Origin of the sequence: Reichenbachiella sp. MSK19-1, assembly GCF_003590315.1 — a bacterium.
GTDB lineage: Bacteria > Bacteroidota > Bacteroidia > Cytophagales > Cyclobacteriaceae > Reichenbachiella > Reichenbachiella agariperforans.
In genome coordinates, this window is the sequence record NZ_MIER01000002.1 from 865072 (window position 1) to 1095757 (window position 230686).

Annotated in this window: 174 protein-coding genes, 2 tRNA genes and 1 pseudogene (2 of these 177 running past the window's edge); 98 read left to right on the forward strand and 79 right to left on the reverse strand. The window is 43.0% G+C overall.

The annotated features are described in order from the left end of the window. From BGP76_RS03765 to BGP76_RS03890, 28 genes are all read left to right on the forward strand, one after another. On the forward strand, positions 1–937 hold the final stretch of the coding sequence (locus BGP76_RS03765) for a SusC/RagA family TonB-linked outer membrane protein (protein ID WP_119843649.1). It extends 2048 nt beyond the left edge of the window; 937 of the gene's 2985 nt are visible here — the last part of the coding sequence; its start codon lies beyond the left edge, outside the window; the stop codon is at positions 935–937. Between the two features lie 21 nt (positions 938–958). After that, positions 959–2722: a RagB/SusD family nutrient uptake outer membrane protein gene (locus tag BGP76_RS03770; RefSeq protein ID WP_119844320.1), complete on the forward strand. Its 1764-nt coding sequence runs from the start codon at positions 959–961 to the stop codon at positions 2720–2722. Between the two features lie 20 nt (positions 2723–2742). After that, positions 2743–3834 (forward strand): DUF5627 domain-containing protein, encoded by a 1092-nt coding sequence (locus BGP76_RS03775; RefSeq protein WP_073119186.1) that lies wholly within the window; start codon positions 2743–2745, stop codon positions 3832–3834. A 25-nt stretch (positions 3835–3859) separates the two neighbouring features. Further along, complete coding sequence (locus BGP76_RS03780) at positions 3860–5986, forward strand: endo-1,4-beta-xylanase (protein WP_158584032.1); 2127 nt, start codon at positions 3860–3862, stop codon at positions 5984–5986. A gap of 251 nt (positions 5987–6237) precedes the next feature. Then, positions 6238–8622 (forward strand): cellulase family glycosylhydrolase, encoded by a 2385-nt coding sequence (locus BGP76_RS03785; protein WP_158584034.1) that lies wholly within the window; start codon positions 6238–6240, stop codon positions 8620–8622. A gap of 23 nt (positions 8623–8645) precedes the next feature. Continuing rightward, positions 8646–10556, forward strand: coding sequence for an alpha/beta hydrolase-fold protein (locus BGP76_RS03790; protein ID WP_119843652.1), 1911 nt, complete (start codon positions 8646–8648; stop codon positions 10554–10556). A 227-nt stretch (positions 10557–10783) separates the two neighbouring features. After that, complete coding sequence (locus tag BGP76_RS03795; protein ID WP_119843653.1) at positions 10784–12727, forward strand: RICIN domain-containing protein; 1944 nt, start codon at positions 10784–10786, stop codon at positions 12725–12727. Between the two features lie 123 nt (positions 12728–12850). Continuing rightward, the gene (locus tag BGP76_RS03800) at positions 12851–14068 is read left to right on the forward strand and encodes an endo-1,4-beta-xylanase (RefSeq protein WP_084190306.1); all 1218 of its coding nucleotides are present in this window, start codon (positions 12851–12853) and stop codon (positions 14066–14068) included. A gap of 14 nt (positions 14069–14082) precedes the next feature. Continuing rightward, a complete protein-coding gene (locus BGP76_RS03805; RefSeq protein WP_119843654.1) occupies positions 14083–15417 on the forward strand; it encodes a family 43 glycosylhydrolase in 1335 nt (444 codons plus the stop codon). Positions 15418–15432: 15 nt separating this feature from the next. Continuing rightward, positions 15433–17901 (forward strand): glycoside hydrolase N-terminal domain-containing protein, encoded by a 2469-nt coding sequence (locus BGP76_RS03810; protein WP_119843655.1) that lies wholly within the window; start codon positions 15433–15435, stop codon positions 17899–17901. Continuing rightward, entirely contained in the window at positions 17898–19454 is a 1557-nt protein-coding gene (locus tag BGP76_RS03815) for a glycoside hydrolase 43 family protein (RefSeq protein WP_119843656.1), read from the forward strand. Before BGP76_RS03810 ends, BGP76_RS03815 begins: the two co-directional genes overlap by 4 nt. A gap of 8 nt (positions 19455–19462) precedes the next feature. Next, entirely contained in the window at positions 19463–20284 is an 822-nt protein-coding gene (locus tag BGP76_RS03820) for a sialate O-acetylesterase (protein WP_119844321.1), read from the forward strand. Between the two features lie 33 nt (positions 20285–20317). Beyond that, positions 20318–22081, forward strand: coding sequence for a glycoside hydrolase family 43 protein (locus BGP76_RS03825; RefSeq protein WP_119843657.1), 1764 nt, complete (start codon positions 20318–20320; stop codon positions 22079–22081). Between the two features lie 87 nt (positions 22082–22168). Next, positions 22169–24781, forward strand: coding sequence for a xylan 1,4-beta-xylosidase (xyl3A, locus tag BGP76_RS03830; protein WP_221409840.1), 2613 nt, complete (start codon positions 22169–22171; stop codon positions 24779–24781). A gap of 41 nt (positions 24782–24822) precedes the next feature. Then, positions 24823–27399 carry a glycoside hydrolase family 9 protein gene (locus BGP76_RS03835; protein ID WP_255416053.1) on the forward strand — a complete coding sequence of 859 codons (2577 nt, stop codon included), beginning with the start codon at positions 24823–24825 and terminating at the stop codon, positions 27397–27399. Then, entirely contained in the window at positions 27396–29324 is a 1929-nt protein-coding gene (locus tag BGP76_RS03840) for a glycoside hydrolase family 97 protein (protein ID WP_119843659.1), read from the forward strand. Before BGP76_RS03835 ends, BGP76_RS03840 begins: the two co-directional genes overlap by 4 nt. A gap of 52 nt (positions 29325–29376) precedes the next feature. Further along, entirely contained in the window at positions 29377–30297 is a 921-nt protein-coding gene (locus tag BGP76_RS03845) for an alpha/beta hydrolase (protein ID WP_119843660.1), read from the forward strand. Positions 30298–30580: 283 nt separating this feature from the next. Then, positions 30581–32515: a glycoside hydrolase family 97 protein gene (locus BGP76_RS03850; protein WP_119843661.1), complete on the forward strand. Its 1935-nt coding sequence runs from the start codon at positions 30581–30583 to the stop codon at positions 32513–32515. Between the two features lie 20 nt (positions 32516–32535). Beyond that, positions 32536–33891: a glycoside hydrolase family 43 protein gene (locus tag BGP76_RS03855; protein ID WP_119843662.1), complete on the forward strand. Its 1356-nt coding sequence runs from the start codon at positions 32536–32538 to the stop codon at positions 33889–33891. A gap of 91 nt (positions 33892–33982) precedes the next feature. Then, entirely contained in the window at positions 33983–34804 is an 822-nt protein-coding gene (locus BGP76_RS20475) for a hypothetical protein (RefSeq protein ID WP_255416054.1), read from the forward strand. A gap of 44 nt (positions 34805–34848) precedes the next feature. Further along, positions 34849–35325 (forward strand): hypothetical protein, encoded by a 477-nt coding sequence (locus BGP76_RS20480; protein WP_255416055.1) that lies wholly within the window; start codon positions 34849–34851, stop codon positions 35323–35325. Between the two features lie 158 nt (positions 35326–35483). Next, entirely contained in the window at positions 35484–39434 is a 3951-nt protein-coding gene (locus tag BGP76_RS03865; RefSeq protein ID WP_158584036.1) for an FG-GAP-like repeat-containing protein, read from the forward strand. A 104-nt stretch (positions 39435–39538) separates the two neighbouring features. Further along, positions 39539–39937, forward strand: a complete 399-nt coding sequence (locus BGP76_RS20130) for a hypothetical protein (RefSeq protein WP_147407365.1) — start codon at positions 39539–39541, stop codon at positions 39935–39937. Continuing rightward, complete coding sequence (locus tag BGP76_RS03870; protein WP_119843664.1) at positions 39832–40251, forward strand: T9SS type A sorting domain-containing protein; 420 nt, start codon at positions 39832–39834, stop codon at positions 40249–40251. The genes BGP76_RS20130 and BGP76_RS03870 overlap by 106 nt, the downstream gene beginning before the upstream one ends. An 18-nt stretch (positions 40252–40269) precedes the next feature. After that, complete coding sequence (locus BGP76_RS03875) at positions 40270–41814, forward strand: alpha-N-arabinofuranosidase (RefSeq protein WP_221409860.1); 1545 nt, start codon at positions 40270–40272, stop codon at positions 41812–41814. 144 nt (positions 41815–41958) lie between these two features. After that, positions 41959–42543 carry a transposase gene (locus tag BGP76_RS03880; RefSeq protein WP_119843666.1) on the forward strand — a complete coding sequence of 195 codons (585 nt, stop codon included), beginning with the start codon at positions 41959–41961 and terminating at the stop codon, positions 42541–42543. A gap of 360 nt (positions 42544–42903) precedes the next feature. Then, positions 42904–43455: a hypothetical protein gene (locus tag BGP76_RS03885; protein WP_185146835.1), complete on the forward strand. Its 552-nt coding sequence runs from the start codon at positions 42904–42906 to the stop codon at positions 43453–43455. Between the two features lie 33 nt (positions 43456–43488). Continuing rightward, positions 43489–43857, forward strand: coding sequence for a hypothetical protein (locus tag BGP76_RS03890; protein WP_139280867.1), 369 nt, complete (start codon positions 43489–43491; stop codon positions 43855–43857). A gap of 144 nt (positions 43858–44001) precedes the next feature. Here BGP76_RS03890 and BGP76_RS03895 read toward each other — a convergent pair whose 3' ends face one another. From BGP76_RS03895 to BGP76_RS03905, 3 genes are read right to left on the reverse strand one after another with little or no spacing between them, the layout of a single operon-like run. Next, positions 44002–45765: a carboxypeptidase-like regulatory domain-containing protein gene (locus tag BGP76_RS03895; RefSeq protein WP_147407366.1), complete on the reverse strand. Its 1764-nt coding sequence runs from the start codon at positions 45763–45765 to the stop codon at positions 44002–44004. Beyond that, positions 45752–46753, reverse strand: a complete 1002-nt coding sequence (locus BGP76_RS03900; RefSeq protein WP_119843669.1) for a FecR family protein — start codon at positions 46751–46753, stop codon at positions 45752–45754. Before BGP76_RS03900 ends, BGP76_RS03895 begins: the two co-directional genes overlap by 14 nt. Before the next feature lie 33 nt (positions 46754–46786). Beyond that, on the reverse strand, positions 46787–47359 hold the full coding sequence (locus tag BGP76_RS03905) for an RNA polymerase sigma-70 factor (RefSeq protein WP_119843670.1): 573 nt from the start codon (positions 47357–47359) through the stop codon (positions 46787–46789). 268 nt (positions 47360–47627) lie between these two features. Here BGP76_RS03905 and BGP76_RS03910 point away from each other — a divergent pair, with 268 nt between their 5' ends. After that, positions 47628–50180: a DUF5686 and carboxypeptidase-like regulatory domain-containing protein gene (locus BGP76_RS03910; RefSeq protein ID WP_158584038.1), complete on the forward strand. Its 2553-nt coding sequence runs from the start codon at positions 47628–47630 to the stop codon at positions 50178–50180. Positions 50181–50245: 65 nt separating this feature from the next. On the opposite strand, the gene BGP76_RS03915 is transcribed toward BGP76_RS03910, so the two are convergent. Next, positions 50246–50944, reverse strand: a complete 699-nt coding sequence (locus BGP76_RS03915) for an META domain-containing protein (RefSeq protein ID WP_119843672.1) — start codon at positions 50942–50944, stop codon at positions 50246–50248. A gap of 167 nt (positions 50945–51111) precedes the next feature. Between BGP76_RS03915 and BGP76_RS03920 the strand changes: the two genes are divergently transcribed. From BGP76_RS03920 to BGP76_RS03940, 5 genes are read left to right on the forward strand one after another with little or no spacing between them, the layout of a single operon-like run. After that, complete coding sequence (locus BGP76_RS03920; RefSeq protein WP_073119137.1) at positions 51112–51708, forward strand: lipocalin family protein; 597 nt, start codon at positions 51112–51114, stop codon at positions 51706–51708. A gap of 14 nt (positions 51709–51722) precedes the next feature. Next, a complete protein-coding gene (locus BGP76_RS03925) occupies positions 51723–55040 on the forward strand; it encodes a SusC/RagA family TonB-linked outer membrane protein (RefSeq protein ID WP_119843673.1) in 3318 nt (1105 codons plus the stop codon). Then, positions 55040–56521, forward strand: a complete 1482-nt coding sequence (locus tag BGP76_RS03930; protein WP_119843674.1) for a RagB/SusD family nutrient uptake outer membrane protein — start codon at positions 55040–55042, stop codon at positions 56519–56521. Before BGP76_RS03925 ends, BGP76_RS03930 begins: the two co-directional genes overlap by 1 nt. 1 nt (position 56522) lies before the next feature. Then, positions 56523–57404, forward strand: a complete 882-nt coding sequence (locus BGP76_RS03935) for a substrate import-associated zinc metallohydrolase lipoprotein (protein WP_119843675.1) — start codon at positions 56523–56525, stop codon at positions 57402–57404. Continuing rightward, positions 57401–58807 carry a DUF4302 domain-containing protein gene (locus tag BGP76_RS03940; RefSeq protein ID WP_119843676.1) on the forward strand — a complete coding sequence of 469 codons (1407 nt, stop codon included), beginning with the start codon at positions 57401–57403 and terminating at the stop codon, positions 58805–58807. Before BGP76_RS03935 ends, BGP76_RS03940 begins: the two co-directional genes overlap by 4 nt. Before the next feature lie 400 nt (positions 58808–59207). Here BGP76_RS03940 and BGP76_RS03945 read toward each other — a convergent pair whose 3' ends face one another. The 6 genes from BGP76_RS03945 to der all read right to left on the reverse strand — a co-directional run bounded on the left by BGP76_RS03945 (position 59208) and on the right by der (position 65030). Beyond that, positions 59208–60404, reverse strand: coding sequence for a porin (locus BGP76_RS03945; RefSeq protein WP_119843677.1), 1197 nt, complete (start codon positions 60402–60404; stop codon positions 59208–59210). A 103-nt stretch (positions 60405–60507) separates the two neighbouring features. Beyond that, positions 60508–60957 carry a PepSY-like domain-containing protein gene (locus tag BGP76_RS03950; protein WP_119843678.1) on the reverse strand — a complete coding sequence of 150 codons (450 nt, stop codon included), beginning with the start codon at positions 60955–60957 and terminating at the stop codon, positions 60508–60510. 83 nt (positions 60958–61040) lie between these two features. Continuing rightward, positions 61041–62327 carry a cell wall metabolism sensor histidine kinase WalK gene (locus tag BGP76_RS03955; RefSeq protein WP_119843679.1) on the reverse strand — a complete coding sequence of 429 codons (1287 nt, stop codon included), beginning with the start codon at positions 62325–62327 and terminating at the stop codon, positions 61041–61043. An 11-nt stretch (positions 62328–62338) separates the two neighbouring features. Further along, a complete protein-coding gene (locus BGP76_RS03960) occupies positions 62339–63016 on the reverse strand; it encodes a response regulator transcription factor (protein ID WP_119843680.1) in 678 nt (225 codons plus the stop codon). A gap of 76 nt (positions 63017–63092) precedes the next feature. Continuing rightward, complete coding sequence (locus tag BGP76_RS03965; RefSeq protein WP_119843681.1) at positions 63093–63713, reverse strand: SprT-like domain-containing protein; 621 nt, start codon at positions 63711–63713, stop codon at positions 63093–63095. Further along, a complete protein-coding gene (gene der, locus BGP76_RS03970; protein WP_073119128.1) occupies positions 63714–65030 on the reverse strand; it encodes a ribosome biogenesis GTPase Der in 1317 nt (438 codons plus the stop codon). A 169-nt stretch (positions 65031–65199) separates the two neighbouring features. Here der and ligA point away from each other — a divergent pair, with 169 nt between their 5' ends. The 3 genes from ligA to dapA are packed head-to-tail and all read left to right on the forward strand — an operon-like array spanning position 65200 to position 68601. Continuing rightward, positions 65200–67218 carry an NAD-dependent DNA ligase LigA gene (gene ligA / locus BGP76_RS03975; RefSeq protein ID WP_119843682.1) on the forward strand — a complete coding sequence of 673 codons (2019 nt, stop codon included), beginning with the start codon at positions 65200–65202 and terminating at the stop codon, positions 67216–67218. Continuing rightward, positions 67215–67730, forward strand: coding sequence for a hypothetical protein (locus tag BGP76_RS03980; protein WP_119843683.1), 516 nt, complete (start codon positions 67215–67217; stop codon positions 67728–67730). The genes ligA and BGP76_RS03980 overlap by 4 nt, the downstream gene beginning before the upstream one ends. Then, positions 67723–68601 carry a 4-hydroxy-tetrahydrodipicolinate synthase gene (dapA, locus tag BGP76_RS03985; protein ID WP_119843684.1) on the forward strand — a complete coding sequence of 293 codons (879 nt, stop codon included), beginning with the start codon at positions 67723–67725 and terminating at the stop codon, positions 68599–68601. The genes BGP76_RS03980 and dapA overlap by 8 nt, the downstream gene beginning before the upstream one ends. Before the next feature lie 89 nt (positions 68602–68690). Here dapA and BGP76_RS03990 read toward each other — a convergent pair whose 3' ends face one another. The 4 genes from BGP76_RS03990 to BGP76_RS04005 all read right to left on the reverse strand — a co-directional run bounded on the left by BGP76_RS03990 (position 68691) and on the right by BGP76_RS04005 (position 70667). Next, entirely contained in the window at positions 68691–68867 is a 177-nt protein-coding gene (locus BGP76_RS03990; RefSeq protein WP_073119121.1) for a histone H1, read from the reverse strand. A 103-nt stretch (positions 68868–68970) separates the two neighbouring features. After that, positions 68971–70218, reverse strand: coding sequence for a pyridoxal phosphate-dependent aminotransferase family protein (locus tag BGP76_RS03995; protein ID WP_073119119.1), 1248 nt, complete (start codon positions 70216–70218; stop codon positions 68971–68973). A 192-nt stretch (positions 70219–70410) separates the two neighbouring features. Continuing rightward, positions 70411–70484: transfer RNA gene (locus BGP76_RS04000), tRNA-Asp, on the reverse strand. Positions 70485–70593: 109 nt separating this feature from the next. Then, positions 70594–70667, reverse strand: a tRNA-Asp gene (locus BGP76_RS04005). Between the two features lie 566 nt (positions 70668–71233). Here BGP76_RS04005 and BGP76_RS04010 point away from each other — a divergent pair. The 5 genes from BGP76_RS04010 to BGP76_RS04030 all read left to right on the forward strand — a co-directional run bounded on the left by BGP76_RS04010 (position 71234) and on the right by BGP76_RS04030 (position 77910). Beyond that, positions 71234–73372, forward strand: a complete 2139-nt coding sequence (locus BGP76_RS04010; protein WP_119843685.1) for an adenylate/guanylate cyclase domain-containing protein — start codon at positions 71234–71236, stop codon at positions 73370–73372. After that, positions 73365–74801, forward strand: coding sequence for a mechanosensitive ion channel domain-containing protein (locus tag BGP76_RS04015; protein WP_119843686.1), 1437 nt, complete (start codon positions 73365–73367; stop codon positions 74799–74801). Before BGP76_RS04010 ends, BGP76_RS04015 begins: the two co-directional genes overlap by 8 nt. Positions 74802–74911: 110 nt before the next feature. Further along, positions 74912–76030 (forward strand): ABC transporter substrate-binding protein, encoded by a 1119-nt coding sequence (locus tag BGP76_RS04020; protein WP_119843687.1) that lies wholly within the window; start codon positions 74912–74914, stop codon positions 76028–76030. A gap of 84 nt (positions 76031–76114) precedes the next feature. Next, entirely contained in the window at positions 76115–77131 is a 1017-nt protein-coding gene (locus tag BGP76_RS04025) for an iron ABC transporter permease (protein WP_119843688.1), read from the forward strand. After that, on the forward strand, positions 77131–77910 hold the full coding sequence (locus BGP76_RS04030; protein ID WP_119843689.1) for an ABC transporter ATP-binding protein: 780 nt from the start codon (positions 77131–77133) through the stop codon (positions 77908–77910). The genes BGP76_RS04025 and BGP76_RS04030 overlap by 1 nt, the downstream gene beginning before the upstream one ends. Positions 77911–78055: 145 nt before the next feature. On the opposite strand, the gene BGP76_RS04035 is transcribed toward BGP76_RS04030, so the two are convergent. The 3 genes from BGP76_RS04035 to BGP76_RS04045 form a co-directional block, all read right to left on the reverse strand. Further along, entirely contained in the window at positions 78056–79198 is a 1143-nt protein-coding gene (locus BGP76_RS04035) for a N(5)-(carboxyethyl)ornithine synthase (RefSeq protein WP_119843690.1), read from the reverse strand. 408 nt (positions 79199–79606) lie between these two features. Continuing rightward, the gene (locus BGP76_RS04040; RefSeq protein WP_073119107.1) at positions 79607–80338 is read right to left on the reverse strand and encodes a lipopolysaccharide assembly protein LapB; all 732 of its coding nucleotides are present in this window, start codon (positions 80336–80338) and stop codon (positions 79607–79609) included. Positions 80339–80377: 39 nt separating this feature from the next. Next, complete coding sequence (locus BGP76_RS04045) at positions 80378–81790, reverse strand: CCA tRNA nucleotidyltransferase (protein ID WP_073119105.1); 1413 nt, start codon at positions 81788–81790, stop codon at positions 80378–80380. Positions 81791–81889: 99 nt separating this feature from the next. On the opposite strand from BGP76_RS04045, the gene pafA reads away from it, so the two are divergent. Continuing rightward, positions 81890–83521 (forward strand): alkaline phosphatase PafA, encoded by a 1632-nt coding sequence (gene pafA / locus BGP76_RS04050; protein WP_119843691.1) that lies wholly within the window; start codon positions 81890–81892, stop codon positions 83519–83521. Here the strand turns inward: pafA and BGP76_RS04055 are convergent. Genes BGP76_RS04055 through BGP76_RS04080 form a run of 6 tightly spaced genes read right to left on the reverse strand, consistent with a single transcriptional unit; the run spans position 83494 to position 88489 of the window. Next, complete coding sequence (locus BGP76_RS04055; RefSeq protein ID WP_073119102.1) at positions 83494–84201, reverse strand: lycopene cyclase domain-containing protein; 708 nt, start codon at positions 84199–84201, stop codon at positions 83494–83496. The genes pafA and BGP76_RS04055 overlap by 28 nt on opposite strands. After that, positions 84201–84668, reverse strand: a complete 468-nt coding sequence (locus BGP76_RS04060; RefSeq protein WP_073119100.1) for a sterol desaturase family protein — start codon at positions 84666–84668, stop codon at positions 84201–84203. Before BGP76_RS04060 ends, BGP76_RS04055 begins: the two co-directional genes overlap by 1 nt. Beyond that, entirely contained in the window at positions 84665–85186 is a 522-nt protein-coding gene (idi, locus tag BGP76_RS04065; RefSeq protein WP_119843692.1) for an isopentenyl-diphosphate Delta-isomerase, read from the reverse strand. The genes BGP76_RS04060 and idi overlap by 4 nt, the downstream gene beginning before the upstream one ends. Before the next feature lie 54 nt (positions 85187–85240). Then, on the reverse strand, positions 85241–86077 hold the full coding sequence (locus BGP76_RS04070) for a phytoene/squalene synthase family protein (protein WP_073119096.1): 837 nt from the start codon (positions 86075–86077) through the stop codon (positions 85241–85243). Continuing rightward, complete coding sequence (locus tag BGP76_RS04075; RefSeq protein WP_119843693.1) at positions 86061–87563, reverse strand: NAD(P)/FAD-dependent oxidoreductase; 1503 nt, start codon at positions 87561–87563, stop codon at positions 86061–86063. The genes BGP76_RS04070 and BGP76_RS04075 overlap by 17 nt, the downstream gene beginning before the upstream one ends. Positions 87564–87610: 47 nt before the next feature. After that, positions 87611–88489 (reverse strand): MerR family transcriptional regulator, encoded by an 879-nt coding sequence (locus BGP76_RS04080; RefSeq protein WP_119843694.1) that lies wholly within the window; start codon positions 88487–88489, stop codon positions 87611–87613. 168 nt (positions 88490–88657) lie between these two features. Between BGP76_RS04080 and BGP76_RS04085 the strand changes: the two genes are divergently transcribed. From BGP76_RS04085 to BGP76_RS04110, 6 genes are all read left to right on the forward strand, one after another. Next, complete coding sequence (locus BGP76_RS04085) at positions 88658–91081, forward strand: penicillin acylase family protein (protein ID WP_119843695.1); 2424 nt, start codon at positions 88658–88660, stop codon at positions 91079–91081. Between the two features lie 2 nt (positions 91082–91083). Further along, entirely contained in the window at positions 91084–91455 is a 372-nt protein-coding gene (locus tag BGP76_RS04090; RefSeq protein ID WP_139280863.1) for a hypothetical protein, read from the forward strand. A gap of 58 nt (positions 91456–91513) precedes the next feature. Then, positions 91514–91897: a peptide-methionine (R)-S-oxide reductase MsrB gene (gene msrB / locus BGP76_RS04095; RefSeq protein WP_119843696.1), complete on the forward strand. Its 384-nt coding sequence runs from the start codon at positions 91514–91516 to the stop codon at positions 91895–91897. Positions 91898–91905: 8 nt separating this feature from the next. Continuing rightward, the gene (locus BGP76_RS04100; RefSeq protein ID WP_119843697.1) at positions 91906–92790 is read left to right on the forward strand and encodes an AraC family transcriptional regulator; all 885 of its coding nucleotides are present in this window, start codon (positions 91906–91908) and stop codon (positions 92788–92790) included. An 89-nt stretch (positions 92791–92879) separates the two neighbouring features. Beyond that, complete coding sequence (gene ilvC / locus BGP76_RS04105; RefSeq protein WP_073119084.1) at positions 92880–94361, forward strand: ketol-acid reductoisomerase; 1482 nt, start codon at positions 92880–92882, stop codon at positions 94359–94361. A 152-nt stretch (positions 94362–94513) separates the two neighbouring features. Then, positions 94514–95224: a hypothetical protein gene (locus BGP76_RS04110; RefSeq protein WP_119843698.1), complete on the forward strand. Its 711-nt coding sequence runs from the start codon at positions 94514–94516 to the stop codon at positions 95222–95224. 6 nt (positions 95225–95230) lie between these two features. Here the strand turns inward: BGP76_RS04110 and BGP76_RS04115 are convergent, their stop codons facing one another. The 5 genes from BGP76_RS04115 to BGP76_RS04135 form a co-directional block, all read right to left on the reverse strand. Further along, positions 95231–96544: a DEAD/DEAH box helicase gene (locus tag BGP76_RS04115; protein ID WP_119843699.1), complete on the reverse strand. Its 1314-nt coding sequence runs from the start codon at positions 96542–96544 to the stop codon at positions 95231–95233. Between the two features lie 222 nt (positions 96545–96766). Beyond that, entirely contained in the window at positions 96767–98134 is a 1368-nt protein-coding gene (locus tag BGP76_RS04120) for a hypothetical protein (protein ID WP_119843700.1), read from the reverse strand. Then, entirely contained in the window at positions 98115–98669 is a 555-nt protein-coding gene (locus BGP76_RS04125; protein WP_119843701.1) for an RNA polymerase sigma factor, read from the reverse strand. The genes BGP76_RS04120 and BGP76_RS04125 overlap by 20 nt, the downstream gene beginning before the upstream one ends. Positions 98670–98717: 48 nt before the next feature. Then, positions 98718–100358, reverse strand: coding sequence for an Ig-like domain-containing protein (locus BGP76_RS04130; RefSeq protein WP_119843702.1), 1641 nt, complete (start codon positions 100356–100358; stop codon positions 98718–98720). Between the two features lie 493 nt (positions 100359–100851). Further along, a complete protein-coding gene (locus BGP76_RS04135; protein ID WP_119843703.1) occupies positions 100852–102270 on the reverse strand; it encodes an exonuclease domain-containing protein in 1419 nt (472 codons plus the stop codon). Between the two features lie 255 nt (positions 102271–102525). On the opposite strand from BGP76_RS04135, the gene BGP76_RS20485 reads away from it, so the two are divergent. Further along, the gene (locus BGP76_RS20485) at positions 102526–102648 is read left to right on the forward strand and encodes a hypothetical protein (protein WP_255416057.1); all 123 of its coding nucleotides are present in this window, start codon (positions 102526–102528) and stop codon (positions 102646–102648) included. Between the two features lie 15 nt (positions 102649–102663). After that, positions 102664–102957, forward strand: coding sequence for a DUF6261 family protein (locus BGP76_RS04140; protein WP_119843704.1), 294 nt, complete (start codon positions 102664–102666; stop codon positions 102955–102957). 190 nt (positions 102958–103147) lie between these two features. On the opposite strand, the gene BGP76_RS04145 is transcribed toward BGP76_RS04140, so the two are convergent. The 3 genes from BGP76_RS04145 to BGP76_RS04155 form a co-directional block, all read right to left on the reverse strand. Continuing rightward, positions 103148–103957, reverse strand: coding sequence for a hypothetical protein (locus BGP76_RS04145; RefSeq protein ID WP_147407367.1), 810 nt, complete (start codon positions 103955–103957; stop codon positions 103148–103150). A 289-nt stretch (positions 103958–104246) separates the two neighbouring features. Then, on the reverse strand, positions 104247–105017 hold the full coding sequence (surE, locus tag BGP76_RS04150) for a 5'/3'-nucleotidase SurE (protein WP_073119073.1): 771 nt from the start codon (positions 105015–105017) through the stop codon (positions 104247–104249). A 107-nt stretch (positions 105018–105124) separates the two neighbouring features. Further along, positions 105125–105808, reverse strand: a complete 684-nt coding sequence (locus BGP76_RS04155) for a head GIN domain-containing protein (RefSeq protein WP_158584040.1) — start codon at positions 105806–105808, stop codon at positions 105125–105127. 113 nt (positions 105809–105921) lie between these two features. Here BGP76_RS04155 and mtaB point away from each other — a divergent pair, with 113 nt between their 5' ends. Beyond that, complete coding sequence (gene mtaB / locus BGP76_RS04160) at positions 105922–107250, forward strand: tRNA (N(6)-L-threonylcarbamoyladenosine(37)-C(2))-methylthiotransferase MtaB (protein ID WP_119843707.1); 1329 nt, start codon at positions 105922–105924, stop codon at positions 107248–107250. Between the two features lie 899 nt (positions 107251–108149). Here the strand turns inward: mtaB and BGP76_RS04165 are convergent. The 4 genes from BGP76_RS04165 to BGP76_RS04175 form a co-directional block, all read right to left on the reverse strand. Further along, positions 108150–108677, reverse strand: a complete 528-nt coding sequence (locus BGP76_RS04165) for a YARHG domain-containing protein (protein ID WP_221409841.1) — start codon at positions 108675–108677, stop codon at positions 108150–108152. A gap of 388 nt (positions 108678–109065) precedes the next feature. Then, positions 109066–109287, reverse strand: a complete 222-nt coding sequence (locus tag BGP76_RS20135) for a hypothetical protein (RefSeq protein WP_147407368.1) — start codon at positions 109285–109287, stop codon at positions 109066–109068. 17 nt (positions 109288–109304) lie between these two features. Continuing rightward, entirely contained in the window at positions 109305–110852 is a 1548-nt protein-coding gene (locus BGP76_RS20425) for a rhomboid family intramembrane serine protease (protein ID WP_221409842.1), read from the reverse strand. Between the two features lie 823 nt (positions 110853–111675). Next, positions 111676–112755, reverse strand: coding sequence for a LacI family DNA-binding transcriptional regulator (locus tag BGP76_RS04175; RefSeq protein WP_255416059.1), 1080 nt, complete (start codon positions 112753–112755; stop codon positions 111676–111678). Positions 112756–112949: 194 nt separating this feature from the next. Between BGP76_RS04175 and BGP76_RS20140 the strand changes: the two genes are divergently transcribed. The 7 genes from BGP76_RS20140 (at position 112950) to BGP76_RS04205 (ending at position 122111) form a co-directional block, all read left to right on the forward strand. Then, positions 112950–113141, forward strand: a complete 192-nt coding sequence (locus BGP76_RS20140; protein ID WP_147407369.1) for a hypothetical protein — start codon at positions 112950–112952, stop codon at positions 113139–113141. A 146-nt stretch (positions 113142–113287) separates the two neighbouring features. Then, positions 113288–113767, forward strand: a complete 480-nt coding sequence (locus tag BGP76_RS04185; protein ID WP_147407370.1) for a hypothetical protein — start codon at positions 113288–113290, stop codon at positions 113765–113767. A gap of 12 nt (positions 113768–113779) precedes the next feature. Continuing rightward, positions 113780–114943: a glycoside hydrolase family 88 protein gene (locus BGP76_RS04190; RefSeq protein ID WP_119843712.1), complete on the forward strand. Its 1164-nt coding sequence runs from the start codon at positions 113780–113782 to the stop codon at positions 114941–114943. A gap of 131 nt (positions 114944–115074) precedes the next feature. After that, positions 115075–117462: an outer membrane beta-barrel family protein gene (locus tag BGP76_RS04195; RefSeq protein WP_158584042.1), complete on the forward strand. Its 2388-nt coding sequence runs from the start codon at positions 115075–115077 to the stop codon at positions 117460–117462. 238 nt (positions 117463–117700) lie between these two features. Further along, a complete protein-coding gene (locus tag BGP76_RS20430; RefSeq protein ID WP_147407371.1) occupies positions 117701–117823 on the forward strand; it encodes a DUF4331 domain-containing protein in 123 nt (40 codons plus the stop codon). Positions 117824–118460: 637 nt separating this feature from the next. Next, positions 118461–120704: a TonB-dependent receptor gene (locus BGP76_RS04200; RefSeq protein ID WP_119843714.1), complete on the forward strand. Its 2244-nt coding sequence runs from the start codon at positions 118461–118463 to the stop codon at positions 120702–120704. A 63-nt stretch (positions 120705–120767) separates the two neighbouring features. Continuing rightward, complete coding sequence (locus BGP76_RS04205) at positions 120768–122111, forward strand: DEAD/DEAH box helicase (protein ID WP_119843715.1); 1344 nt, start codon at positions 120768–120770, stop codon at positions 122109–122111. Positions 122112–122113: 2 nt separating this feature from the next. Here the strand turns inward: BGP76_RS04205 and BGP76_RS04210 are convergent, their stop codons facing one another. Continuing rightward, entirely contained in the window at positions 122114–122755 is a 642-nt protein-coding gene (locus tag BGP76_RS04210; RefSeq protein ID WP_119843716.1) for a 2OG-Fe(II) oxygenase, read from the reverse strand. 392 nt (positions 122756–123147) lie between these two features. Here BGP76_RS04210 and BGP76_RS04215 point away from each other — a divergent pair, with 392 nt between their 5' ends. The 3 genes from BGP76_RS04215 to BGP76_RS04225 all read left to right on the forward strand — a co-directional run bounded on the left by BGP76_RS04215 (position 123148) and on the right by BGP76_RS04225 (position 127832). Beyond that, positions 123148–125775 carry an ATP-binding protein gene (locus BGP76_RS04215; protein ID WP_158584044.1) on the forward strand — a complete coding sequence of 876 codons (2628 nt, stop codon included), beginning with the start codon at positions 123148–123150 and terminating at the stop codon, positions 125773–125775. 14 nt (positions 125776–125789) lie between these two features. Continuing rightward, positions 125790–126932 carry a response regulator gene (locus BGP76_RS04220; RefSeq protein WP_119843718.1) on the forward strand — a complete coding sequence of 381 codons (1143 nt, stop codon included), beginning with the start codon at positions 125790–125792 and terminating at the stop codon, positions 126930–126932. A gap of 147 nt (positions 126933–127079) precedes the next feature. Beyond that, positions 127080–127832 carry a hypothetical protein gene (locus BGP76_RS04225; protein ID WP_119843719.1) on the forward strand — a complete coding sequence of 251 codons (753 nt, stop codon included), beginning with the start codon at positions 127080–127082 and terminating at the stop codon, positions 127830–127832. Between the two features lie 110 nt (positions 127833–127942). On the opposite strand, the gene BGP76_RS04230 is transcribed toward BGP76_RS04225, so the two are convergent. Beyond that, complete coding sequence (locus BGP76_RS04230; RefSeq protein WP_119843720.1) at positions 127943–128974, reverse strand: LacI family DNA-binding transcriptional regulator; 1032 nt, start codon at positions 128972–128974, stop codon at positions 127943–127945. 254 nt (positions 128975–129228) lie between these two features. On the opposite strand from BGP76_RS04230, the gene BGP76_RS04235 reads away from it, so the two are divergent. From BGP76_RS04235 to BGP76_RS04260, 7 genes are all read left to right on the forward strand, one after another. Further along, positions 129229–132354: a TonB-dependent receptor gene (locus tag BGP76_RS04235; RefSeq protein ID WP_119843721.1), complete on the forward strand. Its 3126-nt coding sequence runs from the start codon at positions 129229–129231 to the stop codon at positions 132352–132354. An 11-nt stretch (positions 132355–132365) separates the two neighbouring features. Next, the gene (locus BGP76_RS04240; protein ID WP_119843722.1) at positions 132366–134297 is read left to right on the forward strand and encodes a RagB/SusD family nutrient uptake outer membrane protein; all 1932 of its coding nucleotides are present in this window, start codon (positions 132366–132368) and stop codon (positions 134295–134297) included. Positions 134298–134482: 185 nt separating this feature from the next. Next, positions 134483–137452 carry a glycosyl hydrolase 115 family protein gene (locus BGP76_RS04245; protein ID WP_221409843.1) on the forward strand — a complete coding sequence of 990 codons (2970 nt, stop codon included), beginning with the start codon at positions 134483–134485 and terminating at the stop codon, positions 137450–137452. Between the two features lie 11 nt (positions 137453–137463). Next, positions 137464–138768 (forward strand): glycosyl hydrolase family 8, encoded by a 1305-nt coding sequence (locus BGP76_RS04250; RefSeq protein ID WP_119843724.1) that lies wholly within the window; start codon positions 137464–137466, stop codon positions 138766–138768. Positions 138769–138772: 4 nt separating this feature from the next. Next, positions 138773–140572 (forward strand): carbamoyltransferase, encoded by a 1800-nt coding sequence (locus BGP76_RS04255; protein WP_119843725.1) that lies wholly within the window; start codon positions 138773–138775, stop codon positions 140570–140572. Further along, on the forward strand, positions 140573–140722 hold the full coding sequence (locus BGP76_RS20435; protein ID WP_221407478.1) for a DUF5989 family protein: 150 nt from the start codon (positions 140573–140575) through the stop codon (positions 140720–140722). Beyond that, a complete protein-coding gene (locus tag BGP76_RS04260; protein WP_073119031.1) occupies positions 140722–141081 on the forward strand; it encodes a hypothetical protein in 360 nt (119 codons plus the stop codon). The genes BGP76_RS20435 and BGP76_RS04260 overlap by 1 nt, the downstream gene beginning before the upstream one ends. Here the strand turns inward: BGP76_RS04260 and BGP76_RS04265 are convergent. Further along, positions 141054–142727, reverse strand: a complete 1674-nt coding sequence (locus tag BGP76_RS04265; RefSeq protein ID WP_119843726.1) for a hypothetical protein — start codon at positions 142725–142727, stop codon at positions 141054–141056. The genes BGP76_RS04260 and BGP76_RS04265 overlap by 28 nt on opposite strands. 278 nt (positions 142728–143005) lie before the next feature. On the opposite strand from BGP76_RS04265, the gene BGP76_RS04270 reads away from it, so the two are divergent. From BGP76_RS04270 to BGP76_RS04285, 4 genes are all read left to right on the forward strand, one after another. Continuing rightward, a complete protein-coding gene (locus tag BGP76_RS04270; protein WP_119843727.1) occupies positions 143006–143818 on the forward strand; it encodes an SDR family oxidoreductase in 813 nt (270 codons plus the stop codon). Positions 143819–143827: 9 nt separating this feature from the next. Then, a complete protein-coding gene (locus BGP76_RS04275) occupies positions 143828–144919 on the forward strand; it encodes an endo-1,4-beta-xylanase (protein WP_119843728.1) in 1092 nt (363 codons plus the stop codon). Positions 144920–145094: 175 nt separating this feature from the next. Beyond that, a complete protein-coding gene (locus BGP76_RS04280) occupies positions 145095–145664 on the forward strand; it encodes an RNA polymerase sigma factor (RefSeq protein WP_119843729.1) in 570 nt (189 codons plus the stop codon). 4 nt (positions 145665–145668) lie between these two features. Beyond that, positions 145669–146040 (forward strand): DUF6768 family protein, encoded by a 372-nt coding sequence (locus tag BGP76_RS04285; protein ID WP_073119024.1) that lies wholly within the window; start codon positions 145669–145671, stop codon positions 146038–146040. A 299-nt stretch (positions 146041–146339) separates the two neighbouring features. On the opposite strand, the gene bioB is transcribed toward BGP76_RS04285, so the two are convergent. After that, entirely contained in the window at positions 146340–147347 is a 1008-nt protein-coding gene (gene bioB, locus BGP76_RS04290) for a biotin synthase BioB (RefSeq protein WP_119843730.1), read from the reverse strand. Between the two features lie 57 nt (positions 147348–147404). Further along, positions 147405–149159: a signal peptide peptidase SppA gene (gene sppA / locus BGP76_RS04295; RefSeq protein ID WP_119843731.1), complete on the reverse strand. Its 1755-nt coding sequence runs from the start codon at positions 149157–149159 to the stop codon at positions 147405–147407. A 79-nt stretch (positions 149160–149238) separates the two neighbouring features. On the opposite strand from sppA, the gene folK reads away from it, so the two are divergent. Together folK and BGP76_RS04305 are read left to right on the forward strand one after the other, a co-directional pair. Next, positions 149239–149718, forward strand: a complete 480-nt coding sequence (folK, locus tag BGP76_RS04300) for a 2-amino-4-hydroxy-6-hydroxymethyldihydropteridine diphosphokinase (RefSeq protein ID WP_099599098.1) — start codon at positions 149239–149241, stop codon at positions 149716–149718. Positions 149719–149720: 2 nt separating this feature from the next. Further along, the gene (locus tag BGP76_RS04305) at positions 149721–150470 is read left to right on the forward strand and encodes a sulfite exporter TauE/SafE family protein (protein WP_119843732.1); all 750 of its coding nucleotides are present in this window, start codon (positions 149721–149723) and stop codon (positions 150468–150470) included. Positions 150471–150606: 136 nt separating this feature from the next. Here BGP76_RS04305 and BGP76_RS04310 read toward each other — a convergent pair whose 3' ends face one another. Together BGP76_RS04310 and BGP76_RS20490 are read right to left on the reverse strand one after the other, a co-directional pair. Then, positions 150607–151836, reverse strand: coding sequence for an outer membrane beta-barrel protein (locus BGP76_RS04310; RefSeq protein ID WP_119843733.1), 1230 nt, complete (start codon positions 151834–151836; stop codon positions 150607–150609). A gap of 176 nt (positions 151837–152012) precedes the next feature. After that, a complete protein-coding gene (locus BGP76_RS20490; protein ID WP_255416060.1) occupies positions 152013–152144 on the reverse strand; it encodes a hypothetical protein in 132 nt (43 codons plus the stop codon). Between the two features lie 119 nt (positions 152145–152263). Here BGP76_RS20490 and BGP76_RS04315 point away from each other — a divergent pair, with 119 nt between their 5' ends. Both BGP76_RS04315 and BGP76_RS04320 read left to right on the forward strand, forming a co-directional pair. Beyond that, positions 152264–152479, forward strand: coding sequence for an RNA-binding S4 domain-containing protein (locus BGP76_RS04315; protein WP_073119013.1), 216 nt, complete (start codon positions 152264–152266; stop codon positions 152477–152479). Between the two features lie 43 nt (positions 152480–152522). Next, positions 152523–152822, forward strand: coding sequence for a DUF3817 domain-containing protein (locus BGP76_RS04320; protein WP_119843734.1), 300 nt, complete (start codon positions 152523–152525; stop codon positions 152820–152822). Positions 152823–152853: 31 nt separating this feature from the next. Here the strand turns inward: BGP76_RS04320 and BGP76_RS04325 are convergent, their stop codons facing one another. Further along, positions 152854–153366, reverse strand: a complete 513-nt coding sequence (locus tag BGP76_RS04325) for a hypothetical protein (RefSeq protein ID WP_073119009.1) — start codon at positions 153364–153366, stop codon at positions 152854–152856. Between the two features lie 289 nt (positions 153367–153655). Between BGP76_RS04325 and BGP76_RS04330 the strand changes: the two genes are divergently transcribed. Then, on the forward strand, positions 153656–154621 hold the full coding sequence (locus BGP76_RS04330) for a calcium/sodium antiporter (protein WP_073119007.1): 966 nt from the start codon (positions 153656–153658) through the stop codon (positions 154619–154621). 53 nt (positions 154622–154674) lie between these two features. Next, complete coding sequence (locus BGP76_RS04335) at positions 154675–155745, forward strand: endonuclease/exonuclease/phosphatase family protein (RefSeq protein ID WP_119843735.1); 1071 nt, start codon at positions 154675–154677, stop codon at positions 155743–155745. A gap of 17 nt (positions 155746–155762) precedes the next feature. Here BGP76_RS04335 and BGP76_RS04340 read toward each other — a convergent pair whose 3' ends face one another. The 8 genes from BGP76_RS04340 to BGP76_RS04375 all read right to left on the reverse strand — a co-directional run bounded on the left by BGP76_RS04340 (position 155763) and on the right by BGP76_RS04375 (position 170596). After that, positions 155763–157256, reverse strand: a complete 1494-nt coding sequence (locus BGP76_RS04340; RefSeq protein ID WP_119843736.1) for a glycosyl hydrolase — start codon at positions 157254–157256, stop codon at positions 155763–155765. Between the two features lie 180 nt (positions 157257–157436). After that, complete coding sequence (locus BGP76_RS04345; RefSeq protein ID WP_119843737.1) at positions 157437–159782, reverse strand: glycoside hydrolase family 3 N-terminal domain-containing protein; 2346 nt, start codon at positions 159780–159782, stop codon at positions 157437–157439. Positions 159783–159797: 15 nt separating this feature from the next. Further along, entirely contained in the window at positions 159798–160658 is an 861-nt protein-coding gene (locus BGP76_RS04350) for a family 16 glycosylhydrolase (RefSeq protein WP_119843738.1), read from the reverse strand. Positions 160659–160725: 67 nt separating this feature from the next. Continuing rightward, complete coding sequence (locus tag BGP76_RS04355; protein ID WP_119843739.1) at positions 160726–161622, reverse strand: hypothetical protein; 897 nt, start codon at positions 161620–161622, stop codon at positions 160726–160728. A gap of 33 nt (positions 161623–161655) precedes the next feature. Then, positions 161656–163176 carry a RagB/SusD family nutrient uptake outer membrane protein gene (locus tag BGP76_RS04360; RefSeq protein WP_073118997.1) on the reverse strand — a complete coding sequence of 507 codons (1521 nt, stop codon included), beginning with the start codon at positions 163174–163176 and terminating at the stop codon, positions 161656–161658. 21 nt (positions 163177–163197) lie between these two features. Beyond that, positions 163198–166338 carry a TonB-dependent receptor gene (locus BGP76_RS04365; RefSeq protein WP_084190295.1) on the reverse strand — a complete coding sequence of 1047 codons (3141 nt, stop codon included), beginning with the start codon at positions 166336–166338 and terminating at the stop codon, positions 163198–163200. Positions 166339–166844: 506 nt separating this feature from the next. Continuing rightward, positions 166845–167756, reverse strand: a complete 912-nt coding sequence (locus tag BGP76_RS04370) for an alpha/beta hydrolase (RefSeq protein ID WP_119843740.1) — start codon at positions 167754–167756, stop codon at positions 166845–166847. A gap of 32 nt (positions 167757–167788) precedes the next feature. Further along, positions 167789–170596 (reverse strand): carbohydrate-binding protein, encoded by a 2808-nt coding sequence (locus tag BGP76_RS04375; RefSeq protein ID WP_119843741.1) that lies wholly within the window; start codon positions 170594–170596, stop codon positions 167789–167791. A 210-nt stretch (positions 170597–170806) separates the two neighbouring features. On the opposite strand from BGP76_RS04375, the gene BGP76_RS04380 reads away from it, so the two are divergent. Beyond that, the gene (locus BGP76_RS04380; protein WP_119843742.1) at positions 170807–173776 is read left to right on the forward strand and encodes a triple tyrosine motif-containing protein; all 2970 of its coding nucleotides are present in this window, start codon (positions 170807–170809) and stop codon (positions 173774–173776) included. 19 nt (positions 173777–173795) lie between these two features. Next, on the forward strand, positions 173796–176447 hold the full coding sequence (locus BGP76_RS04385; RefSeq protein WP_119843743.1) for an ATP-binding protein: 2652 nt from the start codon (positions 173796–173798) through the stop codon (positions 176445–176447). Here BGP76_RS04385 and BGP76_RS04390 read toward each other — a convergent pair. Then, complete coding sequence (locus BGP76_RS04390; RefSeq protein WP_119843744.1) at positions 176431–177108, reverse strand: LytTR family DNA-binding domain-containing protein; 678 nt, start codon at positions 177106–177108, stop codon at positions 176431–176433. The genes BGP76_RS04385 and BGP76_RS04390 overlap by 17 nt on opposite strands. 111 nt (positions 177109–177219) lie before the next feature. Here BGP76_RS04390 and BGP76_RS04395 point away from each other — a divergent pair, with 111 nt between their 5' ends. Continuing rightward, positions 177220–177675, forward strand: a complete 456-nt coding sequence (locus BGP76_RS04395; RefSeq protein WP_119843745.1) for a doxx family protein — start codon at positions 177220–177222, stop codon at positions 177673–177675. Positions 177676–178019: 344 nt separating this feature from the next. Next, a complete protein-coding gene (locus BGP76_RS04400; protein WP_119843746.1) occupies positions 178020–178553 on the forward strand; it encodes a hypothetical protein in 534 nt (177 codons plus the stop codon). Between the two features lie 56 nt (positions 178554–178609). Here the strand turns inward: BGP76_RS04400 and BGP76_RS04405 are convergent, their stop codons facing one another. Beyond that, positions 178610–182437: a two-component regulator propeller domain-containing protein gene (locus BGP76_RS04405; RefSeq protein WP_158584046.1), complete on the reverse strand. Its 3828-nt coding sequence runs from the start codon at positions 182435–182437 to the stop codon at positions 178610–178612. Between the two features lie 108 nt (positions 182438–182545). Between BGP76_RS04405 and BGP76_RS20495 the strand changes: the two genes are divergently transcribed. Next, on the forward strand, positions 182546–182668 hold the full coding sequence (locus BGP76_RS20495) for a hypothetical protein (protein WP_255416062.1): 123 nt from the start codon (positions 182546–182548) through the stop codon (positions 182666–182668). A gap of 53 nt (positions 182669–182721) precedes the next feature. On the opposite strand, the gene ygiD is transcribed toward BGP76_RS20495, so the two are convergent. The 6 genes from ygiD to BGP76_RS04435 form a co-directional block, all read right to left on the reverse strand. Then, on the reverse strand, positions 182722–183534 hold the full coding sequence (gene ygiD, locus BGP76_RS04410; protein ID WP_119843748.1) for a 4,5-DOPA dioxygenase extradiol: 813 nt from the start codon (positions 183532–183534) through the stop codon (positions 182722–182724). A 2-nt stretch (positions 183535–183536) separates the two neighbouring features. Next, positions 183537–184430: a cysteine synthase CysM gene (gene cysM / locus BGP76_RS04415; RefSeq protein ID WP_073118977.1), complete on the reverse strand. Its 894-nt coding sequence runs from the start codon at positions 184428–184430 to the stop codon at positions 183537–183539. A 66-nt stretch (positions 184431–184496) separates the two neighbouring features. Then, the gene (locus tag BGP76_RS04420) at positions 184497–185303 is read right to left on the reverse strand and encodes a serine O-acetyltransferase (protein WP_084190292.1); all 807 of its coding nucleotides are present in this window, start codon (positions 185301–185303) and stop codon (positions 184497–184499) included. 299 nt (positions 185304–185602) lie between these two features. After that, positions 185603–185824 carry a GIY-YIG nuclease family protein gene (locus BGP76_RS04425; RefSeq protein WP_370453773.1) on the reverse strand — a complete coding sequence of 74 codons (222 nt, stop codon included), beginning with the start codon at positions 185822–185824 and terminating at the stop codon, positions 185603–185605. A 90-nt stretch (positions 185825–185914) separates the two neighbouring features. Further along, complete coding sequence (locus BGP76_RS04430; RefSeq protein WP_119843749.1) at positions 185915–187003, reverse strand: ARMT1-like domain-containing protein; 1089 nt, start codon at positions 187001–187003, stop codon at positions 185915–185917. Between the two features lie 112 nt (positions 187004–187115). After that, a complete protein-coding gene (locus BGP76_RS04435; RefSeq protein ID WP_073118973.1) occupies positions 187116–187994 on the reverse strand; it encodes a DUF2911 domain-containing protein in 879 nt (292 codons plus the stop codon). Positions 187995–188066: 72 nt separating this feature from the next. Here BGP76_RS04435 and BGP76_RS04440 point away from each other — a divergent pair, with 72 nt between their 5' ends. Next, positions 188067–188660 (forward strand): DNA-3-methyladenine glycosylase, encoded by a 594-nt coding sequence (locus tag BGP76_RS04440; protein ID WP_119843750.1) that lies wholly within the window; start codon positions 188067–188069, stop codon positions 188658–188660. Between the two features lie 49 nt (positions 188661–188709). On the opposite strand, the gene BGP76_RS04445 is transcribed toward BGP76_RS04440, so the two are convergent. Together BGP76_RS04445 and BGP76_RS04450 are read right to left on the reverse strand one after the other, a co-directional pair. Beyond that, on the reverse strand, positions 188710–189774 hold the full coding sequence (locus tag BGP76_RS04445; protein ID WP_073118970.1) for a S41 family peptidase: 1065 nt from the start codon (positions 189772–189774) through the stop codon (positions 188710–188712). Positions 189775–189780: 6 nt separating this feature from the next. After that, entirely contained in the window at positions 189781–190434 is a 654-nt protein-coding gene (locus tag BGP76_RS04450; RefSeq protein ID WP_147407372.1) for a hypothetical protein, read from the reverse strand. Between the two features lie 1071 nt (positions 190435–191505). Here BGP76_RS04450 and BGP76_RS04455 point away from each other — a divergent pair. From BGP76_RS04455 to BGP76_RS20220, 3 genes are all read left to right on the forward strand, one after another. After that, a complete protein-coding gene (locus BGP76_RS04455) occupies positions 191506–193137 on the forward strand; it encodes a PAS domain-containing protein (RefSeq protein ID WP_119843752.1) in 1632 nt (543 codons plus the stop codon). Then, on the forward strand, positions 193100–193762 hold the full coding sequence (locus tag BGP76_RS04460) for a response regulator transcription factor (protein ID WP_073118964.1): 663 nt from the start codon (positions 193100–193102) through the stop codon (positions 193760–193762). The genes BGP76_RS04455 and BGP76_RS04460 overlap by 38 nt, the downstream gene beginning before the upstream one ends. A gap of 140 nt (positions 193763–193902) precedes the next feature. Beyond that, a complete protein-coding gene (locus tag BGP76_RS20220) occupies positions 193903–194079 on the forward strand; it encodes a hypothetical protein (RefSeq protein WP_158584048.1) in 177 nt (58 codons plus the stop codon). A 52-nt stretch (positions 194080–194131) separates the two neighbouring features. Here the strand turns inward: BGP76_RS20220 and xseB are convergent, their stop codons facing one another. Continuing rightward, the gene (gene xseB / locus BGP76_RS04465) at positions 194132–194329 is read right to left on the reverse strand and encodes an exodeoxyribonuclease VII small subunit (RefSeq protein ID WP_073118962.1); all 198 of its coding nucleotides are present in this window, start codon (positions 194327–194329) and stop codon (positions 194132–194134) included. Between the two features lie 5 nt (positions 194330–194334). Beyond that, positions 194335–195579: an exodeoxyribonuclease VII large subunit gene (xseA, locus tag BGP76_RS04470; protein WP_119843753.1), complete on the reverse strand. Its 1245-nt coding sequence runs from the start codon at positions 195577–195579 to the stop codon at positions 194335–194337. 161 nt (positions 195580–195740) lie between these two features. Between xseA and BGP76_RS04475 the strand changes: the two genes are divergently transcribed. The 5 genes from BGP76_RS04475 (at position 195741) to BGP76_RS04495 (ending at position 201916) form a co-directional block, all read left to right on the forward strand. Further along, on the forward strand, positions 195741–196124 hold the full coding sequence (locus BGP76_RS04475; protein ID WP_317041703.1) for a VOC family protein: 384 nt from the start codon (positions 195741–195743) through the stop codon (positions 196122–196124). A 169-nt stretch (positions 196125–196293) separates the two neighbouring features. Beyond that, entirely contained in the window at positions 196294–197925 is a 1632-nt protein-coding gene (locus BGP76_RS04480; RefSeq protein WP_073118957.1) for a CTP synthase, read from the forward strand. Between the two features lie 28 nt (positions 197926–197953). Further along, on the forward strand, positions 197954–199792 hold the full coding sequence (yidC, locus tag BGP76_RS04485) for a membrane protein insertase YidC (protein WP_073118953.1): 1839 nt from the start codon (positions 197954–197956) through the stop codon (positions 199790–199792). 367 nt (positions 199793–200159) lie between these two features. Then, positions 200160–201263, forward strand: a complete 1104-nt coding sequence (locus BGP76_RS04490) for a DUF1573 domain-containing protein (protein ID WP_158584050.1) — start codon at positions 200160–200162, stop codon at positions 201261–201263. Between the two features lie 62 nt (positions 201264–201325). After that, positions 201326–201916, forward strand: a complete 591-nt coding sequence (locus tag BGP76_RS04495) for a tetratricopeptide repeat protein (protein ID WP_119843754.1) — start codon at positions 201326–201328, stop codon at positions 201914–201916. A 129-nt stretch (positions 201917–202045) separates the two neighbouring features. On the opposite strand, the gene BGP76_RS04500 is transcribed toward BGP76_RS04495, so the two are convergent. The 8 genes and pseudogenes from BGP76_RS04500 to groEL form a co-directional block, all read right to left on the reverse strand. Next, positions 202046–202594 carry a hypothetical protein gene (locus BGP76_RS04500; protein ID WP_119843755.1) on the reverse strand — a complete coding sequence of 183 codons (549 nt, stop codon included), beginning with the start codon at positions 202592–202594 and terminating at the stop codon, positions 202046–202048. Position 202595: 1 nt separating this feature from the next. Further along, a complete protein-coding gene (locus BGP76_RS04505) occupies positions 202596–203195 on the reverse strand; it encodes a hypothetical protein (RefSeq protein WP_119843756.1) in 600 nt (199 codons plus the stop codon). After that, entirely contained in the window at positions 203179–204501 is a 1323-nt protein-coding gene (locus BGP76_RS04510) for a PQQ-binding-like beta-propeller repeat protein (RefSeq protein WP_119843757.1), read from the reverse strand. The genes BGP76_RS04505 and BGP76_RS04510 overlap by 17 nt, the downstream gene beginning before the upstream one ends. 358 nt (positions 204502–204859) lie before the next feature. Continuing rightward, on the reverse strand, positions 204860–205933 hold the full coding sequence (locus BGP76_RS04515; protein WP_119843758.1) for a DNA/RNA non-specific endonuclease: 1074 nt from the start codon (positions 205931–205933) through the stop codon (positions 204860–204862). A gap of 1 nt (position 205934) precedes the next feature. Then, the gene (locus tag BGP76_RS04520) at positions 205935–206825 is read right to left on the reverse strand and encodes a 3-hydroxybutyryl-CoA dehydrogenase (RefSeq protein ID WP_119843759.1); all 891 of its coding nucleotides are present in this window, start codon (positions 206823–206825) and stop codon (positions 205935–205937) included. A gap of 230 nt (positions 206826–207055) precedes the next feature. Then, positions 207056–208588: a methyl-accepting chemotaxis protein gene (locus BGP76_RS04525; protein ID WP_073118933.1), complete on the reverse strand. Its 1533-nt coding sequence runs from the start codon at positions 208586–208588 to the stop codon at positions 207056–207058. A 26-nt stretch (positions 208589–208614) separates the two neighbouring features. After that, complete coding sequence (locus BGP76_RS04530) at positions 208615–209901, reverse strand: alginate export family protein (protein WP_119843760.1); 1287 nt, start codon at positions 209899–209901, stop codon at positions 208615–208617. 464 nt (positions 209902–210365) lie between these two features. Further along, positions 210366–210566, reverse strand: a pseudogene (gene groEL, locus BGP76_RS04535) (chaperonin GroEL); the annotation flags it as partial. A 498-nt stretch (positions 210567–211064) separates the two neighbouring features. On the opposite strand from groEL, the gene BGP76_RS04545 reads away from it, so the two are divergent. Together BGP76_RS04545 and BGP76_RS04550 are read left to right on the forward strand one after the other, a co-directional pair. Next, positions 211065–212393, forward strand: coding sequence for a PQQ-binding-like beta-propeller repeat protein (locus tag BGP76_RS04545; protein WP_158584052.1), 1329 nt, complete (start codon positions 211065–211067; stop codon positions 212391–212393). A 45-nt stretch (positions 212394–212438) separates the two neighbouring features. Further along, a complete protein-coding gene (locus tag BGP76_RS04550; protein ID WP_084190290.1) occupies positions 212439–213032 on the forward strand; it encodes a DUF3575 domain-containing protein in 594 nt (197 codons plus the stop codon). A gap of 369 nt (positions 213033–213401) precedes the next feature. Here BGP76_RS04550 and groL read toward each other — a convergent pair whose 3' ends face one another. The 7 genes from groL to miaB all read right to left on the reverse strand — a co-directional run bounded on the left by groL (position 213402) and on the right by miaB (position 221555). Then, the gene (gene groL / locus BGP76_RS04555) at positions 213402–215033 is read right to left on the reverse strand and encodes a chaperonin GroEL (protein ID WP_119843763.1); all 1632 of its coding nucleotides are present in this window, start codon (positions 215031–215033) and stop codon (positions 213402–213404) included. Positions 215034–215070: 37 nt separating this feature from the next. Continuing rightward, on the reverse strand, positions 215071–215349 hold the full coding sequence (gene groES, locus BGP76_RS04560; protein WP_073118913.1) for a co-chaperone GroES: 279 nt from the start codon (positions 215347–215349) through the stop codon (positions 215071–215073). Between the two features lie 218 nt (positions 215350–215567). Then, the gene (gene secG, locus BGP76_RS04565) at positions 215568–215942 is read right to left on the reverse strand and encodes a preprotein translocase subunit SecG (protein WP_119843764.1); all 375 of its coding nucleotides are present in this window, start codon (positions 215940–215942) and stop codon (positions 215568–215570) included. Then, a complete protein-coding gene (locus BGP76_RS04570) occupies positions 215943–218252 on the reverse strand; it encodes a hypothetical protein (protein ID WP_119843765.1) in 2310 nt (769 codons plus the stop codon). Between the two features lie 41 nt (positions 218253–218293). Further along, complete coding sequence (locus BGP76_RS04575; RefSeq protein WP_073118907.1) at positions 218294–218821, reverse strand: LptE family protein; 528 nt, start codon at positions 218819–218821, stop codon at positions 218294–218296. After that, a complete protein-coding gene (locus tag BGP76_RS04580; protein ID WP_119843767.1) occupies positions 218805–220088 on the reverse strand; it encodes a sigma 54-interacting transcriptional regulator in 1284 nt (427 codons plus the stop codon). Before BGP76_RS04580 ends, BGP76_RS04575 begins: the two co-directional genes overlap by 17 nt. Before the next feature lie 9 nt (positions 220089–220097). Then, on the reverse strand, positions 220098–221555 hold the full coding sequence (gene miaB / locus BGP76_RS04585) for a tRNA (N6-isopentenyl adenosine(37)-C2)-methylthiotransferase MiaB (protein WP_073118904.1): 1458 nt from the start codon (positions 221553–221555) through the stop codon (positions 220098–220100). 186 nt (positions 221556–221741) lie between these two features. On the opposite strand from miaB, the gene BGP76_RS04590 reads away from it, so the two are divergent. From BGP76_RS04590 to BGP76_RS04600, 3 genes are all read left to right on the forward strand, one after another. Further along, complete coding sequence (locus BGP76_RS04590; protein ID WP_119843768.1) at positions 221742–225968, forward strand: S8 family serine peptidase; 4227 nt, start codon at positions 221742–221744, stop codon at positions 225966–225968. Between the two features lie 390 nt (positions 225969–226358). After that, positions 226359–228839 carry a PIG-L family deacetylase gene (locus BGP76_RS04595; RefSeq protein WP_119843769.1) on the forward strand — a complete coding sequence of 827 codons (2481 nt, stop codon included), beginning with the start codon at positions 226359–226361 and terminating at the stop codon, positions 228837–228839. A 127-nt stretch (positions 228840–228966) separates the two neighbouring features. Further along, on the forward strand, positions 228967–230631 hold the full coding sequence (locus BGP76_RS04600; protein WP_119843770.1) for a sodium:solute symporter: 1665 nt from the start codon (positions 228967–228969) through the stop codon (positions 230629–230631). 14 nt (positions 230632–230645) lie between these two features. Here BGP76_RS04600 and bla read toward each other — a convergent pair whose 3' ends face one another. Further along, positions 230646–230686, reverse strand: partial view of a subclass B1 metallo-beta-lactamase gene (bla, locus tag BGP76_RS04605; RefSeq protein WP_158584054.1) — the 3' portion only. The gene runs 715 nt beyond the window's last position; the window shows 41 of its 756 coding nt (coding positions 716–756); its start codon lies beyond the right edge, outside the window; its stop codon occupies positions 230646–230648.

Here is a 230686-nt window from a genome sequence, read left to right on the forward strand (position 1 = left end):
TTTTGAGGGGTCGTTTTTTGCCAGTCAGACATCTGGTATTGCTGTCCAAAACAATGTGCTGTTTCCTAGCTATTTTGTTTCTAATGGCTACCCTAGTGGGTCATTTGTTCCATATACGAACTACAACAATGATGATCGGATGGGGGTTGATTTTAACCTAAGACTGAACCAAAATGTGGGAGAGCTAGCACTATCTTTAGGTGTGTCAGGGATCTATTATACTACCGAAGCAAGCCAGCGCGCGGAGATGTATGAGGACGCTTACCAAAACAGACAGGGACAACCTTTGGACGCAATTTGGGGGTTGGAAAATCTAGGCTTCTTTGCAGATGCTACAGATATTCAAAATTCACCAGATCAAATCGCATTGGGTGAAGTACAACCAGGTGATCTCAAGTACAAGGATCAAAACAATGACGGAATCATCAATGCGCAGGACGAAGTTTACTTGGGTAGAGCGGGTTGGTCGGGTGCTCCTTTGACGATGGGTTTTAACCTCACGGCCAATTACAAAAACTTCACCTTCTTCGCATTGGGAACATACCGCTCTGGTGCTTATGGGATGAAGAACAACAATTATTTCTGGGTCAATGGTCAGGACAAATACTCTGAAGAAGTTCGAGGAAGATGGACAGAGGACACGCAGAACTCGGCGACATTTCCTCGTTTGACGACATTGAATGGTGCCAATAATTTCAGAAACTCTGATTTCTGGATGTATAGTACTGATCGCTTTGACTTGTCTAGAGTGCAGATTTCTTACGACTTTCCTGAAAGCCTCTTGGGAGGGCCTGACAGCTTTATTCGAGAGCTCGGTATCTATGTCAATGGAGCCAACCTATTGACTATCTCTCCTAATCGTGAGATTCTGGAAATGAATATTGGCAGTGCGCCACAAACCAGATTCTACAATTTGGGACTAAGAGCAATGTTTTAAGTAGGACAAAAATTGAAAGAAATGAATAAGAATATATTAATATATCTAGCGATCATCTTTGTCCTAGTAGGATGTGATGACCTGATAGAGCCTGCGATCGAAAACAACCGTGGGCTGGAAGAGGGATTCAATGAGCCTCGGTTTGCTCATGGTTTGCTTCAAAACGGCTATGGACGGATACCCACCATTGGCAATGACCTGAGTGACATGGCTACTGACAATGCCGTTTCCAATGACCAAGATGATAATTTCTATGCTTTGGGGACAGGCCAGTGGGCAGCCAACAACAACCCAATGGAGCAATGGTCTAATTCTAGAGCGGCCATCCAATACCTCAACTTGATGTTGGAAACGGTGGATTCTGTGAAATTCTCTGAGACGCCTGTCGTCAATGAGATGTTTCAGGATCGGATCACGGGCGAAATCTATGGGCTTAGAGCTTTGTTTATGTACTATTTGCTTCAAGCACATGGAGGCATGAGCAATGGAGGTGAACTCTTAGGTGTACCTATTGTTTTGGAATCTAAAAATTTGTCTTCAGAGTTTAATGTGCCTAGAGCTACTTTCGAGCAGTGTATGCAGCAGTTCTACGCTGATTCTGAGGCAGCTTTAGCTTTGTTGCCGGATGACTATACCAATATTGGTGATGAGTCCCTAATTCCAGAGAAGTACGTGGCAGAAGGAGCAGGAGTACCAGACTATGAAAGAGTGTTTGGGGATGATGCCCGACTGTTGATCTCTGGACGAATCGTTCGTGCGGTGCGTGCACAAGCGGCACTCATGGCGACTAGTCCTGCATTCAGTGCCAATAACAGTACGACGTGGGCGGATGCGGCTGCTTATGCAGCAGAAGTCATTGATCTAAATGGTGGAGTGGCTGGTTTAGCAGCTGATGGAGTGACTTGGTTTGATGATGTCAGCATCTCAGACGTAGGAGGGGGAGTCAACCCTGATGAAATACTATGGAGAACCAGTATTGCAGATGTGAACAGCGATTTGGAAGCAGACAACTACCCCCCAACTTTGTTTGGAAATGGACTTGTCAATCCTACCCAAAACCTGGTAGATGCTTTTCCTATGGACAATGGATACCCAATCACGGATCCTTCGAGCGGTTTTGATCCATCGGATCCTTATACCGGCAGAGACCCGAGGTTGCGCCAGTTCATCATTGTGAATGGAGATACTTTTGGTGCTAGTGGAGGTGTCGTTAATACAGCTGTTGACGGTGATACCAATGACGGCTTAAACCAAAGTGAAAATGCTACTCGGACAGGTTATTATTTGCGCAAACTGCTCAGAAGTGATGTGAATTTGGATCCAAATGCGACCAATGGACAAGCGCACCTGGATCCTCATATTCGCTATACAGAAATTTACCTCATCTATGCAGAAGCAGCCAACGAAGCATTTGGGCCTACCGGTACAGGAGGCAACGCTTACTCTGCAGTAGATGTGATCTCGGCGATTCGCCAAAGAGCAGGATTGGGTACAGCAGGAACTGACCCTTACCTGACACTGGCTCAAGGTAGTACCGAAGATATGCGCGAATTGATCAAGAACGAAAGAAGATTAGAGTTATGCTTTGAAGGTTTCCGTTTTTGGGATTTGCGTAGATGGGAAGAGGACTTGACAGAGGCTGCACTAGGTGTACGAATCGAAAATGGAAATCACCAAATTATTTCTGTAGAAAATAGGGTGTTCGATGATTATATGATCTATGGTCCGGTGCCTTTCAATGAAATGCTCAAGTATGGTGCTTTAGAGCAAAATATGGGATGGTAATTCAATAAAAGAAAAGAATTATGAAAAAGATATTTTTAATATTATTTAGTACTGCACTGGTTGGATTGACCTCTTGTCACAACAAGGACTGGGAGTTTAATGACTTTGAGTATCAGTCGGTATATTTTTCCTATCAATATCCTGTCAGGACTATTGTATTAGGGGATGATATATTTGATACGACACTAGACAATGAGTGGAAATGCAAGATCATGGCCACCACAGGTGGTGTATATAGTAACCCGCATGATGTGACTGTAGATATCTCTGTTGATAATAATTATGCACAGGATCTACAATTCGATAATGGTACAGATCTGTTGATCATGCCAACTACCTATTATTCTCTTTCTGATGATCAAATCGTCATCAAGAAAGGGGAGTTGACAGGTGGAGTTGAGGTGCAATTGACAGAGGCTTTCTTTGCTGATCCGGAGGCGATTCGAAACACCTACGTGATCCCTGTGCAAATGTCCAATGTGACCGCAGCTGATTCTATTCTATCAGGTGTTCCTCAGGTAGAAAACCCAAGACCAGCTGTAGCGGGTGATTGGAGTGTACAGCCCAAAGATTTCATCTTGTATGCGATCAAGTACATCAATCCATGGCATGGATACTACCTAAGGAGAGGTGTTGATGAAGTCACCAAAGATGGTGTCAACACTACAGAAGTTCGTCATCAGCAGTATGTTGAGGATGATGCGGTATGGCAATTGACTACTCGCTCGATGACCGAAGTTCATTTTCCTTTGGATTATCAGAATAAGGAAGGACAGAATCTTAATCTGGAAATGAACCTGACTGTGGATGATGATCTTAACATCACTGTGTCTGCGTTGAATGATACATATCAGGTCAATGACTCTGTAAGAGTATATAATTTTGTGGCAACAGGCACTGGACAGTTCGTAGAGGATGGTGAAGTTAAAAGCTGGGGTGATCAGGATCGAGATGGTTTGTATCTAAACTACGAAGTTGGGTATGATGTAGAGATTGATTATCAGGATGCAGGTGTAATAGATACGGAGACTGTGCACTATAGTACTATAGATACTTTGGTCATCAGAAATCGTGGTGTGGACATAGAACTTTTTACGCCAATAGTGAATTAATGTGCAAACTTTGAAAATGAAGGACATGAAAAATATATATAAAATGGTATGGATGCTTGCGCTAATTGTTGGCGCAACATCCTGTGCCGATTATACTGATTTGGCCTATGTTGTCGAAAAGCCTGTTAGTGTGGAGCAACAAGAAGCAATCAATGCTTATAATGAACTGACAGCTTACAAAGTTGAGGGGTTACTATTGGGTACAAAAGTTGACTTGTCCAACTATATGGGGCAAGGTGTCAACTCTCGCTTGGTCAACAGCAACTTTACCGAAATAGAGGCAGTCGGCATTAGTCATGGTACGATTGTGCAGGCAGATGGTAGCTCTGTAACTACAGATCTAGAGAGTTTCGTAGAAACGTCTACCGGAGTAGGTTTGTCAGTTCATGGGGGTGGTTTGGTTGCTAATAACAATCAAAATTCGACCTATCTGAATGCAACTATAGCACCAACTATCATCCCTGCTTCTGGAGGCCCTGAATGGGAAGAACAAGTAAATCTGGATTTTGAAACAGATGATGCTACTGGCTATCAAAGTAACGATGCAACTGCTGCAGCTTTGTCTTTTACTGCGGATGGAGAAGGTGCAGGTGGAAGTGGTCGAGCGCTAGTTGTCACAAATTCGGCTGTTCGTGAGAATGATTGGGAGTCGCAATTATTTGTGACTTTTGAGACGCCAACAGAAGAAGGAGATGTGTATCGTCTAAGGATGGATGTACGGGCGGATGCTGCCGCTACTATGGCGACTCAAGCCCAAACAGCACCAGGGGGGTATAAGCATTGGGATTTCTTTGGGGCTATTAATGCTACTACCGAATGGACTTCAATTGAAGTAGAGATCACGGTTACAGCCGAAACTTCTGAATGTAATACCATTGCTTTAAATCTAGGTAATACGGCTACCAGCTATTACTTTGACAATATAGTTGTAGATAAATTCAATGAAGAGGGTGGTGGAGGCCCTACTTGGGATTTGTTGTCTGGAAACGATTTTGAAACAGACGATGCTTCTAACTATCAAAGCAACGATGAGGCTGCTGCGGCTTTGTCTTTTACAGCTAGTGGAGAAGGAGCGGAAGGAAGTGGTAGAGCTTTGGTTGTGACCAACTCAGCGGTTCGAGAAAACGATTGGGAGTCTCAATTGTTTTTTAACTTCGGTATTCCTACAGAAGAAGGACAGCAGTTGCAATTGACCATGGATGTCCGTGCTGATGCAGCAGCTACTATGGCGACTCAGGCGCAGACGGCACCAGGAGCTTACAAACACTGGGATTTTTTCGGGGCTATCAATGCTACTACAGAGTGGACTTCTGTCAATGTTCAAATTACAATTTCTGCAGAGACCTCGGAGTGTAATACTATAGCTTTCAATTTGGGTAGTACTGCCACAAGCTACTACTTTGACAACATAGAGGTAAGGTGGTACAACGAAGAAGGTGGTGGTGAGCAAGTCATTGAGTTAACTCCAGAGGAAAAGAATGATACTTTGAGTTACGCGATGGAGACATACATCGCAGCAGTGATGGAAGTCTCCAAGGAAAACGTAATGGCCTGGGATGTCCTCAGCAACCCAATGGATAATGCCAACCCGAGTGAGCTGAAAAGCGGAGGAGAAGAAGTGCCAGCTGGAGAGTTCTATTGGCAAGACTATCTGGGCAAGGACTATGCTGTGAAGGCATTTAACTGGGCCAGAGAATATGGCAATGAAGGTGACAAGCTGTTTATCACTGAAAGCAACATGGCTTCTAATCTTGACAAGTGTCAGGGCTTGATCGATTATGTTGCTTACATCGAAGAGCAGGGTGCTACGGTAGATGGTATTAGCGCACAAATGAATATCTCAGTGACCTCTAACAAGGAGAGCATTGTAGAAATGCTACAGATGCTGGCAGAGACAGGAAAGCTGGTCAGAATCTCTGATCTCTCCGTTGGTCTCGGTGATGCAGAAGTAAGTTATGAGCTGATGATGGAACAGGCTGATATGTACAAATACGTTTTGGATATGTACGCCGAGCATGTGCCTGCAGCCCAGCGCTATGGTGTAAGTGTTTCAAGAGCGTTTGATACAGATGCTGTACAGGGGCTGTGGTATTCGGACTTGGATAGAAAACCTGCCTATTCAGCTTTTGCTGATGGGTTGGAAGGGATGTAATAGAATAGTAATTCATATTTAGTTTTTTAATCCATGGCTGCATGCGCTTATCTACTGATTAGTGTATGCAGTTTGTGGGTTGATTTTATTAATCAAAAAAATCACAGTATAAAAACCGTTATTTACGAAATCTGATTTTGTTTGATATGATTTGAGGTATTCAAAAGGATTCAATGACTATTTCATCTGTGTTGCTAATTAGATCATGCGTGTAAATGCTGTGTACAATATGCAGGTTTAAATCTTCCAATATGTATTATCGTTTAGTTGTTATTTTTATATTCATTTTATGTGGATATGGGTTTAGGATCATAGCCATGCCAGATGATGCGACTCCACCACTTCAGGTGAATGGCCGCTACCTACAAGACCCGTGCGGCAATCAGGTTTTGCTACATGGTGTAGCCATGACTCCCAGTCCCTGGTTCAACGGGTGCGCCCAGGGAGACTGTCGTTGGGAAAATTATGATGTCCAAGGATGTCTGGATTACAATACCGCAGTGATGGATAAATTTACCAACGCGGAGGAAGGGTGGCATCTCAACTATGTGCGTCTGCATATTGATCCCTATTGGAGCAATACACCTGGCCAAGCTACAGAGGGTGAAAATGATATTTCTGCCTTTGATTTTGATCGCTTTGTTTCGTCAGTGGACAATGTCATCGTACCCCTGATCCAACATGCCCAATCCCGAGGTATGTACGTCATCTTACGTCCACCCGGCGTATGCCCACATGAAATAGCTGTAGGGGATGCATATCATGATTACCTCAAAACGGTATGGAGACATTTGGCAGACCATCCTGATCTACGTAATGCAGACAATGTCATGTTCGAATTGGCCAACGAGCCAGTTCACATCAAAGGTACCAATGGAGAATATGGTAGCAACACCCAGTCACATTTCGATGCACTCAAGTTGTTCTTTCAGCCAATAGTGGATATGGTCAGAGAGAAAGGTGCCAATAATGTCCTTTGGATTCCTGGTTCAGGCTACCAGTCGCACTACAAGGGCTTTGCCAACAACCCGATAGAAGGTGACAACATCGCCTATGCCGTACACATCTACCCGGGCTATTGGGGACAGGACAACAATGACCCAACTATTTTTAGAGACAACTGGAATGAAAACATTAAGCCTGTGGCAGATTTTGCCCCCATTGCCATTACCGAGATTGATTGGGCTCCGGAAGAATATCCCGTCTGGGGCAAAGGCGGTGTGACGGGAACCGCTGGAGAATGGGGCTTTGGTGCCAACTTCAAAGCACTGGCAGATGAATCGGGCAATGTAAGCTGGAATCTACTGTCCCCAGAAAACTTGATTGATAGTGGCTATGTAGACAGAGGGATCGCGTATAATGAGGATCCGGAGGCTTGTGCTCTACCTGTCTACAATTGGTTTCAAGAGTATGCCGCAGAAGAGCCTGATCGCTGTGATCGCTACCATGATGCCGTATATGAAATCGAGCTAGGGGCTGATGCTTCTCAAGTAGTCGAGTTGGCGAATGGTCAGGATGCGAATGGTGCCGCTCTTGTTCCTGCCCAAAGAAACAATAGTAACAGTCAACGCTGGCGAGCTCAGATAGACGAAGAGGGGTATTGGAGTTTTGTCTCTATGTCCAGTGAATCAGATAGAGTGATCGTATTGCAAGGTGCTGAGACGAGCGTGGGTACAGCTTTGGTCCTCGGTGAGGGGGGAGGTGATCATGCGCTATGGGAGCTAACTGATCTGGGAGATGGACTGGTACAGTTCAGAACCAAAGCAGCAGCTCTGTCTGATGGTACGGAGAGCTGGGGAGTAGAAGATTGTAATTTGGATGGTTCTAGGGCTTTGCAGGTTCAAGAGTTCGTAGATGGGGCTTGCCAAACATTCCGATTGAATTTAAAGGAAACTTTCTATCCCTACATACCTACTGATTATAGTGATGAAATCTATGAAATTGAATTTAGGTCCAATGCGCTAAAAGTGCTGAGTGTAAAACAGGAAAACGGTACATACAAGGTATATCCCGAGAGCAGAAAAGCCGCAGATAACCAACGTTGGCGTGTGATTAGTACAGATGAGTACTGGCAGTTTATCCCTCTGTCTAGCTATTCTGGCAGACCTTTGGCCTTGGAGGGTGGCAGCATTGAGGCCGGTAGTCATATGACTCTAGGGGAGGATGCCGATGCTCCTACTTCTTATTGGAAAGTGGTGGATCTGGGTAATGGGTATCATCAGATTATTTCCAAAGCCGCAATAGAAGAATATAGAGGGGTAGATGTAGAAAACTGTGACATGAGTGGCGATAGTCCCGTTCAGTTGACTGAATACAGCGGAGAATTGTGTCAACAATTTCGATTACACTATATCAAGGATTATGACCCGGAGGAGTATGTCTTGGATGCTGAGCAAGGGATGAATAGTTTGAATATATATCCTAACCCAATTACATCAGGTACGGAGCTTCTCATTACAAGTGAGGTGGGCATAGCCTCTGTCACTGTGCTCAATATGAATGGACAAGAAGTGTACATTCGAACAGATATGTCAACTCGAAAATGGAAAGATGTATTGAACCTGAAAGCAGGAGTTTACATCCTGAAACTAGCAACATCTGAGGGAATGCAAACCCAAAAACTAATAGTGAGATAATAAGATTTAAACTAACACGGATTATGAAAAAACTAACACTGACCGTATTGAGCGTTTGTTTCAGCTACATGTTGATCCATGCCCAAAACTATGAAAATCTGGCACCAGAAGAATTTGATCAGTATCAAGCTGATATTTCACATGGTGATATTGATACGATCACTTACGAATCCAAGACTGTTGGGAATACACGCAGGGCTTTGGTTTATACACCTCCTGGCTATTCTAAGAAGAAAAAATACCCAGTACTCTATCTGTTGCATGGAATCGGTGGAGACGAATGGGAATGGTACAAGAATGGTACGCCACAAATCATTCTAGACAATCTCTATGCAGAAGGGAAACTGGAACCAATGATCGTGATATTGCCCAATGGTCGTGCGATGAAGGATGATCGTGCAGTGGGTAATGTTTTCGATAGCCTGAAGGTACAAGCCTTTTCTACCTTCGAAAAAGATTTGCTCAATGATCTGATCCCCTATGTTCATAAGAATTATAAAGTCTACAAGGATCGGGAACACCGCGCAGTGGCAGGTCTGTCCATGGGTGGTGGACAATCACTCAATTTTGGATTGGGAAACATAGATCAATTTGCATGGGTTGGAGGCTTTTCTTCTGCCCCAAACACCAAAGCACCCTCAGAGCTGTTGCCAGAACCAGAGAAAGCCAAAAGTTTGAATCTACTATGGATCTCATGTGGAGATACCGATGGTTTGATGCCTTTCAGCAAGCGTACGAGTGACTATCTAAACAGACACAAGGTTCCTCATATTTTTTATATCGAGCCAGGCGGACATGATTTTAAGGTTTGGAAAAATGACCTTTACAAGTTTTCTCAGTTATTATTCAAACCGTTAGATAAAAGTAAGTTCAATCGATACAGTGTTTTGGGAATGCCTGCCGAAACCAACATTGGGTCGAATACTTACCCACAAGTATTGCCGGATCATAGAGTGATATTTAAAACAAAGGCGTCTGATGCCAAGAATGTTCAAATCGATTTGGGAAAAAAATATGATATGATCAAGGACGAAGAGGGGTTTTGGTCAGTGACGACTGACTCTATCGGGCCGGGCTTTCATTATTACTCGCTTTTGATTGACGGAGTAGCTGTTGCAGACCCTGCTAGCGAGACCTTCTATGGTATGGGTAGGATGGCTAGTGGGATAGAAGTTCCATTTGCTGGAGGAGACTATTATGCTTTGAAGGATGTGCCTCATGGAGAAATCCGCAGGAAGAAGTATTTCTCTCCCGTGACCAGGAGCTGGAGGGAAATGTATGTTTATACCCCTTCGGGATATGATGAGTCAGAGGAAGATTACCCTGTTCTCTATATTCTGCACGGGGGTGGTGAAGACGAGCGAGGATGGGCCATGCAAGGCAAGACAGATTTGATCCTCGACAACCTGATCGCTGAAGGAAAAGCCAAACCGATGTTGGTAGTGATGCCGGATGCCAATATGCCGGGCAGAGATTTTGACGAAGCTGCATTGAAACAATTCGAAGCAGAATTGAAGCAAGTGATCGTTCCTTTGGTGGAGGAAGAATTTCGAGCAGTACCCGATACTGAGGGACGCGCCATGGCAGGCTTGTCTATGGGCGGTATCCATACGCTTTATAGCGGTGTTCAGAACACGGATTTTTTCTCTAGCCTGGGCGTTTTTAGCTCAGGATGGATTCAGGGCATGCAGGAGGAATTGGCCAATTCGCAATATGAATTCATGAAAGAAAATAGTGATCAAATCAATGGCAATCTGAAGAACTTCTGGATTGCCATGGGCGGTCAAGAAGACATCGCTTATGACAATTGTCAGGTGATGATGAAAGAATTTGATCAGATCGGAATACAGTACAAATACTACGAATACCCAGGGGGACATACCTGGCCTGTTTGGAGAGATAATTTATACCGTTTTATGCAATTACTGTTTTGACTAGGTTGACCGTATTTATTGAAGGTCATATGGAAGTTGGAGTAGTATTGAAATTCTTGGTTAACTAGTTGAACTATTTGGTTCGCTTGCTTACTTGAGGTATTTCATTGCTCATGTGTTTGGAAGGTTGATTGGTTCTAACCTAGAATGTGACAGGCAAATGGCTGTTAATACCATTCTATTGTCAAAAACTAAATCAATATGTAACTAACAAATATTTATATGCTATGAAAAATGTAAGACTATTACTATTCATTTTAATGATCGGGTTATTGCCTTCGGCTTTGAAGGCCTGGCCCGGAATGCCTTTGCCACCACTTCATGTGGATGGAAGAAATCTTGTCGACAATTGTGGGAATAATGTAAGCCTTCATGGGGTCGCTATTACACCCAGCCCTTGGTTCAATGGATGCCAGTATGGCTCTACTTCTCAGTACTGCACTTGGGACAACTATGATGTACAGGGTTGTCTGAATTACAACAATGCAGTGATGGATCGTTTGACAGATACCTCCGACGGGTGGTACTTGAATTATATCCGTTTGCATATTGATCCCTATTGGACCAATACGCCCGGATCACCAATTCCAGAGAACGACATCTCGCGATTCGATTTCAATCGTTTGGTGACCTACACCGATCAGGTGATCGTACCTCTGATTAATCATGCGGCGCAGAGAGGCTTGTACGTGGTACTACGGCCTCCTGGGGTTTGCCCTGAGCATATTGCGGTAGGGGATGCCTATCACAATTACCTAATCCAGGTGTGGACCTATTTGTCTCAGCACCCGGCTTTGAAGAATGCAGATCATGTGATGTTCGAATTGGCGAATGAGCCAGTTCAGATTTTAGGAACGAATGGCAACTGGGGATCTACGGGCAATGAGCATTTTGCTGCTTTAAAAAATTTCTTTCAGCCCATCGTGAATCTGATCCGAAACAATGGAGCTAACAATATGCTTTGGATTCCTGGTACAGGTTGGCAGTCACACTATCAGGGCTATGTTAACTATCCGATTACTGGAGGAGACATCGGCTATGCTGTACACATTTATCCAGGGTACTGGGGAGGTGTGCGCAATTACTCCGATTTCCAGGCTGGTTGGGATACCAATGTAAAGCCTATCGCAGATATTGCACCTATTATAGTGACAGAGACTGATTGGGCACCTGCAGGCTATGGAACCTTTGGGACCGCGACTACTGGAACAGCCGGAGGCAATGGCTTTGGAGCCAATCTTAATAATATCCTCTACAATTCCGGGAACGTGTCTTGGAATGTACTGGCACCGGACAACCTGCTGGATCACGGTGATCCCAATGGAGCAACTGCCTATGGAGGAGATTGGCAGGCCTGTGCAGCTCCTGTGAAGCATTGGTTCAGGGAGTTTGGTGAGAATAATTATATGCTGCCACAGTCTTGTTCCAACCCTAATCCAAATCCAGTGGCGTTGGTCAATAATGGTATCTATGAAATCGAATTTTCTAACGATGCTAACTTGGTATTGGACCTGCAATATGGTGATGATTCGAATGGAGCAGTGCTGAGACCTTTTGGACGTAATGGTGCGATTGCCCAGCAGTGGATTGCCATCGATGCAGGCAACGGCAATTGGAGATTCATATCTGCGGCGAGTAGCTCTGATAGATGTGTAGACCTGGCGAGTGCATCTACCTCTAATGGTACCGATATCCGACTATGGGACAACTATGGCAACACAGCCCAGGCCTGGACGGTACAAGATGCAGGTAACGGCTACTATCGTATCCTATCCTCTATCGATAATAACAAAGGCTGGGATGTGCCGAACTGTGTGATGGACGGATCAGAGTCTATGCAGCTTTGGGATCACTACGGTACAGGATGTCAGCTCTTCAAATTCAACTATCTGGGATCGAGCGCTCGTCGCATTGATCAGCAGACGGAATCACTTCAGAAATCTCTGTCGGTGTATCCTAATCCGACCATCAACGGTAATCTGAATATCTCATTAGGTACAGAGGAGGATTTTGATCTGAAAATCTTCAGCATCGATGGCAAACAAATACTGGTAGAAAGGCTGGCAGGAGCCATGACGCATCAGTTGCAGACTAACTTGCCTAAGGGGATCTATATCTTAAAGGTGAGTGGTCAAGGGTTTGAAGATTCACAGCGTATTGTGGTTCAATAATTCTCTGATCGAAAATACAAATGAAAGGGGCATGCATTTGCCCCTTTTAAACTTTCTTATATCCGAAGGGGTATTTAAGTCGAAAAAGGTCTTTCACTTAGATAGACGTAAACTGATTATGGAATGACATCAAATAAATTTACTCTTGCTGAGAAGCAAAATAATGTATCAAGATATAGTGCAAATCCAGTTTTAAGGCATCTTTTGACCCTAGACTATAATCGAATAACTACTTTGAGTTATTCTGCACTACTATTCATTTTAATACCTTTTTTTTCCCAAGCACAAAAAATCACATCTTTCAAGGACGGGATCGGGGACAAATTTTATACGGGCGCAGCGCTCAATGTCCCTCAGACGATAGTAGGTAATGACACCACTATTCAAAATATTATTACAGAACATTTCAATGCTATTGTATCCGGCAATACGATGAAAAGCGGCTGGCTTCAGCGCAAAAAGGGAGAGTTTAACTTCAATTGGGCAGATGCCTTCGTGGATTTTGGAGAGCAAAATGACATGTTCATTACAGGGCATACCTTGGTTTGGCATTCGCAGGCACCCAAATGGTTTTTTACTGATGATGATGGCAATCAAGTGTCCAGAGAAGAAATGATTCGTCGAATGAGAGATCATATCTATACAGTGGTTGGTCGATACAAAGGTCGTATTGATACCTGGGATGTGGTCAACGAAGCGATAGAAGATGACGGGTCTTGGCGCGAGAGTAAATTCTACAAAATCATTGGAGAAGACTTTATCAAACTGGCCTTCCAGTTTGCCCACGAGGCAGACCCTGAGGCTGAGCTCTACTACAATGACTATTCCATGAGTAACCCGGGCCGCAGAGCTGGGGTAGTGGCCATGGTCAAGAGTTTACAAGAAGCAGGGATTCCGATTCATGGCATTGGCATGCAGGGGCACTTGGGGCTGGATTATCCCTCATTAGATGAATTTGAGAAGAGTATTTTGGCTTTTTCAGAATTGGGATTGAAGGTGAGTATCACAGAACTGGACATAACTGTTCTTCCATCGCCGTGGGGTGATATGGGTGCGGATGTTTCGACCAATGTCAGCTATGAGGAAAGAATGAATCCATATCCGGACGGTTTGCCAAAAAAAGTACAGAAGAAATTCGACCAGCGATACCTGGACCTGTACAAGCTGTTTTTGAAGCATGAAGACAAAATAGACCGAGTAACACTGTGGGGGGTGACCGACGACCATTCATGGAAAAACAATTGGCCAATCAAAGGACGTACCGATTACCCTTTGCTCTTTGATAGAGAAAACCAACCCAAAGCTGTAGTACAAGAGATCATTGACTTATATCAGAAATAATAGAAAAGAAAAATATGAAAGTGAAGAGAGGGAGGTGTATTCTCGGTGCAATGGCTATGTTGCTACTGGGGCAGTTGAATGCTCAAAACCCATTGATACAGGATCAGTTTACCGCTGATCCTTCTGCACGTGTGTTTGGTGATAAGGTATATGTGTTTCCATCCCATGATATTCTGGCCGAAGAGGGCAAGGGGCGTGTAGGTTGGTTTTGTATGGAAGACTATCATGTGTTTTCATCTGCTGACCTGACCAATTGGACAGATCATGGCATGATCGTAAGTCAGGAGAATGTAGCCTGGGCTGATCCTAAAGGCTATAGCATGTGGGCTCCCGATTGCATCGAGCGAAATGGTAAATATTACTTTTACTTCCCCACAAAGAAAAAGGATGCGGCTGAAGGTGAGGGTGGTTTTACAGTAGGTGTGGCGGTAGCCGATTCACCAGAGGGCCCTTATGCTCCAGAAAAAAAACCGATTGAAGGTATCAAAGGAATAGACCCGAATGTGTTCATAGACGATGACGGTCAGGCCTATCTCTACTGGTCGAGAAGCCAAATCTATGGTGCCCCGCTCAAGGAAAACATGCTGGAGCTGGCAGCTGAACCTACTGTTTTGGGAGACCTTCCTCAAAAGGGACACAAAGAAGGGCCTTATATGATCAAGAAAAACGGAACCTACTACTTGACTTATCCGCATGTGGAGAATAAAACGGAGCGTTTGGAATATGCGACGGGTGATTCTCCCTTGGGACCATTTACCGTGCAGGGCGTGATCATGGATGAGTCGCCTACAGGTTGCTGGACCAATCATCATTCTATCATCAATTACAAAGGACAGTACTTGCTGTTCTACCATCACAATGAACTTTCACCCCAATTTGACAAGAGCCGTTCAATCATGGCGGATAGCTTGTTTTTTGAACCTGATGGAAAGATCAGAAAAGTAACGCCTACTCTTAGAGGTATTGGCAATACTATAGCTAGTGATAAAATACAGATCGATAGGTATTCTAGCAAAAGTGAGGATGCCAGTACCAGCTTCAACGATTCCACGGATACTTTTCAGGGTTGGTATTTGAACTTGTCTGGTAAAGGGGCTTGGGTGCAGTACAACAGTGTCGATTTTTCGAAAACACTGAAGGCTGTTCAGATCAAAGCACATAGCAGCAAGGGTGCTGTTTTAGAAATTAGAACCACTTCAGATGCGCTATTGGCTATTGTCAAAGTTTCTGGTGATGGTGATTGGCAGCAAGTCGAAGAAGGATTAGAAACAACAACCTCCGGATTGCAAAATTTGAAGTTGGTTTTGAAAAAAGGGGACTTGAAAGTGGATTGGGTTCGCTTTGAATAACAAAACAGTTGAAATATGAGAAATGGTATCTCTTTACTGGTCATTTTTTTGACCAGTATTTTTGGGTTTTTGTCTTGTGCGGATCGACAAAGTCAGGATACAGTTGAATTGAAGCTGTGGTATGACGAGCCTGCAGAGCGCTGGGTAGAAGCCTTGCCTGTGGGCAATGGTCGCTTAGGGGCAATGGTTTATGGACGACCCGGGCAGGAATTGATCCAGCTCAATGAAAATACCATCTATGCAGGAGGCCCCCACCGCAATGGTAATCCCGCGGCAAAGGAATCTTTGAATCGTGTACGTGAGCTTATATTCGAAGAGCAATACGAAGAAGCCCAGCAGCTCATTAATCAAACTTTCTTTAGTGGGGAAAATGGAATGCCCTATCAGACTGCCGGTAATTTAAGGTTGGATTTTGGCGATGATGAAGCTTATCAGAACTACTACCGCGAACTTGATTTGGATAGGGCAATCACAACAACGAGATACACCAAAAATGGAATTGGGTATCAAACTCAGGTCTTTTCGTCCTATCCTGATCAGGTGATGGCAGTACAGTTATCGGCGAACCAAGCTGACGAGTTGAGTTTTTCGGCCAATCTGGATCGACCCGGGGAGTTTGATGTGTCAACATTGGGTAGCAATGGTCTTGTACTTTCTGCCCGTGGCAGTGACCATGAGGGTGTTCAAGGACAAGTGAATTTTGAGCTCCAAATACAAATCGAAGCAGATGGAGGCACGGTAAAGACTGATCATCAAAAAATCGAAGTGGAAAAGGCCAATGCGGCCACCATTTACATATCCATAGCTTCCAACTTTGAACGCTACGATGACCTAAATGGAGATGCTTCAGAAAAAGCGGCGAAATCTCTGCAAGCCGCAGTTGAAAAAGGCTTTGACCAATTATTGCTAGATCATATTGCTGACTATCAGAAGCTATTTCGTCGGGTAACATTGGATTTGGGCAATACGGATTCTGCATACAATACTACAGATCAAAGAATCGTCGATTTTTCCAGTGGAAATGACCCACAGCTTGCTGCCCTTTATTTCCAGTTTGGGCGATATTTATTGATCTCCTCCTCCAGACCTGGTGGTCAGCCAGCTAATCTGCAAGGGATCTGGAACGACCAACTAAAGCCAGCATGGGACAGCAAGTACACGATCAATATCAATACGGAGATGAACTATTGGCCTTCTGAAATCACCAATCTCCCGACCTTGAATGAACCTTTGGTGGAGATGGTGAAGGATTTGTCCTACACCGGAAGGAAGACGGCCCAAGACATGTATGGAGCCAGAGGTTGGGTAGCTCATCACAATACGGATATTTGGCGGATAACGGGTCCTGTTGATGGAGCATTTTGGGGTATGTGGCCGATGGGAGGTGCCTGGTTGTCACAGCATTTGTTCGACAAGTACGATTATTCGGGTGACAGAGCTTTCTTAACGTCTGTCTATCCGGTGGTGAGAGAGGCTTGCCTTTTCTATCTGGACTTTATGGTCAAAGACCCGGACAAGGGGTGGCAAGTCATCGTGCCATCAATATCTCCGGAAAACGCTCCCTATTCAGATCATAGAGCATCGGTATCAGCAGGCACCACCATGGACAACCAGTTGATATTTGATTTGTTTAGCCGCACGGCGCAGGCAGCCGATATTTTAGGCACAGACAAGGCATTGGTTGTTGAGTTGAACAAGAGGCTTGAGGAGCTGCCCCCGATGCAAATAGGGAAATGGGGACAGCTACAAGAATGGATGTATGACTGGGACAATCCAGAAGATCATCACCGTCATGTGTCTCATTTATATGGTTTATACCCATCTAACCAGATTTCACCCTATAAGACTCCTAAACTCTTTGACGCAGCGAGGACTTCACTGGTAGCCAGAGGAGATGAATCGACGGGTTGGTCGATGGGCTGGAAAGTGAATTTATGGGCTCGTCTTTTGGATGGAAACCATGCGATGAAACTCATCAAAGATCAATTGAGACCATCGGTACAAGCCCAGGGCGAGCAAGGAGGAACTTACCCTAATCTCTTCGATGCACATCCACCATTTCAGATCGATGGCAATTTTGGTTGTACCGCAGGGATAGCAGAGATGCTATTGCAGAGTCATGACGGTGCTTTGCATGTTTTGCCAGCCTTACCAGACGATTGGAGTCAAGGTGAAGTAAGAGGTTTAAGAGCTAGAGGTGGTTTTGAAGTGGATATCAAGTGGGAAAGCAGTTTAGCGAAAGAAGTTAAAATTACTTCTCAATTGGGAGGGGGCTGCCGAGTTAGATCTTATTATCCGCTCGTTGGGGATGGACTAGAAGAAGCGACAGGTAAGAACAGCAACCCTTTTTACCAGCAACCTAATATCAAAAAACCTTTGATTGCTAAGGAGGCCAACTTTAAAGGTTTGGAATTGAAGAAGATATATGAATACGACCTGACAACTGAGCCAGGTAAAACCTACAATTTAAAAGCAGCTAAATGAAATCTATAAGACTTGTTCTCATTCTCTTGTTTATTACGTCTCTTGTCGGTGCCCAAGATCGAGCAATAAATCCTTTGATACATGCCGATGTGCCTGATGTATCTATGATACGAGTGGGAGAAACGTATTACATGAGTAGTACTACCATGCATATGAGTCCTGGTGTACCTATCATGAAATCAACGGACCTGGTCAATTGGGAACTCGTTAGCTACGCCTACGATACACTGGCGGACATAGATGCTACCAATCTCGAAAATGGAGAGAATATGTATGGAAGAGGCTCATGGGCCAGTTGTTTGCGACATGTAGATGGACTTTATTACCTATCTACTTTTTCAGCCACTGCTGGCAAAACCTTCATTTTTTCGACTTCAGATATTGATAATGAGCCATGGAGGCGGCATTCGTTCAAACCTTCTTTGCATGACAATTCCTTCTTTATCGACGATGATGGTAAGATGTATCTAATTTGGGGAGGAGGGGAATTGAAGATAGCAGAAATCAAACCTGATCTAAGCGGTGTGGTGCCGGGCACGGAAAGAGTTCTGATTGAAAATGCACATGCACCGATCAAAGATCCGATCATGCTCCCTGCTGAAGGATCGCAGCTTTTTAAGGTCGATGGCAAATATTACCTCTTCAACATTGCCTGGCCCAAAGGAGGTGTGAGAACCGTTATCATTCATAGAGCTGATAAAATCACGGATCCATGGGAAGGAAGGGTTGCACTCCAAGACAAAGGAGTGGCTCAGGGAGGTTTGATTGATACACCAGATGGACGATGGTTTTCATTCTTATTTAGGGACAATGGAGCCGTAGGGCGTATTCCTTATTTGGTACCAGTCGAGTGGAAAGAAGGCTGGCCAGTATTGGGAGAAAACGGCAAGGTTCCTATGGAATTGGACTTGCCAGCAAATAAGAGTTTGATCCCCGGTATAGTAGCTTCTGATGACTTCAAGCGAAAGAAAGGAGAAGCAGATCTGCCATTGGTTTGGCAATGGAACCACAATCCGGACAATGACAATTGGAAGATCAATGGAAAGAAGGGATACCTAAGCTTGACCACAGGTCGTGTTGATCAGGATATATTGAATTCCCGCAACATATTAACGCAGCGGACCATTGGCCCTGTTTGTACGGGTAGTACGGCTATCGATGTGTCCAAAATGAAGGAAGGGGATCGCAGCGGACTTATCTTTCTACAGAAAAAATACGGTTGGGTAGGCGTCAAATACGAAAAGGGACAAAAGTACCTGGTGATGGAAGGTGTATTCGGTGAGTTGCCGGAAGAGAAAGAACGAGTGAAACTCGATCAGGATCAAGTGTATCTAAAGGCGATTGCCAACTTTCGCGACAGAAAAGACGAAGCGCAGTTTTTCTACAGTTTGGATGGGAAAAACTGGAAGCCAATAGGAGGGACTTTGAAAATGGCCTACACCCTACCGCATTTTATGGGCTACCGATTCGGGTTGTTCAATTATGCGACTAAAGAAAAAGGAGGGGTAGTCAACTTCGATTATTTCCAAATCTCAGATCAGATAGACAAATGAAAATAATAATGAAAACAAAATGGGTTTTGATCTTGATGCTGTTCAATAGCGGATTTTTGGCTGCTCAAGATCCAAACTTCTACATCTTTCTGGCATTTGGTCAGTCCAACATGGAAGGTCATGCAAGGTATGAAGCCCAGGATACCCTTGTCAACGAGAGGTTTCAGGTGATGTCAGCGGTGGATTGTCCGGAATTCGGTCGAACCATGGGAGAATGGTACCCTGCCCGATCGCCACTGTGCCGCTGCAAAACGGGCTTGACCCCTACGGATTATTTCGGACGTACTTTGATCAAAAACCTTCCGGATAGCATCAAAGTTGGGGTGATCAATGTCTCAGTGGGTGGTTGCAAAATTGAGTTTTTCGACAAGGAAAACTACAGCAGTTACATTGCTGAGTCGCCGGATTGGCTCAAGAATATGGCCAAAGAATATGACAACAACCCCTACGGTCGATTGGTCGAGATGGCTCAACTGGCCCAAAAAGACGGGGTGATCAAAGGCATTTTGCTTCATCAGGGAGAATCCAATACTGGGGATAAAAGTTGGCCTGGCAAGGTGAGGGACGTTTATGACAACCTACTATCGGAGCTGAACCTGGATCCAAAAGAAACACCACTATTGGCTGGCGAAATGGTAAGTGCAGAGCAAGGAGGTAAATGCGCGAGCATGAACGCCATCGTTGGTACTCTGCCAGAGTTGATCCCAAATGCACACATTATTTCTTCCGAAGACTGTGAGGCAGTAGAGGATGGCCTTCATTTTTCGGCAGAAGGGTATCGAAAACTGGGCAGGCGGTATGCGTATCAAATGCTCTTGTTACTAGACTGAAATAAATTATTGAATACAAAAATTAATAAATAGATGAATCAAGTGAAAGTTAGAATATTGGCGGCTTGTCTGGTGCTATGCTCCATGACAGCCATGGGTGGAACAGGAGACAAACAAGGCAAACTAGCCAGCCCGGTGTTTTCTAAAGTAGAATATGTAGGGAATGACAAGGTTTACAATGAAAATCCATTGGAATCTGGTGAGTTTTATAATCCTATTTTGCAGGGCTGCTACCCTGACCCGGCGATTACCAGAAAGGGAGATGATTATTACATGGTGGTTTCATCCTTTGCGATGTTTCCCGGAGTACCGATTTTTCATTCCAATGATTTGGTCAACTGGACTCAGTTGGGGCATGTGTTGGATCGTACATCGCAGTTAGATGTTCATGATACTGGTATCAGTATGGGGGTATACGCACCTGGGATCACTTACAATGAAAATAACGATACGTTTTATATGATCACCACTGCATTTGCAGGGAGTACAAAACTGCCAGGTACTTTGGGGAATTTCGTCGTGAAAACCAAAGATCCGAAAGAGGGATGGAGCGACCCCTACAAGCTGGATTTTGCGGGGATCGATCCTTCGATTTTCTTCGATGATGATGGCAAGGCTTATGTCGTGCACAATGATGCTCCTGATCCAGGGAAGGAACTCTACGGTGGTCATCGTGTGATCAAGGTTTGGGAATACGATGTGGAAAAGGACCAGATCATCAAAGGCACGGATCAAATCATCGTCAATGGTGGTGTTGATTTGGCCAAGAAACCCATCTGGATCGAAGCACCGCACATTTACAAGAAAAACGGGAAGTACTACTTGATGTGCGCAGAAGGTGGTACAGGAGACTGGCATAGCGAAGTAGTATTTATTAGCGATAGCCCCAAAGGTCCATACGTGCCAGCTCCTAGTAACCCGATCTTGACGCAAAGACATTTCCCAAAGGACAGAAAAAACAACGTGGATTGGGCGGGGCATGCCGATTTGGTATTAGGGCCTGATGGGAAATATTATGGCGTATTCTTGGGTATTCGTCCCAATGAAGAAGGCCGGGTAAATACGGGGCGTGAGACTTTCATCCTACCTGTAGACTGGTCTGGTACGTTCCCGGTATTCGAGAATGGTTTGGTGCCAATGGAACCTACATTGGCTATGCCTGCCGGAGTAGAGAACAAAACAGGAAAGGATGGTTTTTTCCCTAATGGAAATTTTACTTATACCGAAGATTTTACTTCTGATCAACTGGACTACAGATGGATTGGATTGAGAGGTCCGAGAGAGGAATTTATTTCTACAGGAAAAAAAGGTCTGTCCATTGATCCATTTGATACCAACATCAAAGAGCTCAAGCCTACATCAACCTTGTTTCACAGACAAATGCACAAGGCTTTCACTTTTACAACAGAGATGAAGTACAAGCCTCAGTCAGAGAAGGATTTGGCTGGACTTACTTGTTACCAAAATGAAGGCTCGAATTATGTATTTGGTGTGACCAAAAAAGGTGGAAATTATATGCTGGTTTTGGAGCGTACAGAGACCAAAGGCAGAAGGAGAGATCGTGAGACTAGCTCTAAGGTTATTGCCAGTACGAGTATTGATTTGAAAAAATCGATACAACTCAAGGTAAGTGCTGAAGGAGACGATTATACATTCAGTTATGCGCTGGATGGTGAAGATTTTCAAGACCTGGGTGCAGCAGTCTCTGGAGATATACTGTCTACCAATGTAGCTGGTGGATTTACAGGTGCCATGATTGGTTTGTATGCCACATCAGGCAACACTACTCTGCCCTAATCGGTAGTTCTCAACCTGAAAAAATTGGAGGGTTCTGGACTTATGTTCGTGACCCTCCTTTGTTCGTTAATCTGCATTGATTAAAACATGATGAAAAGACTAAACTACGCTACTCTATTTGTTCTCCTATCAGCCGTATTATGGGCTGGTGCCTGTCAGGAAAGCAAACCTGATTATCAAAATCCAGACCTGAGTTTTGATGAACGTGCCGACGATCTCATTTCTCGAATGACCCTCGAGGAAAAAGCGGCACTGATGTGCGATATTTCTGAGGCTATACCCAGATTGGGTATTAAAAAGTTTAATTGGTGGAGTGAAGCACTTCATGGTTATGCGAATAATGACAATGTCACAGTTTTTCCAGAACCGATAGGGATGGCGGCCTCTTTTGATGATGAGTTGCTCTATCATATATTCGATGCAGTATCAGACGAAGGGCGTGCCAAGTACAACGAGTGGATCGCTGCGGGAAATGAAAATAAGCGTTTTCTGAGCTTGTCGGTATGGACGCCAAATGTGAACATCTTTCGTGATCCCAGATGGGGCAGAGGTCAGGAAACCTATGGCGAAGATCCCTTCCTCACTTCTCGTATGGGGGTGCAAGTGGTCAAGGGGCTTCAGGGGCCTGAAGATGCCAAGTACCGCAAGCTACTCGCTTGCGCTAAGCACTATGCGGTGCATTCTGGACCAGAATGGAGCCGTCATGAACTGAACCTGGACAATGTAGACCCAAGAGATTTATGGGAAACCTATCTGCCAGCCTTCAAGGCACTAGTACAAGAAGCAGACGTACGGCAGGTGATGTGCGCTTATCAAAGATTAGATGGTGAACCCTGCTGTGGTAGTGATCACCTGCTCCAAACCACACTGAGAGAAGAGTGGGATTATGAGCATCTGGTCGTGGGCGACTGTGGTGCGGTTCAGGATTTTTATACCACGCACAATGTCTCACCGGACGCCGTTCATGCAGCGGCCAAAGCAGTGCTAGCTGGTACGGATGTCGAGTGTCAGTGGGACAAGCATAACTACAAGCTGATTCCGCAAGCCGTAGAACAAGGACTACTAAAAGAAGAAGAGATCGATGTGCGTTTGAAACGTGTGTTGATGGGGCGATTCGAATTAGGGGAAATGGATCCTGACGAGTTGGTGCCTTACACGCAAATACCTCCTTCTATCTTAAATAGTGAAGCACACAGACATCTCGCGCTGGAGATGGCACAAAAATCTATGACCTTGCTTCAGAATAAAAATGACATTTTACCGCTAAGTAAATCGATCAATCAGTTAGCTGTCATTGGCCCTAATGCGGACAATGAACCGATGCTGTGGGGTAACTATAACGGAACACCTGTCCGTACCATTACCATACTGGATGGCATCAAATCCAAACTGGCAGAAGGGGCTGTGATGCATGATCAGGCAGTCGACCTTGTAGAAGACAAAGTCACAGTCAGTTATTTTTCTCAAATCCAATTTGAAGGGAAGCAGGGATTCAAGGCCACCTACTGGAACAATCCTGACCGTACAGGCGAGGCTGTAATCAGTAAGCAGATCACCAACCCAATGAAACTGACCACTGCTGGTCAGCACGAATTTGCGTCAGGAGTGAAATTGGAAGGCTTCTCTGGGAAGTATGAGACCACATTTACACCATCAGTTTCTGAAGAAATTGTTTTCAAGTGTGGAGCTACAGGCGCTTTTGAACTTGTGGTTAACGATTCGACCCTATTCAGCTCCCACAACTGGAGAACATTGCCAGGAAGGGTTTCTTATACTGTGGAAGCGGGTAAAGCGTATAATATAGAAATCCGTTATGCTCAGCTCAACAATTGGCAGGCCAATTTGGAGTTTGACTTTGGACGTGAAGTAGATATAGATTTTGCACAGTTGATCAACAAGCTGAAGGGCACAGAAGTAGTGGTTTTCGTGGGTGGTTTGTCCACTTTGCTGGAAGGCGAGGAGATGCCTGTTTCTTATCCGGGATTTAAAGGAGGAGATAGAACCAATATTGAACTTCCTTCCGTTCAGCGTAGATGTCTAAAGGCACTCAAAGATGCTGGTAAGACGGTCATTTTTGTTAACTGCTCGGGATCGGCCATGGCGCTTACACCTGAGACCGAAAGCTGCGATGCGATTCTACAGGCCTGGTATGCAGGTGAATCAGGCGGTCAAGCGGTGGCTGATGTGTTGTTCGGAGATTATAATCCATCAGGCAAACTGCCGGTGACTTTCTACAAGCACTCGGATCAGTTAGGTGATATCGAAGATTACGACATGCAAGGCAAGACTTATCGCTTCATGGATGATGCCTTGTTTCCATTTGGCTATGGTTTAAGCTACACCCAATTTGAAATCGGCAGTGCTCAGCTGGGCCGTGAAAGCATTAATGCTGGGGAAAGCCTTCAAATCAATGTGCCGATTAAGAACACAGGTGATCGTGAAGGGACTGAGATTTTTCAGGTCTATGTAAGGAAAAAAGGCGATGAGGATGGCCCGTTGAAGACGCTGAGAGGCTTTGAACGTGTCGGCTTGGAGGCTGGCAAAGAGACGAAGTTAGAAATAGAGCTGGATGCTTCTGCATTTGAGTTTTATAATAGATCAACCGAGAAAATGGATGTAATGCCTGGAACCTATCAGTTGTTTTATGGCAACAGTTCGGACCAAGCAGATTTGAAAGTAGTGGAGGTTGAACTTATTTAATCCATGGCTACAAGAGAGAAACCTAGATAAACAAAAAGTATATGCAAAGACTAAATACAGCATGCTCACCTTTTAATAAAAGAGTAAAAGCGATTCGGATGATCCTAATGTCCTCATTCATTCTTGCTTTCGCACAGGTGACAACAGCACAAACCTTGATTCTAAACGATTCAGCTTATTTTGAATCAAGAGGTTTGAACGTGTTGGTGTTTTCCAACGAGTACAATGGAGAGTTTTTTGATGAGAAAACAGCTGGGATTGAGCTGATTCACCATGGGGTGAGAACTGCTACTGGTGGTGCGGTTCGACTGCATCACACACCTGAGCAGTGGGATTTGATCCCAAAGATGATCAACCGAACAGTGGACAAGGCCAATAAGACCATCGAGGTTAAGCTCAGGTATGAGGCCTACGATTTCGATTCTAGACTGAAAGTGACCCCAAAAGGAAAGGGCTTTGTAATATCCGTTGTCTTGGATCAGCCTGTGCCAAAAGAGTTAGAAGGGAAGGCAGGATTTAATATGGAGTTTTTACCTGCTTCCTATTTTGAGAGCAACTATTTGATTGATGGCAAACCCGGCATCTTTCCTAGGTATCCGGCAAGTAACACACTCACTAAATCTTCTAGTCAAAAAATTCCCCAGTTTGCCGGTCACAATACATTTGACGATCGTGGAAGGGACGAATACATCGTACCACTACCCTTAGAGTCTGGTAAAAATCTCATTCTCGCGCCTGAAAATCCAGAGCGCAGAGTGAAAATTCAATCTGAAGATGAAATTATGCTTTTTGACGGGCGCAACTTGGGACAAAACGGATGGTATGTGGTCCGAAGCATTCTTCCTGCCAACAAAACAGGGGAGGTTCTTTCTTGGTATGTAGAGCCCAACACTATAACTGATTGGCTAAGAGAGCCGGTGATTGGTTTCTCTCAGGTGGGCTATATGCCTAGTCAGGAGAAAGTCGCTGTTGTAGAATTGGACAAGAACGATCAACCCTTGAAAACTGCCTCCATCTTTCAGTTAAATGAAGAAGGTGAGTTCGTAGAGAAACTGAAGGCTGATGTGAAGCCTTGGGGGAAATATTTGAGATACAATTATGCTCAACTGGACTTTAGCTCCATACAAGAAACAGGTATTTATTATATCCAATACGGAGATTACAAAACAAATTCCTTTCAGATTGCCAATGATATTTACTCTAAAGTATGGCATCCTACGATGGACGTGTTTTTCCCTATTCAAATGGATCACATGGAAGTAAATGAGGCCTATCGTACCTGGCACGGAAAACCATTTGCTGACGACTGTCTGCAGGCACCACTCAATCACAAACACTTTGATGGCTATGAACAGGGTGCTACCACAGATACAAAATACAAGCCTTTGGAGCGTATCCCCGGTATGTCAGTGGGAGGGTGGTTTGATGCTGGTGATTATGATATCCAGACATTTAGACATGTGCTGGTGATTGCCAGTTTTGTAGAGTCTTGGGAGACATTTGGCATAGACAGAGATGAAACTTACATCGATCAAAAAACACAATATGTGGATATCCACCGACCAGATGGTCAGCCGGATATCCTTCAGCAAATCGAACATGGTGTGTTGAACCTTGTCGCTCAGGTAGAAAATATTGGCCATCCGGTCAGAGGGATAGTCGTGCCCAATTTGCATCAATACCACCACCTGGGAGACGCCTCTACCGAGACGGATAATTTGCCCTATAATCCATCACTGAAGCCTTATGAATCTGATGGCTTGTCGAGTGGTACGCCGGACGATCGCTGGGCTTTTACTAATAGAAGTACTTTTCTGGACTACCGAACGGCTGGCGCTTTGGCTGCTGCCAGTCGTGCACTGAAAGGCTACAATGATGAGTTGGCAGATAAATGTATCAATATCGCCAAGCGTCTATTTGAAGAAGCCAACGAAAACGCAAAAGCACCTGGTCATGTGATGTCCAGATGGGGACGGGGCAGCGATATGATTGCTATGATGCAGCTCTTCCTTACGACTGGAGAAGAACAATATAAAAAGGGCTTTTTGGATAATATCTGGAAGGTTTTGGATGAATCCTTGGAGCGCAACATCGATTATGCTTTGCTGGCATTGCCCTATATGGACGAAGCATATAAGTCTAAGCTACGAGGGTATGTGGTGAAGTATAAGGAAAATACAGACAAAGAAAATGCTGATAATCCCTATGGAGTTCCGATTGCCAAGAGGGGATGGGGCGGTAGTTCGGTTGCCATCAATTGGTCTATTACCAATTATCGAATTCTAAAATCCTATCCTGACATTGTGGATATAGAGGATGTGTACAGCGGACTGAATTACATTTTTGGTTGTCACCCATATTCCAACTTGTCATTCGTAAATGCGGTCGGTAACAAATCTAAGAAAGTAGCCTATGGAAGCAACAGAGCGGATTTCTCGACTATAGCTGGAGGGGTAGTGCCTGGACTTATTTTTCTAAAGCCGGATTATCTGGAAAATAAAGACGATTGGCCGTTTTTCTGGGGGGAAAATGAGTGTATCATCGACGGGGGTGCCTGGTACATTTTTCTCGCCAATGCAGCAGAAGAATTGGCGAAGAGTAATCTCAAGAACAAATGAAAAGAATTGTCTTAGTCTTTTTCATTTCGTCTATCATAGTAGCTAATGTGCGTTCACAGCGACTAGAACTTAAATCTCCCAACCAGAAAAATACGGTTGGTCTTTGGAAAGATTTGGAGGATCAGGGACGATGGTTTTTGCGTGTGGAGCACATGACCGCTGGGGCTAGAACGGAAATTCTACCAAGAATTGATTTAGGCTTGATTACAGATAAAACTGATTTCTCAAAAGGCCTTCGTTGGGTTAAATCGGGCAAGGTTCGGGAAGTGAGGGATGATTACAAAATGCTCCATGGAAAAAAGGCCCATCGCCAGAATGTAGCGAAAGAAGTGACGGTTCAATTTCAGCTCCCAGATAAGTCTCCATTGAATGTGGTCATCAGGGCCTATAATGATGGTGTGACCTTTCGGTATGTGATCCCTGAGATTGACGGAGATCTTACCGTAAAGGAAGAAATGACTGCCTACACGATTCCCGATAGCACTAGAAGGTGGCTTCAAAAATTCAATCCTGCCAATGAAGGTTATTATCGCAGTACTGTCGCCTCAGAGGAGCAGCAGGACTGGGCTTATCCGGCACTGTTTCAATCTCCCGATAGTGCTTGTTTTTATTTGCTGCATGAAGCCGATTTGGGTCGGGATTATTGCGGGACTAAACTGACCAATTATCAAAACAAAAACGAATACAAACTCTCCTTTCCTGATGATTGGAACGGCAGGGGACAAGGCCAACCTGAACCAGTAATATCCGAACCCTGGCATTCGCCGTGGAGAGTGATCATCATCGGGAGTCTGGCAGATATTGTGGAATCAACCTTGGTGGAAGACGTATCTGAACCCAATAAATTAGAGAATACAGACTGGATCAAGCTAGGTCTTGTCTCCTGGAACTATTGGTCAAATAACCATGGAACCAAGGACTATCAAATAGTAACCGAATTTGCAGATTTGGCAGCCCAGATGGGTTGGCCCTATACGCTTCTGGATTGGGAGTGGGATGCCATGACCAATGGGGGCAATCTGGATGATGCGCTAGCGTATATTCATTCGAAAGGAGTGAAACCACTGATCTGGTACAACTCTGGCGGGGATCATACCTGGGTAGCAGCTACACCAAAAGATCGTATGCTTACGCATGAAAACCGGGTAGCAGAATTCAAGAAATTGAAGGAGAAAGGGATAGCAGGGGTGAAAGTTGACTTCTTCGAAAGTGAGAAACAAGACATGATCAATTATTATCTGGATATTATTGAAGATGCCGCGGAGTATGAAATCATGGTGTACTTTCATGGCTGTCTGGTACCAAGAGGTTGGCAGAGAACTTATCCTCACCTGATGACCTACGAAGGAGTAAGAGGCGCAGAGTGGTACAACAACCGTCCGGATTTCACTTTTGAAGCGCCGGAGCACAATACCATTCTTCCATTCACCAGAAATGTGGTAGGCTCGATGGATTACACGCCCATCACTTTTACCAACTCGCAGCATCCCCACATTACCTCCTATGGACATGAGCTGGCACTAGGAGTATTGTTTGAGTCGGCCTTTCAGCATCTGGCAGACAGACCGGATGGTTATCAATCTTTACCTTTTGAGGCTAAGGATTTCCTTAGTGATCTGCCCGTGGCATGGGATGAAACCAAGCTGCTAGATGGATTTCCTGGGAGAGATGTAACAATCGCTCGGAAAAAAGAAGAAAACTGGTACATCGGCGGAATCAATGGAGAGGATAAATCTAAGAGTCAAACCTTGTCTCTGGACTTTCTTGCCGCAGATACCCAATACAAATTGACTTTGATCGCGGATGGCGCACATGACAAAAAGCTTTCGACTAAATATTTGATAGTGGACCGTTCAGATTCACTTGATATCAAGATGCTAAGGAGGGGAGGTTTTGTGGTTTCTTTGATTCCGGTCATTGATTAATTGAAAGAGACAGCTTATTAAAATATTATCCACTTTTTAAAACTTAATGATTATGAACAGATTGACTAATTACTTGCTCAGGACATTGTTCTTGAGCCTATCACTATTAATTCCTTTTTTTGTAGGAGCTCAGGATGGAACGATTTACCCTCTGGATGCACCTAAAGAGTCCAATGCCATACCACTGAACACTGGAGGTGTGGAAGACCAACCTGCATCAGAGACTTGGTTTAAGCAGTGGGGCGACCCAATGGCCCGAAACATTACCAAAGCTACACTCAGGCCTTTCTTGCCCGATCCCGACAAGGCCAATGGGACAGCGGTAATCGTGACACCAGGGGGTGGCTTTCGTTGGTTGTCGTTAGGCAATGAAGGCTGGGAGGTAGCTCAAGCATTGGCTGATCAGGGGATTGCTGCGTTTGTATTGAAATACAGATTGCACCCTACGCCTGACAAGTTAGAGGACTTCACCGCATGGATGAACCGTCCGAGAGGTTCAGTGACCGATGATTCTAAAGAATCCGTTCCAGAGCTGCCTCGTCGCGACCTTTCTGATCAGCTGGAAGATGCGGAGGCCGCTTATGCCATGATTGTGGATCGAGCGGATGAATGGGGGGTAGATACCGACAAAATTGGTATGATCGGTTTCTCTGCCGGAGCAGGATTGACTATGCACTCTACTTTGAATTCTAAAACAATGAAGCTGGCGTTCATTGGTCCTATCTATGGAGGAATGGGTGAGGTAGAAGTACCAGAAAATGCACCGCCAATGTTCAACGCCATTGCCACAGACGATTTTTTGTTTAGGGGGCAGTTTGGGGTTATCAAATCTTGGTACGATGCAGGCATACCTGTTGAGTTTCATCTGTATCAGAACGGTGGTCATGGTTTTGGGCTGGGGAACCCAGGTCGCACCAGTAACAAATGGTTCGATGCATTTATCCATTGGTTGACAGTGAACGAGTTTATTTAGTCTAGACCTCAAAGTATAAGTCTAGCCTCTTGTTTTAGCTAGTCTCCTTCCTCCTTTAAAATTGGATCATGACAGTAATCTGTATTGGGAGGATGGGGATTAATGCTTCACATAATGGGATAAAAAACTAATTATTGGTCTTTATCTGTATGGTGTGACACTATTAATATTCAAATTGAATCTGTATGAAAAGGATGTTTTCTACACATCTTCCTGATTCAACTGTTAGTCACGCATTTATGAAGAAATAAAATTTCGACAAACATCATATCAAACACATATAATGAGACTGGCAATTACTATTCTACTGTTAATTTTTACATCATCACTTTTTGCTCAACAGAAACAAACTGTGTCTAGTCCAGATGGGCGCGTGACCGTTAGTGTTTCTATTGACAAGGGGCAAGCAAGCTACTCTGTTAACTATGGTGGTAGCTCTATGTTGGAGGCTTCACCATTAGGCTTGACAACCAACGAAGGTGATTTTACATCAGACATGAGTTTTGTAGTGGCTTCAGAGGGGGTGACTAGCCAAACTTATAGTATAGTGACGATCAAGCAGTCGGAGGTCAACTATGAGGCCAATATCCTGAAATACATGATGGCCAATTCAGAGGGCAAGCAACTGTCCGTGCTTTTTCAGGTCAGCAACCATGATATCGCCTTTAGGTATGAGTTGCCCACTTGGGACAAAACAGTGGTTACGGTAGTAGAAAGTGAAGCCACGGGTTTTAAGTTTCCATCTCAAACCACGGCATTTCTATCCTATATGATGGAGCCAATGGCTGGTTTTGCCCGTACTTCGCCGAGTTACGAAAGTGGCTACCAGACGGATGTGCCCATGGATCAAACCAATGCCAGGGAAGGTTATGTATTCCCTGGCTTGTTTAGGGTAGGAGATGAAGGCTGGGTGCTAGTGTCCGAGACAGGGGTGAGTAGCCAGTATTGTGCCTCACATCTGAGTGCCTACCAAGAAGGTAAGTACACCGTGGAATATCCTAATCCAGAACAGAACAACGGTTTTGGGAGTAGCGGTGCGCAGATTGGACTGCCGGGTGTCACGCCATGGAGGACGATCACTGTCGGGGAGTCGCTAAAGCCGATTGTAGAGACGACCATTCCTTATGATGTGGTGGAGCCTTTGTATGAAGCTTCGATGGGTTATCAGATGGGTCGAAGTACTTGGAGCTGGATCATCTGGCAGGACAATAGCATGAACTATGAAGACCAGGTGAAGTATATCGACCTGGCAGCAGCGATGGATTTCGAATATATCCTGATCGATGCCTGGTGGGACAAGAACATCGGCTATAAGCGCATGGAGAAGTTGATCGACTATGCCGATTCCAAAGGTGTAGGGGTTTTTCTCTGGTACAATTCCAATGGAGCTGCCAATGATGCTTTCATGACCCCACTCAATAAGATGAACAGCACTATAGCCAGAAAGAAGGAGATGAAGTGGCTCAAAGAAGCTGGAGTGAAGGGATTGAAGGTGGATTTCTTCGGAGGAGACAAGCAAGAAACGATGCGGCTCTATGAGGATATACTGTCTGACGCCAATGAGTATGGTTTGATGATCGTCTTCCATGGTGCGACACTACCACGTGGCTGGGAAAAGATGTATCCCAATTTTGTAGGAAGTGAAGCGGTGCTGGCCTCAGAGATGCTGGTCTTCGTGCAGGACGTGAGGGAGAAGGAAGCCTTTTATGCCTCCTTGCATCCGTTTATGCGTAATGCCGTGGCGAGTATGGAATTTGGGGGTGTCGTGCTCAATGATTTCCTCAACAAAGGAAATAAGGAAGGACAGGAAAGATTGACCACCGATGCTTTCCAATTGGCAACTGGCGTATTGTTCCAGAATCCCGTGCAGATGTTTGCCCTTACGCCTAACAATTTGGAGGATGTGCCAGCGTTCGAATTGGACTTTATGAGAGCACTGCCAACTACCTGGGATGCTACAGTGTTTGTAGATGGCTACCCGGGAAAGTACAGTGTCTTGGCCAGAAAGTCAAAAGGCAAATGGTATGTAGCAGGGGTAAATGCAGAATCATCCGAAAAGAAACTAAAGCTGGAAGTGCCTATGTTGGCAGGCCAAACGGTCAAACTATACGGGGATGACGAGGATGGAAAAACTTACTTGAAGGAAGTGAAAGTAGCTCGCAATGGTATGATCACTATTACCATGCAAAGCAAGGGCGGTTTTGTGTTGACCCAATAGTTTTAATCAAATTAAACCATATGAAAGTGAATAGATTCGTTTTATTTTTTTATTTCTCAATGCCAGTGATTGGATTGGCTCAAAACCCCATCATCCAAACCAACTACACTGCAGATCCTGCGCCCATGGTCTATAATGGCAAAGTCTATCTATACACCAGTCACGATGAGGACAACTCCACCTGGTTTACCATGGACGATTGGCGGTTATACACATCAGAGGACATGGTCAATTGGACAGATCATGGTGCAGTGCTGGACTATACTGCATTCGACTGGGCCAAGATGAACGCCTGGGCACCAGCGGCCATTGAGCGGAATGGCAAGTTTTACATGTATGTACCCATTACGACTCGTAGCGGTATGAATGGGATAGGGGTAGCTGTGGCAGATAGTCCTTATGGACCTTTCAGAGACCCATTAGGTAAACCTATGATCTCAGAAAGAATGGCAGATATAGATCCTGCGGTCTTTATCGATGACGATGGCCAAGCCTATCTCTATTGGGGCAACCCAGTGTGCTACTATGTCAAGCTCAATGAAGACATGATTTCATATGAAGGTGAGATTGCTCAGTTTCCGAATACCATTGAATCCTTTGGGAAACGCAGCAAAGAAGATCCGAGAAGACCTACAACCTACGAAGAAGGGCCTTGGATGTACAAGCGAGGAAATTTGTATTATTTGATTTTTGCGGCAGGTCCTATCTCAGAGCATATAGGCTATTCGACGAGCAATAATCCTACAGGGTCTTGGGAATATCAAGGAGTGGTGATGCCTACTCAGGGAGCGGCTTTTACCAACCATCCGGCTGTCATTGATTTCAAAGGAAAAACCTACTTTTTTTATCACAATGGGGCACTTCCGGGAGGAGGAGGCTTTACCCGTTCGGTTTGTGTCGAAGAGATGAAATTCAAGAAGAACGGGGACATCATTCAGATGGATATGACCAAGGGTGTGGAAGAAGCCTTGAGTACGATCAATCCCTACATGAAAAATGAAGCTGAGACCATGGCCTGGTCTGAGGGCGTGAAGTCATACACAAATGATGTAGTAGGCGTATTCATCACCGCCAAAAAGAATGAGGCTTATACCAAGGTCAGAAATGTAGATTTCCGAAAGGAAGGAGCTGGTCGTTTCACTGCACGGGTGGGCACTACGCACAATGGAGGGGTGACAATGGAGGTAAGACTTGATGCACTAGACGGAAAGCTGATTGGCGAGATAGAAGTGTCAATGACTGGAGGGGATGACCGTTGGGCATTGCGGTCTTTGGATGTCAAAGAAGTCAATGGTAAGCATGATTTATACTTTGTATTCAAAGGAAAAGCATCTAGTGATATTATGTTTTTTGATTATTGGATGTTTAGCAAATAGTAAATCACATATTATATAGAATAAAAGTAGATTAGAGGATTAACTGTATAAGAATATGATCAGGAGACAAAATCAAATAGTGGTTTTACTAATGTTACTTTGCGTAATTAGCGGAGGTGTTCATGCGGTGCAAGCACAGTTTGCTCAAGCAGACAGAGATAGTATCAATCGTTACTCTTATCTGGATTTTCAGGAGATGAAGAAGTCTTTATCCATTGAGATCGAGAATAGACCTGGCCCATCTGGTGATCCTTTAGCTGCCAATGCAGCCAATACTGATGAGTCTAACGTACGATCTTATAGTTTACCTAACCCATTGATGTTTTCTGATGGCAAGAAGGTGACAAACCAGAAAGATTGGTGGGTAAAGCGACGATCCGAAATCGTGAATGATTTTGAATCAGAAGTATATGGGAGACTACCCGAGAACTTGCCTAAAGTCAACTGGGTGGTCAAATCTGTGAAAGATACCATAGTAGGATCATTTCCTGTTCAAGAAAAAACAATGCTTGGGATAGTTGACAATTCTGCCTTCCCCGAAATAAAAGTTGAAATAGAATTGGTAGTGGGTACACCTAAGGAGGCAACAGGTCCAGTGCCAGTGGTGATGGAGTTTGGTTTTATCAATTGGCCCTTTGGCAAGAGAGCACCAGAACCCAATTATTTCATGTCCGCATATGAGCCCTTGTGGAAGCAACAACTCTTGTCACAAGGATGGGGTTATGCGATCCTGGTACCATCTAGTATTCAAGCTGATCATGGAGCTGGACTAAAGTCAGGGATCATAGGGTTAGTCAATAAAGGTGCTGCTCGCGCACCAGAGGAGTGGGGTGTGCTCAGAGCATGGGCTTGGGGAGCGAGTCGCGCATTGGACTATTTTGAGAAAGATGCTGATGTGGATCAAAAAAAATAGCCATAGAAGGAACATCAAGGTACGGAAAAGCAGCTTTAGTCACGATGGCATTTGATGCTCGTATTTCATTGGGTTTTATTGGGTCTTCTGGGGAAGGTGGAGCATCTATCATGCGAAGAAATTTCGGCGAACAGGTAGAAAATTTAGCATCTTCGAGTGAGTATCACTGGTTTTGTGGCAACTTCATCAAGTACGCAAGTTCACTAACAATCGATGACTTGCCAGTAGATGCACATGAATTGATCACGCTTTGCGCTCCAAGACCAATTTTTATCAGTGCGGGCTCTCACTTCATAGAAGGACAATGGGTTGATGCCAAAGGGATGTTTTTGGCAGGTGTACATGCTCAACCAGTTTATCAATTGCTTGGCGCAAAAGGATTGGGAACAAATGATTTTCCAGTTTTAGGCTTTCCATTGATCAACGGTGAAATTGCCTTTCGTCAACATGCAGGAGGGCATTCCACAGGGCCCAATTGGAGTACATGGATTGCTTGGGCACACCGGTATTGGGATAAGTAAAAAAAATCCAAACCAAGGGATACTTTTTGATGTTCAAGTCTTTATAGTCTTTAAGGGGTGAAATGTGTCTTCATCTCACGGCATGATTGAGAAAGATGAGATGGACAATATGGAAGAAAACTAACCTAAAGTGTTTTATAACTTTACTTTTTTTGTTTTTGGCTGGTAGATCAGTTCTTCAGGCACAGCAATTCAAAGAAATAGGTCTTCAGAGCAAGCTATCGGAGGTATCTAATAATAATGGAGTAGCAGTAGCCGATTATGACAATGATGGAGACTTAGATGTGTTTGCTGTGACCCGTTGGGATGGGCAAAACCCCGCTTCCAGTCAGCTTTTTCAAAACAATAATGACGGTACATTTACTAATGTAACAACACAGTCGGGTATTCAAAGTACCCATGATTATTCTGTAAACAGACCCCAAAGCCCACATCCATTTGGTGAAAAAATGGGAGCTTCATGGGGAGATTTTAACAATGACGGCTATGCCGATTTGTTCCTAACGAACTCTATCTATCTAGAACTGTACTTAAATAATGGGGATGGAACGTTTACTGACGTCACGACTGAGATGGGGATCATTGATACAAATGAATGTATCAATGTCGTAGGTCTCTGGTTTGATTATAACAACGATTCTTTTCTTGATTTATATGTTTCTGGGGTGATTACCGTGTCCAGTTGCAGGGGCAAATTGTATAGAAACAACGGGGGTACTTCTTTTACTGAAGTGTCAGAGGAAGCGGGTGTTAAGGATAGTGGGCGCTCTGCCTGGACGGCTATTCCGCTAGATGTAAATGAGGATGGTCATCAGGATTTTTACATTGCCAATGATTTTGGAGCGAGCAATGAACTGTATGTTAATGATGGGACAGGGTATTTTGTAGATCAAGCCGAAGCGTACGGTGTGTCTGACAAGTTTATGGACGGTATGGGAGTCGCCTATGCAGACTATGACAATGATGGCTCCTTGGATTTATATGTGACCAATATTAACGAAAGTTCCCTGTTTCGCAACAGTGGAGGGGTATTTCAAAATGTATCTAAAGAGGTTGATGTGTTTTTGACTGGCTGGGGCTGGGGGTGCGGATTTGCAGATTTTGATCATGATCTAGACATGGATTTGGTAGTGGCTAATGGATACTATAACAATGATCAGGACAGATACTATGAAAACACACTGGAGACGGGGAGGATGATGTTTTTGGATCATTCCGAGCAAAGTGCTTTTGGAAAGAGTTCTATTTCAAATGGCTTGACGGTATTTGACTATGATAATGATGGTGATTTGGATGTATTGATAGGACGAACTGCAGGCGCATTAGGGTTTTATGAAAACCAAGTGATCTCAGGGGGCAATGAAGGGGGACAAAATTGGGTAAAGATTGACCTAGAGGGGGTTAAGTCTAATCGAGATGCTATCGGTACATTGGTGACTTTACAGGCTGGAGGTAAGATGTACAAACGTTACTATCAGGGTGCAGGACTAATGATGCAAAATCAAATACCAGTACATTTTGGTCTTGCAAATATTGAGTCAATTGATGAGGTGGTCATTGCTTGGACATCAGGTATCATTGACAGGTATGATGATGTTCCAGTTAATTCTTTTATCCACGTGACCGAAGGAATAGGTTATCAAACGCTGAGCTTATCAAGTGATAAAATATCAGGTTGCACAGATCCTAATTCGTGTAATTATGAGGTGACCGCAACTTTTGATGATGGATCATGTGAGTATTTAAAATCAAACCCCATTAGTGGGCGAGTGTTAGTAGGTCCTTTGAGTACATTCACATACTCTTATCCCAAAGTGCAGGGTAATGACTATCAATGGACAGTAAGTAACGGACATATTCTACATGGTCAGGGTACCGAATCGATCACTGTACAATGGGGTATAGGACAGTATGGACAAGTAGCAGTGACCGAAAAGGGAAAATGCTACAGTCAAGAGATAGCACTGGATGTAGCCATAGTATCGGACGAGGTGGATTATGATGTCTCTGTTGCTCGTCTGTGGAATGAGGCTTTGTTGTCGGCTATTCGTGTGGATTTCGCCAGACCTACTGTCCATGCAAGGAACCTTTTTCATGCAAGCATAGTGATGTATGATGCCTGGGCTATTATCAGTGGTGGGGCAGACCCTTATTTGATTGGAAAACAATTATATAACTATAACAATAGTTTTGATGGGTTTGAGTCATTGATAGAAAAAGGAGAAGCCTTAGATATAGCGATCAGTTATGCGGCTTATCGACTTTTGACTTATAGGTTTAGGCATTCACCTAATCAGAAAGTCACTCAAGATAGGTTTGATGAACTAATGCTTCTCTTGGGCTATGACCTCTACAACAACTTCTCGGATTATAGAGGAGGAGATCCAGCGGCTTTGGGCAATTTCATTGCTCAATCCATGATAGAATATGGCTTAATTGATGGTGCGAATGAAAGCAATCAATACTCCAACGAATACTACCAACCTGTCAATGCCCCGCTGGTACCTGTTTTGCCAGGCAACCCTACTATAGAAAACCCGAATCGATGGCAGCCACTACAGTTTCAGGTGTTCATCGATCAGGCTGGCAATCCGATATCAGGTAATACACCTTCTTTTCTGAGTCCTGAGTGGGGCAATGTGAAACCATTTAGTCTTAGGGAAGAAAGCGCCACTCATTATAGTCGCAATGGCAATGAATACATTGTATATCACGATCCAGGCATGCCACCCAAGATCAATCAGGCTAAAATGACTTCTTCAGATGTAGATGTGTACAAGTGGAACTTCTCGTTGGTCGCTATTTGGAGTTCACACCTAGACCCCAGTGATGGCGTGATGTGGGATATTTCTCCACGAGGCATTGGTAGTGTCAACTTTCATGACCTGCCATCAGAGCTGTCTGATTACGAAGGTTTTTATGATTTATTTGAAGGTGGAGATATTGGTCAGGGGCGATCAGTGAATCCTGTCACGGGACAAGCGTATCAACCCCAAATAGTAGCTAGAGGAGATTATGCCAGAGTTTTAGCAGAGTTTTGGGCCGATGGGCCAGACTCTGAAACACCACCTGGTCATTGGTTTACTATACTAAACTATGTACATGATCATCCTGATTTTGAGCGAAAGTTCAAGGGGCAGGATGGAGTAATTAATCCGTTGGAGTGGGATGTAAAGGCTTATTTCACGCTAGGAGGTGCTATGCATGATGCAGCTATAGCCTCTTGGGGAGTCAAAGGGTGGTATGATTTTATACGACCGATCTCGGCTATCCGCTATATGGCAGATCAGGGACAATGCACTGACCCATCTCTTGACAACTACCATTCGGACGGTATACCGTTGATAGAGGGGTATATCGAAGTAGTCAAAGTAGGAGACCCGTTGGCAGGTCATGAAAACCAACATGTAGGAAAAATTAAACTTTTTGCTTGGAAGGGGCATGATTACATCGATGATCCAGAGAAGGATGAGGCTAGAGTGGATTGGATTCTTGCTGAGAATTGGTGGCCTTATCAACGCCCATCATTCGTGACACCTCCTTTTGCGGGGTATGTGTCGGGTCATTCGACGTATTCCAGAGCCGCAGCTGAAGTGCTTACGCGCTTGACAGGAAGTGACTATTTCCCAGGAGGGATGGGAGAATTTACAGCCAAAAAGAATAAATTTTTGGTGTTTGAAGAGGGACCAAGTCAAGATGTAGTTTTGCAATGGGCGACCTATCGCGATGCATCCGATCAATGTAGCTTGTCCCGAATTTGGGGTGGTATCCATCCACCAGCTGACGACCTGTCTGGAAGAATGATGGGAGGAAGGATCGGGAGAGATGCATTTGCATTAGCAGAGAAGTACTTTAATGGCAATGGACTTAGTGTCAAAGTGAAACATAATGTTTACCCGGTACCAAGCCATTCTCACGAGGTATATATCACCAATACCTCGATGGGGGAGCAGTTCTTCGCCTATGACTTACAAGGTAATCAGATCCCAGTCAGAAAGACGGGGTTCAATGATATCACAGGGATCACATCCATTTCTTTCGATACCACCAATCCAGGAATTTACTTTCTGAAATCGGATAGTGGTGCGTGGAAGGTACTACTGCAATAGTATGGAATGAAAAAGTAGGTAAAGAAAGGGGTAGATTTTACTGAGGAGGTCTTTATTTAATAATAGGACATGTATGCATAGCAAACCAAAACTAGATTAGACTAATGAATACTAAGATTTTATCAAAAACTAGAGTCCTAGGTACCTTGTGGCTTTTTTTTGTTTTGTTGTTTGCCCATCAGGTACAGTCACAATCCACAGAAGAGTGGTATGATCAAGCGCAGGAGCGCATAGATACTTTAAGACGTGGCGAGTTTGGGATTGAAATATATGATATAAATGGTCAAGCCTATACGGGCGAAGTGAAGGTTCGAATGGCCAAGCATGAATACCCGTTTGGGATGTCGTTTGACTTCTATGAAGGAGATATAGATACGGATGTGCCAACCGAAACTCAATGGATGAAAGCCGCTATGTACAAGTATTTCAACTATGGAGTGTCGGGGAACTCATTCAACTGGATCGAGAAGAGACTCCTGTTCACGAACTCACTGTACAGGTGAGTGATGGGATGAATGTAGTGTCTGTTTTGGTTGCGATTTACCTTGATAAGGTATTGAGTGTAGGGACGCATGCAGCTAGAGGCACATTGATTTATCCAAACCCTACCACAAATACTCTGAATATCCGCAGCAACGATTCCTTTGATCAAGTCTCAATTTTTGATTTGGGAGGGCAATTGCTTTATAAAGAAACGTATGGCGGGCTGATTCAAGATACTAGTCTTGAACTCGATTTGGACGAAGGTATCTACCTATTGAAGTTGTCTAACAAAACAATGATAAATGTTTCTAGAGTGATAGTACGATCGAATTAATAGAAAAATAAACATATGATGAGAAGGATAGGATTAATAATAGCGGGCTGTGGCTTGTCATTAGCAGTGTTTGCTCAAAAAGAAGTAAGCATAAAAATTGATACAGAATCAAAAGGCCCAGTGATTAGCAAACATATCTATGGACATTTTGCGGAGCATTTGGGTAGATGTATTTACGACGGTTTTTATGTTGGGGATAATGAAACGAAAATCCCCAATACCGATGGAGTCAGAAATGATATAGTAGCAGCACTCAAAGAGCTTCAAATTCCAAACTTGCGTTGGCCGGGAGGTTGTTTTGCAGACACCTATCATTGGAAGGATGGTATAGGACCTAAAGAAGAGCGACCAACCATTGTCAATCGCTGGTGGGGAGATGTGACCGAGGACAATAGTTTCGGTACGCATGAGTTTTTGAATATGTGTGAGCTATTGGGGACAGCACCTTATTTGTCTGGAAACGTAGGTAGCGGAACTGTGCAGGAGTTTGCTGACTGGATGCAATATGTCAATAATGACGGAGTAAGTCCTATGTCTGATCTGAGAAGAGAGAATGGGAGAGAAGATGCTTGGAATGTCAAATACTGGGGTGTAGGCAATGAAGCCTGGGGCTGTGGGGGCAATATGACGGCTGATTATTATGCCAATGTATACCGACAATACGCCACCTATATGGGTGGATGGACCAGTAACGAAGGGATTCAAAAAATTGCCTCTGGTGCCAGCAGTGGAGACTATGACTGGACAGAAACTTTGATGAAGAAAATACCAGCTCGATTGATTGATGGGATTGCCTTGCATCATTATTCGGTAATTGATTGGGACAACAAAGGGTCTGCTTCAGAGTTTTCGGAGGAGCAGTATTTCATCACTATGCAGCGAGCCTATGAGATGGAAGAACTCGTGACCAAGCATATAGAAGTAATGGACAAGTATGACCCAGAAGGAAAGATCGACCTAGTAGTGGATGAATGGGGTGGATGGTATGATGTAGAAGAAGGAACCAATCCAGGTTTCCTCTTTCAGCAAAATACAATGCGTGACGCGATGATTGCAGGTATGACACTAAACATATTTAACAACCATGCCAATAGAGTGAAGATGGCCAACTTAGCTCAGGCTGTTAATGTGTTACAGGCGGTGATCCTGACGGATGAAGAGAAAATGATTCTAACGCCCACCTATCACGTGATGAGGATGTATACTGTACATCATGATGCGACGCTTATGCCTCTGGAAATCAATAACACAAGTTACGTAAAGGGTGATGCAGAACTACCCGCTATTTCAGCCTCTGCTTCTGAGGATTTGGATGGAAAGAAACACCTGTCAATTGTCAATATCGATGCGAGTCAATCATACAAGATAAGAGTGCCTTTTAGTGGAGTCAAGAAGTCTCAAGTATCAGGTGAAGTATTGGCGTCTGGAAAAATTCAGGATCACAATACTTTTGAAAAACCTAGTCATGTAGCACCAGTAGAATTTAAAGACTTTAAGGTGAAAGAGGGAAATGTTGAGTTGACGCTTCCTCCTGCTTCTGTGGTGGTATTGGAGATACAATAGATTATAAGTTATTACTGACGTTCAGCTCCAAGGAAAGTCCAAACTCTATTAACCCTGATTATTCAATAGGAAATAGAGATAGTGTTTAAAAGTTTGAAAGGAGTTCGTTTTGGGAGAATTTTAGGTAGATCAAACTACACCCAAATGGTTAATCTTCCAATAGAATATTCAGACAAGCCAGTCACTCCTTATGGAGGGATGAGCTTGATGAAAAGGTCTTTAGATCAGACAGGTATTAAGGATTATCTAGGCAGTCTTGATTTACCAGCGCCTGGGTCTAACCGTGGCTATGCGCCAGCTGATATTGTCACTTCATTTTGGCTGAGTATTTGGACTGGCGCGAGTCGATATATTCATTGTGATTGGCTCAGGCATGATAGTGTTTTACAGTCGATTTTCGGATTGAATCAAATGCCATCTCAAAGCACATGTAGTCGTTTTTTTGGAAAGTTTTCACAGAAGAGAAATACGGAAGTTTTCCCTGTTCTTCAAAACTGGTTTTTCGATCAAATTGGGGTAGACAATATAACAGTAGATTTTGACAGCACTGTGATCACTCGGTATGGAGATCAACAAGGTAGTGCCAAAGGGTACAACCCTAACAAACGAGGAAGGAACTCACATCATCCTTTGATGGCTTTTGTGGGGCAAACCAGAATGGTGGCCAATGCTTGGCTCAGACCTGGTAATACCGCTGACAGTAGCAGTTGCAAACTCTTCATGCAATAAACCTTTGCCCTCAACCACCACAATCGAGCCACCTTAAAAACACTCAAACCCTATTGCTTTGCATTAGGAGCGTGGACGGTAAATCATGCCAACAAGAAGGTGTTGAAAATCTCATTGCCAGCTAAAAAAAGACCGTGGATGGACGGGATTTTCTCTCAAATCAATAATCTAAGTCCTCCTTTCAAGTATCCTAATGAATAATGCGGGTTTAACCTGTGAAATGTCAGGTATATTTGCTGACCGATTTAAACTATAGGAAGTATCTAGGGCGTATTTTTGTTTGATCTACTTTAGAGTAGGTAGTCAATGATTTTTTTAGATTGCGAATCTAATTATATGTTTCACTTAAATTAATAATGTATGACAGATCCCACTTTGCAAATGTATTTACTCGCTTTTATGGTGGTCACAACTTGGCTCATGGTATTTTGGTCACAATTCAGAAAAATGATTTCTGTAAAATTAGAAACCAGAAATATCGAAGACGTGGCACGCTACAATAGACTCAAACGGATAGGAGGTTGGTATTGGGCTATTTTTTCTGTTTTTGGAATCATGACGGTGATATATGCCATAGCACCAGACTTGTATTTTTTGTTTTTACCATTGGATATGTTTCATCATCCAGTCATTAATACAATGGGGCTATTGATTTTGAAAATTTCGGTAGTATGGATAGTAATTGCACAACTGGATATTGATAAAGAGTTGTATAAGTATTCTCGTAATATTCAGAGCCTATCCGCGATGGAGTTGGTTAACTACACAGAACGAAAATTGTTGTCAGGAATGTTGGTGTTGTTTGTTGGGTATTTTACCACAATTACGAACATAATTGGCTTGCTATTGGTTATAGTTGGTTTTGTGATTCATACGCGAGTTTTTTCGAGTAAAGCCACCGCTCCATGTTAATCAATTAATCTTTTGAATAAACTGATTCTGAAATTGAGGAACACAAAAAAAATACTACCTGTTACTTTGCTTTTGGCTCTATATGTCGTGGTGATGGTATCGGTGTGTTTTTATCAATCCCAGGATTTTTACAATTTCAATTCTCATGAGTCAGGCGAGTATACTTCTCATTTTGTTCATAGTCGTTTTACACACACTACCCCTACAGAGTATCTAGTCTCTGTTCAGATCCCTTGGTTGTTTCGTCTGCCTCATGGCGGAGATAATTATTTTTGGGATATTCAATTGGCGCATGCTTTTCAATTCAAAAGCCTATTGTCTAAGCAATTAATTGATTGGCTTGACATCCTTGTCAAGCATCGAAAAGCTGACATACTCTACCCTTTTCATTTTTTTTGGTGATCACCACTTGGTATTACTTATTCATGTTTCTCTATAATGTAGAGAGTTTCAATTTTTATAGTTGGGAGTAATTTTATTCTTAATCTATCCGAATTGCTTCACTTGTCAAATGGTTACGAGAAGTTGAAGTTAGCTCTATAGTACTTAAAACCGAATAGCAAATTCATAGCCTAGCCAGAGCTGTACGGATTGACCTTCTTCGATCTCCTTGTAGAATGGAGACTGTGCGATATCATAGCCATACTGACCTGTACCTTCTCCTGTTTCTTCGGCGATGTAGATGTTGATCACTGGACCACCAGTGATGGACAGATTGTTGAGTAGCTGATAGCCGAGGTTGATGTGTAGGCGAGTCAGTAGGTTGAAGGTTTCTATAGGGTTTTCCCATTTGCCGAGGTAGTGGGCACGAGCCTCTACGGTGGCGAATAGGTTTTTGTAGAGGGAGAGTTGAGACCCAAAACCAAAACCACCAGCCCAAAGTCTTTTGTCCCTAAACTGCGTGTTGACGGAGAATACATTGTAGAACTTGTGAATACCAGAGCGAACCGTAAATCCTACAGGGAAGAGGTCGTTGTGTTCTATACCTGCTTCGATATAGCCATTCTTCTTGACGATGTTGATGAGTCCCAGTTGGATGCCAGATGCGACACTGTCTGCGTAGTTGATGACGCTAATTTGTGTACCATTTAGGATCTTGGTGACGTTGATTAGTCCTGCCAATTGTACTCCTTCGAGTTCGTTAGTGGTGTTAATGACTCCTGAGAGTTGCATGCCATCTACGCTGCGGCTGTGGTTGCTAAACCCTGCCAGTTGGAATCCATCTACTCGGCCTTTGGCAACATTGGAGAAACCTGAAATCTGTGCTCCGTCCAGTTTGCCTGAGATATTGGAGAATCCAGATAGCTGAAAGCCTGATAAACTATCTGTGACGATGTTGGTGAAGCCAGCGATCTGTGCGATTTGCCCATAGTCTCGGCTGGTATTGATGAATCCTGCCATCTGAAAACCAGAAGCACTACCGCCAACCGTATTGCCAAAACCAGCGATTTGTGCACCTGATACATTGTGTCGGTTGATGTTGTACACGCCACCGAGTTCAAATCCTTCGTCCAGTCCATAGGAGTAGCCTGCGAGTAGATTGAATGAAAGCTTGTGCCGTACCTGTCCTCCCATGCTCATGTTGGTGCCGACTGCAGGTATGAGCGAAAATTGGAAGTAGCGATCCTGTATTTCTGTGACGTTTTCGGTGTTTTTTCTATTTTTCTTACTGGTAAAGAATCGAACGAGTCGGTTGAATTCTATAGCTAGTCTATCTGTATCCGCATCGTCAGGAGTGGAGAGCGTGTTAGGAGAGAGTGTTAGGTCACTCTGTAAGGTTTGCAGATCACTGAGCTGGACGATGGTGTCTTGGTAGTTTTTGCGACTAATCGCAAAAGTGGCAAGTTCTGTTTTGGCATTGACTTCTAGTTCAAATTCTCCTTTTTCATCGGAGAGCGTAGCGTCTAGCGTATTGATCTCGTAGATGGTGACGTTTGTTAGCTTTTCTCCAGTTTCGGCATCTTTGATGTCTCCTTTGATTTTATAGGTGTGTTTTTCTTTTTGTTTGCTGGTCTTTTGGATGATGATGTAGTCACCGATGTGTTTGAGTTCGTATTGGTCTCCGAGTAAGGTTTGTAGGATTTCGTCAATGCTGACCTGTACGAAGCTTTGATTAATTACCATCTCAGATGGCAGTGCAGTAGGATTGTAGGATAGTTTGACCTGAGGGAGTGCGTCGATGGCTTGCAGCGCCTCTCGGAGTGGCGTTTGCTCGAACTCTATGGTGATAGGTTCTCTGGACTGTCCGATAGATAGGTCGCCCAAACCTATTATAAATAAAAGGATAAGAAGGTATTTAGTGACAGCCATCGCCAGATAGGTAGTAGGATTGTTCGGTTTTGGTGACTTTTAGGTCTAGGGTACTGGAGATGATATCGAGAATATTATCTAGTTCTTCGTTTTCAAAGTGAACCGTAATGCTGCATGTGGCTAGCGCTGGATTACTGAGCTGGATGTTCGATCCATAGCTGTCATGTAGTGCTGTAGCGACTTGATCCAGTGGTGTGTTTTGGAACGAAAGGCTTTTGGTCCTCCAGAAGTTATGAGTAGGTGTTTCGGGAACTGCCAGTTTGGTGAGTGATTTTGCGTAGAGGTCTAGCGAGGCACTCTCCCCAGCGTGCAATAATACTTCTTCTGAGATTGTAGAGAAGCGTACGGTTCCTTCATCTACACTGACGGATATGTGATCCGCTGAGGTTGCGTCTATGTTAAAGGCTGTTCCTATGACTGTGACCTGTGCTTGATTGAGAGTAATGACAAAGGGCTGTGCCTTATTGGCAGCCACTTGAAAATAGGCCTCTCCTTTGAGAGAAACTTTGCGTTCAGAATCTCTGAAGGTCTCAGGATAAGACAGCTTACTGTGCTGGTTTAGTGTGATGTTAGATCCATCCGCTAGTTGAAGTTCTTGTGTGTCTTCTAGAGTCGCTATCTCTAGTTGTTTATTGTCTGAGCTGATATACCACCAGCCTGCCATGAGTAGGAGCAAAAGTCCCGCAGCATATTTCAGGTATTGAGGAGGTAGTAGTTGATGCTTTTTGTGTGGAGGCTGTTTAGAGAGTAGGTTTTGGGATTTAAATTTTTCCCAGGCTTTGTCTGTTTGCGCAGTGTTTTTATCATCTAAGGTAGCTAGGGCTTTCATATCCAGATAGAAAACCTCAGCCTCATCTAATTGGCGCTGATTGCTAGGGGATGTTAGCGCCCATTGGCTTACTACATCTCTGTCTGTTTTACTGAGGTCATTTGCCCAGTAACGGTACAGCATTTCTTCACTCACGATATGTCCTTTCTCCTTGCTCATCTATAGATTTGACAACTAGCCTTCATTTTACCCTTACAAAAATTTTTGTCCTAAATATATCATCCATATTATCCAACTGGAGAGATACTGACCCAGTGCTTCTCTCATGATTTTCAGCGCGCGGCTCATCTGGGTCTCTACTGTCTTGATTGACAGGTTGAGTTCTTCAGCGATCTCTTTGTATTTCTTTTCCTCGAAGCGACTGAGCTCGAATATCTCTCGACACTTTTCTGGCATCTGTTGTATGGCCTTATTGATTTTCTCCTGTAGCTCATCCAGTTCTAAAAAATCCTGTTGGTCGGCCTCAGAATCACGCATGACATAGTCCTGATGAGCCTGTACGACCTTTTGATGCTTGAGATGGTTGAGGGATGCGTTTCGTACTGCCCCATACAGATATGACTTGACAGAGGTTTTGATTTCTATATCATGGGCTCTGTGCCATAGCGTTGTGAAAGTCTCCTGTACGATTTCTTCGGCTGTATCACTATCTTTAACATATTGGAAGGCAAACCCACACAGTGGCTGAAAAAACGATTTGAACACAGTTTCAAAGTGCTTTTCGTTTTGTAGGTCAAAGAGGCTATGTGTAGATGTAAGTGTCAAGTTAGTTTGTTAGTCAGGCGAAAGTAAAAAGAAAACAGACAATGTCCGACTAGGCCAGATCAATAGCTGATATTTTTGAGAAGAGATCAATAAATTCTGGATGCAAATAAGTTTTTATAAAATAAAAGACACCAATTTCGCATAAGATGTGTCTTTGTGTCGAAACAATCCGTACATAAGACCTGTTGCATAATTCATGACAGACTAGGTGGGCTCCCTCTTTGGGTGCGAGTGGTTTGTATATATGAGGAGCAAAAAAACAATAAATTTGAGACTAACCTATATCACAGTTTTTATCATTGGGATGATACTATCACTCGCGGCATCTGCTCAGAATGTCACGAGGATTAGGGGAGTAGTCACCGATGCTGAGACTGGAGAGGTGTTACCCTTTGTCAATATCTCTTTTGAAGGCACTACAATAGGAACTACATCCAACAGTGATGGGATTTTTTACATCGAATCTGACCAAGCCACTACCTCGCTCAAGGCATCCTATATAGGTTATGATCCACAGTTAAGACCTGTGACTTTGGGTGCTTCTCAGAAGATTGATTTTCAGTTGACCGAAGGGAGTTTAGAACTTGAAGCTGTAACGATTAGTAGCAAAAAATTACGTTATCGAAACAAAGAAAACCCTGCGGTGACCATCATACAGAAGGTCATAGACAACAAGGAGAAAAACCGAATGGAGAGTCTAGACTACTATGAATACAACAAGTATGAAAAGGTAGAATTCGATTTTAATAATATTCCTGAGGACTTCAAAGACAAGCGAATCATGCGTGATTTTCAGGTGGTATTCGATTATGTAGATACTTCAGATATCAATGGCAAAACTTACCTGCCTATTTTCTTGCGTGAGACAAGTTCGCAGGTGTACTATCGAAAGAACCCTGAACGTGAGGTAGAATATCGCCTCGGAACCAAATTGACTGGATTCGAAGATTATTTTGACAACCAGGGAATCTCTTATATCCTAGACAAGCTCTATCAGGATGTCGATATCTATGACAACAACATGAGCATACTCTCTCAGCGTTTTGTGAGTCCCATTTCTAGTCTGGCTCCACTGACTTACCAGTTTTATATTGCAGATACATTGGTCGAAAACAATGAAAAGTTATTCAAACTATCTTTTCAACCTCGGAACAAAAACAGTTTGGCATTTATTGGCAATGTGTTTATTACGACTGATTCGGCCTATGCGGTCAAAAAGATAGATATGCGCATAGCGGATGATATCAACCTCAACTTTGTAGAGGATATGTTTATCAAGCAGGAGTTCAAAAAGAACGAGTATGATGCATATGTACTTAAAACTGATGAAGTGAGTATGGATTTTAGTGTAATCGACGGTAATGGGCTTGGTATATTTGGTCGGCGGACAGTGTCTTATAATGATCTAGTCTATAATCAACAGCGCGTTGATACAATCTATACGGGCAATGAACTAGTCAAGGAAGTGAATCTGGTAGGTGACCAATCTGATGAGTTTTGGGATGGTGCACGGCATATGGAGTTGTCCAAGTCAGAGAAAGGAGTATATGCACTCAATGAGGAAGTAGAAGAATTGCCTGCTTTTAAGCGGCTTATGAACATAATGACTTTGCTCGTGATCGGATATCAAGATTTTAACAAATGGTCTATTGGGCCTGTAGGTGCTTTTGTGTCTTGGAATCAAATCGAGGGGACACGGTTTCGGTTTGGTGGTATGACGACCGAAAAGTTTAGCCGTCGCTGGCAGATAGAAGGTTATGGAGCCTATGGACTAAAAGATGAGGCTTGGAAATATGCAGGTGTCGTGTCACATTATTTTACTGAAAGTAGACTCGATCATATCCGAGTCTATTATGCCAATGACCTCATGAACCCAGGCGAAAACCTACAGTACTCGTTGGACGCGAGTGCGTTTAGCTCTTTTCGTCGAGGGGTCAATGACAAGATGATCTATACCGAGCGTATGGGGATGAGTTTTGGACGTAGATTGAAATATGGTTTTTCTTATTCTATAGGTGGAAGTATTGAAAACCTGCGTCCAGGTGGCGTGCTTAGTTTTGAGCCAGGTGTGATAGATACGACTATCAAAGACGAGGATGAACGTAAAGCCCAAGAGATAGAAGTCACTGAGTTGACAGCAGGTCTTCGTTTTGGTCCCAATGAGAAATTCTATCAGGGTCGGACAGGTATGGTTTCTATCCCGAATGAGTATCCAGTTGTTCAGTTCAAGTATTGGCATGGATTTAAAGGGGTGTTCGATGCAGATTACTCCTACGATAGATTTCAGGTCAACGTATCGAAGCGTTTTTATGTGTCTCCATTTGGGTTTACAGATGTCAACGTAGGCTATACCCAGCTTTGGGGAAAGGTGCCTTATCCACTATTGACTTTGCCACGGGGCAATCAATCCTATTCCTATCTCACCTATGCTTTCAACATGATGAACTATTTAGAGTTCGTCAGTGATCAGCAGTTCAATTTTCAGGTGACGCATTTCTTCAATGGCTATATTTTAAACAAAGTGCCGTTGATCAAGAAACTAAAGCTTCGCTCGATCATAGGCTACAAAATGCTCTGGGGGTCGCTCAGCGACGTGAATAACCCAGACTTGCACGACGACCTAGCACCATATCCACGTCATGCAGATGGAGAACAAGCCACTTATGCTTTGACACGCGACCCCTATATGGAGGCGAGTATTGGGGTATCTAATATATTTAAATTTATGCGCTTAGATGTGGTCAAGCGTATCAGCTACCTAGAGCGACCTAATGCGCCGCAGGGGTGGGCACTACGGATGAAGGTGAGAATCGAGTTTTAGCCAGAAAGGGCAGGCTTCATGAACCTATAAGGTTTTTTAATCTTATAGGTTCATAGAATATTCTATTAGATACTCTTTCCAGTGATTCTAACTTTTCCGTTGGAGTCTTTGAGGTAGAGGATGCTGTCCTTGACACTGTATTCAGTGATTTGACCAAACTGAGCTAGGAGTGAAGTCTCTATACTCAAATCAGGACACATTTTTCGAGTACTTACTATTGGCCCTATTTTGATTTTGTTGATCATATCTAATGTGTATGGTCCAGAAAAACTGTTGCAACTGGAGTGCCCTATCACCATCTCACCGATCGTATTGAACTTGATGTACGGTTGCTTTTGTCCTACTGGAAGGTTGATAGAATCTCCCTCCAGCATAGTAATGTCCCAGTGCTCTCCTAAATCCAAACTATAGTCTCTCAATCTTTGCTCTATTTCTAACAGAGTGTACTTGATGTAGTCTTTAGATGATGAAGAGGTGTCGCTAAAATCGACTCTTACTTTGAGCTGATAGAGATACCCATCTTCGAATTTGAATCCATCCACATCGTGATAAAAAACTGTCCATTCATCCATTGATAAATCTCCATCTGCCACTTGCGTCATGTAACATTCGGGTCTACCGATACTAGCACAGGGGGCAGTAAAGCTATTGATCCAGATATGGTCTATGCGGTAAGTGTATAGATCGGTTTTGTCAGTTTTGGACGCACTGCAGCTCCAAAGCATCGCGAGGGCTACCAGATAGAGAAGGGCTTTTCCTTTCATTTGAAGTATTTGATTGAAAAATGTTAAAATCGTTTGATAAAGTAGCTTTTGAGTATATTTTACAACTGATAAAGCTAAATAATCCAATGGACTGTGAGAAAAATCAAGCAGCAAAGTTTATCTAGTCTTTATGAATTCTATTGTCTATCTTAAAAACTAGAACGCTTATGAAAAATCTGTACCATAAATTATTAATCATTGCTCTGGTAGCAGTGCTATTTTCTTGTAAAGAAGATGAGGAGCCAGCACCACATACTGTAGGAGTATGGGAGTTAGAAGCGACTACTTATGAAGGTTTTCCTGACGCATATTCTTACAATGAAGGCAGGATAGTGACGCTATCAAACCTAGAGATAGATAAGTGGACATTAGAACTTAAGAAGAACAAAAGTTTTGTTGAAAAGGTGTCTTATACCAGTGGTAATCCTAGTGATAACGCCGAAGGAACGTGGGAATCTGAAGAGGAAATTTTGACGCTCACATATGAGGATGAAGACGATCCTTTGGAGTGGGATGTAGTAAAAGATAAAACCGATCAGCTATGGATTAGCTTTGAGTCATCAAATACTTTTATGAGCAATGCTATTCAGGAAGAATTGGTTGCTGATTACGGTAGTGCAGATGGTGCTAATGCTTATCTGGATGATCTTTTTGAACAATATGAAGCTGATCCTACGAATCAGGATGTAATCGATGAGCTCAATAGAATATTCACAGTGGCAACATTTGATTGGGTTTTTAAATTTAAGCGATCGGACGACTAATTGATTCAATATTCTTGCAAAAAAACATAAATAAAGTGTTAGCAGCCATGTTACTCATCCTGAGTAGCATGGCTGCTTATGCACAAAGCCCAGTTACCGTACAGGGACAGGTTTTGGATGAAAAAGGAGAGCCGCTGATAGGGGTTTCTATCCAAGTACAAAATACAGCTATAGGTGCAGTGACAGATTTGGAAGGGAACTTCCGGTTTCAGGCTGTGGTAGGTGATGTGATCGTCATGCGTATGCTCGGTATGAAGCAGCAGCAACTCACCGTAACAAATAGTCAGCCGCTACAGATCACGATGGTGGAGGATGCTGATCAGCTCGATGAGGTGGTGGTCAACGGGTTTCAGGTGGTAGATCGCAAACTCTTTACGGGAGCAGCAGCTAGACTGGAAATGGATGATGTGAAACTAGAGGGGGTAGCAGATGCCAGTCGTATGCTTGAAGGACGTGTAGCAGGGGTGACTGTAGACAATGTCTCGGGGACTTTCGGGACTTCCCCAAAAATCAGAATTCGTGGTAATTCATCCATCAATGGCAACAACCAGCCGCTCTATGTGGTAGATGGTGTGATCCTCGAAGATCTCTCAGAGGTTAATACGGACGATTTCATCTCTGGAAATGCCAATACCCTGATCAGTTCGTCCATCGCCAATATCAATCCTAGTGATATAGAGTCCTACCAGATTCTAAAGGATGCTTCGGCTACTGCCATCTATGGTGCTCGTGCCGCCAATGGCGTGATTGTCATCACCACCAAAAAAGGGCGTAGCGGTGCGCTTCAAGTTAACTATACGGGTAACTTCTCGGTAAAATTACGGCCTACCTACAGCCAATTCAATCTACTCAATTCGGCAGAAGAGATGTCTGTCTACCGCGAAATGCATAGCAAAGGATTGATAGATATCACTACGGCTGCTAAGGCTCAGACTTACGGTGCACTGGGCAAGCATTTTGTTTTGATAAACCAGAAAGATATCCCATGGGGCGCTGGTGGGGGGCTTAATGAACAGTTTCTAAATCAGTACGAAAATGCCAATACGGATTGGTTCGATGTATTGTTCAATGATTTTGGACTACAGCAGCAGCATTCTTTGAGTTTTACCTCAGGAACAGAAAAATCAACCAATTACTATTCGATTAGCTTTTTGCAGGATGATGGGCAGACCATTGCTGATCAGGTGCAGCGTTTGACTGCCACTGCGCGCAATAACTATTTTGTGTCGGATAAGTTTAATTTTGGACTGAAACTCACAGGAAGCTATAGAGAACAAGAAGCTCCTGGAACCAGTAACCGTGAGTTTGATCCGATCTCAGGAACCTATACACGTGATTTTGATATTAACCCACTGAGCTTTGCACTGAATACCAGTCGGTCGATGCGTCCCTACGATGAGAATGGTGATCTGGAGTATTTTCGTCGCAACTATGCGCCTTTCAATATCCTAGAGGAACTCCGATATAATTTTATCGATATCAATGTCCTAGATGTATCGACACAGGCTAATTTTGAATTTACCCCTGTCAAAAACCTATCCATCAACGGTGTTTTTCAGGTGCGCTATGCCAACACGAAACGTGACCATACTGTGCATGAGCGATCTAATCAGGCAGAAGCCTACCGCGCCAATGATACGCAGTTTTTTCAAGATGCTAACAATTTGCTATTTAGCGATCCAGATAATCCTGGGTTAAATCCCGTGGTGGTTTTGCCACAGGGTGGATTCAACTATCTAGACCAGACGGATTTGCTGTCTTTCTTTAGCCGATTCAGTGCCAACTGGTCCAAAGACATAGGGTTGGATCACTCCATTAATGTACTCGGGGGAACAGAAGTGAGGTATTCGGATAGGGATGAGCGGAGTTCTACAGCCATGGGTGTGATATACGAAAGTGGAGGCGTGGTGGTGACTGACCCGAATATTGTAGAGTTTTTTAATCTGCAAAACATTGATATCAACACTTTCGAGTCTAATAAAGATCGCTTCGTGGGGGTGTTTATTAATGGGGGCTATGCCTATAAGGGCAAGTATATCGCCAACTTCACCGGGCGCTATGATGGTTCGAATCAACTGGGCAAAAGCCAATCGGCTCGTTATCTGCCGACTTGGAATGTAAGTGCAGCTTGGAATATCGATCAAGAGCGATTCATGGGGCGTTTGGAATTTGTCGATCAACTCAAATTAAGAGCCACCTACGGTCTTTCGGGTAATCTACCGCCAGATGCCAGTGCCATACTTAATCTGCAGTCTGATGTGACGATTCGTCCTTCGGATGTAGAGCCATACCTCTACATAGAAGATCTGAGCAATGCAGATTTGACATGGGAAAAGCTAAAGGAGTTTAACGTAGGGATGGATATGGGATTTTGGGAAAGTCGTGTGACTACTTCGGTGGATTATTACTTTAGACAGTCCTTTGATTTGATTGGTCAAGTGTTGACGAGTGGTGTAGGAGGACAGTCACTGAAGTATGGCAACTTTGCTGATATGGAGGCGCATGGTTTTGAGGTGACCTTGAATACGATCAATTTTCAGCGAAACTCTTTCAGTTGGCGTACCAACTTCAATATCGGCTATACTCGTGACCGCATCACGAACCTAGACTATGGCCCCCGTCTGGCAGATGCTTTGGATCAAAACGGAACGGCTGTTTTGGGAGGTCCTCGTCGAGGGTTGTTTTCGACGAGATTTGCAGGATTGACTAGCAATGGCGTACCGACTTTCTATGGCTCCAACGATGAGGTAGTCGTAGAGATAGACTTGCAGGAGAGAGATGATCTTGCGGGTATTTTGCAATACGAGGGGCCATCAGAACCGAGAGGAGGAGGAGGTTTTGCAAACACTTTCCAATACAAAGGCTTTACGCTCAATGTACTCTTGTCTTACAAGTTTGATTATAAAATCCGTCTCAATGATTCGTTTAGATCGAGTTATAATGATTTTGTGTCTCTACCAGGGGAGCTACGTGATAGGTGGGTCACAACTGGGGACGAAGACAAAACCAATGTGCCGGTGATCCTGACTTCTAGACAGGTCAATATTGGTTCGGATGTGCAGGCCTATTCTCTTTACAACCAAAGCAACCTTCGTATCGTCAATGGAGACTATATACGACTCAAAAGTGTAAGGCTATCCTATCAAGTGCCAGAACAATGGGTACAAAAAGCAAAACTGCGCAATGCTAGCCTCAGCGTCGAGGGACAGAACCTTGCACTCCTCTATTCGGACGATAGGCTCAATGGACAAGATCCTGAGTTCTTTAGTAGTGGGGGAGTCGCACTGCCACAGCCTAAAATGATCACCTTTTCACTCAATATCGGACTGTAATGGGGAACTATAAGACATATCGTTACATATGGGTTGTCGTACTGGTATTCGCAGGGTGCAATGATTTCTTAGATGTGAACCCTGACAACCGTGTAGAGTTGAATGATCTAGACAAGGCGCAGCAGTTATTGACCAATGCCTACTCGATAGCTAGCCCTACTTTTACGGACTGGATGACGGATGATTTTACTTATACTTTCGGGACGACTATCAGGCCTGCTCATGCTCAGATGTATGCTTGGGAGGATGTGAATACCAGTCCTGACGAACAGGATACACCTGATTATTTCTGGTACGAAACTTATGCAGCGATAGCCCATGCCAACGAAGTGTTGGCGGTGTTGGATGAACTTCCAGTAGATTCTGACGAAGATCAAGCCAAGAAACTAGCTGTGGAAGCAGAGGCTCTGTTGACGCGGGCTTATGGCCATTTTATGCTCGTTAATATGTTTGGAGAGCATTACGAAACGTCTACTTCTGCCTTGGGTATACCCTATGTCACCAAGCCAGAAACCACTTTCCTAGCGGAGTATGAGCGACTATCTGTGTCACGTGTCTACAGTAGAATAGAGGATGATTTGGTAGAGGGGTTAGAAAAGCTGGATGATTCCTTCTATAGCAATTCGGGCAAATATCATTTTAATCAAAATGCAGCCTTAGCGTTTGCTAGTCGGTTTTATCTCTATAAAGGTGATAGAATACGATCACTACAGTATAGCAATCAGTTGTTAGGGGACAACCCACAAGCTTACATACGGGATTTTAACTCTACGGAATATCAAGCAGCTAAATCGTCTATAGACGGATATCCACAGTTGTATTCTGGAGTCGATGAACCAGCTAATTTGCTACTGATGCGTAAGATATCATTGATGCAGAGAACTGATTTTGCCTTTGGAATCGAAGAGAACTATTACGGGCAGTTATTTGCGTCCAATCCTTTTGGTGCGACTGACGAACGGGAGAATCCTGCCTTTGTCAAAGGACTCAATGCTTTGTTTCCACTACGATACGAAAGCCTCTTCGAACGCAGTAGTTTGAACTCCAATACGGGTACTCCTTACCACATAGGGGTTATGTTTAGAGGAGAAGAAGTGCTGTTCAATAGGATAGAAGCGAACATTTATTCTGGTAATCTGACAGATGCTCTAGCTGATTTTCAGGTGCTCACGGATAGGCGGTATTCTGGGGTAGCAGACCTGACACTGACCTTGGATCGTTTGCGTACTTTCTTTGGCGCGGATAACGAGCCGAGTTTTACGAATCAATTGATATTACTTAATTATTTGCTCATAGAACGCAGAAAGGAATTTATCGCACAGGGCATGCGGTGGTTTGATATCAAACGCTTTGGTATGGAAGTGACGCACCAGTATGGTAACTCGGGGAGTGCTACGCTCACAGCAGATGATCCACGCAAAATATTGCAAATACCACAGTCGGCACAGGATGTCGGCGGTTTAGAAGCTAACCCTAGATGATATGAAACAGACCGTGATAGACAGTAAGTATTGGCATGGTGTGGTGATGATTTTACTCATCCTTACTCTGGTTTCCTGTTTCGAAGATGAGTCTTTGAATGAAAAAGAAAAGGAAGTAGATGAACCCACCTCTGCATTAGATGTGTATATCGATGAGCATTTTACGGATGAGTATAACATAGCGGTGCGTTACAAGTATGTCGATAACTATGTGGAGCCAGGACAAAATGTAGCTCCTCCTAAGCTAGAAATGGTGCGTCCTATGTTAGATTTTGTGGATGATTATTGGATAGCTCCTTATCTAGCCGTAGAGAATGGGGAGGATTTCTTTCGCCGATATGTTCCAGCAGAGTTGATTTTTTTAGGAGGGCTGATTTATAATGGTGACGGTACAGTCACGCTGGGGACAGCAGATGCAGGTGCACGAATTACCTATACAAATGTCAACGGCTATGATTTGAGTGATCCCGAATGGCTCAAACTGCAGTTGCAAGTGACCTACCATGAATTTGCCCACATCATTCATCAGGAGTTTAAACTCCCATCTGGATTTGAAAATATATCTCCTGAGGGGTATTCTAGTGCTGGGTCATGGTACAACCTGACTGACGAAGAGGCATTACAACGAGGCTTTGTCTCTCCTTATGCAACGAGTTCGGCCAATGAGGACTTTGCTGAGATGGTAGCTTTCTATGTGTTTGATGCGGATTTCTTTGCGAACTATATAGATCAAGACACGGGCTGTGTCACGGCACAGTGCGAACTCGATAATGCAGGTAAAAAGAAAATTTTAGAAAAGCTTACTTCGATCAAGGATCACTATCTCAAAGTAACGGGAATAGACCTAGACGAACTGAGAGCAGAACTCCAATCACGACTATGATGAGGAAGAGCTTACGATACCTATCGATGTTAGGTTGGCTGGTGATACTAGGCTGTACAGGAGACGATGGGGCTAAATTGAACTCTGCGGATACCCGTCGCGAAGAGGCGATATCCGATCTGAAAGAGAAACTCATGGCACCTGAGCATGGATGGGTATTACACTACCAGCCTGTACCTGACGCAGGGGCTTATTACATCCTATTAGATTTTGATGAGGACGAGGTACGCATACAGTCGGATGTGTCTGCCGATGGAGGGACGCTGCTAGACCAGACGATCCCTTATCGAGTCGATGTGCAGCTGGCGGTACAACTGACCTTTGAGACGTATGCTGTTTTTCATTACCTCTTTGAGCAGGATCAATCGACGTTTGGAGCAGAGTTTGAGTTCTTTTATCTAGACGAACAAGACGGTAGTCTGCTACTGTATAGTAAGTCGGATGCGGTAGGAGAGACTACTGTTATCACCCTTGAGCCTGCTGCTGCTAATGCGGCCGACGCACTCTCTCGTGAGACCTCAGGTAATATGGAAGCGTACGAATTGTACAATCAGCCTTTTGGGACGCAGACGCTGCAGCAATTGTACCTGACTGGAGAAGATGTATCACTCTATTGGGAGATAGATTTGGTCAAACGCATCATTTCTGTGGATGGTGCTGCGCCAGGCGTGGAGAGTCGTACGATTACATCGGCTAGTTGGGTTGCTATCGATCAGACTGTAGCTTACACTTTTGCCAATGAAGGGCTAGTACTGAGTGAGCCTATCACTTTTACCCTAGGAGGAAAAAATTATAACATTGATCAGATCAAATTAGAGAACTACAGTGAGAGTGGAGACTTGTACTGTGTATCAGATATGAGAGCAGCGCCTGTCTATTCTGCGAGTATACCCGACGTAGGAGCCGTTGAGTTGCGTCATACGCTATTCAATTCTGGAGGATTGACCTTCGAGCCAGAGCCTGACTCTCCCTATTCTATTAATGTGTTTTATGCTGGAGATAGTACGGGATTGTCCTTGACGGGAGAGGATTTGACGATTGGTCAGCTGTATCCTGAGGCCAATTGGATTTTGTTTGATTATGGACTGGACTCAGCAGAAATCGACTATGCTTTTGGGATTATATTCGAGGATGAAAATGGCGTGGAACAAACCCACTACCGAGGTTATGAGACTGCTACTGTTGCGGGTAACTATATCCATGTGATCTTGAATGAGGAGTTTCACTATAGCAATCCCACAGAAGTCGATGCGACCGACGAGCAATATTTAAGAACCTTGACCGATGAGCTATTCGGTGGTGGAGAAGTCTATATCTCTCTCTGGCCGATACAAGACGGACTGGTGATCTATCGTCTATTCAATCCATGCAATGGATATGAATTCGCATTGGTTAAACCATAATGACTTAGCAACTGAGTTCGATTAATTATTGAGTCATCAGACCTGCCTGCTTCAAGGTTTCTGCAATGTGATTTTGTCTTATAGTTTATTCCGTGATAGCACATAAGCCTTAGGGGGTGCTAAAATAGCTTTGACCTTCAGGGCAACTGTTATTTAGAATCGAACTCAGGTTAGTAATTGGGCACAAGAGGGTGTACATATAACGTGATGCTGTTTGACTCCACATTACCTTACGATAAAAAGATATATATCTAAACCATTTTAGACTTATATCAAAACCCCACAACCTAACTAGGTTGTAGACACTTTGTGCTTATGTCTCATGCTCATCTACCTTATTAACTTGAGTCTGGTTTTTGGGGGAGTCAAAGTTGGGTGCTGAACTCAATATTCTAAAGGTTTAGAAGTTTAACTGTGCTTGAAGACGGAGGAGTCGTCCTTCTTGGATGTTGTTTTGTAGTTCGTAATCTTCAAACCTTCGATGTGAAAGCGTGTACATAGCCACGAGTTCGAATGTTTTGTAGACTTGCCATTCTATACCAATTTCACTTTCTCTCACGTCGTAGCTACGGGCGTCGAGTTCGTGTTTTTTTCCTCCAGAGTAGTATTGTAACCTCACAAAAGGGATGAATGTTTGTTTCCACTTATCCATTTTATAAGAGAAGGTGACATATCCTCCATGGAGGCTTTTGACCTTGATCGATTCTGATGTTTTGTCATATTCGGGCCCTCGACCTATGTTGTATTCTGCTTGTATTCCGAAAGGCTGAGGATAGAGTACAAAGGAAACTGCTGCTCTTTGATCTGTGTATTCTTTTTTAGGATTGGTTAGTACCTCTTCGCTCGTTTCCAAAAGAACGAATTTACCAGAGTATGCCTGGATACCAGGTTCGATGATTTGCTTGCCCAAAACAATGGGGTAGGAAAATCGAGAGACGACATGAAAGGTTTTATTTTGCTCTAAATGGTTAGCGGTCTGTCCGTTGTATATCCCTAGTGCAAATACACCAAAGTCTCCTGAATGTTTGAGCCCTTGCGCTTTTAAATCATGCATCAGCTCTCTTTTTTCTTTGGAGGCCCAGTAAAAAAATAGCCCCATATCTCGCTCATCTTTGACCGCACTATTTAGTGCATCATCGCGATCCAGAGGCAGCCTTTTGCTACTTGACTGCATGTTTTCAAAACCATAGGGTACTTTGCTCTGTCCGAGACGAAACCTGAATTCATTGTCCTTATCTAGCCCAATATCAACGTAGGCATCTTTCAATCTCCCCACGTGATGTGCATCTCCAGCGGTTTTGGAAAAATCTGGTTGGAAATAGAAGTATATCCTAGGGGAAATTTGTCCGTACAATTTGAAGCGTAATCTTCGAAGGTAAAGCCCTCCAGTATCTCCACCCCAAGATTCGTCACATTGCTCGCATTTTAGTTCTGGGTTAGTTTCTAGCAGTTTGTTGTACCTCACCTGCATGTATCCACTGATTGATATTTTATTAAAGAAGTCGTGTTTTTTTTCGGGGAGTGATCCTACTATTTGACCATGTGCGGTCATGGCGATCAATAGAAGAAACACTAGTGTACTTAGTCTTAAACGCATTTTAATAAGGTTATTTGATGCAGTGATGAATAGTATATCACTGTTGTCTTTGACAGAGCATGCTGCTGAGTCGGACTGATGTATTAGAGAGGTGAATTTGAAATTAGTCAGTGATTTGAGTGATGATTTCTCCTTTTTGATTCAAAATTATTTTCCACTCTTGGGTATTAGAATCAAGTTCTAGGCTGTATTCTATTCCTGATTGAGTCGTGATGCGTTGGATGTCATCGGTTTGGAATCCTTTGAAGTCTTTATCTAGTTTAGCGATAACTTGAGTCGGTAATTGATCCCGTGAGATATCTTCCTCGTGTCGGATGATTTTGCCTGTCGTGTCGTACCAGATTTCATGATCTGTGAACATTCCCGTTTCGAATTCTACATTGTACTGGTTGCCGTTCATTTCCCATTCTATGTCATAGGCTTTTGGGAAGCCTTGTTTGAAACTATTGAGAACCAAAGAGGGGATTTGGCGTGGTGAAAGATCTTGTCCTATACAAAAATGAGTACTGGCTACTAAGAGTCCTGCTACGAATACTATTCTGTGCTTTTTCATATCTGAATTAATTTATAACTCAAATAAAGAACCTGATTCTGGAATCAATCGGGAATAAAAGGGGTGCTAAGGATTATTCTAAATTATTTTTTGCACTTGACCTCAAAAATATGTTGATGCCCTTCGTAGTGGTAATTGACAGGGTAGTGGTATAGTTGACAGATGGCTTTGACCAGTGCAAGACCGAGACCTGTATTACTATGCGCATCGGATTCTTTGTGGAACCGGTTGAAGATCTTATCTGTGTTCAGTGCTTTTTCGCTGCCTGTATTGCTGATACGGAGACTGTTGTTGGAGAGCTGGAGTTCTACTTTTCCTCCTGGATGATTATGGAAAATAGCGTTTTTGATCAAGTTGGTTAGTAGGATATTGGCTAGTGTCGCATCCATCTCTACGGTCAGTTCTTCTGATATACTGAGGTTGATTTGAACCTCTTTGAAGTTAGCGATATCCTCTAAGTCCTGAATGCACTGTAGGGCTATGGCATGGAAATCGACCGTTTCGTGAGCGTAAAACTGTTTGTTTTCGATCTTGGCTAGTAGGAGCAGTGACTTGTTAAGCCTAGTGAGTCGCTCTATGATTTGCAATACCTGTGCGATATGGTCGGCATTTCCTTCTTTCAAGTCTCCACGCTCTAGGAGTAACTCTAGTTTAGTCGTCACGATAGCGAGTGGGGTCTGGAGTTCGTGCGAGGCGTTTTCGGTGAATTGTTTCTGGTGGTGGTAGGTTTCGAGTGTATGCTGTACGAGTGCGTCTGCGGTATCTTTCAGCTCATTGAATTCCGTGGTTTGCGTAGGAATAGGAGTCAAGGGGCGCGCACGGTCTAACCGAAAATGTTTGAGTTGGGTTAGGATTTTGTAGAAAGGTTGCCATAGTTTTTTGAGGACTATGTTATTGATCCATATAATACTGCTGACCAATGCGATGTATAAAAAAACAATGGACCAAAACAGGTCGGCGATGAGATCGTCCTCTTCGACCATGGACGAGATGACTTTGAGTTGGTAGTAGTGGTCTTTGAGTTGAAAGGCGGTGGTAAGGAGTCTGACGGGTTCTAGATCATCTTCGAATTGCATGTAGAGCAGTGTGTCTTTGTGGATGTCATGAGTAGCCAGTGCTCTTGTCTTAGTGATCTCAATGATGGCATAGTTGCTTTCGTCAAAATCATTTTTGTGCAGTACAGTTGAGTCTATTTCTGCTTTTTGAAGGATGAGTAGTTTGTAATTGTCCAGTCCGTCATCGATGCTGTCGTAGATTTCGTCCAACATACTGAAGTAGAATATGACTGACCAAATACTCACGATCAAGAGGATAGAAAGGGAGAGGTATCGATTGGATTGATGAAGGAGTTTGGTCTGCTTGTTTTTCATAGATGAAATACTCAGGGCTGGATGAGTTTGTACCCCACACCGTAGATGGATTCTATTTCTATTTTTGCTGTCGTGCTCTGGAGTTTCTTTCGCAGATTTTTAATCTGATAGTAGACGAAATCAAAGCTGTCGGCCTGATCGATGTGGTCGCCCCATACGTGCTCGGCTAGTGCAGTCTTGGTTACCAATCGGTTTTTGTTGACCATGAAGTAGTACAAGATATCAAATTCTTTTCGGTTGAGGACGAGCAGGCCGTCATCTACGGTGACACTACGTTCTTTGATGTCGAGGGAGGTATTACCAATTTGGATGATCTCCTTCCCACCGAGTTGTTTTCGACGCAAGACCGCTTTGATTCTGGCATTTAATTCTGCGATATGAAAGGGCTTGGTCAGGTAGTCATCAGCACCTAGGTCAAGTCCGTTGAGCTTGTCATCTAGGGAGTCTTTTGCCGAAATGATGATGACATTATGAGATTTAGCGGCTTTTTGGAGCCGCTGTAGTACATCGAGACCACTACCTCCTGGTAGCATGATATCTAGAAGTATGCAGTCATAGTCATAGTTCCATACTTTATCCATGGCGTCTTGATAGTTGTATGCTTGTTCTATGGTGTACTGTTCTTTTGCCAGTGATTCGGCTATGGTATTGGATAGTTCGGGTTCGTCTTCTATGATCAAAATCTTCATCTCCGTAAAAATAAAACGCAATTCTGGAAACAAATGGGAATTACTGGATTACACACGGTTTGGGAGATATATTGCTCTACTTGCTATTCTTGAACTGCTGTACGGGAGCACTGCTAGAGATGAGATACTGTTTGCCTGTGTCAATGGCTTCACAGAGTACGCGGGTTCTTTTTTGTTGTACCTTCAGATAGATTTTCTTTCTGAATAGGAACTTGTGCCCCGTCTCAATGTCGCTTAAGAATACATCAGTAGACGGTTTGTCATACTTTCTTAGTGCTTTGAATAACTCAGGATCTGATACGCTAGTTGCCTTTGGATTCTTCATGTGACGGGCAAGAGGAGCTAGGATATCCATCGGAAAGATATCCTCTCTGAGCATAGGGATCATGAGTTTTTTGAACTGATGCTTCCATTCTTTGCCGTGTGGGTCTACACGGTTTTGGTGTAGGTCGTAGTTTGTTTTGTGCGCTACCTCATGGATGTAAGTGATGAGGAAGGCATAAATGTTTAGTGTGCCATTGACAGATATGCTATGTTTCCTTGTATTGGGATCATAGCGATAATCTCCATATTTTGTTTGTCGGTTGGGTGTGATTTTAAAATGGAATTTGAGTTCCTTCCAGAGTCCCATGACATAGTCTACGGCACCTTCTGGTAGGTGCCGTGCAAAGGCTGTTCTATGCTTTTCGTCTGACAATTACTTTTTACGGAAATAAATTTTGACTGGCACTCCCTGAAAGTTGAAGTAGCCTCTCAATTTGTTGAGCAAGAATCTTTCATAAGGTTCCTTGATATACTGCGGTAGGTTGCAGAAGAACGCAAATGATGGAGTTCTGGTTGGGAGCTGCGTGATATACTTGATCTTGATATATTTTCCTTTGAGCGCTGGCGGTGGATTTCTGTCGATCTCTGGCAGTAAGGCTTCATTCAGCTCAGAAGTAGGGATACGTCTGGTACGGTTGTCATAGACCTCTATCGCTAGTTCTATCGCCTGAAAGATACGCTGCTTGGTAGTGACCGAGGTGAAAATTATCGGAATATAGGATAGTGGGTTGCCTAGCTTCTCGAGTATTTCTTTCCTAAAATGTTCTGCAGTATTACTCTCTTTGTTTTCGATCAGGTCCCACTTGTTGACCATGATCATGATGCCTTTTTTGTACTTATCCGCGAGTGCAATGATACTCATGTCTTGCGCTTCGAAACCACGGGTCGCATCAATCATAATGACGCATACATCACTGTCCTGAAGCGACTGTATCGCACGCAGTACAGAGTAGAATTCTATGTCTTCTCTTACTTTGCTTTTCTTTCGAATCCCTGCCGTATCGGTGAGGATAAAATCCTTCCCGTATAATTTGTAGCGAGTATGGATGGCATCTCTCGTCGTACCAGCTATGTCGGTAACTATAGATCGATCTTTGCCTAATAGTGCATTGAGGAATGATGATTTTCCCGCATTGGGTCTTCCCAAGATAGAGATTCTTGGAATTCCTTCTTCAGGGTTTTCTAGATCATCGTCTTGGAAGTGCTCCACGACTTTGTCAAGGAGATCTCCTGTGCCAGAGCCACTTGCAGAGGATACAGGGTATATTTCACTTTCCAGTCCCAAACCGTAAAACTCTGCAGACTGTAGATCTAGCGTCTGGTTGTCTGCTTTGTTGGCCACTACATAAACGGGCTTTTTGAGCTCCCGTAGGATGTTGGCAAAATCCATGTCCATATCTGTCAGGCCATCTTTGCAGTCCACCATGAATAGGATGACAGAAGCTTCGTCGAGTGCTAGTTTGACCTGCTCACGAATCTGCTCTTCGAATATGTCGTCAGATCCCATGACATACCCACCAGTATCTATGACGGTAAAGTATTTTCCCGTCCACTGACCAAAGCCGTAGTGACGGTCGCGAGTTACCCCACTTTCATCATCCATGATGGCTTTTTTTTGTTCTACCAGTCGGTTAAAAAGTGTAGACTTGCCGACGTTTGGTCTTCCTGCTATGGCTAAAATATTAGACAATTCCTTTGTGTTTTAATGCGGAGGCAAATTTAGAGAAACGAGGGGCATTAATTAACAGTTAACACCGAATTAGTTAAAATTTTAAAATACCATTTCAATATTGAACAGATTCGGCTTGAACTTCCAAACTATTTATAAATTTGTGACCGCTGTTGGAGACTAAAAATCAATGAATAGAGAAGAGGCTACCATAGAGATAAAAAGGCTCACAGAGCAAATCGACCTGTATAATCATCAGTATTATCAGGAGAGTAGGTCGGATGTGTCTGATTATGAGTTTGATCAAATGATGGCGCAACTGGCAGCCTTGGAAAATGAGTTTCCCGAACTAAAGAAAAATGATTCTCCTACTCAGCGCGTAGGAGGGACGATTACCAAAGATTTTGATACTGTGATTCATAAACATCGCATGCTGTCACTAGCGAATACTTATTCGGCGGACGAACTGCGTGATTTTGACAAGCGTGTTGAGAAAGGACTTGGAGGCTCACCGTATGAGTATTTTTGCGAACTAAAATTTGATGGGGTAGCGATTAGTTTGACTTATCGAGATGGTGTTTTAGTACAGGCAGCTACTCGCGGAGACGGCACCCGTGGAGATGATATCACGGCGAATGCGCGTACGATTCGTTCTATTCCTCTTCGCATAACCGGAGACCAGATACCAGAAGAGTTCGAAGTACGAGGAGAGGTGTTTATGCCCAGTACGATGTTCGCACTGCTCAACGAGCAAAAAGAAGCAGCGGGCGAAGAGAAACTTGCCAACCCTAGAAATACTGCTTCTGGGACTTTGAAAATGCAAGATTCATCCATCGTTGCAGCCCGTAGGTTGGATTGTTACTTGTACAGTCTACTAGGGGAAGAAAATTCGGTGCAGTCGCATGAGGCATCTATCCATCAGCTAGAGCAGTGGGGGTTTCATGTCTCGCAGACCTACCTCAAGTGTGAGAATATAGAAGATGTCATCGCCTATATCGAAAAGTGGGAGCATAAGCGCCACGAACTCGATGTGGATACGGATGGGATCGTAATCAAGGTCAACAGCCTAGATCAACAAAATGAACTGGGCTATACGGCTAAGAATCCAAGATGGGCGATATCCTATAAGTATAAAGCAGAGAGTGCGTTGACGAAACTCAATAACGTAGTGTATCAAGTCGGTCGTACAGGGTCGATTACGCCTGTGGCGGAGTTAGAACCTGTGCTGTTAGCAGGGACGACTGTCAAGCGTGCTTCGTTACACAATGCCAATGAGATTGCTCGACAGGATTTACGTGTAGGAGATTATGTATTTGTAGAAAAGGGGGGAGAGATTATTCCCAAAGTGACCGGTGTTGACTTGACGCAGCGAGATAGTTCATTGCTGCCGTTTGAGTATATTAAAAATTGTCCCGAATGTGGTACAGAACTGGTGCGCTACGAAGGAGAGGCCAATCACTACTGCCCAAATATAGACGCGTGTCCACCGCAGATCAAAGGGATGATTGAACACTTTATTCATCGCAAGGCCATGGATATAGATTCCTTAGGAGAGCAGACGATCAAACTGCTCTACGAAAAGGGCTATCTGCACAATGTAGCTGATCTCTATGATTTGACCTATGATCAGATTATCGAATTAGAGGGCTTTAAAGAACTCAGTGTTCAGAACCTACTCAAGGGTATCGAAGCATCCAAGCAAGCTCCTTTTGAGTTGCTGCTTTTTGGTTTGGGTATTCGGTTCGTAGGGAAGACGGTAGCAGAGAAGTTGGCTATACATTTTAAGCATATCGATGCGCTGATGGGAGCTACATTTGAGCAACTGATAGAAGTCCCTGAGATTGGCGAACGTATAGCGAGGAGTTTGATTAGTTATTTTGAGAAGGAAGAAAATCAGTCGCTTATCAGTCGGTTAAAAACCGCAGGGCTTCAGATGGAAGTAGATGCAAAGCAGTTCGAGACCAGTAGTGACCAGTTAGGAGGGAAGGGGTTTGTGATATCAGGTGTATTTGAGCGCCACAGCAGAGACGAACTCAAGGATATGATTAAAGATAATGGAGGGAAGGTAGTGTCATCTATTTCTGCCAAGTTAGATTACCTCTTGGCAGGAGATAAAATGGGTCCCGCCAAACTAGAGAAAGCAAATAAATTAGGGATTAAAATCATTTCTGAAAGTGACTTTGAAGAGATGTTAGCAAACGGAATATGATCGGAAAATACCTAGTCAAATGGAAAACCAAATTTGCACTGAAGCATAAGTCAAAGCAAGGCTCTATGAGCTATCTAGAGGCAAAGCAATTGGGGATTTTATACACCTACACGACCGAAAAAAATCATGAATTGGTCAATGACTGGGTCAAGGAACTGGAGGCTGAGGGTAAATCGGTCAAGGTGATCACCTATATCCCGAAAGTGAAGAAGGCGGATAGTTTTGATTATCCATTTTTTAGTGATAGAGATCTGGGGTCCAGTGGTAAGTGGAAAAAATCTGAAGTTCGGTCTTTCAACGAAACTCCCTTTGATTATTTGATCACTTTAGACAAAGGGTTGAACCAATATACACGCAACCTCATGGCGACCGCTAAGGCTTCATGTCGAGTAGGGGTGTTTGCTGAAGGTGAGAGTGATTATTTTGAAATGATGATTAATCATGATGGAAATGATTTTGGAGCATTGCTCCGTCAGGTACATCATTATATAAAAAATGTAAGAAATGAATAGTAGATTTAAGGGTACAGGGGTTGCATTGGTTACGCCTTTTGATAAGGATGAAAATGTAGACTTTGACGCGTTGGCGTCACTGGTCAGTCATGTATCAGAAGGAGGGGTAGATTACCTCGTCGTGATGGGAACTACTGCGGAATCCCCTACACTCAGTGAGGCGGAAAAAATAGAGGTATTGCGTTTTGTGAAATCAAAGAACGCCAAGAACCTTCCGGTAGTCTATGGTCTCGGAGGTAACGATACGCGTGCTTTGGTGAAGCAGTATCAAGAATTTACCGAAAATGTAGATGCATTTCTAGTAGTATGCCCTTACTATAACCGTCCGAGTCAAGAAGGGTTGAAGGCGCATTTCGAAGCAATAGCTAACGTCGCGAGCAAGCCTATTATTCTATACAATGTCCCTAAACGTACAGGCGTCAATTTAGAAGTGTCTACTGTTTTAGAACTAGCAAAGCATCCTAATATTATTGGAATTAAAGAAGCTTCTGGTACGCATGTAGAGCAGTGTAAGCAGATCGCAGAAGCTATGCCTGAAGATTTTCTATTAACCTCTGGTGATGATGATTTGATTATTCCGTTTATGGAAGCAGGAGGGCATGGAGTGATTTCTGTAATTGCTAATGCTATGCCTCGTCAGACCTCTGATTTGGTAAATGAGATGCTAGCGGGTAATTTGGAACAGGCACAGGAAGTGAATACGATTATGGTAGAGGCATTAGGTCTGCTATTTGTAGAAGGAAATCCAACAGGTGTAAAGGCTCTCTTGCATAGTATGAAGGTTATATCAGAAAATGTACTGAGACTTCCTCTCGTACCATCTAGTGATAGTCTATATACGATGTTAGCAGCAGCTGGGAAGAAGTTGTAGTTATAAAAAGGAATGGTTAGAAATTGACCTATAAAAAAAGGAGTGATGTACATCACTCCTTTTTTTATTTCCTTACAGGATAGATCAAATTAACCTTCGTTCTTGATGTTCTGAACTTCAATTCTGATCTCTTGAGCAAGGTTTTTTAAATCTTGCATGCCTTTTCTTACTCTCGTACCAGCTGCTTGATTCTTTTTGTCATAGAATTTGTCGAAATCACCTTCTAATCCTAAGATCAAGTCCTTTATTTCATTAAATCTGTCCATATTGTTTTATAATTTAAGGTTATTGAATATTATACAAGGGGGGCAATTTATATCAAAAAACATTAAATACACATCATAGAGTGTGTTTTTTGTAGAAATTACCTTAGACCAACTGGCCTACTTCTTCGTTTTGATAAACGCCATCATCGAGTTTCTTTTTGATCTCCTCGAAAACAGTGATTGTTTCTTTTACATCGTCTAAGCTATGTGCTGCAGTTGGGATGATTCTGAGCATAATAACGCCCTTAGGAACCACAGGGTACACTATCATAGAACAGAAGATATTGTAGTTGTTTCTTAGATCAGTGATCATATTGGCCGCTTCTTGCCATACACCATTTAACAATACCGGAGTTACTGGAGACTGTGTTTTGCCAATGTTGAAGCCTTTTTCTTTGAGACCTTTTTGCATGGCATTGACAATTGTCCAAAGCTTGTCCTTTAATTCAGGACTAGACTTGAGTAAATCTAGACGTTTTTGGTTTCCAAGCACTAATGGCATGGGAAGTGACTTAGCAAAGATTTGTGATCTAACGTTGTATTTCAAGAACTCAATTACTTTCTCATCACCTGCGATGAAAGCACCGATGCTAGCCATAGACTTGGCGAAAGTTGAGAAATACAAATCAATTCCATCTTGTACTCCCTGCTCTTCACCAGTACCTGCACCTGTCGTACCCATAGTACCAAAGCCGTGCGCATCGTCGATTAATAGTCTGAATTGGAATTTCTTTTTGAGTTCGACCACTCCTTTGAGGTTGCCCATGCTGCCAGACATCCCAAAGACGCCTTCAGTGATTACGAGAACTCCACCTCCATTTTCGTTTGCTAGTTTTTCAGCTCTAACGAGTTGTTTTTCTAGGCTTTCCATGTCATTGTGGAGATAGACAAAACGCTTGCCTACATGGAGTCTAAGACCGTCTATGATACATGCATGACATTCAGCATCGTATACGACTACATCTTTACGGCCTACGATCGCGTCGATAGCAGACATGATGCCTTGGTAGCCAAAGTTCAAGAGCATGCAAGATTCTTTTTGTACGAATTCTGCTAGATCATTTTCAAACTTTTCATGATGTTCAGTGTTGCCCGTCATCATTCTAGCACCCATTGGGTAAGCTAGACCCCATTCTTGTGTGGCTTTTGTGTCAGCCTCTCTTACTTCAGGATGGTTGGCAAGACCTAGGTAGTTATTCAAACTCCATGTCAATACTTCCTTTCCTCTGAACTGCATGCGCGGAGAGATAGGTCCTTCCAGCTTTGGAAACATGTAATAATTAGTATTATCCATGTCTGAGTGCTGGCCAAGTGGCCCCATGTCTGTCGAAAATTTTTCAAATAAATCCATTAATATACTACGCTTTATAGATCTTGATCAATAATAAAATGACTGCAAATTTAACATATTACCCCTCTTTGGCAATAGCCAAAGTCTCAAATTATGTTAAACTACCTTCAAAGTTATAAAAACAGCCATGAATCGTGTTTCTAAAGTATGGGGGATAAAAAAAGCTTGTCAGTGTAAACTAACAAGCTTTTGCGGAACGGACGAGACTCGAACTCGCGACCTTCTGCGTGACAGGCAGACATTCTAACCAACTGAACTACCGCTCCTGGTAGTTTTAATTTATTATTCAAAGTATTAAAATGAATTGTACGATGTGAATGCGTAATGATTCATTGCTTGAATAAAAAAGCTTGTCAGTAAACTAACAAGCTTTTGCGGAACGGACGAGACTCGAACTCGCGACCTTCTGCGTGACAGGCAGACATTCTAACCAACTGAACTACCGCTCCTGGTAGTGCTTTTGAGTACTAAATCCCTCAATTGCGATGCAAAAGTAGGAGCAAAATATTTATTAAACAACAGCTGTGAATTAATATTTTTATGAAATTTCATGAAGCGTCTGTGTTAGATTTCTTCAGCGTTGATAGTGAGAAGTTTAGATGAAGAATATTTTCACTTGTATCAATTTTAACAATCGCTATAGTGAGATTGTTTCTCAAGTGTTAGCAGGCTCTAGTTTGGCTCTGATGAGGTAGTTCTATCTTGGTGATTGTGATCGCTATTTTTGTGGGGAGTTCTTGATGAATTCTATACGAAATGAGTCGCATGCATTAAGAAAAAACAGAACTCGATTGTAAAATATTAAATACTAAATCGTTATATTTAACTATAGGATCGGCACGGTTCGATCGACAAGGAAGAGATTGGTTCTTGACCAACTCAGCCCAAAACCCGGTGAAGCCGGGTTTTGGTTTTTGTATCCGCTATTTCCTTTCATTCGCATCTTCATTATTCACTTTTTGTGCTAATTTGGTAGTCTGAGTGCTAACTCATATTTCTAACCAAATTTTAACAAATGCTGCCAAAGAATTATCGTGGGTTGGTTTCGATCAGTATACAATCCAAACTTACCGTAATTGTCGTACTCGTAAGTATAGTCAGTACCCTGATAGTTTCGCTCTTTAGCTATAACAAAGCCAAAAATGCTATTGTAGCAGGAGTGTATGATCAATTGACCTCACTACGAACCAGTCGTGAGTATCACATCGATGGGTACTTTGCTAGTATCAAAGATCAAGTAGAGTATATCAGTAAGGATTCGATTGTTTCGGTCTGCTTACGTGACTTGGGGCCTGCGTTCGAAGATCTTAATAGCGTGAGACTTACGAGAAGCCAAGAGAGAAAATTAGATGCATACTATGATGACTATTTGGATCAGCTCGAAGCGAACATAGAAATCTATCGTAGCAAGAAACTTTATGTGCCAAAACAGCCTGTTGGGAAGTACTTGCAGTACCAGTATATCGCAAACAATCCATACCCATCGGGGCAGAAAGAGATGATGGATAGAGTAACCTCCATATTAGACTATGATAGAATAGCCGCTACGGTACACAATCGTCTGAAGAATTTTATGTCAGAGATGAAATTCTATGATGTGTTACTCATGGACACAGAAGGAAATGTAGTTTATACCGTTAAGAAAGAACCCGATTTTGCAACGAATCTCAAGGAAGGTCCATATAGTTCTAGTAACCTAGGGCATTTGGTTCAGGAGATACTGGACAATAAGGATATACATGGAGGTAAATTTGTGGATTTTGAATTGTACCGTCCCTCATTGGGTACTCCGTCTTCTTTTGTAGCAGCTCCTGTCTATAGTGAGGATGATTTTGTAGGGATTATAGCACTACAGATGCCCATTAGCCGTGTCAACCAGATCATGAGCGCTGGTGAGGATTGGGAAGATGATGGTTTAGGTAAGACAGGGGAGATATACTTAGTAGGCTCGGATTATTTGATGAGAAATGATGCGCGCATGCTTTTGGAAGATTCGGCCAAGTACCTAAAGACGATTAGAAAGGTTAAAGATTCGGATACTCAGATCAAAATGATCGAGCGATTTGGTACTTCAGTTTTCTTTCAAAATATAAATACAGAAGCGAGTAGAGAAGCGTTATCTGGGGTGACCAATCACAAGATTGTAGAGAACTTCATGGGAGAAGATGTCTTGAGTTCTTATGCTCCATTTGAGAAGTTTGGGCTGCATTGGGCCATCATTGCAGAGCAGGATGAGTCAGAAGGTTTGAGTGAGCTGCATCGGTATAGACAGTTTGTGATCATTATACTCGTCGTAGCGATTATCTTATTTACCGCCATTGGTATGTTGTCGTCATCGCTGTTTACACGACCAATTTTTAAGTTGATCGAAAGTGCTAGAAGAATTAGTGAAGGCGATCTAACTGCAAAAGTTAAGATTCAGACATTTGATGAATATGAGGTGCTTGCCAAGTCTTTTAATACGATCGCAGATAGCGTTCGAGATTATGACAAGAAATTGACTCGGTTGACCAACCGTTTTGATACGTTGGTATCGAACCTGATGCCGGATCTTTTTACAGAAAGATGGAAAGCTGGCGAACAAGATTTGATTATCCGACAGAGCAATGTTACTGTACTTTATGCGGATATTACTGGTTTTACAGCGTTGTCCCGAGAACGACCGCCACATGAGTCGATCAAGATTCTCAATGACCTAGTGGAATCCTTTGATTCATTAGGGACACAGTATGATATCGAAAAGGTGACGACTATAGGAGATAACTATCTTGCAGTGAGCGGAGTGGAAACACCTAAGCTAGATCACAATACGACTATAGTAAATTTTGCATTGGAAATGAGACGTATCGTCAGGCAGTACAGTGATACCAATGAGTTGAAGTTGGGATTGGCTGTAGCAGTCAATTCTGGTGATGTGTTTGCAGGAATAGTAGGCCGAAAGAAACTCAAATATGATGTGTGGGGTGAGGCAGTTAATACGGCTAATTTTTTATCTGATTTTGCCGAGAAAGATGAGGTCTTGGTGAGTGAGTCGATCTATGAAAACCTAGTAGATATCTATGAAATGGAGGAGAAGCAGGGCGTAAAAGGACTAGAAGGAATCAAAGTGTGGAATGTAGTACGGGCTATCAATAGAGATATAACAAATGAATAAGGACAGTGTAACTTTTTGGGGGATATTGATAGCTACTTTATATCCTGTACTCGCCATACTCCTGAGTGAGATTAATCACCGACTTAAACGTGCTGATCATCCTTCGGCACAGACGGTGCGTCTGCTCAAAAATGTTTTTTTACCTCTATTGACAGTTTACTTGGTGCTCGTCAAAATAATACCTTACGAGATTCCAGTAGTGTTTTTAAAGCTATACGAAACCCTGTTGTGGATTATAGGCTTGTATTTGTTTATCAACTTTATCAATCAAATATTCTTTACGGATTCTGATATTGAAGATGATAGAAAAGCACGTGTGCCAAAGCTTTTGCAGCAGATCATGCGGATGATAGTGATTGCTATTGGTTTTGCAGTCATAGCATCTGAAATCTGGGGTTCTGATTTGGGGAGTTTAATTACAGCATTAGGGGTGACCTCATTGGTACTGGGATTGGCATTGCAGGATACTTTGGGTAATCTATTTGCTGGAATATCACTGATCTATGAAAAGCCCTTTGCAACAGGGGATTGGATACAAATCGATAGTCATTATGGCAAGATTGTGGAGATAAACTGGCGTGCTATCCGTATCGTCAATCGTCAGAATGATATGATCACTGTCCCAAACTCATACCTTGGGAAGCAGGTGTTCTTGAATTACTCTCGACCCAATAAATTTCACGCTGAGAGTGTGCGTGTAGCATTTAACAATGAAGTGCCACCTAATAAGGTTAAAGGTATCATAGAAGAGATAATTCAGAATACTGCCAATATTCGTAAAGAGCCACCCTATGAGGTAAAGACTGTCAATTTTGATAATCACAAGGTAGAGTACGAAGTGTTGTATTTTATCGATGATTTTTGGGAATCTGAACTCATCAAAGACGAACTATATACGAAGATATGGTACGGAGCGAAACGAAATAGCGTGAAACTTCCTAACCCAGTATCTTACAGTAAACCTTGGCCTTTTGAAGAGTTTGATAAAGAGGCTTTCCTTTTGTCTAAGTCTAATTTGATATTGAATTCACCAGTGTTTTCGGGACTAACTGTCGTCGATCTAAAGAGTATGATTAAGAAATCAAATTATAACTCTTACGGCCAAGGGGAGGTTATTGTACAGCAGGGAGAACTTTCAGATCATGTACACTTGATTATAATGGGTGAGGTAGCTATCTATGTCGAGCAAGATGGAGAGGAACGTACTCATGTAGGTACGGCCAAGAAAGGGGAGCTTTTTGGAGAGATGGAGTTGCTCAATAATACAGCAAACGAGGGGACCGTTATTGCGCATACTGACCTGGGGCTAATGTCTATTCCATACAAAGTGATTAACGATTTGATTGAAAATAACTTGTCAATCAAGCGGAAGTTTGACTCCTTGATCAAAATCCGTAAGAAAGAGCAGTTTAATAAAGTGAATAATTAATCATCGTCATTGTCCTTTTGCACGGATGTAGTGAGGGAAATTCAAGGTTAGGATAGACTACTCTCAAGCATCTTTTCTTTTTTAGTAGAAAAGTCCGAGCTTGCGGGCTTATGAGACAACTGAGCCTATTCTTAGTCATTACCCTGTTTTGGGGCTGTGAGACTACTACTAATTCAAAAGCTGCCGAAGAACCCACTGGCGTTAGCTATGCAGAACGCTTTTCTGTAGAGGAGCATGAAGGGTACAAAATAATCCGTATCAATAAACCGTGGAATGGGAGTGATGAGGAAATTGCCTATTTGCTCTATGACGGAGTAATACCAGCAGGTATTGATGAATCTGTCTATATCATGGTACCTTATCCAGTGCAACGGATTGTATCGAATTCTACAACGCACTTGGCTTTTCTAGAGATATTGGGTGTTGAAGATCGCCTCGTGGGGTTTGCTGATACCCAGTACATCTACTCAGAACAGATCAATCAGCAGGTAGCCAATGAACAGACCTTAGAAGTTGGGAATGAAGGACAGCTAGATGTAGAACGTATCTTGAGTTTGCAGCCTGATGTGATCTTGGCATTTAGCTCTGGAAGCGAAAACCGTCAACTTAATAAGCTGGAGGAACTCGGGCAAACGGTCGTGATGACGCCTGACTATATGGAGCCTACCATTCTCGGACGAGCTGAATGGATCAAATTCATTGGTCATCTGACTGGAAAGGATAAAGAAGCTGAGGCATACTTCGATAAAGTAGCAACCGCTTATGATTCGTTGTTGGCACTGGTGCAGACAGAGCAGCGACCGACGGTTTTTTCTGGTAGTCTCTATGGAGGGAGTTGGTTCATGCCTAGTGGCAATAACTATAACGGGCTAATGATCCAAGAGGCAGGAGGGGAGTATCTCTGGTCAGATACCGAGGCAAGTGGTTGGCTGAATCTTGATTTTGAGGCAGTGTATGCCAAGGCCTACGAGGCACAGTACTGGATCGGAGTGGCGGATTACAAATCCCTAGAAGCTATGAAGAATGCAGACGAGCGCTATGCGGGTTTTAAGGCCTATACAGACGGAAATATCTATGGCTACACCCGTCGTACGTCTGAGCGTGGAGGTAATGACTATTTCGAGTCTGGCAATGCTCAGCCACACCTTTTGCTAGCAGATCACGTGAAGATTCTTCACCCCGAGCTATTGCCTGACTATGAGTTGTACTATTATCAGCAGCTTCAATAGTAGGCATGTGAATTGTGCTTATCCCTTGTGCACTATCTCGTTTCGATTAGCTTTGTTTGATTATCAAGAGAAGAAATCAAACAAGTGCTAAAATCTAAGCTTTTTCTGGGCCTACTCTGCGTCGTACTGTTCATCCTTAACATCATCGTAGGGTCGGTATGGATACCAGTGCAAGACTTGATAGAGATACTCTTTTCGCCAGCTGAGGATCAGATGGTTTGGCAGAACATTGTGGTGAACTATCGATTGCCCAGAGCGATTGCAGCAGTTGCTGCAGGTGCTTCTTTGAGTCTCAGTGGCTTGTTCATGCAGACCTTTTTTCGTAATCCACTGGCGGGACCATTTGTACTTGGCATTAGCTCTGGTGCTAGTTTGGGAGTGGCGGTAGTTGTATTGGGCGGGACTTTTTTTTCATTGGTAGGCTGGTCATTTGGTTCTGATATATCGTTGACGTTTGGTGCTATTTTGGGTTCTTTTTTGGTGTTTTTGGTGGTGATTTATTTCTCGACCAAGGTAGCTGATTATACTTCCTTGCTTATCATCGGTTTGATGTTTAGCAGTGCGACGGGGGCATTGGTTAGTGTGATGCAGTTTTTTAGTAATCCTGAGGATATACAATCTTATTTGCTCTGGACTTTTGGGGATTTGGGTAGTGTCACGATGAGCGAACTGAGGTTGTTACTACCAATTTTGATACTGGGATGGATAGGGTCTGTATTTTTGATCAAACCCCTCAATATCTATCTGATCGGAAATACCTATGCCAAAAATGCGGGGCTCAACCTGGAGCTCTCCAAATATGCGATGATCACGGTGACGGCTTTATTGGCTGGGGCCATTACTGCCTATTGTGGTCCGATTGCTTTTATTGGATTGGCTGGTCCTCATATTGCTCGGATGATTTTGGATACGGCAGATCATCGCCAGCTGATACCCTATGCTGGAATACTCGGTGCGGTAGTGTTATTGATCTGCGATTTGGTGTCACGTTTGCCAGGTCTGCCCCAGTCTCTGCCACTCAATGCCATCACTTCTCTACTTGGGGGCCCCTTGGTGATTTGGTTGATTGTCAAAAAGAAAAATCTACAAAATAGCTTCTGATGGAAATGCTACATACTACTGGTCTATCTATCGGGTATGATAAAAAATGCATTGCGTCTGATGTCAATTTGGCATTGCGACCTGGTAAGCTCGTGTGTTTGATTGGACAAAATGGAGTAGGGAAGAGTACGTTGCTACGAACCTTGGCTGGTCTACAAGAGCCGCTTTCAGGAGAGGTGGCAATCGGTGAAGAATCGATCAAGGTGATAGATCGTCGCGAACTCGCTCGGAAAATCGGTATTATCACGACAGACAAGATTGGGATGTCCAACATGAATGTGCGTGAGTTGGTTGCGTTAGGTAGGTTTCCGTACACTAACTGGATTGGAAAGGAGGAGTTGGAGGATAGAGCCAAAATTGAGGAATCTATCGATCTGTGCAAGGTCAATTATATAGAGAATGCCAAATTAGGTACTTTGAGTGATGGACAGTTTCAGAAAGCCATGGTGGCGCGAGCATTGGCACAGGATACGGATTTTATCCTAATGGATGAACCTACAGCACATCTGGATATCGTGAATAGACTGGATATGTTCAGTTTGTTTGCACAGATCAAAGCACAGACGAATAAGGGAATACTGGTATCAACCCATGAATTGGATCTATCGATACGTTTTGCGGATGAGTTATGGTTGATGGATTTTAATCAGCCAGTGGTCTGTGGTGCGCCTCAAGACCTGATCGAATCAGGTGCGATCTCACGCATTTTTCATCACGAGGACTATGAGATTGACCTCACTATAGCGAATAGTATGATTAGAGCTAAAAGGGATAAGTAAGGTCTGAACCAAATATTTTAGAGGAGGTCTATGGGTACCAAATCAGTGGATGATGGTATATGATGGGTAAGCTTTGTATTGATGTCTTCTTTTGAATTTCTTTTTATTCATTCTGTACCAGCCCAAAGCTTACCCATAGATTGGGCTAGTTCACAAGGTGAGGGTAGTCCATTTGACGGTTTTGAAATCTAAGGATGGCATCTTTTACCACTGTTCCTTGATCTATGTTGATTGCGTTTTTGATTGTTGGGTTTTGTTCCCAGCCTAGTCTACCATTGATCACCGATTCTAGGTGTACTATGAGAGCGGCGGATATGGATCTAGAGGCACTTTCCCAGAAGTAACTCGGCGTGTGATCTACTGCATAGTAGTCTATGCGATCTACTGAAAACATGGGAGCACTAAAGGTGGTCGGTTTAGCAAAATAAAAGCCCATACCTTCATCACAACTCACGTCGATGATTAGCGTACCTACCCTTAAGCTTTCTTTCTCTTCTTCAATGACAAAATCAATGGGGTCATCCGTATCTTGATAAGTGCCGTTGATGATGATTTCTGATTCATTGATTAGATCCAGAAGAGGGCGCTCGGATCCATCATGTTCGACAACTTTTAGTCTAGGCTCACCAGGCCCTCCTTTTTGGATACGGGCATAGTTGACATCCAGTACTTCCTCACGGACTTCATGGTCAGGCCTTTGAATACAAATGGTAATGTCTCTAAACCCATGGGCTTTCAGGGCATATATTGCGCCTCGGCTTACCGCACCAAAGCTGAAGATGATCACTTTTCGTTGGTTGCCATAGTGACCATCTATGCCTTTGAGTTGTAGCGCATGGATGACGGCACAGTAACCGGCCATTTCGTTATTCTTATAAAATGTATGTCTGCCCATCGCCCCATTTGGGGTCCAAACAAACATATCCTCAAAGGCAATTAGGGTTAGTTTTCTATCAATGGCAGTCTGGGTAATCTGCATTTGTTGAGCACAGTGGGGGTATCCCCATATAAGTCCCCCTTCTTTTAACTCTTTCAAATCTGCTAAAATAGGCTTAGCTATAATGACAGATCCAATGTCTGATAAAATCTCTGACCGGGATGCAATACCACCTGTTTGCTTAGCAATGACTTCATCATCGATGTTGAACGGTTTGCCATAACCCTTTTCGAAAATGAGCTTTTTGCGAATGTTTTCTGGAAGTCTGTTTAAATGTTCTGGATGAATCGGGACACGCCTTTCGTCTTCTTTTTTGGAAGTTCCAATAACGCCCATTTTCGATAATACCATAGGATACTCTTTTTTGATTGAAGTCCAACATCACTAATGAAATGAGAGAGACTGTGTGATTAGATGTGTAATAAATGCTACTTGCGAGTTGTCAGGCATGAAGTTGACAACCAGTGTATCAATAATCAGAAAGGACGAATTAAAAGAAGAGCCTTTTGTTCGCTATGAACGTGCGAAGTGTATGATTAATATCTACAGATAATGAATTGTATGCACAAGATACACCAAATTAGAGCGGGTGGCAGAGATATTGAAAGTTATCCTTAGATAATGGGTGGAAGAAACGTGCTGATTGATTATGTTCCTAGTCGATTAATAGCAGCGAGTTATACATTGTGCTATGAAAAAAGCCTCTACAAAGCAATTATTGACGCTTTATAGAGGCTGTTAAAAGATTTTTGCCAGTTGTTATTCTCCTACTGGTTTTTTCAATTCTCTGAGATTCACTTGAGCTAGTTCGAATCCTGGTGCAGCATTGAGTGCATCTAGGTAGAGTTGTTTGGCTTTTTCGTTGTCTCCAGTTTCTTTTGCGATGAGTCCTTGTAGGTTGAGTACCGCAGCACGCATGGAGACTTCTTGTTGGGTTTTGTCTACTTTATTGAATCTCAATTTGATCTCATCTACGTCTTTGCGCTGGAGTAGTAGTTCTGTGGATGTTTTTGATTCTTTGAAGCGCTTGAGTTGAAACTGCAAGAAAGCCATCTGGTAGAGTGTATTGGTGTTGTTGTTTTTGAGGAAAAGCGTCTCGTAGTTGTCGAGCGCCTTGGTCATCACCCCGAGGTTTTGAAACGATAGTGCTGCGATTTCTAGTGCAGTTTGATTGTCTGGATTGATTTTTAGGTTCTCCTGAGAGACCAATGCAGCGGATGCAAACTGGTTCATCGAGTAGTAGTTGATCGCTAGAGAATCAAGTATCGCAGGCTGGTTGGCTGTGAGCATGAGCATTTCGTAGAGAGCCATTCTCGCTACATTCGGATCGTTGAACTGATTGGCCAACTGGTAGATGCTGTAGTATTTTCTCATTTGCATGTCTGCATAGGTGAGAGAATCTTTTGGTTGCTCTGTTTTTTCCTGAGCGTTTGCATGGATGCTAATACCAGCGAACAGTGCTAGCGTTAATATGGCGATATATCTTTTCATATTCTGGATTTTAAAGTGGTGGGCAAAGTAGTGCTGAACTTATGACTTCTCCAAACCCTTTTCTTTGGCGATGGTGTACATCAAATTCAGTGCCTCCTTTTTATCGTTTTGGATAGTCCCTTCTAAAATAGCCTCACGGATTTCATTTTTGATATCCCCAACGATACGAGAGGGCTTTAGGTTAAATATCTCCATGATTTCCTCCCCAGTCACTGGAGGCTGGAAGTTTCTGACTTGATCCTGTTCCTCTATGTCTTTGAGCTTTTGCTCTACGACTTTGAAGTTTTGTAAATAGCGTTGAACTTTATTAGGGTTCTTGGTGGTGATGTCTGCCTTGCAGAGTGTCATGAGATCGTCCACATCATCGCCAGCCTCGAATAGCAATCTCCTCACTGCCGAATCGGTAATTTCTTTTTTGACAAGGGCGATAGGTCTGAGGTGTAGTCTTACTAGCTTTTGGACATACTTCATCTTGTCGTTGAGGGGTAGTTTGAGATGCTTGAAAATTTTTGGAGTCATTCGAGCTCCACGATCTTCATGACCATGAAAGGTCCAGCCAACTTTTTTGTTGAATCGTTTGGTAGGTGGTTTGGCGATATCATGTAGGATGGCTGCCCACCTGAGGTACAAATCATCTGTGTTTTCGGAGATGTTGTCTAGGACTTGTAGGGTGTGATAGAAGTTGTCCTTGTGTGATTTGCCTTCACGTGTTTCTACGCCGTAGAGGTCTGTCATCTCAGGAAAGATAAGCTTGAGCAGTCCACATTGAAACAGCAGTTTGAACCCGTAACTAGGTGTTTTGGATAAGATGATTTTATTGAGTTCGACGATGATTCTTTCTTTCGATACGATTTTGATGCGGTCTGCTTGGTTGATGATCGCGTCGAAGGTGTCTGGATCGATATCGAAGTTGAGCTGGCTAGCAAATCGAATCGCGCGCATCATGCGCAGGGGGTCATCTGAAAAGGTGATGCTAGGCTCTAGTGGCGTACGAATGATTTTTCGTTTCAGATCTTTGACTCCATCAAAAGGGTCGATCAGCTCGCCATAGTTATTGGAACTGAGACTGATGGCTAAAGCATTGATCGTGAAGTCTCGGCGGTTCTGGTCATCTTCTAGCGTGCCGTCTTCTACTGTTGGTTTACGAGATTCTTGTCTGTAGGACTCTTTTCGTGCACCTACGAACTCTACTTCATGCTCTTCATACTTGATCATGGCCGTACCAAAGTTCTTGTAGGTGGTGACTCGTTTTGTACCTAGTTTTTTGGCAGTCGTTTTGGCAAGTGCAATCCCACTACCCACACAGACGATATCTATGTCTTTGGATGGGCGTTTGAGCAATATATCCCTGACGAAACCACCTATTACATAGGTGTCGACTGATAGTTCGGATGCCGACTCAGTGACACTTTCAAATATTGTTTGGGGGATGAGACTTGTAGAGAGATTCAAATTGTTAATTTTCCGCAAAATTAATTTTAAAAATTTAATTCACAGTTAACATCGAATGTCAATGTTTGATTTAACTTGAAATCCTTAAAAAATGATAAAATGAATAGGATAATTTTAGTGATAGTAGGCCTTTTTTCAGGCTTTGTTGGAGTGAGTCAGGAGGGCGTCAAACGTCCTAAATTGGTAGTAGGTATAGTCGTGGATCAGATGCGTGAGGAGTACCTCTACAGGTTTTATGACCATTATAGTGAGGGTGGATTCAAGCGCCTCATGAACGATGGGTTTGAGGTGAAAAATGCCCACTTCAATTATATCCCTACCAAGACGGCGCCTGGTCATGCTTCGGTTTATACTGGGACGACTCCCCGAGTCCACGGAATTATCGCTAACGACTGGTATGACAAGGAGGAGAAACGATATAGGTACTGTGTAGAAGATGAGACGATGACACAGGTAGGGGGATCAGCAGAGACAGGTAAAATATCACCTGTCAATCTACAAACTACAACTGTCACGGATGAGCTGGCGCTATTTTATCAAGAGAGAGCCAAAATCATAGGCATGTCAATCAAGGATAGAGGAGCGGTACTGCCAGCGGGACATCAACCAGATGCTGCTTATTGGTATGATACCCAGACGGGTGAGTTCATGACGAGCTCTTATTATAAGGATGCTTTGCCTAAATGGGTCAAAAAGTTCAACAAGCAAGGTCTAGCAGATAGTTATATGCAGGGGGCTTGGGAGACTTTCTTCCCAATAGAGAAATATGTCGAGTCTGGTGATGATAATAGAGCTGGAGAGCGTCCTTTTGCTGGAAAAAATGAGGCGACTTTTCCTTATGATTTGAAAGCATATAGCAAGCCAAGAAGCTTGATTAAGTCTACTCCTTGGGGCAATACTATCTTAGCGGAGTTTGCTAAAGCCAGTTTGGAGAGTGAAGGGCTAGGACAGGATGAAGTGACGGATTTTCTCGCAGTGAGTTTTTCGTCAACAGATTATGTAGGCCATACTTTTGGGCCGTACTCTAAAGAGGTAGAAGATACCTATGTTCGCTTGGATCGTGATCTAGAATCTTTGTTTCAGGCTTTGGATGAGAAAGTAGGCAAGGGGCAGTGGACGGTTTTTTTCACGGCTGATCATGCGGTAGCTCCGATCCCAGAGGCGATGAAGGAAAAGCACATGCCTGCAGATTATTGGGGTGAGCGTTCGGCACGTGAAGTGCTTAATGCCAAGCTGAATGAAGCCTTCGGGATAGATAGTTTGATAGAAAGTGTCAGCAATGAGCAGTTATTTTTGAATCATGACTTGATAGGAGAAAGTAGTCTTACAGTGTCGGATGTTAAAGCATATTTGATTTCACTTCTGAAAAAAACGGACGGAATCAATGCTGTCTATGATGGTGATGATATCAGTAACTATTCTGGTAATAATTATGATGTATCCATGTTAGCAGCTGGGTACAATCAGCACAGGTCAGGAGATATCCTTTTGATTATTAATTCTGGTTGGATAGACGGTGATCCTAATGGTGAAAATACAGGGACGACACACGGTTCTCATTATAGCTATGATACGCATGTACCGATGTTGTTTTATGGATGGGGAGTGCGCAAGGGGAAAACCTACGATTACCATCCGATCACGGATATAGCTCCGACGATCTCTATGCTGCTCAATATAGGTCTACCGAGTGGTGCAACGGGTCAACCTATCGTAGAGGTTTTCGAATAGCGTTTTTTGATCCACTCATAGAGTGCAATGTTCCAAAGAATAAGTAACATGCCGTAGAAGGTGTCTTCGAACGGTATAGTCGCGATCCTGTAGCCTATATTTTCTGTGTCGTTGTACCAGACGATGGCCTCATCTATCCATGATCCTGTTAGTAGACCATTGGTGATAAAGAAGGGGACTTGTAGGAAGGTATAGGCAAATAGGATGTCTTTGATGTATTCGGCTCTTCGTACGAATGTCAGGTAGATTAAACTCCCAACCAGCAGGACGAATGTGGAGGTGGTGTAGTATTTCCCGAAATGAAAGAGTAATATGATCACTAGTACTACACAGATCGCCATAATAATCATACTGGCCGATTGGCTAGATATCTTATTGAATTTTCCGACGATGAAACAATGGTAACTAAATACGCAGGCGTAGGGGATACATAGGAAAAACAATATTTCTTCGATCGGTAATTGTCCAATATATAGTCCACTTAGATAATCAGGGTTGAATCCCCAGATACCAATGCTCGTGAAATACTGATCCCACACCAAAAATGGTATGGCTACTATAAACATCGCAGGGAGGTAATATTTGAGTTCCCGATCAAATCTCAGTTTAGGATGAAAACTGAATAGAAAAGGAACTGTCAAAGCCCCGAGATCGATAATCAAATAGGTGAATCGATCCATTAGTCCGTTTTCTTTTGGTACTGCTTAAAGTACTTTTTGGGAACGTAAAGCATGCCAAAGCACTCTCCATCTTCCTTGCCTAGATGCTTGTGATGTACTTTGTGTGCTCGTCTGATCGCTTGAAAATAGGGGTGATTGGATTTGGAGAGCCATTTGAAACGCTGATGGATAAAAATGTCGTGTATAGAGAAATACAAAAAGCCATACAGTGTAATCCCAGCGCCTACCCAAAAGACGACACTAGTCGCCATCGTATGGAAACCGAGGTATGTCAAGGCTATGCCTGGGATTGCAAAAATCAGGAAGAAGAAATCGTTCTCTTCGAACCAGCCTTTTGATTTTTTGTCGTGATGATCACGGTGGAGTCTCCATAGGAGGCCGTGCATGAGGTACTTGTGCGAAACCCACGCGACTCCTTCCATCATGACAGTGGTTAGCAGCATGACCAGTATATTGATCCACATCATAGTATAGAAGGTTGATAGTTGTCTAATACACGATCGACCAATTCCTTGAACCAAAAAGTGTATTGGTCTGGATGTACAGCGATATCCTTTTTGAGTTGTTGTGGATCGATGTATTTGATCTCTGATACTTCGTCGGGGTTGAGGAGCATAGGCTGATCCGTCTGTCCTACGAATACATGGTCTAGCTCGTGCTCGATTAGCCCATTGTCAAAATCAATTTTGTACTGAAAGCTCAGTAGCCATTTCAGATCCGTGGTGATTCCTAATTCTTCCCGCATTCGTCTATGTGCAGCATCTGCCAAGTTTTCAGCAGGTCGAGGATGACTGCAGCAGCTGTTGGACCACAGGTTTGCAGAATGGTATTTGCCTGCCGCCCGTTTCTGTAGCAGCATTTCACCTTTGGAGTTAAACAAGAAAATAGAGAATGCACGATGCAATGAACCATCACGGTGAGCAGTGAGTTTTTCTGCTGTGCCGATTTCATTGTCAAGATGATCTACTAATACTACTTCTTCCATGAGGAGTGCTTTTGACGCAAATTTAAGGATGAGTTTTTGGATTAAAAGGTTGAGTTAGATGATATTCATTTGATACTTGAAAATAGAGTTAAGCATCAGGCGGACTTTGTACCCATTAGATATACGTACTCTTTCGTTCATGATACGGTTGGCAGGGAGTTTGGCTATTTTAATAAACAATTGCTTGTAGTAAATGTAAGCTAGGTACACTCCGAGTTTAGAGTTGCTAGGTAGTTGTTTGATACCTATCAGAGCATCGTCGAAATCTGCTAGAATGCTTTGCTCTATTTTTTCTTTTTCACAGTCCTGAAGTTGACTCATGTCGACATCAGGGAAGTACGATCGCCCGAGATCTTGGTAGTCAGCTTTTAGGTCTCGGAGAAAATTAACCTTTTGAAAAGCCGATCCGAGTTTCATCGCAGCAGGCTTTAGATGCTCGTACATCGTGCTGTTACCATTGGTGAATACACGCAGACACATGAGGCCAACCACCTCTGCTGACCCGAGGATATAGGCCTCAAAGGACTGGAGATTGTGTTTGTCTTCAATCAGATCAGCTTCCATGCTTTTCAAGAATAGATCTATCAATTTCCATTCGATCTGATAGTTATGCACTGTATGTTGAAAGGCGTTAAGTACGGGGTTAATGCTGATTTTTTGATCAATGGCGGCTTGTGTTTCCTTACGAATCTGCTGCAACATCGCTTCTTTGTCATAGCCATGAAAGGAATCCACGATTTCGTCTGCCAGTCGGACAAATCCATAAATAGAATAAATCGCATCGTGAATACTGCGATGCAAAAAGTAAATACCCATCGAAAAGCTGGTACTATAGCTTCTCGTGATGGTTTTACTGGATCGGAAGGATATATCATCAAAGATACTTTTCATACGAGTCGTGGTTAAAGTGAGACATTAACTGAGCAGCAGCAACTTGACCAGAAATGATGGCAGGGGGGACACCTGGCCCAGGTACAGTCAATTGACCACAGTGGAATAGATTCTTGATCTTTTTGCTTTTCATTGTCGGTTTAAACATGGCACTCTGCATCAGCGTATTAGCCAATCCATAGGCATTGCCTTTGTATGAATTGTATTCTGCTTTGAAATCGTTGATGCAGTAGCTCTTTTTGACTACTATTCTATCAACTATTTTATCCCCAATGATATTTTCTAATCGACCCACGATTTTATCAAAATACCGAGAACGAATCTCTTCGGTATCTTCTATATCTGTGGCTAGTGGCATCAGTACAAATAGGTTTTCGTCACCCGCTGGTGCGACAGTGTCGTCCGTTTTACTTGGGCAACAGACATAGAAGAGTGGCTTTTCGGGCCACTGTGGAGTTTGATAGATGTCTTTGGCGTGATGATCAAAATCTTCGTCAAAGAATAGATTGTGATGGATCAGGTTTTTTACTTTTCCCTTGACACCTATGTAAAATATTAGTGCAGATGGAGACATGACTCGCTGATCCCAGTAGGCTTCACTGTAGTTTGCTTGGTTCTTCATCAGCACCTGCTCGAAATAGTGGTAGTCTATAGATGATACTAATCCGTCAGTAGGATAGTTTTGGCCATTGGTGACTTGGTTGATCTTTTTGTCTTGGATAGAAAGCTGTTCGACTGGAGCGTTAAAGTGAAAATTGACTCCTTGGCTTTGTGCCAGCTGGTACATGGCATCAGATAGTTGGTAGAAGCCACCCATGGGATAATAAGTGCCCTGCGATAGACAGCTGTAGTTCATTAGGCTGTAGAGTGAGGGAGTTGTTTTGGCAGTCCCACCTAAGAATAGCACAGGGAATTCCAGTAACGATAGAATGTATGGGTGCTTGAAAATGCTACGGACGTATTTGTGAATAGACTGTAGCGCATTCATCTTGATCATCTTGTAGATGGTATCAAACGACATGAACTCTAGCAGAGAATAGGCCGGCTTGTAGACCAGATCGTTGATACCTACATCGTACTTGATCTTACATTCTGCTAGAAATTTTTCTAGTTTGACTCCACTACCAGATTCCAGGGATTCAAAAAGAGCCTTTTGTTTCTCTAGCGTATCAGGTATGTCTATAGACTCTCCTTTGCCAAAATAGATGCGAAACCCTGGGTCGAGTTTTTTAAGCTGAAAGTAGTCAGATGTAGATTTGTCAAAGCGATTGAAAAACCTTTCCATGACATCTGGCATCCAGTACCAACTTGGCCCTTTGTCAAAGGTGAACCCTGCTTCGTGGTACAAGCTACTGCGCCCACCAGGACCACTATTCTTCTCAAAAACATCAACATTCAAGCCATGTTTCGCTAGGCTAGAAGCTGCCGCCATCCCTGAGAAGCCAGATCCTAAAACAGTAGCGTGATATGGTGAAGTGTGTTTCATGGCTCTAATTTACGTTTTGTTTAATTAAAATGAAAAAAAGTTAAACATTAGTATGTGTGCGAAAGTAGTTCTTGTGTACTGTTGACCCAGCTCATAGTAGAAAAGTCCTTAAGGACTTGGCTATAGTTTTGACTGCCTCCAGCGATCACCTGTGGACTGTTTTCTAAGTGTGAGATTGCTTTAAAGTACTTTTTGATATCTTTTTCATAGTTAGGTGTGGTGATAATAGTGATCAGCTTACTGGGTTTTATGTCTGCTATGGTTTCATTCAGGTTTGCGATTGGAACTCTTCTGCCTAGGTACACCGTTGCTATACCGTTAGTGCGGAGTACGTAGTTGCAGAACAATAGAAGTATTTCATGTTCTTCCCATTCGGGTAAAAACAGTAAATAATTCTCTGAAGATGTAACAGACTGTGACGCGGGCATAGCACTGTGTAGTAGTCCCATGAGTTTGTTGGAGAGGAAGTGTTCGTGTGCGGGAGATACCTTGTTGGCGCGCCATAGGAAACCGATACGGTTGAGTAGCGGGAAGAAGAATTCAGAAAAAGCATCCTGCAAATTGGTTTGTGCTATGATCTGTTGGATTTGTTTGTCCAAGCCGACTTCATCAAAACTAATACAAGGCTCGATCAATCGATACATGGTTAGTTCTTGAGAAGAACGAACATCTGATTTTTTTTCATTTTCTTCCAGAATACCTAACACGTCTGCGTCAGACATTTCGCTGATCTTGGATATTTTATAACCTAGGTTGATCAAGGAAGAGACATTGAGTAGTTTTTTGAGCTGACCATCACTGTAAGAGCGGATGTTTGTTTTGGATCTTGAGGGGACGATGAGTTGGTAGCGCTTCTCCCAAATCCGAATCGTATGCGCCTTGATACCCGATAATCTCTCCAGTTCTTTGATTGAATATTTGCCCAAAATCTCCTAATAGTTGCGTGTTGTCTCGAATTGAAAATGAAATTTAATCAATACTCTATAATTAGTGTAGTGAGTTCCTTCAGATTATTTGCAACTTATTGAGATCACTTTTTGTCTGCCTGTTGCATCTCACTTATCTTAGACCCTTCAATTTTATACCCATCCAATATGAAAGTATTCAGGTTTCTTGTGGCCATGATTTTGACAATCATGTTCATTTCTTATGTCAATTTTAAACAAGGAGATATTCCACCGCTGGGAAAGTTTATTAGCCCGTTTACTGGTTTTTGGATGAATGGGGAAAAGGAAAGAATCGGTCTGCCAGAGCAACTCAAGGCAAAACAACTGAAAGAAAATGTTATTCTGAAATTCGATGAGCAGGTGATTCCTCACATATTTGCCAAGAATGACTATGATCTTTATTTTGCTCAAGGTTATATCACTGCCTATCACAGGCTGTGGCAGATGGAGTTTCAGGTGATGGCTACCGAAGGACGCATCTCGGAAATTATTGGTGAAAAGGCCATAGATTTTGACAAGAAGAATAGACGGAAGGGACTCAAATATGGTGCTAAGCGTTCTTTGGAACTGCTCAAAGAATATCCAAAGGCTGATAATATGATGCAGGCCTATGCCGATGGCGTCAATTATTGGATCAACTCCCTGAGCTATGAAGACTACCCGATAGAGTATAAACTGCTAGATTATAAGCCTGAGCCTTGGACGAAACTGAAATCTTGTTTGCTCCTAAAATATATGGCTGATATGCTGGCATCTGGGGAGGCTGATTTAGAAAATACTAATGCCCTGAAATTGTTTGGGAGAGAAGATTTCGAACTGCTGTTTCCTGAGTCATTTGCGACAGTAGATCCAGTGATCCCTAGCGGTACACCATGGGATTTCGAACCGATAGCGGTAGAAAAGCCTGATGTGACATTTCCACTAGTACTTACCCAAGAGACGATCGAAAAACCAGACCCGAGCAATGGCTCGAATAATTTCGTTGTATCTCCCCAGAAAGCGGCTAATGGTAGAGCCATGTTGGCCAATGAGCCTGATTTGGCGCTGAACCTACCGTCTATTTGGTATGTCAATCAACTCAGTGCACCAGGCATCAATACTTTTGGAGCTACGATACCAGGTGCACCTGGCGTGATTGTTGGGTTTAATGACTCTATCGCATGGGGCGTGACCAATGCCAAGCGTGATGTAGTGGATTGGTATCAGATCGAGTTTAGGAATGATAGGAGAGAAGAGTACCGCTATGATAACAAATGGTTGAAAACGGAGAAGATTGTAGAGGAAATCAAAGTGAGGAACGGAGAAACCTTATACGATACCATCGTCTATACACACTACGGGCCTGTCGTTTATGATCATAACTTTATGGGCAATGGCGAAGAAGTCAACTTTTCGATGAAATGGACAGCACATGAAGAGACGGTCGAAGTGAACACCTTCTATCTGCTGAACCGTGCTAAAAACTATCAAGAATATACAGCGGCTCTGGAGTATTTCGAGTCCCCTGCACAGAATTTTGCTTTTGCATCTGCGTCGGGAGATATCGCGATGTGGATCAATGGTAAGTTTCCGGTCAAGTGGGAGGAGCAAGGTAAATTCCTGATGGATGGGCGTGATTCGCGTCAAGAGTGGGCGACCTACATTCCGCATGAGCAGAAAGCATTTGCACTTAATCCCGAACAAGGCTTTTTGAGTTCAGCCAACCAACACCCAGTAGATTCTACATATCCTTATTATGTCTATGATTACAACTATGAGTTCTATCGCAACCGACGTATCAACGACCGACTCTCACTGATGAGTGGCATAGAGGTAGGTGATATGATGAAACTTCAGAATGATAACTACAACTACCGTGCTTCGGAAAGTTTGCCACTGATGCTGGATAGTCTTGATACGGCTAATCTGTCTCTAGCTGCCAAAGGTGCTTATACGATTCTCAGGAGGTGGGATTATTTCAATGATCCCAAAGTGCAGTCGGCGAGTTATTATGAGGCATGGTGGAATGCGCTCTATCCATTGATCTGGGATGAGTTTGTGGATCGAGAGGTAGCGTTGATGAAGCCGCATGTATTCAATACCATTCATTTGATGAACACTGACCCGTACAATAAGTACTTCGATGTGCAAGAAACTGAAAAGAAGGAGTCTGCTATGGATTTGATTAATCAAACTTTCGAGATAGCAGTGAACGAGATAGAGGAGTGGAAAAAAGACAACGAACTGGATCGTGCAGATTGGTACTTATATAAAGGTACGACTGCCAACCACATCTTGAAACTAGCACCATTCTCTGTTGAGAATATAGCGATCGGTGGTAATAGGAATATTGTGAACGCAGCGAGTGCTACGCATGGTCCATCATGGCGAATGGTGGTAGAGCTGGATCCTGGCCAAGTACGGGCCTGGGGTGTATATCCGGGTAGTCAGTCTGGAAACCCTGGGAACCCTGCCTATGCTGAAATGATCGAAAAATGGGCAACAGGGAAGTATTATCCTCTGAATTTTTTACGCTCTGAGAAAGAAGTGAACCCAAATGTTGTATTTACACAAACCCTAAAATCAGAATAATCATGAGGTTTTTATTAAGACTTATCTGTATTGGTACATTCAGTTTATTCTTGTCATTGATCATGCCATGGTGGTGTTTGGTTTTGGTGGCAGGTGTAGTCGCTTTCTTTTTGCCAGGGAGTAATTTTAACGCATTCCTGAGTGGTTTTTTAGGTGGAGGACTGCTTTGGATGGTCATGGCATGGAAGGAAGATGTAGAGGTTGATTCTATTATGTCGCTGAAAATCGTTGCACTATTTCCAGTCGATGATGTGAATATGCTGATTATTGCTACGGGGCTTTTAGGTGCGGTAGCAGGAGCTTTGGGTGCTTTTACGGGCAATAGCTTCAGGCAGCTGTTCATCAAGAAGAAAGAGAAGAGTTTTTATAGCTGATTGTATCTGGGATGCCTTTTGTTTCGTATCTCAAGAGGGTAACCAAAAAGAACACACCATGAAAAAAACAGAAAGTCAATGGAAGGATCAACTCACCGAGGAGCAGTTTCGCGTCTTGAGAGAGAAGGGAACGGAGCGTCCATTTACTGGGGAGTATTGGGACTTTGATAAGGATGGTAAATATGTCTGTGCAGGATGTGGAGAAGAATTATTTGCCTCAGATACCAAATTCGATGCGGGCTGTGGATGGCCGAGCTTTTTTCAACCTGCTGATAAAACCAAGGTGACCAATCACCTCGATACCTCTCATGGCATGACACGTACTGAAGTCACGTGTGCCAACTGCGGAGGACATCTGGGGCACGTCTTTACTGATGGGCCAGAGCCCACAGGTTTGAGATACTGCATCAACTCCGTGTCAATCGATTTTAAAGAACAGTAGCCCCTAGTATGGCGGAGCATAAAGGCATACCTATATACAGTTTGGATAAGTTCAAGCCCGTGGCGGGTTCAGCTTTGCCCTTTCAGGTAGAGGTGTTTGATGCCAATCGCCACTTTGAGGTGCAGTACCCGCACCGTCATGATTTTTTTGAAGTGCTGTTTTTGACACAGGGCTCAGGGATTCATGTGATCGATAGCAACGAGTACGAAATCAAGCCTCCTTGTGTGTTTTTTCTCAGCCCGGGACAGACGCACAAACTGGAGTTGTCCAAGGATGTCGATGGCTATATTTTTCTCTTTACCGCGGAGTTTTATCTTCTAGACCGCAGCAACAAGAACAAGCTGCTGGAGTTTCCCTTTTTTTTCAATCTCAAACAAGAGAACCCTCCCTTGCTTTTGGTAGAGGAGAGTGATACGCTGTTTCTTAAGGGGCTTTTTCGGCAAGGGGCTAAGGTCATGGAAGAGGAGAAGAGCCAGGAGTTTGCCAACTCCCTACTCGATCTGATCCTCAATACCTGCGAACGCCTCTATCCACGAGAGCAACGTGCCATCGAAAAAGGGAAAGGTCATCTCATGGTCAAGCGTTTTCGTGAGTTGATCGAGGAAAAATACCAGTTGAATTTCAGTATCAAACAGTATGCTGAGGAACTGAATGTAACAGAAAATCACCTTACACATACGGTGAAAGAGTTGACAGGTAAGACTTCTAAGGAATTGGTTTTTGACAAGCAAGTGCTTGAAATTAAGCGTCTTTTGAAGCATTCAGATTTGTCTGTCTCAGAGATATCTATGCAGTTGGGTTTCAAGGATCAGTCCTATTTTAGTAAGTTTTTCAAGAAGTTTACCGGGCAGACTCCCAATGCCTACCGAGAGGAATCGTTGAAAAGTACCTAAACTTTTCTCATTATCACCATAAGGATACAAATCGGATGATACACCTTTGTGTTATCGATATTTGATAGCATTATAAAAACATTAGATAAATGGGAAATTATTTCAACACACTACCGCTTAGAGAGCAACTCAATCAGCTCGGCGTATGTGAATTCATGGATGGTTCGGAGTTCAACGATGGCGTTGAGGCTTTGAAAGGGAAGAAAATTGTCATCGTAGGTGCTGGTGCACAAGGCCTCAACCAAGGCCTCAATATGAGAGATTCTGGATTGGATATCTCTTATGCATTGCGTCAAGCAGCGATCGATGAGAAGAGAGCTTCTTTCGTCAATACTTCTGAAGCAGGATTTACAGTTGGTACGTATGATGACTTGATCCCTACGGCTGATTTGGTGATCAACTTGACACCAGACAAGCAGCACACCGCTGTGGTGAAGGCTGTGATGCCATTGATGAAAAAAGGTTCTGCGCTTTCATACTCTCACGGGTTCAACATCGTGGAAGAAGGTACAATTATCAGAGAAGATATCACCGTGATCATGGTGGCACCTAAGTCTCCTGGATCAGAAGTAAGACACGAATACCAAAGAGGATTTGGTGTACCGACATTGATCGCAGTGCACCCAGAAAACGATCCAGAAGGTAAAGGTTGGGCGTATGCCAAAGCGTATGCTGCTGCAACTGGTGGACACAGAGCGGGATGTTTGAAATCATCATTCGTCGCAGAAGTAAAATCTGATTTGATGGGCGAGCAGACGATCCTTTGTGGTCTGTTGCAGACTGGATCTATCCTATGCTTTGACAAGATGACTGAGAAAGGTGTAGACGCTGGTTGGGCATCTAAATTCATCCAATACGGATGGGAAGTGATCACCGAATCACTCAAGCACGGTGGCGTGTCTGGTATGGTAGATAGATTGTCTAACCCAGCCAAAATCAAGTGTTTTGAGATCTCTGAGGAGTTGAAAGACATCATGAGACCGCTATTCCAAAAGCACCAAGACGATATCATGTCAGGTGAGTTTTCTTCTACGATGATGAAAGATTGGTCTGAGGATGACAAGAACCTATTGAACTGGAGAGCTTTGACGGGTGAGACCAACTTCGAGAAAACCGCAGCTGCGGACGTAGAGATCACTGAGCAAGAGTTCTATGACAAAGGTCTATTGATGGTCGCTATGGTCAGAGCGGGCGTAGAGTTGGCTTATGAGACGATGACTGAAGCAGGAATCAAAGGTGAGTCTGCATACTACGAGTCACTGCATGAGACGCCATTGATCGCCAACACGATCGCTAGAAAAAAATTGTTCGAGATGAACAGAGTGATCTCTGATACTGCGGAGTATGGATGTTACCTATTCGATCACGCATGTAAGCCACTACTGGGAGACTTCATGAAGTCAGTAGAGACGGACATCATCGGTATGGATTACAACGATACGGTAGATGGTCAAGTAGATAACGTGACTTTGATCCAGATCAATGAGAAGTTGAGATCACACGATATCGAGAAAGTAGGATCAAGATTGCGTAAAGCAATGACGTCTATGAAGCAAATTGCTTTAGGGTAATCCTTACAGGGAAATTCTAAAAAACTTTTAGTTAAAACTTAAAAGCTCATACCGATTTGGTATGAGCTTTTTTTGGTCTTAGTGGAGTCAATTACTATCTAATGTAAGGGTAGTAGTGTTTCTTTGTGTGCATTATCCCTGTTTGTAGTCCTATGAATCTACCATTAGTCCATGAATCGTCTGACGATGCTCAGATCAGACTGCTTCAGCAGGAAATCCAATCCTTAAAGGCCGTTTTGGATGAGGTAGAAGGGAAGACGGTCAGTTTCGAAGCTATGCTGCGCCAGAGGCTGGGAGAATTACTGATCGAGGAGCAGGAGCTGACGGTGCTTTACAAGCAACAGAAGCTAGCCAAGAAAGAAAAGCGGTTGGCGCAAAAGCGGAAAGGGAAGAATTATGCTGCGCCGCAGGGGTTAGTTAGATCTGAGAATAGCAAGAAAGAAATGCTCCCTGTACAGCATCAGGAACACAAACGGCTCTATAGAGAAGCCATGCTACAGGTACATCCAGACAAGTATGCCATGCGTGAGGATGCCACAGATGTCGCGACGGAGCTTACCACGCAGTTGATAGCCATCTATCAATCAGGAGATTTGAAGGAGTTGCAGGCGTTTCATGCCTTTGTCATGGGAGGTGAAGTACCTGTCGCAGCGGAGCGAATACCAGTTCTAAAGCAGCCTCTATCGACCTTAACTTTGTTGCGGCGTGAAAAGACCCGTCTCGAAGAGCAGCTAGATAGCGCGAAAGATCAACATCTCTATCAGATATGGATCAGTTATACCGATCCTATGGCTTTCGTAGAAGAACTGGAGGCATACTATCGAGATCGAATCGCCAAGCTGCGTAGACGAACCAGAAGCTGACAGACGCTACTCCAAAAGCGTGATGCGTACTTTCTTGGTTTTGAGTTTGGTGTTATTGAGCTGCTTGGTAAGCTGACGTACTTTGTTCCTCGGGACTGCTACGAATGCACAATCTTGTTTCAATTCTATCGTGCCCAGCTCATCCTTTTTTAGTTCTCCTTGTTTGAAGAATAATCCTGCGATATCGCCTTTGGATATTTTGTCTTTTCTCCCACCTGAGATGTAGAGTGTCTCCCACATACTGGAGACAGGAGTGGTACGAGAAGTAATGCTAAAATCTTCTGCATCCTGAACGAAATCTGGTAAGGACTCATTCTCCCATTTGAGGATGTAGGCTGTGCCGTCACTGTGCATCCGTGCCGTACGCCCATTGCGGTGGGTGAATTCCTCTTGCTTCACAGGTAGTTCGTAGTGGATGATGAAATCCAACTCTGGCACATCGATCCCTCGTGCAGCGAGATCTGTAGCTACCAATAGACGGCTCGTGCCATTTCTAAACTTGATAAGTGCGCGCTCTCTGTCGATTTGTTCTAATCCACCATAGAAGCATTCATGTCCGATATCTTGTTGATGGAGAAAGTTGCTTACGGTCTGTATGGTGTCTTTTAGGCTGCAGAACAGGATGCCATTTTTGTCTCCTACATGTCCTAGCAGTTGTAGCAGTGAGTCTAGTTTGTTTCTGCTAGGAGACGACAGCACCTTGAGGGTTAACAGGCTTTTGGACTCTCCGAGGAAGCTAATCGTTTGGGGGTTTTGAAGCCCTACGAAAGCAGGTATTTCGCCTTTTTGTGTGGCGGATGTCAGTACTTTTTTGGTGAGATAGGGCAGGGCAGAAACGATCTCTGTCATTTCGCTTTCGAATCCTACCTCCAGTGACTTGTCAAACTCATCCAGTACCAGCGTCTGAATGCTATCGGTATCGATATTTTCTCTTCGGATGTGATCCGCCACACGTCCTGGTGTGCCTACCAGTATCGCCGGGGCATGTTTGAGCTCGATACGATCCTTCGATCCCGATCTGCCGCCATAGATGGCGTTGGTTTTGAACCCGCTACCCATCTCCCGTATCACCTGCTCGATCTGAATGGCGAGTTCTCGGGATGGAACCAAAATCAAGACTTGTATCTGGTCGCTGTTCGGGTCGAGCTGTGCAATGATCGGGAGCAAAAAGGCCAAGGTTTTGCCTGTCCCTGTAGGAGAGAGTAGTATAACCTCTGACCCAGTACTGATGGCCTCATGTGCCTGCTCCTGCATCGGGTTGAGCTGTGCGATACCGAGTTTGCTGAGGATGGCTTTTTGATCTTTGTTCGTTGCTGACATAGCCGCAAAGGTATTCTGTTTTGTACGGAGACAACCACCCTTGTACTAATTTGATCGGATGAATAAGCATTGAAACGCTATTGTCCTTTGAGAATATATAATGAAGTGTCGTCCTGTTTTGAGCTGATAAAAGGAGGAATAAATGTTGCGTCTTTTAAAAAGGTTCACAGGAACTATTTATACATGTCGTTGTTTTCTACCTCCTTGCCATCTTACCTATTCTTACTTAAATAGCTTTAATAAACCCAAATTCAAAGAGAATATAATAGGCTGTGAATTATAGATGGAGCTTTCGGAGTAAATAGATGTCAGTGCATAAGACATATTTATGGAATATATCAAACACCATTTGTTTTTGAGTGGTAAAGTGTTTTCCCAAGACAGATCAGCAGTAACCAAATTACTCTTGTAGAGTAGCTGTTGGCTGGAGTCTGAACTAACTGCCGTTCTTTTTAGAATATTTGAGTAGCTAAAACCAGCATAGATACTCTGCTGTTTTTTTAGTGAGTAGCTTAATCCCAAACTATAATTGATTGTGTTGTATTTGCTTTCAAAAGTGTTTTCTTGGACGACCAAGTTTGGTTTAACTTCAAAACTCATAGCGTTCAAGGATGTGATCTCATATGTTTCTGGTATTATTTCATAGAAACTGTATTGAGTGTACTCTCTTTGGTGATTAAAGCCTATCCCTCCATACACTCCTAAGTGTTTTATGAGTTCTCTTCTAATTTGACCTGAAAACTGATATCCACTATTGTTTAGCGAAAACTGATTCTTATTGTCAAGCGTGTTGATGAAAAATTCATCAATCTGTGGGCTTATTTTTTTGAAAGAGTAGTTTACACCCGTTGATATTTTCAATGACCATTTGTCGTAGTTTATTGTACGCTTGCTATTCTTGGAGTTATTTACATATTCGCAATGGTTTTCTATAGGTATAGTATCGGGTATAGTGCTTGTCATACTGTCCAGATGAAATACAATGGTTTTTGGTATCAATCTGTCGAGTTCTAACATTTCTTGCAAATCAGTATTAGGGTTTGTTATGACACTATTATCTGTTGATAGCTGAATTTGACTTTTGTTTTTACTATTCAAACTGTGCGAAGGAGATGTGCTGTTTGACGTAGTACTCAAAGCGGTTACAGGGCTACTTGAACGCTCATCGATACGAGAAAATTTTGTTTTAGATAAATACGTACTAGTAGAATGCTCTTTTTTATTCGTTTCTAACAATGTCTTTTTGGGAGATTGAGACGAAAATTCTGTGTTGTCATGGTTTTGTTCCTTTTGATTAGAGCTATCTAGTGTGTTATAGGCATTAGTGTTTGTTGTTGTGCGTGCACTTAGTTTATCTGTAGACTCCTGTAGGGGGATTGTTCCTTTTTTTGTATAAAACAGGATACTAGTTAGGCCAAAGAGGAATATTAAGCTTGCGACTATGCCATAGATTGTCCCTCGCTTTCTTTTTTCTTTGTCCATTATAGAAGAAATATCTGTCCACCCGTTTAATGGTGGTGTTGCTTCATATAAGGAAACCCTTTCCCTGAAAGCGTTTTCTAAGGGGTCTTTATTTGGCTGCTTTTTCATATATGTTATATTCCAAATTAGCTAACTGTGATCTTAGCATTTCTTTTGCTCTAGATAATTGTGACTTTGATGTTCCTTCTGAGATTCCCAGTTTTGTGGATATCTCTTTATGTGAAAAACCTTCGATTGCGAATAAATTGAAAATTTGCTGACACCCTTCAGGTAGTTTTTTGATCAGATTGATTAAATCTTGGTTAGCGAGAGAGTCGATGATGTCTTGATGATCAAGGTTACTTTCACATAAATTATCAGTGCTTAAAAAGTTATAGTGTTTTTTGTTCTTCTTATAGTAGTCTAGTGCGACGTTGACGGTAACTCTTGTTACCCAGGCATCTAGAGAGATAATATCCGTTTTTTGTTTAGTCAGAGATTTAAATATATTGATAAAGGCTTCTTGAAAGACATCTTTTGCTTCGTCTCGATCATAGCAGTATCTTCTGCATACGCCCATGACCTTTGGAGCATAATGATTGTAAAATTGCTCTTGATCCTTTCTTTTATTTTTTCTACACCCCTCTAGCCAGATGTTTTTCATAGTGATAAGCTGCACACCCGAGAGGGTATGCAGCTTTTTTGATTTTCTCTATTGAACAGTAATGGTAACATTGCCTTCGGTACATGTACCGTTAGGATCACATAGGCTATAATTAAAACTGTCAGTCCCATTGAATTGATCACTAGGTTCGTAGCTGAACAGTTCAAGATTGTGGTAGTTTACAGTTCCATATGTAGGGTTTGAAGAAACTTCTATGGTTAAATCACCCCAATTGTTTTGGCAAATCTCATCATTATTTATGATTACTGAAAAATCCAAAACGAAAAACCCATAAGTAGAGATATTTTCATCAGCTTCAGCTTGAGTGAATGAAAAATCATCATTCGAAGCATCGATAATGCAGGCTTCACGTTCATCAATAGAGATAGTGACAGTCCCCTCTACACAATATCCGTTCGGATCGCATAGTGTGTATGTGAAGCTGTCTTCGGTCTCAAAATTGTCTCCAGGCGTATATCCGAAACCTTCTCCTGTAATTTCGTTGATACTTCCATAAAAAGGAGTTGTTGATAGTGACATGGTTAGCTCTTGTTCGGTGAACTGACAAAGCTCATCGTTAGATATTAGTTCTGTGTTTTGATAAAAAATAAAACCTCTATTTTGGACTTCTTCGTAAAATGTAGCTTTATCATAAGTATATTGATCATTGCTGGCGAGTATGTCACAATTAGAAAGATCCTCTAGTATTTCTATTGTGATTAATGTGCCTTCAGAACAGATCGTTTGGGCTTGGTCACATACTTGGTAAGAGAAAGTGTAAATACCAGATACAATTTCATCAGGTACAAAAGAAAAACCTTCGTTGAAAGTGAATTGTACTGTTCCCTGATTGGGTTGATCCAAGTTATATACCTGTAAAGTGCTATAGGCTAAATCACAGAAGTCATCATTGTCCAGATAAGTCGCTTGTTCTATAAATACCCCCTGGTTGGCTAAAATTTCTGCTTTTGTATAAGAGAAACTATCAGCAGTTGTACTGAATTCACACGCATTTTCATTAATCGATATTTCCATTATTGCGTAGGCTGTTTCAGGACTGTCTCCACCACTACTGATACTGTAGACCAAAAAATCAGTTCCGATAAAATCATCATTGGGGTAATAGAATATAAGTCCATCATCGACATTAGCTGAACCAAACTCTGGTTGTGCCGCTATAGTCAAAGAGCTCACATTTGCATAACTCTGACAAAATTCGTCATTGGCTAGGACATCATGAACTATCTGCGATATTCCTTTAACTTTTTGAAGCTTGTCATATTTTGCTGTAACTATACACGCATCGCTTTCACCGAGAGCGAATTCAATGATGCCTTCGTTGCATTCAGGACCTATACAGATTTCGTATTTTAAATAATCTGTACCTTCATTAAAATCTTCATTTGGAAGGTATTTCAATAAGGCAGAAGAGGTTATTAATTCAGCTGTACCTTTTTGTGGTATTTCTGAGATGCTTACACTTGCTGTTTCACTAATACCTGTATGCTCCAGTAGGTCTACTACTATAGGAGACTGCTGGCTAATGCTTATTTCGAGATCTTCTGCCTCATTGAGCCCTTTTAGGGGGATCTGATCTTCACCTAAGTCATCGCACGAGTTTAGCCCTAGTGCCAAAATGACTACTGACGAGAATGCTAAAGTCTTTAATATCGGTTTGATATATTTCATTTTTATTCAATCTAATTGTTAACTTTCTTTAATGGGTTTTTACTATTGTGACACCTCAATATTCAAGGTGTTTACAAAGACTATTTCGTACGTACATTGATAAGTAGACATTTAGGAGCGAAAGGTTGGAAGGGGGTAGTTTTTTATTCAAATGCAACCACTCGTTAGATTTTGAGATCATACCGAAAGAGCGCTATGAATAGTTTTGTATAGTGTTGAAAATCAACTATTAGTATGCGTTTTCTGATGTGATGTTCAAGTCGTTTAGTTTATGCTTAAGGTTAGAAAAAAATATTTTGCACAAGGAGGGATTACCTGTTTTAGTCACACAAATTTGAGATCTCAAATCTGTGTAGGGTTTAAGTGTTTTAGTAAGAATGTGCGTTCGATTTCAACTTTCATTAAAACCGTTTCTGTAATGCATCAATAGTTCTGTCTTAGTGAGGGAGGCTCTGTTTTTGTCTCACTTTGAGAGGGTGGTTTGATTTTGCGTCTAGCTATTAGACTCAACTGCCTTTTTCTTCGCTTTTGATTTTAGGTATCCCAAAATGATGCGCTGTGCATCGGGCGTGTTGGTCTTGGGGGTGATGAAGGTCTCGTACCCCTCGTGTGCCTCATTTTGATTAGCAGCGGGGACATAACCGTATCCGATATACTCGCCTTGTTTGATCTGTACGATTGCGATTTCGTCATCCGACCTGCCGGGTTCTTGGATGAAAAAATCTTCCTGACGTATCATAATGTCGCTGAGCATCTCTTCGACGCGAGCGTTGTAGTCTTCTATCGATTCTTTGTTGCAGCAGACGCCGTTGCATTTTTTGATGTGGGAGGCAAAGCAGGGGCCATTTGTTTTTTCCAGCCCACAGTATTTGGGGCATAGCTGGTAGTTCATTACGGCGTTTTCCAAATAGGATTTTGCTTGTGATAATTTGCCGTAGGTCATGATTGCCATGCTACCGACCTGTAGTTTGCCGATGCTGAGTTGTATTAGTCCAGATTGGGTCTCGTAGGCGTAGAGCCCGTGGGTGACGCGGGTTTGTTTCAGGGCATGGTTAAACTGTGGCTGGTGCTTTTTGATTTCGTCCGACTCGTGCAGGAGTGCGATCAATTCGCTACCCGTGATCTGGTATTGGATGTCGGCGGTCACTGCGAACATCGATCGTTCTTTGCGGCTCTTGTCGTTGAAGTGGGACAGCATGCGCTGACGGATGTTGTTGGCTTTGCCCACATAGACGAGTGCCTGCTGGTCATTGTAGATGTAGTAGACTCCTGTCTCGGTCGGGAGTTTTGTGTAGGTACTCAGAGCCAGCAGCGGAGGGATTTTGGGGAGGTTGGCGAGGGACTCGGTACTCAGGTCTTCTACGCCCATCGCTTCGGCCTTGCTGAGTAGGATGTCCATGAGTTTGGCAGTAGCTTCTGCATCGCCATAGGCACGGTGGCGGCCATTGATTGGGATCCCCAAATCCGTACATAGCTTGCCCAGACTGTACGAGGCATGCCCAGGGAGGAGCTTTCGCGACAGTTTGACCGTGCATAGTTTATTGCGCTCAAAATCACCACCGAGACTGGCAAACTCACCTTTGAGTACACCATAGTCAAAGGCGACATTGTGCGCCACGAATGTGCGCCCCTCGGTCATCTCGTAGACGCGTTTGGCAATCTCATAGAACTTAGGGGAGTGCATGACCATCTCGTCGTATATGCCTGTGAGCTGCGTGATCGAGTAGGGGATGGAGGTCTCAGGGTTGACTAGTGTCTGGTATTCGTCTATGACTTTCTCTCCATCGTGGATGATAATGGCGATCTCAGTGACCTTTTGCCCTTTGGCACTGCGACCTGTGGTCTCGATATCGATGATGGCATACTCCTGCTGCATATCGCCAAAGATAGATACATCGATGATAAATGCCACGGGCAGTCATCAGACACAGGTACCTAAATCTAGCTCGGTCGCATTCAGAAATGCGACTGCAATTTTCTGAGGCATTTGTTATGCCGTGGGTATCTCACTACCTTTCTATAAGGTCAACTGGTACAAAATCAGGGATAATGATGACAGCCCTAGTGGCCCGAGTATTGCTGAAGTATTAAATGACCAGTCATTATCAGACCGAAAGTTAGGGAAATGACAAACGACCAATAAGTAATCATAAAACAGTTGATGAAAATGATGAAACCGCTCCTTAAAACCCTAGCGCCGCATCAGAAAATCACAGCGCCGCTGAAGGGTGCTACTGTGCTGCAAGTATGGAGACGCGAATCAACGGGTCTATTAAGTGATCAGTATTAGGGAGGGATCAATCTGATGGTGTCAGGGCTGACACAACTGGCTGAAGCCAACGAACAGTTCAATGAGCTGTTCCTCAACCGTACGGAGGCAAACAGCAGTGCCGACCCTGTGAGTATGCGCGACCTGCGGGTGCGCATACAGCCACTCTACTATCGCCTACGGGATTTGATCGCCAGTTACCATGTGATCAACAATGGTGAAGAACCCTATGGCTCCACGGTCAAGCAACTCAACACCCTGATCGACAAATACAACCAGATACTCGCCAGCCGAAAAGGCAAACGAAAAGAAGAGGATGTTGCCATTTGATTATTCGCACCGGGGGGGTATGCTCCGGTGTTTTTTTGAGATCGAGTGGGATTAGAGATACATTCTTTGAAACACGAGGGTGTTTTGAGATACGACAAGAGCCCAGAAATAGGGCGTGACCCACAATACAAAGCCTCGATAGATTACTCCATCGAGGCTTTGGTATTTTATTATCTGTCAAGACAATCTTCTATTCGCAGGTCGTATCCATCAAGTTGGCATCCCAACAGTGGTAGGCTGTATCATCAAAGTGTGCTTCACTCATCACCTGACCATTAACCTCTGCCTGACTCCACATGATCGTCACTTCGTTATCCATGCTGGCATCAAATATCGTTACGGTTCTATCCAAGTCAGCAGTAGCATCTGCTTCGAATTTGATCCAGCTCCCTTTGTTATCACCTTCTTTCATCACAGTGAATGTAGCATCTGCGACCGTTTCGTCATCCTCATCTGTCCAGTCGCTCGTCAACCATACATTTGGATTCTCTGGGCTTTCGTATAGCATCCAGCTACCAGACTCTCCATTGACTGTTGACTCACCTTCGAACCACATGAACTCATCGATTTCAGTACCGTGTGAGATATACCCTTTCCAGTCTACATCATTTCCATCTACATCAGCCGTCAACTTGACCTGATAATCGCTTTGTGCAGGAATATCGAAATTCTTCTCCCACACCCAAAGCTCGGTTTCTTCGTCAAAATAAGCTTCTGTTCCTACGGTAGCTTTAAAAGCCGTCACTGGGATCACCAAATGCTGATAAAGTATGCTTGTATATACCCCCACATTGAGTGCTGCATAGCCCCAGTTGCCTATGGCGGCTACTCGTCCCTCTTCTGAGGACTCTTCATCAAAAGCGTCTAAATCTGGAGCCATGGTAGACTCGCTAGGTACTGTCGGTGGTGTATTGTTATCCATGTCATTTGAAGACTCGTCCTCTGTACATGCACTTAGTACGACTACAGGAATTAACAATGTTGCTATTAACCTTTTCATAGTATTCATTTTTGATTTCACATTTTTATTCATGTCATCACTTTGCCAAACACTATGCCAAGAGAAATACGCGCTACACCAAATACCTATTATATGACATACATAGAAAATTTAATCAAACAGGCAATCCGCTGAAAACCAAACTTGTAAGAATGATAATGCCCCGTATCGCCCAACCTTCTGCTACTATAAGAGAGGCTAGGAGCTATGTGGTCTACCGCCACACTTCATGGCACAAAGTGTAGCGGTTGATTCTCAAAACGAGAGTTCTACTATAATAATGAGATGCTTAGATGTCCCACTGCTCGTTGAGCGTGGCGATGGCATGATAGCCCGTCAGATCAAATTGACATGGGACGACCGAAACGTAATTGTCCGAAATAGCCCACTCGTCATTGTCCTCTCCTTTATCATGGTTGATAAAGTTGCCCACCATCCAGTAATAGTTGCGACCGTGTGGATCGATACGCTTGTCGAACTCTTCCTCCCATCGAGCATTGGCCTGACGGCAAATCTTGATCCCTTTGAGGTTCTCATTCTGTTTGGGAGGGAAATTTACATTCAGTGCTATCCCTGTAGGCAAACCATGCTCAAGGACATTACGTGTGATTTTGAGCACATACTCGTCTACATGAGAAAAGTCTGCATCCGCACTAAAGTCGCATAGCGAAAAGCCTATCGCTGGCCCACCCTCTATTGCTCCTTCTATCGCTGCGGACATGGTACCCGAGTAGAGTACACTGATACTGGTGTTCGACCCATGGTTGATACCACTGACGACCAAGTCTACTTTTCGATCTTTCAAAACTTCTCGTTTCGCTAGCTTGATACAATCTGCGGGAGTTCCCGAACATTCATAGGCTAAAATATCCCCAAACAAATCTGATTTTACCAATCTAAGTGTATCTCCTACGGTGATTGCATGCCCCATTCCAGACTGAGGTTTATCAGGTGCTACCACGACTACTTCACCTAAAGTAGACATAAGTTCGATGAGCTTTCGAATACCACTAGAGGTGATACCATCATCATTGGAGACTAAAATCAAGGGCTTGGACATATTGTTTTATTTTTGGGATAAAACTAAAACAAGCTAAGCTGTATGCCCAGTGTTTAGCCAAGAAAAGCCCAGTCTAGACTGGGCTTTTCTTGAAATTTCATTTTCTCTTAATCTCTCCTGACACTGCCACTGCTGGAGGTATCTGCTAGGACTTTATCTGGACTGCCTCGGTAGACTACTTTTCCGCTGCTACTGGCATCTGCGCGTAACTCTTTGCCTACTGATACTTCTACCTTCCCTGACGAACTCACGTCGACACGTACCCCTTCCGAGTCCACACCGAACGCATGGTACTTGCCCGATGAACTCGCATCTATGACCTGTGTCTTGGTTTGTCCTGACAAGCTGATTTTGCCGCTACTCGATACATCTATTTTGAGTTGTTCTACATCCACATCCAACTCCATGCGTCCTGAACTACTCGCTTTGAGGTAGAGTTCTTTGGATCGGACAGTTCCCTTGCCAGAGATACGCCCAGACGAGCTGACTTTAATTTTGTCTAAGGCTTGCGTATAGGTCAATACTACCTCTACGGTATTGTTGGTATAGGACCCACTCTCCATGTGTATCCTCAAATCCCCTCCATTGATCTCAGTAAGTACCTTGTCTGTGTCGACATTGGTCGTCGTGATGACTGCTTCGTTTTTATCTCCTTCGATCAGTGTCACACGAATGGATTCTCCTACACTCAGGCCTTGAAAAGCATCCAACGTTCTGGTTTCTTCATCTTGTGCACAAGCGGTCGTCACGATACAAAATCCGGCGAACAGTATTGTCAATATTTTCTTCATGATTAGTTTATGTTTATTTGAGAGACAATCAACTACGACCATGGGTTGCATACTGTGCTATTTTATTACAGAAGAAATGTTATTTGATTAGTTTTGCAGGAAATTTCCTAGAAATGAAAAAGGTCGCATTTTACACTTTGGGTTGCAAACTAAACTTCTCGGAGACCTCTGCTATCAGCAGGCTCTTTGAAGAAGAAGGCTATGAAAAAGTAGCTTTCGAAGCACAGCCTGACATATTTGTTATCAACACTTGCTCTGTCACTGAGAATGCAGACAAGAAGTGCAAGCAGATCGTAAAAAGCGCTAAGAAAATCTCTCCCGAATCATTCGTCGTGATCATCGGTTGTTTTGCGCAGTTGAAACCACAAGAAATAGCGGAGATCAAAGGCGTAGATGCGGTACTAGGCGCTGCTGAGAAATTCAAACTACTCGAACACATCAAAGCATTCGAAAAAAACAAAGAAACGATCGTCTGTGCTTCGGAGATTTCTAATGCAACTGAGTTCAACAATGCCTACTCTAAGGCCGACAGAACCCGAACTTTCCTCAAAGTACAAGATGGCTGCAACTATGGATGTGCCTTTTGTACCATACCACTAGCGAGAGGCAAGAGTCGTAGCGATACCATCGCCAACATCATCGAATCTGCCCAAGAAATAGCGGCATCTGGCGTCAAAGAAGTGGTACTGACAGGGGTCAATATAGGAGATTTCGGGATACAGAATGGAAAACGCAGAGAGAACTTTCTCGATCTGGTCAAAGCACTGGACGAAGTAGAAGGTGTCGAACGTTTCAGAATCTCCTCGATAGAACCCAACCTGCTCAGCAACTCAATCATCGAATTTGTGGCGCAGAGCAAACGTTTCGTTCCACACTTTCATATCCCACTACAATCGGGCAGTAATAAGATACTGAAGCTGATGAATCGACGCTACTTGCGCGAACTCTATGTAGAGCGTGTCGCCAAGATCAAAGCCCTGATGCCAGACTGCTGTATCGGCGTGGATGTCATTACAGGCTTTCCTGGTGAGACGCATGACGACTTTCTGGATACTTACAACTTCATCAACGAGCTAGAAGTTTCTTACCTGCACGTATTCACTTATTCCGAGCGTGACAACACACAGGCCATCAACATGGAAAATCCTGTTCCCTACCCAGAGCGACAAGAACGTTCAAAAATGCTACGTGTCCTTTCAGAGAAAAAGAAAAGAGCTTTCTACCAGAGTCAGGAAGGAAAGTATGCAGAGGTACTATTAGAGGGAGATATCAAAGACGGTATGATGCATGGCTTCACCGCCAACTACATCAAAGTGGAGTACCCACATGATGAAGAACTCGTCAATGCACTGCTTCCCGTTCATCTAGAAGCAACCACGGATCAAATCAATATGAAAATATCAGTGGTTAAACCTGAGTTCGATTATAAAAATGAGCTATAAGTGAGCAAACAAAATCAATTGACATTGACGTCATCAATAGCATGAACACCAGTAAAACGCAGATATTCGTCAGTATATGCGTTTGAGAGAAGATCATATTAGATGCTAAATGACGTGTAGTTTTATTCAGAAGCCTTAAAACAATATTTGTCAATCATACTCAGGTTAAAAGGTGGGAAACAAAACCCTATTCTTTTACACTCTCCTGTATAATGATGAAGTTCACCTGAATAATAATGCAGTTCACCGAAAACAGCTTGAGCAAATCAACGAAAGCCGCTATTCTTGTATTGTAATTAATGAAAACAACATCGCGAGTAGTTAATTACAGAGCTGAAAAGCTCCACCAAAATAGAATAGTAATTTAGTCTTTCATAATCATGCTTAAGCTGCTGATCCGGACGGGATGAGCAGCTTTTCTTTTTATATGACTATCTGTATTTTTTAAAGTTCGTTTTACGGATCACCCTGTATTTCTGGGGGAGAGGTAGTAGATCATTTCGTTAGTCAAGATTCATTGTTCGAAACCTGCCGATTTAGCGAGGAGCCGGCCTGTAGGGTAGGGATTGATAATCTTCCTGCTTTTAACTAACCTAAAAGTGCCTCATGCTGAATGTAGAAAAGCGCATTGCAAATGCTTAAAAAAAGCGTCCTCGTTACAAACGAGGACGAGTTGGTAATTGAAGGTAACGACAAGCTAAAATCCGTAGGTTTGCCTTTGTTAATTTCTATAAAAGTATCTGATTCAAATGCTCTTTGCAAGTAGCTCATTCAAATCTGATTTTTGAGAAATGTTTATTGGTTTTTCATTATTCATATCTACTAAACTATCAGTGCTATAGTGTTTTTTAATCGCTGGGTTTAAATGCTTTACAATGATCAGCATCTGTTATATGCCTTTACGGTCGTTGTTCCTCCGTCCTAATGAGTTCAATGTTATAGCGTTCTAGTGCGGTCAGATATTTGTTCACATCTGTAAATTCAGGCTTATACCAGCTTTGTCTGCTGAAATAACTGTCCATTTCCCCACCAGGTTTAAACTTGTATCCGTATCTGGCAAATATTTCATTCCGCATCAATTTCAGGTCGGTACTGCTCATTTTATATAGTTCCTTCGGATTTAAGAGTTCGGTAGATGCTTCCGTGAATCGCCCTTTCAGTTTGTAATTCGTGTTTCCAATTCTGGATCCAAGTTCATATACCTGATCATCAAAAAAAGTAAAGGCTTCATTTATTTTCAGTACATTTTTTTCCAGACCGAACCCGCGATAGTTTAGGAATTTTCCTTTGAATTCATCGCATGAAAAGGTTCCATCTAAATCAATTCTTGGGTTGTTAAGGTTCATGAAATTATGATCCCAATCCATATTAGCTTCGTATTTGTAATAGCTTTCCACTTGAACTATGATGGAGTTTTGAAATCCCATTACTCTAAAAATTACTTTGCTTTGAATGTTGTCGCTAAACTTATACACCCCGAAAAATTCAGAGATATCGTTCGATGACCAATCTGATAGATCGGATTCTTCAATTCTTCCTCCATTCAGAATTTGTCCGGAAGTATGTAGGCTCAGTATTACAAGAAAGGCAATTAATAACGATTTTGGAAAGTTCATCTTATGGCTACAACGTCCGCGTATGGCGATTTGCCCACACGGTTTGATAAAGTACTAAAGTAGCCGAATCGCGCGACACTGCAAAAGCCTGTTTAGCCATTCCTGTTGAGGTAGGAATGCTGCTGATCCGAATGTCCATTTCTCGGTATTCTACTGCTTCCTGCGTGAATCGGCAGTGCTGATTCTGGCATTGCTTCCGTTACGCAGCATAGGCATTCGCTATACGCGCATGTGTGTGTCCAGTATGTGCATGTGTTAGCAAAGTTAACACGAAAGTTCCAGCGGGTGAAAGTCCCTTACGAGCGGGTTCGTAGCTCGAATCGTTAGCAAGTCGCAAGGTTGGTTGGATGAACCGCCCAGTACAGCCTGTCCCGTACTTGATACGGGAAGAACCGTACGCTGGGTGGTGTGAGAGGCGCACTGGCGGTCATTTGACCGTCAGCCGTCTACTCGATTAGCTTGTGTATTTTTATCCGAAACGTACAAGATTATTCCAAGAACTGCTCCAGAGATTAACCCACCAATATGGGCTGCATTATCAATTCCTCCAGTTAAACCGAATAGTAAGTTAATTCCAACATACGGGCCTATAAACATTAAAATCCCTTTCTTTCCATCTTTCGGAAATGCACTTGTCAGTAATAGTCCCAATATTGCGCCATACAAGCCAAAAATTGCTCCAGATGCACCAACGCTGATAGTGTTTTCATACCAATAGATGCTTGCCAAACTTCCGCATATTCCTGATACAAAATATAGGATAAAATACTTTGTTCGACCAAAAATAGGTTCGATAAATAGTGCTGCAATTACAAGTCCATAGATATTGAGAAATAAATGCATAATACCACCATGTAAAAACATGCTTGAAATAAGTCTCCACCAATCCCCACCGGTGGTTTCTGCTCTGCGATTTGCACCCCATTCAAGAAGCTCCAAGCCATTTGGAGAAATAATATGAACACCTGAAAATATCATCAACAGGAAGATCAGGATGTTTAGATCGAGAATGATTGACGTTGCGTAATGTTCATCTTTAGGGATTAAGAACTTAAGCATATCAATCAGGTCGTCCGATTGAGGTTTAATCCCTTTTAATTGGCGCTTGTGTTCGGGAGCATGATATTTAGGAAAAATTAAAGCAAACAAGAATACACTAAATCCAATACCAAAAGAGCCAAAAATCCATTCGAATTTCTTGCCATTTCTACTTGAGTAGAGTCCGTCTTTTGGTTCTATTATTATAGGTTCAGAACTTACAAACTGTTCTTGATGCATTACAGCATTTAAAAACCCTTCTCGATCATCGGAATGAGGTAGTACTTCAAAATAATCAGGTTCTGAAAACTTATATACTTCAAAATTCTTGATTGCTTGTTGAAAGAACGCTTGATACTTGCGTTCTTTTTCTTCGGGTTCAATTTTATTACTTATTTGGTCATTTATCTTAACACCATACCAGTATTTATATTTTCCATTTGAGTCTTTTGCCGTAAAGGGATAAACAAAATAGGAGTCAAAATTTAGATACTGATTGTATTTTCCACTAGCTCTGAAGTCAGTGTGAGCACTCCCCAATTCCCTATTAAGTTCAATTTTTTTAAGTTTTAAAAACCGAGTATCTAAGTTTGTTGATTGCTCAATTGAATTCAATTCCACTAATTTTCCAGTTGCGGTTTTCAAGTAACCATTAGAGATAATCATCATTGCTACCATTGTTCCCCAAGCAATCATCTGGTATAACATGCTAAGCCTATCAGGATCTTTAAATTTTAGTATCCTTAACTTTGGTCTAAGCCATATTGTTATAGGAATCCAAGGCAGAATTAAGGGTAGCCAGATATTAAAGATGTCTTCTTTAATAGGTAAAATTTCAGAGTTTATTGTAAATACCCATCGGAATAGTAAGGTAGCAATGGTAGTTCCAAAAGCAACGTAAATGAAGGTTGGAGCTATATGTTTGAATTTTGCAGTATAATTTTCCATTTGGCAGATAATGCAAGCTAACATTTCGCTATACGCAATTGCGTATATACAATATTGGTATCAACACTATGTTAGTCATTGATATCCCCAAGAATACCCCTTAGCCCTGATAGATACAAGCAAGCGGGTTTCTAATATCAAAGTACAGCCTATATATACCTAGATACCGGGGGCTATTCAGTGAAGTGTGTCGGGATTTATTCTTGACGTCTCCGAGTCTTCGGATTTGCTCCTGATGCCATCGGGAAGGAAACCGTGATGCTAAATACTGCCCTGTAGGCTGCAGAAAGGGGCTGTTTTTGTCTTTTCAAAAACCCGCGCAGGTTCGACTCAAAGTCTGCACGGGTTTGGCCTAAAGTCTGCGCGGGTTCGGAGCAAAGTCTGCGCAGGTTTGGCCTAAAGTCTGCGCGGGTTCGGAGCAAAATCTGCGCAGGTTCAGAGCAAAGTCTGCGCGGGTTTTCTAGCAAACCTGTACAGGTTTAGCATAAAGTCACAGCGGGTTTGTGGCAAAGTATTAGTAGGTTTTTGGTAAAGCTTCAGTAGGTTTGGGACAAAGTCTGCGCAGACAGATCAAAAGAGGTGTAACTATAGAAGTCTGAAATCCATATTATACGTAGATGCCCCTTGAGCTCAACGAATTTAACAGTATTGTATGCCGCCCCTCTGACTCCTCTGGTCGTCGCGTCCGCTAAGACCCTTTTATAAAGTAGAGCGTCTGCTCGATGATAAGTAGCTTAACACCAAGCTCCCTTTCTCACCCGCCTTATGGTAGAAGAACCTATAATGTATGATCAAGCAAACTACTTGCCTGATACAGCCCAAACTAAGCCCTAGTTGTCTCTCTGAGGATCAAGTCCTGATGAATCACGATCTTTTCAGAGGTGAGTGTGTCCTCTTGTAGGAGTATGGATAGGAGTTTTTGTGTGGCGAGAGTCGCCATTTTGGGAGCGATCTGCTGTACGGTAGAGAGCTGCGGGTGCATGTAGGAGGCGATGGGTTCGTCTGAGAAGCCAAAGACGGAGACTTCTTCTGGGATTTTCTTGCCGAGTTTTAGGAGTACGTTTACTACGTTATTGGCGACATAGTCGTTGAATACTGTCACGCCATCCAGTTGCGGATATTTTTTCAGCGTCTTGTTCAAAAAGGTCTCTATGCTTTGCGGATTCATTTCATAGTAGTGAATCAGTTGTTCGTCTATCGTACTGCCGTGATCCTTGATCGCATCCATGTAGCCATAGAGGCGGTTGTTGCTGTTGTTGAGGTGGATGCTGGCAGTGACGTGGGCGATGCATCGGCAGCCCTTATCGAGCAGGTGTTGGGTGGTTTGGTAGGAGGCACGGTAGTCATCGGCGATGATTTTGGGCACGGGCAAAAAGTTGAGAACCCTATCGAAAAACACCAAAGGGATTTCATGTTTGAGTAGGGACTCGAAATGACTATGCTGTTTAGTCTCTACACTGATCGCAGCGAGGACACCCTCTACACGCCGTGCGATGCAGGCTTGTACGGCCTTTTGTTCCTCTGCTTCGCTCTCCTGCGTGTTGAATAGCAAAAGTGTATAGCCTGCATCTGCCAGTATGACCTGTAGGGTTTCGATGATTTTGGCATAAAAGAAGATGGTGATGTCAGGGATGATGATGCCGATGAAGCGTGACTTGCCTTGGTTCATCATTTGTGCATTAGGGTTTTGTACATAGCCCAGTTCATCGGCGAGTTGCTGTACTTTTTGTTTTGTCACTTCACTGATACGGGGGTGGTTTCGTAGCGCTCTCGATACCGTAGTGTGCGAGAGATTGAGTTGTTTGGCTAGTTGCTTTAGCGTGACGTATTTGCCCATGATCCAAAGATAGGCTGCACAGGTGTGCGCAGCAACGGTTTGTGCTTCAATTCTAAGTGCAGCCAAATAGAGATCAGGATGACATCTCTGCGTTCTAACCTGAGGTTAATCCGATATTGCTCTGATAAGACAGGAGCTGCTGGTATCAGTATCTCCGAAAGCACGACCAGTTCAGGTGTAATTCACTATTCCTAGCGATTGCCTACCCCATGACATGTATTCATTTTTGTGTTGTTTGGAATAAGTGCAAATAGCGACGAATGAAACAAATTGCCTCCCTACCATCTATCATGACCATGGCGACTCATGGCGTCAGTGCCCAAACCAAACCAAAACAAACAATCTACAAAGAACCATTAGTAACGAAAAAGGGAAACCGCTATTCGGTATCAGTGTCGGGATCAAAGGCACATCCTATGGATCATCGACAGACACGGAAGGTAAGTGCCTGATTAGCCATGTGACCAGCATACTTTGTTGATTTCTGGAGAGGGGTTTCATAGCCAATCCAAAAAAAACCGAAGTATCCGCATCGTCTACAGCCGCATATACATTCACACTAAAAGAGAAAGTGCTGGACAGCAGTTCAGAGCCATGAATGATGACATCCATGGCTACTGACCCGCAGGGGAATCCCGCCATCGTAAGCTACTGGAGGTCGGCAGGAAGTGATGTGCCTCAGTATCATGTTGTTTGTCACCGTGCTGACGTCTGGTATACTCATGATTTGGGATTTAGAAATGAGACCTTTAGCTTATCTGGTACTGGGACGAAATTTATTCCGATCTCCAGACCACAAATCGTTATGGATGATGAGTATGCCACGGTTGTTTTTAGAGATGCAGAGAGAGGGAATAAAGTGTCGATTGCTCGTGCGCCTATGGCTGACCTTGGTCAATGGAAATTACAGGATTTGACCGAAAGTGGTTATCCAGCCTGGGAGCCGATTTTAGATCTCAGTTTGTGGTTGCAAAATCAAGAGTTACATTTGTTTTTGCAAGATGTGATGCAAGTAGATGGGGAAGGAATGGCAGAGGCTGCAGCACAGATGATACAGGTATTGGAGTGGAAAATATAACTAAGAAATAGCATGAATAGATTGATACTAATATTGGCAATGGCTGCTTTAGTGGCTTGCAAGAGACAAGAGAAACAAACAACGTTAGTGGGAAGTGCCACGACCATGACACCTGCCGAATTAGCCTCTAGTCATTACAAAAACATGATGAGTACTTTGGAGAAGGAAGATTTTCCTAGATCCTTCGAAAAAGACAAGTTGACCACCAGTAATTCGGAGTGGTGGTGTAGTGGCTTTTATCCAGGTACACTGTTGTATTTGTATGAAATCGATGGAGATACTGTATTGTTCAACGAGGCAAACCGCATGCTTGGCCTTCTTGAGAAGGAACAGTTCAACACAGGTACACATGATTTAGGGTTTATGATGTTTTGTAGTTTTGGGAATGCCAATCGGTTGAATCCTAGCGCTGACTATAAGGAGGTATTGATCAATAGTGCCAAATCCCTGTCTAGCCGTTTTTCTCCAGAGGTAGGTTGTATTCGGTCCTGGGACTCAGGGGCCGATGACTACATCGTGATCATCGACAACATGATGAATCTTGAGTTGTTGTTTTGGGCGACCGAGGAGACAGGGGACAGTAGCTATTATGACATAGCCGTGACTCATGCGAATACTACACTAGCCAATCATTTCAGAGAAGACAACAGTAGCTATCACGTGGTTAACTATGCCCCAGATGGTAGTGGAGTCCAAGAGAAGAAAACTGCACAAGGTTTGAGCGATGATTCAGCTTGGGCGAGAGGCCAGGCATGGGGTCTGTATGGTTATACTGTGATGTTTAGAGCAACTGGGGATACGATATACCTTGATCAAGCCAACAAGATCGCAAAGTTCGTGATGAACCACCCCAATCTACCAGTGGATAAGGTTCCAGTTTGGGATTTTGATGCTGCTTCTGATGCGCCGCGCGATGCTTCCTCAGCAGCGATTATGGCTTCAGCACTTTTGGAGTTAGACAGCTATTCACCTGGTCAGGGCTACAATGCGCTAGCTAATGAAATGTTGACCAGCCTGTCTACCAACTACCTAGCAGACTTGGGTGCCAATGGTAATTTCCTGATTGAGCATTGCGTGGGGCATCTACCAGCTAATAGTGAAGTAGACGTTCCGTTGACATATGCTGATTACTACTTCATTGAAGCTATGCTGCGCGCAGGAAGGGTCGGGAATTGATTTGACGGGGCAGTGTTAGGTTTGGATGCCTTACTTTTGTTGAACTATTGATTGATATTGTTGTTGGTATGTTTTAGGCCTTTTATATAGGTATGAAATTTGCTTTGCTCTGGCAAATAAAATCTGATTCTATGAAATTTTTTACGATTCTAAAATTCGGGCTAGTTGTATTCGCTTTGCTAGTCGGTAATCTCTCGTTTTCCCAAAGTAAGATACAGCTCTCAGGCCAGACTATTGATGAAGAAGGGCTAGGTGTTCCATTCTCTAATATTGCCGTATTAGCGCTAGCAGATTCTTCCATAGTCAGTGGTACTGTGTCAGACTATGACGGCAACTATAGGATGACTGTCCCTGCGGGCAAATATCATATACGGTTGTCCTATATAGGATACAAGACCATGTTGTTGAACAATCAAGATTTGAGTACTGATTTGAACCTAGGGCAGGTAGTGTTGCAGTCAGATGTGAAACGAATGGAGGAGGTAGTGATCGAATCTAGAAAATATGATGTAGAGGTTAGACCAGGCGTGAAAGCGTTCAATGTAGGCGCTTCTCCAGCCTCCGAGTCCAGCAATGCCCTCGATATGCTTCAAAACATCCCTTCGACATCCGTCGGGATAGATGATGAGGTTTCTTTTAGAGGGAGGCAAGTGGCCATTTTTATAGATGGCGTGGAGTCTGATGTGGCCAATATTTTGGAGCAAATTCCAGCGAGTGAAATAGAGTCTATCGAAGTGATTAGTACTCCATCTGCCAAATACGATGTAAAGAATGGAGAGAGCGTGATCAATGTCGTGCTGAAAAAAGGAAACAGACAAGGGACTTTTGCCAACGCAGCCTTAGGAGTAGGTAATGACAACTACAAAAGAGCCAATGCGAATGGAAAGTGGAGAAACAATCAGTTTGAAATAGGGGGCGGTACTAGCCAGAAGTGGGACAGTCGTTTGGATAATGGTGATAGCTACAGAACTAGCTATAGTGGAGATACGACACAGCAAGATCAATACTACGCTGGTCGCAATGATATGTATAATCAGTACTATCATTTCAAGACTCAATACAGGATGAATGAGGATAATTTGATTCAGTTAAATGCCTCATCTGGGATTAATAATTTCAATCCTGAAAAGGAGTTCGATGTAGAGTATACTAATGATGAGGTTTTGGATAGAACACTCGACCGATCTAGAAAGGGAGAGGATCAAAGGCACTGGTTTTGGGGGAATTTCTTGTTCAAACAGGCCTTTAGAGAAGGGAAGAGCGAGCTGCGCGCTAGAGTGAAATATGGCTATAGTGACAAGGATGATGAGTTCGTGTTTTTGGACAGTACATTCAACGCTGATGGGAGTTTTAGGGAAGTCAGTCGATTGGATCAGATCAATGATAAAATGACTGGGGATATCCGTCAAAGATACTCAGTGGATTACGAACATGGTTTAGGGGATAACTATAGAGTAGAAATAGGTGCAGCGTATTGGTTACGCAATTCAGAGCGTATCTACGACTATTCTACATATCACGAAAACAACGGGTGGGAGAAAGATACCAATCGATCCAACCAATACATCTATGCTGAAAAAGTATGGACAACTTATGGTCAATTCAATGGAACAGTGGTAGGATTAGAATCGCTGAGTTATAGCCTAGGTGTGCGCGCAGAACATACCTCGCTCGATCCACAAGCGGTAGGGATAGAAGAAAGTTATTTGAATCAATATTGGCGTTTGATGCCAAGCATACAGCTGGCTTACCAAATGGATGAAAGCCAGAGTCTGTCATTCAATTACTCCACGAAGAATAAAGCGCCGAACTACTATAGACTTAACCCTTTCGTGACCTACTATAGCCCTACAGCGATTAGCTATGGAAACCCTTACCTGAAGCCACAATCTATTAACGCTTTGGAATTGAGCCATGACAAGACATGGAATGGCGATCAAGTGTACTTGAGCAATAGTGTTTATTATAAGCAGGTGAAGGATGCAGATATTCGATACCGCTTTGAAGACGAAAACGAAATTGTCAATTTTACCTACACCAATGTGGACGCAGCAGCATCTTTGGGATGGGAGTTGATTGCTAATTTTCGCCCTATTGAGCAACTGAGAATCAATACAAGCATGAACCTCTCTAATGCAGCCTATACCACCTACAACAGTATGCAAGAACAACTAAGGAGGAGAGGTACTAACTTTTCTAGTAAGTCGAGTCTGGAGTATCAATTGCCCATGGGTTTTTCGACGCAGCTCACTATGAATTATTTTTCTCAACAACTCACCGCTCAAGGCTACAACGAACCCTACTATTTTGCTGACTTTGTGATGAGACAAAAACTGCTTGATGATAAATTAAGTGTGAGTATGAAGTTTGCTGATTTGCTACATAGTTGGGAACGAAACAGTGTCGTAGATCAGTCTGATACTTTTGCCTCGGCGAACACCTATCAGCGCAACTCCGTGCGGTATTATCTGACGCTTTCTTATCGTTTTAGCAAATTGAAATGGGCATCGGATTCCTAAAGAGTTAAGCTGAGTAGGTATTAGAGGGTTGTTATGCTATACATAGCACCGCTGTGGTGATAAATCAAAACGATTTAATCGCTAGACAAAAGGTAAAGTCTCTTTTGTCTAAACGCTGTATGCCCTATAGCCAGATTGAGTGTCTAGTAATTCAGTACTGTAGTTTAGAGAGCGGTAGCACAGTGAGTGATATCACAATTACTGTGCATTCGAGCGTCCTGCTGACGCAGACAGCTATGTGTTCGTATGCCATGTAGCGGGTCTAACTGCTCCAGGAGCGATACCATCGTTTGATGATGATGTCATGTATGAGATCAACATCGATTCGGATGCTGACAATGTCGAGGATCAGGTGATTTAAGTGTTTTTCAGAGATGGGCAGGCGATTGCCTACGGGGTAGTTACAGCAGCTCAGACGGGTCTGAACAGTGAGATTATCGCGGAGATACACGTATCGCAGCAGACATAGCTGTAGCCGTCTCTGATGTGTTTGGAGACGGCTTTTACACACTTCACTAAAGCTAGTCACCAGTCACCTGCGTTCGATTTTAACTTTCATTAAAACCGTTTCTGAAATGCATCAATTGTTCTTTGTCTTCAAACCAGACAGGCCATGCTTCCTGTAGGTAAACGCTTCTTTTTTCATTGCCAAAAAAGGAAGCAAAAAGGCTAGAAAATTATAAACTCGCTATCGCTCAGACAGTGTAATTTTCAAAAACCTTGAATAAAGAAGATGATTTATATCCTTTATTAATCGAACTCAGGTTCTTAGAGTCTATTTTGATGCATAGATAGCTTTGCTACAGCAGGCTTGATCTTCCATGGAACTATTATTTATAATCAAAACCCTATACCATATAGGTGTTATATATTCCGCTTATGGAAAAACTGAAGCAGAAACCTATCTAAAAGAAGCGAGAGAAGCGTCTTTTGAACTGGGGCCTCAGCTCACACATAAAATCGATAATCAAATAGCCAACCTATAGTATTTTTGCACCATGACGAAACGGACATATATCCTTCTAGTAGTAATCTATCTATTGGCTACTGTAGAGGCTTTAGCTTCTGACCAGTTGTACAATGGTACGGTTAGAGACGAGAAAGGCAAAGCACTACCAGGAGCGACAATCCTCAGTGATTTAGGTGAGGGAGTTGTCACAGATCCTTTCGGGAAGTTCAAAATCAAAATCAGTGATGAAGCGAAGTATCTGACCGTGTCATTCATAGGATATGAAATGCAGCAGGTCGCCTTAGTGGATCAGACGAGTGGTCAGCTCGTGATCACGATGCAGCCCAGTAGTATTAGCTTATCTAATGTTGTGATTACACCTGATGATACGGAGATTATCCATAGCCTTTCACAGTATGATCTAGCGGTGCGTCCGATCAATAATTCGCAAGAGATTTTGCGTTATGTACCAGGATTGTTCATAGGACAACATGCCGGAGGTGGTAAGGCAGAACAGATATTTTTGAGAGGGTTCGATATAGATCATGGTACAGATATTTCTATATCGGTAGATGGTATGCCCGTCAATATGCCATCTCATGCACATGGGCAGGGTTATTCAGATTTGCATTTTCTCATTCCGGAGACAATACAGCGTGTTGATTTCAACAAAGGACCTCATTATGCAGAGTATGGTGATTTTACCACGGCGGGTTATGTGTCGTTCAAGACGCGAGATGCAGTCGATCACAACACGATCAAAGTAGAAGGAGGACAGTATGGTACATTTAGGACGGTCGGAATGTTCAATCTTTTGGGGACTCCAGAAAGTGACGAAGATGATCAATTGTTCGTAGCAGGAGAGGTGTTCGGTTCAGATGGCTATTTTGAGAGTAGTCAGGGGTTTAGGCGGTACAACGTCATGGCTAAATACAAGAGTCAGTGGAACCCAAACACTTTGTTTACAGCGACTGGATCCACTTTTTATAGCAAATGGACAGCTTCTGGTCAAATCCCAGTGAGGGCTGTGGAGAGTGGACAAATCACTAGATATGGCGCGATAGATGATACTGAGGGGGGAGAAACCGCTAGAACTAACTTGAATCTACAGTTGGTGCAGGACTTAAAAGGAGCGACATGGAGCAATCAGCTGTACTATAGTCGGTATGATTTTAATCTAGTGTCCAATTTTACCTTCTTCCTCAATGATCCCGTCAATGGAGATCAAATCACCCAAAGCGAAACGAGAGATATTATCGGATACAAAAGTGAATACAAACGAAGCGATTATCTCGGGTCTATCCAACTGCAGTCCAAAGCTGGCGCAACTATGCGCTATGATCATGTGGATGATATCCGTCTGTCACGCACCAAAGATCGTCAGGAGGTACTGTCTGATATTGCACGAGGTGATGTGAATCAGAGTAACGTGAGTGCTTACATAGGGGAGTCCATAGCACTTTTGCCACAGTTGGTACTGGATGCGGAGTTGCGTTATGATCACTTGTTTTTTAACTATACCAATAGACTGGATGCGACTGATCGCACAGAGGATAAGGGAATCTGGAGTCCAAAGGCTCGACTAAACTATCAGCTATCTCCTAACCTGAGCTTTTTTGTGAAGGCAGGTACAGGCTTTCACTCTAATGACGCACGTGTGGTTGTGGCACAGAGTGGTGAGGAAATATTGCCGAAGGCCTATGGTCAGGATATTGGTATGTTTTATAAGCCCGCTTCGTGGCTGGCTATCAATCTGACGACTTGGAATCTGGACTTGGATCAGGAATTTGTTTATGTCGGTGACGAAGGAGTGGTCGAAGCAGGAGGAAAAACGAACCGTAAGGGGGTAGACTTATCAGTACGTGCGGAACTGACCTCATGGTTGTTTGCGGATGTGGATTTGAACTACACCAAAGCACGATCGATAGACGAACCCGAAGCTGCACAGTATATACCGTTGGCGCCAGTATTCACGAGTATAGGGGGACTGAGTTTCGATTTTGAACAGGGATGGAACGGGAGTGTTCGCTACCGCTATCTCGGTGATCGAGCAGCCAATGAAGATCGCAGCGTGATCGCTGAAGGCTACTTCATCATGGATGCGGTTGTTAACTATACTCAGCCCAAATATCAGGTAAGTCTGACTGTAGAAAACCTCCTCAACCAAGAATGGAAGGAGACGCAGTTCCTGACTGAGTCACGCTTAGAAGATGAACCTGCGCCAGTGGAGGAGATCCACTTTACGCCAGGTACGCCATTCTTTGCTAAATTTGGCTTTAGTTACTTTTTCTAAAAAGTACTCTATTATGGTATTGGTGAGAGTCATGATCTCTAGTTTTGCGAAAATCCTTATTACATGAATACATTCGCAGCGCTCAATCTCAACAAAGCCATGCTTCGTGCCATCGAAGACTTGGGTTTCGATACACCTACCCCGATACAGCAGGAAGCTTTTCCGGTCATCTCATCGGGATCGGATGTGATTGGGATATCGCAGACAGGTACAGGTAAGACCTTTGCTTATATGCTGCCGCTGCTACAGCAGCTCAAATTCTCCAAGGAGAAGAATCCACGTATTTTAATATTGGTGCCTACTCGTGAACTAGTGGTGCAGGTAGTTGAGCAGGTCAAGTCTTATTCGGCCTACATGACGCTAAGGGTTTTGGGAGTATTTGGGGAGTCTAATATCAAACTACAGCGGGCAGCACTGGCCGATGGGCAGGATGTAATCGTTGCTACACCTGGTCGCCTATATGATTTGATCGTAGATCGTTCGCTACAGCCTAGGGATTTGAACAAAGTGGTGATAGACGAAGTGGATGTGATGTTGGATTTAGGATTTCGTACGCAACTCACCAACCTCTTCGAGTTGTTGCCCAACAAGCGACAGAATATCATGTTCTCAGCGACGATGACCGATGATGTGGATGACTTGATCGACGATTATTTCACTACGCCAGAGCGCATCGCTATAGCGGTCAGTGGTACTCCGTTAGAAAATATTCAACAGACGGCCTATCCAGTCAAGAACTTTCTCACGAAAGCTAGACTGCTCAATGACCTGATTTCAGATCACCAAACCTTTCATAAAGTCTTGGTCTTTGTGTCCCACAAAAAAATGGCAGATCGGCTCTTTGATTTGGTAGAGGAAGCCTACGGGTCATCAGTATGTATCATTCATTCTAATAAGACGCAGAATTATCGTTTACGCTCGGTGCAGGAGTTTGACGAAGGTAGCAAGCGCATCCTGATTGCTACAGATGTGATTGCCAGAGGTTTGGACTTAGACAAGATATCGCATGTCATCAACTATGACGTACCGAGCTATCCCGAAAACTACATGCATCGAATTGGTAGGACAGGGCGAGCTGCAGAGCAAGGGAAGACGATACTGTTTTTTACAGAGAAGGAAGAAGCGCAAAAGGAAGCGATTGAATCATTGATGGATTACAAAATTCCGTTGCTAGATTTTCCAGAGGAGGTAGAGGTGACTGATCAGTTGATTCCTGAGGAACGTACACGGGTACGAGAGAGTAACTATAACCGCAATACCAAGCCTAAGGAGGTAGTGGAGGATGCCGAAAAGCTAGAAAAAAACCAGAAGGTAAACCTCGGAGGCTCTTACAAACGTAAGCTTGCCTCCAAGCACAAAAAGCCTCGAACCCGAGGCGACAAGAACCAAAACAAGAAAAAGAGATAGATTCAGCTCGTCTCTAGGAAACTCAAACCGACAGGTTGATAGAGCATCCATCCAGTGATACTGTAGCGATCATGATGGGTAATCATCACCTCATGCTCTAGCACATCGCTCTTGAACATGACCATACGGCCAAAAGTCGGCATTATCGTTTCTTCTTTGCCTCCATCTAGGAAGAGTTTGAGTTGACCGCCGTATGCTGGTTGCCATTCCTCATTGAGGTATAGGATCATCGATATGAGGCGGTTGTTTCTCCCTTGAAACTGGTCTAGATGACGTTTATAGAAAGCTCCCTCAGGGTAGTGTGCAAAGTGAAATTCATAGCCAGAGAGGCTAAGGTAGCAGTACCTGTTTAAGTTTTGTTTGATTTCATCCGCGAGATCGAAAAAAGTATGGATACGCTGATCCGCCATGTCTTTATCGAGCCACAGGATTTCATCGCCACGCACACTGCGGTCGACTTGTTTTTGATTCAAAGTACCGATCGCAGCTTTACGCAACGCTTCGGCTTCTACTCTTTCGTCAAAACTTGTTTTTAGATCCAAAAGAATCTGTTTGGGCAATATATGATCGATGACCACATAATGATTTTCTGACAATGCATCGACCCAGCCGACCCAGTTGTCCTCGCTAAAAAATGAATTCAATGAACAAAATTTTGCGAATGTAGCCTATCGAAAGATAACTAGAAGAACAAATACATATTGTAATCATAATTATAGGCTGAGTCCAAATTGATCATTTTATGATTTATTGCTTTATGTAGTTTTATTCATCTGTAATTACTGGTTGTTAATCGAAAAAAAGCCGATTTTGATCTAAAAGAGATGTGCTCGTGTTGATATTTTGAGCATATTGTGTATAGCTGATATTTTTAAGAAAATATTAGAAATTTAATAAAATCAAATTGTTCAATGTTAGTATTTTCGCCCATCAATCTTGATTGATTAGGGATTGATGAGGTCATTAACAAGTTATGAGAAAACCGAGTTCAATTTTTCTTTTATTGGTTACGTTGTTATTGTCGTCTTCTATTTTAATGGCTCAGGAAGTTCCTAAAAATGAGGCAGAAACATTGTTAGAAAAAACCAACTACAATAAGAAGAGAGGGAACTTAGAAGGTGCCTTAGGCTATGGTTTGCTTGGTCTGGATCAGGCAGAGTCCATCAACGATGAAAGCCTCATATTTGAATTCAAAACTATTCTAGGTGATATATATCAGTCTCGTAGAGATTACAAAAAATCCATTAACTACTTCTTAAGCATTGTATTGAGTGCCAAGCGAACGGGTAATCAAGAGCATTTGGCCAAAGGTTATTATAATCTAGCGAGCACTTACTCCAGTATGGGTGCTTATAATAAGGCCAGTGATTATTACTATCAAGTATCGGTGATCTATGATAAATTGGGAGTAAAGCAAGGAAAGGCAAATGCCTTAGAGGCTCTAGGGATGAACTATGTAGAGTCAAATCAAACGACAAAGGCCATAGATACCTACGAACGCCTATTGAAAATGGCTTTGAGTGACAAGCTTTATTCTTATGTAGGCAGGGCACAGGAGCAACTCTTTAATCAGTATCAGATCTTAGGAAACACACCACAAGCACTAAAATATGGGTTGTCCTTTTACGAAAGGATAAAAGATCGCGGAAATGATAGACAAATAGCTGAAGCAGCTGATCTCTTGGCGGGGCAATATATAAAGGCTGGAGAGGTAAAAAGTGGATTGAAATATGCCAATATCGCTGTACAGAAAAATCAAAACAAGATAGAGTATTTAGATAATCAAGCCATTGCACTGGCACAAAGTAATGAGTACCAAAGGGCAATGGCTGTGGTAGATGAGGCAATTCAAAGAAGTGAAAAGCTGCGTCGTTCTGAAGATGTGGCACGCTACTATAATCTAAAGGCCAAGATCGCCAATGATAAAGGCGAATATAAGACAGCTATCAACGCTCTAGCTAAAGCAGAGGAGATAGCAGTAAGTAAAAACATAAAGCCTGTATTGTTATCAACCTATGAAATCTACGTTCAGAACTACAAAAAGCGTGGAATGGATAGCCAGTATGAAGACTATCAAAAACTATACGATGATGTAAAACTGCAAGTAGGAGAAGTGGAAAGCAGAAGGTCAAAGGTGTCTGTATCTAAAGAGAATCTGGCAGAGAGTTATGAGCAAGAGGCGCGTGCAGAAATATCGAGTTCTGAAAATCAAAAATTGGCTAAAGAAAGGGAAAGACTCAGGTCAGAGCAAAAACTCAAAGAGCTACAGTTGATAGAGCAGCGCAGTAAGTTGCAAGAGGCTGAATTACAGCAAATCGAATTAGAAACACAAAAGGCGCGACAAGATATGTTGCTCGTGGAACAAGCTGCGACAGCTAAACTCAATCAAGAGCAGTTGGAGCGACTACAGCTAGAGGCAGAAATGACGAGACTCGCTGAAGCCGAGCGTCAGAAAGAGCGAGATATTCTACAGAAGGAAAGCCAGATACTTCAGCAGCAGATCGAGTTTGAAGCGAAGCAGTCGAAACAGGCTAAGTTGTTGCAGTATATAGTGATCATTGGCTCTGTTGTGATCTTGTCTATTTTGGCAATTGCTTTTTTTAGAACTTACAATACAGGTAAGACCATTAAGGAACAGAATCGTAATTTGGCAGAACAGCAAAAAACTATTTTGAATCGAAATATTCAACTTAAGAAGAGTTCTGAGGCGATGCTTGCGATGAATAACAAACTCAAAAAGGCACATGTGAACCTGAAGGTTTTACTGAAAAAAGAACAGTCGACGAGAGAAGAATTGGAGAAAGCCAATAAGGAGATTAAGAATACTCAGGTACATTTGGTGCAAGCAGAGAAAATGTCTTCACTGGGTCTATTGACAGCAGGGATTGCTCATGAGATTAATAACCCAATTAACTTTGTGTCCAGTGGTGCACAATCATTACTGAGGAACTTTGAAGAGATCAAAAACTATATTGAGAATTATCAGAAAGTGATAGCACTAGATAATATAGATGAGATTAAGAAATACCGTACGATCTTGCAGGAAGATGAAGAAGGGTTGATCGAACTACAAAACGGAAGTGAAGAACTCCTGGCAGACGTCAACTACGGAATATCTAGAATTACCGAAATCGTCAATGGCTTACGATCATTCTCTAGGCATGATGAGGCAGAGGTGAAAGATGCAGATATTAACGAAAGCTTCTCATCTGCATTATTGATTCTTAAAAATAAGTATAAAAATAAGGCTAAGATTGTACAAAATCTGGATGAAAGTATTCCTCAAATTCAGTGTTTCCCAGGGCAGCTAAATCAGGTTTTTGTCAACCTTGTCAACAATGCACTAGATGCCTTGGAAGGTGATGATGGAGAGATAACCATCTCTACCAAAGATATCGACGAGAACGCCATCGAGATCACTATTCAAGATAATGGGACAGGAATGACCGAAGAGGTGAGAGAAAAGATATTTGATCCATTTTTTACCACCAAAGACATTGGTAAAGGAACAGGTCTTGGTCTGTCTATCTCACATGGTATTATAGAAAAGCATAATGGTACAATCAAAGTAGAAAGTGAAGTGGGTAAGGGTACGACATTTATTATTAGATTACCAAAAAAATTAGAGCTAGGGGAGCGAGTGCTCGAAGGACAATTAAGTTAGGCTAGAGAAGAGATATGGAATTGATATTACAACGTCCGCAAAAGAAGGAGGCAGTCAAAAAATACACAGTACTGTACGTGGATGATGAACCAGTGAATCTTAGGATTTTTCAACACGCATTTAAACGTGATTATAATGTCCTTACCATAGATAATGGGATGGAAGCGCTAGAAATGCTTAAAGAACAGAAGGTGGATTTGGTAATTACGGATCAGCAGATGCCGCGTATGTCTGGAGTAGACTTGCTAGCACAGGTTGTACCTAAGTATCCTGATATTGTCAGGATGATTATGACAGGTTTTAGTGATATTGGAGCGATTATCCGTGCAGTGAATGAGTTTGGTTTGGATAAGTATCTTGTTAAGCCGTGGGATAGAGACCAGCTTAAAGCAGAGTTTGATAAAGCACTAAAGAAACGTGAAGAAGAGGCTGTTAAGCCCAAAGGTGATGATATAGCAGATTCAGTCATTCGATTGAATAATACGATTTTACCAAGTTCAGAGGATTTGAAAGCACTCATAGATGATAGTTTTATTATCTATGATAACAATGTTGAAAATCCATATGGTTTTTGGTTTGGAGAGAAAAATCAAAAAACTACAGTGGCTTTTTTTAATACCAATGAAGCCAAAGGTCTTTCTATTGCACTGAAATCTTATGTAAGCATGGTGCTTTCAGAGATTGTCTATAAAGGTACAGAAGTAGAAACATCCTTGATCCTAAAACAAGTTCTGTCAAGAGTAAAAATGAAGTTCGCCGATGCTGCAGATTTGTTGCCTTCATTTGATTTGTCAATAGCTATACTTGATGCCCAAAACAAGACCGTTGAGTACAGTGGAGTCAATCAGAGTATTTACTACTTTGATGACAATCAAAAATTGAAAATGCTTAGCGGTGATAAGGAGACCTTTAACCTAGTAGATAATGGTATTCCTGATGTAAAGACTTTGGAAGTGTCTGGTGTGACGGAAGTATATTTTATTTCTAAAAACATGGTCAATCAAATCATACCATCGAACAATTCATCTACAGAAGGGGTGTCTTTTTTACAGTTTATGCGTGGTATGATAGGTAAAAAGATGTCCGAACAGTCTGTACTAATTACTGAGCAATTGACTGGCGATAAAGCCAAGTGCATGCTGGGAATCCATTTGTAAAACATAAGTATTGTCTTTGTAGCCATTTAGAAAAAAGGCAATTATTAGTACCTTAGTAAGGTAAAAGTACAACTCGTAAATATGACCAATAACTTAACCTGCGTTCTCTTTGGTCTGCTATTTTGTGTGTTAGTATCTTTAGATTCCGTGGGGCAGATTAAAACACATGCGGAGGCTGAGATTGAAGTGGGCGAAACCATGCAGCAATACCTCATAGAGAATCATGTAGATGAAATTGAAAATATGATTCATAAACTGGCGAACTCTAAGCCATTTATAGATCAGTTCGTCGAGCAGGAGAGACGTCACGAAGTTGATGTAAGCAAAATCAAAAGAAAGGATATTGAAATTGGTAGGGATGTAGATGTGTCTGTAAAACATATCACAGAACATCAGACGTTTACGATGGTCATGGTGCCTATCAGTATCTATAGTTTGGCGATTTATGATGCATTATTATTTTCAGTCATAGAAGTGTCAGATGAGTGGATACGAAGAGAATTCCCTTATGAAGACATTGAGAATGACTCGATAAAATCTGCGCTGTTGTCTCTCAAAAACCATGAGCTGTTAGCCAATCATTTGTATTCACAAGCACTCCAGCTATCGCATTCGGACTTGGGTAAAGTAAAGGTGGAATTAAAAGAATCATACATCTCTGCAAATAGTATTCAAGAGCATGTATCTAAACTCGACTCAGATGAACGCGATCAAGTGAGAAGCCACTGGGGCTTGTTAAAAAAGGCCTTTACCCATGTAGTGGACCTTAATGTAGAATTCAATATTTATGTATTCGGCTTTAATGACATGGAGGTAGATGTTAGCAATAAACGTGGAAACTACTCTGTCAAAATCACACCTGAAAACATCTTTCGACGGCATCACTTTCAAGAAGAGTAGAGATGAGTACATCTGTTTTATTTCCTAAACGTAATTGTTTTTACCAACTTTTGATAGTCTAGTTGTCCTTTCGGTGATATGATATGCACTATTCATTAAGGTGCATCAAGTTATTTTTCGATTCTCGTACTGGAGGCTCTTTGAATCAGCTCAGTCTTGAGTTTGATGATGTTGGAGGTTTCGGTTTCAGAGTGAATTCTATGAGAGAGGAGTTGTCTAGCTGCTATTTCTCCCATTTCCCGAGCAGGATGATTGATGGTGGATAGTGCAGGGTCGATGATAGTACAGATAGGGTCATTGTTGAACCCTACTACGGCGAGTTCTTCTGGGATTTTGATCCCCAGCTCTTTGGCACACTGGATGACACTAACAGCTGTGGTGTCGTTAGCTGTGAAGATTCCGTCAGGGCGAGGGTTTTGTTTGAGTAGTGTTTTGGCGGATTGATAACCCTCTTCTGCTGAGAGTTGTTTTAGTTCTATAATGCACTTTTGCTCTACAATGAATCCGTTTTCTAAGAGTGCTTTTTCATAGCCTTTTCGTCGATTGAGGTAGACGTTTCGGTGCTGTGCTCCAGCGAGATGAGCGATGCGTTTGCAGCCTTGGTCGATGAGGTGCTGGGTTGCGATCTGAGCAGACTGCGTATTGTCTATTACGACGAGATCAGTATCTAGGCTTTCAGTGACTCTATCCACGAATACTAGTGGGATGTCTTTGTCTTTGAAGGGTAGGAAATGATCGTAATTGTTTGTTTCCATAGCCAGAGATACGATGATGCCATCTACACGGTAGTTGAAAAGTAGTTTTGCATTTTCCTTTTCTAGTTTGATTTTGTCGTGTGATTGGGTGAATATGACATGATAACCTTTCGCTTTCGCTTCTGACTCTATGCCACTGATGAGCGTAGAGATAAAAGGTCGGTCTACGCGAGGAACAATGACGCCTATGGTGTTCGTTTTTTGCGTACGTAGATTGGCTGCTACTCTATTAGGACGGTAACCCATTTGTGTTGCCTTCTTTTCTACTTTTTTGATGGTTTCCTTGCCTATGCTTTTGTGTTTCTTGAGGGCTCTAGATACGGTCGAAGGAGAGACATTGAGCGCACTAGCTATGTCGTATATGGTAACCTCTTTACTTTTTTTCATTCTTAGCTGTCCTTGCTTAGTCCTTTTTATAGGTTAAAGGTAGGTTGACTTTTTATTTATCACAATTTACATTGGTTATATGAAATATTACGCAATCGATTGCGTGTAATTAAAATTCTCCATACATTTGAATATCCCCAAGGACTATGGGAGCATTGTGATGGCATGGTATGAATTAAATAGTGACTGAGTCATTTATATGGTCTTTTGGTGTGTTTTGGGTAAAACTTAAATCAAACTTTATTATATGAATCATGATTACAAGACTAAGTAACTATTCTTATCGATTGCTTAAATTTTATGCAATCAGTTGTTTGCTTGTTTTTGGCAGTCTAGTCGCTGTGGCGCAGGATGTTAAAATAAGCGGTAAAGTCGTCGAAGAGGGAAGTGGAGAACCACTACCTGGGGTGAGTATCCTAGTTAAAGGAACAGCGACAGGAGTTGTCACCGATTTTGACGGTGCGTATAGTATTAGCGTACCTGCTGATGCTACATTAATTTATAGTTTTATTGGGTATTTGAAGCAAGAGGTCAGTGTAAATGGTCGGTCCGTTGTGGATGTAAGTTTGCCTCTAGATGTTCAGGCGCTGGAAGAGGTGGTGGTTGTAGGTTATGGTGCTGTTCAGAGGAAAGAAGCAGTAACAGGATCCGTTGCTTCTATTGGCGGAGATGAAATGAGGGAGGTTCCGTCAGCTAACATCACAGATGCCTTGCAAGGACGATTGCCGGGTGTTGACATGACGCAGACTTCTTCTAGACCAGGAGCGACGATGCAAATTAGAATTAGAGGTACAAGATCGTTGTCTGCTAGTAATGATCCATTGGTCGTATTGGATGGAATACCATTTGCTGGATCTATTAGCGATATTGACCCGAATAGTATCAAGAGTGTCGATATTCTCAAAGATGCTTCTGCTACGGCTATTTACGGCTCTAGAGGTGCTAATGGGGTGATTCTCGTGACGACCAAAAGAGGTAGGAAAGGGCAAGAAGCGATCGTTTCATATAATGCTTTTCATGGTGTGAAAACTTTGTTCTCAGACTATCCGATGATGGATGGACCGGAGTTTGCAACTATGAGAGCGGAGGCAATTCGCACCGTAGACGAATTAGGCAGAGGGGCAACTTATCCTAACTCTTCAGACGAATTTGATGATATCAATACAGATTGGCAGGATTTGCTATACCAAACAGGTAAAGTAATGAGCCATGATGTGAGTGTTACCAAAGGTTCTGAAACTGGAAATTATTCCTTTGGTTTGGGCTACTACAAGGATGAAGGAGTCGTGCCGACTAATCAATATTCTCGCTTTTCGTTGCGTGCAGCTGTAGATCAGAATGTCGGTGAGTATTTTCGCTTCGGGTTAACGTCTAACAACAGTTATGGTGTAACTGAGGGGAATCAAGTAGGAGTAGCCGATGCGTTGGGTTCTTCGCCATTGTCTAGCCCCTATGATGATCAAGGAAACTTGAAAAGAGCCTCACAGGCTTCACAAGATATCTATAAAGTATGGACAAAGGAATCCATCGAAGATGCACAGGATGTGTGGTTGAGCGAAACCAAAACTTTTGGTACGTATAATAACATATATGGGGAAGTAGAGGCTCCTTGGGTGAAAGGATTGAAATATCGCTTGAACTTAGGGATGAACTATCGCAATTCACAGGGAGGAAGTTTTACGGGGATTGGAGTGACCAGTGCCTCGGATCCTAATGCGCCTTCATCTGCATCTATTAGTAGTGCAGTGACCACTAGTTGGGTTGTGGAAAATATTCTTTCTTATGATCGTACATTTGCAGAGAAGCATTCATTAAATATTCTTGCTCTGTATTCTAATCAACAAGAAAAATACAATAGCTCACGAATCGTAGCAAATGACTTACCTGCTGATCATTTTCAGTATTATAACCTTGGCTATGCTGAAGGAGAAATTATTATTAACCCTGACGAGCAAAATTACTCCGTTTGGGGATTGAGGTCATGGATGGGGCGTCTGATGTATGCCTATGATAATCGTTATATGCTTAGTGCCACTTTGAGATCAGACGGTTCGTCGAGGCTCTCGCCAGGTAACAAATGGCATACTTATCCAGCAGTCTCTGCGGGTTGGAATATTGCTAATGAGTCATTTATGCAAGGGATTTCTCAGATCAATATGCTGAAACTAAGAGTAGGATATGGTGAAACATCTAATCAGGCGATAGACCCGTATTCTACACTTGGTAGATTAGGTACTCGGTTCTATAACTTTGGTGACAATGGTGATGAAAGTTATTCGACAGGTTATATTTTGTCTGAGTTGCCTAATACAGACTTAGGATGGGAATACACACAAACTTGGAATTTTGGTTTAGATTTTGGATTGTTTCAAGGGCGATTGAATGGTACAGTTGAATACTACAAACAACATACAAAAGATATTCTGCTAAGTGTTGATTTGCCAAGTACAGCGGGGGTAGGAAGTTTTGTGTCTAACGTAGGAGAGACAGAGAATAAAGGGATTGAACTATCTCTAAGTGGTGTAATTATCGACAACCTGGATGGTTTTACATGGGAAGCAGGTTTCAACCTTTATGGCAATCGAAATGAGCTGGTGTCTTTGACTTCTGGACAAGAAGAAAATGTAGGTAACTGGTGGTTTGTAGGTCAGCCGATCAATGTAATATATGATTACAAAAGGACAGGTCTTTGGCAAGAAGGAGATGAACATATGGATATCCTAGAGCCAGGAGGCAATCCAGGGATGGTTAAAGTTGAGTACACTGGGGAGTACAATTCAGATGGCACTCCAGTGAGACCTATTGGTGCTGAAGACAGACAGGTTCTTAATTTTAATCCTGATTGGCAAGGTGGTTTTAATACACGTTTGTCTTACAAAGGGATTGACTTGAGCATCGTTGGAGCTTTTAAAAAGGGAGGTACAGTGATCTCCACGTTATACGGTACATCCAGTTATCTCAATCTATTGAGTGGTCGCCACAACAACGTGGATGTGGACTACTGGACACCTGAAAATACGGATGCTAAATATCCAAGACCTGGAGGGTTAACCGCTGGGGATAACCCCAAATATGGTAGTACTTTAGCCTATTTTGACGCATCGTATCTGAAGATCAGAACGATCTCTTTGGGTTATAATTTTGGAGGTAACTGGCTTGATAAGGCGGGTATTAGCAAATTGAGAGTGTATGCTACAGCACAGAATCCATTGGTGATGTTCTCGCCATACCATAAGGAATCAGGCATGGATCCTGAGTCTAACTCCTATGGGGACGAAAATCAAGCAGTGACGACTGATATTCAGGAGCGATTGCCAGTTATTGGTACAAATGCTCCTGCTACACGCACGTATTTACTCGGAATTAATCTGACATTTTAACGATTGTAATCATGCAAAGATTTAATAAAACAATATTAGTAGCCTTTTTAGGCTTGCTTTTGACCGCAGGGTGCAACGACATTCTGGAAGAGACTACTCGTGAACGATTTGAGCCAGGATTTTTCAAAACAGAAGAAGGAGTTGTGGGTGGTTTGACGGGACTTTATGCTAATCTGAGAAGAGTTTACGGACAGCCGTATTATTATAACGCTACCGAAACGGGTACGGATGAGTACACTTATGGTTCACAGGCCGATGGGAATTTTCAGGCGGCAGATTTGTCTGGTTTAGGGATTCCTGATGCTCAAAATAGCCGTTTTGATGTGCTATGGAACGAGTCTTATTCGGCGATCAACTCCGCCAGTGCAATCATAGCCAATGGCACAGAAGCTGCCATGCCTGATGAGTTAATTGCCGAAGCAAGGTTCTTTCGAGCTTATGGTTACGCTCTATTGGTTCAAACCTTTGGTGGTGTTCCTTTAGATTTGGGAGGTGGAGAATTGGAATTTAATACAGCTCCTAGTCTTAAATCTGTGAGAAATACAGTGCCTGAGGTTTATACCAGAGGAGTGTTTCCAGATTTGGAACAAGCAGTAGAGGATTTGCCTGATAACCCACGTGTGATAGGAGGGGTGACCAAAAACGTAGCAAGACTCATTTTGTCTAAAGCCTATTTGACCTATGCGTGGTGGTTAGAGAATCCTAATAACATCCCTACGTATCCCGAGACAGATCGAACAGATCCTGATGGTATGTCTGCTACGCAGTATTATCAATTAGCGTATGATGTAGCGACAGCAGGTATTGACAATCCTGGGCCATATTCGTTGCAACCTACATATTATGATGTCAACTTAGCTCAGAACGATCGCAATAGTGAAATCATGCTATGGGCTGATCATACAGAGTATAGTGCCAAATACAACGAGGGTAACGTAACTGGCTGGAATGGTGGCGATGCTCAGAATCAGGCTGTTTGGATGGTGACATGGTATTTTCATACGATAAAAGCCAGCTCTAGCCCTACGGTATGGGAGTCATCAGACGCCATGTTTAGAACGGTACAAGCGGGCCAGTCATATAGTCGTATGTGGTCACGTATGGCACCTTCCATTGGAGTGTTTACCAATACTTTTGCGGATAAAACGACTGATTCTCGATTTGACGGAACTTTTACTAGTGTATATCGTGGTACTTGGCATTACAATACAGGCCGTTCAGAAACTGAACTGTATGGCGCTAATTTTATGCCAGTAGGGCCAAATGAACCTATACTATCATTTTTGCCTAGTGACCCAGGAGGGATACAGTATGACAATACTTATGATGACGGTACAGAGGCAGGGTATTTACCAGGTAGACCTGACTATTTGGTACCCTTAGATAAGGTATCTAGAAATGTGTTTCCTGGACTTTGGAAATTGGGAGCATATCGTCAAGGGAGTGATTATAATGATGACAAAGTATCTATATCACGTCCTTATAACATCTTGAAATTTTCTGAATTGTATTTTGTGGCTGCTGAAGCGGCTGTCAAAGGTGCATCAGGAATATACACGGCGAGACAATTGATCAATGTGATTAGAGGGCGTGCAGGTATGTGGAGATATGATGTGTCTCAGGATATGGAGAGAATTGAGGATAATAGTGCTGCTATGCAAGCTGCTACTCCAGCGACTATTGATATTAACTATATTCTGGATGAGCGTTCTCGTGAATACTTCGGGGAGGGGTATCGTTGGTTCGATCTAGCACGTACCCAGAAGTGGGAAGAGTATGCTGGAACCTATCAGATATCGCCAACTGTAGGAGATACTCCTGCAACTGTAAATCGAGAGATTGAGCCTTACATGTATTTGCGCCCAATACCACAAGGACAGCTGGACAGGATGGATGGAGATGAAGCATATAAGGATAACTACCAAAACCCTGGGTACGAATAAAATAAATAATAGTAAATAGTGTTTCACCCTCCTGATTTCTTATTTAAAGTCTCAGGAGGGTGTTTTGTTAATATTTGATAGCTGATAAAATGATGGTGTCTTATGTTTAGGAAGACAATCTAAAGTGGCATATTGTGAAGTGATAATGACTGTGGAAATAAATTACCCATTTAATTGAAAGATAAATGACTACTATTACAAAATCTCAAACCTTTCTGATCAATCTCTTTTTTAGTGTATTTACGCTATTGTTAATTGTTTCTTCGGACGCTAGGGCTATTCAAATGGCAGGCAACGATGACTTTGATAAGGTGAACGTCATCCCAACTGACACACCATTTCCCGAGGCATCGTTCTTAACCACCCAAAAGGGGAAAAATCATTTTCCCCTCATCAAGAAGGGAACACCAGCCACTATCCTAGTCAGTAGTTCTGATCATACGGGTGTGTTGAAAATTGCGGGATTGTTTCAAAAAGATTTGAGTCATGTCTCTGGACAAGCAGCCGAATTGACCATTGGGGATGAGCTGAACTCAAAAAACGCTGTGATAGTAGGTACTGTAGGGAAAAGTACGCTAATTGATCAGTTGATAGCCAATGGGAAGATTGATATTTCAGACCTCAAAGGTAAATGGGAACAGTTTTTAATCCTACCTGTCAAGCAGCCTATGGAGGGAGTCGACAATGCGCTGGTGATAGTAGGTAGTGACAAGAGAGGGACGATATTCGGCATGTTTGAATTGTCCGAGTCTATGGGCGTTTCGCCTTGGTACTGGTGGGCAGATGCGCCGATCCAGTCTCGGGAGAATGTATATGTGAAAACGGGCGTACACACCACTGGCGAGCCCAAAGTGAAATATAGAGGGATATTTCTCAATGACGAAGATCCTGCATTGTCAGGGTGGGCGAGAGAGAGATTTGGAGGAATCAACCATGATTTCTATGAGAAAGTCTTTGAGTTGATTCTGAGGATGAAAGGAAACTACCTGTGGCCTGCTATGTGGGGCAAATCATTGTGGGATGATGATTCTTTGAGTGCACCATTGGCCAATGAAATGGGGATCGTGTTATCCACTTCTCACCACGAACCATTGATGCGTGCCCACGTGGAATGGAATCGCTATGGTGAGGGTGCTTGGAACTATGATGCCAACCCTGAAAATCTTCAAGAGTTTTGGAGAGATGGTATGGTACGCACCCAAGGACAAGAAAAAGTCGTGACGCTTGCTATGCGTGGGGATGGTGATGAAGCCATGGGAGAAGGGACTAACATCGAACTATTGGAAAAAATAGTCAACGACCAGCGTAAAATCATCGCAGAGGTCACAGGCAAGCCAGCTGAAGAAACACCACAAGTTTGGGCCTTGTACAAAGAAGTACAGGAGTACTATGACAAAGGGATGCGTGTGCCAGATGATGTGACCCTATTGCTTTGTGATGACAATTGGGGACAAGTGAGAGTACTCCCAGCGTTAGATGCCAAGCCTAGAAAAGGAGGATATGGCATGTATTACCACTTTGATTTTGTAGGTGGGCCTAGGAGCTACAAGTGGCTCAATACTGTGCAGATAGAGCATGTGTGGGAGCAGATGCGACTGACTTATGAATATGGTGTAGATGAGATTTGGTTGGTCAATGTGGGAGATTTGAAACCGATGGATTTGCCGATCAACTTCTTTTTGGACTATGCTTGGGATCCTACAGCTATCAAAGCAAATGATCTACCTGGGTACTATACACAATGGGCAGATGCTCAGTTTGGTGGGCAATATGCCAAGGAAATCGGAGAGATTTTAGCACGCTATACCAAATACAATGCAAGGAGAAAACCTGAGTTGTTAGCACATGATACTTATAGCCTAACCAATTTTAGAGAAGCGGAAACCGTCGTGGAGGAATACAATGAATTGCTAATCAAAGCTCAGCGCATCAAGGCTAAACTACCAAAGGAAGCACAAGATGCTTTTTACCAACTGGTTTTGTATCCTGTAGAAGCATGCGCCAACATGAATGAGATGTATGTGGCAGCTGCCAAAAATAAACTGTATCGTACACAGAATAGAGCTTCGACCAACTATTATGCTGACCACACAAAAGCACTCTTCTTCAAAGATGCAGACCTTCTCCAGCAGCATAACGAATTTGCGAACGGTAAGTGGAACCACATCATGGAGCAAACCCACATGGGACATGTCAGTTGGTTTGACCCGAAGGTCAATAAAATGCCGGAGGTTTCTTATATCCAAGTGCCTACTCGTGCAGGATTGGGCTATGTCTTAGAGTATGGGGAAGGTAGTTCTGGACGAAATGCCAGAGGGGTGAATAGTCATAGCTTTTCGACCTTTGATCCGCTCAATGATCAGCGCTATTATCTTGAGGTTTTCAACAAGGGAATCGAAAAGTTGAACTATACACTCGAATCGAAATATGAGTGGATTAAATTGTCTTCAACAGCGGGATCTGTTCAATATGAAGAAAAGATCTACGTCAGTATCGATTGGGACAAAGTCCCTGATGGACAGGTAGAAGGGGAGATTTTGCTATCAAGTACCTCGGGTCAAAGTTTTACCATCAAAGTGCCTTTACGCAAGGATGTTCCAAACAAAGCTTCAGGATTCGTGGAAAACAGAGGGATTGTAAGCATGGAGGCAACGAGCTTTCAGCGTAAAAAAGAAGTCAAGGGTATTTCATGGGAATTGATCCCTAATTTGGGGCGCACAGGTTCGGCCGTGACGACTCTACCTGTCACGGCATCCACGAAAGAACCAGGAAAAAACACGCCTTATTTGGAATATCAAATCGTGCTATTAGATTCAGGTACTTTCGATTTGCAAACATGGTTTTCGCCAACGCTAAATTTTCAAAAAGACGAAGGGTTGATTTATGCCATTTCCATCGACGGGGGAAAGCCACAGGTAATGAATCTTCATGAAAACGCCAAAGCGGCTGACTGGACCTATCCTGACTGGTGGAACAATGCCGTGACAGATAACCTCATGAAGCAGTCTGTCATGCAACAAAAGTTGTCAGCAGGTCAACATACGCTGAAGTATTATATGCTCGATCCAGGAATGGTATTGGAGAAAATCACTTTGCATAAGAAGGGCGTGGATACAGCTAGCTATTTAGGCGCTCCTGAATCTGTAAAGAAGTAAATAGCTAAGACATGAAAGATCTTAAAAATTATAAACTGATACTAGCCCTAGTCTTGCTGGTTGGGTGCGTGAATACACCGAAGGACTGTGAAAAGGGAGTAAGCGATCCACGGGGGGAGATGAAGCCTTGGGTCAAAGGAGCTTCGGAAACGGGTAAATACCGCAATCTCTTTTTGGAGGCGGGGTATTCGCAAGCGGAGATAGATGCCAAGTTGGAGAAGGCTTACTATGACACGTTCGAAGGGCTGAATCGTGTATATTTTGAGGTAGAGGACTCTTTGGCCTATGTGTCGGATTTGAAAAACAAGGACGCACGAACCGAAGGACTCTCATACGGACTCATGGTGGCCGTGCAATTGGACAAGAAGGAAGTCTTTGATAAACTGTGGCGCTGGACGACCAAATACATGCAGCATCAAGGAGGAGTCAGAGATGCTTACTTTGCGTGGAGTGTCGACCCCTTAACGGGAAAGCACAACGCAGAAGGCTCAGCCTCGGATGGAGAACTCTACTTTGTCACTGCGCTGCTTTTCGCCTCCAACCAATGGGGGAATGAAACAGGCATAGATTACTATGGAGAGGCAAGAAGAATTCTTGATGCGATGTGGAGCAAAGATGGCGCTGAAGGAGTCAAAAACGTCCTCAATGTAGAGCATAAGCAAATAAATTTTGTACCTCATGAGGGTGGATATGACTGGACTGATCCTTCCTACCACTTACCTGCATTTTTTGAGGTGTGGGCTGAGTATGCTAACGATGGTCATGAGGCGTTTTATAGCGCTTGTGCAGATACATCGCGTATTTTTCTGCACAGAGCCACGCATCCCAAAACGGGTTTGACGCCTGACTATTCCGAATTCAGTGGTGCGCCACATAGCCGTGGCAAGATGGGGGATGCATTTCGTTATGATTCATGGCGTGTACCTATGAATATAGCCATGGACTACAGCTGGTATGCTAAGGATGCCGAGTGGCAACAGCTGTATGCCAATCGTATCCAAGATTTTCTGTATTGCCAAGGCTTAGAGACCTATGTCGATCAGTATAATATAGACGGGACAACTCCAGAATGGATTCTTCAGGCTGGAGGCTATGAAAAGCTAAGACATTCATTGGGATTGGTGTCTACTGCTGGAGCGGCTTCTTTGGCTGCCACGCATGGCAAAGGATGGCAGTTTGTCGATGAAGTATGGAATGCCAAACTTGAACCCTATGAAGACGGTTATTTTGATCCTTATTTCGATGGACTGCTTTACTTGTTTAGCGTGATGCATTTGAGTGGGAACTATCGAATCATCACACCGCAGGCTGAATAGTGAAATGAAAATTTTAGGCATTTCTGCGTACTATCATGATTCGGCTGCTGCTATAGTACAGGACGGAAAAGTACTGTATGCAGCTCAGGAAGAGAGGTTTTCCAGAATTAAGAATGATGCATCTTTTCCTGAGCAGGCTATAGCCTATTGTCTTCACGAAGCAGGGCTTGTTGTCGATGATATTGATCAAATCGTCTTTTATGACAAACCTTATTTGAAGTTTGAAAGACTGTTGGAAACCTACTACGCTTTTGCTCCCAGAGGTTTCAGGTCTTTTGCCATGGCAATGCCTGTATGGCTCAAGGAAAAGCTTTTCATGAAGCAGGTCATTAGAAAACGGCTTAAGGCATTGGCCCAAACCAAAACAATCAAAATACCGATTCATTTTTCGGAGCATCATCTCTCACATGCCGCTAGTGCTTTTTATACTTCTCCATTTGATCGAAGCGCCTATCTGACTGTAGATGGTGTAGGCGAATGGGTGACGACTTCCTATGGTGTCGCATGTGGAGAAAGGGGTGTTGAGGTGCGAGGAGAGCTGCATTTTCCTGATTCTGTAGGTTTGCTTTATTCTTCATTTACCTATTTCTTGGGTTTCGAGGTGAATGCTGGTGAGTACAAAATGATGGGGCTGGCTCCTTATGGAAATCCTAACTCAGAGCGTGTGTTGGATTTTATCCATCTCATTCGAGAAAATCTAGTAGATATCAAACCTGACGGCTCGATCAAATTGAATAGCGCTTATTTTGAATATTCCGTGGGTTTGCGAATGGTGAACCCGAAAAAATGGCAAAAGCTGTTCGGGGTGAAAAGAAGGTTGCCAGAAGAAGTGTTGGATCAAACCCATGCTGATTTGGCTATGGCTGCACAAAAGGTCACAGAAGAAGTGTTGCTCAAGTTGATGAAGCATGTAAAACAAGAAACAGGCGAAAGCAATCTCTGTTTGGCAGGAGGGGTAGCACTGAACTGCGTGGCTAATTCGGTTTTGTTTGCAGAGAAGGTTTTTGATGATATCTATGTGCAGCCAGCTGCTGGGGATGCTGGCGGGGCTTTGGGTGCGGCATTGGCTGCATCGTATCTCAGCGAGGATAGATGCTTTCATGGATTGGAGCAGCCTTTTGATGTCTATCTAGGGTCTCAGTATAGCAATCAGTACATCGAACGACTTTTGCGAAAGCATCAATACAAATACCAATATTTTGAGCGTACGGAAGAGCTTACCAAAGTCACCGCACAATACATCGCAGATAAGAAAGTCGTGGGTTGGTTTAGAGGTAGAACCGAATTTGGCCCTAGAGCTTTGGGCAACAGAAGTATTTTGGCAGATGCTACTGACCCAGATATGCAGTACAATCTGAATATGAAAATCAAGTTCAGAGAAGGTTTTCGACCGTTTGCCCCAGTGGTATGCGAGGAGGATTATGAGGCGTATTTTGATCTTAGCAAACACTCTTACTATATGCTTTTTACCAGCATGGTCAAAGAGTCATTGAGGGAAGTCCTGCCGAAAGATTTTTATGAATATAGTTTGGAGGAAAAGCGTAAATTGAGAAAGTCGAGCCTGCCTGCTGTCACGCATGTCGATTTTTCAGCGAGGGTTCAAGTGGTGAAAAAAGAATTAAACCCTGCGTTTTGGCGCTTGGTTCAGTCATTCAAGCAATTGACGGGCACGGGCGTACTGATCAATACGAGTTTTAATATCAAAGATGAACCCATCGTCAATTCCCCAGAGGATGCGTTTCGTTGTTTTGAGAAATCTGGTATGGATATATTGGTGTTGGAAAATTATATAATCGAAAAATAGATGGAGTTTATTAGAGAGTTCTTCCTCTTTCTCAAGGAAAGAAAAAAGTGGTGGCTAGTGCCGCTCTTTATTATTTTCTTGTTGTTCGGGGTTCTGATTTTTTTTGCCAGTGGTACTGCATTGGCGCCATTCATTTATACATTGTTTTGATGAATAGGGAAACAGCACTGGAAACTATCGTAGTACTCGCTTTAGCATCGCTTGTTGCTTCGCTGTGGTTGGAGATTGGTTGGTTGGTGTATTTGTCAATTGGTTTGTTGACTTTAGCCTTGATTTCTAAAAGATTAACCCTTGTAATTGGTAGAGTTTGGCTGATCTTCTCTCGCTATTTAGGAGTGGTCATGAACTATGTGACCATGTTTGTCATCTTTTATTTTTTTCTCGTCCCTGTATCCTTTTTTCAGAGATTGACAGGGAGCAATCATATACTGAAAAAGAAGAAAGGAAATTCTCATTTTTATACACGAAATCATCTATTCAGTCAGAAGGATATCGAAAGACCTTGGTGATCTGACAGAAAAGCATACTTCTGAAAGTAGTAATTGGCTTTGTCTGGCTGGTTGAGCTTTATACACATTTCACCCGCGGAGCGATACAATTTAGCTGTTTCAGGATATTCCAAAATCAATGATTGGGCTACTTTGAGTGCTTGTTTGTAATCACCCTTCCGCTTGTACATTTCGTAGGATTGTGTCATGGCCTCTTTCCATGTTGATCGATTGTTGATTAGATTCAGTACCATTTTCTCTTCATAAGATGCATTTTCTAAAGAATAGGGCATCAGGGCACGGGATCCCGCCATTTTTAGATTGTACGGCCATGATTTCTTTAGATTATCGGTCACGTATTTTCCCTTGATTGAGTCAATCGCTGTGATTGGGAGATCCAAAATCGCTTCATCGTAACTGATGTAGGTTGGCCAATTGTTACTCACATGATTCAACTTTTTCATTTTTTCATAGAAGGCGTCTGCCATCAGGAAGTAGCCTTGGACATTAGGATGGACATGTTCCATCATCAGTTCATCGCCGATGACTTTCTTGGGAGAATGTGTCAGAAATACTTTTTCCATATCGACTAGCGGGTAATCGTGCTTTTGTCCTAAACGAAGGATTGTACGGTTGATATCGTCAGGAGCACGAAACCTCAAAAGGTCTAATTCTTTGGCTAGGTGGAGGTACTTCTGTGCTGAATCTATATGGTATTCGAGATAATATTGCCCAAGTAAATAAGCAGCCAGTGCGTTGTTTTGTGCTTTTTTGGTGGCAGCAGATAGGCTTGAGTTTTTAAGGTCATGGATCAGCGCCTCTTCATTTTCCAGACTGTCACTAATAAAGGGTTTGATGTCTTTTTCATTGGATACGAGAGTGGAGAGGATGACAGGGATATTATTTTTCTTGTATTTGGCTAGTATCCTGTCCATGTTGCTTTCGAATTGATCTATGCCTGTTTGGTAGCTTTCGGATTGGAGTGGGATGCGCTGTTCTTTTGCCATCACTTCCATGAGGGTTGTTTCGCCTATTTTGGAAGGGTTGGCTTCATGGTTTATGAGGCTTGACATGGTATTCTCTAGTAACTGAAAAAAGCGAAAATCTTTCAGGTATAGATAAATTCTGACCAAGGTAGGTTGACGACCCAATGATCTGGATGATCCAGTTCCTAAAGCGCCGTAGTATTCATTGTGACCAGCATAGATGATGATCAAGTCTGGCTTTTGATCTATGATTTGATCGGTTAGATCCCACAGTGTATAGGAGTTTACAGCAGTGATGCCCGTATTGACGACCTCTATGTTCTTTTCAGGAAAGGTCTGCGACAATCTATGTTTGAGCATTCTAGGAAATGCCCCTCCGTGATAATAAGGGAATCCTACAGTCGTCGAAGCACCCTGTACAAATACCCTGTATGTACTGTCTGTTTTAGTTTTGAGAAATAAGTCAAATTGATTGTCTGAGTGAAAGCCTTTGTCTTTAAAGTATTTTTTGGCAATTGCAGGATTCATCTCTAGGTAGTCAGGTCTTCCTTCTATACTCACTTGGTTGAATAGTGCATAATTCTGACCATATCCAGTAATTCTTAAAGCTCCTTCTAGTAGGAGTAGGAGTACAATGGGAAGTGAAACAGTGATGAGTTTATAAAGTGCTTCTTTAGTCAATGCTGCGTATTTGAATGTGTTGTTCTTGTATTTACGTCAAAGTGGAAATATAGTAATTAATCTACGCAATCGGTTGCGTGAGTTGGTGATAAGTGCTTTCTTTGTTGAGATTTAAGTAGGTAAAAAGTTATAGGGAGCGATATTGGGTTACTTCTGAATTAGAGACTAGTGCGGTGTTCATTTTATTATCACCACTATTGACTGATTCTGTTAGAAAATAAGCTGGTTAACAATAGGCGATTATGGCATCCGATAACCCAACTCATAATTAATATTCAATGACAAATTTTAGTGTACAAGACAAAGTGGTGGTCATTACCGGAGGATCGGGAGTGTTAGGAGGTAGTATGGCGCAGCATTTTGCTCAAGAGGGAGCCAAGGTGGTACTCATTAGTAGGAGTCAGGATAAATTGGAGGCGCAGGTGGCGCAACTTACCCCTATAAACTCAGATGTAGTAGGTATCTCCTGTGATGTCATGAATACGGAAAGTCTCCAATCCGCCAAGCAGCAGATCATGGATCAGTTTGGTCGGATAGATGTACTCATCAATGCAGCTGGGGGTAATATCCCCGGAGCGACCCAAAAGGAGGATCAGCAGATCTTTGATCTAGACTTGGGCGAAATCGACTATGCGATGGACGTCAATCTCAAGGGCTCAATTTATCCAAGTTTGATCTTTGGAGAAGCTATCGCGGCGCAAGGTGCTGGTTCGATCATCAATATCTCATCCATGGCGACTTATACGGCTATCACGCGAGTGATGAGCTACTCGGTAGCCAAGACAGGTGTCAATTCCTTCACCCAATGGATGGCTGCTGAGATGGCGAGACGCTATGGAGACAAAGTACGTGTCAACGCCATCGCACCAGGCTTTTTTATCGGGGATCAAAATAGAAAATTGCTGCTCAACGAAGATGGAAGCCTCACAGACCGCAGTGAAAAAGTGATAGCCAAGACGCCTATGGGACGGTTTGGTGAGATTACAGAATTGAACGGGGCAGTTCAGTTTTTGTGCTCCGAGTCTGCTACTTTTGTGACTGGAGTGGTGTTGCCAGTAGATGGTGGTTTTAGTGCATTTAGTGGGGTGTAACAATAGAATATGATGAAAGTAGATTTGAAAATACTAGCAGTGTCGGCACTGCTGTTGGCGTGTAATCCGAGTCAGGACAAACAATCGGAAGAAAGTGAAGATTTGGGATTGAGTACCTATTACAAGGACTATTTTCCGATAGGGGTAGCCGTGTCTCCTAGGGCACTCAAGGGCAAACAAGCGCAGTTGATCAAGGACAACTTCGTGAGCATGACACCTGAGAACGTGATGAAGTCAGGGCCGATCCACCCGAAGGAAGACAAGTACAATTGGGCACCTGCTGATGAGATAGCAGCATTTGCTAAGGCCAATAATATGAAGCTACGTGGACACGCTTTGCTCTGGCACAATCAAGCATCAGACTGGTTGTTCGTGGATTCGCTGGGCAATGACGTGAGTAAAGAGGTGTTGTACGAGCGACTGGAGCGACACATCACTGACGTGGTGACGCGCTACAAGGACGTGATCTATGCATGGGATGTGGTCAATGAAGCCATCTCTGATCAGTCTGATGTGTTTTACAGAGACTCCAAATGGTACCAGATCTGTGGAGAGGAGTTCATCGCTAAGGCATTCGAGTTCGCTAGAGCGGCAGATCCAGATGTACAGTTGTTTTACAACGACTATGAGGTGATCAACCCAGTCAAACGAGAGAAGATTTATAAGATGGTCAAGGGATTGCAAGAAGCAGGTGTACCGATCGATGGGGTAGGTATTCAGGGACACTGGTCGGTGTACGAACCAAGTGAGTCTACTTTGAGAGCGACTATTGATCGTTTTACAGGTATGGGATTGCAAGTGCAAATTACGGAGCTAGATGTATCAATTTACCCTAAAGAGCACGCTCCACGTGACAAACGTGCCGATGATGATGATACCTTTACGAACGAATTGAAACAAAAACAGATCGCTCAATACGATATGATATTTCGTGTCTTTAGAGAGAACAAAGAGAAGCTGTCCTCTGTGACTTTCTGGAATGTATCAGATCAGTACAGTTGGTTAGATCACTTTCCAGTACCAGATCGCAAAGACTATCCTTTGCTTTTCGATCAAAACAACGAACCGAAAGAGGTATATTGGGAAGTAGTGAAGTTCTAGAACCAAGACTCCAGAACCAAGACTTAGGATGTAGAACGCAAGCCCTGATGTAGAGATAGACTCTAGGTCAGGGCTTGCGTTTTTTGTGATCGTATGGTTTTGATTAAATGAGAATCTTTAAAATATTTCTTTAAAATCATTGAACCATATAGATATTACTACGACTTAATAGCAAATGATCAAAAGAAAGGCTCAAATACTGGATGAATTGTTGGTGATGCAAGTACGAAACGGAGACCAGGAGGCTTTTGAACAATTGGTTGTCAGGTGGCATGAGAATTTGATCTATCAGTCCTTTATCCGAACCGGCAACCATGAGCAGTCTCAAGACATCGTGCAGGATGTATGGCAGTGGTTGATTGGTCATCTGCACAAGTTGGAGGATGTCTCCAATTTTGGATCGTGGATTAGAACCATCGTGGATAGACGATCTATCGATTGGTTGAGAAAACAAAAGGTGAATATAGAATTAAACAATCGAGAGACAGATGGATGTTATAGAAATCATGATTCTGATACTGTTGACAGTGTTGGCAGTTTTGAAGACACTACTGAGCAATCACTGAGTCGCCTAGAGCAGATGATGGCGACACTACCTGCAGAGAGCAAACTGATTATGACGCTGTATTATATGGAGTCTCATTCCATCCAAAGTATTTCAAATATTTTGGGGATACCCAAGGGGACGGTTAAGTCGAGGCTTTATCACACTAGAGAAAAATTAAAAGAACTTCTAAAACATTAATGCGATGAAAGATCAAAATAAAGAAATTGATGACATGATTAAAAAAGCACTTTCGAAAGAAGAGACTGCTTATTACGACAACCTGCATGAGCAATCCTTGCCTGAGATGTTGTCAGGCTTGTATATCGGCAAACTACGTTGGTTGAACATTTTGTTTATGGTTGTGACATTTCTTTTTACTACTCTTATGTTTTATTCCATTTATCAGTTTGTCAATACAGATGATATCCGAGAGATGATACGGTGGGGGGCTGCTATGTTCGGTTCGGGAATTATGGCCTCCATGATTAAGGTTTGGAACTGGAATCAGCTAGATAAGAACGCCCTGATGAGAGAAATCAAACGTCTAGAACTACTGTTAGTCAGTAAGTCATAAACGATGAAGAAAGGGATTAGTAGGTATTTCTGGGGATAAGAATCAATATTCGACATTGAGCATTTGAGATTCGTTATTCCAATCATTTAAATATTACCTCAAAGACTCATAATAGGTGATTATTTTATAAAAAAGCAATAGCGAATTTCGAACAATGAATTTTGAATAACGAAGTGATCTACTACCTCTCCCCCAGAAATACAGGGTGACCCGAAGAAAGTAAGAGAGGAAGCAATACAAAACCAAAAAAGGTCAGCAAACGCTGACCTTTTTTGGTTTTGTATGTAGTACAAGAGGTCTTAGGCCTCTTGTTGCTCAGGAATTTGCTTGAATTCTACTGCTGGCTCTTGATCTTTGAATGAAGCTCTTGGCTTTAAATTCAGTGTTTGGAACATCTGCTTGTCTAAGTCCTCTTCTGGGTTTGGCGTGGTGAGTAGTTTGTCTCCAGCGAAGATTGAATTAGCTCCTGCAAGGAAGCACATTGCTTGCTCTTCGACAGTCATACGTACACGTCCTGCAGATAATCGTACCATGGTGTTTGGCATGATGATGCGTGCCGTAGCGATCATTCGAATCATCTCCCAGATCGATACTCTCGGCTGATCTTCGAGTGGAGTTCCTTCTACAGGTACCAGTGCATTGACAGGGACAGATTCAGGATGCTCGACGAGTGTTGCGAGGGTGTGTAGCATACCGACTCTGTCGTCGTGGTTTTCTCCCAATCCGATGATCCCGCCAGAACAAACTGATATTTTGGCCTTTCTCACGTTGTTGAGGGTATCTAACCTGTCGTCATAGGTACGGGTAGAGATGATCTCTTCGTAGTGTTCCTCTGAGGTATCTAGGTTGTGATTGTAGGCGTATAGCCCAGCGTCTTTGAGTTTCTCTGCTTGGTCTTCGGTCAGCATGCCGAGAGTACAGCATACTTCCATACCCATGGTGTTGACACCTTTGACCATTTCGAGGACTTTGTCAAAATCCCTGTTGTCGCGAACTTCTCTCCAGGCAGCACCCATACAGAATCTAGTACTTCCTGCTTCTTTGGCATCAGCCGCAGCTTTGATGACCTTGTCTACGTCCATGAGTTTCTCTACTTTGACATCTGTATGATATCGTGCTGCTTGTGGACAATAGGCACAGTCTTCGGGGCATCCACCCGTTTTGACAGAGAGTAGCGTACATACTTGCACTTCGTTGGGGTCATGGTAGGCTCTGTGCACGGTCGCCGCGCGGTAGATCAAGTCCATGACAGGCGTGTTGTATATCTCCGTGATTTCTTCTCTAGTCCAATCGTTTCTTATAATCATTGAATCGAATATTTATGCTTGACCCCAGAGGGGTTGTAATCTAATTGAGCCGTAAAACTATTTAATTTCTATTTCAAATGGCATTCTCGCCTGAATACCTTTGTAAGATTCTAGTTCTTTTACTTTTTCGACATATTCGGCCATGGTGCCATACTTGTTTTTCATGATTCTGGCTTCCGCTTCGTTGGCCATGCTGCCGAGGAGCTCCTCCCACTTGGTCTTGAGGGCAGGGTAGTAGGATATCATGTAGTCTCCGTCGAGGTTGGCAGCATTTGCGGCGAGTTCTACTGCGTCGTTGTAGCTACCGAGTACGTCGACCAATCCGTTTTCTTTGGCCTGTGCACCTGTCCATACTCTACCGGATGCTACAGCCTTGAGATCTTCGATGCTCATGTTTCGGCCTTGAGCTGCTTTGGAGGTAAAGGACTCATAGCCGCTTTCTACCATGTTTTGGATGATGGCTTTTTCGCCTTCATTGAGTGCGCTTGACACACGGTATAGGTTGGAAAACTCTCCCGTACTCACACCGTCATTGGTGATGCCGAGTTTGTTTTCGAGGAAGCCGCCCATGTTGGGGATCATCCCGAAGATACCGATCGATCCAGTGATGGTCATAGGCTGAGCGACGATCGTGTCGCAGGGCATAGCCATGTAGTATCCGCCCGAAGCTGCTACTGTAGACATGCTAGCGATGACAGGCTTTACAGCTTTGGTGAGCATGATTTCGTTCCACATCACATCAGAAGCGAGTGCCGATCCTCCAGGGGAGTTGATGCGTATGACGACTGCTTTGACACGGTCGCTTTTGCGCGCATCTCGGATGGCTTTGACGAATTTGTCAGAGCCTACCGTTTCGGTGTCTCCTTTGCCCGATACGATTTCACCCTCTGCGACGATGACCGCCACTTTGTTGGAGGAGTAGGTAGGGGAGTTGGATTTGGCATATGCCTGCAGGTTGATTGACTGGATGTCCTCGTCTTTCTCCAAACCGAGCGCTTCTCTCATTTTGTCTTTGATGCCGTTTTCGTAATCTACAGCGGTGATGAGGCCGAGTTTGAGTGCATCCTCCGGCTCACGAGCAAGCATCTGATCCGATATTCCACGTAGTTTGTCCAGTGCGATCCCACGAGTCTCACTCACATTGAGGAGGTAATTGTCGTAGATGTCGTTGATGAATGAGGTCATCTGCTCCCGGTTGGCTTCACTGAGGTCTTTTCGGAAAAACGGTTCCACGGCGCTTTTGTAGGTGCCTACACGGAAGATCTGTGCCTCGATATCGAGTTTGTCTAATAGTCCTTTGAAGAAAGAGACGTTGGCCGACAAGCCGTTGAATTCCATGCCACCGGCGGGGTTGAGGTAGATCTCGTTTGCGACTGACGCGACGTAGTAATTGGCCTCAGGCATGTACTCTGCGTAGCTGTAGATAAATTTACCACTGGATTTGAATTCTTCCAAAGCGGCACGTATCTCGTGTAGCGCCGAGTAGCCGCCACTTATTCCTCCATGACGAAGGTAGATGCCTTTGATGTTGTCGTCGGTTTTGGCACGAGCGATGGTCTCGATGGTTTCGAGTAGCGCGAGTTTGTTGTCAGCAGATTCAGGAAATAGATCCTTGAATGGGTCCTCCGCCACGCGCTCGTGGATGAATCCACTGAGATTCACCGTCAAGACGGAGTTAGGGGTGATTTCGGGCGCTTCGTCAGAGCTGATCGCGATGAGGCCCGCAATGGTGACAAAGAAGAAAAAGCCGATCACAAAGCTGAAAATAAGCAGCCCGACGAGCGTGGAGAATACAGATTTTAAAAAAGTCATACGATTATGTTACGATTAATTTGGGGGATATTGCAAAGCTATTCAACTTCACACGTTTAAAAATACAAAAAAATAATTCATGAGTGTTTGCTTCCTGCTGTTAGGTACCAATATGGGCGAAAAGGAAACCAATTTGCAACAAGCATTTGGTCGTATTAGTAACGAAATCGGACAGGTTATTACAGCTTCGTCGATTTATCGTACGTCGGCTTGGGGCAAGGAGGATCAGGAGGATTTTCTCAATCAGGTGCTAAAGGTGGAGACGGATTGTGTACCGGTAGAGGTTCTGCGTCTCTGTCTTACGATCGAAAAAGAACTCGGACGTGTCCGCTACGAACGATGGGGGACTAGGCTCATAGATATCGATGTGTTGTACTACGACAAGGAGGTGATCAACCAAAGCAATCTGGTGATTCCTCACCCTCAGATCCAAAACAGACGATTTACTTTGGTGCCTTTGGTAGAGATAGCACGTGATTTTGTCCATCCCGTGTTGGGCAAGTCCCAACTGGATCTTTTGGAAGAGTGCAAAGATGTATTAGAAGTCAAATCAGTATAAATATGGAGTATTATCACTATCTACTAGTGTTTGGAGTAGGGTTGTTGTGTGGGTTTATCAATGTCGTGGCAGGAGGAGGATCGCTGCTGACATTACCTGTGCTGATCTTTATGGGGCTGCCTCCCTCAGTTGCCAATGGAACCAACCGTGTCGGCATATTCATGCAAAATATCTTCGCTGTACGCGGTTTTTCGAGCAAGGGCGTCTCTGCCTTTCCTTTTGCGATATGGCTCTCGATTAGTTCACTGATCGGTGCAGTGATCGGTGCAAAAGTTGCCATCGATATCGAGGAAGAGTTGTTTAACCAAATCCTCGCGGTGGTGATGGTTGTGGTTTTGTTGATGACGATATTCGGTACGGCCAAACCACGTGAGAACCTAGAGGAAGACATGTCTCTGTCCAAGCGAATCACTAGTGTCGTACTCTTCTTTTTTATTGGAATCTACGGTGGGTTCATTCATGCGGGGATAGGATTTATCATCATGGCCACCCTGAGCATGGTCAACAAGATGAAGCTGGTCAAGGTCAATAGCATCAAGGTTTTCGTGGCACTCGTGTACACCTTCTTTTCATTGGTGGTATTCGTGTGGGAAGGTCAGATTGACTGGATCATCGGGCTGACACTGGGTTGTGGGACTGCTATCGGTGGTTGGGCTGCCAGCCAATGGAGTGTCGCCAAAGGAGACAAATGGATTCGCTACTTCCTCATCGTAGCAGTATCGGGCATGGCCATCAAACTTTGGTTTTTTTAGGAGAATACTGTAATGAAAGGACTCTACCGTTAATCAACGGTAGAGTCCTTTCTGGCAAGATTTAAGTTGTGATTAGGAGAATTTGTCGCATTTAGAAATGCGATAGATTGGGGTTTTTGGTGCAGAAGCTGATTGTTTAGAATAAGGTGTAACCAATAACTACCGCTAGTGTTCTATAATCAGAACTCCAGAAAACGTATTCTTTTAACACTTCTCGTCTTGTTTGATATCTAATCTCTAAACTGTATTTATCGTTGTATTTGTAACCCAAGCCGAAAGCCCAATTTCTTTGCGTATCAATATCTAACTTGTATTCGTTTGAACCATCATTCCTAATAGAACTGACAGAAGATGATGAGGTTATGTCCTCTATGATTGAAGCGTTGATAAATAGTTTTGAATTTTCATTAAGAAAAAGATAATATCTTAAACTAATAGGGATTTCAACAGAGCTGTAGTCTATTTCTTTTATAAGAGTTACATCTCTTCTAGAAACAGTTGCTTCGGTTGATTTTTTGGCACTATAGTATTGATAGGTGGGCTCTATTGAAATACTCCATTTATTTTTATTAAAGGGGAGGATGAATTCTGCCTCTACGCCAAATCCGAAATTTGTTTTATGTCCAAAATCAGTATATTCATAGTCTGCAACAGAGTTTTTTAAAGTTAGGGAAGAGTTGTTTAGATGGACTTTTGGAGTAAGGTTAAACAGATCTCTTTTTTCTTTCTGTTCTAAATCAATCATCTCAGAGTTATGACAAAGGCTATGAGCTTTAAAAATTTTTACTAGATCATTTTTTTTGTAATCAATATTTTCGAACCTTCTCATTTCGAAGGAAGGACATTTTAAGTCATTCCATAATTGTTGTTTATACCTATTATTTTCCTCTATTTTATTTTCCTTATTCTTAAATTGTTTGTAGACTAATTGCTGGGTATTTGAGTGTTCTTCTGTAGAGTAAAAATATCTTCTTAAATTCCCATCAACGTATTCGTATAGATTTGATTTACCCTCAAAGAGTACTTTTAAGAAAAGTGTTTCTTCGTTGAAGATTGGTTTTTTCTCATTACTCAAATAAATGACATTATCACTAGATCTGTCAATATCAATTGTTCGTCTGATGTATTTTGAGTTGTTCCCAATAGAAAACTCTTGAATGGAGTCAATAATTCCCATTTTAATTTCATCGCCCTCCGATAATCTGTATTCGAATTTGGTTGGGTTGTTTCTCCAGTCATTGTTTTTAATTTGGCAAACAATTTTTTGATCCAATTTGTTAATGTAATACCCATTTTCAAAGATGATCTGTGAGTAACAATTTATTGAGAGTAAGGTTGAGGCTAGGAGTAGAAGTTGTTTTTTCATAGGGTTGATTCTGTAGTGAATTACTGATTTTTGTTAAGCTACAATGTTATTTATTATTGTGAGAATAATGCGATAGTTGAGTCATCTTTTGGAAACACAGCGGTAGTATAGCTTAGACAGGGCAAGTGAAGTTGCTGGTTTGGGCTTTGGCTGGATGGTATTGTTTCTCGTTGAGGCTAATTAGTCATGTGTGTAGGAGCTAGTTTTCGCTGTGGGCAGTAGAAGACTAAATCAGACTTCTCGTAGCTGGGCTCGCCCGAAGTGACGGAGGTGTTGGGTTGGATGGAGCGGCTATATATTCTAGTCATTTTCAGTTTTGCTCCCAAAAACTTTACAGATTGACGCTACAAAGCCCAATACTTTATACCTAATACTTTGTCACTCCACATTGCGTGTTCTAATTTGCAGTCGCATCATTCCCACAGTAATGGAACTATTCAAATTAAAAGCAGACGAAGAATATATAGAGCTTAATAACCTTATTAAAGCACTCGGGTGGGTTGCTACAGGAGGAGAGGCTAAGGTTCGTATCGATGAGGGAGAAGTGACCGTCAATGGTGAAGTGGAAACCCGTCGTAGGAAAAAAATGCGCGCTGGTGATCACATTGTATTTGGTACAGACGAAGCAAAAGTAGAACAGTAACTGAGTGTAGTATTTCTAGTATTCACAGCAATTTATTCTTAAGATGAACATCAAATCACCTATCGGGAGACTGAGACTTTTGGCCATATTAGAAGGGATCAGTTACTTGTTGTTTGGCATTACTATGCCTATGAAGTACATGCTGGGCATACCCGAACCCAACTATGTAGTAGGTATGGCTCATGGCTGGTTGTTTATTCTTTATCTACTCTTTTGCTTTCAGAACATTATGATTCATAAGTGGAGTTTCAAAACATCTGTTTTGGCGCTCGGGGCGTCTCTGGTACCTTTTGGAACCTTTGTTGCAGATGCCAAAATATTCAAACCTGAGAGTTCCTCCTAAGTCAGATAGAATAAGAGAAGATTCTTTCTGTTTATAGCGCTTTTTGGACAGCCAATGCATGGAGGTATTCCATCCGTTCGTTAAATACGAAGGTGGAATCGGCTGTGATTGCACGATAGCTGGCCTCTCCAGATGAAAGCTCTATTTTGGTGAGGTAATTGAGCTCGTGGTTTTTGGTTTTTTCTTGCATCGTCATGATCATTTCGAGTGGCGTAGAAATCAGTAGCTCGTCGGAGTAATATTTATACCGTTTTTCGTTGATGCTGCCATCGGGATTGAAAATGATAAACTCTAAGCCCCCCAGTGTAGTGATATCGACACCTTGCCTCAGGAACTCGACAGGGTAGAGTGGGGCTTCTGTATGCTTATAAAAATTGAAAAGGATGAAATCCAGATTCATTTTAGCAATCTCATCGTTGAGTGTGGACATAATCTGAGGTGTTAGATCCTCGTAATTGATTTGTGACCAAGCTTCGGTAGTTTGACTTTTGGCATCCCATCCCAATAGAGACACCCACATAATAATTAGGAAAAGTTTTTTCATGTTTTTGAATAACTAATGGCTCAATATACAATATGAGTTTTTGGCTGGGATACTACAGGGGGAGGGCAGGTCATCGAGACCTGATTTGCTGATTGAAGAGTGAATAGATCGCTCTGCTTCATCTCAAAAATACACTTTATTTGGAATTGACCATAAAACCTGAGGCGATTCCTAGATCTATCCAATTTATCATTATAATCACAATATAATTTTCGGGATTAGGAAATTCAAACCTAGAAATATTGCTTAGTTTTAGGGCTTATTAACCATCTACTAACCTAAATCACCTATGGTATACGTCCTGTTTATTGTTGGATTTGTACTGCTCATCAAGGGAGCGGATTATCTCGTCGAGGGTGCCTCGGCTATCGCCAAAAGAAATCATATACCAGAATTGGTAATTGGACTGACCATCGTGTCGTTTGGTACGAGTATGCCTGAGTTGATTGTCAACTTACTCGCTAGTTTTGACGGGAGTTCTGAGTTGGCTATCGGAAATGTACTGGGTAGCAATATCGCTAATGTGCTGTTAATTTTGGGTGTAGCAGCACTCATTAAGCCACTACCTATACAGAAGAGTATTTATTTTACTGAGATTCCAATTTCTCTGTTTGCCACTGTGATGGTAGGTTTCCTGGCTAATGCAGACTTGTTCGTAGATGTGGAGGGGTTAACCCTGAGTCGCTATGATGGGGTGATTTTATTGTTCTTTTTTGGGCTATTCATGACCTATATCTATGTGGTGTCCAAAAATCCTAGTGATAAGCCAGAGCCAGAGTCAGAGGTGGATGAAAACTTATTGCCACGTGCCAAATCAATCATATATGTAGTTGCAGGATCTTTAGCGTTGTTTTTGGGAGGCAAATGGGTCGTAGATGGTGCTTTTGAATTGTCGTTGCTCTTTGGTCTGAGTGAAACGTTTATCGGGCTGACGGTGGTGGCTATTGGTACTTCATTGCCCGAACTGGTAACTTCAGCGATGGCTGCCCGAAAAGGGCAGGCTGATCTTGCTGTGGGTAATGTAGTAGGATCTAGTATTTTTAATCTCTTATGGATTTTAGGGTTGAGTTCGGTTATCAGACCGCTACCCTTTGATGTGGTTTCTAACTCTGATATCCTGATGGTGATTGCGTCTAGTACCTTACTCATCACGGCTATTGTGATTGGTGGCAAAGCGCGGATTGGTCGCTTTATGGGTTTTGTGTTCGTTCTTGTATATTTAGCTTATTTGGTATACCTCGTGTTGCGAGGCTAAAAATAGTGTCAACAAAGTGAGGCGAACTATCCTCATTATACGAATAGATAGATATGGAAATAGTGATGGTAGTTCTGGTGGGGGTAATGGTGGTGGTTAATTTGATTCCATTGTTGACTTATGAGCATTGGACAGTTAGATTTTTTGATTTTCCCTATGCGCAGTTTACGGTGATTAATGTGGTCATCTTGCTGCTCCTAGTTTGTTTCCCACTTAGTAACCCGGGTTATCATTACTTAGCGTTTGCCGCTTTATGTTTGACTTTACTCTATCGTCTATGGATTATTTATCCTTATACACAGTGGGCTGCTAGGAAAGTTCCGGATGCAGATATAGATAATCACACACACGAACGACTGAAGATAATATCTGCCAATGTACTCATGAGCAATGATGATTATAAAGGGTTGATAGAGATGGTGAAAGGTGAGGATCCTGACATTCTGATGCTGGTGGAAGCAAGTCATGCGTGGGAGGAGGCGATTCGTGAAGATATGCATCAGTTGTTTCCACATCGCATGCTAGAGCCCTTGGACAATACCTACGGCCTGTTGTTGTATAGCAAGGTGACGATCAAAGAGGGGACAATTAAGTACTTGATCGAAGAAAATGTACCCTCGGTACATATCATTTTTGAGTTAAAAAATGGACAGTTGGTTAAGTTCTTTGGGGTACATCCTAAACCGCCATCTCCATCGGAAAACAGCACTTCGATTCAGCGAGATGCGGAATTGGTCATGGTAGGTCGAGAGTCTCGCGAAAGTGACATGCCAGTCATCGTAGCGGGAGATCTCAATGATGTGGCATGGTCACATACGACGCGTTTGTTTATTAGAGTCAGCGAACTTTTAGACCCGAGAATGGGGCGAGGTTTTTTCAATACCTTCCATGCACATTATCCTTTGTTGAGGTGGCCATTAGATCATCTGTTTTTGAGCACAGACTTTAAAGTAGCTGGTATCAAGCGCTTGCCTAATTTTCACTCAGACCACTTTCCGATATGTATCGAAGTGGTGCTCAATCCGTCCAACCATGCGGTATCTGCTACCGAAACGACAGATCAAGAGGACAGAGAGGAAGCGCAAGAAAAAATCACGGACGCTAAGGAAATTACTTCTAACTAGTGCTCTTTTTCTGAGATCTAGTTCTTGATAGAAATTCTTCTTGTTAGTCGTTGCTGGTTTTGGTCAGTGACTTGCATGAAGTATATCCCTGAAGGCAGGGTATGGAGGTCAAGTGTGATGTTTTGGGATGCAAAAGCCTTTTTGTAGCGTGTTTTTCCAGTTAGTGTGAATAGCTCTATTTTGGTGATCTGTGTCGTACTGTGTAGGTTGACTGTACCCTGTGTAGGATTAGGGTATAGTGTCATTTCTTTATCATTATTCACTGCTAAAGGCAGTTCGGGTATGATGGCTTCTGCATCTATGCCAACCCAGTTGAGATTGAAACCACCGCTCTTAGCCAAAAGCTTCAGTGTATGTTCACCCGTAGTGAGAGGTAGCGTGTTGTCGAAAGTCGACCAGTTTTGCCAACCACCTGTGGTCGTGAAAGATTGCGTGAGTTCACTTTGTCCATCTATGAGAACCTCTAATGAGCTGTTTTGGGTAGCGGCTACTCTAAAATATATAGGGTAGTCACGAGTCTCACTGACGTTGATTTTGTATTCTAGCCAATCATTTGCATCGATATATCCCACATTTTTGTCTCCCGTTTCATCACTTGTTTTTTCTAGTGAGATACCTTCCATGGTGTTGTAGTCCTCAGCATAGATCACTGCAGGTATATCTACTACTTTGTTTGTGTCTCTGATCTTGGGTGCGGCGGTATAGGTCTCTCCGAGTGCTGTCAGTTGTCCATTGGTACCTAAGAGGTCTATGTAAGGATAGGTGTTGATGCCGCCACTGGTTCTACCGATGAACCATGCATATCTGAAAATGCTCGGTTCATTGTCTAGGAACTCCAACGCACTTTCCATAAAACTGATTTGGTCGTTGGTATTGTTGATGACGCCATTTTCTTCCCATCCTGCAAACTCGGTGAGCCAGATGGGTTTGTTGTATTTTTCGAATAGACCGATGTACCACTCTAGTGCACCGATGGTATTGACATAGGTGTGTACTGCGATGTGATCGACTCTACAGTCCGTACATGCCGCAAAGAAGTCATCTAGATACGCTACAGGATCGGTGTAGGTGGTGCCATTCTCGGAGATACATTCACCACAAAAATTGACTGCTGGGCCGACGATTTCAAGGTTGAAGTCGTCAGCGATAGCTTCCAGTTCTGGCCAGAGTGCAGCTACTTCTGTAGGGGTCATGTTGGCTTGCTCTAGGAAGTTGGGTTCGTTGAAGGCCAAGAGATACTTGGTCTCGGGATGGTCGGAGAGGAAGGTGCGCAGTTTCGTTTCGTCATAGTTTCCATTCCATGTCATGGGGACGAATTCAAACCCGAGGTTCGTAAAGCTACTGGCTACTTTGGCGTCTGGCGTTTCTGACCAGTTGTACCACCAGTTTACATGGGGCGCGAGAATCTCCATGTCTTCTGCTGAATGGTGACCATAGGCCATACCTCTTTTTTGGCTTTGAGCAGACCAAACCATCAAGGTTAGCAGTGTAGCGAGTAGAATACGATTCATATCATTTTTTTAAAAGTAAAAAAGAGACTGCCTCAGCAAACATCCCATTTTATCTAGCCCTCTAATCAAGATAAAAAGGGTAGAGGCAGTCTTCTAAATCGTTATATTGTCTGGTATGATGCAATTAGCCATCTCAGTGCATGACTACTGAGATGGCTTCATGATTACTATAATAAACTATTAAAGCATTTGACCAGACTGACCAAATTTCTTGGTTTCGGTGATCTCAAACTTGTCTGATTGTCCACCGATGTTGATTGCAAAATCTCCTTTTTCTACTGTCCACTGCAGGTCAGACGTCACAAATGCGATATCGCTACCCGTGATGGTAAAGCGGACTGTTTTGGACTCACCAGCCTTTAAATTGATCTTCTCAAATCCTCTGAGCCTTTTCATGTCTGGGCTGATCGATGCGACCAAGTCAGAGATGTAGAGTTGTACCACTTCTTTACCTGCTACTTTGCCCGTATTGGTGACTTTGACAGAGATCGTGAGTTTGTCCTTAGCACTGAGACTCGCACTACTCACAGTCAGGTCACTGTACTCGAATGTCGTATAGCTGAGTCCGTACCCGAATGGGAACTGTACTGCAAAATCAGATTCATAGTCGTACATGCCTTCCATTTTGTCTTGTTCCTCAGATGGCTTGTGATCATAGGTCACGAGTGTGTTGGCATACATCGGGTAGGTGTAGGGTAGTTTTCCACTTGGGTTGACTTTACCGAATAGGATGTCCGCGAGTGCATCTCCTCCAAAATTGCCTGGGAGGTAGGTCTGTACGATGGCATCCATGCCCTCAGCGAAATCTTTGATCAACCTTGGACGGCCTTCGTTGAGGACGAGGATGACGGGTTTACCTGTTTTGACGAGGGCTAGCGCTAAATCGATTTGATTCTGTGAGATTTTCAAGTCATGTAGGTCTCCAGGTTTTTCAGTGTAGCTGTTTTCTCCTAGGCATAGTACGATGTAGTCTACTTTTTCGGCAGCCTGTACTGCTGCTGGTATGTCCGTTGTTTCTTCCCAGTATTTTCCAGTTTCTACATAAGATACGCCAGCGACGTGGGTTACATTTTTCTTGCCGTTGAAGTTTTGGATCGCTTCTAATATGGTGTTGTATTGTGCCGCGAATTCTTCCACTTTCTCACCTTGCCACGAGTATGACCACCCGCCGTTGAGGCTTCTCATACTGTTCGCATTAGGGCCTGTGACGAGTAGTTTTGCTCCTTTTTTGAGTGGGAGGGTCGCTTCTTGATTTTTCAATAAAGTGATGGCTTCTGCAGCGGCATTGTAGGCTGCTGTTTCGAATTCTTTACTGCCAAATTTATCATAGTCTTTGTAGTGGGTGACAGGTGTATCGAACAGACCCAATTGGTGTTTGAGATTTAGGATACGTCTGACAGCATCATCGATTCTAGACATAGGTACTTCGCCTTCATTGACCAACTCAACTAGGTCTTCACAGAAGTCAAAACTGTAGGGTATCATGGCCATGTCGATACCTGTATTGATGGCGATTTTTACGGCTTCTTTTGGTGTAGCAGCTACTTTGTCTCGTGTGTAGAGGTTGTCAATGTCCGCCCAATCGGTGACAGCTACACCGTCGAACCCAAGTTCTTCTTTGAGCAGTTTAGTGAGTATATCGTAGTTGGCATGTACAGGTGTGCCGTTGATGAGGCCAGAGTTGATCATGACCGTGTGGGCACCAGCATCTAGCGCCGCTTTGAATGCTGGGATGTGTCGTTCTCTAAGCTCGATTTCAGGGATGAAAGCCGGTGTGCGGTCTTTACCTGATAGAGGTACAGAGTAGCCGAGGAAGTGTTTTAGACAAGAAGCTACATGCAGCGGGTTACTGATGTCATTGTCTTCGCCTTCATAACCTTTGATCATCTGTACACCCATCTCTGAAGTCAAGTAGACATCTTCGCCGAAACCTTCCCAGATTCGTGGAAACCGAGGGTCTCTACCCATATCCAGAACAGGGGAGAAGGTCCATGGAATAGCAGAAGCACGTGTCTCATAAGCACAGATTTCTGCTCCTCGTCTGACCAGTTCTCTGTTGAAAGTCGCTGCCTGTGCAATCTCCTGTGGAAACAATGTCGCTCCAGCTGTGTAGGTAGTTCCGTGAATCGCATCGATTCCATAGATCACTGGGATTTTGAGGCGAGTCTGTGTGGTAGCTACTTCTTGCAGTTGGCTCACTACTTCGTGCCATTTTTCGGTGCTACGGGCTCTGTTGTTGGCAGTGTTGAGTACTGAACCTACGTGGTATTCGAGAATGGCTTTGTTGACCAATTCATCTGATAGTTTCAGGGGTTCGTAACTGGAAAATTCGGTGTCTCCCTCTGTGATGACGTCTAGTGTTACCTGTGCCATTTGACCTACTTTTTCTTCTAGAGTCATTTGGGAGAGTAGTTTTTCTACACGTTCTATTTTAGTGATTTCTTTCTGACTTTCTTTCGTGTTGAAAAATGAGAAACCTATGATGACCGTTGTGGCAGCCAAAACTGATATGATGATTTTTTTCATTGTTTGATATTGTAATTATTCTTCTACTTCTGTTTCGATGAGTTCGTACACTCTCACATAATCTACCACCATCTCGACAGGGTAGATGGTTTCGTCTATTCCTTCTGCGCCACCCCAGTCTCCGCCTACGGCGATATTGAGTAGGAAGTGAAACTTTTGATCAAAGGGCCAAGTGGCAGAACCTTTATGTTCGTTAGGGAAATCGAAAATCTGAAGATCATCAATGTACCCTTTAATGCTCTCAGGGGTCCAGTCTACGCGGTAAAGGTGAAAAGAGTCACTTACACCCTCTATGACTTTGTTTTTTCCAACTTGTGTACCTATGGAATGATTGTATGCTTCTGTATGTACGGTGATGTGAACTCGGTTTTGGTCATAGCCTACATGTTCCATGATATCTATTTCTCCAGATTTGGGCCAGCTACCATAGACCCAGTCTGTAGGTAGCATCCAGATGGCAGGCCAAGTACCTTTGCCTGCGGGGAGTTTAGCCGCGATCTCGAAGCGTCCGTATAAGAAGTCTCCTTTGTCTCTAGTGACCAGTCGAGCAGAGGAGTAATCGCTGTTTTCAGTTTTTTCTTTGATCGCCGTGATGGTCAGTAGACCGTCTGCAACCGATGCGTTTTCGGGTTGGTCGGTGTAGTGTTGTAGTTCGTTGTTCCCCCAGCCGTTTCCTCCTAGGTCATAGCCCCATTTGGTAGGGTCAGGCGCTCCAGTATAGTCAAATTCTTCCTGCCAGATAGGTGTTTCGGAGAATGAGTAAGTAGTCGTAATAGTAGGGGTAGGGGGCGTGTGATACTGTGGGCCATTGCTACTGTCTTCCGTTTGGCAGGATGCAAAAAGGAAAAACAGGAATGGAATAGAAAGCAGTTTCATAATCTTATTGAGTTGTAAGCGAAAAAGGAAAGGGGTCAGTGGATTACCGACCCCTATTTTTAGATAATTATTCTTTTGGTTTGAGGGTAAATACCCATCCTCCCCAATCGAAGTACTTTTTGATCACCATTTTGTCAGCAGTGAGTGATACGATCTCGTAAGACACGCTGGCTTCAGGAGTAGTGATCGATCCTGACGAACCTACTTTGTAAAGGGCAATATGTGCACCATTGCCTACCACTGTCAAGTGCGTATCAGTCAAGGAGAATTTGTGATTGCCAGAACCCCATGCTTGGAATTGGTCAGGAATCTGATCCATATCATAACATCCGATATCGAGTCCCATCTCTGCAGGCCAAGCAGCACCACCTTCGTCATCTACTCTAAAAGTACCTTGGTTGTCAAAGACAAAATCTCCTTGAGCATGGAAAGTGTATTCATTGTCAAATAGACATACACGATCTGCAGCCATTACATCTGCGGCACTATTAGTCCACCATGTACTTCCGTCAGATGGACCGACTAGGAGCGCTCCACCTTCTGGCTGAGCCAAAATCCAAGTTTTGCTAGAGCAATCTGTTAAGAGTGAAAGGAAACCTGAACAAGCATTTGGGTCAGCGGTATCTACTGTCACAGACTCGGTGGTTTCGTCATATCCCCCTGGGGTCAGTACACGTAGAGAGATATCATATTCTCCGACCCATGGTAGGTAAACAGTATCATTTTCCATGCCTTCTTCGAAGGTCCCATTCCCCTTGTCCCAATAGTAGGCGAATCCACCATCTGTTGTGTTGCTGAGTAGATATTTGTTGTTTTTACCTTCTATTGGCTCTATGGTGAAGCTAGCTTCGGGTTTTTTACCCAAGGACAGATCTTCTGAGTCTGGTGTACATGCTACCATTGTCACAGAAGTGAACAACGCCATGGTACCCCAGTTACTTATGTTCTTTATTATGTTTTTCATCTTATAGCTTATTTAGATCAAAATAATAATTGATTATTTAGTCCCTCCGTATTCTAAGTTCTGCTCTATGGCCGTGTCTTGTGTTTCGAAGAGTGGGATTGGTAGGATTTCGTGTTTGCCTGCGACGAAACCTCTACTGGCCAATACTGTAGCAGCATCTCCCCATCTAACGAGATCAAACCATCTGTGTCCTTCGCCTGCAAGTTCTAGTCTTCTTTCTGCCTTGATGGTTTCGAAAGTAGCCGGCGTAGAAGCGAGACCTACTCTAGCGCGTACTGCATCTAGTAGTGCTTGTGCTCTGGCGGTATTGGAGCCATCTCTAACGAGTGCCTCTGCTTCCAATAGATAGGTGTCAGCTAGACGTATGTCATATAGGTTTTGCTCAAAGTTGCCTTCCATATTCCCACCTGTTGCTACGTTTTCTTGTCTCGAAGTGAATTTTTCGATAAAGAACCCTGTGTTTTGGTATCCTTTTTCGTAGGTAACTAGACCATTATCCTCCATGGTTTGTAGATCTGCGATAGTCTCACTATAGCGTGGATCACCTGTCATGGCTGCTTCGAGGCTAGGTGTTACTGGATTGAAACTCCACCCTGATACATAATCAGGAGCAGATGCATCTATGGCAGTGTACCCTCGTGGGTTGATCATGATGTTTAGCCAGTTGCCTTCAGCACATGCGATACATCCCCAGTCTCCCCATTGTCCTTCACTCGTGTGGTTTACAGAAAAGATTGATTCACTGTGATGTTTGTTGCTGAATATCCATAGGTCTCCAAAGTTGGGGAGAAGGCTATAGCCAAACTGACTTGTTCCACCTGGTGTGCCGTTTACTTCTGCAAATTGCTCTGCAGCTTTAGCGAAATCTTCTTGCCATAGGTATACCTTGCCTAATAGTGCTCTCGCTGCGCCTTCGGTAGCTCTACCACCTTCAGTTGCGACGGGTACAGTTGCAGGTAGGTCAGGTATTGCTGCGATTAGGTCTTCTATGACCTGAGTATATACTTCAGATGGGTCTACTTGTGGGATGTTTTTGAAGTCTCCTAGATCTGATGAAATGATCAATGGGATGTTTTCAAAAAATCTAACAAGATCAAAGTAGAAGTATGCTCTTAGGAACTTTGCTTCTGCTACGTATCTAGCTCTCAAATTATCATCCATATCTACATCTGGAAGATGCCCCAAAATAGAGTTGGCCCTGAAGATTCCTGAGTAACCTCTGTTCCAGAGGTCTCCTTGTGGACCAGTAGCAGGGTCTAGTGTATAGTTAGACCATACTTGTATTCCCGTGACATCATTGGCACTCCCACCACCAGCATAGTGGTCATCAGATGCAGAGTTAGTTGCGATAAATTTGTTGATCAGCCCATTGGACATGCCACCTACTTGGTCGTACACTGCGACTAGTCCTGCTAGTGCTTCTTCTGCGTTTCGGTAGTAGTTGTCTTCCAGCTCTGTTCCGCGAGGTTCGACCTCTATGAAACTGTCGCTACATGAGCTTACTATTAGTAGGCTCACTAGCATTAGGGTATATTTTATATGTATGAATTTCATTTTGCTTAATTTTTGAGTTTACTAAAAGTTCAAATTGATACCAGCCATAAATGATCTTGCTTGTGGATAGATACCTCTATCAATACTCATGGTACCGCCGCCTATTTCAGGGTCATATCCTGTGTAGTTTGTGAATGTGAATAGGTTTTCGGCTGTGATGTAGAATCTCAATCTATCTATACTGACTTTGTCCAAAATCGAACTCGGTAGTGAATATCCGATTTGTATAGTTTTGAGTCTAAAGTATGAACCGTCTTCTAGATAAAAGTCAGATGGATTGGTGAAATTTTTGTTCGGGTCACCATTTACTAGTCTAGGATAGTCGTTTGTAGACCCTGGCCCAGTCCATCTATTTAGTGCGCTAGATTCGAAGTTTGCATTCGCAACATCTAGTCTTCTGAGGCCTTGGAAAATTTCGTTTCCTGCAACGCCTTGAGTGAAAATAGAGAAGTCGAAATTTTTGTATTTCCCTCCGATAGTTAATCCGTAAGTCCAGTCTGGAGTAGGGTTACCTATAAAGTCACGATCTTCTTCTGTGATTTGACCATCGTCGTTGTTGTCTTTCCAGATGAAATCACCAGGCTTAGCGTCTGGTTGTATCACTGTGCCATCAGAACTCGTATGGTTTTGTACATCTTCAGCAGTTTGGAATATCCCTTGTTGTTTAAATCCATAAAATGAATTGAGGGCATGGCCTACTGCTGTACGTGTGATCGGGTAGGCACTTGCTTGGAATGTGCTCCCCCCTTCGAGATATTCTCTACCTGCGCCGAGACTTACTACTTCGTTTTGGAGATAAGAAACATTACCGTTGAAGTTTAACTGCAACTCACCAAGGTTCATACTGTATCCAAGTTCTACTTCAACACCTGTATTTTTCATGTCAGCCAAATTAGCTGCAGGGTTTTCGATAGCACCAACGTATCCAGGGATTGGATTACCCATCAGGATGCCATTGGTTTGTTTATTGTACCATTCTACAGTCAAATTGAGGTTTGAAATGATAGTCGCTTCGAATCCAATATTTAATTGGCTTGTCTCTTCCCATTTCAAATCTGGGTTGGCAGGTTTGTTTGGACTGACACCGTTTACATATGTACCACTGGTACCGAATGCGTAGTTTCTACCACCACCTACTGTCGATAGATAGGAGAAGTCTCCAATATTGTCATTACCTACAATACCGTATCCTGCTCTGAGTTTGAAGAAGTTGACCACATCATTTGATGGCCAGAATGACTCTCTAGAGAGTACCCATCCTGCTGATACGGATGGAAAGAAACCGTATTTGTTGTTTTCACCGAATCTAGATGATCCATCTCGTCTGACGACACCTGTCAGTAGGTATTTCTCTCCATAGTTGTAATTTACTCTGGCGAATAGTGAGCTAACTGTGTGTAGTTGACCTTCTGAACCACCACCAGTGATTTGGTCATTAGGTACACTGAAGTTCATAGAGGCATCATCAAAATTGGTAGCAGGGATGTCTCGATATGTTACGTTGACGTTTCTGGTGAAATTCTCTTGGTAGGCTCCTTGTCCCAATAGAACATTGAAAGTGTGCTCTCCGACAGTTCTTCCATATGAGATGGTGTTCTCTAGGTTGTAGTCGATACGTCTATTCATTGAACGGCTCATGGAGTTGGTGACGTTCTTTACCGAAGAGTTTAGGTAGAATACAGGAGTGAAATTTTCATCTCCCCAGAATGCGATTTTAGCTCCTACATTAGATTTGATTTTCAATCCTTTGATGAGTTCAACTTCTGCAAATACATTTCCGACGACATTGTCACTCCAGCTGAAGTTGCCAAGTCTTGTCTGGGTATATGCTAGTGGGTTGGTGAGCTCTTGACCAACAATGGTAGAGATACCGTATGGATTGCCATTGGCATCAGTGAGTACGCCTTCGTTGTTGTATGGAGCTTGACTGGCCACAGTAGGGTCTGTTTCTACTGCTGGAGTAATAGGGTCCAAGTTGATTGCTGAACTGAGCGGTCCACCGAATTCACTGTTGGTGTTACCTAATCCTATTGATTTGTCTTTAGCATAGCTAAGATTCTGTCCTATTGTTATTCTGTCTTTTATTTTGTGCTGTGAATTGACACGGACGTTGAATCTTTCATAGTTGGAGATATCCGAGACGACAATCCCTTCTTGATCCCAATATCCCAATGAGACATAATAGGTAGAAGCTGCATTACCACCACTGATACTTAGTTCGTGGTTTTGTCTTCTCGCATCGTCGTTGAAGATTTGATCTTGCCAATCTGTGCCTTCTCCGAGTGATTGTGGGTCACTGTATGGGATCGGTTGGCCTGCAGCGATAGCAGATTCGTTCATCAAAGTAGCATACTCTGTGGCGTTGGTCAAGCTAAGTCTGCGTGCTGGTGCAGAGGTTCCATAGAAGCCATTGTAGCTCACTTTGGTTCTACCTTCTTGTCCTTTTTTGGTTGTTACCAAAATAACACCTGATGCACCTCTTGTACCGTAGATTGCTTGAGATGCAGCATCTTTCAATACTTCGATAGAGGCAATGTCTGATTGGTTTAAGTACCCAATCCCTCCATTGTCAATGACCACACCATCAACTACCCAAAGCGGATTGTTGGCGTCATCATTGGTAGACGTGAAACCTCTAATACGAATAGTCGATGAGGCTCCAGGCTGACCAGAAGTAGAAGCTACAGTTATCCCTGAGGTTCTACCCTGAAGGGCTTGTTCTACTCGACTGATAGGCTGTGATTCTAGATCTTTGGCTTTGACACTAGAGATCGCACCTGTGACGACACTTTTCTTTTGTGCACCGTATCCTACCACGACCACTTCTTCTAGAGACTGAATGTCTGCTTGTAAAGAGACGTCTACTGTAGATCGGCTGCCTACAGCTACTTCTTGTGTGATGTAACCAATAAATGAAAAGCTTAATACTGCGTTTTGATCTGATACTGTGATACTATAGTTACCATCGAGATCAGTAACGGTTCCTTTGGTTGTTCCTTTGATCAAAATCGATACCCCTGGTAGTGTTTCGCCAGTTTCATCTTTCACTTGACCTTTCACCGTTGTGTCCTGTGCTTGAGCAAAGCTCCAGAGCAACGACAGGCTCAAAATCATCAGAGGTCGTACAGACCTCTTCCATAATTGTAGAGTTTGTAGTTTCATACTTTAGTCTTTAATAATTCAATTGATTCATGTGCTATTGCAGCACATTTACTTTCATATAGTATCAAAAGTATTTTTTCAATTAATCATATTTTAATTTTGATCTACGCTTAAAATACATCGCTATTTTTTACACCCACGTTTTTACTACTTCAGCTGTTTTAATTAGTTGTTTTACAGTTATATATGTGTTTTTTTATCAGCAGGTGTTGTGGGTTTTTTCGCTAGTTTATAGATGTTTTTTTAGACGTAAAAAACACGTGTAATGCTGTTTTTGAAGTAGTGATTTAGTACTGATTGGGTTCGGATTTTATGGATGTATGCTTTTGTTTCGATTTCTTATTTAGAGCAAGGAATTTGTGTTGTGTATGAGAGTAGAATTATTGAGGTGGCAATGATTTTGGAAAGGGGGAGCGTGTCTATTTTAGTGGTAAGGCTAGTTCAAAAAAAGAGGCTTAAACATATCAATGTTTAAGCCTCTTTTAGAGATTTAACAGGAGTGAAGGTTAGTCACATAAGGTGGTGGCTCCTGTGTTTGGTTTGTCAGTTTTGATAATGATGTGTTTTTGGCTTTTTTGATTCGATAGGACTTGGTTCAAAAAATCGAGAGATAGATCAAAGTCACGTTTGAATAACTCAGCACTGAGTTCGTGTCCTCCTCCGCAGTAGGTGTAGAGTTGACTGGTAGCGCCTAGTGAGTTGATGTGTTCGTAGATCGAGTGAGATCCGAAAAACATAAGCCAACCTGTAGCGTCGGTTGGACAATAGTGATGTGCTGCCGTCCCATAGGGTACAGTTCTGTCATTGCTACCATGAAACAACATCATTGGGATTAGGTTGTCTTTTTGGATCATGTTGAGATCCATAATAGCACCTGCTCCAGATATTAGACCTTTATATTTAAACCCTTTGGGTAATGGATCACCAGACCACCCCATAACTGATCTGTTCCAGTATTGGGCATGGAGAACAGTCTCAGCACCAGCACTGCTACCGGTGACGAATATTTTTTGAGTATCGATAGCCAATTGATCTGCATGATCTATGAGATAGGCTGTTGCAGACCACAGATCGTTGGCGGCATATTGCATGGCTTTGACTTTTTCTGAGGTCACTCCACCACAACTGAAATTCTTTCCACGCATGTATAAAGTGTAAGAAATGGTAGCTGCTGCATATCCATTCTGGGCAAGGTATCGGCAATAGGATAGTCCTCCTGTTCTATTGCCTCCTGAAAAACCACCACCATGTACGAATAGCACCAAGGGGTGTTTTGAGATATTGGATGTTTCGGGTAGGAAAAGATCCATCTCTAATTGGATGGAGTCGTTTTGGTAATAGGTGAGCGTTTGATGCTCCTGGGCAAAAACTGTGATGACCAGATAGGTCATCACAGTAGATAATATTATTTTTCTCATCTGGCCAAGATATCAGGAGTGTTAATTGATACCTAGTTTTTAATGAATTTTTCTCTTCTGATTTCTTTTCCAGACTTGATTTCTAGTATGTAGTGTCCAGATTTTAGTGTGCTGATATCGAATGCTTCGAACTCTTCTACTTTCATTTTTTTCTGTTCTAGCACTACGCTACCATTTATGTTTACGATTTTGAGGGAAGCGATTTTGTCAAAACCGTTCCATCTAATGTGCAAGGTGTCTTGGCTAGGGTTGGGGTAGATCAAGACTGGGTTCTGATCTAGGTTAGCTTCTGTAGATAGTACGTATGCTGAGAAATTGAACCAGTTCATGTTGAATTCTGGTTGGATGACTTTGATACGTAGTGTGCCACGACCTTCATTTAGTGTCATTTTGAGACTGATGGTTTGCCATGTCTGCCAGTCACCTGTGACAGGTACGTCGATGGTTTCACTGTTTAGTACTTGACCTGAATCGTCGAGCTGCTCGAAAGCCAACTTGCCTGCACTGCCTCCACTGGCTATTCGTGCTTCTACTCTGTAGGTGTCTGTAGCAGATACTGCGATGTGGTAGTCTAGATAGTCACCTGTGTTGGTGTAGCCTAGGTTCTCGCCACCGCCTGTATCGGTGGTCGTCTCATGTTCTAGTCCATTGTTGTAGTAGTAGTCTTCGGCTTCTATTTTGGCAGGGAGTAGAATATGTAGGGGCAGGTTGTTGGTGATGTGGAGCGCTTCGAATGTTGACAGGCTCGTTCCATCTGTAGCTAGTATGTCATCTCCAGTATAGTCTAGGCTAAGGGTGGTAGCATCGTTGAAGTTGCCATTTACTTCTAACACGAGTTGACGGTTATTGTCTGAGTCTATCATGACTGCTGTAGGCGTAATCGCTGTTTCTCCTGCCTGTAGAGTAAAGGCAGACGCATCGCTGATTGTAGATGCGTCTACCGTTTTGTTTACCGATAGGTATATAAGGTCTCCGGTCTCAGAGGTGTAGCCAGATTTAGCTTGGCATAAGACGTCACTTAACTTTTTTTTTAAAGTGAATTCAAGGTAGCTCAAATTGAAGCCTCCTTTTTCTATCATCAATTTTAGTTTTTGTGTCCCTTCATAGAGTACGACATCATCTGTGCTATAGACGTCCCATACGGTATATCCACCAGAATTGGGTAGTGATACCGTGCCTGTTTGGTTGCTGTCATCGATGTGAATACTGAATGCACTGTTGTCAGATCCAGAGGCGTAACGAAGGTCGATTTGGTAAACACCACTAGAGTCTACATCTAATGTATACACTAGCCACTCGCCATCTTCTGTCCAACCGATGTTGTATCCGTTAGACTCGCTGTCTTGGCTCTCCTGTATGTCTACTCCGTCGTTTCGATAGGTATAGCCTTGGTTCCATGTTAGACCTCCCGCATTGCCTGTTTCGTTCGTGTACTCTGCATCGTGGTAGGCAAATCCTTCTCGGCCTAGATCATAGTCTACGGCATAGATTCTTGTCGCTGCAGTTTTTGATAAGGTGTTGTCCTTGAATGGTATCGTTTCGTCACTATGAGGTTGGCGAATCATGGCATCTACTACATCAGGGTGGTAGACATTGTTTTCTATTTTGAGCCCTTCGGCTAGCTCCATGAGTGATGCGTAGGCATCTTCTTCTGACGGTTTGCCTGCACTGCCAGACCAATAGTTGAGGATGTCTTGGTAGCCTTGTTTTACTTCTACTTGTAGTGGGTTATTGCCTCCCATTTTCTTGAGAGGCCACCATGACCAGCCCATGTTGTTGGTTTCGAATAGATCTATGGCATCAGTAAACCATGCATTAGAATTTTCGCCAGTTTCGCCAAGCCAGATTGGAGCATTGCGGTTGTTTCGCATGTTGAGCATGCCTTGGATGGAGCCTTGATCATTGCCATTCCAGTATTTGTGAAAACTGATCGCAAGGTTGTTGTCCCATAGTGTGGGGAGACCAGTGTAGTTATTTCCCCAGCAGTTGCCTTCTATGATGATCATGTGGTTTTGATCCACCTCTCTGATGGCCTCTGTGACTCTTTTTTGTATATTCCAAAGGGCGGTATTTTTGCTCTCCGCACAGCCGTTTAGGTCTGATTCATGGTTTTCAAATCCCCAGTTGGGTTCGTTGATGATGTCATAAGCTCCTATGCTCGGTTCATCGGCATAGCGTTCTGCTAGTTTTTTCCACAGGGCTACCATCTTGTCTTGGTTGGCTGTACTTTCCCATAGGGAGGGTTTGCTAGGGTCGTAATCACTGATGTCAGCGTTTTCGCCTTGTCCACCAGGAGCCGCGTGTAGATCTAAGATCAAGTACATGTCGTTGGCTTTGACCCAAGAAACTAGGTCATCGACCATGTCAAACCCTTTTTCGTTCCAGGTGATTTGTCCTGCCACAGGTTCTTCTTCGATCGGTGGAGTAAAAAGTTTGTAATGCATAGGCAATCTTACAGAGTTGTAGCCCCATGATGCCATGGAGTCAATATCTCTTTTGGTACAGTGGTTTTGAAGCCATGCATCGTAGAATACCTCTTTTTTATCTTCACCAACTAGATCAGTGATTTTGGCTTCTATCTCGTGCTGCGCACCACTAGTTCGTAGCATGTACCCTTCTTGGAGCATCCACCCGCCTAGCCCTATACCTCTGAGTATGATTTCTTGGTCATTCTCATCTACGATCCGTTTGCCATCTGCTTTTAGGTATTGTGCAGTACTGCTTGTATAGCAAAATGCCAATAGTAAGATGAGGAGGGTAAATCGAAAGGAATGGGTGTTTTGAATTTGCACATTAGGGTGGGTGCATGACGTATTGCCTTGCGAGTAGAAGTCTTTCATAATTCGGATATTTTCTAATTACTTTGTAATAATTATGTTGCCAAAACGATTAAATCACTTGACAGATTCAAATGTATGTTGCGATATGAATTACATTGGCAATGTCAACCACATAAAAAATACATCATACCGTCGGATGCACTACTTTATTAGTACTTCATTTACAGTTATGATTCAGTTAATCAGTAGTTTAGGTTAAAATTGGTTTGAATGATTATTAGGGCGATAGGTTGTTTTTTGTTATTCGTTTTGCATGTTATTCCGTTGCATGCAGACACACAGTGGGCCGATCGTGAGGATACTGCTGCTAAAAAATGGCTCATCAAAGGGAAGTCTCGGGTGATACATTATGGCAAAACTGATTTTTCTTCAGATTCGCAGTTTTGGTGTATGGCGGAGGATGCTGATGGTGTGCTTTATTTTGGTAACAATGACGGTATGGTGATCTATGATGGCGAAGACTGGACACTGGTTAAACTGCCCAATGGTTCGACAGTGCGTGGCTTATATTATGCCTCAGATGGTTATGTCTATGTCGGTGGGTACAACGAGATCGGTAGGATCGATCAGGATCGATATGGTCGATATCAGTACGAATCGCTAACTCATGTACTCAGAAAAGAAGATCAGAGTTTTGATGATATATGGCAGATTGCTGAGAACAATGACTTTATCGTTTTTAGGAGTTTCAAACGGATCATAGCAATCAAGGAAAAGCAAGCGGTAACCTTGCCCGCCGAGGGTCGTTTCGAGCAGATCAGTGTGGTCAACGATAGACTGTACGCTGTAGATGCATGGGGAATCAAACGAGTGTCTCTGAAGTCCATGGAGATGGAAAATCTGGTAGAGGCTAATCAGTTTAAAGCAGAGGAGATTAGTGGTTTGTTACCAGGATGGCAGGCTAATCAATTGATAGCCTATACGAGAGAGGGTAATTCTTACCTGATCGATATTCAAGAAGGTACTGCTGTACATCATAAGAGCTATTTTGAGAATGGGTCTAGTGATCAAGTTTTCTGTGCAATCAAGTCTACCGAGGGACAGTACTATATTGGGACGATTAATAGTATGGTAAAGTCCTATGATTATCATGTGGATGATTCGAAAATGATTTCTTTTGACAATCTACAGGATCAGACGGTTTTAGACTTGTTTCAAACCAGAGATGGTAATATCTGGGCATTACTCAACTCAGGAATAGATTGTATAGAGATTTCGTCATCCATCTCCAAGATATTTGATGATGCAGCGGTCTATGATGCCACTATGTACAAAGAGAAATTCTATATCGCCACCAATCAAGGGGTTTACTCTGCTGCACTCACCAAAGATGATCAGACGCTGATACATCGAGATTTTAAGCTCGAGGATGATATGGAAGCACAGGCTTGGTCGCTGCATGTCTATGAAGATCAGTTGCTGATTAGTCATGATCGGGGAGTCTTGGTCTCTGATGGTCAGTCGCTCTACCATGTCGAAGGGACCAAGGGCATATGGCGTGTTATTCCTGTGAATGGCAAAGAAAACCTGTATCTAGCATGCGCCTATGATGGCTTGTATGTCATGGAGTATACTGCTACAGGGTACTTCGTATTTAGGAATAAAGTAGAAGGGTTTGAAATCTCGGGTAGAGATATTCTTCCAACGAATGCACCTAATACCTATTGGGTGTGTCATGGTTATCAGGGTGTTTACAAGATTAAAATAGATGATGGCTATCAGCGAACAGTCTCTTTAGAAAAATACACAGATCAAAATGGTCTACCGTCGGTTTACAACAACAATGTTCATATTTGGGGGGAGGACACGGTTTTTACTACAGTAGAAGGCGTGTTTGTTTACAATGACAAGCAAAACAAGTTTGTGTCTCACGAATTCTTAACCAAAACTTTGACCAAAGAGCGATTGATTCGGAAGGTCTTCAAGGAGGGGGACAAGACGTGGTTTGTCCAGGATGATCAAATGGGATATTTCATGAACGATGAAAAATCACCGACCCTGCACATGGATCTTTTCTTGTCCCTAAAGGGGAGTTATATGAAGAGCATGGAGTATATCATGCCTCTTGAACAAAATCAGGTTCTGGTCGGGACGAATGACGGTATGTTCTCTTTTGATCTAGGGGGCGTGAGTACTCCTATTGTGGGAGCTACACACTTCACCCAGATCATATACAAGGACGATACGGATAGTTTGGTGTATTGCCCTTTGCCGAATGGTGCGGATGATATCCTGCATTTACCCAATAGTACGAGTACACTATTGATCTCCTATGCCACGTCTCAGTTCAGTGCGCAAAAGGATGTGCAATACCGGTATCGGTTAGAGCAGATGGATAAAAACTGGTCAGAATGGACTACTGGATCGACTAAAGAGTATAGCTATCTGAAATCAGGGAAGTACAAATTTAGAGTTCAATCTCGCACCCCGCTCGGGGAAAAGGCAAAAGAGGCACAGTTTGTTTTTGAGATATTGCCGCTGTGGTATCAGACGACCTGGGCACGGCTTATATTCGTGGTTTTGGCGTTGATTGCGGCGGTACTGGTGCGTGGGGTAGTGAGACGAAAACTGCAAAGAACCCGACATGAAGCCAAAAAAATGAAAGCGGCGCTCGAACTGGAGATAGCGAATATCAAGTTGGAGAAGGAAATGGTACTCGTAGAGAATGATAAAAAGCTACTCGAAGAGGATTTGATCTACAAGAGTAAGGAACTCGCGAATTATACAATTTTACTGCTCAAAAAACGGGAACTTCTCACCGAGATGGCAGAGGAACTCAAAGAACTCCGGGGTAAGATCAAAATTGCGAGTAACAAAGAAATCATTCGTTCCCTCACCCGAAAGATCAACCTCAATCTCCAAGATGAAGAGCATCTCAACGTATTCGACACCAATTTTGAGCGCGTGCATCAGGATTTTTTCAAAGAGCTTAAAAACAACTACCCTAACTTGTCGCAAAAGGAGATACGCCTATGCGGTTTTGTGCGGATGAACCTGACTAACAAGGAAATTGCTGCTATTCTCAATATATCCGTGCGTGGCGTGGAGACCGCTCGGTATCGCCTCAGAAAAAACCTGAGTTTGGAGAAGGAAATCAACATGGTAGAGTTCTTAGAGAAACTATCTACCTCCGAGAGTAGTGAGCTGGAGAGCGCAGAAGAGGAGTACTTCAAGGATTGAGAAATGACCTAGCCGATAGATGAAACAAATCAAAGTACCTTTCTGGAATTCGCTCGTTAGCAGGGTAGGGTTAGTCTTTATGGGCTTGACTATTTTGGCGATTTTCGTGTCGGGTTACTTTCTCTATCAAGAAGCCTCCAAAGTAATCGTGTCACATAATCAGGAGCGAATTCAGCACACTTCTACTCTGGCCAAGGAAAATTTTTATGACCTGTTAAGGGTTGTTTCAAATGATATAGCAGTCATGACAGAGAACCCCTTAGTCAGTAGCTATATTGAAGTACCTAGTCAAACGAATTTAGAGAATATCCAGCAGCTCTTTCACGTGCTACTGACCAACAAATCGAATTACTTTCAGGTCAGATTACTCGATGTGGAAAATGATGGCAAAGAAATTATACGTTATGATAAATCTGGTAAACTGGCTCAGCAGATAGCAGATAGTTTGCTACAGTACAAGGGACGAACGAGTTATTATCAAGGAGCCATGAGTACAGGTAGGGGGCAGTATTACTTCTCAGAGATCAATCTCAATGAAGAGTTTGGAGTAGTTAGCGTGCCACATACGCCGACACTTAGAGCTGTGGGAAAAATATATAACGATATGGGAGAGCTACAGGCTTTGCTCGTGATCAATGTAGACCTGACCAGCTACTATCATAAACTCGAAGGACTGATGGCTACAGGGACTCAGCTGCTCATTACGAACCGACAGGACGAATACCTTTTTGCACCAGAGAAGGGCAAGTGTTTTGGCGAGCAATTAGGGACTGGACATTCGCTTCGAAATGATTTTAATCTCAATACTTGGCATTTGATTGCTGCGGCACCTGATTTTTCTTTCATGAGAGATAAAGAGGGTGTGAGTTATCTATACAATGTGGAAAAATTGGCCTATGCCAGAGGTCAGGAAATTTATTTGATTACACTCATGGAGCGTGCAGATCTTTTTGCTAGTGCACATTTGGTACGGACGCATTCGCTCCAGATTTTGTGTGGTATATGTGTGGTGTTATTGTTGTTCTTTGTCTTGTTGATGCGATTGCTGACTCGCCGAATAGGAGAGGTGACTGCTGCCATCACTGGTTATGAGCGAGTGGGGGTGTCCAGATCGACTCGTATACTTTTACCCGAAACGAGGAAGGATGAAATAGGTGTACTGGCCCGTTCTTTTGGTCAGATGAGAGAAAGAATAGATCGACAAGTTCAGGAACTGAAAATGGCTTTGGAAAGCGAAAAGCAAGCGATCACTGCGCGAGATGAGTTTTTGCAAAACATGAGTCATGAGCTCCGGACTCCTCTCAATGCGATTTTGGGTCTGTCCCAATTACTGAAAAAGAACAACCCTCGTCCCGAGCAAGAACCGATTGTGGATTCACTTAGACGGAGTGCTTCTAATCTGTCAGACCTGATGTATGATGTTTTGGATCACCAAAAACTCATGGAGGGTAAGGTGTCTGTCAAAATGAGTTCACAGAATATTGCTGAGATACTGGATGATATCTATGCTAGTTATCAATATGATGCACTCAATAAAAAGCTTGCTTTTGAACTGATGGTTGACGAATCACTGCATGGGCAATATTATATGACTGATTCACTGCGGATCAAGCAGATCGTGACCAATCTGGTGGTCAATGCAATTAAATACACCGAAGAGGGATCTGTTCGTTTGGTAGCAGAATATACGGATGGGGTACTTAAGGTCGCTGTTTCGGATAGTGGGGTAGGTATACAGTTAGAGAATTTGAAGCGTATTCAGGATAGGTTTTACCGAGAGGATGGGGTAGGAACGCAACGTAGCGAGGGCTTTGGTTTGGGACTGTCCATCGTCAAGCATCTGCTGGATTTGTTTGGAGGGGAATTGCGGGTACGGTCTGAATTAGGAGAAGGTTCTACTTTCGAGGTGCTAATCCCTATGTCACAGGTAGAGAGTGACAGTTCAGTTTCATCTGAAGATCTCGTTGTGTCTATGCTACCACAGTTGGATGGAGTTTATACGGTACTGCATCTAGAAGATGATGAGTCAGCCTTGCTACTGGTCAAATCTGCACTAGATAGGCCAGACCTATCAGTAGTACAGGTCACTAGTATAGCGAGTGCACTGGAGGAAATGAAAGCATCTCATCCGGCCTTGGTACTTAGTGATATGATGCTGGGTAGTCATGCTTTGGATGATGATATAGCCCAGCTGAGGCAGCAGTACCCTGACACGCCTGTGGTCTTGTTGTCAGCTTTTGAAATGGAGCGAATGATGTGTTTGAGTCCGTGGGCAATACAGAAACCCATCGATCTTGACCAGCTACTAGATATGGTGTATACCCGCTTAGGTGAGACAATATACGGCCTGCCAGAGTTGGCTTCTAGTTATGCTCAGTATGATAATGAGCCAGTGTTGATCGATCGTTTTTTGACGCTACTCATTCAAGAGTTTGAAACCTACATCCTGCGAATCACGGAAGCTTACCGTACCCAGAATCAAAAAGGGTGGGAAGCCATACATCATAAGCTCGTGACGCATATCAAAAAACAGAACCTTAGCGGGTTATCAGGGGCGATGTTGATGTCAGTAGTGGAGATGTCAGACGAGAGACTTGCATTGGTGGTCAATCACCTACGCTATTATCTGTGCTGTTACCGTGTCGAGTTGCTGACTAACTCAGTAAACTGATTTTATTCATGAGATCCTTTTCGTAACTGCTACTGATGGCGATTTCTTCACCTCCGACATGGATGTCGTTGTGAGCGATGGAGTCGATATGCTTGATGTTGACAATGCATGATCGGTGTACCCGCTGAAAGAAATTAGGGAGTTTTTGCTCCATCTCTTTTAGGGTCATGAGTGTCATGATTTTTTTATGTCCTAAATGGAGTTCTGCATAGTTGCCAGCAGATTTGATATAACGAACCTCTGTCATATCTACTTTGATGAGTTTATTGCCGTCTTTGATGAATAGTTGCGAATCTGATGTTGCGGGTGTTTGGTACTTTTTGACTTTTTGGATAGCCTTGAAAAAGCGGGTAAACTCGATGGGTTTGACTAGGTAATCTACAACCTGATCATAGTCATAGGACTCGGAGGCAAAATCTTTGTTGGAGGTGATCATTACTACAGCTGTGGCGGGGTTGATCAGTTGGAGGATTTCTTTGCCCGTCATATCAGGCAGATCATAGTCGAGCAAAACTAGATCAAAACTGTTTTGTGAAATTAGATTGACGGACTCAAAACCGCTGTTGGTCGTGGTGATATGCGTAATGTCATCCGTTTTGGAACAGAAATGCTGCAACAAGTCACAGATCAACGGATCATCATCTACTATTAAACAACGCATACTACCTTGGTCAATTAAATAAGTGGGTTCATCCAGCAAACCCTTTGTTTCATCCTTTCCTGATTTTATCAGAAGATAAAGAAAGTATAATTGGATAAGAAAATTAAAACTATGTCGGTAAAAGAACTATCTAACCAAATTGATTTGAGACTATCGGACTTGTCCGAGCGCTATGGTATGATGCTGCTGGAGTCGTCGATAGGGTTGGTGTATGTATGGTTCGGTGCATTGAAATTTCCTTCAGGTTTGAGCCCTGCAGAGGGACTCGCTGCTGATACCATGGATATATTGACCTTTCATCTATTGGATAAACAAGGATTGCTCTGGGGCTTGGCGAGTATCGAAGTGCTCATGGGGCTACTGCTTCTGTGCCGTATCCAGTCCAAGTGGGTAGTATTGGCACTTCTTCTTCATATGTTGGGAACATTGTCTCCGGTGGTTTTATTTCCTGAAGTGGTTTTTGATCGTCCTCCTTTCGGTTTTAGTATCGTCGGTCAGTATATCACGAAGAATGTCATCATTATCGCTGCTGCGCTCGTGATATACGCAAAGAAAGTAAATAGATAATCGTCATATTAATAGTGCTAGTAGTGTTTTTTCAGGTGTCAGTGTAGTTTGCTGCTGACACCTGAGAGGCTATTAAGCCAAATTTTTTTACATTCTTAAAACCATTGACGTTCTTCATATTTGTCTCTTGTCTTTCAGTCTTTAGTGTAAAGCATCATGCTTTTAGGAGGAATGCCTATATCGATAAATCGGCAATTAACCGATTGATAGCAGTTTAATAGCTGTTAGTTTTGCAGGGTAGCAGTCGACCTGAACTAGTGAAGTTGAAAAAAAACCATCAAGAGCGCATGATAATAATGACGTTTTCGTTGGGTTATGAGTAGAGAAAAATTAAGGAAAGACTTATGTTGAAAGAAACAATAAGTATTGAGACGAAGGGCACGGAATGGAAAGGTTTGTTTGAAGAACAAACTCAGCTGTATCTAAACGATGTGTTTGAGAAAAGACCTGTTCCTGTAGCTTTGCGGTCTCGTGTGATCTGTGAGTTACGTATCTACCTAGGGTTGTTACTAGGGGCTAAAGTACAGGAACACTATACCGAAGAAGTAGCGTTAAGGGTTATTCAGGAGTATATGCGAGATATCCATGATACTGTGACTTGGCTGGGGATGTCTTACCAGGATGTAGTCCAATTGACAGCTGATAGGCATGATTTCTATTTAGCAGGCTTATTTGATGAACCGAACGGAGAGGCGTTTTTGCGTCATATAGGATTACAATGGTTTCAGTTTCCATTGCAGACCATAGAGGATGATGTGCGTCCTTCTGACTATGACTTTTCCTACTACTATTCAGATATACCTTTGGTATCGCATATCTTGTTTGAGTTGACACCTAAGGTTGTACAGTCGATGGTGGATGGCTTTAAGCCTCAATGACTAACGCAACAGGTCTACTCAGTACTCACAGTAGACCTGTTGCGTTAGTCACTGCCTCATGATTCTATATTGTCCGTTTCGTTGTTGTTTCGATCTTTGAGTAGGAACTTACTGACCTCAGATCGTAAAAGTTTAGCTATTTCACTGAGTTTGTGGGATTTGTCGTTGTAGTTGGTCATCCCAGAGACAAGTTCATTGGCACTTGCTGCGACTTCCTCGGTTCCAGCAGCTGTTTGCTCTGCGATCACGACCACATTTTCTATGGTTTGCACGATCTGGTTGATGTTGTCCGTCTGCTCTTTGGTAGCTTTCAATATTTCCTCCGAATAACTCAAGGTCTCGTTAGAGGCTTGACTGATATCTTGAAAAACGATAGAGACTTCTTTAGAGGCAGTAACACCTTTTTTGACACTCCCGCTCATGATTTCCATCAGGTTTGCCGCTTGGATGGTGTCATTTTGAACATCATCGATTAGCTTTTCGATTTCTTTGGTAGATGATTTAGAACTCTCTGCTAGTTTTCGAATTTCATCAGCTACTACCGCAAAGCCTCTGCCTGCATCTCCAGCTTGTGCTGCTTCTATCGCTGCATTGAGGGCAAGAAGGTTGGTTTGATTGGCGATGTTGGAAATCACCCCTAATACACGATGAATCTCAACGGATCGCTCTTTGAGTACATTCATGGATTGATTGGTCTGACTAGAATAGTCAGAAATTTCAGACATGCTTTCAGACACATTGTCTACCATGATTTTACCCTTCTCACTTCTCTTGTTTCCTTCGTAGGCTACTTTGTTGATGCTTTCTGACTTTTCAGCCATAGCATCTGCTGCTAAACGTATACTTTCTACGATAGTGGATGACTCATCGACCTTGGATACTTGAGTCTGAGCCCCATTACTCATTTGAGAGATGGCAGAGGCGATCTCTTCGGTGTTTCGCGTCATCTCTTCACTAGAACTGAGCATTTCTGATGAGGATAACTCAATCATGTTGGCACTTTGGGTGATCTGATGTAGGAGGTCGTTGAGATTATTTAGGGCTAGGTTAAAATTCTTGGTCAAACTGAGGATTTCTCCTTTGGCATCTTCGTCTAGTCGTTTGGCTAGGTCTCCATCTGCCATGGATTGTGCGATGGCATTGATGGCGTTGATAGGAGAGGCCACTACATCAAACAGGTTGTTGATCGACTCACTGAAATCTCTCCATTGTCCTTCTTTGCTACTTGTGTCAATGCGAGCACTGAAGTTACCCGACTCTACTGCCTCACGAATCACATAGTTCGTATCGTCTATAGAGCTGTTTAGGTTTTCGTTTTGCGCTCTTAGGCCTGCATTTCGATTTTTTACCTCAGCTACTGCCTCGTCTAACTTGGCCTGTAGTTCTGCTTTCTGAAGTTTGGTTTGTTGTTTTTTATATCTCACATAATAGGTCGTCCCTGCGGCAATGGATATGATGACAAGTAGTCTAAACCATAGGGTTTCCCACCATGGAGGAGTGACGGTAATGATGACTGAGGTGCCTTCTTCGTTCCACACCCTGTCGTTATTAGAGGCTTTGACATGAAAGGTGTAGGTGCCTGCAGGTAGGGTAGTGTAAGTCGCAGAGGTTTGGTTGTCTATGTAGTTCCAGTCTTCGTCTATGCCTTCCATAAGGTAGGCGTAGCTGTTTTTTTCAGGGCGGGTGTAGTTGAGTGCGATAAACTCAATAGAGAAGATGTTGTGTGTATAGTCTAGATGAATCTCTTCTGCTTCGGAAATGTTTTTATTCAATATTGCTCCGTCTTCATCCGATGGTACGACTGATTGGTTGAATACTTTGAAGTCTGTGAAGGTAACTTCTGGTATAATCGGGTTTTTCTTAATTTGGTCTGGATAGAAACGGTTGAACCCATCGCTACCTCCAAAAAACATCTCGCCCCATGAAGTCGTGATAGAGGCTCCCATATTAAAGAAGTTGCCCTGAAGACCGTCTCCTTTGTCGTAGGAACTCATTTGAATTTTTGCTTCTTCGCCTTGACCGATGAGCGTAGTTTTTGTTAGGCCATTGCCAGAACTGATCCATAGATTGCCTTCCCTGTCTACTTCCATAGATTTGATGGCATTGCTCGGGAGACCACTTTCTTTATCAAAGATTCTAAAAGAACCACTTTCTGGAATGAAAAGGTTAATGCCTCGATTCTCTGTACCTACCCAAAGTTTTCCTTCTTTAGTGAGTAGGATATTTGAAACCGCATTTTCACTTAAACTATTCGGGTCTTCAGGGTTATTGATATAGCCTGTGGAGGTATAGGAGCTTTGGGAGCGATCCAAAACAAGATAGTGAACACCGTTGCTCGTACCTAACCATAAATTGCCATTAGAATCGGTTTGCATGGCACGGATGTATCTACTAATATTTGTGGCAGTCTCATCCTGAGAAGTAAAGTGTTTAAAAGTACCAGTGGATAGGTTGAAGTAGTCTAATCCAGTACCCCATGTGCCAATCCAAAAGTGGTCTGGGTGCAGATTATCTTTGATTAATGAAAATATATTGTCACCGCTTATTGACTGTGAGTCAATCGGGTTGTTGAGGTAGGTGGTGAATTTCTTTTTTTTTGTATCATAGTAGGTTAAGCCTCCAGCCCATGTACCAATGAGGACATTGTCATAGTCATCTACTATTAGCTTCAGGATGGCATTATTAGGTAGGCTATTCGGATCATTCGGGTCATGTTCGAAATGAGTCAATGTGTTAGTCGAGATATCAAAGTAATCCATGCCATAGCCATCAGCACCTATCCATAAGTTGCCTTTTGAATCTTCTGCAAAGGTGTTGACGGTACTTTTGGTCAATGTGCTTTTGTCATCGATCACTTTAGTAAATGCTTTTTGATAGGGGTCCATTAAATCCAAACCTTTGTCAAAACTACCTATCCACACACGTTCATTGCTGTCTTGTATGATGGACCAAATGGAGTTCGAGTGAATGCTTGATGGATTGGATGGGTCAGGCTTGAGATGGGTAAACTGCTCTGACTGGATATCAAGGATGTCTAGACCACCGTTTTCCATTCCTATCCAGAGGTTGCCCTCTTTGTCACTCATGATATCCAATATTCGAATCAGGTGTAGGGAATTTTCGTCTGGTTTTGGTGTGTAATGCTTGGTGGTAAAGTTGTTTCCTGAATCGGTAAGCTTGTAAAGCCCTTTGGCCCAGCTACCGAGCCAAATGTTACCGTAGATATCTTCGCTTGCACTTTTGATGTTGAGGTTGATTTCGTCATGTATGACTTCCTGGATTTTTCCATCTGTATTCATCATGAATGCATTGGCACCTACAAACCACATCCTGTTTTTTGAATCTTCAAAAATGAATTGAATGTCTTCACCATCTAGGTGACGACCTATTAGTTTGTTGGTTTTGGCATCTAGTACGTCTATACCATTGTTGGCTACCCATACTTGGTCTTTCGAATCACAAAACACGTGTGAAGCATACCAATTAGAAATACTGTAGGGATCGTTAGGGTCAGGAGTGAAGTTAGTGAAGTTGTGATGCGCTCTGTTGTAGCGACTGACACCTCCTCCATGAGCAATCCACAGGTCACCATCACTGGTCTCATCAATGTAGTTGATGTAGGGGTGTTTGAGGCTTAGGCTATCGTTTTTGATGGGTTCAAATAAGTCATACTTGAGACCGTTGTACCGGTTGAGTCCATTTCGTGTTCCGATCCAGATATAGCCCTGATGGTCTTCAAAGATTGCCGTGACGTTGTTGTCGGACAGACCGCCAATGTTTCGGAATTTGTACTCGTTGTGTTGCTGCGCACTCACGGAGAGTACTGCGAGAAGTAAAATAAGTGTCAGCTTTATGCTTAGGCCAAACCATCTTTCATGCATCATTTTTCCCATGTTGTAGTCTATACTGCTTTTAATTTAGACAATAGTTACTAAACAATCTGTTTAGTCTCGATACTATTGACCCATATCGTGTTGGAAATCAATACTACAATGAAATCTAAATTAGTTGGGATAGTGGGTGGAATATTCGATGACTGTTTGGATTATATCTCCAGTCTCAGAATGTTTTCGAAAATAGAGAAGATGCTCGGTACCACCAAGGGTTGGCTCTAGAATATTTTGAGAGGAATAGGAAGTGTACGCTTCATAGTGAGTCCATCGCGTGACTATGCCAAGACAAAGGATCGCATACCAATGGCACTCATCTCGATGGTTTCGTTGAAGAATGTCAACTGATCCTGAGTCTCTCGTAGCGCCAAGGTATAGAGCATGGGGAGGTAATGCTCGTTGGTAGGGATGGACAGTAGCGCTTCCGTGCCAAGATTGGCATAATGGATCAAAGACTGATGGTCTTGGTTTTCGATCATGCTTTTGATGCGCGAGTCAAATGCTAGCGCCCAGTCGTAGGGTTGATCTGAGTTCCATCTGGCTTGACGCAAATTATGAATGCTGTTGCCGCTCCCTACGATCAGGATGCCTTTGTGTCGTAGCGCTTTCAATTCCTCGCCTAGGGCATAGTGAGCGGCTGGCGACATGTGGTGATCCAGACTGAGCTGAAATACAGGTAAGTCTGCCTTTGGAAACATCTTGACGAGCACGGACCAAGTGCCGTGATCGAGACCCCATTCGTGATCTTCCTCCACGGTATGCGTTTTGACTTGCTGAATGAGCAGGTGAGCTGCCTCTGGGGCTCCAGGAGCGGGGTACTGCACCTCGAATAGCTCCTTTGGGAATCCCCCGAAATCATGGATAGTCTGTGGTTTGGGAGCCATGGTCACCAAGGTGCCGCGTGTCTGCCAGTGGGCGGAGATGCAGAGGATGGCTTTGGGCTGTATGCCCTCGGCCATCTTTCGCCAGTTGGCGGTGGTTTCATTCTCTAGGATGGCGTTCATGGGGTTGCCATGCCCGACGAAGAGTACAGGCATTCGCTCCGTACTAGCAAATCCTGAAGCAAGGCTATCGAAGGATTGGAGGTTCATCCTTAGTCCGAGAACAGTCCAGAACTCAAATAGCGATCCCCACGGTCACAGATGATCGAGACGATCGTAGCAGGCTCGGTGAGGGTTTTGGCGAGTGCTACGGCAGAGTGCATCGCACCGCCGCTACTCATGCCAGCGAGTATGCCCGTTTCTTTGGCGAGACGCTTGGTCATGATGACTGCTTGTTCTTTGCTCACGTAGAGGATCTCGTCGACACGTGCATCGTCATAGATCTCTGGGAGAAACTCCGGAGACCATTTGCGGATGCCCGGGATACTGTCGCCTTCCTGTGGCTGTACGCCTATGATCTGAATGTCCTTGTTTTGCTCCTTGAGGTACATGGAGTTGCCCATGATGGTACCTGTCGTGCCCATGCTGGAGACAAAGTGAGTCACTTTTCCTTCGGTGTCTTTCCAGATTTCGGGCCCTGTCGTGTTGTAGTGGGCGTGGTAGTTGTCGTCATTGGCGAACTGGTTGAGCATGACGTATCCTTCTTTCTCCACCATTTCGTCTGCGATGGTACGAGAGAGTTCGATGGTTCCTTCTTCTGGGGTCAGGACTACTTTGGCGCCATAGGCGGTCATCGTATCGATGCGCTCCTGTGTGGAGTTTTCGGGCATCACGAGGGTGATATCCATGTCAAAGGATGCCGCGACCATGGCCAGTGCGATACCGGTATTGCCACTGGTCGCCTCGACGAGTTTGGTCTCACGGGTGATTTCGCCGCGTTTGAGTGCCTCGTTGATCATGAAAAATGCCGGACGATCTTTGACACTCCCTCCCGGGTTGTTGCCCTCTAGTTTGCCGTAGATCTCTACGTGATCGGGGATCTCAGGGAGCAGTACTCTGACGAGGGGCGTGTTGCCGATTAAATCACTGATATTTTGAGCTGACATAAGTTTTGCTTTCTAAATTGGTTTTGAACGAACGGATCACAAACGGGTTGGGTTCTAGACCTGCATTTATACTGAGGCTTTGATCAACTGCGACTCGTGCGCGTAGTACACGCGGCTGTTGGGCTCGACGCTACTCGTCAGCCAGACATTGCCGCCGATGATGCTGTTGGCACCTATGACGGTACGACCGCCGAGGATCGTTGCTCCGGCATAGATGACGACATTGTCACCGATGGTAGGGTGTCGTTTGGTGAGCGCCATCTCTTTGCGTACACTCATGGCACCTAGGGTCACGCCCTGATATACCTTGACATTGCTACCGATGATACAGGTCTCGCCGACCACTACTCCAGTCCCGTGATCGATGCAGAACTTACGTCCGATCTTGGCTTTTGGGTGGATGTCAATCGAGGTACGCACATGGGCGTATTCGGTGAATATCCGTGGCAAGTAGGGGATGTCTAGTCCCAGCATCACGTGCGCAATGCGGTAGATCGCTATCGCGAAAAATCCAGGGTAGGTACGGATCACTTCTTTGCGGTCTATGGCTGCAGGGTCACCGCTGAGGATGGCTTCTGCATCTTCGATACACAGGTCGTAGATGTTTTCCAGCTCGCTGAAGAACAGCTGGCATGAGCTGAGTGCAAAGCTTTTTTCGCAAGCCTCGGTTTTGAGGAGGAGGTCTTCGAAGAGCTGTTGGATGGCTTTGTACTCCGCGTCTATTTCTGTTTCGGTCTTGAAGCGGATGTTGTTGAGCTCGGGAAACAGAAACTGCAGCAATCTGACGATAAACTGGTCTATTTCCTTCTCGCCCGGTAGGGCCTTGGGCACGTTGTGTGCCGCGGATATTTTGTCAAAAAACGATTTGTTCATATTCTCTCTAGGTGTCAAACCTTGCAACGTAAAGGTAAAACTAGTGTTTCGATTGTGAAATAAAATGCTATTGCTTTGAGTTCCTTACTTTTTTTGAGAAAATGACAAGCTACCGTGGTATCTATCACCTCTGTGGTAGCTCATAACCTCCCTCGTTTGTCATTCCGACGTAGGAGGAATCTAATCGAGTCTAGCCTTTACGATCTGTAGGGATCATCAATTCACTCCTGAATTTCTTCATTGAGGAATCGCCATTTAGGATTGGTGGTGGCGATCAAAGCTTCCTTTTTGGCTCTGCGTCATTTCTTGATTTCTTTTTCTCTTTCGATGGCGTGGTTTACATATTGGTGCCGCTCCCAATGAACCAAACGATGACAGTAGTACCTTTTGGCGAAAGACGACTGGTTTTCTCGGTTCTCATAGTGCTGATCTATTCTAATCATCAAATCATTGGTCATTCCTACATATAGAGATGACTTGTTTGGATTGGTGGTGATATAAACGAAATAATTGTGGTTCACCTGTCTAACCTGTCAACTTCTGTAATAATACAATACAGTTGATACCAGTGGACACTCAATCACTTACTTTGCGTTAGGCGCACGGTGATTTTAATGGATCATTTGAATCACGGCATTTTTGCCACTGACTTTCCAGTCGGGTTCTTGGAGGTCGAGTAGTTCCGACTGTGAAGCCGATAGCCCTGTCTGTATATCGGACTTGAGCGTGCGGATGCAGTAGGTCGGATGCGTCAGGTAGCTACACAGTGGAGCGGAAGGCTGTGTGGGAGGGATGACGCGGTCTTCGAAGAATCGGCGATAGTTGGCGTCTCCTTTGGATAGGAGTAATGCGTGGGGGGTGATCAGCCCCTCTGGGAGTTGGGTATAGTGCGTAGGGCTCGTCCATATCGGATGGTGCTGCAGGATGATCTGCTGTCGGTCTATTTTGTTTTGTAGACTCTGGGCAAAAGCTCCTGCTTTGTTTTCGAGTAGGGTATCTAGCAAAGCACCAATGTCTTCGCGTATCACATCGGACACGAAAATAGGGGCGGATTTGAAGTGTAGTTTGACTTCATGCCCGTATCGTTCTACGAGGTGATTGACGAGCAGTAGGTCACTGAACAGCTCCATGCCAGCATTGTCCAATATCACATCGACATGGGTGGCTGCCTCACAGTCGTGGACTAGCGCAGCTCTATCGTCTAGCAGTAGCTTAATATCGAGTTCTGAGCCAGACTTCAACTGACTAAGATCGGACTTGTTGCCGTGTAGGCTGTGCAGTACAAAATCCTGTGTATCCCAGGTCTGGGATGCCAATAGGTTAGGGGCTAATGCTGCTACGTTTTGATTGAGGTCTTGTGCTTTGATCTGTGAAAAAGGATCGATACCCAAGGAGTCATAGTCTACCAAATGCAGGATATAGGCAAACAAATATACCTCTGCATCGAAGAAGGGAAGGGAGAGTAGCAACTGTCCTTCGTACTGCTGATAGAATGTCTCCCAGAGTGGATTGTGCTCGTGAATACGGGTAATGGTTAGCGTCTCTAGAGAGGTTTTGAGTTTTTTGAGCCGTTGAGAGAGGGTGTCCGGATATAGATTGCTGGCGAGCACGTCGTTCAGGATTTTAGGATAACGAACACGAAAGGTCATACCAGCAAAGGTGTGTGGGTCGATGGGGATCTGAGGATAGTCACTTAGCATGACACAAAGATAGATAGTATTGTAAGGAAAAGGTGCTCGTGACTATGCACAAAAAAAGGTCATCACTTCAAATGATATAGAAGTGATGACCTTTTTGATTTAGCGTTTTATGTTACTTCAGAGAAGCAATAAGCGCTTCGTTTCTTTTGACGTATCCAAAATCACCATTGGGAGATGCTTTTGCTAGTTCGAGAGACTGCTTTGCCGTTTTGATGGCACCTTTTTTGTCACCTTTTTTTGCTAGGATTTGAGCCTTTACATGGACATTCCAAAATTGCTTGCTGTTTTCTCCTGTCTCCAAGTATGTGTTGGCCCAAGTCAAGGCTTGATCTAGGTCTTTGCCTGTGCTAAGGTAGTAACGAGCAGCCGTCATCAAGTTAGCTGGATCAACTACTGTGTTTTTAGAGATAGCAGCCATTACTTGCTCGTCGAACGATACTGCTACTGGGATATTCAACGCTGTGTTTTCCCATGACATTTGGATGTTAGCCGTTTGGCTATCAGCTCCTAGATCCGTGATTTGGTAGGTCAAGGTCTTTACTGTTTCAGTAAGTTTTGTAGCAGCTATAGAAGCTTTTACGACGATTTTGTCATCTTCGATTCCACCTACATTCGCACCGATAGATTTGTCTGAATATAGGATTACTTCCCATTCTTTAGCACCAGGCGCTAAAAATAAGATGTACTCACCTGCTGGTACATTGGTGCCTGCTACTTGTACATCACTGCTAAATGTAATGATGGTACCAGAGTTAGCCCCTGCTCTCCATCTTTGACCGTAGGGTAAAAGGTAGTCAGCACCTTCTCCAAATATTTTTCTGCCTTTCATTTGTGGTCTGAAGTAGCTGATTTCGATATCCGTCAAGCCAACTGTGGAGCTAACAGATCCTGCAGGGCTAGGTTGTGGAGTAACGATCTGAGCCATTGTGGTTTGTGCTCCGATAAATAATAATCCAGCGATTGCTAGCGTAATGAGTTTCATTTTTTTCATGGTAAACCTTTATTTGATTGTTTTAAATTACTGATCGAATATACGGGATAATGCCCGACTGGTTCACTAAATATGACAAACAGCGATTTCCTTCTACCCAAATCTTTTTATCTCCGTGATGATGTAGTGCAAATAGCCAAAGAATTACTCGGAAAGACCCTTGTTACGAAGCAAAATGGAGCAGCCAGAAAAGGCAAGATAGTAGAGACGGAGGCCTATCGTGGATATGATGATAAGGCCTGTCATGCGAGCAATGGTAAACGTACGCCACGGACGGAGGTCATGTATAGGGAGGGAGGGTGCGCTTATGTATACCTATGCTATGGAATCCATCACTTGTTCAATGTCGTGACGAATGTAGCAGGAAAGGCGGATGCTGTTTTGATCAGAGCGGTAGAGCCACTGGATGGAGATTGGTCTGATCGACACCCCAAAACTAAGACATCTAATGGTCCGGGAAAATTATCCAAGGCTATGGGGATAACCATGGAGATGAACACTGCGCGACTGACAGGTGAAAACGATATATGGATTGAGGATGCTCCCGATATAGTCGGTACTAGTATAGTAGCATCTACTAGAGTGGGCGTAGACTATGCAGGAGCAGATGCTTTGCTGCCTTGGCGTTTTTATCTCTGTAACAACGATTGGGTAAGCAAAAAATAGGGGTGACCCACCTACGAATTGACCCACCCTTTTTTGTAAATATTTTATCTTAGTTAGTGATTTCGAAAATGGCACGATCTAGGATTTCATCTCTGGTCAGATCAGTCCAGTCTAGGAGTACATATACGTCTGGGGGTACACCTGATTCAAAGTTCTCTTGGTTTATTTCATCTTCCAGTCCAGCATCGAATCTATCCGCTTGATCTACAGTGACTGCTTGTGTGACAGAGAACCTGTAGTTCCATCCGTTAGGGAGTTGGCCGCCGTTAGGCATGCCTAGTCCACCACCAGTACTATCGCCCATGAGCGTGACGTTAGGGATAGCTTTGGTAGATAGCGAAGTGAATGATCCTGCACTGTAGGTGCCACGATCGACGAGGAAAACCACAGGTTTGTTGGTGTATTTAGGTCCTGTGTATGGCTCAGCGACGGCTTCTTCAAAAGCAGAGAAGTCGTCATGGTCTTTGCCATTTCTGATTCTGGATTTGTAAACCACTGTTTCTTCATCTATAAACCGGGCTAGGATTTTGAATACATCACGTACTGCCCCGCCACCGTTCTCTCTAAGGTCGAGAATCAAACCATCTGTGCTTTTGTATCGGTTCATTATATAATTCAAATTGACCGCACTGACAGTGCCTGTAAAAGAACCAAACCGGATGTAACCTATTGATTTTCCAGCAGGTACTTTGTCCGCATTGATAAAGTCGTGCTGGAATGGTCCAGACGAATGGTAGTCACTGCCTATATAATGATCGATGACGATTCGGGACTCGTAGTTGTCCACTTTATGATACCGGACACCAAAAAAAGATACATTAGTGCTAGAAAATAAGTTGGTGTGATCGTCTTTGAGCTCAGACATCATACTGCCCATCACCTGAAACAATGAGTCATCTGATATCTCATCATAAATCATCGCATGATGCCTGTCGTATGAATCATCCCAGTCTATGTTTTTAACCTCAAAGAATGAATACCGCTTGTCCACTTCATTCCAGAGGTAGTCAAACTGTACATAGGGATCCTCTTCGGAGAGTACATCCTCAAAGAATATTTGCTCACAAGCACTCAGCGCTAGTGTGCCGATGAATACCAATAGTGTATGTTTCATTCTTGATTATTTTTTTAGACCGAATAGGAGTGCGATTTTCAGGTTATGGTGGGACGCTTCGAACTGATTTTCTTCCCCACCCGTCGTATATGCGTCCCAGACGTATGAGAATTTCAGTGCATTTTTATTGGCGAGGAAATGTGTGTATTCTAAAGCAGAACTCATTCTAAAACCAGAGAAGGAATTGATTTCGTAATCTGCAAAGAGGAAATTCCCACTATTCAACAAGCTTTCTTGGTTGATGTAAGTATAGCCATTTCTGATATTGTGATTGAGCAAGCCTACATTCAACTGGAATGACAGGTTTTTGTCTCGGGGTTTTAGTTTGTACTTGATGAAGAGGAATTTTCTACTTTTTTCTGTTTGTCTAGAAAGGTCTCTCGTTATTTTGGCAGAGCCCAATAGGTTGAAAAATATCTCATAGCCGTAGGTAGCATTTTGAAGGGTAGGGTTGGCTCTAAGGTTGCCTGTGAAAAGAGCCATTCCTCCTGCTTTGTAGCTCCAATTCTCAGATGAGATGCTTTTGATCTGATAGAGTTTCGAGAAATTGAAGGTCAAAGTTGTGACTGCTGCGACAGCTACTTCATTTTTGACCAACGAAGCGTAAGTGTTGCTATGGTAATAGTCTCCTCCAAACCTTGTCTCACGTACTTTATCCATTCTTTGGTAATGGAGAGAAATGTTTTGGGCGAGCCCACGGTACACGAGAGGTGATGTAGCGAAATCTCTGTATGTAGAGTAATCAAGCCCAAGCCCAATTTCTAAATAGGAGGGTCTAGCCTTGTTGGCGATTTTTCTCGCGCTTTGACCCACAGCGGAGAAGTGGGAAAAGGTTACAGTAATGAGACATACCCATAAGTATATGTGGTTTTTCATAGGTGGAATCACGTGATTTGTTTAAGTGAAAGTGACATCATCACAAGTGTAAATAAACTTAATTTTGTTGGTTTATCCCTTTGTATGTGATTTGATTTAAACCCTCTTAAATATTTGTCACCTGTAAGATATCGATGATATTCTGTTTCAAAACACACTGCTATTCCTGTCCTCATCTACACTTAGGCATTTCACCTATTTTGACAAAGTAGGCATTTTACGCTTATCTGGGAGTGTATCTGGTCGCATCTTTGCATTGTAATCAAAAGAGATACACGAGTCATCATCGAGATGGCATTGAAAATATAGGTTAGGTTTTTGGAATAGGAAGGGGCAGTGAAGTTGGTCGTAGTAGAAGTGCCCCTTATTTTTTAAATCCCTAACAAGGATACAGGATCTAGGCCAGCTATAGTCAGTACTACGGATTGGGTTAGATTTTAGCCGACTCGTATGGGTTGGTTTGTACCAAAGATCATAGGTTGGTTTTTGTTATTGAGGAGTCAGTGAAGGCGGATAAGTGCAGAAGGAGGCTCCTCAGTTTTTAGAATCATCTACTGTCTTAAGACTCTTTTATCAACTATAACCCAAGAGCGAGAGTCAGCAGTGAGAAAACTTAAAGATAGGTTAGGTTGGTTTTGACCAGAGTGATAGGAGGCTTGCCTTTTGTCCTCTGGTCTTTTTTATGCAATGAGGTTCTACGTTTATAGCTGATTTGTTTCTTGAACGAAACAAATTGATTTGAAGGGAAGTCCATATACCATATATGGCTTCCCTTTTTCTTTTTGCGGAAACTGCCGTATTCTATTTCCTTGCCTAGTTTTTTGTGTTAATTTCAATAATTAAAGTCCATAGATCATGCAGACAGCTCGAGAATACAATGATTGCGTACTGATAGGAGTTTCCAAAGCGATCAACGAATTGATCATCAATCAAAACTTCGAAGAAGCACTAGATCGCTCTTTGCAGCATATTGGGCAAGCATTCGATGGAGATGTTTTTGTCGCAGAGGTAAGCCTGACACCAGGCAAGGAGATGGTTTTGTCTGTCAAACATCATTGGATGAAAGTCTATAGCCAAAAACGCTTAGCGCAAAACACGAATAAACCTCTAGCAGCATTTGCTCAGATATTTGAACTGCTCAAGGCTGGTAAGTCTTATGCATTCAAAAAGAGTACTGCGGATCTAGAGATCAGCCGTCACTTAGAATTGACAGGAGGTAAATCAGGGGTGGTTTTTCCGATTTTTGTTCGAGAGAATCTGTGGGGGACTTTGAGTTTAAACTCTATGGAAGAGGAGCGCGACTGGGGTGAGGCTACCTTGTCTGTTTTACAGTCTTTTGCCTGTGCTATTGGCTCCATCCTTACCAAAATCATCTATAGAAACTCTCTGGAACAGGACATCGTCCAACAATCTCAGCAAATCGTCGAAACCAATAGACGCTACCAGTCTTTGGTGCATAATATACCGGGTGTCGTATTTCGGTGTGCCATGGATCAGTCTTGGACGATGGTATATATCAGTCCCTATGTAGAGGAGTTGACGGGATATGAGGCGAGTCAGTTTTTGGCACCAGAATTTAAAAAATCCTTTGCTGAATTGATTCATCCTAACGATAGGGATTTTATATGGATGGAAATCAATCGTCAATTAAAGAAGGGGCCATCCTATAAGGTCAACTACAGAATTGTTGATTTGCAGGGTACAACAAAATGGCTCTGGGAACAAGGGACAGTGCAAGAGAATAGTCATGGAGAAGCCTCACTCGAGGGGTGTATCATAGACATCACTGATCGAGTCGAAAGTCATGAGAAAGTCATGGCCGCTACACTGGCGACCGAAGATAGAGAACGACGTTATTTCTCTAGAGAAATACATGACAATCTACAGCAGATACTGACTACTGCTCATCTTAATCTCCAGCATGCCAAGCGTAAACTTATGAATCCTAAGGCGCAGGCTTATATAGAGTCAGCCTCTGGTTCTGTAAATGAAGCGATCGCTGAAACTCGCAGTCTGAGTCATAAACTGATGCCAAAGACGATTCAAGATTATGGTTATGTGGCGGCTGTTGCTGCGATGATAGATAATATTAGACCTACGACGAGTACAAAATTTGATTTCCAACATAACCTAGGTAGCGATGGTCTACCTGAGGACGTGGCGCTGTGCCTCTATCGTATCACACAAGAAGCGATCACCAATATTATGAAGTATGCCCAGGCTAAGGAAGCGACTATTCAGCTCATGAGACACCAGAGTATGCTTATTCTAACTATTGATGACAATGGCATAGGATTTGAAAGTGATGTACTTGACCCTGCCAAAGGCTTTGGTCTTAACAATATGTCCAATAGAGCGACTGCTCTGGGAGGCAAGTTAGAAGTAGATAGTGCTGTGGGCAAGGGCACACATATATTAGTAGAAGTACCATACCAAACCGAAAATCAAGATGACCGAACCGAAATTAAGGATCCTATTGGTCGATGATCATAAAATGATAAGAGAAGGGATCAAAACCTTCCTTGAATACAATGATACCTATGAGATCGTGGCAGAATCTGACGATGGTCAGGATGCAGTAGAGAAACAGCAGCAATACCACCCTGATCTCATCATCGCGGATATCGCCATGCCTGTGCTCAATGGGATAGAAATGACAACCCAGATCCGATCCAAGGATGAAAAGGTCAAAATCATAGCCCTAACCATGCTCAACGAAAACCACCATATCAAACAAATGATGCGAGCTGGTGCCAATGGCTATCTACTCAAGAACTGTACAGAGGATGAACTGAATACCGCTATTACGCGCGTCATGGATGGAAATATCTACTATGCACAAGAAGTGACAGACATCATCGTACGAGATACTGCGGCTAAGCCTGATCCCAAAAAGCGACTGACCCGAGAGATCCCACTGACCTCCCGTGAAAAGGAAGTGTTGCACCTAATATGTAAGGAGTACTCGAATGCAGAAATATCCGATGAGTTATTTATAGGAATGCGTACCGTAGATGCTCATAAGCGTAACCTGCTCGAAAAGACAGGATGCAAAAATGTGGCAGGTTTGGTGATCTATGCGATGGAGCGGGACCTTTTCGATGATCTATGATACTGTCGCGTGATGGCTAGGTTAACTTAAGTTTATCAGGGACAAGAGGTTTTACAAAACCTTAACTCGGTGAAAAGTTAAAACTTGTTGTTTCTTTATTTCTTGCGCTCGCAAACAAGCAGCGTTAAACTAAAGAAACAATGAACCAGTCTTATTTGAATTATTACAAGTTGATATTAGATCGAGTAAGTTTCAGTCAGGAGCTTTTTGACAAGGAATATAGAAAAGCTATGAAGTCTCTGGACACAGAAGGGCAAAGAGAATTAAACGAGTGGGTCGTGGACTACTTATTCAAATCAGCCCTGCTTTCAGCATAACATTAAAACAAAAGAGGTCAGATTATCTGACCTCTTTTGTTTTAATGTTTTCTTATGAAGACTTTTCGGTCTCAGACAGCTCACTTTCTGTCGCCCGCAACTTGTCCTGACAGAACTTTACGAGTTCCTTGGCGCGTTTGACTAGGACAGTGAGTTGATCTATATCTGCTTCTCCCGATTCCAGTTTGGCGGAGATGGTTTGCAATTCTTCGTATGCCTCGTTGTAGGAACTCAGTTTCTTCTTTGCCATGATGTTTATTGCTCTAGGGTGTTAACTTCTGTGATTGTACTTCTAATTTTTTTGCCGTAGCTGTAGGTCTCCAAGTGATCACCAGCTTTGGGTTGATCTTTTGCATTGAGTACCTGTCCATTGATTTTGGTGATACTGTATCCTTTTTTGAGCACTTCCTGAGGGTCGTGCGCATGTAGTAGTTTATCTAATGCGGTGAGTTGCTGTGTCTGATTTCGAATGATCTCGAGGGGGCTTCGGTAAAGCACCTGAGACAGCATGTCAAGTTGATGTTCTGCACGTTGGATGACTTGTTGGGCTTTGAGGTCAATGATATGCGAGGTTTGGATAAGTCTCTCCTGAGAGGATTTGATCTGCTGACTAGCCAACCCTGCTATTTGATCAAAAAAGCCATTGACTGACGACTCAAACTCCATCATTCCGCTGATGATGAATTCTGCGACGGCTGTTGGTGTCTTTAGATTGACGTTGGCGACACGGTCTGCGAGAGTTTGGTCACGCTCATGCCCAATGCCCGTGATGATTGGGAGCGGAAACTGAGCAATATGTGCGCAGAGATCATAATCATCAAAGCAATCCAAATCTGTCTGGGCACCACCACCTCGAATAAGCACCACCGCATCGATTTGATCTTCTATCTCATAGATTCGATGCAAACCATCGATGATAGAAGCAACCGCCTGATCTCCCTGCATTACTGCATGAAATAACCTGAGTTCGGCACGATACCCATAGGCGTTGTTGTTGATCTGACTCAGGAAGTCACCATAGCCTGCGGCGGTCTCCGAACTGATGATCGCAATGCGCTGTGGCACTTGGGGCAGTACTAGTGATCGATTGAGATCGATGATGCCGTCCTGCTCCAACTGTAGGAGTGTCTCTCGTTTCTTTCTCTCTCGCTCCCCAAGTGTGAAATTCGGGTCTATGTCTTTGATGTTGAGGCTAACGCCGTACACTTCATGGAATTCAAAACTGGCATTGAGGAGGATTTGCATGCCTTTTTTAAGCGGAGTGCCTGCGATATGGAGAAACTGATTGTGGATGCTGGCAAAGGCATATGACCAAACGGTAGCTCGCATTTTGGCTTTGATGAAGTTGTTTTCCTTTTCTACCAAATCCATGTAGCAATGACCTTTCTGTGCAATATTCATCTCGCCGATTTCTGCCACGATCCAGTAGGAGGGGGCGAGTTGTTGGCTCAGTGTTTTTTTGACGAAAAGATTGAATTCAGAAAGACTGTATTGCTCCACTTTGCATTGGGTTTGTATTCAAGGTCAAAACTAAAGACGAAATGGAAGAGTTTGCCTGCGTTCGCTTGATGTTTTTTGATCAAATCATAATGTAGAGGTTAAAACCTAGCTGCTCTATCGTCGTTAATCAATCGAATCTCGTCTCATCAAACATTGAAATAATGATAAAAGTAGAGCATGTAGCTATTTGGGTAAAGGATTTAGAGAAAACGAGACTGTTTTATGAACAATACTTTGGTGCTACTTCTAATCAAAAATATGTCAATACAACAAAGGGCTTCTCTTCCTATTTTTTGAGTTGGCCAGAGGGGGCTCGACTAGAGCTGATGTCACGAGAGGATGTGAAAGGAGATTATATTGGTGAAAGGTTGGGCTGGGCTCATTTGGCTTTATCAGTGGGAGGCAAAGAGACTGTCGATCAGTTGACTGAGCAATTGAGAATAGATGGATACACTGTAGTAGGAGAGCCTAGAACTACAGGTGATGGATATTATGAAAGTGTGGTATTGGATCCAGAAGGTAATCGCATTGAAATCACCAAGTAATTTGAATTTAAAATAATTTCCCTGCCTAGGGTCAAGAGCATTAGGGACTTAATGTGCCGTCAGGTAGGTTCAAAGGTGATTGGGAAATAATAAGTGAGGCCAACCTTTGTAATTCATACTATTGACCTAAATTTGTGCCCCGTAACATCAGGTTCGAAATCACATCTCAATGACATCTACAAAGTATATTTTCGTTACGGGCGGAGTAACATCATCTTTAGGGAAAGGAATTATTTCGGCTTCATTAGCCAAGCTTTTACAAGCCAGAGGTTTTTCTGTCACTATTCAAAAGTTTGATCCTTATATCAACGTCGATCCAGGGACGCTCAATCCATACGAACATGGCGAATGCTATGTGACAGATGATGGTGCTGAGACAGATTTGGATTTGGGTCACTACGAGCGTTTTTTGAACGTACCGACTTCTCAGGCCAACAATGTTACCACTGGTAGAATCTACTACAACGTGATCAAGAAGGAGCGAGAAGGTGAATTTTTAGGCAAGACTGTACAGGTCGTTCCACATATCACGGACGAAATTAAAAATAGTATCTATAAACTAGGCGAGACGGATCAGTTCGACTTTGTGATTACAGAGCTAGGTGGATGTGTAGGGGATATTGAGTCACTGCCATTTATAGAGGCCGTTCGTCAGGCTAGGTTCGAGTTGGGACCTACCAATGCACTCAACATTCACTTGACGTTGATTCCGTTTTTGAATGCAGCGGGTGAGTTGAAAACTAAGCCTACCCAGCACTCCGTCAAACAACTGCTAGAGGCAGGGATACAGCCAGATATTTTGGTATGCCGTAGTGAACACAAATTGCCGCAAGATCTAAGAAAGAAAATCGCACTATTCTGTAACGTACCACATAACTGTGTGATAGAAGCGATGGATGCAGAGTCGATCTACGATGTGCCATTGCTGATGAGAAAAGAGAAACTAGACGAGCGTGTACTCTCTAGGATGAAGTTCTCCTATAAGAAAGAGCCAGGCCTAGAGCATTGGAAAGAATTTTTGGGCAGACTCAAAAACCCCACTGACGAGATCAAGCTTGCCTTGGTGGGTAAATATGTGGAGTTGCAGGATGCCTACAAGTCGATTAGCGAGGCATTTGTACACGCTGGAGCAGCCAATGAGTGTAAAGTCAATGTGACTTGGATTTCGTCCGAAGAAATTGATAGTACAAACGCTAAGAAACTGCTGAGTAATGTGCATGGCCTTTTAGTTGCACCAGGTTTTGGTGAGCGTGGTATAGAAGGGAAGATCGAATCAATCAAATATGTCAGAGAAAACAATATCCCATTTTTCGGAATTTGCCTTGGGATGCAGTGTGCGACAGTAGAGTTCGCACGAAATGTCCTCAAGCTGGAATCTGCACACTCTAGAGAAATGAATGGCGAGACTGAAAATGCCATCATTGATTTGATGGAAGATCAAAAGAACTTAACTGAGATGGGTGGTACCATGAGGTTAGGTGCCTATGACTGCCAGATCAAAAAAGGAACTAAGGCTTACCAAACGTATGGTCAAACCAAAATCTCCGAGCGACATAGACATAGATATGAGTTCAATAACAAGTACTTGGAGGAATTCGAAAAGCATGGGATGATCGCATCAGGGGTCAATCCTAAAACAGGACTGGTAGAGATCGTAGAACTGAAGGATCATCGATGGTTCGTTGGTTCGCAGTTTCACCCTGAGCTCAAGAGTACTGTATTGAACCCACACCCACTTTTTGTCAAATTTGTCAAGGCAGCATTGCTTTACAAAAGAGAATTGACATCAACAGAGAGATAATATCAGATATTAGTTATAATAATTATAAATGGATAAGAAACAGATAATAGGAATGGTCGTGATGGTAGCCCTCATGACTGTTTACTTTCAATTTTTCGCTCCAGAGACTCCTGCTCCGACTCAGGAAGAAGCGTCCACCACTACAGCAGCCCCAGATACGATAGCTATGAGTGGTGTACAGGGTGATGTAGCAGTACCTGTAGATGAAGAAGCAGATTCTTTGGCCACTGTCATCCAAAAAGAGCGGTATGGTCTCTTTGCAGGATTTGCCAATGGTAGCGAAGAACAATTCGTGTTAGAGAATGAAGTGCTGAAGCTACAGCTGTCCTCTAAAGGTGCGACAGTACAGCAGGCGGAACTAAAGAAGTACAAGACTTACGATGATCAGCCGTTGATTCTCTTCGATGCGAAGAGTAGCGCGACTAATCTGATTTTGCTTAGCAACTATAAACCAGTCAATATATCTGAGTTGTACTACGCTAGTGCCAAGGAGGTCAAAGGAGATACGACAATCCTTCGTTTTCGTATGGCATTTGATGACAACAGATACGTAGAGCAAAAATATAGCTTGCCAAACAAGGGGTACCAAGTAAAGTACGAAATCAATCTAGTAGGATTGGATGGAGTAGTGGATAACCAAGATGTCCAGATGAACTGGGTAGACAATATCAAGCGTCAGGAAAACACACTCAAAGAATCAAGACAGAAAACGACCATTAATTACATGCCGATTTCGGAAGGGGTGGACAATGTCGGTTCTGGTGATGATCTAGAGAGTGAGTCTGTCGCTAAGCCGGTAAAGTGGTTCTCTATCAAGCAAAAGTTCTTTAACGCAGGATTAATAGCTGATAATCAGTTTAGTTCTGCAGTGCTATCTACAGTTGTTAATGATGAGGATGATAGTACCATTGTCAAAACTGCCAAGGCGGAGGTTATACTCCCTGTAGGAGATCTCAAAACTGGCAAAGGTAAGTTTACTTACTACTATGGGCCGAACGATTACGCCATTACTAAAAAGGTCACCGAAGGCTATGAAGAGAACGTGGATCTAGGATGGAAGCTGTTCAGGTTCGTCAATAAGTTTTTGATCATTCCAGTATTTAACTTCCTAGAGCAGTATATCTCTAATTATGGGGTTATCATTATTCTGTTGGTGTTTATCATTCGACTGATACTCGCTCCACTGACTTATAAGTCACACATGTCTATGGCCAAGATGAAGGTCTTGAAGCCTGAAATGGATGCGATCAAAGAGAAGAACGAAAAAGCAGGTGGCGATGCGCAAAAGACGCAGCAGGAGACGATGGCTCTGTACCAAAAAGCAGGTGTCAACCCACTGAGTGGATGTATTCCTATGTTGCTACAGTTTCCCTTTCTACTGGCGATGTTCAACTTCTTTCCTAACTCGATTGAGCTGAGGCAGGAGGCGTTCCTATGGGCGCACGATTTGTCTACTTATGATAGTGTATGGGATTTGCCTTTCACGATACCATTTTATGGAGATCACGTCAGTTTGTTTACACTCCTGATGACAGTATCTACCCTAGCAGTGACATGGACCAATAGCCAAATGAATACACAGATGCAAGGGCCTATGAAGAGTATGCAGTATATGATGCCGATTATGTTCTTGTTCTTTCTGAACAGTTACTCTGCAGGTTTGACATTCTACTACTTCGTGTCTAACCTCGTGTCATTTGGTCAGACAGCGCTATTTAGAAAACTCGTCGACGAGGATAAGATCAAAGTGGTGATGGACGAAAATAGAAAGAAAAACGTCAACAAGAAGAAATCTAAGTTTCAGCAGAAACTAGACGAAGCACTCAAAGCAGGCGAAGAATCAAGAAAGAACAAAGGGAAAAAATAATACCTAGTTCTGAGGAACCAAAGCCCTGACTATCATCGGAAGTCAGGGCTTTTTTTATATATGTAGACAATATTGTTTAGTTAGTAGAGTCTGGATTTTTGTAGTATGTTGTTCTTTTGGATCAATCCGTATTTCTGGGGGGAGATCTAGGATTACTTCGTGATTCCAAGATTCATTGTTCGAAATTCATTTTTGTTTTTCGTGAATGACCATCTCTTATAAGTCTTAAAATATCGAACCTGTCTACCGAGTTTATCCCCCAACTTTACAGGCTGATCCGTTCTTTTGAGGAATCTCATTTGAAATGACACGTGAATTGTCCGATTCCACTCATGCAGAATCAATAATATCCTTAATTTTGAACCCTATGAATAAGAAGATAATGATGCGTTATTTGACGCTGTGTATAGGTATGATGTCTGTCTTAGGTGTAAATCAGGCTGTTGCTCAAGATAAGCTAAAGTTTATAGAGACGACCTATGATTTTGGACAGGTAAAAGAGGAAGATGGTCCAGTCATGCATGAGTTTGAGTTCGAGAATGTAGGAGAAGACTCGATTACGATTACCTATGTCAAGGCCTCATGTGGCTGTACTACGCCAGATTGGACACGCGAGCCCGTTGCACCAGGAGATCGAGGCTTTGTACGAGCCCAGTACAATCCGCGAAACAGACCTGGGAGTTTTAGTAAATCTCTTCGTATCAATAGCTCAGGAGCAGGTAGTACTTATGTCTATATCAAAGGAACGGTGATCCCACGAAAGAAGACCCTAGAAGAAGAACTGCCTATCAAAATGGGAGCACTGCGTGTTCAAAATACGAATATTAATCTAGGCCGTATCACGACAGAGAAGGAGTCAGTGGCTTACATCGAGATGTACAACGATAGTGAGGATACCGTTCGGTTTTTGGATCAGTATGATGGGCCTGCAGCTGTGGTTGTGACTTTTGATACGTTGGCATTGGCACCAAAAGAAAAGGCAAACGTAATGCTCACCTATGACCCAAATAAAGAGAAGGATGCTCTGGGATCGAAAAATTATGGAATTGCCATCTACACAGACGAAGAGGACGAAGGGCAGAAGAACTTTAATGTGCGTGCATCAGTCAGAGAGTATTTTGCACCGATGACGGATGGAGAAAAGGCAAAAGCACCTAAGCTGTCTATAGATGATAAACTAAACAATGCTGGAAGGGTCAATGAAGGACAAACTGTAGAAGTGGAATACACGCTAGTGAATACGGGGGCTGGTATGCTAGATGTACGAAAAGTGGAGAGTTCATGTGCTTGTCTAGTAGCGGAGCTAGACGACTACACGATTAAGTCAGGGAAGTCGGCCTCTATGAAGTTGACGCTCGATACCAGTGGTATGAGAGGAGGACAGAACAAGACGGTATATATTTACTCAAATGATCCTCAGGAGTCTACTCAGGTGGTTACCATCCGTGTTACGGTGATTAAAAAAGGCTAATCTATACCGAGCTAGTTGAATCTTAAGCAAAAGCATTTAGCTTTGCAGCAAAATATTGAAATATGAAGAATTTGTTATATGTGATGGCTCTGGCACTATTGATCAGCTGTGAAGCTGAGGATAAAAATAAGGGTGATAATTTGTACCTGAGCAAGGATTACAAAGCGGCTATCAAGTCGTACAATGAGTATCTGGAACTCCACCCGTCACACGTGAAGTCTATCTACAATAGAGGGCGCTCTTATGAAGAGCTAAAGCAGTATGACAAGGCTTTGGTAGATTTCAAGCAGGTATTGGAGTTGGACAAGAAGAATACCTCAGCTATGCTCAGTTTGGCTAAGCATTTTTATAGAGAAGGGAATTATGAACAATCATTTTTCTTTGCTGAGTCTGCAATCAAACTAAAGGATGATTTGGCAGAAGGGTTTTTCTGGGTGGGACGATCTAGCCATCACATGGGGGAATTCGAGAAGGCAAAAACTGCCTATAACAATGCGATCAATCTGAACAAGGAATATGGTGAAGCCTACCTTTACAGAGGAGCACTCAATATGCAAGAAAATAAAAAATCTGCAGCTTGTAAGGATTTTAAACAAGCTCAAAACCTGAACATCAAGGAAGCAGAGGCTGCAATAACTAAGTATTGTAATTAAATCAAACCCCTTCCTTTTGCTATGCGCAAGCAAAAGGAAGGGGTTTGAATTCATCTCGATTTCATGATGTATACACATGGCACTTCCAAATACTTTTTGGACGGTTCCATAATAGGAGTGCTCCGAATCTTATAATCGGATATACAATACGCTAGAATACTGCTGATAATTGTTGTTTCCATACTGGAAGGTAAAAGGCATTATTTTTAATTGTAGTTTCTCAAATAGGGCATAGTCAAATCCTAAGCCTACATCTATCCCTGCACGCCATTCGTCTATATGAGATAAAGGGTAATCTAGATTACCGTCTCGAAGACCTACTGTCCAAGACAAGAAAGGACCTGCAGAAGCATAGAGGTTTATTTTATCTCTATGGATCAGACGGTAGGTTAGGGACGGTATGATATCCAAATCGCTAAAATAGCTCTGGTAAGGAAAAGCTTCGTCTTGAAATTGCTCATACAGCATGCCGACATTGAGAGCGATTTGCCACCCCAGTTTTGAATCTTCTATTTGGTGGTGATAATGTGTAGCAATGGTTAATCCTCCCGATGCATCTGTCTCCCTATCCGAAAACTTGACATGTGTATACCCAGCTCCAAAAAACACTTGCGCTTTTGTCTGACTGATGGATAGCATGGTGACCAATGACCCTATTAATACTATTCTTAAAAACATCTTAATTCTTTTTAGTGTTATTGATTCCTATCATCAAAGTCAAATAACTTGTTTGATGAAGTAACGATGACTGCTCCTTGAGCGTCCTTTGTACAGCGAATGGAATCAGACGAGTAGATATTTTATCTGATATTCGAACATCCAAGGTAACTCCCAACTCATAACCCCACTCATGTGATTTATTTGCTCTGGCTTCATACTCATTAAAAGTTGATTCAGACCCTGGCTCGAAAGTATGCTCCCAGCGCATCACGGGTCCTGCAAAGAGTGAAAAAATGACCCACTTGCTCTGTATGATGTCAAAAGACCCATTGGCGGCTATGCTCAAGGTAGTCGTATAGGATTCTAAGTACTCTTTGTTGACGTACTCATAAAGCAAGCCCATATTCACACTAGGCATGATAGCGAATCGCGAATCTTTGATCTGATACTTTGACTGTATGACAACCTCTACACCTTTGACATCATGGGAGTCTGAATTAGTAGAGGTTATGTATCCTCCACCTACATACGCTTGCCCACGAGCGGCCAATGGGACAAATAGCACAATGATGAGTATCAACTTAAATGCCTTCTTTTTCATATCATCTCTCTGCTTCATAACAATAGGTGTTTTTACTAGTTGTCGCAATTACTTTTCCTTTTTCATCTTCTTCACCTGGCACGACTCTAAATCCACCATAACCTTGAAAAAAACGCCCTCCTCCACTTGGCGGTGTTAAATCCCACAACAATCTCCCATCATGGGTGTCATAGGCATAGACATGGCCATCTCCTCTACTGCTGAAGTATAACACGTCATTCAAAAAATGCACAGATTCTGCAGAACCTCCTCTGCCTAAGTTTTGCCACACGGTTCTACCTGTCTCTGGATCCATAGCCATCACTCTTTGAGTACCACCTGTCTTATTAACAGTAAAGATCAAATCTTTGTACAAAGCATAAGTAAATACACCACTGCCATCATTTCCAAATCCATCTCTTTCCCAAAGTACTTCTCCAGTATTTTTATCCATACCATACAACCTTTCAAAGGGATTAACGACCATCACATTTTTATACATAACAGGTCGTTGACTAAACGGAAGATTCATCGTATCAAGACCTACTCTTGTTTTATCAACATGTATTTTTCGTTGAGTCACATTATAAGACATGATATGATGTAAACTCTGATTGGCATATAAATCTACATTGGAGGTAAAAACCATAAAAGCGAATATCTCTCCATTTTCTATATAAAGCCTAGGTGGGGAAGTTGCGCCATAAAAAAAGCTAAAGAATTGAATTTGATCCAATGGAATTTCTACGATTTTCTCATATTCTCCAGTCAGGATATCTCCTGCTATCAAGGTCGGGTGGGTAATCGTATCATTTTCCATAAATTCAAAAATTGTATAATATTTATCATTTAAAATCTGAACTCCAGTAGCTATATTTCCATCTAACTCTTTCCGCCAAATAGTCTTACCAGTCTCTACATCTATAGCCTGAAAATACCTGCTGTCCTGAAAAATCCAAACCTTATTCATTATCGAGATTTCATACTCACTATTATTATATAATCCACTTTGTATCAGGCTTTCATTCCAACTCCAAACCTTCTCCCCAGTATTCAGGTTAATTGCATTGATTACATCACGTCCCAATGAATCCGAACCTGGTAACATGATGTTCCCATCATAGTACTCTGGAGTGATTGTTGACCCTCCAGTTCCTGCGTAAGAATTGTAACTCCACAAAGGAGTCTGAGCAATTAAAACCCCATTGGTATCAAACTCTTGATAGGGTTTTTCATTCCTGTCTTCTATACAGCTTATGAAAATCAACAAGAATAATAAGCAGCTGATGCTGCTTATTATTCTTGTTGATTTTATGTTACCTAGGTTCTGTTCTAAAAAAGGCATTATATTTAGTTCCGTTAAAAATAGTTCGCATCAATTCTTCTGTTTTTTCATGATCACCCATTTCCAAATGGTTCACCCCTGGAAGTTTCGCTTTCTGTCCTTTCCATGAGGAAATAGTGGCCACTTGGGTAATGAAACACAAGTACTTCTTGCAATATAACTTACAACGGTGTTTATAATACTGTCAATAACCTTTAACATCCTGCCAAAATGTAGGTTATTCATGCTAAATCAATGATTTAAGGTGAAATAACCTAGTCATTTTGGAATTGAAGAAGAGGAGAGTTTTCTTTTTTCTATAAAGTTGGCAGTCAACGGTATTTGGAAAGCTTTTCTTTTTTGAGAAGCTGAATCAATATTACCACGCAGCGTAGTTGTACTGACTTTCGATTTGGTCCTCTAGATCATCTGGGATGGATGGAAAGAAATCCATTCCTGTTTTCTTCTCCAGATCATCTATACTCATCGCGTATTCGTATAGACCGATGCTGGATTTTTCATTTTCCATGAGGAAAGCTATCGCTTTGACCTCATTGCCGTTGAGTTCTAGGATTACCTTGTAGTAGCCGTCAGGGATAACGACTTTGTTTTTGCCAATCTTGCTGCCTTTTTCTGTATAGATCGGTCCAGTCACTACAAAAACCTCTTGGTTGTCCATCGCCCAGTCTCTCACATGCTCTTCGAGTTTTTTCCAAATCCCTCGGTTGAATCCTGGTGCCTGTGGGCTCATGTTGCTCATATAGAAGGTCTCGCTTAGCGCATTTTCGTCCCAAGTGAAATCGGCGGCTGGTGCTAGATGCCCTCGGTCATAACCGCTGCCTTTGTAGTCATCTGGGTGAGCAGATTTGGTCTGCACAGCAGGGTCTGCTCTGAAGTTGTCTTTTCGTTTGAAGCGTGCATTTTTTAGATTAGCGGCGGTCAACTTGTAGGCTACCCAGTCTGCTTGCTCTGTCTTTTCGTTGTATTTGAGCGTATAGAACTCATGTTCGATGATTTGATCATCCTGTGTATAGCTAGGCCATGCAAAATCAAAACTACGAGAGAAGTAGTACTGATCTGTATTGGTATAGGTCGGCAATTCCTCGTTGGGCTGTACGGTTTCTACGGGTTGTTCCTTTTCAGTCTTCGATGGAATAGGGGGCGGAGTAGCTTCTTTTTTTTCTGACTTTCTCTCACTAGGTTTTGTCTGTCCACTTTCTTTTTTGACTTCTCTTGGCTTGTTTTTCGTTGATGTGGTGGTGGTCGGCTCGTTTTTTTGCGTGGACTTCCAGTCCAGAGTGATGGGTTCGAAATTCGAGACGGTAGAAAAGTGCTGTAGTCCGTATATCGATACACCTATCAGTACCAATATGATGAGGATGACGAAAGGTTGGTTGCCTCCTTCGTTACCTTTTTTTGATTTCGCTGTACTCGCTTTTTTTGCCTTTGCCATCTTACTTTTTAAACCTTGCTGAAACTGTTAATTCTTTTGATCCAGGTGTATAGGTATAGAAACCTTCGCCTGATTTAGTACCTAGCATGCCTGCGGTTACCATGTTGGTTAGGAGAGGGCAGGGGGCGTATTTGGGATTCCCAAAACCACTTTCCAAGACTTTGAGAATGGAAAGGCAGACGTCTAGTCCGATGAAGTCTGCTAACTGCAAAGGCCCCATGGGGTGCGCCATACCGAGCTTCATGACTGTATCGATCTCTTCTACGCCAGCGACTCCTTCGTGCAACGAGATGATTGCTTCGTTGATCATAGGCATGAGGATACGGTTGGCCACAAAGCCTGGGTAGTCATTGACTTCCACGGGTAATTTGCCTAGCTGCTGTGATAGAGTCATGATGACCTGAGTCGTTTCATCACTGGTGCTATAACCTCTGATCACTTCTATGAGCTGCATAATAGGTACGGGGTTCATGAAGTGCATGCCGATCACTTGACTGGGTCTCTGAGTAGCAGCTGCGATCTGAGTGATAGAGATGGAGGATGTATTGGATGCTAAGATAGCTTTGGCGGGAGCAGCTTGATCGATTTGTTTGAATAGGTCTAGTTTGACCTGTTGGTTTTCGGTGGCGGCTTCTACCACTAAATCAGCTTGACGTACTCCATCAGCTAGGTGAGTAGAGGTGGTAATATTGGTCAAGGTGGTTAGTTTGATTGCCTCGGTGATTTTCTCTTTGGCGAGGAGTCTGTCTAGGTTTTTTTCTATCGTAGATAGCCCGCGTTGTAGTGCAGATTCAGAGATGTCTATGAGTGTGACTTTGAATCCATTTTGAGCAAAAACATGTGCAATCCCGTTGCCCATGGTGCCCGCGCCGATCACTGATATGTTTTTCATTTTTGTCGAATTTTTGGGATGTGTATACGAGATCAATGTTAGCGAAAAATGCTAGTATGATGAAAATAAGGAGGGGTGAATTGTCAGGATGTGGAGAAAAAAACAGACAAAACTATCTTGGGTATACATCGGTATTCTACGATGATAGCAAGGGCTGAAACGAAAAGTGCCCCCGTTCTTTTGAGGAACGAGGGCTACATAACTAAAACAAATTTGAAGACAATTACTTTTTAGCTGTCCACCTGAAAGAAGGACACCAGTTCTTTGAGTGTTTCGGCTTGATTCGACAGTTCTTCTGATCCACTGGCCATCTCCTCTGCACTGGCAGAGTTGCTTTGTATGATGTCGTTGAGCTGCTGGATAGCACTGTTGATTTGCTTAGACGATTCGTTTTGTTCGAGCGAGCTTTCAGCGATTTGCTTCACTAGACTGGCAGTTTTGTTGATTTCAGGTACTAGGTCATGGAGTAGCGTGCCTGATTTTTCTGCTACAGATACACTGGATCTAGAGAGGTCATCGATATCTGCTGCGGCTTTTTGGGAGTGCTCCGCTAGTTTTCGTACTTCTGCAGCAACTACTGCGAATCCTTTTCCTTGTTCTCCCGCACGAGCGGCTTCTACAGCAGCATTAAGTGCGAGGATGTTGGTTTGTCTGGCAATCTCACCGATGATGGTGATTTTCTCTGCAATAGAGTTCATGCTTTTGACTGTGTCACCGACGGCTTGCGACGCGTTATTGACGCTGGCAGAGGCTGTGTCAGCGATTCGTTCTGTCTCACGGGCATTGTCACTGTTGTTGACGGTCGATTCGGTCATCATATCCATAGAGGAGTTGATTTCTTCAGCAGATGCTGCCTGCTCATTGGCTCCTTGGGATAGGCCTATAGATATATTGGTCAATTGCTCGCTGGCAGAGGAGACATTCTTCGCAGAAGAAACGACTTCTGTGATGATTTTGCGAAGCTGTTCTACCATGACTTTGAGATCGGCGTAGAGTCCCTCATTTCGATCATCAAATGTGATGTTGAGGTTTCCTTCTGATAGGTTACGCGCTATGTCAGCTGCTTCGGTGGGTTCACACCCGAGTTGTTTGACAATACTACGTGTCAGCACGATGCTTGACAATATCATGAATACCATCAAAACCCCAAAGAAGATAAATGCTATCTGACGTATTTGTTCAGATCGATCAATACTTTGGTTAAAGTGCTGTGCGGCTTCTTTTTCACTAATTTCTGTGAGTTCATCGATCGCGAGTCGTAGTGTGTCAAATGCTTTTGCGAAATCTTCGAAGTAGATGTATTTGGCTTGTGCCAAGTCACCTGCTTTGAGGCTGTTTCGGATTTGTGCAGTATGGTTGACGAGTTTGCTATACTGAAACTCGAAAGATTGAAACTGTACTAAGTCACTCTTGCCTGTCGCTGTTATATATATCGATTTGAAATTTTGAAAGCGCTCGTTTAGCTGATGGATGTTTTCATCTACTTCTACAAATTTGTCATCTAATTTGTACGAATTGCTTCCTTCGTCTGAGAAGTTGGCTAAGATTTCACTGAATTCTAGTCGTGCTTGGTATCCATCACGGTCTGACTGTAATAGGTAGTTGATACTGACCAACCAGTCCTGGTAGATCGCTTCGATGTTGCCACGAATCAACGAAAGGCTGTACGTGTTGTAGAAGATGTTAGAGATGTATAGCGCAATGATGATAGCGAATACCGATAACACCCGGGTGGATACTTTGAGATTTGTTAGAAAGTTCATAGTGTGTTTGTTTTAGCTGAGACTGGTTAAAAAGACTTGTTCAAGAAGGTCGGTTTCACCGTGATGACGGCATAGATAGTTGACGAACCATCTTCGCTATCTGTATCATAGTAACTTAGGTAGGTGTCTGTGACCCACATGTGGCTAAACCCTAAAGAGACTTTGGTGTTGTCGCTTTGCTTATAATGCCATCTGAGATCTAACTCTGTACCATAATAGTCATCGAGTGTACCTGTATTCGTTTCGTTAGAGATTTTGGCTTGGCTGAAAAAACCGTGTACATCTACATCCAAACTTGATCGTTGACCCGTTTTGAAATTAGATTTTAAATAATAGTCTTCCAGACCAGAAACAGGCCATAACTTGGTGTAGAAGTAATCTAAGTAGCCAAAATGCCCATGTCTAAGACCGAATAGAATGTCGAAATCATTGCGCTCTCCATAGTTAGGATTGGCAGCATCAGCAGTAGAGGTACCCGATATGACATCTGTACCGAGGGTGAACTGTATGTTTTTGTTAGGTTTGAACTTGGCTTGTGCAGAATAGAAAAAGGCATTTACTTTTTTGCTAGATCCGAGCGTATCTTGTCCGAATTGGTGATAGTAAATCCCCTTAAGGTTTAATTTTTCAGTTATTTGATAACCTACGTTGACACCTGTTGTTTGATCGTAGCGTATTTCTAGGCTACCATCTGGCTCTTCGAGTCCTCTGTTGAGGAATACAAAGGCTGCTGAAAGCTTGTCTGTGTTTTTTTGTAACCACAGAAACTGCATGTTTTTGTGGTTTTGATAGGTGTAACGAACATGCTCTAAGGTGAACCCAGTTGAGTTGTATGCGAGGGCAAGGTGCGCTTTGAATCCTTTCTTTTCGTATTTGACGAGAGCAGCATCATGTGCCATGTTTCCTCCCCAGTTGAGCCCACCGAGGATGTATTGGTCACCATATATAAATCCTTGTCTCCCTAGTTTGACAGATAGGTTAGGGACGATTTGTTTTTCAAACCAAGCCCTAAATATACTGAGGTTTCCTGCTTGACCATTGTTTTTATATGTACCCCAGGCTCGGAGATCTTGCAGGATGATTTGGGAACTCATATCACCTGCTTTTTCATAGTTCATGATCACACGGGTACGTTGACCAATGTAGCCCTCTGCGGTTCTCCCTTCTGTCATAGGAATACGGTAGCCATGGGAGTATAGCGGGTTTAGTCGGTACTCGGCCTGTAGCGTGAAGTTTTGATCTTGCGCACTAGTGAAGTGAGACCCGAATAAGGAAAGAGAAATAAGGAAGATTAGTTTTTGAGTGGTGCTCATTTGTCTATTGGTTTTTGATGTTCCAAAATTGATACAGGTAGAGGCCGTAATCAATCCGATTTAAAGTGTAATTTTTTCTAGGTATAAATGCTTAATAGGTTTGGGAGAATAGAAGTGGAGCTAGGCTGGATCGAATGATTTACTGCTGTGGGGTCGCTGTGGAATGAGAGTGTTTTTTAGAAAGCGATATGCTTTGAGCGTACTAGGGTGGGGTGGTGAGTAGCTGAGATGATTTTTGGAATCTAAAATTAAGAATCTACTTATGTTGAACTTTGACTTGGTAGATCTAGGTGTTAAGACGTAGATGGTGAGAACTGACTATCATTATAGAAACTATAGTTTCTAATGTTACGGGCAGAGATATGCTAGGGTAGTGACAAAAAAAGCTCAGGCAATTGACTGTCTGAGCTTTGATATATAACTAGATGTCCGTACTAACCTGTCGGACGAAAAGGCTGTTGATATTACATCATGCCGCCCATGCCGCCGCCCATAGGAGGCATAGCTGGAGCACGATCTTCTTCAGGCTAGTCTGCTACTGCAGCTTCAGTAGTCAATAGTAGCGCTGCGATAGAAGCCGCATTCTCTAGTGCCAGTCGAGTCACTTTGGTAGGGTCGATGATACCTGCTTTGAACCTCTCTTCATAGACATCTGTTCTAGCGTTGGGCTGAAAACGTCTATTTGATGTTAAACCGTTAGCTTTTAGGAGTGCGTTTGTTTCATTCATTTTTATTTGTATATTCGTTATATAGCATCTTAACGCTGTGATTAAAAACTAATTCTTAACCAACCTAAATTTAAATCATGTGCAAACCGTTAAGTTTGATGGGAGGGGTAGTATTGTTGCTATCGTTTGCATGTAGTCCCACTGAATCTTTTCTCGATGAGGAACAGGGGAAACCCAATTCAAGTAGTAAAGTGGAATTCCCCACTTTAAGTTCAAAGAAGCCTATAGTTAGAATGTATTACGATGTTGAGTCAGTCTCTCATATTCATATACTAATGGTCAAGAAGATGAGTTCTTTGGAGAAAATAATATGCCGTATGTGAGTCATAAAAAGTTTTACTATGAAGTAAGTGTATTTTAATGAGGACTATGGCGTGATGGTGAGTGAGACTGGGTATGAAGAGAGTAGGTTGATTTTAAATGGAACAAGAGGATATGATACGTTTTTTAGGGGTAATATTTAATTCATTCTGCCTTCTAGTGATTTTAGCAGGTTGTTCCTTGTTTGACAAGGAGCAACCTGCTCCACGAGAAGTCGTCAATGAGGAAGGAGTGGTGATCGAGAAGAAACCAATTTGGAAGGTTGATTTGTATGATGATACCAAAGACTTGGTTTGGTCATTTTTATCTCCAATTCTTTATGACGACATGGTCATCACTCCGTCGAGTCTGTTAGATACAGATCGGTCGTGGGCACTCTGGGCTTTTACTATCGATGAGGGTAAGAAGGTTTGGTCATGGGCAGAACCGAACAAACAATCATGGTCCAATCAGTTAAGAGGTTCAGGGAAAGTTTCGAATCTTTGGATAGAGAAGGAATATAATGGGTACAATGCTGATAATTTTTATGCCATTGATCTCAACTCGGGAGAGACTGTTTGGTCACAGAACCGTCCAGGGTCATGGGCAGGAGATGTGTTTGTGTATGGTGATAAGTACTATTATGCGCAGTTTCCTATGGAAGCCCCCTACTATGGTAGGTACTGTGCGGTATATGAGGGAGATGTGTATAGTACGGATCATGAAATCTACCTAGTTCCGGAGACGGATAGCATTAGGCTAAGCCCTAACAATCATTTGGGTTTTGTAGACAATCCTCTTGTTTTTGAAGGAGAGGATGCAGTTCAGTACATGCTTATCCCTTTTTCGGAATATCAATTGGAACCAGGGACAGAGTTTCCTACTCACTATGGCAATCTATACATGGCACTATACGACATGGACGCAAAAGAGTATGTCTATAGCAAGGCACTGGTGGCTACAGAGGTACAGGCACTGGTGGATGAAGTGCCGATGATCTATGAAGACCGTTTGATACTATTCAATATTCGTGACGAGGTGATCGCTTTCGACCTCTATACTGGAGATGTCGTGTGGCAGAACCACTACGATCAGGGGGCATTCAGCATGATACTCGTCAACTCTGTACTGGTGATGTCACAGCAACTGGGAGATGAGACCTATGCCTATGGTCTGGATCCTGAGACGGGTCAGCAGCTGTGGGTTCGTCCTTCGGGAGGAGGAGCCAGTGATATGCAGGAGCTCAATGGTGTGGTGTATTGGAAGGACCGAGGAGATGCTAGTCTATATGCTGTAGATGGCCTGACAGGAGAGTTGATATGGAGGCTGGGCGATCCAGACCCTGAATCCAACTCCTGGTGGAAGTCCGACGGAGTAGCCGTATTGCCTGGAGAGAATGGAGAGAAGGGTAGGGTATTTGCCAGTTCACACTTGCGTTTCTATTGTTTTGAAGCAGCGAGATAATGATATATAGTAAACCGTATTTTAACAACCTAAACACCAACTAAGATGAAGAAGGTACTAACAGTAGTGGCCACATTGTTTCTTTTAAGCTTTTCCTCCATGGCACAGTCCGATACAGTGGCTATGGTGACACGCCATGTCAACCATGTCATGATCGGATACACAGGGATACTTTTTCAAATCGGGCTTCAGAGCGAATTTAAAATAGCCAAGCGCTGGACTTTGATGACGCAAGCCGCTTACGAGCATACGATATTTATCAAGTCAATGAATATGAAGGGCTACCAAATGATGTTAGAACCAAGGTTTTATTATAACCTAGAAAAGCGAATGAGGACAGGGAGAAATATAGGTTACAATAGTGGTAATTATTTCTCACTCAGGACAGAAGCTAGATATGCTCAATTTGAATTCATTACGATGATGAAAGATTTTGGGCTGGCTAATGATGATCATTTTTATGCGATTACTGCTATGCCTACCTGGGGAATGAAAAGAGTTTATAGAGAAAGATGGGGGCTAGATGTATCAGGAGGATTAGGCGCTATATGGTTGACGACCTTTGAGGAAGATACTGTAGATGACTATAGTGTAGGGTTATGGTTTCATACCACTGTCGCTTTAAGTTATAGGTTTTAATTGTAGGAGATAGCCTGTTGGGGTTAACTCTCCTTCGTGTTCACGCTACGACGGAAGAAGTTTCCCTGCGCTCTGCGTCGAATAGAAATCTATTCCATTTAATACCTCGATTTAGCGTCGGGGTATTCTTGAAGTCGGGCAGGCTGTAGAGTGCTCGCAACTCTTACCGCAAGGGGGTTCGCTGATAGCTCCATTGTCGTTTCAGCGTATGACGATTATAACCTAGCTTCTCGAAAATTATTTTGGTACTGTTAGCGCATATCGTAGGGTTGCTCATAGGTACAAAAAAAGCTCAGACAATTGACTGTCTGAGCTTTGATATATAACTAGATGTCCGTACTAACCTGTCGGACGAAAAGGCTGTTGATATTACATCATGCCGCCCATGCCGCCGCCCATAGGAGGCATAGCTGGAGCACCACCTTCTTCAGGCTTGTCTGCTACTGCTGCTTCGGTAGTCAATAGTAGCGCTGCGATAGAAGCCGCATTCTCTAGTGCCAGTCGAGTCACTTTGGTAGGGTCGATGATACCTGCTTTGAACATCTCTTCATAGACGTCTGTTCTAGCGTTGTAACCATAGTCACCTTTACCTTCTCTTACTTTGTTGACGACTACAGAAGGCTCGCCACCTGCATTGCTCACGATCGTTCTCAATGGAGATTCGATCGCTAGTCTTACGATATTGATACCTGTGTTTTGATCTTCGTTTTCCAAAGTCAATCCATCTAGTGATGCGATCGCTCTGATCAGTGCAACACCACCACCTGCTACGATACCTTCTTGTACAGCAGCTCTAGTAGCGTGTAGTGCATCGTCTACTCTGTCTTTCTTCTCTTTCATCTCTACCTCAGTAGCAGCACCGATGTAAAGAATCGCTACACCACCTGCCAATTTGGCTAGACGCTCTTGTAGTTTTTCCTTGTCATAGTCAGACGAAGTGTTTTCCATCTGCTGCTTGATTTGGTTGACACGTGCTTCGATATCCGCTGCAGCACCTGCACCGTTTACGATAGTCGTGTTATCCTTATCAATGTTGATTTTCTCAGCAGTACCTAGGTACTCCAAAGTAGCGTTTTCTAGATTGTATCCTCTTTCTTCAGAGATGACAGTACCACCAGTCAAAATTGCGATGTCTTCTAACATAGCTTTTCTTCTGTCACCAAAGCCAGGTGCTTTGACAGCAGCTACTTTGAGAGAACCTCTGATTTTGTTGACTACCAATGTCGCTAGAGCCTCACCATCTACATCTTCTGCGATGATCAATAGTGGACGTCCTTGCTGAGATGTAGCTTCGAGTACAGGGAGCAATTCCTTCATCGTAGAGACTTTCTTGTCGTAGATCAAGATGTAAGGATTCTCTAGCTCAGTTTCCATTTTCTCTGTGTTAGTCACAAAGTAAGGAGAAAGATATCCTCTGTCAAACTGCATACCTTCTACAGTTTTAACTTCGGTCTCAGTTCCTTTTGCTTCCTCGACAGTAATGACACCATCTTTACCTACTTTGTCCATTGCATTGGCGATCATTTGACCGATTTCAGCATCGTTGTTAGCAGATACAGTGGCTACTTGAGCGATTTCTTCAGAGCCTTTGATTTCTTTAGATTGTTTTTTGAGGTTTTCTACGACAGTAGCTACTGCTTTATCGATTCCTCTTTTGAGATCCATCGGGTTAGCACCTGCAGCTACGTTTTTGATCCCGTGACCGAAAAGTGCCTGAGTCAATACAGTAGCGGTAGTTGTACCATCACCTGCATCGTCAGCAGTTTTAGAAGCCACTTCTTTCACGAGCTGTGCGCCCATGTTTTCGATTGGCTCACTTAGTTCGATTTCTTTGGCTACTGATACGCCATCTTTGGTTACTGTCGGTGCACCAAATTTCTTATCAAGTATTACATTTCTACCCTTAGGGCCTAATGTTACTTTTACAGCGTCTGCTAGTAGATCAACTCCTTTTTTTAGTTTGTCTCTAGCGTCAGTGTTGAAAAATATATCCTTTGCCATTATTCTATGTATTAAAAATCTAGATTGAAAAAAATGATTAAAGTGTTCCGAATACGTCAGAGTTTCTCATGATGAGGTAGTCACTACCTTCTAAAGAAACCTCTGTTCCAGAGTATTTACCATAAAGTACTTTATCTCCTACTTTTACAGTAACAGGCTTGTCGTCTGTTCCTTCACCAACAGCTACAACAATACCTTCTTGTGGTTTTTCTTTGGCAGTGTCTGGAATGATAATTCCTGAAGCAGTTTTCTCTTCTGCAGCAGCAGATTCAACCAAGATGCGGTCTTCGTTTGGCTTAAAGTTTACTTTTGACATTTTACTTATCGTTTATGATTTTTTGAAAGTTATAAATCTACCAGAGCTATATCATTTCTTGTGCCAATCGATTTTGACAGTGAAAAGACTGACAAAATAGCGGGGTGATGGGCAAGAGAGAGGGAGTAGGTTGACTAATGTGACAGCATTGCAGTGGGTACAAAAAAAGTCCTGACAAATATGTCAGGACTTCAAGGCCTTTTTTAGCTGTTCGAGGTTTATTCAGCTTCTTCTGTAGCCTCTTCGATTGCTGGTAATTCTTCAGTCGCTGCTGGAGCTTCCTCTTCCATATTCAAGCTGGGAGAAATGGCTTTGTCTTGTGCACTTTCGATGTTTGGGCTGACGAACTCACCGCTCTCGTTGGCAGAGCCAATCAAGAATTTGGTGGACATAGTCAATACGATAAGTGCGATGGCCAATGACCATGTCATTTTTTCTAATAAGTCACCTGTTTTCTTTACACCCATCAATTGAGAAGTGCCAGATCCACCAAACTGACTTGTCAATCCACCGCCTTTAGAGTTCTGTGCTAGGATGACCAAGATAAGGACGATTGCTACGATGACAATCAATGTAATGATAGTTGCAAACATTTATAATTTATTTAGTTTTTCAATTTGAGACGCAAAGTAAGCCTTTTTTTGAGGATTTTTCAAAATTAATTTCTGATAGATCTCAATGGCTCTTAGTGTTTTTCCTTGTGCAGTTAATATTGCAGCAAGGTTTTCGGTGATGACTTCTTCAGGGAAAGCGGTGCTTTTCGAGGAGAGGTCTTCAGTGTTTTCTGGGAGGCTTTTCGCTCCTTTAGATACTTTGATGCTAGGATTAGACTCTATAAAGGAATCTATGATAGAATTTTGGATATCTTTTGGAGCCTTTTCCTTATTTATTTTAGTCGTTTTTTTTTTATCCTCTTCTGAGTCCTCGTTTGTTTTTTTCTTCGATTTAGGTTTTTCGGAGGTTAGTTTTTTTGATGTCTTGATAGAGGCCGATACTCTGAATTTTGGAGAGCTTTTGAGTGATGATTTCTTTTTGTCATCTGTGTCATCTGTATCGGTAGATTTCTCTGTTTTTTTAGTCGTGGTTTTCTTGGTGGTGGAGGCCTTTTTTGTTGTTGTTTTCTTTGCAGTGGAGGTCGCTTTTTTGGTAGCAGGCTTCTTTGTTTCAGTAGCTGTTTTTTTCTTAGCGGTTGGTTCTTTGGTCTTGGTTACTTTTTTTGTAACTGGTTTTTTAGTCTCTAGTTTTTCTTCAGCAGCAGGCTCTTTCTCTTGTTTGGTCTCAATACCTTCTTCACGCTTTGGCTTTGTGAAGTTGTGTGGACGTTTTAGGATAGCCAGACGGAATTTTTTATCTCCTCGTGATGCGCCAGGTACTAGTTTTAGACTGCTTCTTTCTTGGTTGATGTTTTCTAGATCTTCGTCCGTAGGTTCAGGCGTTAGCTCTAGGTTTTCACTTTCAGCTATTTCATCCTCACTAGGGTCTTCTATTTTGGCTTTGCTCTCTTTTTTTATTTTTTCAGGTGTGTCGACTGTTGTATTTGCTTCTTCTTTATGCTCTTCGACGTGAGGCACAACTGCTTCAATTTCCGCTTCTATCTTTTCAGATACTTCTGACGAAATTTCATTGGGTTGACTGGATTTATTTTCTTCTGCTTCTACCTCTTCACTGACCTTGTCTACGATTTGTGAGAGTTCTTCGCTGGAGATGAGGTTTTCTTCTTTTTTAGTCTCCTTGATGGTCTTTTTGCTGAGGTTTTCTGGGGCTTCTTGCGGGACAGGGATTGGACTATTGAAATTATAGACCATTTCTGGTTCTAATTCTACGACAGACTCATCTACTACAGGTGTGTCAGATTCATCATCTGGAATAATGGTAGTAGGGGTAGGGACCTCTTCTGTTTTTTCTGTTATTTTTTCTTCCTTAACAGACTGTTTGTCAGAGTCTTCTATATTTTCAACTTCTTCCTTTTTTTCTTCGGGAGCAGATTGTGCTATTTCGTTCTCTAAAGCTTCGAAATTAGCATCGATCTCTTCGATATCGGGACCATCCGATACGTCAGCGCTTTTACTTGAAGACTGATAACTACTCTCGGGTATAATCTTTTCTGGCTCGACAGGAGATGGTGCAGAAGGAGTTTTTTCTTCTTTAGGAATTTTTGCTTCTGGATTTTCTTCTTCGGTTTCTGCTGGGGTATCTTGTGTGCTTTTCTTTACTTCTTCAACCTTTGCATCGACTTGTGCTTCGATAGATGCTAGCTCTTTTTTGAATGCATCTTCGTCATCATTGTTTTCAGTGATAGGTTGGTCAGCGTCTCGTGAGATAGGTGTTGCTTTTGCTTCTTCGGCATTTACTTCATCTGCGACTTGCTTTTTGAGCTGTTCATAGATGTCTTGTTCAACTGTATCACTTACATCGACCTCTTCCTCTTTTTCTACCTCTATCTTTTTATCAACTGGCTTAATAACAATCTCCTCAGGGTGATTTTTTTCATATTCTAAGTAGCTTTCTCGACTGGATTTCCAGTTTTCCAGATTGGAATAGACCTCTTCTATGAATTTATCCAAATTACCTGTCGCAGGGGTGGGTGCTTGAGGTGTACTCGGAGAAGGAGCTGCCTTGGTTGTCTGCTGTACCTTAGTAGGGCTAGGTTTAGCATTGGTTTTTCTTGTGCTAGTTGCTAGTAGGTATTGTTTGAAGACTGCACGATTGGTGGCATAAACGGCTGCAGTACTCATTCTTTTGGGGGTAGAAGGGAGTTTTTTCGCTTTGCTAGCCTTGGCTAGTACAACATGACCATTTTGAAAAAACGGATATTGTTGAACTAGTTTTTCCAGTGCTTTTATCTCTAACTCAGATGCTTGATCTGCGGCTCCTACTAACTCAATAAACTTCTGCTTATTCAAAGGTGTGTGTGGTTTATGCTAAACGCTAAAGTTAATAAAATTTACCAATTCGCAACAGAGCTGTTAAATATATCCAATATGATTTGATCAAAGATTTCTTCCACGAATTCTTCCTCGTTGGCTGACAAATCTTGGGCGTTTTGATCAAAGTCTATGAAGAACGAAAAGGTCTTGTCAAAATCATAGGTGTCATCCTTGGTGTTGACGTAGACTGCATCTACATATATAGTGATCCTAGTGAGGCTGGTTAGATCGATATTACTGTCGTCTTGAGCTGCTGTGACTGCTACGGGGGTGAGTGTATAATTGGAGATGGCTCCTTCTAACTGTAGGTCACCATCGTTATCTACAAGTACCAGGTTGGTATTTTGTAGAAAGTAATCCCGGACACTTTCTGTGAAAGTAATACTCATGTTGGACGGACCTAGCGGGGCATTGTTGTAGAACGTTGGGATAGAAATAGTCTTGACATCTGCTGAGATAGATGCACCTGTGAAGGAGTAGACTCCACAAGAAGTACTCAGTGTGCAGCCTAGCAAAAGGATCATTAGGTTAATCTTCCAATTCATATTGTTTGATTTTTCTGTAGAGGGTTCGTTCGGATATGCCCAGATCGAGTGCTGCGTATTTTCTTTTGTTTTTATTTTTTCTCAAAGCCTTGATGATGAGTTCTTTCTCTTTTTTCTCGATAGAAAGCGAATCGTCATCTTCCGTTTCGTGCGCAATATCTTCAATTTTATCCAACTCGTATGTCGAAACATTATTAGAAGAAGGAGATATCAATAGAGGTTCGTCGTTTCGCGAGCTTTCTGGTTTGCTTTGGTATTTGTTGTCTACTATTTCTAGATTTTGAAATAGAGTTTTGTGCTCTTTGAGGATTTCGGTGTTAGAATTTTCGTCGTTGAGCATGTCATGGATCAACTTCTTTAATTCTGTCACATCTTTTTTCATCTCGAAAAGAATCTTATATAAGATGTCTCTTTCAGAAAAACCTCCGTCTTGCCCACTAGACTCTTTCTTTTCTATAGGAGCAGGGAGGTAGGAATTGTCAGTAGGGAGGTAGGTAGCTAGCTTGGCAGCATCTAGCGTTCTGTCCATCTCCAGTACTGAGATTTGTTCCACAATATTTTTAAGTTGTCGGATGTTGCCAGGGAATCTAAATTTGTTGACGAGCTGTTTGGCATTGTCTGTCAGTTTGATTGGCTCGACGTGATACTGCTCGCCAAAATCGAATGCAAATTTCCTAAACAGTAACTCTATGTCTGCACCGCGTTCTCTTAGGGGTGGTACATATATAGGTACGGTATTCAGTCTGTAGTAGAGGTCTTCTCTGAACTTACGGTTTTGAACAGCACCTAGCAAGTTTACATTGGTGGCAGCAATGACTCGTACGTTGGTTTTGAGAACTTTGGATGAGCCTACTTTTAGGAATTCGCCATTTTCTAGTACTCTAAGTAGCCTGGCTTGAGTACTGACTGGCATTTCACCAATTTCGTCTAAGAATATAGTCCCTCCGTCGGTCACTTCGAAGTAGCCCTTTCTGGCTTCATGCGCGCCAGTAAAAGACCCTTTCTCATGCCCAAATAGCTCAGAGTCTATCGTCCCTTCTGGGATTGCACCGCAGTTGATGGCGATGAATTGACCATGTTTTCGCTTGCTCAGCGAATGGATGATCTTGGAGAAAGACTCTTTTCCACTACCACTTTCTCCGGTGATCAATACACTCATGTCTGTAGCTGCAACTTGCGCTGCTACATTGATGGCTTGGTTGAGCAGGTGAGAATTACCTATGATGCCAAAACGCTGCTTAATAGATTGAATGTCAGATTCTTTCAAGGCTGATTGTTAGTTTTCGATTAAAGTTCCAAAAAGAGTTCCTGTCGTACTGTCGTTGATTTTGACTGTGACGTATTCACCTTTTTTATGATTCCCTTTATCGAAAATCACTACTTTATTAGTTGTTGTACGTCCGAAGAGTTGTTCTTCAGATTTTTTGGAAGTCCCCTCGATGAGTACTTCGAATTCTTTGCCTACATCTCGACGGTTGGTTTCTCTAGAGCACTCGTTTTGTAGTTCGATGATCTCGTTTAGACGCCTTTTCTTGATGTCCAATGGGATGTCATCTTCGTATTTTTTCTCAGCGAGAGTGCCAGGTCTTTCAGAGTAGAAGAACATATAAGACAGGTCATACTTGACATACCTCATGAGCGAGAGCGTATCCTGATGCTCTTCTTCTGTTTCGCTGCAGAATCCTGTGATCATGTCACTAGATAGTCCACAGTCTTCACCTAGGATTTCTTTGATTTTGTCCACTCTGTTGATATACCACGCTCTATCATAGGTGCGGTTCATCATATCGAGAATTCTAGAGTTACCGCTTTGTACGGGGAGATGGATGTATTTGCAGATGTTGTCGTGTGCTTTCATCGTATGCAATACTTCGTCCGTGATATCCTTTGGGTGAGAAGTTGAGAATCTGACACGGAGTTTTGGGTCTACTTTAGCAACCATTTCGAGTAGGTTGGCGAAGTTGATCACTTCTTGTATATCAGACTTTTCGAGTTTGGCTTTATTGTTCTGTTCTGCCGACCATTTGTATGAATCGACATTTTGCCCGAGTAGGGTGACTTCTTTAAAGCCTTTGTCGAATAGATCTTGGGCTTCTTTGACTATAGAGAACGGGTCACGACTTCTTTCTCGTCCTCTAGTAAAGGGCACTACACAAAATGAGCACATGTTGTCACAGCCACGCATGATGGAGATGAATGCCGTCACCCCGTTGGAGTTTAGTCGGACAGGGCTGATGTCTGCATAGGTTTCTTCTCGGGAGAGAAAAGTGTTGACTGCTTTTTGACCAGACTCTACTTCGCCTAACAGGTTGGGTAAGTCGCGGTAGGCATCAGGGCCTACAACTAAGTCTACTATTTTTTCTTCCTCTAGAAATTTAGATTTCAAACGCTCGGCCATGCACCCCAATACACCGATGACCATCTCTGGACGCCTCTTTTTGGCTGCATTGATGTGGTTAAGTCTGTTACGTACCGTTTGCTCAGCTTTTTCTCTGATCGAACAGGTGTTGAGGAATGTCACGTCGGCATCTTCTAGGGAAGACGTAGTGGTGTACCCTTGTTCTTTCATGATAGAAGATACGATCTCACTGTCTGAGAAATTCATCTGACAGCCATAACTCTCTATATACAGCTTTTTCTTGCCCGTATTGCCTTCCTCTATAGATACACGAACTTCTTCTTGTTCTTGCTCTGTTCCATTTAGAATGTCTAAATCACTTATGAGTCCTTTCATTCTCTCGATTTACTTTTAAGCTGTGCTTGTACTAATTATTTCCAAACACAAAGATAGAAAAACAGGACATATTGTCAGTTCAATGTGGTAGAATCTTGAGACCTTTGTATTCATTATTTATCAATAACTTGGATGGTAGGGAAATAGGGCTTTATAAAGTCCGTTTCTAGAATAGAATGTTTTCGGATGAGCTATAGTAAGATCAATTTTTCGTGGGGGATTAAATGTGCGGTAGGTATTATCTGTTTGCTTTTCATTCAGCAGAGGATAACTTTTGCACAGGAGACTGTTGTCTACATCAAGCTTGACGAAAGTCAGACCGGAAATAGCGCTGCTCGTTCTACAAATAATATTTTGGTAGTTAGTGATCTATCGAGTAATAAAAGTGTGAAAACGGTTCGTTCTCTACAGTCTACGTCATCACTAGCCCAAGCAAGAACCCACCATGAAGAAAGTAGATACCTAAAAGGAATCTATAAGCTTACAGTGAATCAAGGAGAAGAAGACGGACTGATTCGAGCATTGAAAGCCTATGACAATGTAGTTGCTGTAGAACCTGAACCTGAGTTTGAGATTCTTCTCGTTCCTAACGATGAAAGGATTGGAGATCAAAATTCGCTAGGTTTGATTCAAGCGTATGCGGCGTGGGATATTACCAAAGGGAGTAGTGATATCCTCATAGGTGTGAGTGATACAGGGTTTGATTTGGATCACGAAGACTTAGTCGGGAATCTGTATCACAATGAGGGAGACCCAATCAATGGCGAGGATGATGATGGCAATGGTTACATAGATGACTATATTGGGTGGGACATGGGAGACTATGACAATGATCCGAGTTATGCAGCCCGTGAGAGCAACTCTCACGGGAGTAATGTAGCTGGGGTAATATCCGCAGTACCTAACAATGAAATAGGAATAGCAGGCATAGCGTACAATAGCAAATTCTTGCCACTCAAGCTTGCTCGTTCGTCGGATGGAGCTTTTAGTGGTTCGTATGAGACGATTGTTTATGCTGCCGACATGGGGTGTGATGTGATCAACCTGTCGTGGGGCAACCCTACCTTTCGATCCGAAATCGCACAGTCTATCATTAACTATGCGGTACTGGAGCAGGATATGGTGGTGGTCGCTGCAGCAGGCAATACAGAGGCAGAGTTGAATTTTTTTCCAGCAAGCTATGACCATGTTTTGTCTGTAGCGATGAGCAACAGTAGTGATGAGAAATTTGAACAAGCAACGTGGAGTTACTATGTAGATCTGATGTCACCAGGCCAATCTATTCTGTCGACCAATATCAATGATGAGTACTTCTACAATTCAGGATCATCATTTTCTTCACCCGCTGTAGCTGCTACTGCTGCTTTGGTCAAATCAGTTTTTCCATCCATGTCAGCAATTCAAATCATGGAGCAAATCCGAATGACCACTGATGATGTGTACGCCGTTGGGAGCAACATGGACTACTATGGGAAGCTGGGCAAGGGGCGACTCAATGTGCTAAGAGCTGTTTCTGAAAAGGGAGTGGCTGCTATGCGATCTTTTGATATGCGCTATACTGCGAAGCACGGAGATACAATATATGCAGGAGATACAGTAGATGTTATGCTCAGCTATGTCAACCACCTACGTGCGTTGACATCAGCCAAGGTTTCTGTGCAAAGTGCTGCGTCTTATGCGCAGATTCTGAATAATGAGATCGTTTTAGGAAGCCTCTATGAAGGTGATAGTCTATTGGATGTAGCCATAAAAGTTATTCTGTCTAAGAATGCTCCAGCTGATAGTCTATTGAGTTTTCGGATGAACTATAGCGATGCGGAGGGTTATGAGGATTACGAATATTTTCATCTGGAGACGGCACCAGCTTATGTAGAATTACAGAATTCTAACATCCAGCAAACGATCGCTTCGAATGCTAACTTATGCTATGCTACTGATGTGTACAGGGATGGAGATGGTTTGTTTTATGATCAATTGCAGGTCGCAGCTTTTATGGGAATAGCGATAGGAACGCATCCAGATTCGGTATCAGACAATATTATTCATGACTTTAGCACGCTTACTAGAGATTTAGATTTCAAGTCCCTGATAGATATTAAGCCTTATGACAGGTCAGATATGGACGCCTATGCGAGAGGTTCGTTTACAGACAGTCTATCTACTAGACCTTTGGGGATACTGGTGGAACAAGAGGTGCTACTGTGGGATGATGAGGTAAACAGGGATTTTGTGATTCACGAATATCGATTAACCAATACTACAGATCAATTGAAGGATTCGGTGTGTTTTGGGTTTTACGCTGATTTTAATATCGAAGATGCCCAAGCTAATTTTTCCTACTGGGATAACGAAAACGGAATGGGATACACAAACTCTAACGAGGATGGAGAGGTCATGGTGGGGATGGGGTTACTCTCCACTCAGTCACCTGTGTTTCATGCGATCGACTTGAATAACGCTGCTTTTGATTCCATTGACATTCCGGATTTATTCACAGATTCCTTGAAGTATGATTTTATGACAACTGTCAAAGATACTGCAGGTGGAGAGCAGGGAAACAATGTGGCGCAGATGTTGACGGCACATATAGATGCTTTGGGTGCACAAATGTCTGAAAAAGTCGCTTATGCCATTGTGTTTGGGAGTTCGCATGACGAACTGGTGGCAAACCTAGAGAAGGCCAAAGTTAAGTATAACTTATTTCTCCAGCGGCCAGCATTGAACTGGTCTCAACTGACGTGTGAAAATCAGGAGATAGCTCTAGACAATGACGAAGAATTTAGAATATACGCTGATGTAGCAGGGACACAACTGATCAAAGAGGGGGCTGACCTTAGTTTGGATGGATTCGCAAAAGATTCGGTACTTTACTATCAGGAGATAGTAAAGGGATACAGTTCGGATATGTACAAGATGTATTTTGAGATTTTCAATCCCGAAGTAAAATTTAGAGCGGATCCAGAGGTCTACTATTTGGGTGATAACGAATCCAATCGGGTGCAATTTATAGATCAGAGTCTAACGGCCGTAAGTTGGTCTTGGGCTTTTTCTAATGGTTATTTTTCTTCTGCAAAAAACCCTTATACAACGTTTGATGAGATTGGTAGCTACGCCGTGTCTCTGAATGTAGAGACTGAATTAGGATGTTCAGCATCGGAGATAGTGTCGTATGAGGTAAAAGAGAGAGGAGATGCCCCTGTAGTCTCTGATGGCTTAGTCTGCTCAGGAGAAAGTGCAGAAATATCAGCGAGTAACTCGGTACCAATTCGCGTCTATGCTACGCAGAGTAGTAGTGTGATCTTGTTCGAAGGAGAAGTATGGAATACACCGATCCTTTATACAGATCAAACCTATTACGTGACGTCTGTCGCTACTGAGAATGAAAGTGTCAGAGTGCCAGTTAGTATCACAGTAGACCCAGTAAGAGCTAAATTCACCTATCAACCCGATACGACTGACTTGTCTTCTAGCGAAATGTTACTGGCTATAGATGCTAGTATTCATGCAGAAAATGTCCTTTGGCGAGTGGACAATCAAGAGGTTGGGACAGCGAGCAGTATAGTAGAGAATGTGTCAGACCTAACTCAAATGCAGATTAGTCTAGAAGCGACGAGCGAAAACGGATGTGTTAATCTGACAGAAGAGACAGTGATATTTGCTACCAGTACTCAGCCCGGTATCAATGAGCAGACTTTAAAAAGAGTATGTCGTCATGATCTGGTTTACTCGTCACCCATCTATGGAGAGTATTTTGCATTTTATGCAGATGAAGAACTAACAATGCTAATAGCCAAAGGGAAAGATGCGATGTTAGGACCTGTTTTGACTGACACTTCATTCTATGTTACCAATATTACAGACTATCATGAGAGCAATGCGGTGGAACTTGAGGTTAGACTCAAAGCATTTGACCCAGAGTTGGACATGACTCCAGCATTTTTATATATAGAAGAAGGGCAACATGCGCAGTTCACCGTTAGTCCTGATGCGACGATAGCTAGTTATCAGTGGTACATAGATGGAGACTGGGTGGATCAGGTAGATACATTGAATTATACATTTTTTGATACTGGGGATTATGCCATGGCAGTAGTAGTGGAAAGTAATGAGGGATGTGTGGACACGTTAGAGGCTATCTATGAAGTGAAACATATACTGACCGTTAGTGACGATGCACGTAGCAGTATTGTAGTGTATCCTGTACCAGCCAAGTCTCAATTATATGTAGACAGCACTGAGGGGGAGGCTGTACTGCATTATTTATACAACTCATTAGGACAGTCAATGGATTATGAGTTGATGCAGTATGATGGACCGATGCTTATCAATGTAGCTCATTTGCCTAGTGGTATATATTTTCTAGTAGGTTCAGTGGATGACAAGACCTTCTATATTCAGTTTACAAAGCAATAACTAGAACTATTTATATAATATTTTATATTTCTTGTAGAATTTACTATGATTAAGTAAATTTCCATATAGCGGTTTTGATAAGTGCCTCTATTTGAGCTAATTTCAAGACTTAATTGAGTCATTTGTACTCAACCAATCAAAAGCATTTTTATAAAGAGATATTTGAACTGATGAGAGTGTCGTATGGTTGCGATCTATCAGTTCTGGGTATAAAACACAGTTCATGTTTACCTATGTAATTAAGATAAGGTTAGGTTAAAGTAGGTTAACTACTGCCTGGTTCTGAGAGATCGGAACCAGGTTTTTTTCTTTAAAACCAACTCAAACCATTATTCGTCGTTAATTTAGCTTTCGTTTTATAACAAACTGATATTGCTGAATTATTGCTTTATGAAATTGACACGTCTGATTGCCTTTTTGCTTGTCCTAAGCACTTCTCATTTCGTCTTTTCTCAAAAACCTAAACAACCCACTTCTGCAGAGATACTACATCGCTTGCAAAAGTTGAATGTGCTGGGATCTGCACTCTATGTGGCGGCACACCCTGATGATGAAAACACACGATTGATTACCTATCTAGCCAATGAAAAGCACTTTAATACAGCCTATCTGTCTGCTACACGTGGTGATGGAGGACAAAACTTAGTAGGTTCAGAAATTCGAGAGTCTTTAGGGGTGATTCGTACGCAAGAATTACTCGCAGCGAGGAGAACTGATGGAGGACAACAATATTTTAGTCGAGCCAATGATTTTGGCTATTCTAAGACTCCAGAAGAGACGTTTAACATCTGGGATAGAGATCAGGTATTGTCAGATTTTGTGCGTGTGTTTAGACAGCATAAACCAGATGTGGTGATTACGAGATTTCCAGAAGACGGTCGTGGTGGACATGGACATCACACTGCTTCGGCGATTTTAGCGAGAGAGGCTTTTTCATTGGCAGCTGATCCCAATGCCTACCCTGAGTCTGCTCAAAAATTTGGTACATGGCAGGCGAAGCGATTGGTGTTCAATACTCATCCGTATTTTTTTAGAGGAGCGGATGGGCAGTTTCACCCAGAAGGATTGCTCTCAGCAGATTTGGGAGGGTACAACCCGATGCTGGGCAAATCTTACACAGAGATAGCGGCAGAGAGTCGCAGCATGCACAAGAGTCAGGGGTTTGGTACGACAGGTTCTCGTGGGGTATCTATGGAGTATTTTCTACATGTAGCAGGAGATTCTGCATCGTTAGACTTGTTAGAAGGTGTAGATCAGACTTGGACTAGAGTCACAGGTGGAGACAAAGTGGGATATCACATTGATAATGCGCTCATGCATTATGATGCAGCTAACCCGACGCTGATTATTTCTGATTTGGTGGCGGCATACAATGCGCTTTCAGACGTAGATGATAAGTATTGGGTCGAGGTGAAAGGACAGGAGATAAAGGATTTGATCAAGGCATGTGCAGGTTTATACTTAGAAGCTAAAGCAGATGTGGAAACATATAATCCAGGAGACTCATTGAAGGTCAGCATAGAGGCAATCAATCGCTCAGATGCCGATATAGAGCTCAATTCGATCGATATCGTCGGGATTCAGTCCTTCGAAGTGAGACAGCAAATGCATCACAACCGTCCGATCAATATGGACAAGAACTACCAGCTCAAAAGTGGTATAGACTATTCTCAACCCTATTGGCTGAAAGAAAAAGGGACTCTCGGGATGTATAAAGTGTCTGACGAAAATTTGATTGGAAAACCTGAGAATGATCCGGCACTTCAGGTTGTTTTTACGATCAAGATAGGAGAGACTTATTTAGACTATAAATTTCCAGTCGTATATAAGAAAAGCGATCCTGTGGATGGAGAAGTATATGAGCCTGTGGTGATTACGACTCCTATATTTACCAATATGATGGATCCTGTGGCTGTGTTTGCTAATGGAGCGGAAAAGGAAATTCAAGTCAAGGTCATCGCAGGTACAGGAGATGTAAAAGGTAAGCTCAGGTTAGAGTTGCCAGCAGGCTGGAAAGCTAAGCCTAAGTCTCAGAAATTTGCATTGGAGGTGAAGGATCAAGAGTCAATTTTTAGTTTTGTGATCACACCTCCTACCAATGCTTCAGAAGGAGTGATACAGGCAGTTGCTAGTGTATCAGGTCAGGATTATAGTTATGCATTGGAACGGATCAACTATGATCATATTCCGAAGCAGACGCTCTTTCCAGATGCGGTGACCAAAGTGGTTAATCTGGACTTGAAAAAGAAGGGAAATCTGATAGGTTATATCGAGGGAGCTGGAGATGATATCCCAGCGAGTTTAGCTCAAATAGGTTACAAAGTAGATGTGTTAGATGCGAGTAAATTAACACTAAACCAACTGACTGCTTACGATGCGGTGATCGTCGGGATTCGAGCTTTTAACACTCAGGAAAGTCTCAAATTTCAGAATAAAACATTGATGTCCTACGTCAACAACGGTGGGACACTTATCGTGCAGTACAATACTTCTCACCGTTTGGTGACAGAAGATATTGCACCCTATCCACTCAAACTGTCAAGAGACAGAGTATCGGTAGAAGAGGCAGAGGTACGATTCCTTAAACCGCAGCATGAGTTGCTCAACAGTCCCAATGTAATCACTGAGAAGGATTTTGACAATTGGACGCAGGAGCGAGGGCTTTATTTTCCTAATGAGTGGGATGATCACTTCGAAGCGATTTTATCAGCCAATGACCCAGGAGAAACACCAAAAGACGGAGGGCTTTTGGTGACCCAATATGGCAAAGGGTATTATATCTATACAGGTTACTCTTGGTTTAGAGAGTTGCCAGCAGGTGTCCCAGGTGCTTATCGCATCTATACCAATATGATTTCTATCGGTAAATAAGTGTGAGGATGAACGAACAAGAAGAAAAGCCTCCATTTTTTCAGACATGGCGGCAGATGTATGGGTTTGTGATTGCAACTCTTTTTGTGATCATTCTATTGTTGTATTGGTTTAGTCAGGCGTTCGTATGAGTACATTAGATTTATTGGTGCTATTTGGTACGCTGGGGTTGATTGTTGGCTATGGAGTTTATAAGACGCTGGGTACGAACAATATGCAGGACTATCTGCTGGGAGGCAATAGTATGAAATGGGGGACGATAGGTTTGTCCGTGATGGCGACACAGGCCAGTGCAATTACATTCATCTCTACACCGGGTCAGGCCTATGAGAGTGGTATGGCTTTCGTTCAAAACTATTTTGGCTTACCGATCGCTTTGGTGATTGTCGCATTTGTTTTTATTCCCATCTATTATCGCCTGAAGGTCTACACAGCCTATGAGTATCTAGAGTCTCGCTTTGATAACAAAACCCGACTGTTGGGTGCATTTTTGTTTTTGGTGCAGCGAGGGCTAGCTGCAGGGATTACTATCTATGCTCCTGCGATTATTCTATCCACTATACTCCACTGGGATCTGACTTACATGATTCTGCTGGTAGGGATACTCGTTATCATCTATACAGTGAGTGGTGGAACCAAGGCGGTTAGTATTACGCAGAAACATCAGATGGCGGTGATTTTGACAGGTATGGTGGTGGCGTTTGGCTTTATCATGTATTATCTCAGTCCTTTTGTGTCATTTTCGGGGGCATTGGAGATTGCTGGGAGCTTGGACAAGCTGAATGCGGTGGATTTTTCTTTGGATTTTGAAAAGCGCTATACAGTTTGGTCAGGAATCCTAGGCGGGTTGTTCTTAGCCTTGTCGTATTTTGGGACGGATCAGTCTCAGGTCCAGCGTTATTTGGGAGGGAAAAATACTGCGGAGAGTAAGATGGGGTTGATGTTCAACGCTGTGATGAAAATCCCAATGCAGTTCTTTATTCTCCTCACGGGAGCGATGCTCTATGTGTTTTATATTTTCTATCCCTCGCCAGTCCACTTCAACGAGAATTCGATCACGGAACTGGAAGCAAAAGTTCCTGGCGTGACGGCAGAAGTACTTGCCAAACACGAGCAACTCTCCGAACAGCGAAAAGCAGCCGCCATAGCATTTAGTCAGTCAGGTGATTTGACGAATGCAAAAGAACAGCTACAGACCGCCACACAAGAACTGGAGGCCAACCGACAGGAAGTCCGAGATTTGATAGGTCGTCACGATGCTTCGATCAAAACCAAAGATTCGGATTACGTATTCTTGACTTTTATCTTGAATTATCTGCCTGAAGGCTTGATTGGACTATTGATTGCTGTGATATTCTCAGCAGCCATGTCGTCTACCTCTGGCGAACTGAATGCCCTCGCATCCACTACCACAGTTGACTTCTATAAGAACGTCATCAATCCCAATGCCACGGATGGGCAGTATGTCATGGCCTCCAAACTGCTAACTGCACTTTGGGGATTTATGGCAATCGGTTTTGCTTTCATGGCACATCAGTCCGAGAACTTGATAGAAATGGTTAATATTCTAGGTTCTATTTTTTATGGGAATATTTTAGGGCTTTTTCTAGTGGCGTTCTTTGTGAAGTATGTGCAGGGTACTGCAGTTTTTTGGGCAGCTATTGTTTCACAGACTTTGGTGATTACGCTATTTCTTACGACTGATATCGGTTATCTGTGGTTCAACTTGATAGGTTGTGCTGGAGTCATTTTGATTTCGATGCTGATCCAAACGGTAAGGGGAGAAAGTTAGAATCCAACTTTAGGCTAAAGTGAATCAGTCTGCTCGTATGAGCTGAACAACTCAA

What these genes read in the sequence shown, in the direction of transcription:
- BGP76_RS03770 (WP_119844320.1), top strand. Translation starts at nt 959, where the DNA reads ATGAATAAGAATATATTAATATATCTAGCGATCATCTTTGTCCTAGTA.
- BGP76_RS03775 (WP_073119186.1), top strand. Translation starts at nt 2,743, where the DNA reads ATGAAAAAGATATTTTTAATATTATTTAGTACTGCACTGGTTGGATTG.
- BGP76_RS03780 (WP_158584032.1), top strand. Translation starts at nt 3,860, where the DNA reads ATGAAAAATATATATAAAATGGTATGGATGCTTGCGCTAATTGTTGGC.
- BGP76_RS03785 (WP_158584034.1), top strand. Translation starts at nt 6,238, where the DNA reads ATGTATTATCGTTTAGTTGTTATTTTTATATTCATTTTATGTGGATAT.
- BGP76_RS03790 (WP_119843652.1), top strand. Translation starts at nt 8,646, where the DNA reads ATGAAAAAACTAACACTGACCGTATTGAGCGTTTGTTTCAGCTACATG.
- BGP76_RS03795 (WP_119843653.1), top strand. Translation starts at nt 10,784, where the DNA reads ATGAAAAATGTAAGACTATTACTATTCATTTTAATGATCGGGTTATTG.
- BGP76_RS03800 (WP_084190306.1), top strand. Translation starts at nt 12,851, where the DNA reads ATGACATCAAATAAATTTACTCTTGCTGAGAAGCAAAATAATGTATCA.
- BGP76_RS03805 (WP_119843654.1), top strand. Translation starts at nt 14,083, where the DNA reads ATGAAAGTGAAGAGAGGGAGGTGTATTCTCGGTGCAATGGCTATGTTG.
- BGP76_RS03810 (WP_119843655.1), top strand. Translation starts at nt 15,433, where the DNA reads ATGAGAAATGGTATCTCTTTACTGGTCATTTTTTTGACCAGTATTTTT.
- BGP76_RS03815 (WP_119843656.1), top strand. Translation starts at nt 17,898, where the DNA reads ATGAAATCTATAAGACTTGTTCTCATTCTCTTGTTTATTACGTCTCTT.
- BGP76_RS03820 (WP_119844321.1), top strand. Translation starts at nt 19,463, where the DNA reads ATGAAAACAAAATGGGTTTTGATCTTGATGCTGTTCAATAGCGGATTT.
- BGP76_RS03825 (WP_119843657.1), top strand. Translation starts at nt 20,318, where the DNA reads ATGAATCAAGTGAAAGTTAGAATATTGGCGGCTTGTCTGGTGCTATGC.
- xyl3A (WP_221409840.1), top strand. Translation starts at nt 22,169, where the DNA reads ATGATGAAAAGACTAAACTACGCTACTCTATTTGTTCTCCTATCAGCC.
- BGP76_RS03835 (WP_255416053.1), top strand. Translation starts at nt 24,823, where the DNA reads ATGCAAAGACTAAATACAGCATGCTCACCTTTTAATAAAAGAGTAAAA.
- BGP76_RS03840 (WP_119843659.1), top strand. Translation starts at nt 27,396, where the DNA reads ATGAAAAGAATTGTCTTAGTCTTTTTCATTTCGTCTATCATAGTAGCT.
- BGP76_RS03845 (WP_119843660.1), top strand. Translation starts at nt 29,377, where the DNA reads ATGAACAGATTGACTAATTACTTGCTCAGGACATTGTTCTTGAGCCTA.
- BGP76_RS03850 (WP_119843661.1), top strand. Translation starts at nt 30,581, where the DNA reads ATGAGACTGGCAATTACTATTCTACTGTTAATTTTTACATCATCACTT.
- BGP76_RS03855 (WP_119843662.1), top strand. Translation starts at nt 32,536, where the DNA reads ATGAAAGTGAATAGATTCGTTTTATTTTTTTATTTCTCAATGCCAGTG.
- BGP76_RS20475 (WP_255416054.1), top strand. Translation starts at nt 33,983, where the DNA reads ATGTTACTTTGCGTAATTAGCGGAGGTGTTCATGCGGTGCAAGCACAG.
- BGP76_RS20480 (WP_255416055.1), top strand. Translation starts at nt 34,849, where the DNA reads ATGGCATTTGATGCTCGTATTTCATTGGGTTTTATTGGGTCTTCTGGG.
- BGP76_RS20130 (WP_147407365.1), top strand. Translation starts at nt 39,539, where the DNA reads ATGAATACTAAGATTTTATCAAAAACTAGAGTCCTAGGTACCTTGTGG.
- BGP76_RS03870 (WP_119843664.1), top strand. Translation starts at nt 39,832, where the DNA reads ATGGATGAAAGCCGCTATGTACAAGTATTTCAACTATGGAGTGTCGGG.
- BGP76_RS03875 (WP_221409860.1), top strand. Translation starts at nt 40,270, where the DNA reads ATGAGAAGGATAGGATTAATAATAGCGGGCTGTGGCTTGTCATTAGCA.
- BGP76_RS03880 (WP_119843666.1), top strand. Translation starts at nt 41,959, where the DNA reads ATGGTTAATCTTCCAATAGAATATTCAGACAAGCCAGTCACTCCTTAT.
- BGP76_RS03885 (WP_185146835.1), top strand. Translation starts at nt 42,904, where the DNA reads ATGACAGATCCCACTTTGCAAATGTATTTACTCGCTTTTATGGTGGTC.
- BGP76_RS03895 (WP_147407366.1), bottom strand. Translation starts at nt 45,765, where the DNA reads ATGGCTGTCACTAAATACCTTCTTATCCTTTTATTTATAATAGGTTTG.
- BGP76_RS03900 (WP_119843669.1), bottom strand. Translation starts at nt 46,753, where the DNA reads ATGAGCAAGGAGAAAGGACATATCGTGAGTGAAGAAATGCTGTACCGT.
- BGP76_RS03915 (WP_119843672.1), bottom strand. Translation starts at nt 50,944, where the DNA reads ATGAAAGGAAAAGCCCTTCTCTATCTGGTAGCCCTCGCGATGCTTTGG.
- BGP76_RS03920 (WP_073119137.1), top strand. Translation starts at nt 51,112, where the DNA reads ATGAAAAATCTGTACCATAAATTATTAATCATTGCTCTGGTAGCAGTG.
- BGP76_RS03930 (WP_119843674.1), top strand. Translation starts at nt 55,040, where the DNA reads ATGGGGAACTATAAGACATATCGTTACATATGGGTTGTCGTACTGGTA.
- BGP76_RS03935 (WP_119843675.1), top strand. Translation starts at nt 56,523, where the DNA reads ATGAAACAGACCGTGATAGACAGTAAGTATTGGCATGGTGTGGTGATG.
- BGP76_RS03940 (WP_119843676.1), top strand. Translation starts at nt 57,401, where the DNA reads ATGATGAGGAAGAGCTTACGATACCTATCGATGTTAGGTTGGCTGGTG.
- BGP76_RS03945 (WP_119843677.1), bottom strand. Translation starts at nt 60,404, where the DNA reads ATGCGTTTAAGACTAAGTACACTAGTGTTTCTTCTATTGATCGCCATG.
- BGP76_RS03950 (WP_119843678.1), bottom strand. Translation starts at nt 60,957, where the DNA reads ATGAAAAAGCACAGAATAGTATTCGTAGCAGGACTCTTAGTAGCCAGT.
- BGP76_RS03955 (WP_119843679.1), bottom strand. Translation starts at nt 62,327, where the DNA reads ATGAAAAACAAGCAGACCAAACTCCTTCATCAATCCAATCGATACCTC.
- BGP76_RS03960 (WP_119843680.1), bottom strand. Translation starts at nt 63,016, where the DNA reads ATGAAGATTTTGATCATAGAAGACGAACCCGAACTATCCAATACCATA.
- ligA (WP_119843682.1), top strand. Translation starts at nt 65,200, where the DNA reads ATGAATAGAGAAGAGGCTACCATAGAGATAAAAAGGCTCACAGAGCAA.
- BGP76_RS03980 (WP_119843683.1), top strand. Translation starts at nt 67,215, where the DNA reads ATGATCGGAAAATACCTAGTCAAATGGAAAACCAAATTTGCACTGAAG.
- dapA (WP_119843684.1), top strand. Translation starts at nt 67,723, where the DNA reads ATGAATAGTAGATTTAAGGGTACAGGGGTTGCATTGGTTACGCCTTTT.
- BGP76_RS03990 (WP_073119121.1), bottom strand. Translation starts at nt 68,867, where the DNA reads ATGGACAGATTTAATGAAATAAAGGACTTGATCTTAGGATTAGAAGGT.
- BGP76_RS03995 (WP_073119119.1), bottom strand. Translation starts at nt 70,218, where the DNA reads ATGGATTTATTTGAAAAATTTTCGACAGACATGGGGCCACTTGGCCAG.
- BGP76_RS04010 (WP_119843685.1), top strand. Translation starts at nt 71,234, where the DNA reads ATGCTGCCAAAGAATTATCGTGGGTTGGTTTCGATCAGTATACAATCC.
- BGP76_RS04015 (WP_119843686.1), top strand. Translation starts at nt 73,365, where the DNA reads ATGAATAAGGACAGTGTAACTTTTTGGGGGATATTGATAGCTACTTTA.
- BGP76_RS04020 (WP_119843687.1), top strand. Translation starts at nt 74,912, where the DNA reads ATGAGACAACTGAGCCTATTCTTAGTCATTACCCTGTTTTGGGGCTGT.
- BGP76_RS04030 (WP_119843689.1), top strand. Translation starts at nt 77,131, where the DNA reads ATGGAAATGCTACATACTACTGGTCTATCTATCGGGTATGATAAAAAA.
- BGP76_RS04035 (WP_119843690.1), bottom strand. Translation starts at nt 79,198, where the DNA reads ATGGTATTATCGAAAATGGGCGTTATTGGAACTTCCAAAAAAGAAGAC.
- BGP76_RS04040 (WP_073119107.1), bottom strand. Translation starts at nt 80,338, where the DNA reads ATGAAAAGATATATCGCCATATTAACGCTAGCACTGTTCGCTGGTATT.
- pafA (WP_119843691.1), top strand. Translation starts at nt 81,890, where the DNA reads ATGAATAGGATAATTTTAGTGATAGTAGGCCTTTTTTCAGGCTTTGTT.
- BGP76_RS04055 (WP_073119102.1), bottom strand. Translation starts at nt 84,201, where the DNA reads ATGGATCGATTCACCTATTTGATTATCGATCTCGGGGCTTTGACAGTT.
- BGP76_RS04060 (WP_073119100.1), bottom strand. Translation starts at nt 84,668, where the DNA reads ATGATGTGGATCAATATACTGGTCATGCTGCTAACCACTGTCATGATG.
- idi (WP_119843692.1), bottom strand. Translation starts at nt 85,186, where the DNA reads ATGGAAGAAGTAGTATTAGTAGATCATCTTGACAATGAAATCGGCACA.
- BGP76_RS04070 (WP_073119096.1), bottom strand. Translation starts at nt 86,077, where the DNA reads ATGAAAAGTATCTTTGATGATATATCCTTCCGATCCAGTAAAACCATC.
- BGP76_RS04075 (WP_119843693.1), bottom strand. Translation starts at nt 87,563, where the DNA reads ATGAAACACACTTCACCATATCACGCTACTGTTTTAGGATCTGGCTTC.
- BGP76_RS04085 (WP_119843695.1), top strand. Translation starts at nt 88,658, where the DNA reads ATGAAAGTATTCAGGTTTCTTGTGGCCATGATTTTGACAATCATGTTC.
- BGP76_RS04090 (WP_139280863.1), top strand. Translation starts at nt 91,084, where the DNA reads ATGAGGTTTTTATTAAGACTTATCTGTATTGGTACATTCAGTTTATTC.
- msrB (WP_119843696.1), top strand. Translation starts at nt 91,514, where the DNA reads ATGAAAAAAACAGAAAGTCAATGGAAGGATCAACTCACCGAGGAGCAG.
- BGP76_RS04100 (WP_119843697.1), top strand. Translation starts at nt 91,906, where the DNA reads ATGGCGGAGCATAAAGGCATACCTATATACAGTTTGGATAAGTTCAAG.
- ilvC (WP_073119084.1), top strand. Translation starts at nt 92,880, where the DNA reads ATGGGAAATTATTTCAACACACTACCGCTTAGAGAGCAACTCAATCAG.
- BGP76_RS04110 (WP_119843698.1), top strand. Translation starts at nt 94,514, where the DNA reads ATGAATCTACCATTAGTCCATGAATCGTCTGACGATGCTCAGATCAGA.
- BGP76_RS04115 (WP_119843699.1), bottom strand. Translation starts at nt 96,544, where the DNA reads ATGTCAGCAACGAACAAAGATCAAAAAGCCATCCTCAGCAAACTCGGT.
- BGP76_RS04120 (WP_119843700.1), bottom strand. Translation starts at nt 98,134, where the DNA reads ATGAAAAAGCAGCCAAATAAAGACCCCTTAGAAAACGCTTTCAGGGAA.
- BGP76_RS04125 (WP_119843701.1), bottom strand. Translation starts at nt 98,669, where the DNA reads ATGAAAAACATCTGGCTAGAGGGGTGTAGAAAAAATAAAAGAAAGGAT.
- BGP76_RS04130 (WP_119843702.1), bottom strand. Translation starts at nt 100,358, where the DNA reads ATGAAATATATCAAACCGATATTAAAGACTTTAGCATTCTCGTCAGTA.
- BGP76_RS20485 (WP_255416057.1), top strand. Translation starts at nt 102,526, where the DNA reads ATGATGAAACCGCTCCTTAAAACCCTAGCGCCGCATCAGAAAATCACA.
- BGP76_RS04140 (WP_119843704.1), top strand. Translation starts at nt 102,664, where the DNA reads ATGGTGTCAGGGCTGACACAACTGGCTGAAGCCAACGAACAGTTCAAT.
- BGP76_RS04145 (WP_147407367.1), bottom strand. Translation starts at nt 103,957, where the DNA reads ATGAAAAGGTTAATAGCAACATTGTTAATTCCTGTAGTCGTACTAAGT.
- surE (WP_073119073.1), bottom strand. Translation starts at nt 105,017, where the DNA reads ATGTCCAAGCCCTTGATTTTAGTCTCCAATGATGATGGTATCACCTCT.
- BGP76_RS04155 (WP_158584040.1), bottom strand. Translation starts at nt 105,808, where the DNA reads ATGAAGAAAATATTGACAATACTGTTCGCCGGATTTTGTATCGTGACG.
- mtaB (WP_119843707.1), top strand. Translation starts at nt 105,922, where the DNA reads ATGAAAAAGGTCGCATTTTACACTTTGGGTTGCAAACTAAACTTCTCG.
- BGP76_RS04165 (WP_221409841.1), bottom strand. Translation starts at nt 108,677, where the DNA reads ATGGGATTTCAAAACTCCATCATAGTTCAAGTGGAAAGCTATTACAAA.
- BGP76_RS20425 (WP_221409842.1), bottom strand. Translation starts at nt 110,852, where the DNA reads ATGGAAAATTATACTGCAAAATTCAAACATATAGCTCCAACCTTCATT.
- BGP76_RS20140 (WP_147407369.1), top strand. Translation starts at nt 112,950, where the DNA reads ATGAAACAAATTGCCTCCCTACCATCTATCATGACCATGGCGACTCAT.
- BGP76_RS04185 (WP_147407370.1), top strand. Translation starts at nt 113,288, where the DNA reads ATGATGACATCCATGGCTACTGACCCGCAGGGGAATCCCGCCATCGTA.
- BGP76_RS04190 (WP_119843712.1), top strand. Translation starts at nt 113,780, where the DNA reads ATGAATAGATTGATACTAATATTGGCAATGGCTGCTTTAGTGGCTTGC.
- BGP76_RS04195 (WP_158584042.1), top strand. Translation starts at nt 115,075, where the DNA reads ATGAAATTTTTTACGATTCTAAAATTCGGGCTAGTTGTATTCGCTTTG.
- BGP76_RS04200 (WP_119843714.1), top strand. Translation starts at nt 118,461, where the DNA reads ATGACGAAACGGACATATATCCTTCTAGTAGTAATCTATCTATTGGCT.
- BGP76_RS04205 (WP_119843715.1), top strand. Translation starts at nt 120,768, where the DNA reads ATGAATACATTCGCAGCGCTCAATCTCAACAAAGCCATGCTTCGTGCC.
- BGP76_RS04215 (WP_158584044.1), top strand. Translation starts at nt 123,148, where the DNA reads ATGGCTCAGGAAGTTCCTAAAAATGAGGCAGAAACATTGTTAGAAAAA.
- BGP76_RS04220 (WP_119843718.1), top strand. Translation starts at nt 125,790, where the DNA reads ATGGAATTGATATTACAACGTCCGCAAAAGAAGGAGGCAGTCAAAAAA.
- BGP76_RS04230 (WP_119843720.1), bottom strand. Translation starts at nt 128,974, where the DNA reads ATGAAAAAAAGTAAAGAGGTTACCATATACGACATAGCTAGTGCGCTC.
- BGP76_RS04235 (WP_119843721.1), top strand. Translation starts at nt 129,229, where the DNA reads ATGATTACAAGACTAAGTAACTATTCTTATCGATTGCTTAAATTTTAT.
- BGP76_RS04240 (WP_119843722.1), top strand. Translation starts at nt 132,366, where the DNA reads ATGCAAAGATTTAATAAAACAATATTAGTAGCCTTTTTAGGCTTGCTT.
- BGP76_RS04245 (WP_221409843.1), top strand. Translation starts at nt 134,483, where the DNA reads ATGACTACTATTACAAAATCTCAAACCTTTCTGATCAATCTCTTTTTT.
- BGP76_RS04250 (WP_119843724.1), top strand. Translation starts at nt 137,464, where the DNA reads ATGAAAGATCTTAAAAATTATAAACTGATACTAGCCCTAGTCTTGCTG.
- BGP76_RS04255 (WP_119843725.1), top strand. Translation starts at nt 138,773, where the DNA reads ATGAAAATTTTAGGCATTTCTGCGTACTATCATGATTCGGCTGCTGCT.
- BGP76_RS20435 (WP_221407478.1), top strand. Translation starts at nt 140,573, where the DNA reads ATGGAGTTTATTAGAGAGTTCTTCCTCTTTCTCAAGGAAAGAAAAAAG.
- BGP76_RS04260 (WP_073119031.1), top strand. Translation starts at nt 140,722, where the DNA reads ATGAATAGGGAAACAGCACTGGAAACTATCGTAGTACTCGCTTTAGCA.
- BGP76_RS04270 (WP_119843727.1), top strand. Translation starts at nt 143,006, where the DNA reads ATGACAAATTTTAGTGTACAAGACAAAGTGGTGGTCATTACCGGAGGA.
- BGP76_RS04275 (WP_119843728.1), top strand. Translation starts at nt 143,828, where the DNA reads ATGATGAAAGTAGATTTGAAAATACTAGCAGTGTCGGCACTGCTGTTG.
- BGP76_RS04280 (WP_119843729.1), top strand. Translation starts at nt 145,095, where the DNA reads ATGATCAAAAGAAAGGCTCAAATACTGGATGAATTGTTGGTGATGCAA.
- BGP76_RS04285 (WP_073119024.1), top strand. Translation starts at nt 145,669, where the DNA reads ATGAAAGATCAAAATAAAGAAATTGATGACATGATTAAAAAAGCACTT.
- bioB (WP_119843730.1), bottom strand. Translation starts at nt 147,347, where the DNA reads ATGATTATAAGAAACGATTGGACTAGAGAAGAAATCACGGAGATATAC.
- sppA (WP_119843731.1), bottom strand. Translation starts at nt 149,159, where the DNA reads ATGACTTTTTTAAAATCTGTATTCTCCACGCTCGTCGGGCTGCTTATT.
- folK (WP_099599098.1), top strand. Translation starts at nt 149,239, where the DNA reads ATGAGTGTTTGCTTCCTGCTGTTAGGTACCAATATGGGCGAAAAGGAA.
- BGP76_RS04305 (WP_119843732.1), top strand. Translation starts at nt 149,721, where the DNA reads ATGGAGTATTATCACTATCTACTAGTGTTTGGAGTAGGGTTGTTGTGT.
- BGP76_RS04310 (WP_119843733.1), bottom strand. Translation starts at nt 151,836, where the DNA reads ATGAAAAAACAACTTCTACTCCTAGCCTCAACCTTACTCTCAATAAAT.
- BGP76_RS20490 (WP_255416060.1), bottom strand. Translation starts at nt 152,144, where the DNA reads ATGACTAGAATATATAGCCGCTCCATCCAACCCAACACCTCCGTCACT.
- BGP76_RS04315 (WP_073119013.1), top strand. Translation starts at nt 152,264, where the DNA reads ATGGAACTATTCAAATTAAAAGCAGACGAAGAATATATAGAGCTTAAT.
- BGP76_RS04320 (WP_119843734.1), top strand. Translation starts at nt 152,523, where the DNA reads ATGAACATCAAATCACCTATCGGGAGACTGAGACTTTTGGCCATATTA.
- BGP76_RS04325 (WP_073119009.1), bottom strand. Translation starts at nt 153,366, where the DNA reads ATGAAAAAACTTTTCCTAATTATTATGTGGGTGTCTCTATTGGGATGG.
- BGP76_RS04330 (WP_073119007.1), top strand. Translation starts at nt 153,656, where the DNA reads ATGGTATACGTCCTGTTTATTGTTGGATTTGTACTGCTCATCAAGGGA.
- BGP76_RS04335 (WP_119843735.1), top strand. Translation starts at nt 154,675, where the DNA reads ATGGAAATAGTGATGGTAGTTCTGGTGGGGGTAATGGTGGTGGTTAAT.
- BGP76_RS04340 (WP_119843736.1), bottom strand. Translation starts at nt 157,256, where the DNA reads ATGAATCGTATTCTACTCGCTACACTGCTAACCTTGATGGTTTGGTCT.
- BGP76_RS04345 (WP_119843737.1), bottom strand. Translation starts at nt 159,782, where the DNA reads ATGAAAAAAATCATCATATCAGTTTTGGCTGCCACAACGGTCATCATA.
- BGP76_RS04350 (WP_119843738.1), bottom strand. Translation starts at nt 160,658, where the DNA reads ATGAAACTGCTTTCTATTCCATTCCTGTTTTTCCTTTTTGCATCCTGC.
- BGP76_RS04355 (WP_119843739.1), bottom strand. Translation starts at nt 161,622, where the DNA reads ATGAAAAACATAATAAAGAACATAAGTAACTGGGGTACCATGGCGTTG.
- BGP76_RS04360 (WP_073118997.1), bottom strand. Translation starts at nt 163,176, where the DNA reads ATGAAATTCATACATATAAAATATACCCTAATGCTAGTGAGCCTACTA.
- BGP76_RS04365 (WP_084190295.1), bottom strand. Translation starts at nt 166,338, where the DNA reads ATGAAACTACAAACTCTACAATTATGGAAGAGGTCTGTACGACCTCTG.
- BGP76_RS04370 (WP_119843740.1), bottom strand. Translation starts at nt 167,756, where the DNA reads ATGAGAAAAATAATATTATCTACTGTGATGACCTATCTGGTCATCACA.
- BGP76_RS04375 (WP_119843741.1), bottom strand. Translation starts at nt 170,596, where the DNA reads ATGAAAGACTTCTACTCGCAAGGCAATACGTCATGCACCCACCCTAAT.
- BGP76_RS04380 (WP_119843742.1), top strand. Translation starts at nt 170,807, where the DNA reads ATGATTATTAGGGCGATAGGTTGTTTTTTGTTATTCGTTTTGCATGTT.
- BGP76_RS04385 (WP_119843743.1), top strand. Translation starts at nt 173,796, where the DNA reads ATGAAACAAATCAAAGTACCTTTCTGGAATTCGCTCGTTAGCAGGGTA.
- BGP76_RS04390 (WP_119843744.1), bottom strand. Translation starts at nt 177,108, where the DNA reads ATGCGTTGTTTAATAGTAGATGATGATCCGTTGATCTGTGACTTGTTG.
- BGP76_RS04395 (WP_119843745.1), top strand. Translation starts at nt 177,220, where the DNA reads ATGTCGGTAAAAGAACTATCTAACCAAATTGATTTGAGACTATCGGAC.
- BGP76_RS04400 (WP_119843746.1), top strand. Translation starts at nt 178,020, where the DNA reads ATGTTGAAAGAAACAATAAGTATTGAGACGAAGGGCACGGAATGGAAA.
- BGP76_RS04405 (WP_158584046.1), bottom strand. Translation starts at nt 182,437, where the DNA reads ATGATGCATGAAAGATGGTTTGGCCTAAGCATAAAGCTGACACTTATT.
- BGP76_RS20495 (WP_255416062.1), top strand. Translation starts at nt 182,546, where the DNA reads ATGAAATCTAAATTAGTTGGGATAGTGGGTGGAATATTCGATGACTGT.
- ygiD (WP_119843748.1), bottom strand. Translation starts at nt 183,534, where the DNA reads ATGAACCTCCAATCCTTCGATAGCCTTGCTTCAGGATTTGCTAGTACG.
- cysM (WP_073118977.1), bottom strand. Translation starts at nt 184,430, where the DNA reads ATGTCAGCTCAAAATATCAGTGATTTAATCGGCAACACGCCCCTCGTC.
- BGP76_RS04420 (WP_084190292.1), bottom strand. Translation starts at nt 185,303, where the DNA reads ATGAACAAATCGTTTTTTGACAAAATATCCGCGGCACACAACGTGCCC.
- BGP76_RS04430 (WP_119843749.1), bottom strand. Translation starts at nt 187,003, where the DNA reads ATGCTAAGTGACTATCCTCAGATCCCCATCGACCCACACACCTTTGCT.
- BGP76_RS04435 (WP_073118973.1), bottom strand. Translation starts at nt 187,994, where the DNA reads ATGAAAAAAATGAAACTCATTACGCTAGCAATCGCTGGATTATTATTT.
- BGP76_RS04440 (WP_119843750.1), top strand. Translation starts at nt 188,067, where the DNA reads ATGACAAACAGCGATTTCCTTCTACCCAAATCTTTTTATCTCCGTGAT.
- BGP76_RS04445 (WP_073118970.1), bottom strand. Translation starts at nt 189,774, where the DNA reads ATGAAACATACACTATTGGTATTCATCGGCACACTAGCGCTGAGTGCT.
- BGP76_RS04450 (WP_147407372.1), bottom strand. Translation starts at nt 190,434, where the DNA reads ATGGATAAAGTACGTGAGACAAGGTTTGGAGGAGACTATTACCATAGC.
- BGP76_RS04455 (WP_119843752.1), top strand. Translation starts at nt 191,506, where the DNA reads ATGCAGACAGCTCGAGAATACAATGATTGCGTACTGATAGGAGTTTCC.
- BGP76_RS04460 (WP_073118964.1), top strand. Translation starts at nt 193,100, where the DNA reads ATGACCGAACCGAAATTAAGGATCCTATTGGTCGATGATCATAAAATG.
- BGP76_RS20220 (WP_158584048.1), top strand. Translation starts at nt 193,903, where the DNA reads ATGAACCAGTCTTATTTGAATTATTACAAGTTGATATTAGATCGAGTA.
- xseB (WP_073118962.1), bottom strand. Translation starts at nt 194,329, where the DNA reads ATGGCAAAGAAGAAACTGAGTTCCTACAACGAGGCATACGAAGAATTG.
- BGP76_RS04475 (WP_317041703.1), top strand. Translation starts at nt 195,741, where the DNA reads ATGATAAAAGTAGAGCATGTAGCTATTTGGGTAAAGGATTTAGAGAAA.
- BGP76_RS04480 (WP_073118957.1), top strand. Translation starts at nt 196,294, where the DNA reads ATGACATCTACAAAGTATATTTTCGTTACGGGCGGAGTAACATCATCT.
- yidC (WP_073118953.1), top strand. Translation starts at nt 197,954, where the DNA reads ATGGATAAGAAACAGATAATAGGAATGGTCGTGATGGTAGCCCTCATG.
- BGP76_RS04490 (WP_158584050.1), top strand. Translation starts at nt 200,160, where the DNA reads ATGAATAAGAAGATAATGATGCGTTATTTGACGCTGTGTATAGGTATG.
- BGP76_RS04495 (WP_119843754.1), top strand. Translation starts at nt 201,326, where the DNA reads ATGAAGAATTTGTTATATGTGATGGCTCTGGCACTATTGATCAGCTGT.
- BGP76_RS04500 (WP_119843755.1), bottom strand. Translation starts at nt 202,594, where the DNA reads ATGTTTTTAAGAATAGTATTAATAGGGTCATTGGTCACCATGCTATCC.
- BGP76_RS04505 (WP_119843756.1), bottom strand. Translation starts at nt 203,195, where the DNA reads ATGAAGCAGAGAGATGATATGAAAAAGAAGGCATTTAAGTTGATACTC.
- BGP76_RS04510 (WP_119843757.1), bottom strand. Translation starts at nt 204,501, where the DNA reads ATGCCTTTTTTAGAACAGAACCTAGGTAACATAAAATCAACAAGAATA.
- BGP76_RS04515 (WP_119843758.1), bottom strand. Translation starts at nt 205,933, where the DNA reads ATGGCAAAGGCAAAAAAAGCGAGTACAGCGAAATCAAAAAAAGGTAAC.
- BGP76_RS04520 (WP_119843759.1), bottom strand. Translation starts at nt 206,825, where the DNA reads ATGAAAAACATATCAGTGATCGGCGCGGGCACCATGGGCAACGGGATT.
- BGP76_RS04525 (WP_073118933.1), bottom strand. Translation starts at nt 208,588, where the DNA reads ATGAACTTTCTAACAAATCTCAAAGTATCCACCCGGGTGTTATCGGTA.
- BGP76_RS04530 (WP_119843760.1), bottom strand. Translation starts at nt 209,901, where the DNA reads ATGAGCACCACTCAAAAACTAATCTTCCTTATTTCTCTTTCCTTATTC.
- BGP76_RS04545 (WP_158584052.1), top strand. Translation starts at nt 211,065, where the DNA reads ATGATACGTTTTTTAGGGGTAATATTTAATTCATTCTGCCTTCTAGTG.
- BGP76_RS04550 (WP_084190290.1), top strand. Translation starts at nt 212,439, where the DNA reads ATGAAGAAGGTACTAACAGTAGTGGCCACATTGTTTCTTTTAAGCTTT.
- groL (WP_119843763.1), bottom strand. Translation starts at nt 215,033, where the DNA reads ATGGCAAAGGATATATTTTTCAACACTGACGCTAGAGACAAACTAAAA.
- groES (WP_073118913.1), bottom strand. Translation starts at nt 215,349, where the DNA reads ATGTCAAAAGTAAACTTTAAGCCAAACGAAGACCGCATCTTGGTTGAA.
- secG (WP_119843764.1), bottom strand. Translation starts at nt 215,942, where the DNA reads ATGTTTGCAACTATCATTACATTGATTGTCATCGTAGCAATCGTCCTT.
- BGP76_RS04575 (WP_073118907.1), bottom strand. Translation starts at nt 218,821, where the DNA reads ATGAATTGGAAGATTAACCTAATGATCCTTTTGCTAGGCTGCACACTG.
- miaB (WP_073118904.1), bottom strand. Translation starts at nt 221,555, where the DNA reads ATGAAAGGACTCATAAGTGATTTAGACATTCTAAATGGAACAGAGCAA.
- BGP76_RS04590 (WP_119843768.1), top strand. Translation starts at nt 221,742, where the DNA reads ATGAGCTATAGTAAGATCAATTTTTCGTGGGGGATTAAATGTGCGGTA.
- BGP76_RS04595 (WP_119843769.1), top strand. Translation starts at nt 226,359, where the DNA reads ATGAAATTGACACGTCTGATTGCCTTTTTGCTTGTCCTAAGCACTTCT.
- BGP76_RS04600 (WP_119843770.1), top strand. Translation starts at nt 228,967, where the DNA reads ATGAGTACATTAGATTTATTGGTGCTATTTGGTACGCTGGGGTTGATT.